The sequence below is a fragment of the Burkholderia sp. SIMBA_062 genome, assembly GCF_046534765.1.
Lineage (GTDB): Bacteria > Pseudomonadota > Gammaproteobacteria > Burkholderiales > Burkholderiaceae > Burkholderia > Burkholderia ambifaria.
In genome coordinates, this window is sequence record NZ_JAWRYD010000002.1 from 173014 (window position 1) to 380649 (window position 207636).

The 207636-nt window shown below is 66.2% G+C and carries 169 protein-coding genes and 2 pseudogenes (1 of these 171 only partly in view); 69 read left to right on the forward strand and 102 right to left on the reverse strand.

The window, feature by feature from the left end; genetic code table 11:
- From SB786_RS02510 to SB786_RS02575, 14 genes are all read right to left on the reverse strand, one after another.
- Window positions 1-513, reverse strand: partial view of a LysR family transcriptional regulator gene (locus SB786_RS02510; protein WP_410726029.1) — the 5' portion only. It extends 417 nt beyond the left edge of the window; the window shows 513 of its 930 coding nt (coding positions 1-513); its start codon is at window positions 511-513; its stop codon lies beyond the left edge, outside the window.
- A gap of 289 nt (window positions 514-802) precedes the next feature.
- A complete protein-coding gene (locus tag SB786_RS02515; protein ID WP_410726030.1) occupies window positions 803-1822 on the reverse strand; it encodes a cyclase family protein in 1020 nt (339 codons plus the stop codon).
- The gene (locus tag SB786_RS02520) at window positions 1819-3312 is read right to left on the reverse strand and encodes an MmgE/PrpD family protein (RefSeq protein ID WP_410726031.1); all 1494 of its coding nucleotides are present in this window, start codon (window positions 3310-3312) and stop codon (window positions 1819-1821) included. The genes SB786_RS02515 and SB786_RS02520 overlap by 4 nt, the downstream gene beginning before the upstream one ends.
- On the reverse strand, window positions 3309-4181 hold the full coding sequence (locus tag SB786_RS02525) for an HpcH/HpaI aldolase/citrate lyase family protein (RefSeq protein WP_410726032.1): 873 nt from the start codon (window positions 4179-4181) through the stop codon (window positions 3309-3311). The genes SB786_RS02520 and SB786_RS02525 overlap by 4 nt, the downstream gene beginning before the upstream one ends.
- Entirely contained in the window at window positions 4178-5416 is a 1239-nt protein-coding gene (locus SB786_RS02530) for a CaiB/BaiF CoA transferase family protein (protein ID WP_410726033.1), read from the reverse strand. Before SB786_RS02530 ends, SB786_RS02525 begins: the two co-directional genes overlap by 4 nt.
- A gap of 102 nt (window positions 5417-5518) precedes the next feature.
- Window positions 5519-6682 (reverse strand): zinc-binding dehydrogenase, encoded by a 1164-nt coding sequence (locus tag SB786_RS02535; RefSeq protein WP_410726034.1) that lies wholly within the window; start codon window positions 6680-6682, stop codon window positions 5519-5521.
- Between the two features lie 57 nt (window positions 6683-6739).
- Window positions 6740-7327: a hydrolase gene (locus tag SB786_RS02540; RefSeq protein WP_410726035.1), complete on the reverse strand. Its 588-nt coding sequence runs from the start codon at window positions 7325-7327 to the stop codon at window positions 6740-6742.
- 9 nt (window positions 7328-7336) lie between these two features.
- A complete protein-coding gene (locus tag SB786_RS02545) occupies window positions 7337-8821 on the reverse strand; it encodes an MFS transporter (RefSeq protein ID WP_410726036.1) in 1485 nt (494 codons plus the stop codon).
- 462 nt (window positions 8822-9283) lie between these two features.
- Window positions 9284-10327, reverse strand: a complete 1044-nt coding sequence (locus SB786_RS02550; protein ID WP_410726037.1) for a lipase secretion chaperone — start codon at window positions 10325-10327, stop codon at window positions 9284-9286.
- Between the two features lie 3 nt (window positions 10328-10330).
- Window positions 10331-11422: a triacylglycerol lipase gene (locus SB786_RS02555; protein WP_410726038.1), complete on the reverse strand. Its 1092-nt coding sequence runs from the start codon at window positions 11420-11422 to the stop codon at window positions 10331-10333.
- A gap of 279 nt (window positions 11423-11701) precedes the next feature.
- Window positions 11702-11842: a hypothetical protein gene (locus SB786_RS02560; RefSeq protein ID WP_410726039.1), complete on the reverse strand. Its 141-nt coding sequence runs from the start codon at window positions 11840-11842 to the stop codon at window positions 11702-11704.
- Between the two features lie 64 nt (window positions 11843-11906).
- Window positions 11907-13598 carry an AMP-binding protein gene (locus tag SB786_RS02565; RefSeq protein WP_410726040.1) on the reverse strand — a complete coding sequence of 564 codons (1692 nt, stop codon included), beginning with the start codon at window positions 13596-13598 and terminating at the stop codon, window positions 11907-11909.
- Window positions 13599-13634: 36 nt separating this feature from the next.
- Window positions 13635-14075: a nuclear transport factor 2 family protein gene (locus tag SB786_RS02570; protein WP_410726041.1), complete on the reverse strand. Its 441-nt coding sequence runs from the start codon at window positions 14073-14075 to the stop codon at window positions 13635-13637.
- A 35-nt stretch (window positions 14076-14110) separates the two neighbouring features.
- On the reverse strand, window positions 14111-16132 hold the full coding sequence (locus SB786_RS02575) for an FAD-dependent oxidoreductase (RefSeq protein WP_410726042.1): 2022 nt from the start codon (window positions 16130-16132) through the stop codon (window positions 14111-14113).
- 157 nt (window positions 16133-16289) lie between these two features.
- Here SB786_RS02575 and SB786_RS02580 point away from each other — a divergent pair, with 157 nt between their 5' ends.
- Entirely contained in the window at window positions 16290-16826 is a 537-nt protein-coding gene (locus SB786_RS02580) for a PadR family transcriptional regulator (RefSeq protein ID WP_006760467.1), read from the forward strand.
- 80 nt (window positions 16827-16906) lie between these two features.
- The gene (locus tag SB786_RS02585) at window positions 16907-17548 is read left to right on the forward strand and encodes an SGNH/GDSL hydrolase family protein (protein ID WP_410726043.1); all 642 of its coding nucleotides are present in this window, start codon (window positions 16907-16909) and stop codon (window positions 17546-17548) included.
- 38 nt (window positions 17549-17586) lie between these two features.
- Here the strand turns inward: SB786_RS02585 and SB786_RS02590 are convergent, their stop codons facing one another.
- From SB786_RS02590 to SB786_RS02630, 9 genes are all read right to left on the reverse strand, one after another.
- Complete coding sequence (locus tag SB786_RS02590; RefSeq protein ID WP_410726183.1) at window positions 17587-19242, reverse strand: methyl-accepting chemotaxis protein; 1656 nt, start codon at window positions 19240-19242, stop codon at window positions 17587-17589.
- Between the two features lie 236 nt (window positions 19243-19478).
- A complete protein-coding gene (locus tag SB786_RS02595) occupies window positions 19479-20660 on the reverse strand; it encodes an acetyl-CoA C-acetyltransferase (RefSeq protein ID WP_410726044.1) in 1182 nt (393 codons plus the stop codon).
- Between the two features lie 255 nt (window positions 20661-20915).
- Window positions 20916-21698 (reverse strand): SDR family NAD(P)-dependent oxidoreductase, encoded by a 783-nt coding sequence (locus SB786_RS02600; RefSeq protein WP_410726045.1) that lies wholly within the window; start codon window positions 21696-21698, stop codon window positions 20916-20918.
- A 33-nt stretch (window positions 21699-21731) separates the two neighbouring features.
- Window positions 21732-23906: a fatty acid oxidation complex subunit alpha FadB gene (gene fadB, locus SB786_RS02605; RefSeq protein ID WP_410726046.1), complete on the reverse strand. Its 2175-nt coding sequence runs from the start codon at window positions 23904-23906 to the stop codon at window positions 21732-21734.
- A gap of 102 nt (window positions 23907-24008) precedes the next feature.
- Window positions 24009-24980, reverse strand: a complete 972-nt coding sequence (locus tag SB786_RS02610) for an NAD(P)H-dependent flavin oxidoreductase (protein WP_410726184.1) — start codon at window positions 24978-24980, stop codon at window positions 24009-24011.
- A 197-nt stretch (window positions 24981-25177) separates the two neighbouring features.
- Window positions 25178-25948 carry an SDR family NAD(P)-dependent oxidoreductase gene (locus SB786_RS02615; RefSeq protein WP_410726047.1) on the reverse strand — a complete coding sequence of 257 codons (771 nt, stop codon included), beginning with the start codon at window positions 25946-25948 and terminating at the stop codon, window positions 25178-25180.
- Window positions 25949-26151: 203 nt separating this feature from the next.
- Window positions 26152-27255, reverse strand: coding sequence for a CaiB/BaiF CoA transferase family protein (locus SB786_RS02620; RefSeq protein ID WP_410726048.1), 1104 nt, complete (start codon window positions 27253-27255; stop codon window positions 26152-26154).
- Between the two features lie 304 nt (window positions 27256-27559).
- Window positions 27560-30235, reverse strand: a complete 2676-nt coding sequence (locus SB786_RS02625) for a LuxR C-terminal-related transcriptional regulator (protein ID WP_410726049.1) — start codon at window positions 30233-30235, stop codon at window positions 27560-27562.
- 251 nt (window positions 30236-30486) lie between these two features.
- Window positions 30487-31644: an acyl-CoA dehydrogenase family protein gene (locus SB786_RS02630; protein ID WP_410726050.1), complete on the reverse strand. Its 1158-nt coding sequence runs from the start codon at window positions 31642-31644 to the stop codon at window positions 30487-30489.
- A 187-nt stretch (window positions 31645-31831) separates the two neighbouring features.
- Here SB786_RS02630 and SB786_RS02635 point away from each other — a divergent pair, with 187 nt between their 5' ends.
- The gene (locus tag SB786_RS02635) at window positions 31832-33370 is read left to right on the forward strand and encodes a long-chain-fatty-acid--CoA ligase (RefSeq protein WP_410726051.1); all 1539 of its coding nucleotides are present in this window, start codon (window positions 31832-31834) and stop codon (window positions 33368-33370) included.
- A 25-nt stretch (window positions 33371-33395) separates the two neighbouring features.
- On the forward strand, window positions 33396-34193 hold the full coding sequence (locus SB786_RS02640) for an enoyl-CoA hydratase-related protein (protein WP_410726052.1): 798 nt from the start codon (window positions 33396-33398) through the stop codon (window positions 34191-34193).
- Window positions 34194-34646: 453 nt separating this feature from the next.
- Here SB786_RS02640 and SB786_RS02645 read toward each other — a convergent pair whose 3' ends face one another.
- From SB786_RS02645 to SB786_RS02655, 3 genes are all read right to left on the reverse strand, one after another.
- Window positions 34647-35054, reverse strand: coding sequence for an MFS transporter (locus tag SB786_RS02645; protein WP_410726053.1), 408 nt, complete (start codon window positions 35052-35054; stop codon window positions 34647-34649).
- Window positions 35055-35167: 113 nt separating this feature from the next.
- Window positions 35168-35302: a hypothetical protein gene (locus SB786_RS02650; protein ID WP_410726054.1), complete on the reverse strand. Its 135-nt coding sequence runs from the start codon at window positions 35300-35302 to the stop codon at window positions 35168-35170.
- Window positions 35303-35474: 172 nt separating this feature from the next.
- Window positions 35475-36554 carry a porin gene (locus SB786_RS02655; RefSeq protein ID WP_410726055.1) on the reverse strand — a complete coding sequence of 360 codons (1080 nt, stop codon included), beginning with the start codon at window positions 36552-36554 and terminating at the stop codon, window positions 35475-35477.
- A gap of 243 nt (window positions 36555-36797) precedes the next feature.
- Between SB786_RS02655 and SB786_RS02660 the strand changes: the two genes are divergently transcribed.
- Window positions 36798-37466, forward strand: a complete 669-nt coding sequence (locus tag SB786_RS02660) for a TetR/AcrR family transcriptional regulator (RefSeq protein WP_410726056.1) — start codon at window positions 36798-36800, stop codon at window positions 37464-37466.
- A gap of 73 nt (window positions 37467-37539) precedes the next feature.
- Here SB786_RS02660 and SB786_RS02665 read toward each other — a convergent pair whose 3' ends face one another.
- Together SB786_RS02665 and SB786_RS02670 are read right to left on the reverse strand one after the other, a co-directional pair.
- Window positions 37540-38838 carry an oxygenase MpaB family protein gene (locus SB786_RS02665; RefSeq protein ID WP_410726057.1) on the reverse strand — a complete coding sequence of 433 codons (1299 nt, stop codon included), beginning with the start codon at window positions 38836-38838 and terminating at the stop codon, window positions 37540-37542.
- Between the two features lie 37 nt (window positions 38839-38875).
- The gene (locus tag SB786_RS02670; RefSeq protein WP_410726058.1) at window positions 38876-40378 is read right to left on the reverse strand and encodes an aldehyde dehydrogenase family protein; all 1503 of its coding nucleotides are present in this window, start codon (window positions 40376-40378) and stop codon (window positions 38876-38878) included.
- A gap of 264 nt (window positions 40379-40642) precedes the next feature.
- Between SB786_RS02670 and SB786_RS02675 the strand changes: the two are divergent.
- Window positions 40643-40929: pseudogene (locus SB786_RS02675) on the forward strand (IS3 family transposase); the annotation flags it as partial.
- Window positions 40930-41044: 115 nt separating this feature from the next.
- Here the strand turns inward: SB786_RS02675 and SB786_RS02680 are convergent.
- The 10 genes from SB786_RS02680 to SB786_RS02725 all read right to left on the reverse strand — a co-directional run bounded on the left by SB786_RS02680 (window position 41045) and on the right by SB786_RS02725 (window position 49484).
- The gene (locus tag SB786_RS02680) at window positions 41045-41938 is read right to left on the reverse strand and encodes an amidohydrolase family protein (protein WP_410726059.1); all 894 of its coding nucleotides are present in this window, start codon (window positions 41936-41938) and stop codon (window positions 41045-41047) included.
- Window positions 41939-41953: 15 nt separating this feature from the next.
- Window positions 41954-42268 carry an L-rhamnose mutarotase gene (gene rhaM / locus SB786_RS02685; protein WP_410726185.1) on the reverse strand — a complete coding sequence of 105 codons (315 nt, stop codon included), beginning with the start codon at window positions 42266-42268 and terminating at the stop codon, window positions 41954-41956.
- Between the two features lie 11 nt (window positions 42269-42279).
- A complete protein-coding gene (locus tag SB786_RS02690; RefSeq protein WP_410726060.1) occupies window positions 42280-43065 on the reverse strand; it encodes an SDR family NAD(P)-dependent oxidoreductase in 786 nt (261 codons plus the stop codon).
- Window positions 43066-43074: 9 nt separating this feature from the next.
- A complete protein-coding gene (rhmD, locus tag SB786_RS02695) occupies window positions 43075-44253 on the reverse strand; it encodes an L-rhamnonate dehydratase (protein WP_152862279.1) in 1179 nt (392 codons plus the stop codon).
- A gap of 41 nt (window positions 44254-44294) precedes the next feature.
- Window positions 44295-45230 (reverse strand): dihydrodipicolinate synthase family protein, encoded by a 936-nt coding sequence (locus tag SB786_RS02700; RefSeq protein WP_410726061.1) that lies wholly within the window; start codon window positions 45228-45230, stop codon window positions 44295-44297.
- Window positions 45231-45300: 70 nt separating this feature from the next.
- Window positions 45301-46185, reverse strand: coding sequence for a glycosyltransferase family 2 protein (locus SB786_RS02705; protein ID WP_410726062.1), 885 nt, complete (start codon window positions 46183-46185; stop codon window positions 45301-45303).
- A 122-nt stretch (window positions 46186-46307) separates the two neighbouring features.
- Complete coding sequence (locus tag SB786_RS02710) at window positions 46308-47012, reverse strand: GntR family transcriptional regulator (RefSeq protein ID WP_006756440.1); 705 nt, start codon at window positions 47010-47012, stop codon at window positions 46308-46310.
- 79 nt (window positions 47013-47091) lie between these two features.
- The gene (locus SB786_RS02715; RefSeq protein WP_410726063.1) at window positions 47092-47883 is read right to left on the reverse strand and encodes an aspartate/glutamate racemase family protein; all 792 of its coding nucleotides are present in this window, start codon (window positions 47881-47883) and stop codon (window positions 47092-47094) included.
- A complete protein-coding gene (locus SB786_RS02720; RefSeq protein WP_006756442.1) occupies window positions 47880-49124 on the reverse strand; it encodes a D-amino acid dehydrogenase in 1245 nt (414 codons plus the stop codon). The genes SB786_RS02715 and SB786_RS02720 overlap by 4 nt, the downstream gene beginning before the upstream one ends.
- Before the next feature lie 12 nt (window positions 49125-49136).
- Window positions 49137-49484 carry a RidA family protein gene (locus tag SB786_RS02725; RefSeq protein ID WP_410726064.1) on the reverse strand — a complete coding sequence of 116 codons (348 nt, stop codon included), beginning with the start codon at window positions 49482-49484 and terminating at the stop codon, window positions 49137-49139.
- Window positions 49485-49790: 306 nt separating this feature from the next.
- On the opposite strand from SB786_RS02725, the gene SB786_RS02730 reads away from it, so the two are divergent.
- From SB786_RS02730 to rfbB, 10 genes are read left to right on the forward strand one after another with little or no spacing between them, the layout of a single operon-like run.
- A complete protein-coding gene (locus SB786_RS02730; RefSeq protein WP_410726065.1) occupies window positions 49791-50885 on the forward strand; it encodes an ABC transporter substrate-binding protein in 1095 nt (364 codons plus the stop codon).
- A gap of 17 nt (window positions 50886-50902) precedes the next feature.
- Complete coding sequence (locus tag SB786_RS02735) at window positions 50903-51796, forward strand: branched-chain amino acid ABC transporter permease (protein WP_410726066.1); 894 nt, start codon at window positions 50903-50905, stop codon at window positions 51794-51796.
- Window positions 51789-52676, forward strand: coding sequence for a branched-chain amino acid ABC transporter permease (locus SB786_RS02740; protein WP_410726067.1), 888 nt, complete (start codon window positions 51789-51791; stop codon window positions 52674-52676). Before SB786_RS02735 ends, SB786_RS02740 begins: the two co-directional genes overlap by 8 nt.
- The gene (locus SB786_RS02745) at window positions 52673-53455 is read left to right on the forward strand and encodes an ABC transporter ATP-binding protein (RefSeq protein ID WP_410726068.1); all 783 of its coding nucleotides are present in this window, start codon (window positions 52673-52675) and stop codon (window positions 53453-53455) included. The genes SB786_RS02740 and SB786_RS02745 overlap by 4 nt, the downstream gene beginning before the upstream one ends.
- Complete coding sequence (locus SB786_RS02750; protein WP_410726069.1) at window positions 53452-54171, forward strand: ABC transporter ATP-binding protein; 720 nt, start codon at window positions 53452-53454, stop codon at window positions 54169-54171. The genes SB786_RS02745 and SB786_RS02750 overlap by 4 nt, the downstream gene beginning before the upstream one ends.
- Window positions 54168-55538, forward strand: a complete 1371-nt coding sequence (locus tag SB786_RS02755; protein ID WP_410726070.1) for an MFS transporter — start codon at window positions 54168-54170, stop codon at window positions 55536-55538. The genes SB786_RS02750 and SB786_RS02755 overlap by 4 nt, the downstream gene beginning before the upstream one ends.
- A 41-nt stretch (window positions 55539-55579) precedes the next feature.
- Window positions 55580-56476, forward strand: coding sequence for a glucose-1-phosphate thymidylyltransferase RfbA (rfbA, locus tag SB786_RS02760; protein ID WP_410726071.1), 897 nt, complete (start codon window positions 55580-55582; stop codon window positions 56474-56476).
- Window positions 56473-57045 (forward strand): dTDP-4-dehydrorhamnose 3,5-epimerase, encoded by a 573-nt coding sequence (rfbC, locus tag SB786_RS02765; protein WP_410726072.1) that lies wholly within the window; start codon window positions 56473-56475, stop codon window positions 57043-57045. Before rfbA ends, rfbC begins: the two co-directional genes overlap by 4 nt.
- Window positions 57042-57926, forward strand: coding sequence for a dTDP-4-dehydrorhamnose reductase (gene rfbD, locus SB786_RS02770; protein ID WP_410726073.1), 885 nt, complete (start codon window positions 57042-57044; stop codon window positions 57924-57926). The genes rfbC and rfbD overlap by 4 nt, the downstream gene beginning before the upstream one ends.
- A complete protein-coding gene (rfbB, locus tag SB786_RS02775; protein ID WP_410726074.1) occupies window positions 57923-58927 on the forward strand; it encodes a dTDP-glucose 4,6-dehydratase in 1005 nt (334 codons plus the stop codon). The genes rfbD and rfbB overlap by 4 nt, the downstream gene beginning before the upstream one ends.
- Window positions 58928-58938: 11 nt before the next feature.
- On the opposite strand, the gene SB786_RS02780 is transcribed toward rfbB, so the two are convergent.
- Window positions 58939-59286 carry a hypothetical protein gene (locus SB786_RS02780; RefSeq protein ID WP_410726075.1) on the reverse strand — a complete coding sequence of 116 codons (348 nt, stop codon included), beginning with the start codon at window positions 59284-59286 and terminating at the stop codon, window positions 58939-58941.
- On the opposite strand from SB786_RS02780, the gene SB786_RS02785 reads away from it, so the two are divergent.
- The 3 genes from SB786_RS02785 (at window position 59285) to SB786_RS02795 (ending at window position 60797) form a co-directional block, all read left to right on the forward strand.
- On the forward strand, window positions 59285-59938 hold the full coding sequence (locus SB786_RS02785) for a YitT family protein (protein ID WP_410726076.1): 654 nt from the start codon (window positions 59285-59287) through the stop codon (window positions 59936-59938). The genes SB786_RS02780 and SB786_RS02785 overlap by 2 nt on opposite strands.
- A 51-nt stretch (window positions 59939-59989) precedes the next feature.
- Window positions 59990-60190, forward strand: coding sequence for a hypothetical protein (locus SB786_RS02790; protein WP_410726077.1), 201 nt, complete (start codon window positions 59990-59992; stop codon window positions 60188-60190).
- A 334-nt stretch (window positions 60191-60524) separates the two neighbouring features.
- Window positions 60525-60797: a hypothetical protein gene (locus tag SB786_RS02795; protein ID WP_410726078.1), complete on the forward strand. Its 273-nt coding sequence runs from the start codon at window positions 60525-60527 to the stop codon at window positions 60795-60797.
- Between the two features lie 141 nt (window positions 60798-60938).
- Here the strand turns inward: SB786_RS02795 and SB786_RS02800 are convergent, their stop codons facing one another.
- The 4 genes from SB786_RS02800 to SB786_RS02815 all read right to left on the reverse strand — a co-directional run bounded on the left by SB786_RS02800 (window position 60939) and on the right by SB786_RS02815 (window position 63880).
- Complete coding sequence (locus SB786_RS02800; protein WP_410726079.1) at window positions 60939-61688, reverse strand: amino acid ABC transporter ATP-binding protein; 750 nt, start codon at window positions 61686-61688, stop codon at window positions 60939-60941.
- A complete protein-coding gene (locus SB786_RS02805; RefSeq protein ID WP_410726080.1) occupies window positions 61675-62325 on the reverse strand; it encodes an amino acid ABC transporter permease in 651 nt (216 codons plus the stop codon). Before SB786_RS02805 ends, SB786_RS02800 begins: the two co-directional genes overlap by 14 nt.
- Window positions 62322-63008 (reverse strand): amino acid ABC transporter permease, encoded by a 687-nt coding sequence (locus tag SB786_RS02810; protein WP_410726081.1) that lies wholly within the window; start codon window positions 63006-63008, stop codon window positions 62322-62324. The genes SB786_RS02805 and SB786_RS02810 overlap by 4 nt, the downstream gene beginning before the upstream one ends.
- A 65-nt stretch (window positions 63009-63073) precedes the next feature.
- Window positions 63074-63880, reverse strand: a complete 807-nt coding sequence (locus SB786_RS02815; protein ID WP_006756754.1) for a transporter substrate-binding domain-containing protein — start codon at window positions 63878-63880, stop codon at window positions 63074-63076.
- Window positions 63881-64941: 1061 nt separating this feature from the next.
- Here SB786_RS02815 and SB786_RS02820 point away from each other — a divergent pair.
- On the forward strand, window positions 64942-65865 hold the full coding sequence (locus tag SB786_RS02820; RefSeq protein ID WP_410726082.1) for a LysR family transcriptional regulator: 924 nt from the start codon (window positions 64942-64944) through the stop codon (window positions 65863-65865).
- A gap of 32 nt (window positions 65866-65897) precedes the next feature.
- On the opposite strand, the gene SB786_RS02825 is transcribed toward SB786_RS02820, so the two are convergent.
- From SB786_RS02825 to SB786_RS02880, 12 genes are all read right to left on the reverse strand, one after another.
- Window positions 65898-67217, reverse strand: coding sequence for an MFS transporter (locus SB786_RS02825; RefSeq protein ID WP_410726083.1), 1320 nt, complete (start codon window positions 67215-67217; stop codon window positions 65898-65900).
- Between the two features lie 398 nt (window positions 67218-67615).
- On the reverse strand, window positions 67616-68053 hold the full coding sequence (locus SB786_RS02830) for an acyl-CoA thioesterase (protein ID WP_006756723.1): 438 nt from the start codon (window positions 68051-68053) through the stop codon (window positions 67616-67618).
- A gap of 135 nt (window positions 68054-68188) precedes the next feature.
- Window positions 68189-69010: an acetoacetate decarboxylase family protein gene (locus SB786_RS02835; protein ID WP_410726084.1), complete on the reverse strand. Its 822-nt coding sequence runs from the start codon at window positions 69008-69010 to the stop codon at window positions 68189-68191.
- A 61-nt stretch (window positions 69011-69071) separates the two neighbouring features.
- Window positions 69072-69590 (reverse strand): cupin domain-containing protein, encoded by a 519-nt coding sequence (locus SB786_RS02840; RefSeq protein WP_410726085.1) that lies wholly within the window; start codon window positions 69588-69590, stop codon window positions 69072-69074.
- A gap of 2 nt (window positions 69591-69592) precedes the next feature.
- On the reverse strand, window positions 69593-70249 hold the full coding sequence (gene maiA / locus SB786_RS02845) for a maleylacetoacetate isomerase (RefSeq protein WP_410726086.1): 657 nt from the start codon (window positions 70247-70249) through the stop codon (window positions 69593-69595).
- A 2-nt stretch (window positions 70250-70251) separates the two neighbouring features.
- Window positions 70252-72189, reverse strand: coding sequence for an FAD/NAD(P)-binding protein (locus SB786_RS02850; protein WP_410726087.1), 1938 nt, complete (start codon window positions 72187-72189; stop codon window positions 70252-70254).
- On the reverse strand, window positions 72186-73094 hold the full coding sequence (locus tag SB786_RS02855) for an N-acyl homoserine lactonase family protein (RefSeq protein WP_410726088.1): 909 nt from the start codon (window positions 73092-73094) through the stop codon (window positions 72186-72188). The genes SB786_RS02850 and SB786_RS02855 overlap by 4 nt, the downstream gene beginning before the upstream one ends.
- Window positions 73091-74488, reverse strand: coding sequence for a KamA family radical SAM protein (locus SB786_RS02860; protein WP_410726089.1), 1398 nt, complete (start codon window positions 74486-74488; stop codon window positions 73091-73093). Before SB786_RS02860 ends, SB786_RS02855 begins: the two co-directional genes overlap by 4 nt.
- A gap of 151 nt (window positions 74489-74639) precedes the next feature.
- Window positions 74640-75281 (reverse strand): CoA transferase subunit B, encoded by a 642-nt coding sequence (locus SB786_RS02865; protein ID WP_410726090.1) that lies wholly within the window; start codon window positions 75279-75281, stop codon window positions 74640-74642.
- A 1-nt stretch (window position 75282) separates the two neighbouring features.
- Window positions 75283-75987 carry a CoA transferase subunit A gene (locus SB786_RS02870; RefSeq protein WP_410726091.1) on the reverse strand — a complete coding sequence of 235 codons (705 nt, stop codon included), beginning with the start codon at window positions 75985-75987 and terminating at the stop codon, window positions 75283-75285.
- 83 nt (window positions 75988-76070) lie between these two features.
- Window positions 76071-77750 (reverse strand): flavin-containing monooxygenase, encoded by a 1680-nt coding sequence (locus SB786_RS02875; protein WP_410726092.1) that lies wholly within the window; start codon window positions 77748-77750, stop codon window positions 76071-76073.
- A gap of 138 nt (window positions 77751-77888) precedes the next feature.
- Complete coding sequence (locus SB786_RS02880; RefSeq protein ID WP_410726093.1) at window positions 77889-79151, reverse strand: MFS transporter; 1263 nt, start codon at window positions 79149-79151, stop codon at window positions 77889-77891.
- Between the two features lie 228 nt (window positions 79152-79379).
- On the opposite strand from SB786_RS02880, the gene SB786_RS02885 reads away from it, so the two are divergent.
- Window positions 79380-80783 carry an MBL fold metallo-hydrolase RNA specificity domain-containing protein gene (locus SB786_RS02885; protein WP_410726094.1) on the forward strand — a complete coding sequence of 468 codons (1404 nt, stop codon included), beginning with the start codon at window positions 79380-79382 and terminating at the stop codon, window positions 80781-80783.
- Window positions 80784-80865: 82 nt separating this feature from the next.
- Here SB786_RS02885 and SB786_RS02890 read toward each other — a convergent pair whose 3' ends face one another.
- Window positions 80866-81771, reverse strand: a complete 906-nt coding sequence (locus SB786_RS02890; RefSeq protein WP_006760940.1) for a LysR family transcriptional regulator — start codon at window positions 81769-81771, stop codon at window positions 80866-80868.
- Window positions 81772-81881: 110 nt separating this feature from the next.
- Between SB786_RS02890 and SB786_RS02895 the strand changes: the two genes are divergently transcribed.
- From SB786_RS02895 to aroE, 5 genes are read left to right on the forward strand one after another with little or no spacing between them, the layout of a single operon-like run.
- Window positions 81882-82832 carry a ketopantoate reductase family protein gene (locus SB786_RS02895; protein ID WP_410726095.1) on the forward strand — a complete coding sequence of 317 codons (951 nt, stop codon included), beginning with the start codon at window positions 81882-81884 and terminating at the stop codon, window positions 82830-82832.
- Window positions 82829-83221: a VOC family protein gene (locus SB786_RS02900; protein ID WP_126224814.1), complete on the forward strand. Its 393-nt coding sequence runs from the start codon at window positions 82829-82831 to the stop codon at window positions 83219-83221. Before SB786_RS02895 ends, SB786_RS02900 begins: the two co-directional genes overlap by 4 nt.
- 2 nt (window positions 83222-83223) lie before the next feature.
- Window positions 83224-83682 carry a MaoC family dehydratase gene (locus SB786_RS02905; protein ID WP_410726096.1) on the forward strand — a complete coding sequence of 153 codons (459 nt, stop codon included), beginning with the start codon at window positions 83224-83226 and terminating at the stop codon, window positions 83680-83682.
- Window positions 83682-84905, forward strand: coding sequence for a CaiB/BaiF CoA transferase family protein (locus tag SB786_RS02910; protein ID WP_410726097.1), 1224 nt, complete (start codon window positions 83682-83684; stop codon window positions 84903-84905). Before SB786_RS02905 ends, SB786_RS02910 begins: the two co-directional genes overlap by 1 nt.
- Entirely contained in the window at window positions 84902-85735 is an 834-nt protein-coding gene (gene aroE / locus SB786_RS02915) for a shikimate dehydrogenase (protein WP_410726098.1), read from the forward strand. Before SB786_RS02910 ends, aroE begins: the two co-directional genes overlap by 4 nt.
- A 45-nt stretch (window positions 85736-85780) precedes the next feature.
- Here aroE and SB786_RS02920 read toward each other — a convergent pair whose 3' ends face one another.
- The 4 genes from SB786_RS02920 to SB786_RS02935 form a co-directional block, all read right to left on the reverse strand.
- Entirely contained in the window at window positions 85781-86668 is an 888-nt protein-coding gene (locus SB786_RS02920; protein ID WP_410726099.1) for an ABC transporter permease, read from the reverse strand.
- Complete coding sequence (locus SB786_RS02925; protein ID WP_410726100.1) at window positions 86665-87606, reverse strand: ABC transporter ATP-binding protein; 942 nt, start codon at window positions 87604-87606, stop codon at window positions 86665-86667. The genes SB786_RS02920 and SB786_RS02925 overlap by 4 nt, the downstream gene beginning before the upstream one ends.
- Window positions 87607-87730: 124 nt before the next feature.
- A complete protein-coding gene (locus tag SB786_RS02930; protein ID WP_410726101.1) occupies window positions 87731-88786 on the reverse strand; it encodes an ABC transporter substrate-binding protein in 1056 nt (351 codons plus the stop codon).
- A 47-nt stretch (window positions 88787-88833) separates the two neighbouring features.
- Window positions 88834-89760: a TauD/TfdA dioxygenase family protein gene (locus SB786_RS02935; protein ID WP_410726102.1), complete on the reverse strand. Its 927-nt coding sequence runs from the start codon at window positions 89758-89760 to the stop codon at window positions 88834-88836.
- Between the two features lie 376 nt (window positions 89761-90136).
- Here SB786_RS02935 and SB786_RS02940 point away from each other — a divergent pair, with 376 nt between their 5' ends.
- Window positions 90137-92479, forward strand: coding sequence for an ATP-binding protein (locus SB786_RS02940; protein WP_410726103.1), 2343 nt, complete (start codon window positions 90137-90139; stop codon window positions 92477-92479).
- A gap of 57 nt (window positions 92480-92536) precedes the next feature.
- Here SB786_RS02940 and SB786_RS02945 read toward each other — a convergent pair whose 3' ends face one another.
- Window positions 92537-93247 (reverse strand): MgtC/SapB family protein, encoded by a 711-nt coding sequence (locus SB786_RS02945; protein WP_006760691.1) that lies wholly within the window; start codon window positions 93245-93247, stop codon window positions 92537-92539.
- Window positions 93248-93556: 309 nt separating this feature from the next.
- Here SB786_RS02945 and SB786_RS02950 point away from each other — a divergent pair, with 309 nt between their 5' ends.
- From SB786_RS02950 to SB786_RS02965, 4 genes are all read left to right on the forward strand, one after another.
- Entirely contained in the window at window positions 93557-93841 is a 285-nt protein-coding gene (locus SB786_RS02950) for a multiprotein-bridging factor 1 family protein (protein ID WP_006752887.1), read from the forward strand.
- Entirely contained in the window at window positions 93831-95135 is a 1305-nt protein-coding gene (locus tag SB786_RS02955; protein ID WP_410726104.1) for a HipA domain-containing protein, read from the forward strand. Before SB786_RS02950 ends, SB786_RS02955 begins: the two co-directional genes overlap by 11 nt.
- A gap of 327 nt (window positions 95136-95462) precedes the next feature.
- Window positions 95463-96695: a cation:proton antiporter gene (locus tag SB786_RS02960; RefSeq protein ID WP_410726186.1), complete on the forward strand. Its 1233-nt coding sequence runs from the start codon at window positions 95463-95465 to the stop codon at window positions 96693-96695.
- Window positions 96696-96744: 49 nt separating this feature from the next.
- Window positions 96745-97596, forward strand: a complete 852-nt coding sequence (locus tag SB786_RS02965) for an alpha/beta fold hydrolase (protein ID WP_410726105.1) — start codon at window positions 96745-96747, stop codon at window positions 97594-97596.
- 28 nt (window positions 97597-97624) lie between these two features.
- Here the strand turns inward: SB786_RS02965 and SB786_RS02970 are convergent, their stop codons facing one another.
- Window positions 97625-98329, reverse strand: coding sequence for a LuxR family transcriptional regulator (locus SB786_RS02970; protein ID WP_410726106.1), 705 nt, complete (start codon window positions 98327-98329; stop codon window positions 97625-97627).
- Between the two features lie 667 nt (window positions 98330-98996).
- Here SB786_RS02970 and SB786_RS02975 point away from each other — a divergent pair.
- On the forward strand, window positions 98997-99842 hold the full coding sequence (locus tag SB786_RS02975; protein WP_410726107.1) for a TauD/TfdA dioxygenase family protein: 846 nt from the start codon (window positions 98997-98999) through the stop codon (window positions 99840-99842).
- A 93-nt stretch (window positions 99843-99935) separates the two neighbouring features.
- Here the strand turns inward: SB786_RS02975 and SB786_RS02980 are convergent, their stop codons facing one another.
- From SB786_RS02980 to SB786_RS03020, 9 genes are read right to left on the reverse strand one after another with little or no spacing between them, the layout of a single operon-like run.
- Complete coding sequence (locus SB786_RS02980; RefSeq protein WP_410726108.1) at window positions 99936-101162, reverse strand: MFS transporter; 1227 nt, start codon at window positions 101160-101162, stop codon at window positions 99936-99938.
- A gap of 53 nt (window positions 101163-101215) precedes the next feature.
- Window positions 101216-102061 carry a thioesterase II family protein gene (locus SB786_RS02985; RefSeq protein ID WP_410726109.1) on the reverse strand — a complete coding sequence of 282 codons (846 nt, stop codon included), beginning with the start codon at window positions 102059-102061 and terminating at the stop codon, window positions 101216-101218.
- Window positions 102042-102887, reverse strand: coding sequence for a GNAT family N-acetyltransferase (locus tag SB786_RS02990; protein WP_410726110.1), 846 nt, complete (start codon window positions 102885-102887; stop codon window positions 102042-102044). The genes SB786_RS02985 and SB786_RS02990 overlap by 20 nt, the downstream gene beginning before the upstream one ends.
- A gap of 4 nt (window positions 102888-102891) precedes the next feature.
- Window positions 102892-104484 carry an MBL fold metallo-hydrolase gene (locus SB786_RS02995; protein WP_410726111.1) on the reverse strand — a complete coding sequence of 531 codons (1593 nt, stop codon included), beginning with the start codon at window positions 104482-104484 and terminating at the stop codon, window positions 102892-102894.
- A 12-nt stretch (window positions 104485-104496) separates the two neighbouring features.
- Complete coding sequence (locus SB786_RS03000; RefSeq protein ID WP_410726112.1) at window positions 104497-106824, reverse strand: beta-ketoacyl synthase N-terminal-like domain-containing protein; 2328 nt, start codon at window positions 106822-106824, stop codon at window positions 104497-104499.
- Entirely contained in the window at window positions 106805-110233 is a 3429-nt protein-coding gene (locus SB786_RS03005; RefSeq protein ID WP_410726113.1) for an amino acid adenylation domain-containing protein, read from the reverse strand. The genes SB786_RS03000 and SB786_RS03005 overlap by 20 nt, the downstream gene beginning before the upstream one ends.
- Before the next feature lie 42 nt (window positions 110234-110275).
- Window positions 110276-114259, reverse strand: coding sequence for an SDR family oxidoreductase (locus tag SB786_RS03010; protein WP_410726114.1), 3984 nt, complete (start codon window positions 114257-114259; stop codon window positions 110276-110278).
- Window positions 114246-118778: an SDR family NAD(P)-dependent oxidoreductase gene (locus SB786_RS03015; RefSeq protein ID WP_410726115.1), complete on the reverse strand. Its 4533-nt coding sequence runs from the start codon at window positions 118776-118778 to the stop codon at window positions 114246-114248. The genes SB786_RS03010 and SB786_RS03015 overlap by 14 nt, the downstream gene beginning before the upstream one ends.
- Window positions 118779-118785: 7 nt before the next feature.
- Complete coding sequence (locus SB786_RS03020) at window positions 118786-123261, reverse strand: amino acid adenylation domain-containing protein (protein WP_410726116.1); 4476 nt, start codon at window positions 123259-123261, stop codon at window positions 118786-118788.
- Between the two features lie 499 nt (window positions 123262-123760).
- Between SB786_RS03020 and SB786_RS03025 the strand changes: the two genes are divergently transcribed.
- The 4 genes from SB786_RS03025 (at window position 123761) to SB786_RS03040 (ending at window position 128988) form a co-directional block, all read left to right on the forward strand.
- Window positions 123761-125827 (forward strand): M3 family metallopeptidase, encoded by a 2067-nt coding sequence (locus tag SB786_RS03025; RefSeq protein WP_410726187.1) that lies wholly within the window; start codon window positions 123761-123763, stop codon window positions 125825-125827.
- 349 nt (window positions 125828-126176) lie between these two features.
- Entirely contained in the window at window positions 126177-127673 is a 1497-nt protein-coding gene (locus tag SB786_RS03030; RefSeq protein WP_410726117.1) for an amino acid adenylation domain-containing protein, read from the forward strand.
- Window positions 127674-127696: 23 nt separating this feature from the next.
- Window positions 127697-127951 carry an acyl carrier protein gene (locus SB786_RS03035; RefSeq protein WP_410726118.1) on the forward strand — a complete coding sequence of 85 codons (255 nt, stop codon included), beginning with the start codon at window positions 127697-127699 and terminating at the stop codon, window positions 127949-127951.
- A 113-nt stretch (window positions 127952-128064) separates the two neighbouring features.
- On the forward strand, window positions 128065-128988 hold the full coding sequence (locus tag SB786_RS03040; RefSeq protein WP_410726119.1) for a chlorinating enzyme: 924 nt from the start codon (window positions 128065-128067) through the stop codon (window positions 128986-128988).
- Window positions 128989-129242: 254 nt separating this feature from the next.
- On the opposite strand, the gene SB786_RS03045 is transcribed toward SB786_RS03040, so the two are convergent.
- Complete coding sequence (locus SB786_RS03045) at window positions 129243-129455, reverse strand: twin transmembrane helix small protein (RefSeq protein ID WP_006752898.1); 213 nt, start codon at window positions 129453-129455, stop codon at window positions 129243-129245.
- The gene (locus SB786_RS03050; RefSeq protein ID WP_410726120.1) at window positions 129452-129802 is read right to left on the reverse strand and encodes a hypothetical protein; all 351 of its coding nucleotides are present in this window, start codon (window positions 129800-129802) and stop codon (window positions 129452-129454) included. The genes SB786_RS03045 and SB786_RS03050 overlap by 4 nt, the downstream gene beginning before the upstream one ends.
- A 297-nt stretch (window positions 129803-130099) precedes the next feature.
- Here SB786_RS03050 and SB786_RS03055 point away from each other — a divergent pair, with 297 nt between their 5' ends.
- Complete coding sequence (locus SB786_RS03055; protein ID WP_175736693.1) at window positions 130100-130858, forward strand: YoaK family protein; 759 nt, start codon at window positions 130100-130102, stop codon at window positions 130856-130858.
- A gap of 92 nt (window positions 130859-130950) precedes the next feature.
- On the forward strand, window positions 130951-131136 hold the full coding sequence (locus SB786_RS03060) for a ribbon-helix-helix protein, CopG family (RefSeq protein WP_006752901.1): 186 nt from the start codon (window positions 130951-130953) through the stop codon (window positions 131134-131136).
- Between the two features lie 24 nt (window positions 131137-131160).
- Here SB786_RS03060 and SB786_RS03065 read toward each other — a convergent pair whose 3' ends face one another.
- Both SB786_RS03065 and SB786_RS03070 read right to left on the reverse strand, forming a co-directional pair.
- Window positions 131161-131997, reverse strand: coding sequence for a spermidine synthase (locus SB786_RS03065; RefSeq protein ID WP_410726121.1), 837 nt, complete (start codon window positions 131995-131997; stop codon window positions 131161-131163).
- A 44-nt stretch (window positions 131998-132041) separates the two neighbouring features.
- Entirely contained in the window at window positions 132042-132386 is a 345-nt protein-coding gene (locus SB786_RS03070; protein WP_006752903.1) for a zinc ribbon domain-containing protein YjdM, read from the reverse strand.
- A 354-nt stretch (window positions 132387-132740) separates the two neighbouring features.
- On the opposite strand from SB786_RS03070, the gene SB786_RS03075 reads away from it, so the two are divergent.
- From SB786_RS03075 to SB786_RS03085, 3 genes are all read left to right on the forward strand, one after another.
- Window positions 132741-133004: an HPr family phosphocarrier protein gene (locus SB786_RS03075; protein ID WP_410726122.1), complete on the forward strand. Its 264-nt coding sequence runs from the start codon at window positions 132741-132743 to the stop codon at window positions 133002-133004.
- Between the two features lie 65 nt (window positions 133005-133069).
- Window positions 133070-133291: a hypothetical protein gene (locus SB786_RS03080; protein WP_006761326.1), complete on the forward strand. Its 222-nt coding sequence runs from the start codon at window positions 133070-133072 to the stop codon at window positions 133289-133291.
- A gap of 334 nt (window positions 133292-133625) precedes the next feature.
- Entirely contained in the window at window positions 133626-134180 is a 555-nt protein-coding gene (locus SB786_RS03085) for a GNAT family N-acetyltransferase (protein WP_410726123.1), read from the forward strand.
- Window positions 134181-134249: 69 nt separating this feature from the next.
- Here SB786_RS03085 and SB786_RS03090 read toward each other — a convergent pair whose 3' ends face one another.
- The 3 genes from SB786_RS03090 to SB786_RS03100 all read right to left on the reverse strand — a co-directional run bounded on the left by SB786_RS03090 (window position 134250) and on the right by SB786_RS03100 (window position 139100).
- Window positions 134250-136016, reverse strand: a complete 1767-nt coding sequence (locus tag SB786_RS03090) for an efflux transporter outer membrane subunit (RefSeq protein ID WP_410726124.1) — start codon at window positions 136014-136016, stop codon at window positions 134250-134252.
- Between the two features lie 2 nt (window positions 136017-136018).
- Window positions 136019-137611 (reverse strand): DHA2 family efflux MFS transporter permease subunit, encoded by a 1593-nt coding sequence (locus SB786_RS03095; protein ID WP_410726125.1) that lies wholly within the window; start codon window positions 137609-137611, stop codon window positions 136019-136021.
- Between the two features lie 85 nt (window positions 137612-137696).
- The gene (locus SB786_RS03100) at window positions 137697-139100 is read right to left on the reverse strand and encodes an HlyD family secretion protein (protein WP_410726126.1); all 1404 of its coding nucleotides are present in this window, start codon (window positions 139098-139100) and stop codon (window positions 137697-137699) included.
- A gap of 163 nt (window positions 139101-139263) precedes the next feature.
- Here SB786_RS03100 and SB786_RS03105 point away from each other — a divergent pair, with 163 nt between their 5' ends.
- Window positions 139264-139488, forward strand: a complete 225-nt coding sequence (locus SB786_RS03105; protein WP_410726127.1) for a hypothetical protein — start codon at window positions 139264-139266, stop codon at window positions 139486-139488.
- A 256-nt stretch (window positions 139489-139744) separates the two neighbouring features.
- Entirely contained in the window at window positions 139745-140656 is a 912-nt protein-coding gene (locus SB786_RS03110; protein ID WP_410726128.1) for a manganese catalase family protein, read from the forward strand.
- Window positions 140657-140684: 28 nt separating this feature from the next.
- Here the strand turns inward: SB786_RS03110 and SB786_RS03115 are convergent, their stop codons facing one another.
- From SB786_RS03115 to SB786_RS03130, 4 genes are all read right to left on the reverse strand, one after another.
- Window positions 140685-141170 carry a DUF1641 domain-containing protein gene (locus SB786_RS03115; RefSeq protein ID WP_410726129.1) on the reverse strand — a complete coding sequence of 162 codons (486 nt, stop codon included), beginning with the start codon at window positions 141168-141170 and terminating at the stop codon, window positions 140685-140687.
- Window positions 141171-141279: 109 nt separating this feature from the next.
- Window positions 141280-141762 (reverse strand): BON domain-containing protein, encoded by a 483-nt coding sequence (locus tag SB786_RS03120; protein ID WP_410726130.1) that lies wholly within the window; start codon window positions 141760-141762, stop codon window positions 141280-141282.
- A gap of 213 nt (window positions 141763-141975) precedes the next feature.
- Window positions 141976-142716, reverse strand: a complete 741-nt coding sequence (locus tag SB786_RS03125; protein WP_410726131.1) for an FRG domain-containing protein — start codon at window positions 142714-142716, stop codon at window positions 141976-141978.
- 207 nt (window positions 142717-142923) lie between these two features.
- Window positions 142924-143316 (reverse strand): DUF305 domain-containing protein, encoded by a 393-nt coding sequence (locus SB786_RS03130; protein ID WP_410726132.1) that lies wholly within the window; start codon window positions 143314-143316, stop codon window positions 142924-142926.
- Between the two features lie 346 nt (window positions 143317-143662).
- Between SB786_RS03130 and SB786_RS03135 the strand changes: the two genes are divergently transcribed.
- On the forward strand, window positions 143663-145489 hold the full coding sequence (locus tag SB786_RS03135) for a thiamine pyrophosphate-requiring protein (RefSeq protein ID WP_410726133.1): 1827 nt from the start codon (window positions 143663-143665) through the stop codon (window positions 145487-145489).
- Window positions 145490-145560: 71 nt separating this feature from the next.
- Here the strand turns inward: SB786_RS03135 and SB786_RS03140 are convergent, their stop codons facing one another.
- Window positions 145561-147339, reverse strand: coding sequence for a glycoside hydrolase family 15 protein (locus tag SB786_RS03140; RefSeq protein WP_410726134.1), 1779 nt, complete (start codon window positions 147337-147339; stop codon window positions 145561-145563).
- A 5-nt stretch (window positions 147340-147344) separates the two neighbouring features.
- Window positions 147345-148328, reverse strand: coding sequence for an SDR family oxidoreductase (locus SB786_RS03145; protein ID WP_410726135.1), 984 nt, complete (start codon window positions 148326-148328; stop codon window positions 147345-147347).
- A 284-nt stretch (window positions 148329-148612) separates the two neighbouring features.
- Between SB786_RS03145 and coxB the strand changes: the two genes are divergently transcribed.
- From coxB to SB786_RS03165, 4 genes are read left to right on the forward strand one after another with little or no spacing between them, the layout of a single operon-like run.
- A complete protein-coding gene (gene coxB, locus SB786_RS03150) occupies window positions 148613-149680 on the forward strand; it encodes a cytochrome c oxidase subunit II (RefSeq protein ID WP_410726136.1) in 1068 nt (355 codons plus the stop codon).
- 14 nt (window positions 149681-149694) lie between these two features.
- Complete coding sequence (ctaD, locus tag SB786_RS03155) at window positions 149695-152334, forward strand: cytochrome c oxidase subunit I (RefSeq protein WP_410726137.1); 2640 nt, start codon at window positions 149695-149697, stop codon at window positions 152332-152334.
- On the forward strand, window positions 152331-152732 hold the full coding sequence (locus SB786_RS03160; protein ID WP_410726138.1) for a cytochrome C oxidase subunit I: 402 nt from the start codon (window positions 152331-152333) through the stop codon (window positions 152730-152732). The genes ctaD and SB786_RS03160 overlap by 4 nt, the downstream gene beginning before the upstream one ends.
- Complete coding sequence (locus tag SB786_RS03165) at window positions 152723-154315, forward strand: c-type cytochrome (RefSeq protein ID WP_410726139.1); 1593 nt, start codon at window positions 152723-152725, stop codon at window positions 154313-154315. Before SB786_RS03160 ends, SB786_RS03165 begins: the two co-directional genes overlap by 10 nt.
- A 365-nt stretch (window positions 154316-154680) precedes the next feature.
- On the opposite strand, the gene SB786_RS03170 is transcribed toward SB786_RS03165, so the two are convergent.
- Window positions 154681-156141 (reverse strand): efflux transporter outer membrane subunit, encoded by a 1461-nt coding sequence (locus SB786_RS03170; RefSeq protein ID WP_410726140.1) that lies wholly within the window; start codon window positions 156139-156141, stop codon window positions 154681-154683.
- Between the two features lie 76 nt (window positions 156142-156217).
- Here SB786_RS03170 and SB786_RS03175 point away from each other — a divergent pair, with 76 nt between their 5' ends.
- The 4 genes from SB786_RS03175 (at window position 156218) to SB786_RS03190 (ending at window position 162003) form a co-directional block, all read left to right on the forward strand.
- A complete protein-coding gene (locus SB786_RS03175) occupies window positions 156218-156835 on the forward strand; it encodes a TetR/AcrR family transcriptional regulator (RefSeq protein ID WP_410726141.1) in 618 nt (205 codons plus the stop codon).
- Window positions 156836-156917: 82 nt separating this feature from the next.
- Window positions 156918-158027, forward strand: a complete 1110-nt coding sequence (locus tag SB786_RS03180; RefSeq protein WP_410726142.1) for an efflux RND transporter periplasmic adaptor subunit — start codon at window positions 156918-156920, stop codon at window positions 158025-158027.
- A complete protein-coding gene (locus SB786_RS03185) occupies window positions 158024-161161 on the forward strand; it encodes an efflux RND transporter permease subunit (RefSeq protein WP_410726143.1) in 3138 nt (1045 codons plus the stop codon). The genes SB786_RS03180 and SB786_RS03185 overlap by 4 nt, the downstream gene beginning before the upstream one ends.
- A 35-nt stretch (window positions 161162-161196) precedes the next feature.
- On the forward strand, window positions 161197-162003 hold the full coding sequence (locus SB786_RS03190) for an oxidoreductase (protein WP_410726144.1): 807 nt from the start codon (window positions 161197-161199) through the stop codon (window positions 162001-162003).
- A gap of 115 nt (window positions 162004-162118) precedes the next feature.
- On the opposite strand, the gene SB786_RS03195 is transcribed toward SB786_RS03190, so the two are convergent.
- The 11 genes from SB786_RS03195 to SB786_RS03245 form a co-directional block, all read right to left on the reverse strand.
- The gene (locus SB786_RS03195) at window positions 162119-162517 is read right to left on the reverse strand and encodes a RidA family protein (protein WP_410726145.1); all 399 of its coding nucleotides are present in this window, start codon (window positions 162515-162517) and stop codon (window positions 162119-162121) included.
- 115 nt (window positions 162518-162632) lie between these two features.
- Window positions 162633-163409: a benzoate diol dehydrogenase BenD gene (gene benD / locus SB786_RS03200; RefSeq protein WP_410726146.1), complete on the reverse strand. Its 777-nt coding sequence runs from the start codon at window positions 163407-163409 to the stop codon at window positions 162633-162635.
- The gene (gene benC / locus SB786_RS03205; protein WP_410726147.1) at window positions 163406-164428 is read right to left on the reverse strand and encodes a benzoate 1,2-dioxygenase electron transfer component BenC; all 1023 of its coding nucleotides are present in this window, start codon (window positions 164426-164428) and stop codon (window positions 163406-163408) included. Before benC ends, benD begins: the two co-directional genes overlap by 4 nt.
- 38 nt (window positions 164429-164466) lie before the next feature.
- Window positions 164467-164955, reverse strand: a complete 489-nt coding sequence (gene benB, locus SB786_RS03210; RefSeq protein ID WP_006753839.1) for a benzoate 1,2-dioxygenase small subunit — start codon at window positions 164953-164955, stop codon at window positions 164467-164469.
- Entirely contained in the window at window positions 164952-166310 is a 1359-nt protein-coding gene (locus tag SB786_RS03215; RefSeq protein ID WP_410726148.1) for a Rieske 2Fe-2S domain-containing protein, read from the reverse strand. The genes benB and SB786_RS03215 overlap by 4 nt, the downstream gene beginning before the upstream one ends.
- 117 nt (window positions 166311-166427) lie before the next feature.
- Window positions 166428-167378: a catechol 1,2-dioxygenase gene (gene catA / locus SB786_RS03220; protein WP_410726149.1), complete on the reverse strand. Its 951-nt coding sequence runs from the start codon at window positions 167376-167378 to the stop codon at window positions 166428-166430.
- Between the two features lie 49 nt (window positions 167379-167427).
- The gene (locus SB786_RS03225) at window positions 167428-168564 is read right to left on the reverse strand and encodes a muconate/chloromuconate family cycloisomerase (protein WP_410726150.1); all 1137 of its coding nucleotides are present in this window, start codon (window positions 168562-168564) and stop codon (window positions 167428-167430) included.
- Between the two features lie 593 nt (window positions 168565-169157).
- Entirely contained in the window at window positions 169158-170114 is a 957-nt protein-coding gene (locus SB786_RS03230) for a hypothetical protein (RefSeq protein ID WP_212083463.1), read from the reverse strand.
- A gap of 74 nt (window positions 170115-170188) precedes the next feature.
- Window positions 170189-170866: a DGQHR domain-containing protein gene (locus SB786_RS03235; protein WP_410726151.1), complete on the reverse strand. Its 678-nt coding sequence runs from the start codon at window positions 170864-170866 to the stop codon at window positions 170189-170191.
- A gap of 9 nt (window positions 170867-170875) precedes the next feature.
- A complete protein-coding gene (locus SB786_RS03240) occupies window positions 170876-171334 on the reverse strand; it encodes a hypothetical protein (protein ID WP_410726152.1) in 459 nt (152 codons plus the stop codon).
- 559 nt (window positions 171335-171893) lie between these two features.
- The gene (locus SB786_RS03245) at window positions 171894-173075 is read right to left on the reverse strand and encodes a hypothetical protein (protein ID WP_410726153.1); all 1182 of its coding nucleotides are present in this window, start codon (window positions 173073-173075) and stop codon (window positions 171894-171896) included.
- 1886 nt (window positions 173076-174961) lie between these two features.
- Here SB786_RS03245 and SB786_RS03250 point away from each other — a divergent pair.
- The 3 genes from SB786_RS03250 to SB786_RS03260 all read left to right on the forward strand — a co-directional run bounded on the left by SB786_RS03250 (window position 174962) and on the right by SB786_RS03260 (window position 178918).
- Complete coding sequence (locus tag SB786_RS03250; RefSeq protein ID WP_410726154.1) at window positions 174962-176440, forward strand: benzaldehyde dehydrogenase; 1479 nt, start codon at window positions 174962-174964, stop codon at window positions 176438-176440.
- A 14-nt stretch (window positions 176441-176454) separates the two neighbouring features.
- Window positions 176455-177582 carry an NAD(P)-dependent alcohol dehydrogenase gene (locus tag SB786_RS03255; protein ID WP_410726155.1) on the forward strand — a complete coding sequence of 376 codons (1128 nt, stop codon included), beginning with the start codon at window positions 176455-176457 and terminating at the stop codon, window positions 177580-177582.
- Window positions 177583-177748: 166 nt separating this feature from the next.
- Window positions 177749-178918, forward strand: a complete 1170-nt coding sequence (locus tag SB786_RS03260; RefSeq protein WP_410726156.1) for a helix-turn-helix domain-containing protein — start codon at window positions 177749-177751, stop codon at window positions 178916-178918.
- 116 nt (window positions 178919-179034) lie between these two features.
- Here SB786_RS03260 and SB786_RS03265 read toward each other — a convergent pair whose 3' ends face one another.
- Together SB786_RS03265 and SB786_RS03270 are read right to left on the reverse strand one after the other, a co-directional pair.
- The gene (locus SB786_RS03265; protein WP_410726157.1) at window positions 179035-179172 is read right to left on the reverse strand and encodes a hypothetical protein; all 138 of its coding nucleotides are present in this window, start codon (window positions 179170-179172) and stop codon (window positions 179035-179037) included.
- Between the two features lie 31 nt (window positions 179173-179203).
- Window positions 179204-180388, reverse strand: coding sequence for a sugar transporter (locus SB786_RS03270; protein WP_410726158.1), 1185 nt, complete (start codon window positions 180386-180388; stop codon window positions 179204-179206).
- A gap of 193 nt (window positions 180389-180581) precedes the next feature.
- Between SB786_RS03270 and SB786_RS03275 the strand changes: the two genes are divergently transcribed.
- A complete protein-coding gene (locus tag SB786_RS03275) occupies window positions 180582-181256 on the forward strand; it encodes an HAD family hydrolase (RefSeq protein ID WP_006753754.1) in 675 nt (224 codons plus the stop codon).
- A 120-nt stretch (window positions 181257-181376) separates the two neighbouring features.
- Here SB786_RS03275 and SB786_RS03280 read toward each other — a convergent pair whose 3' ends face one another.
- A complete protein-coding gene (locus SB786_RS03280; RefSeq protein ID WP_410726159.1) occupies window positions 181377-181619 on the reverse strand; it encodes a DUF6566 family protein in 243 nt (80 codons plus the stop codon).
- A gap of 200 nt (window positions 181620-181819) precedes the next feature.
- Between SB786_RS03280 and SB786_RS03285 the strand changes: the two genes are divergently transcribed.
- The 12 genes from SB786_RS03285 to treY all read left to right on the forward strand — a co-directional run bounded on the left by SB786_RS03285 (window position 181820) and on the right by treY (window position 204717).
- On the forward strand, window positions 181820-182515 hold the full coding sequence (locus SB786_RS03285; protein WP_410726160.1) for an MgtC/SapB family protein: 696 nt from the start codon (window positions 181820-181822) through the stop codon (window positions 182513-182515).
- Window positions 182512-182850 carry a hypothetical protein gene (locus SB786_RS03290; RefSeq protein ID WP_410726161.1) on the forward strand — a complete coding sequence of 113 codons (339 nt, stop codon included), beginning with the start codon at window positions 182512-182514 and terminating at the stop codon, window positions 182848-182850. Before SB786_RS03285 ends, SB786_RS03290 begins: the two co-directional genes overlap by 4 nt.
- Window positions 182847-185066: a VTT domain-containing protein gene (locus SB786_RS03295; RefSeq protein WP_410726162.1), complete on the forward strand. Its 2220-nt coding sequence runs from the start codon at window positions 182847-182849 to the stop codon at window positions 185064-185066. The genes SB786_RS03290 and SB786_RS03295 overlap by 4 nt, the downstream gene beginning before the upstream one ends.
- Window positions 185057-185866, forward strand: a complete 810-nt coding sequence (locus tag SB786_RS03300) for an endonuclease/exonuclease/phosphatase family protein (RefSeq protein ID WP_410726163.1) — start codon at window positions 185057-185059, stop codon at window positions 185864-185866. The genes SB786_RS03295 and SB786_RS03300 overlap by 10 nt, the downstream gene beginning before the upstream one ends.
- 12 nt (window positions 185867-185878) lie before the next feature.
- Complete coding sequence (locus tag SB786_RS03305; protein ID WP_410726164.1) at window positions 185879-186367, forward strand: phage protein NinX family protein; 489 nt, start codon at window positions 185879-185881, stop codon at window positions 186365-186367.
- Window positions 186368-186666: 299 nt separating this feature from the next.
- Window positions 186667-190068 carry a maltotransferase domain-containing protein gene (locus SB786_RS03310; RefSeq protein ID WP_410726165.1) on the forward strand — a complete coding sequence of 1134 codons (3402 nt, stop codon included), beginning with the start codon at window positions 186667-186669 and terminating at the stop codon, window positions 190066-190068.
- Window positions 190068-193478: a maltose alpha-D-glucosyltransferase gene (treS, locus tag SB786_RS03315; RefSeq protein WP_410726188.1), complete on the forward strand. Its 3411-nt coding sequence runs from the start codon at window positions 190068-190070 to the stop codon at window positions 193476-193478. Before SB786_RS03310 ends, treS begins: the two co-directional genes overlap by 1 nt.
- Window positions 193475-195676 (forward strand): 1,4-alpha-glucan branching protein GlgB, encoded by a 2202-nt coding sequence (glgB, locus tag SB786_RS03320; RefSeq protein WP_410726166.1) that lies wholly within the window; start codon window positions 193475-193477, stop codon window positions 195674-195676. The genes treS and glgB overlap by 4 nt, the downstream gene beginning before the upstream one ends.
- Window positions 195677-195710: 34 nt before the next feature.
- Window positions 195711-197825, forward strand: a complete 2115-nt coding sequence (gene glgX / locus SB786_RS03325) for a glycogen debranching protein GlgX (protein ID WP_410726167.1) — start codon at window positions 195711-195713, stop codon at window positions 197823-197825.
- Window positions 197826-197834: 9 nt separating this feature from the next.
- Window positions 197835-199718: a malto-oligosyltrehalose trehalohydrolase gene (treZ, locus tag SB786_RS03330; RefSeq protein WP_410726168.1), complete on the forward strand. Its 1884-nt coding sequence runs from the start codon at window positions 197835-197837 to the stop codon at window positions 199716-199718.
- Entirely contained in the window at window positions 199715-201946 is a 2232-nt protein-coding gene (malQ, locus tag SB786_RS03335) for a 4-alpha-glucanotransferase (RefSeq protein WP_410726169.1), read from the forward strand. The genes treZ and malQ overlap by 4 nt, the downstream gene beginning before the upstream one ends.
- Window positions 201943-204717 carry a malto-oligosyltrehalose synthase gene (gene treY / locus SB786_RS03340; RefSeq protein ID WP_410726170.1) on the forward strand — a complete coding sequence of 925 codons (2775 nt, stop codon included), beginning with the start codon at window positions 201943-201945 and terminating at the stop codon, window positions 204715-204717. The genes malQ and treY overlap by 4 nt, the downstream gene beginning before the upstream one ends.
- A 110-nt stretch (window positions 204718-204827) precedes the next feature.
- Here the strand turns inward: treY and SB786_RS03345 are convergent.
- From SB786_RS03345 to SB786_RS03355, 3 genes and pseudogenes are all read right to left on the reverse strand, one after another.
- Window positions 204828-205061: pseudogene (locus tag SB786_RS03345) on the reverse strand (fumarylacetoacetate hydrolase family protein); the annotation flags it as partial.
- 214 nt (window positions 205062-205275) lie between these two features.
- Window positions 205276-206046 carry an SDR family NAD(P)-dependent oxidoreductase gene (locus SB786_RS03350; RefSeq protein ID WP_410726171.1) on the reverse strand — a complete coding sequence of 257 codons (771 nt, stop codon included), beginning with the start codon at window positions 206044-206046 and terminating at the stop codon, window positions 205276-205278.
- Window positions 206047-206191: 145 nt separating this feature from the next.
- Window positions 206192-206746, reverse strand: a complete 555-nt coding sequence (locus SB786_RS03355) for an OsmC family protein (protein WP_410726172.1) — start codon at window positions 206744-206746, stop codon at window positions 206192-206194.
- Between the two features lie 246 nt (window positions 206747-206992).
- Here SB786_RS03355 and SB786_RS03360 point away from each other — a divergent pair, with 246 nt between their 5' ends.
- Window positions 206993-207556 carry a TetR/AcrR family transcriptional regulator gene (locus tag SB786_RS03360; protein ID WP_410726173.1) on the forward strand — a complete coding sequence of 188 codons (564 nt, stop codon included), beginning with the start codon at window positions 206993-206995 and terminating at the stop codon, window positions 207554-207556.
- Window positions 207557-207636 lie beyond the last annotated feature (80 nt).

Below are 207636 nucleotides of genomic sequence, written 5' to 3' on the forward strand. Positions count from 1 at the left end.
CATCCGGTCATGAAACACGGCTTGCGACGACAGCGTGCCCGAATGTTCGAGGCCCGCGCTGACCGCCAGATCGAGCAGCCCCGATTCGAGCGCGTCGGCAGTCTTGGCGGCGCTCATGTGCACGACGTCCATGCCGATATTCGGGCTGGTCAGGCGCATGCAGCGCAGCAGGGCCGGCAGCAAAAGCAATTCGGTGAGATCCGACATGCGCACCGTGAAATGGCGCTCGGACGTAAAAGGATTAAATTGATAATCGGATTCGAATAATTCCTCGATTTGTTGCATGATCTGTCGAATCGGCATGGCCAGCGCCTGCGCGCGCGGCGTCAATTCCATGCCGACCGCGGTGCGCGCCAGGATCTCGTCCTTGAACACGAACCGCAGCCGCGCCAGCGCGTTGCTGACGGCCGGCTGCGTGAGGCCGACCTTCTGGCCGGCCCGCGTGACCTGTTTCTCCGTCAGCAGCGCATCGAGTATGACCAGCAGGTTCAAATCGATCGAACGTAGATTCATGTTTGCGACCATCCACTAAACAGGTTAATCACCGCCTCCGATCACGATTGCGAAATTCCGCAATCGGAGCAATCCCCTGATATTTAGTGCAATGCACAAGAATAGTCCAATCTTGACTTGTCGATATTTTTTAGATAACGGGCGAGATTATTTATGGTTTTAAATTAAATTGCCCGTTTCGCGTCGATTTTTCTGAATACCTTGTCAATCGGCAATTGAATTCGCGCTTTGCGCGAGGCGGTCGTGCTGCAAAAAAGTGCAGGCGCCGCCACCACGGCCGCCCGCACGCTCAAACGGTCGCGACGGGATTCACCGGCGCGCCGACCAGGCCGCGGATATGCAGCGGCGGCGCGGTCAGCAGAAACCGGTTCCGGCGGTGCGCATGCAGCCAGTTCGCGAGCGGCGTCAGGTGCCACAGCTCGCCGAGGTGAATGCCGAGCTTGAACAGGCACAGCTCGTGCAACGGCATCAGTGCGCCCGGTTGCGCGAGCGGCTGCGCATGCTGCGGACGTTCCTCGATCGCATGGTTGTCGGCCACGAGCGCGGCCAGCCCCGATTCGTCGATCCATTGCAGCAGCCGCGCGTCGCTGCTGTCCAGCACGCACGCGCTCGCGACCGTCGCCGGCGATCCGCCGTCGTCGTGCAGCAGCAGATCCGCGAAGCCGGTGTGAAGGCAGACGATGTCGCCGCGCTCGACCTGCACACGGTCCGCGTCCATCACCTGCATCAGCTGCGCGAAGCCGACCTTCGTGCGCGCGTCGCCGAAATGACGCCGCAGGTCGATCAGCACGCCGCGCCCCTGCACGCCCGTCTGCGCCATCACCTCGATGCCGAGCGCACGCGCGCCGCCCGTCGCGTCGCCTTCCTGCGGCACCCGCAGATGCTCGCCCATCCGGAAGCCGTTGTAGAACACGATTTCAGGCACGCCGTCGTCGTCCGCGTCGAACAGGCCGCCCACGTGCGACAGGCCGTCCCATTGCGTCGAGAACTGCGAGTGCATGCAGAACGAATCGTCGCAGACCACGTCGGTTGCGTTCACAACCTGTTCGTCCGCGCGATAGCCAAAGTACGGCTTGCCGCCGAGCAGCGCCGGCATGATCGCCGGCGGCCGGCGCCGCGCGTTCAGCCCGCCGCCGCGCGGCACGTCGAGCGGCAGGCTCAGCGAGAACGACAGCCCTTCCCGAACCTCGGCTGCGCCCTGCCGCACCTTGTCCGGCGTCAGCCAGTTCAGCCGCCCCTTCTGGTCGTCGGGACCGAAATCGCCCCAGTTCGAGCCGGGCGGCCGCTTTTTCCAGCGGGGTGCATTCAAGATCGGTGTCCTCCTTCAGTACCTGACGTCAGCGCCGCAAGCGCGTCGAGCGGCGCATCGTCGGCGAGCGCCCGCACCGCGTCGCGCAGTGCGAGCGCGCGTGTCGTGCCGAGCGCCGAACTCGCCGCCAGCACGAATTTCGCGGTGAGCTCCTGTTCGGTCAGCGGCCGCGAATTCGTGCCCTTGCTCGACTCGATCCGCGCTTCGCGCACCTGCCCGTCGCGCAGCTCGACGCGCAGCACGGCCGGCAGGAAAGTCGGGAAGCGCGCATCGCACCACGGATCGGCCACGCAGCGCACCTTCGCGGCCAGCGTGCGCCGTGCGGGATCCTGCGCAAGCGCATCGCCGAAATCGTCGAACCAGACGCCGAGCCCGCCGCCGCCGAGCAGCGCCGCCGCGACCGTGTACGGCCCCGAGAACGCCGCCGCATAACCGTTCGGCGGATTCGCCTTCAGCTCCGCCGGCTCGCCGATCGTGCGCAGCGTCGACGTCGCGACCCGCAGCTCGGCCGACACCACGTCGTCCGCCGTCACGCCTTGCGCCTTCAGTTGCAGCGCCGCGTCGATGCCCGGATGCGTGAAGTGGTTGCACGGATACGGCTTGAAGATGATCCGGCTCGTCTCCCATTCGTCGCCCAGGTCGCGCAGCACCGCGTCGACGTCGGCAAGGTCGCCGCACCACGCGTGGAAGAAGCCGAAGCGGCCTTCGAGCGCGGTCGGCGGCGCGGTCACGCCCGCGCCTGCCAGTTCCGCCGCGCTCACGCCCGCGTGCGCCGCCCAGCCGCAGTGGATCCGCTTCACCGAGCCGCCGGTGCGGTTCGCTTCGAGCAGGCCCGCGCCCATGCTCGCGGCAATGCCGAGCGCGGCCGCGATTTGCGCGGCGTCGAGCCCGAACAGCATCGCCGCGGCCGCCGCCGCGCCGACCGTGCCGCAGATCGACGTCGCGTGCTGGCCGCGCTCGAAGAACACCGAATTGCCGAGCCGCTCGTTGTACGCGGCGACCCCGAGCCGGATGCATACCTCGGTGCCGACCGTGATCGCATCGAGCAGCGCCGCGCCCGACGCGCCGCTCGCCTGCGCGGCGGCGAGCGCGGCCGGAATCACGGACGCGCTCGGGTGCAGCACCGACAGCATGTGCGAATCGTCGAAGTCCATCGCATGCGCGAGCGTGCCGTTGACGAGCGCGGCGCTCGCGGCCGGCAGCCGGTCGGGCGCGCCGATCACGCTCGCCGGGCCGGTGCCGGCCCAGCGCCGCGCGACCTGCAGCACCGACTGCGCGACCGGTTCGTCGTGCGCGATCAGGCTGTTGCCGACCACGTCGAGCACCCGCGCGGCGGCCTCGACGCGCAGCCTGCGATCCAGCCCTTCGGCGCGCACCTGCGCCGCGAAGCGGCCGAGCGCGCCGACGATGCCGTCGGGCGGCGCGGGCCGGTTCGGTGCGGTCGTATCGGCGGCCGCCGCCGGCGCGGAAAGCGTCTCGGGTGTGCTCATGCCAGTGCTCCACTGAGTCGAAGGTTGTTCGCGAGCGCGAGCGTCACGCGCGCGTTGGCGATCAGCGGCGGCGCGACCACGCGGCCGTCCGGCAGCACGAACACCGACGACGCCGAGGCCTTGCCCGCCGCCGCATCGACCGCCTCGAGCACACGCTGGGCCGCGCGGATCTCGTCGTCCGACGGCGTGAACACGTCGTTGATCACCGAAAGCTGCGACGGATGGATCGCGAAGCGGCCGACGAACCCCATCGATTTCGCGCGCAGCGTCGATTCCTTCAGCCCGTCGAGATCGGGCAGCGTGTGATAGACGGTCTGGATCGGCCCGTTCAGCCCGGCCGCACGCGACGCGACCACGCAGCGCGCGCGGCACACCTCGAGCGTGAAGTTGTCGACGCCGATCTGCAGGTCCGCACGCAGGTCGCTCTCGCCGAGCCCGATCCGATCGAGCCGCGGCGACGCGGTCGCGAGCTGGTATGCCGTCTCGACACCGTACGCCGACTCGATCAGGATCTGGATGCCCGCATCGCAGCCGAGCGCGTCGAGCCAGCCCGCCACTTCCTGGATCTGCTGCGGCAGGTCGCACTTCGGCAGGCGCAGCGCCTGCAGCGCGGGCTGAGCGATCGCGTCGACGTCGTCGCGGCACCACGGGCTGCCGATCGGGTTGATCCGCACGTACGTCGGCTTCGGCGGACCTTCCGCGAGAATCGCGGCAGCCGCCTCGCGTGCTTCGGCCTTGTGGCTGGCCGGCACGGCGTCCTCGAGATCGAGCACGACGGCGTCGGCTTCGCTTGCATACGCCTTCTCGACCACCTGCGCCTTGTGCGCGGGCACGTAGAGGTAACTGCGGTAAGTTGCGCTGGTTTTCATAGAATGCCCCGTTCGGTCAACTCGGCGATCTCGCGCCGCTCCAGTCCCAATGCGCCGAATACTTCGTCGTTGTGCGTGCCGCGCGCAGGCCCGCCCCAGCGGATCGCGCCGGGCGTGTCGGACAGCCGGAACGGCACGTTGTGCGTGCGGAACGCGCCGAGCTCCGCGTCGGGCACCGACACGATCGAGCCGAGCGCCGCGTACTGCGGATCGCGCAGCACGTCGGCGACGTCGTAGATCGGCGCGACCGCGGCCTGCGCGCGCTCGAATTCGGCGATCACGTCGTCGCGCGTGCGCTGCCCGATCCAGCCGCCGACCGCCGCATCCAGTTCATCCGCATGCTTCGCGCGCTCGGCGCCGTTCGCGAACCACGGTTCGTCGATCAGGTCCGCGCGGCCGACGAGGCGCATCACACGCTCGGCGATGCTGTGCGCCGACGTCGACAGCGCGACCCACTTGCCGTCCGACGTGCGGTAGACGCCGCGCGGCGAATTGTTCGGCGAACGGTTGCCGGTGCGCTCGGGCACCCGGCCCGTCTGGTCGTAGCTCGCGACCTGCGCGCCCATCGCCGCGAGCATCGTTTCGATGATCGCAAGATCGACGACCTGGCCGCGCCCGGTGCGCTCGCGCGCCTTCAGCGCGGTCATGATCGCGAACGCGGCGGTCAGCCCCGCGACCGTGTCGGCGAGCGGAAACGACGGCAGCAGCGGCGGCCCGTCCGCCTCGCCGGTGATCGACGCCAGCCCGCTCATCGCCTCGGCCAGCGTGCCGAAGCCCGGGCGGCTCGCATACGGGCCGAACTGGCCGAAGCCCGTCACCCGCACGAGCACGAGCCGCGGGTTGAGCGCGGACAGCACGTCGTAGCCGAGCCCCCAGCGTTCGAGCGTGCCGGGCCGGAAATTCTCGACGACCACGTCCGCCTGCGCCGCCAGCTCGCGGAAGATCCGCTGGCCGTCGGCCGTGCCGAGATTCAGCGTGACCGCCCGCTTGTTGCGCGCGAGCACCTTCCACCACAACGGCACGTCGTCGCGGCGCGCGCCGTACTTGCGCGCCGGATCGCCGTCCGGATGCTCGACCTTGATCACGTCGGCGCCGTAGTCCGCGAGCATCGTCGCCGCGAGCGGGCCCGCGAACAGCGTCGCGGCGTCGATCACGCGAATGCCGTCGAGCGGCGCCGGTCTGGAGGCGTCCGACGCCGCGCCGGCGTCGACTTCCCCGATTTCCACAGTGGCCATGCCGTTCTCCAGTCAGATGGATTGCACGACGCGCCGTGCGCCTGCATCGTCTGCATGACTAATCGTCGTGCGGCGATGCGGACACGGCGCGCGACCTGCCGCTCAGACGGCGTTGATCCGGTAGATCGGGAAATACGTCTGGATCTTCCCGTTCAGGTAGTCGGACGCGAGCTTCGGCACCTCGTCGAAATCGAAGATCTCGGTCGGCTCCTGGCCGATCCAGCCGCTGGTTTCCTGGAAGTCGCGGATCGTGATGCTGTCGTCGTAGCGCCACGCATGCGTGTGGATGTGCAGGCGGCGGTTGATGCATTCCGTCGCGCGCAGGTTCCACAGGCGCATTCCGGTCTTCCAGCCGACCGTCGTGACGATGCCGGTGCGGCCGACCACGCGCATCGTCGCGCGATACAGCGCGCCGCCGAGGTTGTCGAGGAAGATCGCGACGCCGCGGCCGCCGCTCAGTTCCGCGATCGTCTCCGCAAACACGCGCTCCGACTCGCGATAGGCCGCCTGGTACTCGGGATCGGTCTTGTAGCGCTCGTCGTCATACGCGAGATTCGGGAACTTGCGGCGATCGACCGGCGTGATGCCGAGCTTCGCGAGTTCCTCGAGGCGCCGGTCGTTGCTTGCCGTCATCGCGACGCGAAAGCCCTCGCGCTTCGCGAGCTGCAGTTCGGCGAGCGTCGTGCCGCCGCCCCAGCCGAACACCAGGTAGTCGGCCGGATCGACGTCCGGCAGCTGCGAGCGCCAGCACGTCGACGCCACCTTCCAGTTGTCCCACGCGGTGAAGTAGCGGCCGTACGTCGCCCATTGCAGCAGCGAATGCCGGCTGTCGGTCGGCACCGCAACGAGGTTGTCGGCGCGCATCTTGGTACGCTGCGCCATCACGCCGATCGTGCCCGGCGCGTCGTACGCGTAGACGAGCTCGGCGAACCCGTATTCGTCGCGCTTGCCGAACGGCATCACCATGCAGATCTCCCCTTCCTTCAGCGTCTTCACGCCGCTGCCGCGCTCGACGATGCGCACCAGCGCACCGTTGCCGAGCACGATCTTGTCCTCGCGCCGCTGCCGGCAGATGTCGACCGGATTGCGCGACAGCGCGTGGTCGAGGTTCGCTTCCCACGATCCGTACAGCGGCTCGACCAGCACCTCGTCGGCTTCCAGATCGGAGAATTCGAAAGTTTCGCGACGCAGCTCGCCCGCCACGGGCGCCTGCTTCCTGCTCGGTTCCGGTCCTGCGTAGAGAACCCATGCATCGGTCTTGATCATCGTCATGCCTCGGTAAATGACTCTGTATGAATGTGCACGCCGAACCCGCCGCCTCGTTCAGCGCGAATACGCCTGCTCCAGTGCCGCCTCCACGTCGGCCGTCGCGGCGACCTGCCCGAGCTTCGGAAAGATCTGCGTCAGCGCGAAGTGCTGCGCGTCGGCGGACGACGTGCTGACCGCGTCGCTGACGACGACGACGTTGTAGTTGTTCTCGTATGCCTGGCGCGCCGTCGATTCGACGCCGATGTTGGTCGCGATCCCGGTCAGCACGATGTCCGTGATGCCGCGCCGGCGCAGCTGCACGTCGAGGTCGGTGCCGGTGAACGCGCCCCACTGGTGCTTCGTCACGACGATGTCCGACGGCCCCACGCCGAGCGCCGGCGCGAACGCGCTCCATTCGGGATCGAGATTCGGCGGCGCCGACGGCGCATCCGTCCTGACCTTCAGCGCCACGCCGCCGTCCGGCTGATAGCTCGTGTGCACGTAGATGACGGGAAGCTGCAGCGCGCGGAACGCGGTCGCGAGCTCGACCGTGTTCGCCACGACCTCCGCGCCGGTGTAGGGCACGACCGGCAGCGACACGATGCCGTTCTGCAGATCGATTGCGACCAGCGCGACCGTGCGATTGAGCGTCGGAATGGACATGTAAAAACCTCACTTCTGTTGGGAGATGGAAGAAGCGGCGGCATCCAGGTGCCGGCTCGATGCCGCGTTGAGCAGCAGCAGCACGCTGACGACCGCCAGGACGATGGCCAGCTCGCGCAGGCCGCGATCGCTCGCCGGATGGCCGAGCGCCAGCCCGACGAGCGCAAACGACAGGCTGCCGCCGACATACTGCGCGGTGCGGTACAGCCCCGAGGCCGTGCCGATTCGGTCGTGCGGCGCGCTCTGGTAGAGCGCCGCCTGGTTGCCGAGATTGTTGAAGCCGTTCGGCACGCCGAACACGATCGACAGCAGCACGATCGACCAGACCGGCATCGCGCTGGTGAGGAGGCTCATCACGACGCTGCCGATGCACAGCATCGCGGAGCCGACGATCAGCACCGGCCGCGAGCCGTGACGGTGCGCGACGCGGGTCGCGAGCATCGTCGCCACCGTGCCGACTCCAGCGATCGGCAGCATCACGAGGCCGGCGTCGGCGGCGGACAGGCGCTTGGCCTCCTGCAGCCATATCGGCAGCGCATAGAAGATCGCGTAGAACACCGCGTAGGTGCCGACGCAGCGGAGGTAGGTGCTCGTGAGCGCACGGTTGTCGCTCAGCATGCGGATGTCGATCAGCGGCGTCGCGGCCAGCCGCTCGCGCCGGACCAGCAACGGGCACAGCACCAGCGTCGCGACGAGCAGCAGCCAGTCGGGCTCGCGCGACACCGATTGCAGGAACAGCAGCACGCTCGTGAGCGTCAGGACGAACAGCACGACGCCCGGCAGGTCCAGCTCCGTCAGCGTGCCCCGCAGCGTGCGGCGTTGCCGCGCGCCGCGCGGGACGACGTCGGCCGGAATCCACAGCCACGCGAGCACGAAGGCCAGCAGCACGATCGGCACGTTGATCCAGAAGATCGCACGCCAGCCGGCGAACTGCACGAGCGCGCCGCCGAGCGGCGGCCCGAACGCGACGGCCACCTGCGCCGCGACCGAGATCGCGCCGAGGCCGCCCGTGGGCGTCGCCCCGTTCGCATGCCGCTGCGACCACGTGCGGATCATCGCCATGCCCGCCGGATACGCGGCGGACGTGCCGATGCCGAGCGCGACGCGCGACGCGATCAGCCACCCGAGCGACGGCGCGAACGGCGCGAGCGCGGACGCGATCAATACGATCGCGAGGCCGATGCAGAAGATTCGCTTCGCGCCGAACCGGTCGGCGAGACGCCCCATCGTCGGCTGGCCGACGGCCGTCGCGAGATAAAGGCCCGACACGAGCCACATCGTGTCGATGCGTTCATGCGCGGCACCCTGCGGGTTGAACGCGTGCTGGATGCTGACGAGCGCGACCGCGATCATCGACGAGTTCAGCGCATTGAGCAGCGTGCCCAGCACGATCGGGCCCACCAGCCTGCCCGGCAGGCGCAGGCCCGTCGCGCGCCCATTGCCGACGGGGGACGAGGGTGTTGCTTGCGCAGGTCGATCGTGATTCGTTTTCATGGCATCGTCACGTGGTGAATTCGCATCGCCCGATCAAATTCGAACGTGCGTTCACCTTACCGTTACGACTGCCGTGAATGAAATGGATTGTTGCGATGCACACATTCGTCGCTTGAATGCAGATCGCGAACCGAATGCGCTGAAAGCGATCTCGGCCAGCCGGGAATGACATCGGCAAACAAGCCGCGTCCCTTGCCGAACGGGCATATCCCGGGAGCGCGGCAGATCTTGCAGAGTGCGTACGAAATTATTTGTGCCGTGTGCTTCCACCGGCCATAGACTGTTTTATGCGGCGGTGCAATGAGGATTCAGAGCGAGGGCTCTAGAGCGGCATGTCGGTTCTGCAATGAGGCGCGTCTTGACCGCGCTGAAGCACCGATAAACCACGCGCCGGCGGCCGTTATCGACAACGCGTGGCGGAAATCGCTCGATATACGCCGATCCGCTCGATCGCGCTCCGATCTATTGCGTGCGCGTCGACACGCTGCCGTGATCGAGCGACGCCGCACGCAGCGCCTCCCCCGGCTCCGTAAAGTAGCGCTGCCGCAACTGCGCGATCTGCGCATCGCGATCCTGTGTCGACAGGTTCTGCACATCGATCTGCGCGCGCTGTGCCGAATATTCGTTGTACTTCGCACGCCACGCGTTGTCCGCCTGCTGCATCTTCACCACTCGCTCGGCAGCCTCCGGCCCGAGCGTTTGCGCGAGCTGCACGCGCATTTCATCGGGCGTCGCGTTTGATTTCTGCACTTTGTCGATTTGCGCGATCGCGTTGTCCTGCTCCTTCTGGCGTTCCAGCTCGGCGCGCCGATCGGGCGGCAGTTGCTGCTCGAGCGCGGCAAGACCGGCCGCCTTCTGGTCCTCGGTCAGCGACGGATCGCGGACGATCTTCAATCGTGCGAGATCGTCTCGCTGCAGCGCCTGCTCGGCGCCGAAGAACGGCTCGCTCCAGTCGCCGAGCGTGCGGCTCGCGATCGCCGCGCGCCGGTCGAGCGCGAGCTGCAGTGCCGGGAGGTCGAGCTTGTTGTCCACGGCGCCGCCGCCCGGCAGCTTCGCGAGTTCGGCGAAATACGCGCGGTAGCGCTGCCAGACGTCGAGCGCCTCGCGTTGCGCAACCGTGCCGTCGAGCTGCGCGGCCACCGCGCGCGCGACGAGCGCATCGAGTTCCGCGGCGCGCAACTGGTTTTGCGCGGTCAGGAAATAGTCGAAGAAGCCGCGCACGGCCACGACCTTTGCGAGATGGCCGTGCGCATCGAGCGGCAGGCGCGGCGCAGTCGAGCCGGCGAGTGCCGGGGGCAGCCCGCTTGCGCCGAAACCGGGCACGGTGCTCGCCGCCGTGCCGGCCAGCGACGCGGACGACACGGCCCCGGCAGGCGCGACGCCGGACATGCCGGCGTCGCGCGTCTTCCGGGCGTCGATCCCATACCAGACCGCGCCGACCGCAACGACGCCCGCTGCCCCGTAAAGCGCGACGCGTCGCGCGATGCCGCTCTTGCTACCTGTCATCGCTTACACGCCTTGCGTTTTCAGCCGGTTCGCGTGCGTGCGGATCGCCGCAACCGGATCCTCCACATTCGCGCCAAGCACGCCGAGAATCTGGTTGATCGCATCGGTGTGATCCCAGTGATACGAGCCGAGCACCTGGCCAAACAGCGCGCTGCATTGCGATACGACGCCGTCGTTCGGACCGGAGCCGCGATTGATCATCACCGTGCCGCTGCCGAGCAGCGCCAGCGTGGCCGGATCGAGCACGTTCGCCGGATCGGTGGCCCCGCTCACGCTCGTATCGACGGCACCCGTCACGCCGGCCACCGTCGTTGTCGGCTGGATCGCCGTGCCGCCCCACGAATAAAGCAGGTGCGTGTTGCCGTTGATCGTCTCGGTCGACGCGCCCGCCCGACACGAGCCGGGCGCACCGAGACCCGCGCTCGGAAATTTCTGGTTGTATTCGGCGGCCTTCGCTGTCGTCAGCACTGACAACGCCTGGATCGCATCCTGGTTCGTATTGAAGCTGCTGCTCGTCAACGTGCCGAGCGCATTCGCGAACGCGCTGAACACGACCGACGACAGGCCGGTCGGATCCGCCTGCAACAGTTGCTGGACGAAGTCCGCGAATTGCGAACCCCAGTGCGGCGTGCTGATCGTCGTCACCGATGCGACCAGTTCCGGCGCAACGGACGCAACATAACGCGATGTCAGGCCGCCCTGGCTATGGCCGATCAGATTCACTTTCTGCGCGCCCGTCGCCGCGAGGACCTGCTTCACGTATGCCAGCAATTGCTCGCCGCGCCCGTTCGGGCCATCGTCGCTCTGATAGCCGGACAGATTGGCAACGTATACCTTCGCACCGTGCGCCTGCAGATCCGCCGGAATGTGATACCAGTACTCGACCACGCCGCCGTACTTGTCGGTGCCGGTCAGCCCGTGCACGAGAATGATCGGGTACCGGGTCGCCGCATAATCGTCGACGGCGGTCGTCGCGGCGGAAGCGGCCTGCGCGCCGGCCAGCGACAGCATGGTTCCAACAGTCGCGGCGGGCGCCGCGTTCATTGCGAATGCGACCACGGCAGCCGCTGTCTTCGCTCGTATCGATCTGCTCATCTTGTTCTCCATTTTTTACGTGCATGTCAGTTGCTTGAGGATGAGGACGCGAGATTCGCCGATACAGCGACGCTTCCGACACTGAAGCGTCGCTCGGGCGCGGGATGTCGGCCATACCGGCCTCGACGGCCAGGCGCGACACACACCACCCCGAAAACGAATAAAAACGAACACAAACGAACGTTTTCGCACCGGCACGCGAAGTGAACCACGTTAAACAAGACTGCGCAGACGGTTAGACAGGGCCCTCCAGTCAGTTGACAACGGGTGCATCAACCGCTAAATCCATCGCTCTTCGTCGATGTCTTGCGATCCGGGCTGTTGCGGTTGGGCGCCGATGCGCATCAAACGGATCAATGAGGGTCGGCCGGGATTCGTGCCGGAGAAGTCCATGCCGACGTGAATAGATTCGTTCTTCATGTATTGCTACGCGAAGTCACGATGCGATGGGCAAAACTCGGAACCGTTCAAGGTGCGCGGACATTCATGACATATCTCGTACCTGCGCGCGCAGGATCTTGCCGACCGCCGACTTGGGCAGATCGCCAACGAATCGGACCAGCTTGGGAACCTTGTATCCCGTCAGTTGTTTTCGGCAGAACGCGATCACGTCTTCGTCCGTCAGTTCCGGCCGACGCGCGACAACGTAGGCACAAACCGCTTCTCCCGTAGCCTGGTGGGGTACGCCGATGACAGCCACCTCAGCGACATCCGGGTGAGCGGCAATGACCGACTCGACTTCGTTCGGGTACACGTTGAAACCCGATACCAGCACCATGTCCTTGAGACGATCGACAACGGTGATCCAGCCGTCTGCATCGATCGTGACTACGTCGCCGGTGCGGAACCACCCTTCTGCAAAAGCAGTGGCGTTCTCGCCAGGACAATTCAGGTATCCGGAAGTGACGTGGGGACCGCGCACCTGTAACTCGCCGCGTTCGCCCGCCGCTACCGGCCTGCCGTCGCCGTCCACCGCGCGTATCTCGCTGCCGGGCATGGGCAGCCCCACTGATCCGGCGCGGTAATTTGCATTCGGCGGATTGAACGAGACGATGCAGCAGGTCTCGGTCATCCCGTAACCTTCGACGAGGGGACAAACCATGCCGGCCCAGCGCTCGGCCGTATCCGGTCTGGTGGCGGTGCCTCCGGCCAGTGCATAACGCAATGCCGGAGGTTTCTCACGGAACCACGATTCGGCCATCAATCCCGCATACATGGTATCCACGCCGGTCATCCAGGTGGGTCGGAACTGCTCGAACGCAGGCCGCAAATTGACCAGCGGACGCGGCTTCGGCGTGAGAACGTTATGGGCGCCCTTTCTGAACGTCATCAAGAAATTGATGGCGAACGCGAAGACGTGGTACAGGGGCAAAGCCGTCAACATCACGTCGTCAGCGTGAAACGGCGTGTCGAATGCCGAGAGAAAATCGTCGGTCATCCGGAGGACGGAAGCGATGTTGCGGTGTTCCAGCACCGCCCCCTTGCTTTGCCCGGTCGTTCCGCCCGTGTACTGGTACAAGGCGACGGGGTGGCGGCGGTCGACGGACGGATTGCCATGTGTACGACCGTCGGCCAGCGCGTTGGCGAAACCCGTGTGCGCCGAGATCAACGTCGCACCGCCAGGTCCCGTCTCGGCGCTCAGCGCTGCCTCGATGGCGGCCGCGACCGGCGCCGGGAAAAATTCCCAAAGCCCGGCGACGATGATGCGAATGCCTGTCTCGGCGGCGACCGTCGCAGCAGTCTCCAGCGACAGACTGTGGGTCACCAGAATCTTGGCGCCGCTGTCCTGCAGTTGGGCGCGTAACTCTCGCTCGGTATAGAGAGGATTGACATTGGTAACGACCAGGCCGGCTTTCCAGGCGCCAAACACCGCGATCGGATAGTGCAGCGAATTGGGTAGTTGAATCGCCACCACGTCACCGATCGCGAGGCCTGCCGTACTTGCCAGATACGCCGCGAAGTCGTTCGAGTGACTATCTAAATCAGCGTAGCTCAGGCTCGCGCTCAAGCCGTTCGGCAGCACGATCGTGAATGCCGTGCGGCCGCCGAAGCGCGTCCGCGCATCAGAGGCAAGCACGCTCAACGATTCCGGCAGAAGACGTTCATCCAGTCGATAGCCGCGCAGTGCGCGCGGATAACTGTGCTCCCAAAAGCGGTAGGCGTTTGTGTCGGTCATGGTTCATTCCCACGTCGGTCGAGGGAACGGCAAACCTCAGCCGTTGACTTTGTATGCGGGAAGATACTGGCCCAGACGCGCGCCCATTTCGGCGCCCAGCGTTTGCAGCGCATTGAGCGGACGGATCATGACCTCGAACTCGACGATTCGGCCTTCCTCGTCGAAACGGATCATGTCGATGCCTTTGAGCTGTTTCTCCCCCACGGTTGCACTGAATTCCAGCACCACGCTCAGGCCATCGCCACTGCCAAACTGGCGGTGATAGGTAAAGTCCGTGAAGATCGTTGCCACGGTCTGTAGCGCCAGGATCAACGCGGGTGCCGGACCGTATGGCTTGAAGGCCATCGGCGAACGAAACACTGCGTCCGGATGAACGATGGTATCGAGAGCGCCGAGATCGTTGCGCTCGATAAACGAATGCCAGATCGCGAGGGATTTCTCGACGGCAGGATGAAGCTCGGTAGATGTTTTCGTCATGAAGAACTCCGGTAGAAAACGGAAAGAGGCGCTCGTCAAAGTGTGGCGGCAAGCGTGGTGCCTTGGTGAATGGCGCGCTTGGCATCGAGTTCGGTTGCCTCGCAGGCGCCGCCGATCAGATGGACCGTGCATCCCGCTGCCTGCAGCTGTTTTTCCAGCTCGCGCAACGGCTCTTGTCCGGCGCAGATCACTACGTGGTCGACCGCCAGCGTTCGCGGCACGCCGTCGATCGTCACGTGAAGACCGTCGTCGTCGATGCGTTGGTACTCGACCGACGACGACATCTCCACGCCACGCGCTTTCAGCGCCGTGCGGTGAATCCACCCGGTCGTCTTGCCGAGCCTGTCGCCGACTTTGGATGTTTTGCGCTGAAGTAGATGAACCTGCCGAGGCGTGGGCTCGCGTTGCGGCTCACGCAGGCCGCCTGCGTTCGTATACGCGGGATCGACGCCCCATTCCGCAAAGAACTTTTCCGGATTCAGACTTGCAGGTTCGCCGCTATGGGTCAGGTATTCGGCCACGTCAAAACCGATCCCGCCGGCGCCCACGATGGCGACACCGCGGCCCACGGCTTTATCGTCCCGAAGCACGTCGAGATAGCCGAGCACCTTCGGGTGGTCTACGCCATCGATCGGCGGCGTCCGCGGCACGATGCCGGTGGCCAGCACCACGTCGTCGAAACCGCCTTGCGTCAGCAGCTCGGCGGTTGCGCGGGTATTGAGTCGAAGCTCCACGCCGCGCAGCGCGATCTGTTTCCGAAAATAGCGGAGCGTCTCGTTGAACTCCTCTTTTCCGGGCACTTTCCTGGCTATGTTGAACTGTCCGCCAATCTCCGCACCGGATTCGTACAGCGTCACCGCATGACCACGTTCGGCCGCCGTCACTGCGAAGCTCAGCCCCGCGGGCCCTGCTCCGACCACTGCGATTCGCTTGCGTCGCTCGGCCGGGCGGATCACGATTTCGGTCTCGTGGCACGCGCGCGGATTCACGAGGCAGGATGTAATCTTGCCCGCGAACGTGTGATCCAGGCATGCCTGATTACAGCCAATACAGGTATTGATTTCGTCCGCGCGCCCTTCGCGGGCCTTGCGGACGAAATCGGCATCGGCCAGGAACGGTCGTGCCATCGACACCATGTCGCACGCGCCGTCTGCCAGCAACTTCTCGGCAATCTCCGGCGTATTGATGCGGTTGGTCGCGACCAGCGGAACGGACACCTTGCCCATCAGTCGTTGCGTAACCCATGCATACGCGCCGCGCGGGACCTTGGTCGCAATTGTCGGAATGCGGGCTTCGTGCCAGCCGATGCCGGTATTGATGATCGTCGCGCCTGCGCGCTCGACCGATTGTGCGAGCTGGATCACTTCGTCGAGCGTCGATCCCCCTTCGACCAGGTCGAGCATCGACAATCGATACACGATGATGAAATTGCGCCCGACGCGCTCGCGTACGCGGCGCACGATCTCGACTGGGAAACGAATGCGGTTTTCATATGCGCCGCCCCAACGATCGGTACGCTGATTGGTGCGTGCCGCAATGAACTCGTTGATCAGATAACCCTCCGAGCCCATGATCTCGACGCCGTCGTAGCCCGCGTATTGCGCCAGCGCGGCGCAGTTCACGAAATCGGCGATGGTCTGCTCCACCTCGTCGTCGGTCAGCTCATGCGGGACGAACGGATTGATGGGAGCGCGCAGCGCACTGGGTGCGACGAGGTTGGGCTGATAGGAATAGCGGCCGAAATGCAGGATCTGCATCGCGATCTTGCCGCCGTGCGCGTGCACGGCCCCGGTAATCACGCGATGGTGCTCGGCTTCCTCCTCGGTGGTCAGCATTGCGCCGCCGTGCATCGGACGCGCACGCTCATTCGGCGCGATCCCGCCGGTTACGATCAGGCCGACCTCGCCTCGCGCACGTTCGGCGTAAAACGCTGCCATCCTCTCGAAGCCGTTCGGCGCCTCTTCCAGGCCGACGTGCATCGAGCCCATCAGCACACGGTTTCTGAGCGATGTGAAACCAAGCTCGAGCGGAGCCATCAAGTGGGGGTATCGGGTCATCAAAGCCTCATCGTTTATGCAACTTGTTGCATCGAATACTAGCTGCCGGCTCTTTTTCATGCAACACGTTGCATAGACGAATGTGCGCGTGGTTAACCCTATGTCCCCAATATGGCAAGATGCCGCTAATCTCCCGGATTCCTTCCTTCGCTTCGACATGTCACTGCCCCACGCACTCCTCACCGCCCTTGCCGAACGCCCCGGTTCCGGCTCGGAACTCGCCGGCCGCTTCGATCGCTCGATCGGCTATTTCTGGCAGGCGACCCACCAGCAGATCTATCGTGAGCTGGGCCGCCTCGAGGAGTCGGGGTGGATCGAATCGCTACCGGCGGAATCGGGGCGTGGCCGCAAGCGCGCATACCGGATCCTGCCGGCCGGCAAGAAGGAATTGCGTCGCTGGATCACCGAGCAGGAAAATCCGACGCCACTGCGCGAAGCGCTGATGGTCCGGCTGCGCGCGGAAGCCGTGCTCGGCCCCGCCGGTCTGGAAGAGGAAATCCGGCGACGTATCGCACTGCACCAGGAAAAACTGGACCTGTATCGGCAGATCGAGGCACACGACTTTCCGACCGACGCTGAATCACGTGCGCAGCGCCTTCGGCGTCTGGTGCTGAACGCGGGTATCGCGCACGAGCAGTTCTGGGTCGAGTTCTCGAAGGAGGCACTCGACGTCTTGCGTCTGCCGAAGGACTGACTGGCGTGCGAATTTTCCGCTGGCGCCCGTTTGTCGTACTGCTACACGATTGAAAGAAACCCACAACCATGGAGATGACGATGACGCAAAAAACCGTGCTGTGCTACGGAGATTCGAACACCCACGGCACGCGTCCGATGACGCGCCCCGGCGTGCTGGAGCGCTTCGATCGCGAGGAGCGTTGGACGGGCGTCCTCGCGCAAACGCTGGGCGCAGGCTGGAGGATCGTCGAGGAAGGGCTTCCCGCACGCACGACCGTCCACGACGACCCGATCGAAGGTCGGCACAAGAACGGTTTGTCGTATCTGCGCCCGTGCCTGGAAAGCCATCTGCCGCTCGACATCGTCGTGCTGATGCTCGGCACGAACGATCTGAAAGCGCGCTTCTCCGTCACGCCCGCCGACATCGCGATCTCGGTCGGCGTGTTGCTTGCCGAAGTGGCAGCCTGCAACGCAGGCCCTGCAGGCAAATCACCGAAGGTGGTACTCATGGCGCCAGCGCCTATTGCCGAAGTCGGCTTTCTGGGCGAGATATTCGCGGGTGGTGCGGCGAAGTCTCGTCAGCTTGCGGGTTTGTACGAGCAAGTCGCTCAAAATGCAGATGCGCACTTTCTGGATGTCGGCAAAGTCGTCGAAGTCAGCCCCGTAGACGGCGTGCATTTTTCAGCCGATCACCATCACATACTGGGTAAGAAAATCGCGGAGGCCCTGCGGTCCGTTTGACTTGGCCCCCGTTGCATCGGCCCAGCGCCCCTACCTCATCACGCCGAAGCGCTACACAGTAACGTCGCAGCGCTGGAGAAGCCGAGCAAATCGGGCGGGTGTCGCCGAGTGCCACTGGCCGACGGCGAAGCGCTGGTGACATCTATCGGCAACTCAAAGCGTGTGACTGCATCCCGCAGCGCCTCGGCCTGATCGCGCAGCGAATGCGCGGCTGCCGCGGCCTGTTCGACGAGCGCCGCGTTCTGCTGCGTGACCAGGTCCATCTCGCTCACCGCGCGGTTGACCTGCTCGATCCCCGCGCTCTGCTCGCGCGATGCATGGCTGATCTCGTCGAGGATCTCGTTCACGCGCCGCACCGACTGCACGATCTCGGCCATCGTCTCGCCCGCGTGCGTGACGAGCGTCGCGCCGTGCTCGACGGTTTCGTTCGACGACACGATCAGCAACTTGATCTCCTTCGCGGCCGTCGCCGAGCGTTGCGCGAGCGAACGCACTTCGGCCGCGACCACCGCGAAGCCGCGACCCTGTTCGCCCGCCCGTGCCGCTTCGACGGCCGCGTTCAGCGCGAGGATGTTGGTCTGGAACGCGATCCCGTCGATCACGCCAATGATGTCGCCGATCTTGTGCGAGCGGTCGGTGATCTCGTTCATCGTGCGCACGACGTCGTCCACCACCTCGCTGCCGCGCGTCGCGACCTGCGCCGCCTGGCCGGCAAGCGTCGCGGCCTGCGCGGCGCTGTCCGCGTTCTGCTTCACGTTCGCGGTCATCTGGTCCATGCTCGACGCGGTCTGCACGAGCGCGGCTGCCTGCTCCTCGGTGCGCTGCGACAGGTCGGTGTTGCCGGATGCGATCTCGCTCGCGCCGACGTTGATGTTCTCGGTACCCGTCCGGACGCGCGACACCATGTCGATCAACCCGCCCTGCATCATGTGCAGCGCATGCAGCAGGCTGCCGCGATCGTTAGGCCGCAACTCGATGCGCGCGGTCAGGTCGCCCTGCGCGATGCGCTGCGCTGTCGCCAGCGCGGCCTCGAGCTCGCCGCCGAGATTGGTACGCACACTGCGCAGCACGAGCACCATCACTGCTGTCGCGGCCAAGCCGAGTACGACCGTCATCGCGAGCCAGCGACCAACGTTCGCCAGGACGGCTGCCTGCAGATCGTCCATGTACATGCCGGTCACGATGTACCAGTCCCAAGGTGCAAAGCGACGAACGACGCTCGTCTTGTCGATCGGCTTATCGGCACCCGGCTTCGGCCACTTGTATTCGACGAAGCCGAAGCCGTCAGCCCCCCCTCCGATTTTCGAGAACTCGTCAAACAAACGTCTCCCCGAGGGATCCGTCAAGCCAGACATGCTTTTGCCATCCAACTCAGGCTTGATCGGATGCATGACCATCACCGCGTTCGAATCACTGATCGTGAGGTAGCCGTCTCTGCCATAGCGCATCGCGGCGATCGCTTCGAGCGCAGTACGCTTCGCGTCGGCCTCAGTCATTGCGTGCCGCTGCGACAACTTGTAGAAGTGCTCGCTAACGCCGTATGCCTGCGCGGTGAGACTCGCAAGCTGTTCACGCCGGTCCGCAATCATCGACGTCCGGTTCTGCCATGCGCCTAACAGACCGATCAGAAACAAACCGCTCCATAGAACGACGATCAGGGACGCAAGCTTATGGTTCAAGGACAAATCGCGCATGTTTATCAAAGACCGATTGCAACGACAATATGTGGAACTGTTCAGCTGACGCCGCTCCACACGTCGGCAGCAGCGTCAGGACAGATGTATCTCGGCGCTTGAGTCAGTGTTGGCAGCTAAAGTGAAGCCAGGTCTCGGTGCCCGCCCTCTCTTCATTCGCGAACTGTCCTGAATCGACCGGCGCCAGTGACCGGTGCATGCTCAGCCACCCTCCACTCGTTCACGATGTTCGATCATCATTCGAGGCGTTCCACGATCGTGACATTGGCCATGCCTCCGCCCTCGCACATCGTCTGCAAGCCATAGCGCTTGCGGCGCTGGTGCAGCGCGTATACCAATGTGGTCATCAGCTTGGTACCCGAACCGCCGAGAGGATGGCCGAGCGCTATCGCACCACCGTTGACGTTCAGTCGATCGGGGTCCGCCGCGAGAGCTTGCAACCATGCGAGCGGCACCGGCGCAAATGCTTCGTTGACTTCGTACAGGTCGATATCGTCGATCGTCATACCGGCCTTCTGAAGCGCACGCTGCGTTGCCGGCAACGGCGCCTCCAGCATGATTACCGGATCGTGTCCCATCACACTCATATGATGAATGCGCGCGAGCGGCTTCACACCCAACGATTTCAAGCCCCGTTCGTTGACGATCATGACGCCGCTCGCACCGTCACAGATCTGGCTTGCGGTGGCTGCGCTCACACGCCCATCGTCCGAGAGCAGCTTCACCGACGAAATCGCCTCGAGCGTTGCATCAAAGCGGATGCCTTCGTCAATGACATGCGGCTCGCCAAGATCCGCTCCGTCCTTCAGACGCGCAGCGACAGGAACGATTTCGCGCTCGAACAGGCGCTCTCGAGTCGCGGCAGCCGCAAGTTGGTGGCTACGCAGCGCATAAGCATCGAGCACATCCTTCTCGAGGTTGTACTTCTTCGCCATCATCTCGGCGCCGTGAAACTGGTTGAATTCGACTCCGGGATAGCGTTGCTGCATCTGCGGGCTGACATAGAAGCCGAATCCATTCTTTTGCGCAAGCGTGCTCGGGGTTCCCATCGGAACGCGCGTCATGCTTTCCACACCCGCAGCAATCACAACGTCCATCGTGCCGGACATCACTGCTTGGGCGGCAAAGTGCAGAGCTTGTTGCGACGATCCGCATTGGCGGTCGATCGACGTAGCCGGCACCGACTCGGGGAGGCGCGACGCGAGCACGGCGCTGCGCGCGATATTCATCGATTGCTCGCCGATCTGTCCGACGCATCCCATGATGACGTCTTCCACGAGAGCGGGATCTGCTCCCGCGCGCTCGATCAGAGCATTAAGCACCTGTGCTGCGAGGTCGGCGGGATGCCAACCGGACAGGCGGCCATTGCGGCGACCTCCGGCAGTGCGTGCGGCAGCAACGATAAAGGCTTCAGACATGATTTCTCTCCATTCGAACGATGTCGGGTTAACGGCGGAAGGCGGTCCGACTACGCCGCCTCGTACCAGTCGAAGCGGGTGGTTCCGGACGCGCTCGACGCGCGGCAGATCAGCGGCAGATCGCCAGGCCGGCACCAGGCCGACACGCGCGAAGTCCATTTCGCTGGCATGTCATCGCGTATCAGCGCGCGCGTGGCCTTGCTCGAATTCGACGTCCGAAACTCGCGCAGGCGTCCGGCAACACTGCCTATGGAATCAACGGGGCGCCATGCGAATTGCGCCATCCAGCCGCACGCATTCGCCGTTGAAATAGCCGTTGACGATCATCGTCTCGGCCAGTTGCGCATATTCGTCCGGATGCCCGAGGCGCTTCGGGAACGGAACGGACTCGACCAGCGCGGCCTTCACGTTATCCGCCAGCCCCTGCATCAACGGTGTATTGAAGAGCCCCGGCATGATCGTATTGACTCGAATGCCCTCACCCATCAAGTCGCGCGCGATCGGCAGAGTCATGCCCGTGATGGCCGCCTTCGACGCGCTGTAGGCCGCCTGCCCGATCTGCCCGTCCTGCGCCGCCACGGAAGCCGTGTTGATGATCACGCCGCGTTCGCCGTCCTGCAGCGGATCCAACGTCAACATACCGGCGGCAGACCCGGCGATACAGCGAAACGTGCTCACGAGGTTGATCTGAATGATGCGATCGAAATTGGCCACCGGAAAATGCCGAACCTCTCCCGTCGACTTATCGCGACTCGCCGTCTTGGCCGAATACCCGGTGCCCGCGCAATTGACGAGCACACGCTCTTGCCCATGCACGGTACGCGCGCACGCGAATGCCAATTCGACCTGCTCGTCGGAGGTCACATCGACCTTGCAAAACACGCCACCGATTTCTCGAGCGAGCCCCTCGCCCAGTTCGGCGTTCAAGTCGAACAGCGCGACTCGAACGCCGCGGGAGGCAAGGTGGCGCGCCGTGGCGGCACCCAAACCTGAAGCGCCGCCCGTGACGACGGCGGCAACGCTGGAATCAAGTTTCATTGTCAATCCCTGAAAAAAAGTGAACGCGTTGACTCAGGCCGGGTAGTAGCAATCGCCGGCAGCGGCCATTTCGCGCATGCGCGGCGTAGCCATGTACCCTGGGCCGAGATCTGCATACTTCTCGCATAGCGCGACCACATGATCGAGGCCGAGCCAGTCGGCGTACTTGAGTGCGCCACCGGCATATGCGGGAAATCCGACGCCGAGCAGCAATGCCGTGTCGAGCTCGGCCGGCGTGGCCACCACGCCGTCTTCAAGCGCGTGCGCAGCCTCGACGATCATCGCGACCATCATGCGGTCGAGGATCTCTCCATCGGGAAACGTGCGTCTTCCCTGCGACTGCACCGCGGCGACCAGATCGTGTGCGTCGGGCGAAGTCAATTTGCGAAGACGGCCCTCCGGGTTCTTTTCATAACGATAGAAACCCGCACCGCTCTTCTGACCGTAACGTCCGTTCGCGACCATCAGATGGATTGCATTGGACTCGACCGGTCGCATACGCTCCGGATAGCCGGTGCCAATGACATCCGCCACATGCGAGCCGACATCCATACCAACCACATCCTGCAGGTACGCCGGCCCCATCGGCCACCCGAACGCCTCCATCACATGGTCGATTTCCTCGAAATCGGCGCCGTCGGCCACGAGCTGTAGAAACGCGTTGATGTATGGCGTCAGGATGCGATTGACCAGAAAACCCGGACAATCCTTCACGACAACCGGGGTCTTGCCCATCGCCAGTGCGTAGCTCACCCCGGTCGATACGGCGGCCTCACTGGTCCTCGTCCCGCGGATCACCTCCACGAGCTGCATCACGGGCACCGGGTTGAAGAAATGCATGCCGATGAAATTCTCAGGCCGGCTCAACGACAGAGCGATATCGTCGATGCGAAGGCTCGAAGTATTCGATGCGATCACCGTGTCATGCCCAATAACGCCCTCGAGTTCAGCCAGCACCTTGCGCTTGACATCGAGGCGCTCGACTACCGCCTCGATCACGCAATCGACCTCGCCGAAACCTGAATCGTCAAGCTGCGGAACGATCGCCGCACGCACGGCATTGGCCTTGTTCTGGTCCAGTCGACCGTGCTTGACGAGTTTCGCGAGTTGTTTGTCGGCCTCTGCCATCCCCAGATCAAGGGGTGGCTGAGCGACATCCTTCAAACGCACCTGCGTACCGTGCAGTGCGCTGGTGAACGCGATTCCCCCTCCCATGACGCCGGCCCCGAGTACTGCCGCCTGCCTGATTGGGCGCCCGCCTGTCGCGCGGTGCTTGAACGTTTTTTTTAGCGCCTGCTGATTGAGAAACGCTTGCACCAGCGCGCCGGCAGCTTGCGTGCGCGCGATGCGGCCAAACTCGGCGGATTCCAGGTCGAGCGCACCAGCGCGATCGTGCGCCGCGGCGACGGCCATCATTTCGATTCCCATCAACGCCGCCGGTTGATGTTTGCCACCAACGGAAATGCTCTTTGCACGGATTGCTTCCGCGGTATCGGCGGCCTCCTCCACCGACACAGGCAGCGGCTCGAGCTTGCGACGCTGCGCGGCTCGCCAGTCGACGTCGCCACGGATGGCACGTTGAAGCAAGACGAGTGCACATTCACGCAAACTCTCCGGTGGAGCGATCTCGTCGATCACACCGTTTGCGAGCGCGGTCGGTGCATCCGCCGACTTGCCGCTCGCGACCCACTCCATTGCCGTTGCAAGACCTGCCAATCGCGAGAGCCGCACTGTCCCGCCAAGCCCTGGGATCAGTCCAAGCTTGACCTCGGGCACGCCCACTTGCGTGGACGCCGACATTACTCTCATCGACGCCAACAGGGCGATCTCCAGACCGCCGCCGAGTGCTAAACCATTGATGGCCACCACGCTGGGTATCGTCAAATCCTCGAACGCGTCGACCCGTTCATTCGATTCTCGCGTGTCCTTTGCGATTTCGTCGGCTGATTGCCGGAACTTCGCGCCGAATTCAGTAATGTCCGCCCCTACGATGAACACGTCTTTCGCGCTGGTAACCAGCACGCCGCGCACATCGGGCGAACCCGCGATTCGCTGCGTCGCCTGACAGAATTCGTCCATGGTGCGCGCGTCAAGCTTGTTGATTGCAGCGTCACGCCGGTCGAAGCGTAGCTCCACCAGGCCGTCATGCAGCGGCAAAACTTCGATGCTTTCACCTTGAAACAATGGGTTCTCCTTGTCGCCGGCCACGTTACCGGTTCCTGCAGCGCAGTATAGAAATTCGTTTCAACGCGAACATCGTCGAAAGCGACGAATCACCGGCACCGTCGAGCTGCACCGTCGCCGCTGCGTTCACACGAAACACCGCACGCCCACGTCCATGCGCTCGCGACATTCCCGAATCATTCGCGCAATCAGTTCCGCGCACGTGGGAATGTCGTCGATAAGGCCGATGCTCTGACCTGCCGTAATCACGCCGTCATCGACGGCTCCCGCGTGAAGCGCGGCCCTGCCGCGTGCGCCCGCGACCAAAGGGCGAATGTGGTCGAATGCACAACCGCCCGGCTGCCGTTCCGCGGCGACCACGGCTTCCGCGAGGGCATTTCGCAAGACGCGAACGCTATTTTTGAATGTACGCAGGATCAAGGTCGTATCCCGTTCCGATCCGCCGACCAGCGCCCGCTTGATGTTGTCGTGGATGGGCGCTTCCTGGGTCGCGCAAAAACGTGTCCCCATGTTCACGCCTTCGGCGCCCAGCACCAGCGCGGCGGCCATCCCACGTCCATCCGCGATACCACCGGATGCGATAACGGGAATCTTCAGCGCCCGTGCTGCGGCAGGGATGAGCACCAGTCCGCCGACATCGTCTTCGCCGCCGTGTCCGGCACATTCGAATCCATCGATCGATACCATATCCACGCCGTTTCGCTCGGCGGATAATGCGTGCCGCACCGTCGTACATTTATGCACGACGGTTACGCCGGCTGACTTGAAGCGGACGATGAAGTCCGCCGGACTGTTACCGGCCGTCTCGACGACGCGTACGCCGCTGTCGATGATCGCCTCGACGTATTCGGCATACGGTGGTGGATTGATGCTCGGAAGGATCGTCAGGTTGACGCCAAACGGCCAGTCGGTTAGATCACGGGTGCGAGCAATTGCCCGACGCAGGTCTTCCGGCGTTGGCTGGGTCAGCGCGGTCAAGATACCGAGGCCGCCCGCATTGGAGACGGCTGCGGCGAGTTCGGGCACCCCCACCCACTGCATGCCGCCTTGTATGATCGGATAATCGATTCCGAGCAGGCGTGTAACCCTGGTTTGTATCGAATTGCGCATGATAGGCGTCCATCCGGAGTGAATGGCGCGTGAGTTGACCTGCACGCCAGCTTAGGAAAACCGCCGCGCTTCCGCCTCGTCTAAACCGACGGAAATCCGCGCGTTGCATGTCGCGCTGGCGCCCACGCAACTTCATGCAACGACCGCCCCCTGTTGCGCGATCGTTTCGTTTGGCCGATCGGTCGCTACAGCGCGGAGCAGAGGTGCCCACCGTCGACGGCAATCACGGAGCCGGTCATCCACGAGCCGGCATCGGTAGCGAGCAGCAGCAATGCGCCATCCAGTTCTTCTGGTTTGCCGAGGCGGCGCATCGGGATACGCTCGATCAGTGCCTTGCCGTATTCGGTATCCCACATCGCGTCGGTCATCTCGGTGCTCACGTAACCCGGTTCGATCGCATTGACGCGGATTCCATAGCGCGCCCATTCGAGCGCGAGACTTCTCGTCATATGCGCAACGCCTGCCTTCGATGTCGAATACGCGGCAAGGCCAGGCGCCGCTCGCTCACCTTGAATCGACGCGATGTTCACGATCGACCCACCGCACCCTGCCTCTCTCCAGCGCCGCGCAGCGCCGACCGAGACAGCCCACACTCCACGCAGATTGGTTGCCATCACCGCATCGTAGTGTTCGATCGATTGATCGATCGCGAGCCCGGCACTCGAGATACCCGCGTTGTTGATGACCACGTCGATCAACTTGCCTGTCGCGGAAACGGTATCGAAGGCGCGTTTCACCGATTCCTCGCTCGTCACGTCGAGTTCGACGATCGTCACGGCCGCCGCGCCGAGAGAGAACAACTCGGTCGCAAGCACATCGAGCTGCGACCGCCGCCGCGCGCCGATCACCACGTCTGCCCCGCAATGCGCGGCCAGCTTGGCGAAATGAGCACCGAGACCGGACGATGCGCCGGTAATCAAAACTCGCTGCCCCTTCAGCTTCGCTCCCAAATCCATTCCTTATCTCCTCCTTGCCTTCAGGCCAATCGACCATGCCGACGCCCCGCCTTCGCCAATACGGCCGATCGACCATACCCTCACAACGCCTGCTTTCCATATCGCTCACGTAAGCACTTCTTATCAACCTTTCCAACACTGGTCTTCTCGATCACGGAATCCACACCGTAGCCCTGCAGCCGCGGCACCTATCGTTCAGCCCGCTACGGACGTTGTGATGAAGCCCATAGCCCGATGGCATCATCCAGCGCGACGATCGTTTGTGATCGCGGTTCGGCCGCAGGAGTGCGCGAGAATCGCGGCGCCGCTGCGGGCTGAATCACACTCTCAAGCGAAACAAAGGCGCCGCGCATACGATTGTGTGGATGCTCAGGCGCCTCGTCCCAATCCAGCACCGGGGCGAAACACGCGTCCGAGCCTTCGAGTAGCGCACACCATTCGGTTCGTGTGCGCGTGCGGAAGACGTCGGCCAACCTGAGCTTGAGCAGAGGCCACCTTGCGGTGTCCATCTGGACGTCGAACAACGGATCCTCTATGCCGCAGCGTTCACGAAGTTCGGCATAGAACTGCGGCTCGATAGCGCCGATCGCAATGTACTTCCCGTCGGCGCAAGCGTAGGTGTCGTAGAACGGCGCGCCCCCGTCCAGAAGGTTTTCACCGCGCCGACTGGTCCAGTTTCCCGACGACTTCATGCCATACATCATCGCCGACAATAGCGCGGATCCATCGGTCATCGCAACGTCAATCACCTGCCCGCGCCCTGACTGGCGCATCTCATGCAACGCGGCCATCACGCCAAAGGCGAGCATCATGCCGCCACCGCCAAAGTCCCCGATCAGGTTCATCGGTGGCACCGGGGCGTCGCCTGACCTGCCAATCGCATGCAGGGCACCGCTGATCGCAATGTAATTGATGTCGTGGCCGGCGGCATGCGCGAGCGGACCAACTTGTCCCCAGCCTGTCATACGACCGTAGATCAACTTCGGATTGACGGCCAGGCAGACATCGGGACCCAGGCCGAGCCGCTCCATGACACCGGGGCGGAAACCCTCTACCAGCACGTCCGAGCGTGCGATCAACGCGAGCGCCGCATCTACTGCGGAGGGTCGATGCAGGTCGAGCGGGACCGTTCGTCGGCCGCGCGCTAAAACGTCGTGCGGATCAGCATGCGCCTCTTGACCATCGTCTCGCGGACGCACAATCCTGAGTACATCGGCGCCATGATCGGACAGCATCATGCAACAGAACGGCGCCGGCCCTAGACCGGCGAACTCGATCACTCTCAAGCCTTCCAGCGCACCCGCCATACCCGACCTCCTGCGTCGATTGCGCGTCTGTCCAATTACTGCAGACATGTTGTGTCAGTTGCTGGTCAACCGAATCGTCGAAAGCGACGATTCGGCCCATGTTGGCATCTGAGGGTTCGCGCACCGTTTTTTTTGCCCGACTCGACGAGAACGCGGGCAACAGCTATCTCGTGGAGATTTCCGGGTGAGCCGATACGTGTTGGCCGGAACGCCGACGCAAGGAACTGACCATATCCTGCCGCCCGCGCGTATCAGGCGCCATCGCTGCGCCAAGTGCGCGCCGCGGAACACCCATTCTGCGCGCTCACGCAATCACGCCGAGACGCCGCGAGATCGCGACGGCCTGTGTGCGACTGTGCGCACCGACCTTATTGTTGATGTTACGCAGATGAGTTCGGACAGTGCTGTCGGAAACGAACAGCTTTTCGGCGATGGCGCTATTCGAATAACCTTCCGCGAGGAGTTGCAGCACGCGAATCTCCTTGGGTGTCAGCGGATCGAGCAATTGCGGCCGCGCGCCTGCCGTCGAATCTCCGGATTCGTCGAAGTCACCACACGCCTGCGTCAGCCGCGTCACATATTCGGTCAGCGCAGGATCGCGCGTAGCTGTGGCGTTCGCCTCTCGAGTACGCGCAACCTGACGCAGTAACGGCCCGATTCGGGCACCGCCCTCATCGAGCAGAATTCTGGCGTATCCCTCCGCACAAGCCGACTTGAGCAGCGCCCCCATGACGGCCAGTGCCGCCGCCGGCTCCCCGGCTCGCTGATGCGCTAACGCACATAGCAGCCGCAACTTCATTGCTCGTCGTTGGCGGCCGACCCTGACTGCGTCGTCGGCCGCTGCGTGCAAGCGTGCCGCGGCAGCCCGCGCGTCTCCGGCCAGCGCTTCCCAACGCAATTGCGCAAGCTCCAGATAGTCAAGATCGTTGCCGATCAAGTGCAAGCGGCCGACACGCTCCCACATCGCGAGATCTTCGGCGCGTGCAATCTCTTCCTTCGCGGCCCGTTCATGACCCTGCATCAACAGGACACGTGCACGCTCGAGTTTGGCGCCGGCGACCATGCGCCCGAGACGTCTGACATGGCCCAGATACTCGAGCTGGGTGAGCATCTCGAAGGCCTGGTCGACGTCGCCGCGCGCGAAGGCGATCCGCGAAAGCATCGTATATCCCAGCGTGACGTGATCGGGCAGGAGGACGTCACGCGCGAGCGGCACGTATGTCTGCAGCAGATGTGCCGCCTGCTTCAGATCGTTGGCCTCGTAGATCATGGCGGCGTACATGACGCCTGCCCATGCATTGCCCCCGGCGTAGCCATAGGAGTGTGCGCTTCCGCTGTTGACGGCAATTCGGAGACGTGCCGCAGCCTCTCGCAATCGCCCCTGCTGCAAATCGAAAATCGCCTCAACGGTTTCCGAGTACATCAGGTTGAATGCGCTGGAGTCCGTGCTCTGCGCGTGCCGCGCCTTCTCGAGCAAGATGCGCGACTCCTCGTTGCGTCCGTGCACGGCCAATACGTTCGCCATCGTATTGGCCAGCATCATGTCCGCGAGCGCGAGGCCGGTCGGCCAATCTTTCAGACATTCGAGCCCTACGTCGAGCGCCTCGTCGAAGCGGTCCATCATCGCGAGCAGGGTCGGTCGCAGCGCCAGAATATGCGGACGCACCGCGGCGTCTCGCGTATCCCTCAATTTCCCGCGGTCCAGAAGCTCCATTGCCTCCCACGGACCGCGGGTGAACGTAAGTGCCCAAATCCGGATAGCCTGCAGTGGAAGGTGGATTAGCAGCACATTCTCGGGCAGCGCATCGAACCACCGTGTGAGCAACCGCATACGACCCTGTCCGAGCAACGTCGGCGCGTGCTTGGTCAGCATGTCGACGACCCGCCCGAAATCGCCCCCTTCCAGCGCGTGGTCAATGGCCGGCACTGGCCTCTGCTGAGATTCGTACCAGGCAGCCGCCGCGCGATGCAATCCGGGCATTTCGGCAGCAGCTTCGCGTTGTAGTTGCGCCTTGAAGAAATCAGCGATCAGGCTATGGTAGCGCCACGCTCGATCCTCACTCTCGATGGGTGTGATCAGGCTGGACGCCTCAAGCTGATGCAGAGCCGCTTCGCAATCCATATCGGGATTCAAGGCCTGACACACCGGAACACTCAGGTAGCGCAAGATACTGGTGCGCAACAGAAAGCGGCGCATCGGTTCCGGCTGCTGCGCAATGACATCCTCTGCAAGATAGGCGGCAATCGAGTAGTTGGTGCCCGAAAATCGATCGATGAATTCTCCGTACGCCCCGCTGCGCTCGAGTGATGCCGAGGCGAGCCACAACGCCGCCGCCCAACCCTCGGTCTTGCGATGAAGTCGTTGCAACTCGTCGGTGGTAAGCGGTACGGGGCGTACGGTGCGAAAAAACTGTTCGGTCTCCTCAATCGAAAAACGCAGCACCGATGCATCGATTTCCAGGAGCTGACCGCGCGCACGCATGCGACCGAGCTTGAGGTCGGGAAGCCCGCGTGCGCCAATGACGAGCCGGCCATTCCGTGGCAAATGGTCGATCACCTCACGAATCCACGCAATCACGCCGGGTTCCTGCAGAACCTCGAAATCGTCGAGAAAGAGCGCGAAGGGTTCGGTGCATCCGGCGAGGCGCTCCATGATCCGCAGTGCGATCTCGCCGATCTCCCCAGGCATCGCGTGCTCGAGGCCGGAAGACGCATCGTCGTGGACCATAGCTGCCAAGGCCGCATCGAAACTCGACAAGAACCGCACGGGATCATTATCGGCACTGTCAAATGTCAGCCAGGTCGTGGCGACCGACGACGCATCCAGTTGAGCCTTGTACTGCAGCATCGCAGTTGTCTTACCAAAGCCGGCCGGCGCGCGCAGGACCACGACCTTGGCCGATGTCGCCGCGTGCAGCATGTCGCTGACACGCTGTCGGATCACGAGAGAGACCGGGGCAACGGGCGGACTGATCTTCATGCTCGGCACATGCCGTGCCGGAATCGACGATGAAGCCATCTGCAAAGAAAGAGAAGCGTGGCGACCGATCGAGTGTAGCAAAACCCCACCGTCCGGACGTGTGGCGTTCTTCGCCGTACGAGCAACGCTGTTTCGCAAAGCAGGAGTCTTGCGCAATTTGACTGGATAGACTTGTCGGCCGCTTGACCGCATGTTGCTGGTGCTGCCAAGCGCCGATGCCGGCACCACCATCCGCCCGCAATTCGCGACGTTCAGCCGAGTTTGCGATCGTCGAGCCCCAAACTGCGCCCGATGATTTCCTTCATGATTTCGCTCGTTCCCGCATAAATTCGAGAGATTCTTGCGTCGGTGTACATGCGGCAGATGCGGTATTCCTCCATATAGCCGGAACCGCCGTGCAACTGCACGCCAACATCGACCATCCGGCACTCCAGTTCGGAGCCGAGCAGCTTTCCTGCGGCAGCGGTTTCAGCGGTCAGCCTGCCCGCGTTGTGCTGCATCACGCATTGATCGACGAACGTCTGCAGTGCATCGATCTCGGCGCGCATCTGCGCCATCATGAAACGCGAATTCTGGAACGTGCCGATCGGGCGGCCGAACGCCCTTCGCTCCTTGATGTAATCGAGAGTGAGATCGAACGCAACCTGAGCGTTTGCCAAATAGCCGCACATGCCGACGAGGCGCTCCTCGGCGAGGTGCCGGGTCAGGTAGCGAAAGCCTTCGGTCGGATCGCCCAGCACGTTCTCCTTCGGCACCTTGACGTTGTCGAAGAACAGTTCCGCCGTATCTTGAGACGGCTGCCCCATTTTCTTGAGCTTTCGCCCTCGCTCGAAACCTTCCATTCCGCGCTCGATCACGAACAGCCCAAGACTTCGAGGATTGTCGGTCGACGTACGCGCTGCCACGACGATACAGTCGGCGAGGATGCCGTTGGAAATGAACGTCTTGGAGCCGTTCAGCAGCCAGTGGTCCCCCTTGTTCTCGGCGCGCGTGCGGATGCCGGCCAGATCGGAGCCCGTTTGCGGCTCCGTCATCGCCACGGCGAGAATCGCTTCGCCGGTAATGGCTTTGGGCAGGAAACGCGCACGCTGCGCTTCGTTGCCGAGGCGGCCGATATAGGGGCCGACGAGGCGGGAATGCAGCGGAAAATAGAAACCGGAATCGCCGAAACGGGCATTCTCCTCGATCAGGATCTGATCGTATCGGAAGTCGTCGACGCCAGCACCGCCAAAGGCGGCGTCGGCCCACATCAGGAGGTACCCGTGAGATCCAAGTTTCAAGTAAGCGTCGCGGTCGACACAGCCCGCGTCACGCCATCGCTCGGAATGCGGAGCAATCTCGCGCTGGAAAAAGCGGCGCGCAGATTCGCGAAAACTCTCGTGCTCGGGCTCAAAGATCAGGCGTTCCATGTGTTTGTCTCCAGGTCATTGAATCATTCTGAGGGATGTGAACGGCGGCTGCTTCGTCGGAAGCGACGAGATGCGCCCAGCGGTCGAGCCAGATCGGCAAGGACGCACAAAATCATCGTTTCCGACGACGTATCAACCCACTGCCCGGATCTAAAATTCCATCAACATCGATATCGGGAGACAGTGTGTGTATTTGACCCAGTCGTTGCACAAGGCAGCCCGCGAGAATCCATTTGGCGTTGCGACGATTTTTGCGCAGCGCACAACGACATTTTCCCAACTCATCGACCGCGTCGCTCGCTTGGCCCGGGCACTGCGCAATCAGGGGGTTTCGACGGGAGATCGTGTCGCCATGCTCGCGCTCAATTCCGATCGCTATGTCGAATACATCTTCGGAACGCTCTGGGCGGGCGCAACGCTCAATCCGGTCAATACGCGATGGAGTATCGCGGAAATCGCCTATTCAATAGACGATTGCGAAACCGAGGTGCTGCTCGTCGACGATACTTTTATCGGTACGGCGGCGCGCTTACGTCAGCGCTGCCCCCGTATCCGGACAGTCATTTACTGCGGCGACGCCGAGACACCGACAGGAATGCTGAATTACGAGCAGCTCGTGCAGACGAACGGACCGCTTCCCGACAGCATGCGCAACGGACACGATCTCGCTGCGATTCTCTACACGGGTGGCACCACCGGTTCCCCGAAGGGGGTGATGCTGTCCCACACAAACCTTGTAAGCAACGTTCTTTCGTCTCTCGCCGCCGCACCTCGTCCGGAAGTGAAGACCGTCTTGCAGATCGCACCGCTCTTTCATGTCGGCGCGCTCAGCTTCGTATTGCAGTCCATGACGCGCATCGCGACACAGGTAATCCACCCGGGCTTTGATCCAAAAGCGGCGCTCCTTGACATTGCCAAGCATCAAGTCAACGAAATCTTCATCGTGCCGACGATGCTCAAGGTATTGCTCGATGAACCCGGCTTCTCCGAACATGAAATCGGCAGCCTCAGGAACATCATTTACGGCGCGGCCCCGATCGACGCGTCGTTACTGCAAAGCGCGATGGAACGCATTCCATCCAGCCAGTTCATGCAAGCGTATGGGATGACGGAAACGTCGCCAGTCTCGGCGATGCTTCCGGCCGCCTGTCATGTCATTGGCGGTCCGAAGCTCAAGGCAGCAGGCCGGCCGGCTCCCGCCTGCGAAATACGGATCGTCGATCTGGCGACAGACGTGGACTGTTTGACCGGCATTGCGGGTGAAATCGCCGTGCGGGGACCAGGCGTGATGCTCGGCTACTGGAACAAACCCGAGGAGACGGCAAAGGCGCTGCGTAACGGCTGGATGCACACCGGCGATATCGGCTACCTCGACGCGGATGGCTTTCTTTACGTCACCGACCGCATCAAGGACATGATCATCAGCGGCGGCGAGAACGTCTATTCGACGGAGGTTGAGAACGCAATCCTCACTCACCCTGCCGTACAACTCTGCGCCGTCGTTGGCATCCCCGACGAAACGTGGGGCGAAATCGTGCACGCGATTGTCGTGCTACGCCCTGGTCATACGGTTGGCATCGAGGACTTGCGAACGCATTGCCGAGAGTCGATCGCCAGCTACAAGTGTCCGCGCAGCATCGAGTTCCGCAGTGAACTTCCCCTTTCTGCCGCCGGCAAGCTCCTCAAATACAAGCTGCGGGAAGCCTATCGGCGATCCAACAATTAACGGATCCGACGGGAGGATACAACGCATGACCGACAAAACAGTAACGCTCTCATTCGAGAGTTCTATCGCGACACTCACGCTGAATCGCCCGGAGACATTGAACAGCATCACCGATCGACTCACCGAGGATGCCCGCGATGCGCTGGCGGAGGTACGCCGAACGAAGACGGCGCGAGCCTTGATTCTCACGGGGGCCGGGCGTGGTTTCTGCGCCGGCGCCGAGTTGAACGAGTCGCTCGCCACTGGCGACGGCATTCGGACAGCGGGACAATCGCTGAATGCTTCGATGCGCGATCACACGAATGCGTTGATCGTCGACCTCAAGGAGCTGCCGATTCCGATCGTGGCCGCGGTCAATGGGGTGGCTGCCGGCGCGGGCGTGGGTTTCGCGCTCGCAGCCGATATCACCGTGGCTGCGCGTTCGGCGTCTTTCATTCTCTCCTTCTGTCCCAAGCTCGGCCTCATTCCCGATCTCGGCACAACCTGGCATTTTCCCCGCCGCATCGGCTTCGCCCGCGCGACGGCGCTCTCCTTGCTTGGAAACAAGCTTGAGGCCGATGTGGCTGCGCAGTGGGGCCTGATCTGGCAATGCGTCGACGACGATCAGCTTTCCGCGGTCGCACTGCAGGTCGCACACAGCCTCGCGAGTGCACCCGCTCATATCGCTCTTGAACTCCGGCGCGCAATGGCCCATTCCCAGGCCAACACACTTGAGGAACAACTCGATTACGAGCGCGTACGACAGTGCGTGATGATCGAGAAGCCTTCTTTCAAGGAGGGCGTCCGCGCGTTCCGGGAAAAACGTGCGCCGGTGTTCGACTGACCTGAAACTCGGCGTGTGCCATCGGCACGGTGCCGTTTTTCGCGCCGAGGCAGGCATGCGCGGCGTCTTAATCTACGTTCTCGGTGGGCCGACGGCACAGCGCCTCGATCGGCCGAAGTCGAGAGGGACGCGCATACTCGACACAATGCTCCGTATGAGTCAAGCCGGTTGCATTGCCTTCTGTCTCGCCGCGGCTTTTCCTTTTGAACAGAATGTTTGTCGCCGGGTCCGTCGACCCGGCACATGATGTCCTGGCCTATTCGTTCCAACAGCCATGCCGCCAGCGTCAGGCGGTCACGTCACAATTCAGTCGCCCCCTTATCAAAATGGAGTTTGAACTCTCTGCCGATCTCGTCGAACGGCGGGATCGCACTCGCCAATTCATTGCCGAACAGGTTATTCCGCTCGAACATGCGATGGGAAGGTCCGTTCGAGAGCGGCCCATGGTGTGCGTCATCCGGCACTTTGCTGGCGGTGGGAGCGGTGCACCGCAATCATCAACACTAGTGCGGACAGCAGATACACGCTGACGATGAAGAAGAGGCTGTAAGCCGGATCGTGCGTGCGCTCGATGATCACGGCGTTGATGCTCGGGCTTACCGCAGGCCCAATGTTGCCGAAGCCGCTGATGAAGGCGATGCCCACGGCGGCAGAGCGCGCCGACAGATACTCGCTCGAGCTCGCCATGACCAGCGGCGACAGCGACGCGATGCCGAACAGCGAGACCGACAGCGCGATCACCGAGCTTGTGACGTTGCCTTTCAACGCGGCAGTCGTAAGCAAGCCGAGACACGCGATCGCGCCCACGTAGTGCCAGCGCCGTTCGCGTCGCTGGTCAGAGCTCGAGGAGATCATCACCATGCCGGTAGCGCCGACCACGTTTAGAATCGCGGCGAGAATGCCGACTAGCAGCACGTCCAGAGAAGGTAGCCGACGAAGAAGATTCCTGCGCCAACGCCGTACACTGCTTCGCTTCAGGGCAGCGTTGGCTTCATCTGCAACTGGGCGTAGCCGATGTTCGTTCGGTCGAGAAACGCGATGACGTACGCGAGAATCAGGATCGGCACAATGCGCCGATTGATCTTCGTGTACACAGCTTCGGTCGCCATGTCGCTCACGACAGGCGATATCGGAACGCCACGTGTCTCACTGAGATTCATTGAAATTTCTCCTGTCAAGCGGAGCGGGGGTTGGCATGCCCGCTCGGATCCGTGGGAATGTTGTCGATCGGTACCCGCGATCCTGCAACGCGATCGCGTGCAGGAATCGTCCCGGATAACGTCAAAATTCGCGTCTTATCCCGATTGCCGCACCCAATGTTGTGCCGGTCGGACCATAGAGCGCACCATTAATCGCCATACCGGTATGCATGCTCCCCCGGTTTTTTACCATGCCTGCTTGAACATATACCTGGGTGGTCTTTGACAAAAAGTACTGCAATCCCGATCCAACAATCAATGTAGAATTTTCCGAGCGATTAGCGTCCCTCGCCAACCATACACCCGCGTCAACATACAGCGTTGGCATTACCCTTACCTCACCTCCCACACCGATCATTCGAATATCGAACGAATTATCTATCTTGTACTCGACCACAAGCAACTTTGCTGATGCAGCCCCGAAGTCGTAACTCACACCGACCATCTTTCCCAGGAATGGAACTCCGTCAGGAACCGGGGATGTAATTTGCGCCCCCGGATTACTCTTATATATTGCAACGTTGACACCAAGCCCGTGGCTCTCGTAATGAAGGGATGCAGAATACTGCCGACCGGCTTGGAAATCGCCCGCCTTGCCACCAAAACCCATCATAGCGCTGCCCTGAAATCCATATAGCATCGGGCTCTCATAGGAGATTGCGTTCTTATTGAACAAACCCGTTGCATACAAATTTCCGACATAGACCGTACTTCCGCTACCGAAGAAAGTCCCACCTCGTGGATCTGATTTAACCAAAGCGATGACAAAAGGCGAGTATTGCAATCCCACCTTCACGTTGCCGAATCCACCCTTGATCCCTACCCAGGCCTGGCGTCCGAAAAAATTTCCATTCGAGTTAGCAATCTTTCCGCTGGAGATGTCGATTCCCGTCTCCAAATCGAAGATCGCCTCCACTCCGCCACCCAACTGCTCCGATCCGCTCAGGCCGATTCGGGATGGCGCCTCATTACCATCGTTCGCAACAGCCGCTCGACCCCCTTCTCTGCCTGATATGTGATCGTACGTTTTATTTGTGAAAAGAATCCCTCCATCCAAAACCCCATACAAGGTAACGTGGCTTTGCGCAAATGTTGTCGATGTACCCGCGACGACGCAGGCTGACGAAGTCAACACGACTTCAACAATCCTTCTGATCTTCATATCTCCTCCAAACCTATATTTTGAACTACTTATTATTCGATCTAAATCAAGTCATATGAGCATCAAACTGGACAACCTTCGTCCGGACTGCGACAATATCTTCAGTAGTAAGCGGCGTTGCCATCGCCAAACCGGGGCACCGCCTACGGAATCCGGACGAGTCCCTGGTCGGACCGTCATACTTCCGCGGTGATCCAATCCCTGTCGAACTGACTGCTTGCACCCATTCCTTACCACGTTTCAATGGCCAAGAACCCGAAGCCGAATATGCCCGACGCCGACAATCCACCCACTCCGTCCTCCGAGGCCGCGCGGTCTCGCATCATCGCTGCGGCACTGAAGTGCTTCTCATCTGTCGGGTTCGAGGGCGCAACATTGCGACAGATTGCCGACGAAGCGGATGTACTACATCAGTTGGTCGTGTATCACTTCAAGAACAAGGAGACTCTTTGGAGAGCCGTTGTCTCCGCGATCTTCAAGGACTCGGACGAGCGCTTCAGCCGTAGGCTCGAAGGCCTACAAGGCGTTGATCCCGGAACGACGCTTCGCCTCATGCTGCGCGATGTCGTCAGGTTCTCGGCAGCACATCCGGAATTCCATCGCCTCATGACCCTCGAAGGTCGGAACGACAGTCCTCGCCTTCGATGGATGCTCGAAGAACACGTCTGCAAGTACTACGAAATGTCGACGCGTCTCATTCGGGCTGCACAGGAAGCTGGAATGGCCAGGCCGGGTAATCCGGGAGAGCTGCATTACGCCACGCTCGGACTAATCACGGCCGCTTTCTCGCTCGCGCCGGAATTCAGATTGCTAACGCAGCTTGAACCTTTCTCGGAGGAGCACGTGGAGCGCACATATCGTCTCGCTTGTGATTTTCTAATGACTGGGGCTTCGGCAGGCGGCAATTCGTAGCCTTGCACTCGGCGGCAAGCCGCTGCGGGTTATTGGATCGCCGCGGCCCCGAATCTGCCAGACTGCCGCTCGGTCAGTACTTCGATTGCGGTCGATAGACCAAGTCTGATTCTTCGAGGTGCTCTTTCAACCACGCCCGCCGTTGACGACGCATTCGGTTATCCAAGCGCACCGCATACGACGGGAATCGATGACGCAGCCAATCTTGCACGAAATTTATCGGTGATATCGCAAATATCGTCAGTGCTGCGAATAACGTCGGATTTTTCATCCCCATCAGTCGACGAGTTTCTGGAGAGACAAACAGTACTGCCTGAACAATATTGTCCCAGTATTTCAGCCACGCCATCATTCGCGCGATGCCTTTGACGTTCTTTCTCGGCTCGAATGCTTTGATGAAGGACTGACACAGGCGAATGCCATCGGGGTCGTCCGTAGCTCGCTGTAGATTCGAGATGTCGAACATCATTTGAATACCTTCGTCGGACGTTACCGGGAAGAACTCCGTGGACGCGCCCATGACATAACAGATGTATCGCCACAGGTGCATCATCGCCTCGATTTCATCGTTGGTTGGGCGATACCCCATCCGCTTCAACTGATGTCCAAGTACCACCGAGCTGATGACCGGCGCGGCATGAAGGCCAACCTGGTTGATCGGCATTCCGATCTTATCGGCGTCCCACTTCGGATTCGAGATGACAGCACGTCGGATCAACGTATGGAGGAGTCGCACGCGAACTGCAACTTGCCATCCTTTCTCGAACAACCGCATTCCGCCCGGCTCAGAAATCTCCAGCCAGAAGTTGCACGTGAGAAGAAATCGTTTGAATGCAGTATCGTCGGAGTACTGTCCCGTCGACATCAACGTTTTCGCGAGGTTCTCGTTACGATAGCTGTCAAGCGTACCGATGCCCTGAAATCTGAAACCCTGTACGCCATACCGGCGATAGGTGCGTGCACCTTTCTCCAATTTCTCCCAGTCCAACCAGTCGGGCAAGGTGCTCACCTGCTTCCATAGTGCGACTAGTTCTTCGGACGGGGCATCGATTCCCTCCAAACCTCTGGTGATCAACGTCTCAATGACCGCGTGCGGATTTGCGCCCGCCTCTCGCAACTCGAGTATTGCCTTGTCGGCAAGAGCGTCTCCCTCCCACATCGCCATTCCCAGCCTCCGGCCGACTTCCGGACGAGGAACAGGAACATAGCCAAACAGCTTGCCGAATATCTGCGCCTTTATTTTTGCGGCCGGCGATTGCGACTCGAGCTCGTAAACCCAGCTTGTCGGCGGAGCGCTTCTATCCGCCGACAAGCGGAGAAGACGCTCAGTCGCTGAATCTGACTGCGATTGCGGAATTTTTCCGTCGTTCATGTTTCACCATCAAAAGAATGAGCGAGCGAGTGTCGCGTTAGTCCAGTCTCGAAATGACGGATTTTGTTTCTAGATAACCCGACAAACTCTCGATTCCCAGATCCCTGCCTACTCCGGATTGCCGGTAGCCACCGGTTGGGACGTTGGCAGGCGGAAAACCCGGGGTGTTCACGAACACCGTCCCGACACGCAGGTTTTTCGCGAGGCGTTGAATAGCGCCTTGGGTTGTGCCCCAAACGTATGCGGCCAAGCCATACTTGCTTTCATTCGCGTTAGTGACGACTTCTTCGAGATGGTCGTACGGCTCGATAGTGATGACGGGACCGAAGATCTCCTCCGTCAGCAGCGCGGAATGCGGATCGAGATCGCAGATCACTGTCGGCTCGACAAAATAGCCTGATCGAGCGAGAGGATTGCCCCCAAACACGACGCGTCCGTCCTCTTGCCCACTGGAGATGAACTGCAGCACGCGCGAACGTTGGGCATCCGAGATGAGTGGTCCCATTTGACTTTCAGGATCGAAGCCAGGACCGACCTTCAATGACTGCGCATACTGAACCAGCTTGGCGGTGAATTCGATGTACTTCGACCGAGGCACAATGACTCGGCTTCCGGCGACGCAAATCTGTCCTGCGTTCGCGAAAGCGCCCATCGCGATACCAGGTATGGCCGCATCAAGATCCGCACACGGTAGGACGATGACGGGTGATTTCCCGCCGAGTTCCAGCCCGACGCGAGCAATACGGCTTGCCGCAGTACGGTAAATAAGGCGCCCCACCGCCAAAGAGCCCGTAAAGGCTACCTTGTCGATGTCGGAATGTTTCAGCAACGCGTCGCCCGTCGTTTGTCCGCGCCCGCAGACGACGTTCACGACACCGTCCGGGAATCCTGCCCGCTGGACCAAATGAGCAAGGCGGCATACCGCCAAAGACCCGTCCTCCGAGGGCTTGATGACTACCGTGCACCCAGCCGCGAGCGCGGCCGCCATTTTCCAGGCGGTAATCATGAGCGGCGCATTCCACGGCACGATGATGGCTACGACACCGACGGGTTCAGGAACCGTATAGGCAAAGAAGTCTCGATGCATCGGATCGGAAGCACTCGTAGTGCGTCCTCCGATCTGGACGGTCAAGCTTGCGAAATACCGGAACGTCCGAATCGTGTTGCCGACCTCGAAGTTGAGGGCCGCGCCACGCAGTGCGCCAACATCCGCGCTCAGGAGATCGGCCAATGTGTCGGCGTCCTGCTGGATGATGTCCGCAAGCGTCAGGAGTAACTTTTGGCGGTTATCGGCTGCGCTCGCTCCCCATCCGCGTTTGAACGCCCTTTGCGCAGCCTCGACTGCCACGTCGACCGTGCTGGCCCCGGCGTCTTCCAGCGACGCAAATTCCAGGCCGTTTGCCGGGTCGATCACCGGCAACAAGGGGGCTCCCCCAAAACGGACATGTCTGCCGTCGATAAAGTGACCGAGCGGCTCGGTCACGAATTCGGTGGCCTCCGGCCCCATGAAAATGGCGGCGCCGGCGGAATAGTTGGTCATCAGTCGTACTCCATTGAGGCATAGCCGTTCGCGCGTGGCGCGGACGGCAAAAAATAGCGGCCGGGGAGATCCTCGGCACCGAGACTTTCCATTAGGACAGTTTTCTTGATTTTATACTTTCCGTATGGAAAGTCCAGAGGGTTTGTCCTTACCTTCCGGCACTGGCTGTGAGCATTGAAGTAAGCCTGCCCATGTGGAAGATGGATGGCATTTTTTGCCGCTAATGCCGACTCGGGAGCAAGCAGTGAAATTGAGGTATTGGTGATGCGGGGATCAACGGAGCGAGCAAACGGGCTTGTCGCGCAACACGGCGATCGCCGGGCAGAGCTGGTGGTCGACGGCATGAAGGTGAGCACCCCGACGGGCCGGCGCGAGGCGCTGGAAGTCCCGACTCGGCGGGGCTATCGCGACGCAAGGCATGTTGCTACCTGAAATTGAGTCGCCGGGCGGCGACCAGTACGCTCCAGCAACCGGAGAAAGATCGGCGTCTGGGCGAACAATTGAGTGCGGCCGCTCAGGAGGTGCCGCGTTTCGGCTACCGGAGGATGTCGAAGCGGGTACCACGACTGTCGCACCGTCCCTTGCAAGCGTTCGGCAGGCCACCGTCAACAGCGACTTCGCTGGCGGGGTCATGAGCTGCTGTCCGGCGTTCGCGCCGCCGTGAGATCAAATGCGATAAATCCGCGTTGCATTGTCGACGAACAACGCCCGCTTTTCCACATCGCTTGCCCCCGCGACGATATCCGCATACGCGTGCCAGAGTGCCGAGTACCCGGCGTGCAGCCGATCGATCGGAAAATTCGACGCGAACATGCATCGCGCGGCGCCGAATGCGTCGATTCCCTCGAGCACATATGGCCGAAAGCTCTCGACCGTCCATCGGTGATCGAACATTGCGAGCCCGCTCAGCTTGAGCATGACGTTCTCGCGCCGGGCGAGCCCGTGCAGCCCGGCGCGCCACGCGCGATAGCCTTGCACGCTGTCGCGGTCGACGAACATGCCCGCGTGATTGACGATGAAGACGGTATCCGGATGCGCGTCGACCAGCGCCAGCGCGGCCTCGACCTGGGACGGATAGAGCTGCAGATCGAACGACAGCCCGAGCCGCGCGAGCCAGCCGAAATGATCACGCCAGACCGGATCGTCGAGATGGTCGCTATCGACGTAGTTGTACCAATGGTTCGCGTGACGGTTCAGCACCTGGCGAATGCCACGCACGTTTGGAAAGGCGGCAGCCGCCTCGAGCCTCGCAGGCGCGTCGGCACGCGACAGGTCGACGCCCGCGACAATACCCTCGGGCATGCCGCCGCTCGCCGGCGTGTCGGCCAGCGCCTGCAGCCATTCGACCTCGCTCGGCGTTGTCCACGCGTCATGGATCGCTTCGACGTGCACGACTTTCAGGATGTCGATCCCGCCCGCGTCCGCGCGCAAGCCGGCCGGGCCGTATACGCGCGGCAGCGCCGCCACCGGCCCTGAAAACGCCGGCTGCGCGCGGTCGAGCCAGCCGTAGCTCAACGCATCGGCATCCCAGAAATGCACATGTGGATCGACGACCTGCATTGCGCCCCCTTGCGATCACGCCAGATGGAACATCGGCTCCAGATGTTTTTCGAGCGGCCGCCCGTCCCCGTCCGTCGCCATCAGGTCGGCCATGTACGCCCACCACCGGCGCATCACGTCGGCCTGCGCGAGTTCGGCCATCCGGTGCTCGGCCGGGCGTTTCAACACAGCGAACAGGCAATCCGTTTCGTCGTCGAGAAAGATCCAGTAATCGGCCATGCCGGCCGCGCGCAGCGCGTCGGCCAGCTCCGGCCAGATCGCATCGTGGCGCCGCCGATACTCGTCCTTCTGCCCCGGATGCAGCCGCATCCGGAACGCGATCGTCTCCATGTCCGCCCCCGTCATTGCAGGTTCACGTAGAGGCCGCCGTCGACGAGGAGCGCCGCGCCGTTGACGTAGCGCGCCAGGTCCGACGCGAGAAACACCACGCAGTCCGCGACGTCGTCGGGCTCGCCGAGGCGACCGAGCGGAATGCGCCGCTCGAAGTACTCGGCCTTGCCGGGCGCCGCGAGATCCGCTTCGTTGATCTCGGTGCGGATCGTGCCCGGCAGCACGGAATTGCAGCGGATCCGGTGTGGGCCGAGCGCGACCGCGCATGACTGCATCAGCGCGTGCACGCCGGCCTTCGTCGGCGTGTAGTGCGTCTGCATGCCGCCGCCGACGAGCGCGCTGATCGAACTCGTCGCGACGATCGCGCCGCCGTCGCCCTGCGCGGCCATGCGGCGCGCGACCGCCTGGGTGACGTGAAACGCGCCGTGCAGGTTCACCTCCATCGTGCGTCGCAGCAGGTCGGCGGGCAGATCGAGGAACGCGTGGAACGGACAGATCCCCGCATTGCTCGCCAGCACGTCGATCCGGCCGAACGCATCGACGGCCCGCGCGACCAGCTCGTCCGCGGTTTCCGGCCGCGCGACGTCGCCGGGCACCGCGAGCGCGCGCCGGCCGGTCGCGCCAATCTCGTCGATCAGCGCGTCGAGCGCGTGATCCGACTGCGCCGGCAGCAACGGGTTCGCCCAGTAATTGACGACGACGTCGGCGCCATGCCGCGCGCACGCGAGCGCGATGGCCCGGCCAATGCCGCGCGAGCCGCCGGTGACGACGACGACCTTGTTCTCGAGCAGTTTCATCGCGGCGGCTCAGTGCGTGTAGGGCCGTTCGGTGCGCACGGCCGGATTGAGCCGCACGCCGAAGCCCGGCGTATCCGGCACCTTCATCCGTCCGCCCGTCGGCACCGGTTCATCCAGCAGCAACGGATCGAACATCGGCACGACGCGATCCGCCTGCGGAGCCATCATCAGAAATTCGGCGAACGGGCTGTTGTGCCGCGTCGTCACGAAGTGATAGCTGTAGACCGACGAGCCGTGCGGCACGACCAGCACGCCGTGCGCGTCGGCGAGCGCCGAAATGCGGACGAGTTCGGTCAGGCCGCCGCACCAGCCGACGTCGGGCTGGATGATGTCGCAGCAGCCCATCTCGAGCAGCATCCGGAAGCCCCAGCGGGTGGCCTCGTGCTCGCCCGTCGTCACGAGCAGATCGGGCGGCGCCGCGCGGCGCAGTTGCGCGTAGCCCCAGTAGTCGTCGGGCGGCAGGCACTCCTCGATCCACTTGAGCCCGTAAGCGCGCGCTTCGTGCGCGAGCCGGGTTGCATAGCGCACGTCGAGGCTCATCCAGCAGTCGAGCATCAGCCAGAAATCCGCGCCGACGCGATCGCGCATCGTCGCCAGCGCGTCGAGGTTGCGGCGCAAGCCCTCGTCGCCTTCCGCCGGCCCATGATGCAGCGGCAGCTTGCCGCCGATGAACCCCATCTCCTTCGCGAGATCCGGCCGCGCCCCGGTCGCATAGAACTGCAGTTCGTCGCGCACCTTGCCGCCGAGCAACTGGTGCACCGGCTCGCCGCGCACCTTCCCGAGCAGGTCCCACAACGCGAGATCGACGCCGGAGATCGCGTTCAGCACCACGCCCTTGCGCCCGTAATAGAGCGTTGCGTAAAACATCTGATCCCACATCTTCTCGATGTCGGTCACGCGTTGCCCTTCGATGAAGCGCGCGAGATGACGCTCGACGACGAACGCGCCGATCTCGCCGCCCGTCGTCACCGCGAAACCGACCGTGCCGTCGCTCGCCTCGATCTCGATCACGAGTGTGCCGAGCACGTTGATGCCGAACGACTGCCGGCTCTGCCGGTATTCGGGGTAACGCGCCATCGGCGTCGCGATGTGATCGTCGATCCAGTGGCCCGCACCTTGGTCGTGATAGTCGGCGCCGCCGCCGCGCACCGTCAGTGCGCGGATGTGTCGTATCGTGGGCATGCTCATCAGAACGTTCCTCGATCGGAAAGAAGAAAAATACGGGCGCTCTAGCGTGCCCAGCGCAGCACGAGCGCATCGAGCCGCCGCGCGATCTCGACAAGGCCCGCACGCGTTTCCGGGTGCAGCGGCATCAGCGGGCGCCGTGGCGCGTCCGACGCGATCACGCCGCCCTCCTTCATCAGCGCCTTGCAGGCGAGCAGCCCGGCCTGCCGGTTTTCGTAGTTGATGAGCGGCAGCCACTTCTCGTAGCCGGCCACCGCCTCGTCGCGCCGGCCCGCGCGATAAGCGGCCAGAATCGGCTGCAGCCCGTCCGGGTAGCCGCCGCCGAGGATGCTGCCCGTCGCGCCCGCGTCGAGATCGGCGAGCAGCGTGATCGCCTCCTCGCCGTCCCACGGCCCCTCGATCGCGTCGCCGCCGAGCGCGATCAGCTCGCGCAGCTTGGCCGCGGACTGCGGCACCTCGATCTTGAAATAGCGCAGGTTCGGAATCGTGCGCGCGAGCCGCGCGAGGAACGCCGCCGATACCTGCGTGCCGCTCATCGGCGCGTCCTGATACATGATCGGGATGTCGATCGCATCGGAAACCTCCGAGAAGAACGCGCCGATCGCCGCCTCGCCGCAGCGAATCGTCGCGCCGTGATACGGCGGCATCACCATCACCATCGCCGCGCCGGCCGCCTCTGCGGCCCGGCTGCGCGCCGCGCAGATCACCGGATTGAAATGGGTCGTCGTCACGATCACGGGCACCCGGCCCGCGACGTGCTCGAGAATCATCCCGGTGAGCCGCTCGCGCTCATCGTCGGACAGCGAGAACTGTTCCGAGTAGTTCGCGAGGATGCACAGCCCGTCCGCGCCCGCGTCGATGATGAAGTCGACGCAACGCATCTGCCCTTCCAGGTCCAGTTCGCCCGATTCGGTGAAAATGGTCGGCGCGACGGAAAACGCGCCCGTATAGCGGCGAGCTGCCTGCGTGTCATGAATCATCTTGTCGGCCTCACTTCATTTAGGATTACAAAAATGATGAAACGCGATTCCATACGTCGTCGCGAGTCGGTCAGACCCGGCCGTACCGGCCGCGCAGCCCGTCCGTCACGCCGCACAGAATCGCGTGCAGCTTGGTTCGCTTGTCGCGCGCATGCAGCAGGATGAACGCGACGTGCTTCAGCGTGATCAGGTTGATCAGCAGCATGGCCGGATAGCGGCGCCAGTAGTCGCGCGCGACCAGGACGCAGTTGCGGGCTGCGTAGTAATGGCGCAGCGCGCTCTGATCGAAGATCTCGACGCGCGGCCAGTGCTGCCGCGCCGACGGACTGCCGAGCTCGTGCGGCAGCGACACGTCCGCATTCACGCACACCGGCACGCCGTTCGCCTGCGCACGCATGCAGTACTCGGCGTCGACATGGTCGATGAAGAAATCCTCGCGAAAGCGGCCGAGCGCGCGATACGCGTCGAGCGAGATCGCGGTGCCCGACGAGATGATCACCGAGCACGGCAGCAAGCCGCGCGCGCCGTCGCCGATCGGCGTGAGCCGCGCAGACCAGCGGCGTACGGTGAAGAGCGGCAGGTTGCGCCCGAAGTTGCGGTTGAAGATGCGCGGCCCGACCAGGAAGCGCGTATCCCCGACCGTCGCGCACCCCGTGAGCATCCGCTCGAAGTAATCGGCGGGCACGGTCGAATCCTGGTCGAAGATGAAAAATACGTCGCAGCCGCGGCGAATGAGAAACGCCACACCGGCGTTGAACGCGCCGGCGATCCCGCCGCGGTTTTGGTTCGCGACCACGTCGACGCCGTGCGCGGCGAGCCGCGCATGCAGCTCGCGATCGACGACGGGCGAGTTGTCGACCGCGACGACGACCGGACTGTGCGCGGGCAGGCCCAGCAGATGTTCGATCTGCGCCGCGGACGGCTTGTACAGCGTGACCAGCGTGCCATGTTTCATGACGGCACCTCGTAACGAAAGCGTGGCGATGCGCCGCACCGGCAGCCGGGCGGCCCGTCCTCCTTTGCCTTGCGTCTCGTCGGCGCGGTCTCGCCGGGCGCGGGTGCGCCGGGGACCGCCCGTTATTTCGCGTACAGCTTGACGACGCTCGCCGCCACGACGCGCGTGATTTCCTCCATCCGCCACCGGATATGCGTGTCGGTCAACGCGACGCATCGTTCGGTGTCCCGCGCGGCGAGCGCGTCGAGGATCTCCAGGTGCTCGGTGAAGGCCGCGTCGCGCCGCTGGTCGACGTCGACCCATCGCACGTAGTGGATCCGTGCATTGATCCCCTGCAGTACGCGCCCGATCTCCGCATTGCCCGACAGCGCGGCAAGCTCCAGGTGAAACAGTTCGTCCTTCACGACGAGCTCCGACGACGGCATCCGCGGCGCGCTCTTCATCACCTGCCGCCAGAAGCGGCGCAGTGTCTTGATGTCGTTGTCGGACGCCCGCTCGCACGCGAGCATCACCGCGGTCGACTCGATCGAACGCCTCAGCTCAAAGAGATCGAACACGTCTTTCCCTTCCAGTTGGCGGATGAAGAATCCGCGATTCGGCACGAACACCAGCAGGTTCTCCGCGACGAGCCGGTTCAGCGCTTCCCGGATCGGCGTGCGGCTGACGTCGAACCGTTCCGCCAGTTCAAGCTCGTTGACCCGCTCGCCCGGCCGGATCGTATACACCACGGCCATCTGCTTCAGTTGCTCGTAAATCTCGTTGACCGTGAGGCCCGCGCGCCGGGGCGCCAGCGCCTCGCGGCCGCCAAGCACGGAATTCGCTACCATCTCGCCTCCTCCTTCGTCTGTCGGCGACCGTCATTATCGGCCATGGAACGGCCTGCGGACGCCTCTCGTGCTGCTACCGTCATTGCATCAGCAAGCGTCCGAAGCCCGGCACCGGATCGTCGACGCCGGCGAGCCGCAGCGCATGCCATGCGAGCGCGTGATTGCTCGACAACACAGGCTTGCCGGCGCGCGCCTCGATCTCCGCAAGCGCATCGACGAGCCGAAGGCTCGTGCACGACACGAACACCGCGTCCACCGCCGGATCGGCGGCCAGCGCGAGCACCGCGCGCTCGATGGATGCGCGGTCGATCCGCGCGACCTCGTTGTCGTCGCGGTGCTCGAACGAGCCCGCTCGCACGACGTCCACGCCGCGCGCGCGCAGGTAGGCCGCCATCGCTTCGTTGATCGAGCGCTCGTACGGCGTGAGGAGCGCGACGCCGCGCGCGCCCAGCGCGCCGAGCGCGACCCGCGCCGCGGTGATCGGCGTCGTGCACGCGACGCCCGGCCGCGCCTCGCGGATCCGCTCGAACACGCGCTCCTCGCCGAGCACCATCGACGCGGACGTGCAGCCGAACGCGACCACGTCGAGCCGCTCGCCGGGCCGGATCAGCTCGACGGCCGCCGCGATCCCGCCGTCCATCCGCGCGAGCGTCTCCGCGGTGATGTCGGCGGAGTTCGCGATCCGGCTCTCGTAGAACGCGACGCCGTCGAGCGCGAGCACGCGCCGCCATTCGTATTCGATCGTATGGTCGGTCGCGAGCACGACGAGCCCGATCGCCGCGCGGCGCGCGATGCCCGCATCGAGCGAAAAGCCGAAGCGCGCGTACGAACCGGCGCCGTGCTGCACAGAGGTCGAAAGAAGTTCGCTCACTGGAGTGTCATCCCGGTAATGTCGATGTCGGGCTGCCGGCCGTGGATCAGGTCGGCGACGATCTTCGCGGTACCGCACGACATCGTCCAGCCCATGTGGCCGTGCCCGGTATTGAGAAACAGGTTGCGATGCCGGGTCGCGCCGATGATGGGCGTGCCTTCCGGCGTCATCGGCCGCAACCCGGCCCAGTACGACGGTTTCGCATAGTCGGCGCCGTTCGGAAACAGCGCCTTCGCGGTCGCCAGCATGTGCGCGAAGTCCGCCGGCGTGTGGGTCGTGTCGTAGCCGCCGAATTCGGCCGTCGCGGTCAGGCGCAGCCGCTCGCCGAACCGTGCCCATGCGACGAGCTGGTTTTCCTCGACGCCGCCGAGCGTCGGCGGCTCGTGGCGCGCGTCGATCGGCAGCGTGACGGAGTAGCCTTTCACCGGATAGATCGGCAACCGGTAGCCGAGCCGGCGCGCGACGAACGGCGAGTACGCGCCGAGCGCGAGCACGTAGCGGTCGCCGCTCACGCGGCCCTGCGACGTCTGTACGTAGTCCACCGCGTCCGCGTCCGCGCGCACGCCGTCGATCGTCGCGCCGAAGCGGAACTCGACGCCGAGCGCGCGGCAGCGCTCGGCGAGCGCGCGGGTAAACAGATGCGCGTCGCCGCTCTCGTCGGACGGGCAGTAGATCGCGCCCGCGATCTGGCCCGCCGCGCCGGCGAGCGCGGGCTCGCGCTCGATCACCGCGCGCGGATCGAGCGTTTCGAGCGGCAGGCCGTTATCGGACAGGATCCGCATGTTCGCGACGCCGCGCTCGAACGACGCGGAATCCCGGTACAGGTACAACAGCCCGCCGCTGATCCGGTCGTACGCGAGCCCTTCGTCGCGGGTCGCGGACTGAAGCTGATGCTGCGCATAGCGGCAGAGCCGCACCTTGATCGACGTGTTCCGACGCGACCGCTCCGCCGTGCAGTTCTGCAGGAACTGCCGGCACCACGCCCACATGCGCCAGTCCGGCGACCACTTGAGGCGCAGCGCCTGCCCGTCCGAGAACAGCGACTTGAGCAGGATCTTCGGCGCGCGCGGCGACGCCCATGTATACGAATGCCCCGGCGCGATCAGCCCCGCGTTCGCGAAGCTCGTCTCGAGCGCGACGCCGTCGCGCCGGTCGACCACCACCACCTCGTCGCCCGCCTTCGCGAGGAAGTATGCGGTCGTCACACCGACGATGCCGCCTCCGAGCACGACCGTCCTCATCGCCCGCCTCCGCTAGAACGCGGCGATCGCCGCGATTTCAACCGTGTACTCGGGAAACGCGAGCGCCGACTCCACGCACGCGCGCGCCGGCGCTTCGCCCTGCGGCACCCATGCGTCCCAGACCCGGTTCATGTCGGCAAAGCTCCGGTGATCGGCAAGCCAGATGCTCGCGGACACGATCCGGCGCTTGTCGAGCCCCGCGCCGTCGAGCAGCTGGTCGATCTTGTCGAGGATCTGGCGGGTCTGGCCGGCGACGTCGAGCGCGGTGTCGTCGGCAACCTGTCCGGCAATGAACGCGAAGTCGCCAGCGACTACCAGCTGACTCATCCGTTCGCCTGTGCCATATCGCTTGATCTCCATCGCACCGCCTCCGTTTTCCGTATCGAGTGGGTTGAATTCTAAGCATCCATATTCAGGACTGTATACACTTTTTTCAAAAATATTCGATGCGGTCCAAGCTGGAGCATATGCCCGATGCTGGTGTTTACCGTCGCTGATTTTGTGCATTACATGCGTTAAAACAACGCATTTTATTGAACACACCGGTGCATCTCGCGGACTTCGCCACATCCGTCCAAAAAATGTTTGCCAACGAATTTTGTTCTGTGATTCTGTCGACACTTCTGTATTTCAAACGCGGTTCAACACGCATTCAGGAGAACAAAAATGAAGCTGGGTTGCTGGAGTCTCGGGATCTGCGTCGCGCTCGGCGCGTGGGCGACATTTCCGGCGCGCGCCGACGTCAGCGTCGGTGCCGTGTTGCCGCTGACTGGCGCCAGCGCGTCGATCGGCGAGGACCAGCGGCGCGGGATCGAACTCGCGGTCGCGAAGATCAACGCGCAAGGCGGCGTGCTCGGGCAGAAGCTGCAGGTGCGGATCGAGGATTCGGGCGGCACGGCGAACACGGCGCTCGACGCCGCACGGAAGCTGGCGACGGTCGAGCGCGTGCCGCTCGTGCTCGGCGAATTCTCTTCGTCGGTGACGATCCCGGTCGGGCAGTTCCTCGTGCGTCAGGGCGACGTGCACATCAACATCGGCTCGTCGAGCCAGCAGGTCCGCAAGATCGGCGCGGGATCGTTCAGCGCAATCGGGCTCGACGACCTGTCCGCGCGCTTCGCCGCGCAGGATGTGTACGACCGCAAACTGCGGCGCGTCGCGCTGATCGCGCCGAACAACGGCTACGGCCAGGGCATCGCGGCCGAGTTCAAGAAGCGCTTCGAGGCGCTTGGCGGCACGATCGTCTCGACGGTGCTCTACACCGAAGGCCAGTCGACCTACCGGCGCGAGCTGGAACAGGCATCGCGCGCGCAACCCGACGGCTATGTGTACAGCGCGTACGGACAGGAAGCCGCGACGCTGAACCGGCAGGCGTTCGAGATGCGCCTCAACCAACTGCCGTGGTACGGGATCTACCTGACGATGTGCACGAGCGACACGCCCGCCCAGATCGCGCAGGGGCAAATCGGCCTGGAGGTCGCGGCGCTCGGCACAAGTGCCGCCGCGTATGCGGCCGACTATCGCGCCGCCTATCACGAGGCCCCGCGCTCGGCGTTCGGCAGCTATGCGTACGACGCGACGATGCTGTCCGCCGCGGCCATCAATCGCGCCCAATCGGCCGATCCGGCGAAGGTGCGCTCGGCGCTCGCGGCCAGCCAGCCGTATACGGGCGTGACGGGCACGATCGCCTTCGACGCCGACGGCCAACGCACGGTGCAGCCGTACGAGAAGGTCGTGTACCGGCAATCCGTCGTCGCGCGGTAGCCACCGGGAGCCACACGATGCTGCAATTCCTGATCGATGTCCTGATGCGCACGTCCGACCTGCTGCTCGTGTCGGTCGGCCTGTCGACGCTGTATTCGCTGATTCGCTTCCCGAACATCGCGCACGTCCAGTACGCGATGATCGGTGCGTTCGCGACCCTCGGGTTCGAGCGCGCGGGCCTGCCGTTCGCGCTCGCAACCGCCGTGTCGTGCGTGCTGGTCGGCCTTGCCGCGACGCTGCTGAACCTGTTCGTGTTCACGCGGCTGCTGCGCTCGGGCAGCGCGGTCGCGATGATCGGTTCGCTCGCCGTGTCGCTGCTCGCCGTCGCGCTGATGCTCGGCGCCGCCGGCTCGCGGCCGCTGCAGTATGCGCAGGCGGTGCGGCCGCCGATGATGGTCGGCGGCGTCGCGATATCGTCCGCGCAAGCCGGTTCGATCGCGTGCGGCGCCGTCGCGCTCGCCGTGTTCGCGCTGCTGCTGTACCGCACCCGCCTCGGCCGCGCGATGCGCGCGCTCGCGTCGAATCGCGCGCTCGCACTCGCGACGGGCATCGACGCGCAGCGCGTGACCAATGTGATCACGTTCGCAAGCGGCGTGCTCGCGGCGCTCGGCGGCACGATGCTCGGCGCGACCGAAAGCGTGCACGTCAACCTCGGCTACGGGCTGCTGATCCCGGTGTTTTCCGCCGCGATCCTCGGCGGCCTCGGCAATCCGCTCGGCGCGGCGGCCGGCGCACTCCTGATCGCGTTCGCCGAAACGACGGCGCTCGAAGTCGACTTCGGCGGGCTGGTCGGCCGGCCGCTCGCGTTCTTTCCGGTCGAATACGTCGGCGCGGTGTCGTTCGGGATCCTGCTCGTCGCACTCGTGTTCCGGCCATACGGAATCTTCGACCGGGAGGTGCGTCGTGTCTAGTTTCATCGTCCATCTGCTGACTGTCGCGTGCCTGTACGCGACGATGGCGCTCGGCCTGAACCTGCAGGCCGGCTACGCGGGACTCGTCAATTTCGGCTTCGTCGCGTTCGCCGGGCTCGGCGCCTATGCCGCCGGCATCGCGTCGCAACTCGGCTGGCCGCTGCCGGCCGCACTCGCGCTCGCGGCCGGCGCGGCGAGCGTGCTGGCCGTCGCGATCGCGCGACTCGGCCGCCATCTGTCGGCCGACTACTGGGGCATCGCAACGCTCGCGATCGCCGAAATCCTGCGCACGTTCGCGTTGAACGAAGGCTGGCTGACGGGCGGCGCGCAAGGCATCGGCGGCATCGCGCCGCTCTTTCCCGGGCTGCGTGCGCCGTGGGCCGACCTCGCGTTCCTCGCGGTGGCGGCCGGCGGCCTCGCCGTCGCATACGCCGCATGCCGGCTGCTGACCACCGGCCGCTTCGGCCGCGCGCTGAAGGTGATGCGCGAGGAGCCTGCGCTCGCCGTCTGCTTCGGCTACGACCCGGTCGCGCTGAAGACGTCGGCGAGCGTCGCGGGGGCGCTGCCCGCGGCGTTCGCAGGGGCGCTCCTCACCTGGTACATCAGCTACGTCGGCCCGGACACGATGGTGGCATCCGAGACCTTCGCGCTGTGGACCATCGTCATGGTCGGCGGGCTCGGCAGCCACGCGGGCGTACTGGCCGGCGCGCTCATCGTGCAGGCGGTCTACGCGATCGCACCGTTTCTGAAGGACTGGCTCGGCGTCGGCAGCGACCTCGCGGGCGCGGTGCGCCTCGGCCTCGTCGGCCTGATGCTGCTCGCGTGCGTACTGTGGCGCCCACGAGGCCTCGTGCCGGAACGACTGGAGGTTCACCCATGAGCGCCCTGCTCGACCTTGAAGGTGTGACGATCCGCTACGGCGACAACACGGTGCTGTCCGGCCTCACATTGTCCGTCGGCGACGGCGAGATCGTCGGGCTGCTCGGCCCGAACGGCTCGGGCAAGAGCACGGCGCTCAACGCGATCACGGGCTTCGCTCCGGTCGCCGCCGGCGCGATCCGCTTCGCCGGGCGCCGCATCGACATGCTCGCGCCGCACCGGATCGCTCGGCTCGGCATCCGCCGGACGTTCCAGTTGCCGTCGATGCCCGCTCGCATGTCGGTGCTGGAGCTGGCGATGGCCGCGTCGTCAGCCCGTCACGGCCCCGTCGCGGCATTGCTGCGCAGTCGTGCAACGCGCACGCTGGAGGCCGCAACCCGCGCACGCGCCGCCGCGCTGCTCGAGGAGCTGAAGCTTGCGCACGTCGCACAGCTCAGCGCCGCGGCAATCTCGGGCGGCCAGAAGAAACTGCTCGGCATCGCGTGCGCGATGATGACCGAGCCGAAGCTGCTGCTGCTCGACGAACCGACCGCGGGCGTTCACCCCAACCTGCGCGGCGAGCTGGTCGCCGAACTGCGCCGCATCTGCGGACAGGGCGTCACGCTCGTCGTGATCGAGCACGACATGCACTTCATCCGCGAGCTGTGCGACCGCTGCATCGTGCTCGATCGCGGCACCGCGATCGCCGACTGCCGTCCCGCCGAACTCGGGAGCAACCGGCGCGTGCTCGATGCGTACCTGGGCCGCACGCATGCGCGCCGTCCGCTGGGGGTGTCATGATCGAGGTCCGCGATCTGATCGCCGGCTACACGGCCGACATCGACATCCTGCACGGGGTATCGCTATCCGTCGGGCCGGTCGACATCGTCACGATCCTCGGCCCGAACGGCTGCGGAAAGTCGACGCTGCTGAAGTCCATCGCCGGCTTCGTGCTGCCGCGTGCCGGCACGGTCACGATGCACGGCCGCGACATCTCGCGCGTGCCGGTACACCGCAAGATCCGCGAGCACGACATCGGCTTCGTTCCGCAGACCGATAACGTGTTCGGCGCGCTGACGGTTCGCGAGAACCTGATGCTCGGCGGCCACGCGATGTCCGCGTTCCCGCGGGAAGCGCGGATCGAGGAACTGTGCGAGCAATACCCGGTGCTGCGGCGCCGCTACCGGTCGCCCGCGGGCGCACTGTCGGGCGGCGAGCGGCAGATCGTGTCGCTCGCGCGCGCGCTGGTGCCCCGCCCCGTGCTGCTGTTGCTCGATGAGCCGTCGGCCGGCCTGTCGCCGAAGATGGTCGACGAGGTGTTCGATGCGATCGTGCGGATGCGCGACACCGAGCACATCGCGGTGCTGATGGTCGAACAGAACGCGATCGAGGCGTTGCGCATCGCCGATCGCGGCGTGGTGCTGACGATGGGCCGCGTTGCGCTGACGGGCACGTCGGCCGAACTGCTCGACAGCGACGAGATGCGGCGCCTGTATCTCGGCGGGCGCGCCGCATGAGCACGAACACCGCCGCCGTTGCCGGCGCGAGCGCCACGCAGCCCGCGCGCGTGATGATCGCACTGGCGTGCGGCTTCGTGATGGCGATGCTCGACGTGACCATCGTGAACGTCGCGCTGAAGTCGATGCAGGCGAGTCTCGACATGTCGCTGACGGCACTCGTCTGGGTGGTCGACGCCTATACGCTCAGCTTCGCCGCGCTGCTGCTGTTCGGCGGCGCGCTCGCGAACCGTTACGGGCCGCGTACGATCTATGTCGTCGGGCTCGCGCTGTTCGTCGCCGCGTCGGTGCTGTGCGCGGCCGCGCAGACGAGCGGCATGCTGGTCGCCGCGCGGCTGCTGCAGGGCGTCGGTGCCGCGCTCTTCATGCCGAGCTCGCTCAGCCTGCTCACGCTGGCGTTTCCGGCCGGGCCGCTGCGCACGCGAATGATCGGCATCTGGGGCGCACTGGTGTCGGCGGCGATGGCGATCGGGCCGTGCGTCGGCGGCGTGCTCGTCGACGCGATCGGCTGGCGCGGAATCTTCTGGGTCAACCTGCCCGTCGGTGTCGCCGGCCTGTGGCTCACGCGCCGCCACGTCGGGCGCTCGCCGCGCCATCCCGGCCCGCTGAACACGTTCGGCCATCTGCTCGGCGTGCTCGCGCTCGCGGCGCTCAGCTATACGCTGATCGAGGGGCCGGGCGCCGGCTGGCGCTCGCCCGCCATCGTCGCCGGCGCGGCCGCGACGCTCGCCGCCGGCGCCGCATTCGTGTGGCGCGAACATCGCGCCCGCCACCGGATCCTGTCGCCCGCGCTGCTGCGCAACCCGCGCTTCGTCGCCGGCAGCCTGCTTGGGCTCGCGATCAATTTCGGCATCCTCGCGGAAATCTTCCTGCTGAGCCTTTACCTGCAGCAAACGCGCGGCGCGAGCGCGCTGCGCGCCGGCTTCGAACTGTTTCCGCTGATGGCGATGTTCGGCATCGGCAATCTCGCGTCCGCCCGCGCGAGCGCACGGCTCGGCCCGCGCGGCACGCTGCTCGCGGGCCTCGCGCTCGCCACGCTCGGCAGCGCCGCGCTGATCGGCATCGAGGCGCTGCCCTACACGGCGCTCGCGATCGCGGTCGGCATCGCGAACTTCGGCGCGGGCCAGGCGATCCCCGCGATGAATCTCGTCGTCATGCAGTCGGCCGGCCCCGCGGACGCGAATCTCGCCGCCGCATCGCTGAACGCGAGCCGGCAGATCGGCTCGCTGGTCGGCGTCGCGATCGCGTCGGTCGTGCTGCACGCGATCGCCGATCCGGACCGCGCGACTGCCGCCGGTTTCGCGGTGATCGCGGCCCTCTACCTGGCCGGCTTCGCGATCGTGTTCCGGCGCATCGACCCGGGCTGACGCGCGCGCGGGCCGCCCTTCTTCATCACAGCGAGGACATCATGCACACAGCGACTGGCCGTAAGGGACTGATTCTGGCGGGCGGATCCGGCACCCGGCTCCATCCGCTCACGCATTCGGTATCGAAGCAGCTGATGCCGGTGTACGACAAGCCGATGATCTACTACCCGCTCAGCACGATCATGCTGGCCGGCATCCGCGACGTCCTGATCATCTCGACGCCGCGCGATCTCGATGCGTTCCAGCAACTGCTCGGCGACGGCGAGCAGTGGGGCATGAATTTCTCGTACGCGGTGCAGCCTAGCCCGGACGGGCTCGCGCAGGCGTTCGTGATCGGCGCGTCGTTCATCGGGCACGACGCGGCGACGCTCGTGCTCGGCGACAACATCTATCACGGTCCGGCGCTGTCGGCGCTGCTGCAGCGCGTCGCCGCGCGCACGACGGGCGCAACGGTGTTCGGCTATTACGTGCGCGACCCGGAGCGCTACGGCGTCGTATCGTTCGACGAGCACGGGCGGGCGATCGATCTCGAAGAGAAGCCTCGCGAACCGAAATCGCACTACGCGGTGACCGGTCTCTACTTTTACGACAACGACGTCGTCTCGCTCGCGAAGGAAGTGCGCCCGTCCGCGCGCGGCGAGCTGGAGATCACGGACCTGAACCGCGCCTATCTGGAGAACGGCAAGCTGAACGTCGAGATCCTCGGCCGCGGCTACGCGTGGCTCGACACCGGCACGCACGAGTCGCTGCTCGATGCGGCGAATTTCATCCAGGTGATGCAGGCACGCCAGGGGCTGCAGATCGCGTGCCCCGAGGAGATCGCGTACCGGCTCGGCTGGATCGACTCGCAACGGCTCGAAGCGCTCGCGCATGCGCTGTCGAAAAGCGGGTATGGCCGTTACCTGCTCGACGTGCTGAACAAGGAGGTCGCCGCATGACGTCCGTCATCGAGACGACGCTGCCGGGTGTGCTGCTGATCGAACCGGCGAGCTTCGGCGACGCGCGCGGCTTCTTCGTCGAAAGCTATCGCGAGTCCTGGCTGCGCGACGCGGGCGTCGACGCGCGCTTCGTGCAGGACAACCACTCGCGCTCCCGGCGCGGCGTGCTGCGCGGCCTGCACTACCAGTTCCGGCATCCGCAGGGCAAGCTCGTGCGCGTGTCGCGCGGCGCCGTGTACGACGTCGCGGTCGACCTCCGGCCCGGTTCGCCGCATCTCGGGCGCTGGTTCGGCACCGTGCTCGACGACGTGTTGCATCGCCAGCTGTGGATTCCGCCGGGCTTCGCGCACGGCTTCTGCGTGCTGTCCGACGAGGCCGACTTCGCGTACAAGTGCACCGCGTACTACGATCCGTCGTCGGACGCGGGCGTGCTGTGGGACGACCCCGACATCGGCATCGAATGGCCGGCGCTCGACGTGCCGTTCGAGCTGTCCGACAAGGATCGCCGACAGCCGCGCCTGCGCGACCGTGCGCAGGCGTCGCGCGACCTTCACGGAGCCCTGCGATGACGATCGTCGTGACCGGCGCGCTCGGCCAGGTCGGTCGTGAACTCCTGCTGCGCGCGGGTGCGCGTCCGGCGATCGGGCTTTCCCGCGCGCAGCTCGACATCGCCGATCCGCGGGCCGTCCGCGATGCGCTCGCCACGCACCGCGCGACGCTCGTGATCAATGCGGCCGCGTGGACGGCCGTCGATCGCGCGGAAACCGAACCCGACGCCGCATGGCGCGCCAATTGCGCCGGCCCGGCGACGCTCGCCGACGCATGCGCCGCGGCCGGCATCCCGTTGCTGCATCTGTCGACCGACTACGTGTTCGACGGCCGCGCGCCAGGCGCGTACGCCGAAGCGGCGGGCGTCGCGCCGCTCGGTGTCTACGGGCACACCAAATGGGCAGGCGAGGAAGCAGTCCGCCAGCGGCTGCCGGATGCGCACCTGATCCTGCGGATCGCGTGGGTGTTCGGCGCGCACGGCGGCAATTTCGTGCGCACGATGCTGCGGGTCGGTCGCGAGCGCGACGAACTCGCGGTCGTCGCCGACCAGTACGGCGGCCCGACGCACGCCGGCGCGGTCGCCGACGCGCTGCTTGCGATCGCGGATCGCCACCGCACGGGTGCCGAGACGCGCTGGGGCACCTACCACCTGTGCGGCACGCCCGTCACGACCTGGCACGGCTTCGCCGAGACGATCTTCGGGCAGGCCCGGCGCGCCGGCCTCATCGATCGCATCCCGCTCGTGCGCCCGATCCGCACGGCCGCTTATCCGCTGCCGGCGCCGCGGCCGGCGAATTCCGCACTCGACTGCACCCGCATTCGCGAGCATTTCGGCATCGAGGCGCCCTGCTGGATCCCGGCGCTCGCCGACGTGCTCGATACCTGGAAAAGAACCTCATGAGCCATCGACCGAAACATGTCCTCGTCACGGGCGGCGCCGGGTTTATCGGCGCCAACTTTGTCCACTACCTGCTCGCGACGGATCCGCAGGTCCGGATCATCAATCTCGACCTGCTCACCTACGCCGGCAGCCTCGACCATCTCGCGGGCGCGGATGACACCGGCCGCCACCGGTTCGTGCTCGGCGACATCTGCGACCGGCCGCTCGTCGAGAGCCTGCTGCGCGACCACGCGATCGACACGATCGTCCACTTTGCCGCCGAGAGCCACGTCGACCGCTCGATCACCGGCCCGGGCGAATTCGTCCGCGCGAACGTGGTCGGCACCTGGACCCTCCTCGACGCGGCGCGCACGGTCTGGATGACGGGGCGGGACGCCGACGTGCACGCGCAGCGCCGCTTCCATCACATCGGCACCGACGAGGTGTACGGATCGCTCGCGCCGGACGATCCACCGTTCTCCGAAACCACCCCGTACGCGCCGAATTCGCCGTATTCCGCCAGCAAAGCCGGCTCCGACCATCTCGTGCGCGCGTACTTCCACACGTACGGGCTGCCGGTCACGACGACCAACTGCTCGAACAACTACGGCCCGCGCCAGCACGCCGAGAAGTTCATCCCGACGGTGATCCGCAGCTGCGTCAATGGCGTACCCATCCCGCTCTACGGCGACGGCGCGAACGTGCGCGACTGGCTGTACGTCGACGATCACTGCCGGGCGATCGATGCCGTGATCCGGCGCGGCACGGTCGGCGAGACGTACAACGTCGGAGGCTGCAACGAGTGGCGCAACGCCGACATCGTCGACCTGATCTGCTCGCTGCTCGACGTGCGCCGGCCGCAGGGCGCGCCACATGCGCGCCTCAAGCACTTCGTCGCCGATCGCCCCGGTCACGACCGCCGCTATGCGATCGACGCAGGCAAGCTCGAGCGCGAACTTCGATGGAAGCCGGCGGAAACCTTCGAGACGGGCATCCTGAAGACGCTCGACTGGTATCTGTAGGCGTCCTGACGTCACGCGACATTGCCAATCGCGTCCGTCATGCGGATCGGGGGCCGTCGCACGGTGTCGGGGGAATCGGCGCATCCACGCATGCCTTTGTCCAGATCAACTCCGGCGTGTCGGCGTGCGCACAGGCGCGCGCGCCGAAGAAGGCGATCTCGGCCAGCATACAGCGCGGTAAGGTTGCCGATCCGTTCGGTTGGGTCCATGACGTCGCTCGAGCTATTTGCCCAAATGATATTGCCTGGGTAAGCTGCCTGACGCGCGCCGCCAGCAGACATCGGCACGTACCAGGAACCCGCGGCGCGATCGACCTGGAAGGATTCGATCCGCCGTCCCGATGCGGCTGCAGACATCATGAAGCACGAATCAGGCGCCGTATCCGGCGCCATCCCGACACGCGACACAAGCGCAACGCCGCACTCCGTGCTCGAAGACATCTACGGGATGATGGTCGGCATGGCCTTTGTGGTTATCGGGCTCGTCCTGCTCAAGGCGGCCGGACTGGTCACCGGCGGGATCGCCGGCATTGCGCTGCTCGTCTCGTACCTCTGTCCATTATCGGTGGGGACGATCTTCACGCTGGTCAACCTGCCATTCTTCATCTTCGCGCACTTCGTGATGGGGCCACGTTTCGCAATCAAGTCGACGATCGCGAGCTGCGGGATCACGTTCGCCCTCGCGGCGATGCCCCGGACCCTGAAAATTGCCTTCGTGAACCCGCTGTTCGCGGCATTGGTGGGCGGCACGCTGTGCGGCATGGGCATTCTTGCGCTCGCGCGGCACGGCGCGGGCGTCGGCGGCACCGGTGTCGTCACATTGTGGCTGCAGCGCGTGCGAGGCATTAACGCCGGTATCACGCAAGTGTGTATCGACGCGATGATCCTGCTGACGTCCACGCTGGTCATTCAGGCCGATCGCGTCGGCTGGTCGGCGATCAGCGCCGTCGCCATGAGCGCGATGGTCGTCGCATGGCATCGCCCGGGCCGTTATACCGGTACCACGCGCTGAACGCCCGGTCGACCTACCGGCACATCTCGTCCAGCCGGTATTGGCAGCCTCATGCCGACGGAAGCAAGGGAAAGCCATTGGACATATCGAACGCAAGTCCCCGGTGCCGTTGATGCGCTCGCCGCGTTTCGCGCGACGCGGCCCGCCTTCGCGGCGCAAATCGCGAACGTGTGGATGGATGTCGATATCGTCGATCTTTTCATCGAATCAATATTTATCTCCGATTATTCAAATTCCAATAGCAATCAATAACCAAAAACAGCCTCGCCGAAAATTTACCAAAACAGAATTAATCCAAAAAATTATCGAATCAGGAAATCGATAAATTAATTCGATTGGAATCCAATGATTTCAATCAATAGCCTGTGTTCCGCGTTGCAGCATCGCGATTCCGCATCGACGATATAACGGAGGTGCCGGAATATTATTTTAGAAGTTGATTCTCATGAGTTTTTTGCCTGACCAGGCCATCGCAGACTTCTCGACACTCGAGAATCGGCGATCTGCAAAACAGGCATGTAGTTGCGGGCATGGCCATGCGACCGCAAACCGCGTTACTTAACCCATTATTACCCCAGGACAAAACATGAAAAAGATTGCGACCGTGCTTTTCTCAGCCCTGATGTTCGCGTCCTCGTATGCTTCCGCACAGGCGCTTTGCAAGGCCGGCAAGATCGACAAGATCGAAACCGACGCCACCGGCAATCTGCTGGTAACCATTGGCGATGGCATCTACTCATTCAACGCCAAGGAAGTTTACCCCCTGATTTACTCGGCATACTCCGAAAACAGAAATATGTTTATCTACGGCAATAATTGCGCGAACGGTTCACCGGCCACCCGCTTTGCCATTCGATAAATTTTAAATAATCCGGAGATTACCGACATTCGGTGTCAGGGGCTGGATTTCCATTTTTCAATCCAGCCCCGTCGTTCATTGCGGTTTCAAAAACGATGCGGCATCAAGCGCCATCACGAACATCCGCGGATCGGACCGGCGTCAGCTCACGAACTCTTCCGTCTTCTGAAGCCCTCCAAGGAACCGCTTCAACTCCACCGTCCCCGGTCGCGCGAAGATCTCCTCCGGCGTCCCGCTCTCCCAGACCCTGCCCTGATGCATGAACACGACCTTGTCGCTCACCGCGCGCGCGAAGTTCATCTCGTGCGTGACCATGATCAACGTCATGTCGTCGCGCGCGAGCTGCTCGACGACACCCAGCACCTCGCCGACAAGTTCCGGATCGAGCGCCGACGTGATTTCGTCGCACAGCAGCACGCTCGGCTTCATCGCGAGCGCGCGCGCAATCGCGACGCGCTGCTGCTGGCCGCCCGACAGCTGTTCCGGAAACGCGTCGAATTTGTCGCCGAGGCCGACACGCTCGAGCATCAGCTCCGCGATCGCGCGCGCCTGCTGGCGATGCGACTTCTTCACGACCGACTGCGCGAGCATCACGTTTTGCCCGGCGCTCAGATGCGGAAACAGGTTGTATTGCTGGAACACCATTCCGACCTTGAGCCGCAGTGCACGCAAGTCCGCGTGTCGCGCGTCGACGCGTTCTCCGTCGATCGCGATCGTGCCGGCGTCGATGCTCTCGAGCCCGTTGAGCGTGCGCAGCAGCGTGCTCTTGCCCGAGCCGCTGCGGCCGATGATCGACACGACTTGGCCGCGTTCGACGAAGAAATCGATGCCCTTGAGCACATGATGGGTGCCGAAATTCTTTTCGAGACCACGGGTTTCAACGAGCGGCATTCCATCTCCTTTGCAACGTGCGGGCGTAACGGGTAAGCGGATAACAGAGTGCGAAATAGATGAGCGCGACGAGCCCGTACACGACGAACGGACGGAACGTCGCGTTCGAGATCGCGACGCCGACCTTGGTCAGCTCGGTGAAGCCGATGATCGACACCAGCGCCGTGTCCTTCACGGCCTGCACGCCGAACCCGACCGTCGGCGCGATCGCGATGCGCGCGGCCTGCGGCAGGATCACATGACGCAACTGCTCGACGTAGCTCATCGCGAGGCTTGCCGATGCCTCCCACTGCCCTTTCGGCACCGCCTCGACGCAGCCGCGCCAGATTTCCGCGAGATACGCACTGGTGAAGAACGTGAGGCCGGCCGTGGCCGCAACCCACGGCGACACATCGAGACCGACGAGCGGCAGGCCGAAGAACACGACAAACAGCTGCATCAGCAACGGGGTTCCCTGGAACACCTCGATATACAGCTTCGCGCAACCGCGCAGCACGCGCGAGTTCGACACGCGCATCACGAGCAACCCGAGGCCGACGAGACCACCGGACAGAAACGACACGATCGACAGCACGACCGTCCAGCGTGCGGCGAGCAGCAGGTTTGCCAGAATCTGCCCGAACGTGAAATCGATCATCGCGCACCTCGCACACGGCGGGAGAACAGGCGGCGCCCCATCGAGCCAAGCACGGCGCGCAGCAGCAGCGCCATCGCCAGATACGCGAGCGCGATCACGAAATACGTTTCGAACGAGCGGAAATTGCGCGACTGGATGTAGCTCGCCGCATAGGTGAGATCGGCCACCGAAATCTGCGACACGACGGCCGAGCCGAGCATCGTGATGACGATCTGGCTCGCGAGCGCCGGAAACACCTTCGCGAGCGCCTGCGGCAACACGACGTGGCGCAGCATCTGCGCGCGCGACATCGCAAGCGCGGCGGCCGCCTCGAGATGCCCCTTCGGCACGGCCGCGACGCCCGCGCGCACGATCTCGACCGAGTACGCGCCGAGATTCAGCGTCATCGCGAGAATCGCGGCCGTGTATTCGTCGATGTGCACGCCGAGCGCGGGCAATCCGAAGAAGATAAAGAATAGCTGGACGACGAAGGGCGTATTGCGAATCGCCTCGACGTACGCGCCGACCAACGGGCGCAGCCGCACGGCCGCGCGCGCGTCGGCGCTGTACGAGGCCGCGCCGAGCACGCCGATCGAAACACCGAGCACGGTCGCGACGGCGGTCAGCGCGAACGTCGTCGCCGCGCCGCTCGCGAACATGCCGGCGTATTCGGCGAGCTCGCCGAATCGAAGCTGATAGCTCATGACAAATGGGAAGGATCGGGTTCACACGACGATCGCCGCGCCATCGCAGGCACGGCGGCGATCGCTCACAGGCCGGCAGGCAACGGCTGGCCGAGCCACTTCTTCGACATCGCGCTCAGCGTGCCGTCCTGTTTCGCATGTGCGATCGCGTCATCGATCTTCGCGAGCAGGCGTGCTTCGTTCTTGTTCACGCCGACGAAGCACGGCGAATTCTTGATCACGAACTTGACCTCGGGCCGGCGCGGCGGATTCTTCGCGAGAATCGCCGCTGCGACGATGTTGCCGGCCGCGATCAACTGCACCTGCCCGGACAGGAACGCCTGGATCGTCGCGTTGTTGTCCTCGAAGCGCTTGATCGTCGCGTTCGGTGCGAGCTGCGACAGCGCGATCTCCTCGAGTGCGCCGCGCGTAGCGCCGACCGTCTTGCCATTCAGGTCGGCGGGCGTGCTCACTTTCACGTCGGCCGGCCCGAACACGCCCTGGTAATACGGCGCGTAGGCGGTCGAGAAATCGACGACCTTCTCGCGCTCCGGCGTCTTGCCGAGTGACGAGATCACCATGTCGACCTTGTTGGTCGTCAGATACGGAATCCGGTTCGCGCTGTTCACAGGCACCAGCTTCAGCTTCACGCCGAGCGATTTCGCAAGCAGTTCGGCCATGTCGATGTCGTAGCCCTGCGGCTGCATGTCCGCACCAACCGAGCCGAACGGCGGATAGTCCTCCGGCACCGCGACGCGCAGCGCGCCGCTTTTCGCAATGGTGTCGAGCGCGTCGGCGCGCGCGGGCGCGGCGACAAACAGCGCCATCACGGGCGCGGCAATCAGCGCAGCCAGCCATGCGCGTCGGGGGAACGGTCGGGTGATCGAATTCACGGTGAGTCTTCCTTGTCTCGTCTGTCGTCGGGCAGCGCGCAACCGTTGCGCGGCCATGCCCACTACAGCAAAAACCGGGCCACCCCCGCTCAACGCTTCAGTTGTCGGCAATAGCCTCCCCGCATGCCGAAATACGTTCCTCATTTCGGTGCATGACTCGACGCCGAACGCGGCGGTTGCCCGTTCGCGGCGCGCACCCATGCACCAAATCATCCGACCAGTCTGACCAGACGAATCGATCGGCGGTTGAGGAAGGACACGTCCGCGCCGATCGGTCGATCCGGAATGCGCGAAACATCGAAATCGGAGAGTCACGAAAGTCGCGCGCGACCCACGCACTCAATGGGCGCCTGCCGGTTCAGTTGGCGCCGATCCATTCGAGACAGACGTGTCATGCTCCCGACGCGCCCGGCGCCCGGCGCCCGGCACCCGCCAACTTCCGGCACAGGCTTGTCGTCTGTACAGATAGCGTGTTGTTCCTCACGATTGACGACTACCTTGAAAGCGGCGGGCGTTTTTCGGCATGTCGACTTCCATGCCTCTCTCGTTCCAATAATCGACCCCGCGTGTCACCCGCATCACATGAATCGATATTTCGATAGAAACGGCACGCCGGCTCGCGCCGAGGCAACGATTCAAGCAGTTTGAAATCGAAGCCGGCAGGCTTTTCCATAAATCACCCCGAATTAATTACATTTTCATTACGACCGGGTCGAATAAATTATCAGCTCCAACAGCCATCGCTCTTGATCGTTGTTTCGTAAATATGCGAAATAAATCAATAATTGGCACAATTGTTTGAAAATTTTGCATGCCGCTTTTTTAAAGCGGCGTCCTGCCTCACAACGACGCGCTCACCGCCCCCTCCGGCGCATTGAATTTCTTATGCGTAAAAAGTTTCAGCTTAAATTGACAAGGTTGGGTATAGTTACGGCTCCGCCCCACGTAACGAGTTGTAACATCCCAAAATGGGATCTATCGCTCGCCGCCGGCCGGACAACAACAGGCGAACTCGTTTTCGCTTTTCAGAATAACTAAATTCTTCCGATTATCGAGGGTCTATGGATTTGCTGGCGGCCATGCGAATTTTCGTGCGGGTTGTCGAGCGTGGCAATTTATCGAGGGCCGCGAAGGATCTCGGCCTGGGCCAACCTACCGTTAGCGACCGAGTCGATCGGCTCGAACGGTTTCTCGGCGTCAAATTGCTGCTCCGGAACACGCGTGCGGTGTCGTGCACCGATGAAGGCATTCTGTTCTATCAGCGAAGCAAGGTGGTGCTCGACGCGGCCGACGAGGCGCGGGCCGTCGTCACGCTCGGCAACAAGATCGTGCGTGGGCGCATTCGCATTGCCGCGCCACATGGGTTGGGCGAAGTCGTGCTGCCGGAAATCCTCACGGTAATCCGCGATCAAAATCCGCAGCTCTATATCGATCTCGTCCTGAATGACGAAATCACCGACCCCGTCACCGAGGGCGTCGATATTTCATTGCGGCTCGGCCAGATCGGCGACGGCAATTTCGTCGCGCGTCGCTTGGGTTACGTACGACGCGTACTGGTCGCGTCGCCGCTTTATATCGAAAAGCATGGGCTGCCGGAGGAACCGACCGACATCGTCGGGCATCCATTCATTCGCGTCACTGGGCTCTTCAACGACGGTCAGCTTCGCCTGATGAGTCCGTCGAAATCGGTGCGGCCGACGCCGATCAACGTCGTCATCAGCACCAGCCACTGGCGGCCGGTCTACGAGCTACTGCTGAACGGCGCGGGTATCGGCGTCCTTCAGGAACACGTCTGCATCGACGCCCTGGAATCCGGCCGGCTGGTCAGGCTGCTGCCGAATTACACGGTACCGGGATTCGACCTGCATGCGCTGCTGCCGGTCACGCGGCCCGTCCCTTCGAAGACGCAGGCCGTCGTGAAGATCATCGAGGAGTATCTGCCGAAGATGATGGCGCGGGCTGCGGACGATGCGCTCGACATCTAGCGCGATCGACAAAACGAATCCTCATCCGAGCATCAACGTGGGCGTATTTCACTTTTTCCGCGCACGGAAACGGGAGCCGGCCGGGTGGCCGCAAGCAGCGCGGCGCCGATGGCCATGATCGCCGCCATCAACAACAGGCACGCGCGGAAGCTCCCGGTCGACGTCCGCAGCCAGCCGATCGCCGCAGGACTGAAAAAGCCGCCCAACACGCCGATCGTATTGATCAGCGCGATGCCGCCCGCGGCGGCCGGTCCCTTCAGATAGGCGGATGGAATGGTCCAGAATACCGTGTAGGCCATCCACATTGCCGTCGTCGCAACCGTGATGAAAATCAGCGAAACATCGAGCCTGTCGCTCGACACGACAGTAGCGACGAGCGAAATCGCGCTGACCAGAGCCGGAATCGCGCTGTGCCAGCGCCGCTCGTTGCGACGATCGGAACTACGACCGGCGACGACCATGCCGATGGTCGCGGCAACGAACGGAATCGACGAATAGAGGCCGATCTTCATCGGATCGGTGACGCCGCGGGCCGCCAGCAGGCCGGGCAACCAGAAATTGATCAGGTAGATGCCGCAAATGACGCAGAAATAGGCGGCGCTCATCAAATAGACGTACGGATCCTTCACGACTTCCGCGAAACCGTGCCGCTCCGCATGTTGAGGCTTCGCGGTCATGTCGACGAGTTCCTGCCGTTCCTCGGGTGACAGCCACGTTGCGGTCTCGGGGCGATCGGCAAGCAGCACGCGGGCCATGATGCCGAGCGCGACGCACGGCAGCCCTTCGATCAGGTACATCCACTGCCAGCCGGACAAACCGCCCAAGCCTGCGAAGCTCGTCATGATCCACATCGACAGCGGGCCGCCGAGCACGCCCGCGAGGGGGCCGCCGATCATGACCGCGGCGATCGCTTTCGCACGGCGGGATTCGGGATACCAGCAGGTCAGATAGAAGAGGATGCCCGGCGTGAATCCGGCCTCGAAGACGCCCAGGAGAAAGCGCAGCACATAGAACGTCGTCGCGTCGCGCGTCGCGACCATGGCGGCGGACGTCAGGCCCCACAGCACCAGGATCCGGCTGATGGCCTTGCGCGCGCCGACTTTCGGCAGCAGCAGGTTGGACGGCACCTCGAAGAGCGCGTATCCGATGAAAAATATGCCTGCGGCCAGACCGTATTGCGCATCGGTCAAACCGATGTCGGACTGCATGTGCAGCCGGGCGAAACCGACATTGAGCCGGTCAAGACATGCAAACAAATAACAGATGAGCAGAAACGAAAGCAGGCGGCGGTCGAGCCGGCGATACAGCGCCGACGTGCGATCGTCATTCTGGATCGAGACGACAGTGGACATGCCCGTCCTATGAACGCGTCCCGTTTGCGGCAGTTTTCATGTGTTTCGACAGGCAGGACGGGTTGCGGCGCTGCATATCGCCCGTTGTTCTGCCGGTGCAGGCATTCGGGTTTGGCGAACCCTGGTCTTGCCTGGCTTGTCACCACACTCGATTACCGCGCAACCTTTCGACGTTCACCCTGAGTGGAACGTTGATCTTCTCGCTCGCGTGCGCCGTTCTGGCCGGTTTCACGCTAACGCAGCCTTTTCGGTAAAACCTGTCGTGAGCCGGGCGCCTTCGCATGTGTCAACACCGCTCGCGCGCCTAAATCCGGCCTTCGATCCCGGCAATCCGCTTTCCCCGCCCTACCGTGGCACTGCGCCCGGCATCGGACCGGGCGCTGTGACGGCGCGGTTTGTCAGGCGACTTCGGACAATTCGGGCGCCTCCTCTTCCTGGTATTGCCTGACGCGCGCACGGAACGTGTCCGAAAGCGGCACGGTCGATTCCGTCACGTAGTCGTAAGCGACGTGCGTCGACGCGCCGCGCGCGATCACGGTCTTGGCGTCGTCCGCGAGCGTGATCAGGTATTCGAGGTCGAAGCTCTTCGTGCCGAGGCGCGTGATTCGCGCGCTCACTTCGAGCGTTTCCCCCCATTTCGCGGAGCGGACGTATTCGCACGACGTCTTCAGCATGATCTGCGGAATGCCCTGATCGAGCGGCACCTCCAGCAGTTCATGCGCGTACGCCATGTATGCGTTCAGCATGTACACGTAATACATCGTCGCGCTGACGTGGCCGGCGGGATCCTGGTCGCGGTACGTGACGTCGAATTTCTGTGTGAAGGCTCGGGTCATCTTGGCACCTGTGGGTTGAGGTTGAACCCGCCGGACTGCCCGGCAGGTCGGGTCAAGCAAACGTTGAATGCCCGATGGCATTCGCGCGTCGCGCGAAAGCGTGCGGCGCGCTACCGGACGGGCCGGGCATGCGCGCTACGACAGCACGCGCTGGTCGAGGTATGGCTTCCCGCCATGCGCGTGCACGATCGAGCCGCCGCGCATCTCGACGATCGGCAACTCGGCGAGGGCATTGACGACGTGCGCCATCGTCGGCAGGTCCGACCAGCTCGCGACGTTGAAGCGCACGCGCGCATCTCCGACGTGCCGCCGATCGACCGTGACATACGGGTCGTGAACCGGCGTCAGCGTGACCTGGCACAGCTCGGTCTCGCCCCAGTCGCCTGTGCGCGGCGTGTACTTCAGCATCAAGGTGCCGTCGGACCGGGCCGGCGGCGTGTCGGCGACCGGCTCGCGCAATCCCGTCACGCCGAGCTCGAGAAAGCGAAAGCCCATCCAGCTCGCTTCGCAATGCTGTTCGCCGTTGAACTGCCGCGGCGGCGCGACGTCCGCATACAGCTTCGGATGGCCGATCTCGTCGCGGCCCGTGATGATCGGATCCGCGAGGTTTTCCCATACCGCCGCGAGAAACTTTCCGGCGGCGCGGTCGCGCGTCCCCGCGAAGATCGCGGGCCAGCTCACGTGAACCATCGTGTAGCCGCGTCCGGCGAGCCAGTCGATGCCGGTCAGGTAATGGAACTCGACGGTCACGACGGGCTCGCCGGCGAGCGTGAAACGTTCCGGAAGATGCCGTTCCAGCCGGGCCGCATCGGTGAGAAACGACGCGGATACCGTCATGCGCGTCGGATTGCGGTGCGGGTCGACCGCGAGCGCGTTCGGCACCTGCCGCGGGCCCGGCGCCGGTCCGAAGTGAGTGGGCATGCGATAGATGCGGCCCTTCTCGAACGTGTAAGCCAACGAACACCTCCTTCGTCTGTACGCGGGCCGGTTGCCGTGTGCGGCCGACCCGCGCGTCGCGTTACCGATGGGATGCCAGACCCGCGCCGGCATAGATGATTTGCAGCTCCCCCTGGATTTCGCGCATGAGATTGCCCGAACTCGCGTTCTGCGGAAGGTTCTGCAGGCGGAACAGCACGAACGGCTCGGTGCCCGACGGGTTGCCGATGGCGTGATAACCCCAGGCGGGCACGAACACGGTGTCGCCCGGCACGAGTCGCTCGTGCGCCTGGTCTTCGCCGAACGCCATTTCTCCGGATCCCGAATGAACGATGTACAGATGCCAGAATGAATGGCGATGCCGCTCCGTCATCTCGCCGGGCTTCAGCACCTGGATGACGAGCGACAGTTCGGGGGCGACCGTCCCGTGCTCATCGACTCTGCCGCCGGACAGCGCAAGCGTGCCCTGCGGGTTATGCGGGCGGCTGCGCGTCATTGATTCGATCGACTGCCACTTCCAGACCACCGGGTCGGCCGGGGGTTTCGACGTCAGTTCGAGATATTCGGAGAACGCGAGAATGTCGCCTTCGATCGTCTGCATGGTTACTCCTTGTTGTACGCAGGGTGGGATGAACAGGTATCCGGATGGGCATCACGGAACGCCGCGAGTTGCATGCATGCGTCATGAATGCGCGATACGGTCGGATACGGCGCGATATCGACGTTGACGTTGCGGGCCGAGACGATTTGCGGCACCAGCGCGAGGTCCGCGAGCGACGGGCGATCGCCGTGACAGAATCGGCCTGTCTCGTCGCTGCCGGCGAGCATCGTCTCGAGCGCGGCCAGGCTCGTGGTGATCCAGTGCTGCTTCCAGCGGAGCACCACGCCGTCGTCGCAGCCGGTCGCCTCTTTCAGGTACTGCGCGACACGCATGGCCGTGATCGGGTGGGTGTCCGCCGCGACCGTCTGGAACAGCGCACGCACGCGCGCGCGTTCCTGCGTGCCGGCCGGCAGCAGCGGCGGGTCCGGATATGCTTCGTCGAGATACTCGACGATCGCCGACGACTGGGTCAGCACGCGATCGCCGATCCGCAGCGCAGGCAGCAGGCCTTGCGGATTGATCGACAGATATGGATCGGCGCGGTGGGCACCCACGTCGAGATCCTGAACGACCGCCGTGTAGGCGACGCCCTTCAGGTTGAGCGCGATACGCACCCGGAACGATGCGGACGAGCGGTGGAAATCGTGCAGGGCAAGCATGATCAGTTACCCTCCAGCGCGGCGGTCAAGTCAGCTTCAGGCGCGGTTGCGAGCGAATCGCGCGACGCGATCGTGTCGTCGTCCGGCGCGCCGACGCGGGCCGGGCCGGTGGCCTGTTCCGCCGCGATCATGTCGAGCATTTCGAGCACGCAGCGCTCGGCGTCGCGCGTCTGCCGCGATGCGATGCCCGGACGCGGCAGCGCATGCGTGTAGAAGTGCGCGCCTTCGACGGGAAAGCCGATGGCCCAGAGGCGCGACTGCGCTTCGCCGTCGCGGCCGAACGGATGCATACCCGTACAGACGTCGAGTCCGCCCGGGTGGTAGTCGCCGTTCCGGTACGGGCGGACGATGCCGCGGCCGAGCAGCGCGGTCGAGAGCGGCGAACCGTCGGTGACCGGCGAATACGGATCGAGCCGCGCGACGACGAGCACGTCCGCGTAGCGGCGCTCCACCCGCTCGCCGTATTGCGCCTCGATGCGGAAATGCGCGCACGTCTCGTCGGCGACAAACCGCGCGCCGGGGCCGCCAGCGATGTCGAGCACGTCGGCGCGGTGCAGCGCGAGGTGCTCGCGATTGCGCCGCAGCGGCGGGCCGAACGACACGCGGTTGGTGATGGCGTTGAATTCGTCGACGAAGTAACGATGCGAATCGGGCGTCAGCCCGCCGTATTCGACAGCCGCGCGCAATGCCTCGCGCGTATCGCGCAGCACGTCGGTCGCCGCCTTGACCGGGCTCGTCAGGTTGCCGAGCAGCGCGTGATGCAGGTCGTCGCGCATGAGCGCGAAAAAGAATGTGCGGAACGCGTCGAAGGATTCGAACGTCCTGCCCTCGAGCGGCCACAGAATCTGGCCGATCGCGTGCAGTTCGTCCGGGCTCGGCTCGAATCCGTCGGCATCGACGTTGCCGCCTTGCAGCGCGAGCCGGTACGCATAAGCCATTTCCTTGATGATCAGCGGCAGCACGTCAGCGCGGAAATCGATCCGGCTGTCGCCCGTCGTGTCCAGCGCGACCGCACGCAATGCCGCCACCGCGTCCGGCGTGAAGAAGCGCGGGCGGTGGCGCCCCGTCAGCCCCTTCTGGTTGATCCCGCGCGCGGCGAACGGCAGGCAGTTGCGCGAGAACAGCAGGATCTGCGGTTCGAGCCCGGACTTCTGGTATTCGAGTTCGCCGTCGCGTTCGACGTAGCGTCCGCCACGGCCGATCGTCAGCGCGGACACGACATCGTGTGCGGTGAGGCCGAACCCCTGGATGGCGACAGTCGCGGTAGGGGCGATATCGTTGAGCGTCTCGATCGGGTATGGCGACGGCACGTATGCGAGTTGCGCGTTGTTGACCTGATGCCGCTCCGCGAACTGCGCGAGGCGCTGGTCGCTCTCGGTGAGCCGGCGCGTGCCGTGGCCCGTCGTCAGGAACACGTAGTGCGCAAAGGCCGGCGCGCCGTCGTCGACATGCAGTTCGTAGCCGCGGTTGGCCGGCACGAGATCGGCCACTCGGGCACGGCGATGCGTCACCGCGACGCTGCGCGGCAGCGCCGCGACGATCCGTGCATAAACCCACGACAGGTATTCGCCGAGCAGGCTGCGCGGCAGATGGTCGGCATCGTTGAGCGGACGGCCCGTATCGGCCGACGTTTTCCGGAACGCGCCGTCGACGTAGCGATATCCGCTGTCATGCGCCCATTCGACGAGCGACGGCGCGCCGTGCCGGCCCAGCTCGCTCGACGGCGCGAACATCGTCACTTGCGACGCGACGGTGTTGATCATCAAGTGATCCGGCTGGCTCGACGGATGCGCGCCCTGCCCGCATTCGCCGGCGTCGAACACCGTGATGTCCAGCGCGACGCCGGCCGGAATGTTGCGCGCGTGCTCGACGAGGCGCTCGAGCACGGTGACGCCACGCGGCCCCAGGCCAATGATCGCAATCGAAATCGTGTTCGTCATTGCGTTTCTCCCGTTTCGAGTTGAACGTCGGCCGATGCTGTCGCCGGGTCCGATGCCGCCACGCGCGACGCGTCGGCGGCGAGGTGCGCGTCGCTCAAGGGCGGCGCGTGCAGCGCCACGATGTCCGGATGTCCGTTCCAGCGCGGGAAGCGCTGGCGCACCGCCGGATCGTGGCCGGGAATGATGTGGTCGGGGCCGTCCGCCAGCGCTTCGATCGCCGCATGCCCGTCGAGCATGCGCGCGACGTTGAAGACGATCGGAAACGGGCGCTTCGAGCGGATGTGGTCCCAGTAGTGCGCGGCGTCGCTGGCCAGCACCACATGGCCGCGCGCCGTGCGCACCCGCACCACCTGCAGGCCGGCCGTGTGGCCTCCGATCAGGTGCGTATGGATGCCGGATGCCACCGCGTGATCGCCGTCGGCGAATCGCACGCGGCCCGCGTGCAGCCGTTCGATCGCCGCGCACACGTCGCGCGCCTCGAACGGCTTGCGAATCGCTTCGTGACACATGCAGCGCCCGGTGCAGTACGCCATCTCCGCATCCTGGATATGCAGCGTCGCCGCCGGAAACGCGCGGATGTTCCCCGCGTGGTCGTAGTGCATGTGCGTGATGATCACGTCGTCCACGTCGGCCGCGTCGATGCCGAGCTCGCCCAGCAGCGCCACCGGCGAATGCAGATAGCGACGCTTGCGCCGGGCGGCCGTCGACGCATCGAACCCCGTGTCGACCAACACCGTGCGGCCCATGCCGCGAATCACCCAGACATAGAAGTCGAGCGGCATGGAGATGTCGTCGTGCGGATCGTCGCCGAGATAGTTCTCGCCGCTGCGCCGATCGTCGTGCGTCGCGTAACGCAGCGCAAATACTTCGTACTCCGCGCCGTCCTGATCGAGAAGGCCGCTCATTCCACTGCCTCCAGCAAATCGGGGCGCACGGCATCGTGACGGGCCACGACGATGGTCCGGCCCGATCCGCCAGCGCCGTGCTCCATCGCCGCCAGTTCGTCCTGGAAGAAGAAGGTTTTTTCGCCGAATGCGGGGACGAGCTCGTCGAACCAGGTCGCGTTCGGATCGAACTTCGCATAGAACGGCCGGCGCACCCATTCCGGGTTGCGGGCCTGCAGCAGTTGCAGCGCGAACACCTTCTCGCCGGCCAGCTCGACGATGCCGTCGACCATCACCTTGCCCGGAAACGCGCTCATCGATGGGCCGCGCACGGTGCGGGCGAGGCCCGATATCGAGCGGTAGGCGGCCTGGAAAATCTCGTAGGCGCGTGCGAGCGGCAGCTTGAAATAGTCGCTGGGCCCTGTGTCGCGTTCGACGAACATGTAGTACGGGATCGCGCCGAGCCGCACGCCCGTCGTCCACAGCTCGGCCCAGGCGGCCGGATCCTCGTTGATGTGCCGGATCAGCGGCGCCTGGATGCGCACGCTCGCGCCGGTGCCGATGATGCGCCGCAGGGCGCGCTGCGCGATCGGATGCTGCAGTTCGCGCGGATGGTTGTAATGGCCCATGATCGCGAGATTGCGCCCGGACGCCACCACCTTTTCGAACACCCGCAGCAGGTCGTCCGAGTCCTTGTCGCTCACGAAGCGCTGCGGCCAATACGCGACCGACTTCGTGCCGATCCGGATGTTCTGCAGATGGTCGAACTCCGGCGCCAGCAGCGGCTCGAGGTACTCTCCGAGCGCGCGGGCACTCATCACGAGCGGATCGCCGCCCGTCACGAGAATGTCGGTGACTTCCGGATGACGCCGCAGATAGGCGGTGAGCTCCTGCGACGAACGCGCGTCGAACTTGAGCTCGTCCATGCCGACGAACTGCGGCCAGCGGAAGCAGAACGTGCAATACGCGTGGCAGGATTGCCCCGCACTCGGAAAGAACAGCACCGTCTCGCGATACTTGTGCTGCAGGCCGCTTAACGGCACGCCGTCGAGATAGGGCACGTTGTGGGTCAGCTGCCCGGCGGGGTGCGGGTTCATCCGCAGGCGGATCTGGCGGACGACGGCCTCGATGCGCGCCTCGTCGGCACCTTCCCGGACGAGATCGCGGATCGCCGCGTACTCGTCGTCCTTCAGCATGTCGCGGTGCGGGAACGTCAGCCGGTAGATCGGGTCGTCGGGAACCTTGTCCCAGTCGATCAGCTCGTTCAGCACATAGGGATTGACTCGAAACGGCAGTACGCGCGAGACGACGTCGACGGCTTCCTGAAGCTCGCTCGGCAACAACTGCCATTGCGGCGATTGGGAAACCGTGTGCCTCGTATACGGCTTGAACTTCCACATCTGATCCTGACTCATGACGGCCCTCTCAAGCAGATTAGATTTATGAATGTGACGACATCTGAATCGATTTCCTGGTTACAAAGGTGATTCGATAAGTACAGCGAAACAACACAAGCAAATTGAAAGCGATGGAACGGCGTGATGCCTTGCCGCTCTCCGCCGGTGTTCAGGACACGACGCTTACATCGAGCGGCGCGCTGGTCTTCGCCTTGATCTCGGCGGCGCTCACGCCGTCAGCGAGCTCGAGCACCCTCAGGCCGTTCGGCGTTACTTCGATCACACCGAGATCGGTGACGATCAGGTCGACCACGCCGACACCCGTCAGCGGCAGATTGCATTCGTCGAGAATCTTGTGCTGGTCGCCCTTCGCGACGTGCTCCATCAGCACGACGACGCGCTTCACGCCCGCGACGAGATCCATCGCGCCGCCCATGCCCTTGATCATCTTGCCCGGGATCATCCAGTTCGCGAGGTCGCCTGTCTTGCTGACCTGCATCGCGCCGAGGATCGCGAGATTGATGTGGCCGCCGCGAATCATCGCGAACGAATCGGCCGACGAGAAGATCGACGAGCCCGGCAGCGTCGTGACGGTCTGCTTGCCGGCGTTGATCAGGTCGGCGTCGACTTCGTCCTCGGTCGGCGACGGGCCGATGCCAAGCAGGCCGTTCTCCGACTGCAGCCACACCTCGACGCCTTCCGGCACGTGGTTGGCGACGAGCGTCGGCAGACCGATGCCGAGGTTCACGTAGAAGCCGTCCTGCAGTTCCTTCGCCGCGCGCGCGGCCATCTGGTCACGATTCCAGGCCATGTCAGTCTCCTTTCGCGCGTACGACGCGTTGTTCGATGCGTTTCTCGGGCGTCGCGTTCAGCACGATGCGCTGCACGAAGATGCCCGGCGTATGGATCTGGTCCGGATCGAGCGCGCCGTTCTCGACGATCTCCTCGACTTCCACGACGGTGATCTTGCCGGCCATCGCACACATCGGGTTGAAGTTGCGCGCGGTGCGGCGATAGATCAGGTTGCCGGACTTGTCGGCCTTCCACGCCTTCACGAGCGCGACGTCGGCCGTCAGCGACGGCTCGAGCACGTAGTGGCGATCGCCGAACTGGCGCGTTTCCTTGCCTTCCGCGATCACGGTGCCGTAGCCGGTGTTCGTGAAAAAGGCGGGAATGCCGGCGCCGCCCGCGCGCAGCTTCTCGGCGAGCGTGCCCTGCGGCGTGAATTCGAGCTCGAGTTCGCCGGCCAGGTACTGGCGCTCGAACTCCTTGTTCTCGCCGACGTACGACGAGATCATCTTCCTGATCTGGCGCGTTTCCAGCAGCAGGCCGAGACCGAAGCCGTCGACGCCCGCGTTGTTGCTGATGCAGGTGATGCCCTTGACGGCCGAATCGCGCAACGCGCCGATCAGCGCCTCGGGAATCCCGCACAGGCCGAAGCCGCCGATCGCGAAGGTCTGTCCGTCGCGCACGATGTCCCGGAGCGCTGAAGCAGCGCTCGAATGAAGTTTGCTCATATGTAATCCTTATTGAGATTCGCGCCCGTCGGGCGCGAACTTCAGTGGGGAGGAAACCGATTCAGAGGGAGGGTGTCGCGCGGTCAGACTTCGGCCACACTTTCGGGAAGGGAATGATCTGCGGTTGCGCCGTTGAACACGAAGCCTTCGTAATCGCGTTCGATGATGCCGTCGCATACGGCGATATAGGAATCGAATCCCTCGAGATCGAGCAGGACGGCACGCGGCTTGCCGGGTACGTTTGCGCCGACGTACCAGGAGTTGCTCTGATGGATCAGCGTCTTCTCGGCGATCGCCTGGATGCGTGCCGTCCACGCTTCCTGCGCCGCGCGAGTCGGCTCGACGGTAGCCGCATCGTGGTGCTGGGCGCGCTCGATTAGCTTCATCACGAGGTCGACCTGGTGCTCGTCGCACGGCACCGCGCTGCTCAGCGACGCGGTGCTGCCGGGACCGGCGATGTTGAAGAGGTTGGGGAACGCCGCACTCATGAGCCCGAGATATGTTTGCGGACCGCTCTTCCACGCGGTGCGCAGCGATTCGCCGTGACGCCCGCGAATGTCCACGTTCAGCAGCGCGCCCGTCACCGCATCGAATCCGGTCGCGAACACGATCATGTCGAGTTCGATCTCGCGGCCGCCCGCGACGATGCCGGTGCGGGTGATCGACTCGATCGGCGTTTCCTTCAGGTCGATCAGCGACACGTTATCGCGATTGAAGGTTTCGAAATAGCCGCTGTCGGCGCACAGGCGCTTGGTCAGGATCGGATGGCCGCTCGGCGTGAGCTTGTCGGCCAGCACGGGATCGTCGATCTTCTCGCGGATCTTCGCGCGGACGAACGCCGTGAGCGTGTCGTTCGCCTCCTTGTTCGTCAGCAGATCGTTGTAGGACGTGTAGAAACACAGCCCGCCCGCGGCCCAGCGTGCTTCGTATTCACGCAGGCGTTCTTCCGGCGTGACGGACAGCGCGGAAATCCGCAGCGGTTGACGGGGTTCGCCGCCGACACAGACGAAGCCGCCGGGCGATTGCCATTCCATGCGGCGCAGTTCGGCGTAGTTCGCCTTCATTTGCTGCTCGTATTCCGCGTCCATTGGACGGTTGCGCAGCGGGATGCTGTAGTTCGGCGTGCGCTGGAACACGGTGACGTGCGCGGCCGATTGCGCGGCCACCGGAATGAACTGAATCGCCGACGAACCGGTGCCGATCACGCCGATGCGCTTGCCGGCAAGGCCGACCGTGCCGGCCGGCCAGCGCGACGTGAAGCAGGTTTCGCCGGCGAAGCTGCCGTATCCGGGGACGTCCGGCACCTTCGGCGCAGACAGGCAGCCGGTCGCCATCACGCAGTAACGGGCGTGCAGTCGTTCGCCGGTGTGAGTGACGAGCGTCCAGCGGGCGCGCGATTCGTCGAACGTCGCGGCATCGATCCGCGTGCCGAGCCGGATGTGTTCATAGAGCCCGAAGCGATGCGCGACGTGATCGAAATAGCGCAGCAGTTCGGGCTGCGATGCATAGCGTTCCGTCCAGCGCCATTCCTGTTCGAGTTCGCTCGAGAACGAGTACGAATACTCGAAGCTCTCGATGTCGACGCGTGCGCCGGGATAGCGATTCCAGAACCAGGTACCGCCGATGCCGTCGGCCGCGTCGACGAGCCGTACGGACAGGCCGGCTTCCTTGGCCCGATGCAGCATGTACAGGCCGGCAACGCCGGCGCCGACGATGACCATATCGAATGCGGCGTCCTCGTCTCTTGATGCGATGTTCACCATGTCAGTCCTTCAATATGAAGTGTTGCTGGATTGATCGGGTACTTCCGTTTCGATACAGGGAGAGCATGCGCCGGCCTGGAATCCGGTTGGCGCCCGGGCGGCATCGCGGCAGCGATGCGCGCACCGGGAGAAGACACATCAGTCGTAGGCGCGCGAGCCGACGGACACGATCGGCACGGACCACTTTCGGCCATACGCCAGCATCATCACGAAGCTGAGGACGAAACTCAGGCCCCCGACCATCAGCAGGCCGAGCTCGCCGAGCACGGGCAACAGGTTGGTGAGGAAGCCCGTCACGACCCAGGCGATCGCCATCACGGAGCCGGCGACGCCGAGCGCCCAGCCCTGGCGGTCCTCCGTCACCGCGTCCGAATACGCGGTGTACATGGTGGTGTATGCAACCATGTCGAAGCAGCCGACCACCATGCCGAGCACCCAGAGCGTGTTTTCGTGCGGAAACAGCGCCGACAGCACTTGCCCGATGCCCGCGATCAGCAGGCCCGTCTTTGCGATGTCGACCACGTTCCAGATTTTCAGCATCAGCCGCACGATCACCATCAGCCCGAACACGAAGGACATGCCGATCAGGCCGCTGAACAGGCCGAGCTGCGAGCTGGTGTAATGAAATTTCGTCTGCAGCACCAGCATGATCGTCTGCAGATACAGCCCGTAGCCGACCTGCATCAGGAAGAACACGATCGACAGGAACGCGATGCGGCGGTGCGTGCCGGCCTGGTAGATGATCCGCAGCGGCATCAGCAGGTCCACACGCGTGTTGCCGGTCGGCGCGACCGCGTTGCGATATGACCAGAACGTCCAGAGCCCGCAGACGACCGACAGCGCGGCGACCAGCAGGAACGGCGTGCCGTAGTTGAAGAACGGCGCGATCGTGCGGTCCGACGTGACGCCGCCGAGCACGGGGCCGACGATGACGCCCGCGCTGAACGCAATCGACATGATGCTCATGTTGTACGCCTTGGTTTCCGGCGTGCTCATGTCCGTGATCGCGGCCTGCGCGATCCCCTGGCAACCGGCCATCAGCCCGCTCAGGCCGCGTCCGATCAGCAGCAGCGCGATACTCGGCAGCAGCGCGCCGATCGCCATCAGCAAGTAGCTGAGCGCCAGGCCGAATACGCACAGCAGCAGGATCTTTCGCCGGCCGTAGCCATCGGACAGCTCACCCATCAGCGAGGAGCCGAAGAACATGCAGAACGGATAGACGCCGTACCCGAGCCCCAGGTAGAAATTGCGGAGTTGCGGGCTCGTATCGGCCCCGATGATGCCCGATTGGGGGTCGGAGAAGATGGCCGCCATGATCGGGTACACCAGCCCGAACCCCATCGCGTCGATCGCAATGGCGAGCAGGCATGGACCCAGTAGTTTGATATTGAGTTTGGACATGAATGGCCTCGGTAGTAACGTGACGGCTACAGTAGTCGAAGGCCGGTTTTGCGAGTAGAGACGTATCAGCAATAGAAATTATCGTAGTTACCGATAACCCACGATTTCCTCCACCGAGCGCAACGGCGCCAGCGGCAAATCCCCCAAATCCCTGATTTCGGTCAACCGTCTCTCGCGCGTTCGCGCTGTAATCGAATTACCGTGCCGTCGACTCCGCTGAGGCGATCCATGAAACTGACTTTTCTTGGCGCGACTGAAACCGTGACCGGTTCGAAGTACCTGATCGAGCACGCAAGCCGGCGCGTGCTGGTCGATTGCGGCCTGTTCCAGGGTACGAAGAACCTGCGGCTGCGCAATTGGCAGCCGCTGCCGCTCGCGCCCGACACGCTGGACGCGATCGTGCTTACCCACGCGCATCTCGATCACTCCGGCTATCTTCCGGTGCTGGCGCGCGCAGGCTATCGCGGGCCGGTGTACTGCACGGCGGCCACGGCCGAGCTCTGCGACATCATGCTGCGCGACAGCGCGCGGCTGCAGGAAGAGGAAGCCGACTTCGCGAACCGGCACGATTATTCGAAGCATCGTCCGGCGCAACCGCTTTACACGCTGGACGACGCGCAGCGCGCGCTAGGCCTGCTGAAGCCCGTCGCGTTCGACGAATGCACGGCGCTGGGCGGCGGCCTGTCGTTCCGCCTGCTGCCGGCCGGGCACATCCTCGGCGCGGCGAGCGTCGTGATGCACTGGGATCACAAGGTGCTCGCCTTCTCCGGCGATCTTGGCCGGTATCACGACCCGATCATGCAGCCGCCGCGGCCGCCCGCGCATGCGGACTACGTCGTCGTCGAATCGACGTACGGCGACCGGCTGCATCCGGCTTCGGATCCCGAGAACGAGCTGGCCGCCATGTTCGACAAGACCTTCGCGCGCGGCGGGGTCGTCGTGATGCCCTGCTTCACCGTCGGCCGCGCGCAGGAAATCCTGCACTACATCGCGCGGCTGAAGGCGTCCGGCCGCATGGCGCGCGTCGCGGTATTCCTCGACAGCCCGATGGCGACGGACGCGACCGAGATCTATCGCCACCATATCCTCGAACATCGCCTGACCGTTTCCGAAGCGAACACGCTCGGCCACGCGGCGACGATGGTCCGCTCGATCGACCAGTCGAAGGCGATTGCCGAACACCATGGCCCGATGGTCATCATCGCCGGCAGCGGGATGGCGACAGGCGGACGCGTGCTGCATCACCTGAGCCGCTATGCGCCCGATGCACGCAATACGATCGCGCTGGTCGGCTACCAGGCCGCCGGCACGCGCGGCGCGGCGTTGGCCGCGCATGAGCCGACGCTGAAGATTCACGGCGAGTACGTCCGTGTGCGGGCGCAGGTCGAATCGATCACGGCGCTCTCGGCCCATGCCGACTATGAAGAGATCCTCACGTGGCTCGGCACGATGCAGTGCGCCCCCGCCCGCACCTTCATCACGCATGGCGAACCCGCTGCCGCGGATGCGTTGCGGCGGCGTATTGCGGAGCGCCTCCATTGGCCGTGCGAGGTGCCGGCTTACGGGCAATGCGTCGATCTGGATGAAGTCGCGACCGGCGGCGCGCAGGAATCCGCGGTGCTTTCGTCATAACTGACCGCAATGCGGCGAATCGCGGAATGCACGTGGCGGGAGCAGACGCTCGCGCCGGATTTCGTCACGCGCGGCGCCCCACTCAACGCGCGTTCGCGAACAACTGAACCACGACGCCGCGCAGCCAGCGATTGCCTGCTTCATGGTGATATCGCGAGTGCCAGTGCTGTCGGACCGCGAAGCCCTCGACCTCGATCGGACACGCATGCACCGTCAGGTCATTGGCCTGGGCCAGCGTCTCGCCGATATGGCGCGGCAGCGTCGTGATCAGGTCCGTGCTCTGGATGATCGCGCCCAAACCCAGAAACCCCGGCAGCCCCAGCACGACCTGACGCTCGATGCGCTCCCGCATCAGCGCCTGGTCGAGAAGCTGCGCGCCCGTTCCGGCCGTAATGGCCACATGGCCCTCCGACCGGTACTGTTTCACGCCGAGGCGACCGCGAATCCGCGGATGATGGCGATTGGCCAGACACACCCAGTCCTGGTCGTACAGTTTCTGCTGGTAGATGCCACCGCCGAGCCACGGCACATAGCCGATCGCGAGATCGGCTTCGCCCGACTCGAGCGCCCGTTCCGTGTTGCCGTCGATCCTCGCCGCCTCCAGCCGGACGCCCGGCGCCTGCGCGCGAACGTGTGCGAGAAGCCGCGGCAGCAGCGTGACATGGCTCGCATCGGTCATGCAGATGCGAAACCGGCGCTGGGCAGTCGCCGGGTCGAACGCGATCTCCCAGGCCGCGAAGCGCCGCAACGATTCGAGGATTTCCCGGCACGGGCCGATGAGCGCGTCGGCCTGCGGCGTCGGCGCCATGCCGCCGGGCGTTCGGATGAACAGCGGATCGTGAAGGTGTTCCCGCAAGCGCCCGAGCCAGATGCTGACGGTCGGCTGGCTTTGTCCGAGTTGCTCGGCCACGCGGGTGACGCTGCGCGCGTCGTACAGCAGATCGAAAAGCTGCAGCAGCTTCAGGTCGGGAAGATCGGTCGGAATCATCGCATTATTGTCTATCGCAATAACGTCATTGTAGTCATTGCATTGTCAGCATGACGGGCAACTTCTATCGTGCAGCGGTACGTCAACCCTGCATGACATCGGAGAAACCCATGAAGATTGCAATGCTGGGCGCCGGCGCGCTGGGCTGCGCGATTGGCGCCGCCCTGACCGAAGGCGGCCACGAGACCTGGCTGATCGCCCGCTCGCCGTCGCACGTCGACGCAATGTGCCGCGACGGCCTCCGGGTCGACGATCCGAGCGGATCCCGGCGCGTGCGCGTCCGCGCGACGACGCAGGCGGACGACGTCGGCGTAGCGGATCTGGTGATCGTGCTGGTCAAGTCATTCCACACCGACGCGGCCATGCGCGGCGCGCAGGGGCTGATCGGGCCCGACACGCTCGTGCTGTCGCTGCAGAACGGCCTCGGGCACGAGGACATCCTCGCCGACGTCGTCGGCCGCGAGCGCGTGCTCGCGGGCAAAACCTACGTCGGCGGCGTGCGGCGCGGCGACGCGCACATCGAATCGGGCGTGGCTGGAAAGCTCACCTTCATCGGCGAACTCGACGGCCGCATCACGTCCCGCCTCCAGGCTGTCGCCGATGCATTCAACGCCGCGGGCCTCGCGACGACCGTCAGCGACAACATCGTCGGCACGATGTGGGACAAGCTGCTGGTCAACGTCGCCACGGGCGCGCTCACCGGCATCACCGGCCTGACCTACGGGCAGCTCTACGGCGAGCCGCTGCTGAAGTCCACGTCGCTCGCGGCCGTCGCCGAGGCGATCGCGGTCGCGCAAGCAGCGGGCGTCAGGCTGTCGATGACGGACCCCGAGCAGGCATGGACGCTGGCTGCGCAGGGCCTGCCAGCCGCGTTCAAGACGTCGATGCTGCAAAGCCTGGAGAGAGGAGCCGTGACCGAAATCGACTTCATCAACGGATCGGTCGTGCGCTGCGGGCAGCGGTACGGCGTGCCCACACCGGTCAACGCGACGCTGGTTGCGTGCATCAAGGGAATCGAGCGCGCGATGGCCGATCGCCAGGCGCAGGAGGTGGCCGCATGAGCGCCACGAAAGCCTATCTGGAGCACGTCGCCATCTGGGTGAAGGACATCCATTGGCACATCCGCTTCTTCGAGGACGTGCTCGGCATGACGATGCGCGAGGTGGACGGCACCGTCGACGCGCCGCGGCAATACTGGACGCTCGGCGGCCTGCAGTTCATCCATGCGCCGGGCTGGGACGGCCCCGAGGGCCGGCTCGGTCATCTGGGCGTGATGTGCGAGGACCTGGAAGCCGCGCTGGCCGCGGCACAAGCGTACGGCGTGACCGACATGCCGCAGGGGCGGAACTGGCTGCGCTTGCCGGACGGCCTGGTGGTCGAGCTCATTCAGGCAACGCCCGCTTCCTGTGTCGCCCAGGCGCTGGCGATCAACCCGCGGACGGAGGCATGACCATGACGATCGTCGAAAAGTATTGGGACGATGCCCGCGAGGGCGACACGTGTACGAGTCCGAGCTACACGGTCACCCAAGCGCGCATCCTCGCCTACGCCGACCTCACCGGCGACCACACGCCGGTGCACGTCGACGAGGCGTACGCGAACGCGAGCCACTTCGGCTGCCTCGTCGCGCACGGCCTGTTCGGGCTGTCGATCGCCGACGGCCTCAAGACGCAGAGCGACTACCGTTTCCTGCCGGGCATGTCGCTCGGCTGGACCTGGGACTTCCTGCTGCCGATCAAGGTGAACGACGTGCTGCACGTGACGTTCCGCGTCGGCTCGATGCGCGCGAGCAAGAGCCGCCCGGGCTGGGGCATCGTCGTGCTGCCGTCGGAGCTGATCAACCAGGACGGCCAGGTCGTCCAGCGCGGCGAGCACCGGCTGATGGTGCCGCGCCGGCCGGGAGCGTTCTGATGCAGGCCCGCCCTCTCGAAGGTATTCGCGTCGTCGACTACAGCCATTTCCTGGCCGGCCCCTATGTCGGGCGCTGCCTCGCGGCGCTCGGCGCCGAAGTGATCAAGGTCGAACGCCCCGGTACCGGCGACGCCGGCCGCCAGCATGCGACGGTACTCGACGACCAGCAAAGCGGCTATTTCCTGCAGCTCAACATGGGCAAGCGCGGCGTCAGCGTGAACATGAAGGACGCGCGCGGCAAGGCATTCATGCAGCGTCTGTGCGACTCCGCGGACGTGTTCATCGAGAACTACCGGCCAGGCGCGCTGGACAAGCTCGGGCTGGGTTACGCGGAGTTGTCGGCCCGCAATCCGGCACTCGTCTATTGCTCGATTTCAGCCTACGGACATACCGGCCCCGATGCGCATCGCGCGGGCTTCGGGCTGATCGCCGAGGCCAAGAGCGGCATCATGCAGATGGTCGGTACACCGGGCGAGCGGCCGCCGCTGCTGCGAATATCGCTCGGCGACATGTACACCGGCATTCACGCGGTCGCGGCCATCAATGCCGCGCTGCTGGGACGCGTGAAGAGCGGCCGCGGGCAGCACATCGACATGGCGCTGTACGACACGCTGGTCTCCATGCACGAATACGCGGTCCAGTGCTACACGCTGCAAGGCGTGCTGCCCGAGCAGACCGGGCACGACATGCCGACTTCGACGCTCTACGGCGTATTTCGCGCGGCGGACGGCGATCTCGTGATCGCCGCGCAGGTCGACGACGCATGGAAGCGCTTCGCCGTCCTGATCGAAGCGCATGGCGGACCGGCCGGCTTCGGCGCCGACACGCGCTTTCACGACAGTGTCGGACGCAACGCGCACCGCGTCGAGATCCTGTCGGTCGTCGAGCCGTGGGTGGCCGCCCGTTCGGTCGCGTCGGTGCTCGAGCTGCTCGATCGCATCGACGTGCCGTGCGCGAAGGTACAACGCATCGACGAGGTACTGGCGGATCCGCAGGTCCAGGCCCGCGGCATGGTCGTCGAGCAGGAGCACCCGCGCTACGGCACGCTGCGCCTGCCGAATCTGCCGTTCCGGTTCTCGGATTGCGATACGACGATTCGCGACGTCGCGCCCGATCTCGGACAGCACAACGCCGACGTCGCCCGTTCGCTCGGGTTCGAGCCCGCTGAAATCGATGCAATGCAGGCCGATGGTGTTCTCTATTCAAAAGCGAGCCAACGATGACTGACCAGTACGCGGTGATCGGCAACCCGATCGGACACACGAAATCTCCGCTGATCCACGGCATCTTCGCGCAAGCGTCGCGGCAGGACATGCACTACTCGGCCATCGAAGGGCCGCTCGAGCCGGAAGGCGCCTTCGTCGGCGTGGTGCGGGCATTCGCCGCGAGCGGCGGCAAAGGCATCAACATCACCGCCCCGTTCAAGCTCCAGGCGTTCGCGATGTCGGACGAACGCAGCGAGCGCGCCTCGCTCGCCGGCGCGGCCAATGCGCTGAAGTTCGAAGGCGGACGCATCCTGGCCGACAACTTCGACGGGATCGGGCTCGTGCGCGACATCGAAATCAATCTCGGCCTGCCGATGGCCGGCAAACGCGTGCTGATGCTCGGCGCCGGGGGCGCGGCGCGCGGCGCCCTGCTGCCGTTCCTCGCTGCGGGGCCGGCCGAGATGGTGATCGCGAATCGCGACGTCGACAAGGCGCGCGCACTGTCCGCGCAGGTCGCCGGACGCGGGCCGCTGGCGGCGTGCGGCTATGCGGAGCTCGTCGCGATGGGACGTTTCGATCTGGTGGTCAACGCCACGTCGGCGAGCCTCGCCGGCGATCTGCCGCCCGTCCCGCCCGGCGTGTTCAGCCCGACAGGCGCCGCGTACGAGCTTGCTTACGGCAAGCGGCTGACGCCCTTTCTCCGGCTGGCGCGCAATGCGGGCGTGCGCCGCGTCGCGGACGGCGTCGGCATGCTGGTCGAGCAGGCTGCCGAAGCGTTCGCGTGGTGGCGCGGCGTGCGCCCCGAGACGGCCACCGTGATCGAACGACTCACGGTCCCGCTCGATTGAATGCGGTGCGCGAGCGCAGCGCGCGCGCGTTCCGATTCAATACGGTCAGTGCTGAATACCCCAGCGGCGCACCGTCACGCGCTCGAGCGTATCGAACACGAGGTGCTCGACTAGCAGCCCGATCACGATGACGGCCGCGAGGCCGGCGAACACGCGGTCGGTGTACAGCTCGTTGCGGTTCTGGAAGATGTACCAGCCGAGCCCGCCCTGCCCGGCGCTCGCGCCGAATACGAGTTCCGCCGCGATCAGCGTGCGCCACGCGAAGGCCCATCCGACGCGCAGCCCCGACAGGATCGACGGCAGCGCGGCAGGCACCAGGATCAGCGCGATCTGCCGCGCGCCGGTGAGGCCGTAGTTGCGCCCTGCCATCTTCAGCGTGGCCGGCACGCCGGCGAAACCCGTGTACATACTGAGCGCGAGCGGCCACAGCACCGCGTGCACGAGCACGAACAGCAGGCTGCCGGTGCCGAGCCCGAACCACAGCAGCGCGATCGGCAGCAACGCGATCGACGGCAGCGGATTGAACATCGCCGTGAGCATCGTCAGCACGTCACGGCCGATGCGCGTCGACACCGCGAGCGACGTCAGCACGAACGCGAACACCACGCCGAGCGCATAGCCGCGCAGCAGCACCGACATCGAGATACCCGTCTTCACGAGCAGTTCGCCCGACACGATGCCTTGCACGAACGCGGCCAACGTCGCGCCGACGGTCGGCACGAGCAGATCGTTCGCGACGATGCGCGCGACGATTTCCCACGCGGCGATCAGCACGAGCGCGATGACGCCGCGCCGAAACGCGCTCGCACCCGCGATGCGGCGCACCAGCGGCGCGGGTGCCGCACGTTCGGCGTCGGGCGGCGTATCGAGCGTGCGCACGTATTCGGCGCGAACGGGCGGCAGCGGCGGCAGAACCGGATCGATCGTGCTCATGATGCCGTGGCCTCCGCGGTCGATGCGGGATGCGTTGCGCTCGCCACGTCGGTGTCGAACAGCAGATGATGAATCCGCGCGACGCTGTCGCGGAAATCGCCGCTGCCGACGCTGTCGAGCGAATAGTCGTGGCTGTTGAGCTCCGCGCGCACGCGGCCCGGATGCGGCGACAGCAGCAGGATCCGGTTGCCGACGACGAGCGCCTCCTCGATCGAATGCGTGACGAACAGCAGCGTGAAGCGGAATTCGTCCCACAGGCGCAGCAGCTCTTCCTGCATCTTGCGGCGCGTGAGCGCGTCGAGCGCGGCGAACGGTTCGTCCATCAGCAGCACGCGCGGCTGCATCGCCAGCGCACGCGCGATCGCGACGCGCTGCTTCATCCCGCCCGACAGCGTATGCGGATACGCATCGGCGAACGCGCCGAGCCCGACCTTGTCGAGGTAGTGCAGCGCACGCTCGCGTGCTTCGGCGCGCGACAGCTTCGCGGCCGCGCGCAACGGAAACGCGACGTTCTCGACGACCGTCTTCCACGGCGGCAATTGATCGAACTCCTGGAACACGACGATGCGGTCGGGGCCCGGCCCGTGCACTGGCTGGCCATCGAGCGCGATCGAACCCGACACGGGCTCGATGAAGCCGGCGATCGCCTTCAGCAACGTGGACTTGCCGCACCCCGACGGGCCCAGCAGCACGAAACGGTCGCTGCCGTACACGTCGAAGCTGACCTGGTGGGTCGCGCGGACGATCCGCGCACCGCTGCGATATTCGAGGCTCACGCGATCGATCGCGAGCAGGCGCTCGCTGTACGCGCCGGCCGGCGCGACCCGCGGTGCGGGCCGGCTCGCGACGCGTACGTCGGTGGCGGGATGGGCGGCCGGCGCGGCCGCGCCGCGCGCCGCATACGGCGGCAACCCGATTCGGGGAGAAGTGGCGTTCACGATCGAAACTCTTGGCGGGAAAGCATCAACATACGGCGGCGCGGCGCGCGACCCAACCAACGATTGCGCATATCGAAACCGCGTCGACGCATAAGCGTCGATCGCGACGTCGCAACGCCGCCGCTCAACTGCCGCCGGCCGTCGCCGGATCGTCAAAGAAGTAGTCGCGCCACGACTTCGGCTCGTTGCGGATCGCGCCGGTGCGATACATGAACTGCGCGAGCTTCAACGTGTTCTGCGGGGCCGTCTTGAACTGCACCTGCGGATTGCGCAGGATCTTCAGCAGCAATGCGCGATCGATCTTCGATCCGTTCACGCGGATATAGGTGTCGGCGGCGCCCTCGGGATCGGCGGCGATCTGGCGGGCCGCGTCGGCGAGCGCGGCGACGAACGCGCGGTACGTCTTCGGGTTGTCGTCGCGGAATTTCCCGGTCGCGTACAGCACCGTCGCGGAACTCGGGCCGCCGAGCACGTCGTAGGAATTCAGCACGATGTGCGCGTTCGGATTGCCCGCGAGTTCCTGCTCCTGGAACGGCGGATTGCCGAAGTGGCCGGTAATCACGTTGCTGTTCGCGAGGATCGCGGCCGTCGCATCGGGATGGGGGATCGCCTGGGTCAGCGGGTCGAGCTTGTCGAACTGCTTGTCGCCCCACTGCTTCGCGGCGGCGTACTGCAGCACGCGCGACTGCACCGACACGCCGACGGCCGGCACCGCGATGCGGTCCTTCGCGCCCAGGTCGGCGATCGTCTTCACGTTCGGATTGCTGCTGACGAGGTAATACGGAAAATTGCCGAGCGACGCGACGCCCTTCACGTTCTGCCGGCCGCGCGTGCGGTCCCACACGGTCAGCAGCGGCCCGACGCCCGCGCCGGCGATATCGACCGCGCCCGACAGCAGCGCGTCGTTGACGGCCGCCCCGCCCGACAGCCGCACCCAGTCGACCTTGATGTCGATGCCGGCCTTGCGCCCTTCCTTCTCGATCAGTTGCTGGTCGCGCGCGACGTTCAGCATCAGATAGACGACGCCGAACTGCTCGGCGATGCGGATTCGGCCTTCCGCGTGCGCGGCTTGCGGCATGCCGGCGGCGGCGAATGCCAGCGCGGCGGTGAGCGTGGCGGCCAGCGCGCGGCGCGCGGCCAGGGTCGTGCGGCGCAGTGCCGGCGAAAGCGGAAACGACATCGGAACTCCAGTCAGGATGGGGACAGCGGGACGAAGACGCGCGCCGCTCAGAACGGCGCGTCGCCTTCGATCGTCGTGCGGTACAGCTTGCGGCGCAGATGGTCGGGCGTGCCGGCCGCGAGATGCATCAGCGAGCGGTTGTCCCAGAACACGAGGTCGTGCGCGCGCCAGTGGTGCCGATACAGATGCTCGGCACGCACGCTGTGCGCGAACAGTTCGTCGAGCAGCGCGCGGCTTTCGTCTTCGGGCAGATCGACGATGCGCGTCGTGAAATGCTCGCTGACGAACAGCGCCTTGCGGCCCGTTTCCGGATGCGTGCGCACGACCGGATGCACCACCGCGTCGACTTGCGCGATCTGCCCGGCCGACAGGTTCGGCCGCCACGGGCTGCGCGCCTGCAGCTCGGCATAGCGCGCCAGATACGTATGCTCGGCACGCCGCCCTTCGACCGCGCGACGCAGGTGCGCGGGCAGCGTATCCCATGCGAGATGCATGTTCGCGAACAGCGTGTCGCCGCCCTCGGCCGGCAGCTCCTGCGCATGCAGCAGCGAGCCGAGGCTCGGCTTTTCCTTGTACGACAGGTCGGAGTGCCAGAAACGACCGGCGTCGCCGAGCCCGATCGGCCTGCCGTTCTCGACGATGTTCGACACGATCAGCACTTCCGGATGCGCGGCCAGCGCGAACTGATGCAGCACATGGATCTGCAGCGGGCCGAAGCGGCGGCTGAACGCGACGTGCTCGTCCGCCGTGATGCGCTGGTCGCGAAACACCAGCACGTGATGGTCGAGATGCGCGCGATGGACGCGCGCGAAATCGGCGGCGCCGAGCGGTTGCGACAGGTCGATTCCGACGACTTCGGCGCCGAGCGGCGCATCGAACGGGACGATGTCGAATCGCTGCGCGCCGGCTTCCGGCGCCAAGAAGACCCGATGGCCGGCGGACGTCGATGCGGCGCGGATGGCGGAAGTCGTCACGATACAGCCCCTGATTCGGTAAAAATGCGAATCTACGAGCGCGTGCCGGATGGCGTCAACGAAGCGATTCCGATACATTTATCTGCTATGGCGATAAGGATCGCTGCTCGGGCGGCGGGGCGCTGCCGGCCGGATCGTGCGCCTGTCTTGCACACGTCGTTTCCCGAATTTACAAAAACGGCATCGTCCGGCACCGCCCGCGGGGGCCGAGGCCCGTGCCGCACGGCCCCCGGGCCTGCCCCGGGTACGCGGCACGCTGCTTGCTCACATCGGCCCGGATATGGCGACGGCGATGGCGGTGGGATGCCGGCCGCCACCGGCAATCGCCTGGTCGTGAGCTATGACACCTGACTCTCCGCTGCTGGAATCGGCCCTGATGCGGGCCGATCATTTCGTCCAGTTCTACGAATCCGACGAGCAACTCGTGTCGGAAGTCGCGTCGTTCGCGGCCGATGCGCTGCGCAACGGCGGCAGCGCGATCGTGATCGCGCGGGCCGACCGGCTCGCTGCGGTGCACGAACGCCTGGATGCGCTGGGCGCGGCAATCGGCGACGCGGCCCGCGACCGGATCTTCATGTCGAGCGCCCAGGCGCTGCTCGACAGCTTCATGGACGGCGACCTGCCCGATCCGGCGCGCTTTCGCCGCTCGATCGGCCCGATCGTCGAAGCCGCGGTCCGCGCCGGCCGGCCCGTGCATGCGTTCGGAGAAATGGTCTCGCTGCTGTGCGCGCAGGATCGGTACGCCGGGGCCCTGCGACTGGAAGCGTTATGGGACGAACTGATCGCGCGCTACCGCTTCTCGCTCTACTGCGGCTATTCGCATGACGCGTTCCCGAGCGCCGAGCAGTCCGAGATGTTCCGTCACGTGTGCGCGCTGCACCGCCGCATCCTGCCGGCCGCGTCGCTGCGCAACGACGAAAACGAGCTGCACCTGACGCTCGCGCTGTCCCAGCAACGCTCGCGCGCGCTGAGCGACGAGATCCGCCGCCGCGAGGACGCCGAACAGCAACGCAACGGCGTCCTGATGCATGCGCCGTTGCCGATCGCGCTGCTGTCGGGTCCGGAGCACCGGATCGTGCTCGCGAATCACCGTTTCTCCGCGCTGTGCGGCCGGACCGACATCATCGACCAGCCGCTGACGTCGGTGCTGCCCGGCGGCGATACGCCCGCGATCGTGCGGGCGCTTGAAACCGCCCGCGAGCAAGGCTGTTCGACGACGATCCGCGAACACCACGACCGGCCCGAGCCGGACGACGGCGCCCGCGTGTACCGGCTGCATTTCAATCCGCAGCCGCTCGCCGAGGGGCTCGGCGTGATCGTCAGCGCGGTCGAGGTGACCGAGCACGTCGCCGCGCGCGAGAAGCTCGTCGCCGCGAACGCCGAGCGCGACCGACTGCTGGGCGAACTGCGCGACGCGAACCAGGCGAAGGACCAGTTTCTCGCGGTGCTCGGCCACGAGCTGCGCAATCCGCTGACGCCGATCTCGCTCGCGCTCGAGCTGATCCGCAACCGCGACGGCCAGGCGACGCCGAACGAGATCGCGATCATCCAGCGGCAGCTCGATCACATGGTCCGGCTGATCGACGACCTGCTCGACGTGTCGCGCATCACGCGCGGCAAGATCACGCTGAAGAAGGAAGCGTTGCGGCTCGCGGACATCGTCGACCGCGCGGTCGAGGTCGCCAGCCCGCTGCTCGAGCAGCGCCGTCACCGTCTGCATGTCGAAGCCGATCCCGACGCGCGCTGCCACGGCGACCCGGTACGGCTGTCGCAGGTGGTCGCGAACCTGCTGACCAATGCGGCGAAATACACGATGCCGGGCGGCGACATCACCGTGCGCGCGACGCACGGCGCGGACGGTGCCGCGATCATCGAGGTCTGCGACAACGGCGCCGGCATTCCGCCCGACCGCCTCGACAGCATCTTCGAGCCGTTCTACCGGCTCGACGGCGAAACGAAGCAGGCGCACGGGGGCCTCGGCATCGGCCTCGCGCTCGTGCGCAGCCTCGTGAACCTGCATGGCGGCACGGTGCGCGCGGACAGCGCGGGCCCCGGCTGCGGCAGCACGTTTACGATCGCGCTGCCCCAGTACCGGCCGAAAGCCGTGGCGGTGGTCGCGCCGCAGCCGCCGCCGGGCATCCGCGAGATGGCGCCGGGCGGCACGGGCCGGCGCGTGATGCTGGTCGACGACAACGAGGATGCCGCGTCGACGCTCGCGCAATGGCTGCGCGACGCCGGCCATGAAGTCGCCGTCGTGCACGACCCGGTGACCGCGCTCGCCGCATACCGCGCGTACCGTCCCGACGTCGCGATCCTCGATATCGGGCTGCCGGTGATGGACGGCTACGAGCTCCTGCGGCGGCTGAAGGCGATCAACGAAGTCACGCCGTGCATCTTCCTCGCGCTGACCGGTTATGGCCGCAGCGCGGATCGCGAACGCTGTCTCGCCACCGGGTTCCTGCAGCATTTCGTGAAGCCGGTCGATCCGGCCGCGCTGCATCTCGCGATGAGCCTGCCGCGGACGAGCGGCGATGCGCACGACGGCACGGGCACGGGCACGGGCGCGGGTACGGGCGCGGGTACGGGTACGGGTACGGGTACGGGCGCTGGCACTGGCACTGGCACTGGCACTGGCACTGGCACTGGCACTGGCACTGGCACTGGCACTGGCACCGGCACCGGCACCGGCACCGGCCCGGGCACGGAAGCCGGACGCTGAACGCGGCACGGCTAACGGTACATGCGCCCCCGTCGACAGTGGGCGGCGGCGCGCGGCTCAGTTCTCCGACGAACAGCGGACCGACGTCAGCCCGGCCGACTCCAGGGTCCGGATCAGTTGCGGCAGCATCACGTCGGTGTTGGCCCGTTCGCGCCACTGAACGAGCAGTTCCTCCTCGCGCAGCGCACGCGCGACCGTTTCGTGAAAGCCGCGCGTGCGGCACGTGAATCCCGCGGCGTGCAGCCGGGTCGTCAGCCGATCGCGCGCCGTCGAGCCGAGTTCGTATTCGACCGTGACCCGCGCAGTCCTCACGCCGCGCAGCCGTTGCTCGACCAGCCGCAGCGGCCACACGACCAACAGGGCGAGCGCGAGCCCGAGCGCGCCGAGCGACAGCTGGCCGCCGCCGATGCACAGGCCGATGACCGTGACGAACCACAGCGTCGCTGCCGTGGTCACGCCGGATACGAGGCCGTCGCGATGCAGGATTGCGCCGCCGCCGATGAAGCCCATCCCGGTCAGGATGCCGAGCGGCAGCCGCATCGGGTCGATCACCGAAAACGCCCCGTCCGGCTTGCCGGCCTGCAGCAGCAGCGCATTCACCTGCAGCATCGACAGGCACGCGGCGAGACAGACGAGGATCGTCGTGCGCAGCCCGGCCGTCTTGCCGGCTTCGCTGCGATCGAGGCCGACCAGCCCGCCCGCGACGAGCGCCAGCGCGATCCTGACGAGAACCTCGTTCCAGTTAAGTACGACCGGCATCGGCTCCATGCGCGCCTCCATGCAAATCGCGTGATGCGAGATGCGTCGCGGTACGACCGCGGACGACGCTGGCGGGACGCAAGGTTTGCGCCCGTTCGCGCGTGCAATGCGCAACGCCGAATCGCATTCCGTGCGTATCCGATCGGATACGAGATAGCCTCACGCGACGATGGAACACCCCGTCGTTTCCGAGCGGGTACGAATCGACCGCCGGGTTGCCGGCGAGGCATCTCCGTTCCTGAACGGATACGAAATGATGCCCGGGCCGGCCGGTTGTGCAATACTGTTCCCGATCAGATACGAAGCACGGAGAACGTCATGTCGGAGTCCCAATCCGTCGACACGATCGGCGCGCTCGCCCACCTCATTCGCGCGACGCGGCTCCAGCAGGGGTTCACGCGCGACGAACTCGCGAACGCGACCGGGCTGTCGCCGAAATTCATCAGCCAGGTGGAAGCCGGAAAGCCGACCGCGCAAATCGGCAAGGTGATGCTGCTGCTCGGCGAACTCGGCGTGCGCCTGTATGCGGAGTCGTCGGTCGAGATTTCGGAAGCCACCGCGCTGAAGGCCGCGCAACGCCGCAGGAGCAGCCATGGCGGCTAGAACGCTGATCGCCTCCGCCAACGGCGTGCGCATGGGCACGCTGACCGACGACAAAGGTGTCTGGTCGTTCGCGTACGATCCGCAGTGGCTCGCATCCGCGTCCGCGTATCCGCTGTCGCCGGCGTTCGCGCTGCGCGCCGACACCTTCACCGACACGTCGACCGATCGCCCCGTCCAGTGGTTCTTCGACAACCTGCTGCCCGAGGAAGGCATGCGCACGTCGCTCGCACGCGAGGCGAAGGTCGATGCCGCCGACGCGTGGGGCCTGCTCGCGTACTTCGGGCGAGAATCGGCCGGCGCGCTGACGCTGCTCGCCGACGGCGAGCGGGAAGCATCCGGCAGCCTGCAGCCGCTGTCGCTCGACGAACTCGAGCGCCGGATCCAGGCGATGCCCGAGCGCGCGCTGACGGCCACCGCGCCCAAGCGCATGTCCGCGGCCGGCGCGCAGCAGAAGCTGCTGCTGGTGCTGCGCGGCGACGCGCCCGACTACACGCTGTACGAGCCGGTCGGCAGCGAGCCGTCGATGCACCTGCTCAAGCCGGACATGCGCGCGGCCGGCTACCCGCACTCGGCGATCAACGAATTCTTCTGCATGAAGCTCGCCAGGAAGATGGGGCTCGACGTGCCCGACGTGCACTTCCTGCGCGCCCCATCCGCATGCTACGTGATCGACCGCTTCGACCGCGACGTCGCGTCGGCGCCGGCCGGGCGCGTGCATACGATCGACGCGATGCAGCTGCTCAACTACGACCGCGGCTTCAAGTACCAGCGGGCGAATGCGCAGGAACTCGCCCGCGCGATCGACCGCACCAGCACGCGCGCGCTGGCGCGCCTGTCGGTGTTCCGCTGGACCGTGTTCAACGTGGTGGTCGGCAATGCCGACGCGCATCTGAAGAACCTGTCGTTCTTCGTCGACGCACGCGGCTACCGGCTCGCGCCGTTCTACGACATCGTCAGCACGGTCGTGTATCACACGGCGACGCACCGGCCCGATCATCGCGGCGATGATTGGCCGCACTGCGAACTGACGATGCCGCTCGGCAACGCGACGCGGTTTGCCGATATCGATGTGAATGCGCTGATCGCATTCGGCCAGGCGCTCGGGCTCAGGGACAAGGCGGCGGCCAGCGAGCTGCAGCGCTTTCTCGAGCCGCTCGATCGCCACGTCGCGCAGACGCTCGACGAAGTGCGGGAGATCGCGCGGCCGGACGCCGGGGAGATGCGATTGCTGAATTCGATCGTGGCGATGCCGGTCGCGGAGATGGGGCGGGTGCTTCGGTCGATGCGGGATTGAGCGGCAACGGGCCGGCGGCTGCGTCGGCCCTGCCTTCTGCCCCGATCTCGCCCGAGGGCTCAAGCCTCGGCCGTTCCACTTATCCCGCTGCCCGATCGCGCAGCCACCTCTTTCTACGAGAGTCCGGGTGCGCGATTCCCTGCGGCTACTCACCCGCAGGTCAACGGATCGGGGTCGCGTGACATCGCGCGACTATCAGAGTTTGCAGTTGCCCGGCGCCGGGGATTGCTTTGTACTGACGATGCTCCGCGAACCGCCGTGTCCGCGCGAATGCATTCCCGGGATGGAGTGCCCGTCTTCCTGTCGATCGAGCCGAGGAGGCTTTGGATGGCTTTGTGGTTAATGCAATTGGCCTTGATTCTCACCGCTTGCAGTTGCTTCGGCTGGCTGGCGCAACGGATCGGGCAGGCGAAGGTCGTCGGCGAACTGGCCGCGGGCATCATCCTCGGGCCTGCCGTACTGGGAGCGCTCGATATGCGCTTCTATCAGGCCATCTTCGGGCCAGCCGCTTCCGTCGGCCTGTCCCATCTCGGCGAACTCGGCGTGATCGCGCTGATGTTCCAGATCGGTCTGCACATGAACCTCGGCGAGATGTCGAACCCCGGATCGCTGAAGAAGGTGCCGGCCTCCGCCGTGGTCGCGCTGGCCGGCATGCTGCTGCCCCTCGCCGGCGGCATGGCGATCGGCTATCTGTCGCACGACGCGCTCGCGCCGCAAATCGCCGAGTTGCCCTATGTGCTGTTCTGCGGCGTCGCCCTGTCGGTTTCCGCACTGCCGGTGATGGCCAGGATCGTCGTGGACATGGATCTCGTCGACGTGCGGCCCTCGATGCTCGCGCTGTCCGCCGCGATGCTGACCGATCTGATCGGCTGGATCATGCTGGCGTTCGTCTCCGCGGTGGCGATGGCGGGACCGGATGCGTCCGGGACATGGAAGATCGTCGCCGGCATCGCTGCGTTCCTGCTGATCTCGAAGATCGTCGTCCGCTTCATCGTGTTGCCGATGGCAGCCGATGCCGTGAAGACCGCGTCGCCGGCGAAGTTGCTGAGTGTGGTCGTTCCGTATGTGTTGCTGTCGGCATGGGCGACCACGGAGATCGGCACCCACTCGGCATTCGGCGCGTTGCTGGCCGCGGTGATGCTGCGCGATGTGCCGGGCCTGCAAGAGCAGTGGGAATTGAAGATGGAAGGCTTTGTCAACACGGTGCTGTTGCCGGTGTTCTTCGTCTATTCCGGCCTGTCCGTGACCTTCGAGAATTTTGACGGATCGTCGCTGTGGCTGTGGTTCCTGCCGTTCCTCTGCGTTGCGTTCGTCGGCAAGTTCGGTGGCGCTTACCTCGGCGCAAGAGTGTGCGGTGTGACCCGGCGAGACGCCGCGCTGGTCGGCTCGCTGATGAACACGCGCGGGCTCGTGGAACTGGTGGTGCTGGCCGCCGGCCTGCAGATGCACGCGTTGTCGCAGAGCGCGTATGCGGTTCTGCTGCTGGTTGCGCTGAGCACGACCGCCATGACGTCGCCCTTCATCAGATTGTGGCGGCGCGGCGCGTTGCGCCCGGCCTGACGCGCTTACACCCGGTTCCCTCGGTCCGCAACCTCACCCGTTTCCCGACATGCATCGAAGATCGATCGTTGCCCACGACGGGCGTGAACTGAATGCGTTCATTTCCGTCGACCATCCCGACGCGCCGGATGTCGTGGTCGTACTGCCGTTCGGCGCAAGGCAGGCGATGCTGGAGCGATGCTACGCCGCGCTCCGGCCGCATTTCAACGTCGTGACGTGGGAGTCGCGCTTCGTGCTGGACATCGAGCGGGATGCGCACACGGATGGATTTGCCGCGCACACGCATGCGAGCGATCTGGCCAGCGTGATCCGCGGCGCGCGACCGGGCGGCAGATCGGGGCCCGTCGACGTGATCGCCTATTGTTCGGGCGCGGGTGTCGCGATGTTGGCGGCGCTTCACCATCCCGAGACCATCGCGCGCATGGTGCTGGTCAGCGGCGAATATCTGTTGCCGGCGGCGGTATCCGCGCCGACCGACGTTCAGCGGCAAATGGACATCCTGTTGTCGCTGGCGGCGCGCAGTCCCACGCTCGCCGGTTCGGTCCAGGAGAAAATCTCGGCGGCACAGTTGAGGAACCCGAACGAGTTCCAGGCGTTCCTGTCCGAGCCGTTTTCATCCGGCCCGCATCTGCACAGGTACGGCATCAATTACCTTGCGTATCGTGACGCCGACCTGGTCGAGGTCGCGAAGAAAATCGAGCACCACGCGCTGTCGATCGTTGCGACGGAGGACAGGCATGTCGATCCGGCGGGGTCGCTTGCGATCGGCGAATGCTTGCGCCATAGCGCCGGCAGCGTGGCCATTTCGGGCGATCACTACGCGCTGTGCCGCGGCAACGCCGATGTCGTGAAGCATATCGTCGACTTTCTCGTCGCGCATGAGGTCGACGCGTCGATGTGACTGCTTCGACTTCATGCGCGACGCTTCGTCAGAGCATGCCCATCAGCGCGGCTTTGGCGACCGCATGGACCTTGTTGGCCGTGCCCAGCTTGGCCACGATGTTCTTGACGTGGAAATTAACGGTGCTTTCCGAAATGCTGAGAATGAGCGAGATCTCGTAGGCTGTCTTTCCGTCGGCAGTCCACTTCAGGACATCGGTCTCTCGCTGCGTAAGCGTCGGATCGAATTCGTCGCCGGCCGGCAGAAAAGGCGCCATCGCAAGGTGCGCGGCATGAGCCAGCCAGTGTACGGTGCTCTGATTGAGGATCTTCTCGGCAGGCTCGATCGGATCGCTGCTTCTGGACAAGGTCAGAATGCCGAGCGTGCCGTCTGCGCCCCTTGATACCGACGACCATCCGTGAGCGATGCCCAACGACAGCGCTTCGTCCCAGAACCGACTCCTCGACGCACCGTGCTGGGCGGACCAGACCACCGGTTCGTCGCTGCCGATCGCCGCCTTGAAAACCGGGTCGATATTGATGAATTGCGCGTCTATATAGCGTTCCCGCCATCGAACCGGGCAGTTCGACACCATGACGATCTGGCGGTTGCAGATCGGAAAGGGCCGCCTCATCGCGTATGTCGCATACTCGAGGCCCAAGGCCGAAGCCGCATGCGTCAAGACAGAATTGACGTGATCCGGATTTTTACTGGCGGAAAATTCATTAAGCCAAAATTTAATCAAAGCGTGCATGTCTGCATCCCCGCAAGCTCTCCCGGCGAACCGCTTCTATTTTCAATAGAGAAGTGGATTTCCCCCGCTCCTGGGTAAGCGTCCATAGCCACTCGCCCGATTATTGCGGTCGCGCTTGAAATCACCCTTGAAAACAACCCACCCAACCGGGTTCGATGATTCACGTCCCCTCCTATTCAACGAGAATTGGATTTATTGCTGCACCCCGAATTTAACGATGCGCAAGATTTAAGTATAACTGTTAAATTTGTCAGGAATGTAATAATTCAGGTGCCCGGATCATTCACATTCAACATATTTATGCGTAATACCTGATTTTGTTTACGTGAATGTATCGAATTAGCCACGACAACACGTTGTGGATGGTCTGGACGAGCAGGCCACTGTCGAATTCGCTACGGACTCCTGCCGTTCTTGGCGCCCGGGTCGATCGGTCCGAAGCGATGTCCACCGGCGCCGCCGGATCTGGCTTGCCTGAGATGCGCGCCCAACGACATGCGACCTGTGATAGTTCATAGCTAGACATGCACCTGGGCGGACGATATTTTTAATCGGCTTGAATCTCCTTCTTGACGCCCTTCATCAAGCGTGCGCGCGCACGACGCGCCATCCGTCATCACTCCAAGCCCACACATCACGCTCATCCGACATCATCAAAGGACTCCAAATGAACCTGCGCAAACTGTCGTCCGCCCTCGGCGCGGAAATCACCGGGATCGATTTCTCGCAACCCCAGTCGCCTCAGACCCGTGACGACATCGTCGGCCTTCTGGCGGAACATCAACTGCTGGTCTTTCCCGGGCAGCGTCTGTCGTGCGAGCAGCAGGTCGCCGCATGCCGGGACTTCGGTGCGCTCGAACCGCATCCGATGACGACCAATACCTCCGCGTTTCCGGAAATCACCGTGGTGTCGAACGTGACGGTCGATGGCAAGCCGGTGGGCTATCCGACGCCGCCGTTCGAGCTGTGGCATTCGGATCTGTGCTATCTCGAGCATCCGGCGAAAATGACGTTCTTCTATGCCGAGTCAGTCCCGGAAGCGCACGGCGATACCTGGTTCGCCAACATGTTCGATGCCTATGAAGCGCTGCCCGACGATCTGAAAACGGCGATCGAAGGCAGGAATGCGATCTTCAGCCTCGACGGCAGCCTGGTGAAGCGGTGCAGGAAGAAAGGCTTCGATCTCAACATCGCCGAGGAGGATTTCAAGCCGACGGTCTCGCATCCCGCGGTGCGCGCCCATCCGGAAACGCGCAAGCGCTCGATTTTCGTCAACTGGGCGCATACGGATCGAATCGAAGGGTATTCGCCGGAGGAAAGCGACGACATTCTGGACCGCATCTTCGCGCACTGTACCAACGAGGCGTTCATCTATCGGCATCGTTACGCGGCGGCGGATCTCGTGATCTGGGACAACGCGTCGTTGATCCACACGAACTCCCCGACGCCTCCCGTCGGCAACCGGATCATGCGGCGCGTGATGGTGACCGGCGCGAAGCCGTTCTATCAGTAAGCCCCGCCAGGCAGCCGGAATTCGACGATGTCGATCCCGGCTGCTGCCGTTTCGCCCGCTCCCCGCCGCAACGCGAAACAGCAGGAAAGCCCCTTACTCGGACCCCGCGGGCGACTGCGCCCCCTCCAGGCCAGCGTCGGCCTCGCCGGGCAGCGTGCAGCAGATCGCCGCGCCGACCAGCGCAGCCGCCACGATCAGGCTGCCCAGTGCATCCCCCGACTGCCACTGCATCGCCGTCGCGAGCGTCGCCATGCCGGCAGCGATCACGAATTGCTGGAATCCGCAGATCGACGACGCCTCGTTCGACGTCGACCGGAACAGGTACAGCGCGGCGGAGAAGCACGGCGCGATCAGCATGCCGGTTCCCAGCTCCACCAGCGCAAACGCGGCGACCACCCGCGCCACGGCATCGGGTACCGTCGAGAAATACGTGACGCCCGCACCGCCGAGCGCGCAGCAAACGCAGGCCAGCCCCGCCAGGCCGGGCAGGCCGATCCGTTTGCTGAGCCGGGGCGCCAGCAGCGCGCCAACGATTTCGGCCAGCGCGCACGACACAAGCGCCGCTGAAAATACGTTCTGCGTGACCGCGTGCTGGACCAGCAGGATCCCGGGCAGGAACGAGACGAAGCAGAAATTGATCGTCGTTCCGATCGAACACAGCACCGCGTATCGCCAGAATCGGGAGGAACCGACGATCGCGAGATAGGCCGTCCTGCCCGGCGTCGGCGCGGCTGGCGCGCGCGCGTCGAAACGGCCCGTCGGCTGCACGCAGAACATCAGGAGCACGGCCAGCGACAGGCCGAGCAGCAGCAGGAACACGCTGCGCCACGAACCGGAGAACTGCAGGAGCTGCGACCCGACCACCGGCGCGATCAGCGGCGAGATCATCGAGCAGACCGTCAGCGCCGTCACGCCACGCATGCTTTGTTGACTGTCCTGCGCGTTGTCGGTGATCGCCGCATACGACAAGGCCACGCAAACCGCCGTGGTGATGCCCTGGATGGCGCGGCACGCAATGAACACGCGGATCTCCGACGTCAGCGCGCAGCCGGCCGTCGCGGCGACGAAAGCGATCAGCGCGATCAGGATCGCCCGCCCCCGCCCGATACGGCGCGCAAGCTCGCCGACCGCGAACTGCGACACGCCGAGACAGACGACGAACGCGCTGAGCGTCAGCTGGATCTCGCTGGCGGTTGCACGCATCCCTGCCTGCAGGCTCTTCAGCGCGGGCAAGTACATGTCCATCGACAACTGGCCGAGTGCTGCAACCGGGATCAGGATCAATACCAGCGTGTGATTGCGCTTCAGGTTCGTGCTCATGATTTTTTTCGCAGGATTCGGCAATGCGGATCGCGGCGTGGCCGCGCGTCGAGTCAGCAGGCTGAAGCCGTATCGGCCTCCAGCGTCAGGCGCAGCATCGCGCCCGCGTTCGACGTGATGAAGAAATGGTCGCCGTCGAAGTCATGGAACCGGCACTCGCCGGTGGTCAACGACGCCCAGGCGCGCACGCCCTGCGCCGATATGCCGGGATCGGCACGCCCGTTGCAGACCAGAATCGGGCAGCGCAGCAGCGGCCGGTCCGGATTGAAGCGATAGGACTCGAACAGCCTGAAGTCGCAGCGCAGGATATCCATGAAATAGCGCAGCAACTCGGGGTTGCTGGTCAGGTCCCGCGGCATGCCGTTCAGCGCGAGCACTTCCGCGCCGAACGCGTCGTCGTCCAGATGCGCGATCCGCCGCTCGTCGGCGATCACCCTCGGGGCGGACAACCCCGAGGCCACGATCAGCGCGATCGGCGCGGCGCCGGCTGCGTCATTGACGCGCATCGCCAGTTCGTAGGCAATCAGCGCGCCGAAACTGTGGCCGAGCAGGATGCGCGGCGGATCGGGCAACTTCAGGTAGTCGGCGGCGATCTCGTCGAGCAGCGCCGGCAGGTCGGTCGGCAGCGCTTCATGCGCGCGCGCGCCGCGCCCCGGCAATTGAACCCCCGACAAACCGACGCCGTCCGGCAGATGTTGCCTCCAGCCGAAAAAGCGCTCGATGCTCGCGCCGGCCCATGGAATGCACAGGATATGAGCGCCGTGCGCGGCCGGGCGGACCAGATTCCTGATCGTGCCGCCGATGTCCGGCGCGGTCGGCGGCGACATCTTCCGAGGCAGCGCCGGCGCATCCCCGCTCACGTGCGAGAACCGGTCAAGTCTAGGCGCGATGCTGGTCATGGCTTCTCTCCTGGATCGCGGCCCGGTTCGAATACACGAGGAATTCGCATACCGGCTCGAAGCCCAGGCGCAGATACACGTTGAGCCCGTCCGGGGACGCCTGCAATGCGGCCCGCCTTGCGCCGAGTCGCTCCCTGGCGTGCGTCAGCACGAAATGCGTGGTGGACGACGCGAAGCCGCGCCTGCGGACGGCGGCTGACGTGCTGATATCGAAAATATGCGCGGTGTCCCCGTCGAGATACATCGCGGCCGTGCTCACCCCCTCGCCGTCGATCTCGCCGACGAACAGCTTCAGCGGTTCCGACGCATCGATCGCCAGCGCCGCGACGTTCCGGTAGAACGCGTCGACGTATGCGTCGGGCGGATCGAACAGCGCGCCGATCAGCGCGCCGAATCGCGCGACGTCTTCCGGGGCGCTGATCTGGCGCACGCCGAACCCCGTCGGATAGTCGACGGGCGGCAGCAGGTCCAGCCCGGCGAGCATCCCGACGCTCGTTTCGTCTTCCAGGAAGCCATGCTCGCGGAGCACCTGTGCGAACGCGGGGTCGGCAAGCTCGCGGCAGGTCCACCAGGCAGCCGGCAGGCCCGCATCATTGAAGCGCCGCGCGATGCTCTCGGTCGCCGCCGCCTGAGGCTGACCGGCGGCCTTGCTGATCACCAGGTTGAAGGTATCGGTCGCGAGCCCGCTGTCGACGACAGCATGGTCGGGATGCTCGTGCGCCTGCATCGTGCCGCCGATGCGGCGCGGAAAATAGGCGTTCTTCTTGATCATGCCGTCCAGCAGCGTGGCGATCTGCGGGGCGAGGTTCTGTCGGATTCGATTCATTCGGTCAACCTGCTTGCAAGGGGATATCGATACAACCGTTGAGCAGGCTGGCGTCGACGCCGGCCTGCCGGCAGGCGGCGATCATCTTCCGCGCCTCCTGCATCGCAAAGGAGCTTTCGTCATATTCGAGACTGCTGATGAAGGTCAGCCACGGCTCCTGGGCCATCGCGTAGATGAACACGCGCTCCGCGCCAATGATCTGCGCGAGCCGGAAGCCGGCGCGGGAGTCGGAGCCGTTGAGCCGCCGGCTCTCGTCCATCGAACGCGCCAGCTTCGTCTTCAGCATCGGGCCATACAGCCACGAGACAGGCGCGCCCTCGCACTCCATGCCGATGAAGAGCGTGTCGATCTTTCCGTAGCGGCGCCGGATCTGCTCGTAGAGCCTGTCGTCGAGATTGTTGCTGTCGGCGACCATCAGCACCCGCCGCTCACCCGTTTCGATCATGAAACCGAGCTTGCTGCGAATATTGAGGTCGCCATGTTCGCCGAAAAACGGCAACGCGTGAAGCGTCCCGCCGCCCAGCCGCAGCGTGTCGAATTCGCTCATCGTGATGACGTTCTCGAAGCCCAGTACATGTGCGCTCTGCTTCAGCGAAGGATCCATCAGTTCGCCGGGCGTATTCTGCGGCACCACGATCGCCTTCACGCGGTCGCGAATCTGCAGCAATGTCTCGAGCACGAAATGATCGTGATGCGCATGCGTGATCACGACATAGTCGATCACGTCGGGCAGGTCGTCATACGTGAACCGGGGCGACTGGCCCGGAAACGGATAGCTGACGAGCGGATCGAACAGGAGGTTCTCGGCGCCGGTCTGGACCAGCACACACGCGTGGCCGAAGTAGCGAACCCGGGCCTCGTGCCCGGCGTCCGGGCGCCGCTCGGGCGCGGTCTCCGAGAACAACGCGGCCACCGCTTCCGCGCGGACGCCCTTCGAGCGCCGGTCCAGGATCGCCTCGAACTGCGCCTGGTCGAGCCCATTGCGGCGCGACGCGGTCAGCGCGATCGCCAGGGGGTCCGAGAACGGGATGTCCAGCAGCACGTCGCCGCTGGTGTCGAGCCGAGGCGTGCTGAGACAGAATGGCCGGCTGTCGTCCCACAGCGGGGCGAGCGCGAAGGACTGCAGCGCCCGGGTGTCGTACTGGTCGTAGAACAGCGCTTCCAGCAGGCGCGGATAGGCAATGTTGCCTGCCTGGTAGGCCAGTTCGACCAGCCCGCGCAAACGCGGCGGAACCTGCTCGTAGAACGGCACGAGACTGTGCCCGTCCGCCGTGGCGAGCAGGGCCAGCAGCGTATCCAGATCGTCGGCCAGCTCGAACAGATGAGCGCCGGCGCAACGCGTCGCGTCGATCAGCGCTTCCATCGCCGGCACGTCGGCAAGGCCGAGGCCTTGCGCGAATGGGCCGCCGCGCATCTTCGGGTTCGCGGACGCCTTCTCGTGCAATGCCGCATGCTTGACGAAGGACATCATGATGTTCAGGTGATGCCGCATCAGATAGGCGGCCGTGGGCGGATAGACCAGCCACGGATTCGCATGCCAGCGGTTCACCAGCGGCTCGATCTTGACGTTCTTCTTGAGGAAAAGAGTGCTCTTCACGGCTGTCTCGCTTCAAAGATTTTCAAATTTCTCGACTTCGATCTCACGCGGGGCCGCCGCCAGTGTCGCCGGGCCCGCGTCCAGCCCGATGCGCTCGCCGATCAGGCGCGCCTGGCCGCTGACGCTGGGTTGGCTGTAGCAGTCCACCACGTGCATCGGCAGCGCGTGTTCCGAGATCAACTGCGACACGAACTGGCCGACCGTCAGCGAGTCCGCACCGTGCTCGAAAACGTTGTCGGTGCCGCGCAACGCCGGCGCGCCCAGCAACGCGCGCCATTGGGCCAGCAGCGTCGCCTCGAGCGCGGCCAGACTGGCCGGTCGTTCGGCCGTCGCGCCGGCCGCCGCGACGTGGCCGGTTGGTCCGGTGTCGCGCGGGACGCGAGCGGGTTCGACCCAGTATCGTTGGCGGTCGAAGCGGTAGGTGGGAATCCGCATCCGCCTGCCCGCGCCGGCACCGGTCGCGCGACCGAAGTCGACCGCGACGCCGGCGCGCCACAACGCCGCCTGAAGCGGGCCGGCGCCGGCGCCGACCGCCACGGGCGCCGCACCCGGCAACGCGATGCACAGCCCGCTGCCCGCGGCCGACAGCCGGACCGCCGCATCCGCGTCGAGCGCGATGCCCCACTCCGCGAGCCGCGCACCGACGCCGTCGATCCCGAGCCGCGGCTCGACGCCCAGCAACGTCGCCAACGCCGGTGCGTCGCCGGCTTCGACAGCCACGCCGCGCACCGGCTTCGGGCTGAACTGGCAATGCGCCGCGCGGAGTTCGGCGAGCGCCTCCGCCCGACTGGCGGCGCACACGGCCAGCCGGTGCTCGAACGCCTTCCGGCCGACGCGCGTCGAACAGGCGAAGTCCGCGAGCGCGGCCTCGTCGTCGAGGGCCTCGAGCGCGTCGATATACGCTTGCCGCAGCATCGACAACGACGCCGCGCTTTTCGCCGACGCGACGATGACGTGCGGGCCAGGCCCGACGACAGCGGCACCCGCCGCCGGCCCTTCGGCGACGACCACATGCGCATTGGTGCCGCCAATACCGAACGAGCTGAGCGCCGCGCATCGCGGGCGCGCGCCGCGCGGCCACGCGACCGGCTCCGTATTGATCGCGAATGGCGCATCGTCGAACGTAATGCGCGGACTCAGTTCGCGGAAGTGCGCGGTCGGCGGGATCACGCCATGCCTGAGCGCGAGACACAGCTTGATCAGGCCGGCGAGGCCGGCGGCGGTATCCAGGTGGCCGAGCTGCGTTTTCAGCGCGCCGAGATGACGGGTGCGCTTCGGGGCCGCCTGCGCGAAGACCTGATTGAGCGCGCGTGCCTCGATCGGGTCGCCGAGCGGCGTGCCGGTTCCGTGCGCTTCGACCAGATCGATGTCGTCGAGCGCCGTCCCGCTGCGGCGATACGCGGCGGCAATCACGTCGGCCTGCCACTTCGGGCTCGGCGCGGTGAAACCCACCTTGTCGCGGCCGTCATTGTTGAGCGCGGTGCCCTTGATCACGGCCCAGATCGGGTCCTCGTCTGCGAGGGCCTGCGCGAGCGGCTTCAGGACCACCGCGCACGCGCCGTTGCCACGCACCGTTCCCGATGCGTCGCGGTCGAACGCGCGGCAGAAGCCGTCCCGCGAGCCGATCATGTTTTCCGCGAAGACATAGCCCGACTGCTGCGGCAGCGCGATCGACACGCCGCCGACGACGGCCATCTCGCAATCGCCGTGCAGCAGCGACAGACACGCGTAGTGCAACGCCACCAGCGAGCTGGAACAGCCGGTCTGCACGTTGACGGCCGGCCCGTGCACGTTGAGGAAATAAGCGATCCGGGTGGCGAGGAAATCCTTGTCGTTCAGCATCAGCAGCTGCAACTGGCCGTGCTGCTCGCTGATCGCCGGATCGGACAGCAGATGCTTGATCAGATATTGGCTCAGGCCCGAGGTGGCGAACACCCCGACGTTGCGCCCGGCGCAATCCGCCGCGCCGGCATCCTCCAGTGCCTCCCACACGATCTCCATCAGCACCCGGTGCTGCGGATCCAGCAGGGTCGCCTCCGCGGCCGACAGATTGAAGAACCCCGCATCGAACTCCTCGATGCCCGGCAGCACGCCGCGGCGGGCGACGTAGCGTGCCCGGTCCGCCTCGTTCAGCTGCGCCAGCTCCGCCGCCACCTCGTGCGGCGCGAACGTCGACAGGCCGTCCTCGCCCGACATCAGCAGGGACCACAGCGCGTCGACGTCGCGGGCGCCGGGCACTCGCGCGCTCGCCCCGATGATTGCGATATCGGCCGGACGCGCGTCCGGCACGCCGGCTGCGCACGCGTCCACGTCACTCATGTCACTGTGCAAGCGCGTCATGTTCGATCAGTCCCTGGAGGTAATCGGAGAGCATCGCGACCGTCACGTGTTCGAACAGGTCGACAATGTCGATCTCCTTCTCCACGCCGTGATCCTTGAGCAGATTCGACAGCTTCTCGTAGACCGTCATGATCTTCAGCGAACTGCCGCCGACGTCGAAGAAGTTGTCATCGTCGCCGAACGCCTGGCTCCCGACCTCGTCGGCCCAGATCGCCCGTACCGCCGCGCGGAAATCGATGTCGGGGACGCCGACCGGCGCCGCATCGCCGGCGGCCTCGAGCGGGTTCGACAGCGCGATCGAATCAAGACGGACAGCCGCGGGGTTCGTCAATGCCGCGAGCACCTTGTCGAGGTTCGCGCAGATCCGGGGAACGACATCGCCGTCGTAGAGATCGGTGTTGTATTCGACCAGCACGCGGTAGTCGCCCTCCTCCTTGCGCAGCGAGAACAGCAGGTCGTATTTCGCGACATGCCGGTCGAGCGGCATGCGGCGGGCGGTCAGCGCCCCCATCGTCAGCACCTCGGCCTGCTCCGGCTCCAGGTTGACCATCACGCGAAACGCTGTGCGGCGCAGCATATTGTTGATCTGCAACGCGTCGAAGACGTCCTCGGTCGTCACGTTGCGGTGCGAATGCGCATCCGCGATCGTCGCCGACACGGCTTGCGCGAGCTGCTCGCCGTTCCACGCCGGGTCGATCCGCACACGCAGCGGCAAGGTATTGACGAAGAAACCGACCAGCTCGTTTTCCGTGAAATGATCCCGATTGGAAAAGAACGTCCCGATGCAGACATCGTCGCTACCCGACGCCTTCTGCACCAGGCAGGCCACCGCGGCCGTGAACAGCGCGAACGGCGTGAGCGCGCGCTGCGCGGCCGCCGCATCGAGCGTCCGGCCGATCGCCTGCGGCACGGCATGAAAATGGAGCCGCCCGGCAAACCGTGACGCCGGCCGCGCCGCCGGATCGACTAGATACGGGGTCGCGCCACGATAGTTCGCGAGCTTGCGCGTCCAGTACTCGAGGTTGGCGCCGAGCGTCTCGCCGGCTTGGCGGGACGCGGCTGCGTATTCCGCGAATTGCCGGACCGGCGCGGCGCCCAGCGCCGCCGGATCGCCGCCTGCGTCGTACAGGCGTTGCAGCTCCGTGAACAGCAGGTTGAGCGCGCGGTCGTCGACCGCGATGTGGTGAAAGACGAAAACCAGCCGGCCCGCCGCCGCGTTGAAGCGAATGTCGGTCGCGCGCAGCATCGGATCGCGCCGCAGGTCGAACGGGCGCATGACCTCCTGCGCAATCCATTCATCCGCCTTCGCCTGCCGTTCGTCCGGCTGCATCGAGGTCAGCTCGAGCGTGCGCAGCGCGAACGGCGAGTGGCTCCCGACCCGCATCCTCAGGTTGCCGTTTTCCCACTGATAGTTGCTGCGCAGGATCGCGTGACGATCCGTCAACTGCTGCAGGCAGCGTTCGAGCAACGCGCGGTCCAGGACGCCCGCGTACTCGAACACCAGCGGCGCGTTGGACACCGCCCGGCCGCCCGGGCTGTTCTCGAGCAGCCAGATGCCGCGCTGCGCGGCCGTCGCGAAGCCTGCCTCGGCAGCGGCGGCGCCGCCTGCATCCGGCTCCGGCTCCGGCTGCGGGCGGCGTGCAGGCGGCGCGGTTTCAGGCGCTTTCCGCGTACGTTCCCGGATGATGGCCGCCAGCGCCCGGATGGTCCGGCGCTGGAACACGTCCGCGATGTTGAGCGACACCGCGAATTCCTTCTGCAGCACGAAGGTCAACTGGGCGCTGAGCAGCGAGTTGCCGCCGATCCGGAAGAAATCGGTATCTGCCGAGATGTCCTGCCGCGACATCAGTTTCGAAACGATACCCAGAACCTGGTCCTCGATGCCGTCGTCGTCCGGTGCCGCGCCGTCGGCCGGTGCCGTGCCGAACAACGCGCCGGCGTACTGTTCGAGCCGGGTGCGGTCGGTCTTGCCGTTGGCGTTCAGCGGAATCGCGTCGATCGACTCGATCCGCGACGGCACCATGAACGCCGGAATCTGCGTCTGCAACCGATCCAGAACGGCGTCGAGCGGCGGACAATGCGGTTGCGCGACGATCAGTGCCACCAGTTGATCGTTCCGCGCCAGGTCGAGCACCTTCACCACGGCCGCGTCCGCCACGCCGTCGATGCTGCGCAGCGCGACCTCGACTTCGCCGGGTTCGATCCGCACGCCGCGCACCTTCACCTGCCGGTCGGCGCGCCCCAGATAGCGCAGCAGCCCGTCGCCGTCGTAGCGGCCAAGATCGCCGGTGCGATAGACGCGCCGCCCCTTCAGCGGGCCGTGATCGATCGTCGGGAATTTTTCGGCGGTCAGGCCGGCGTCATTCAGATAGCCGAGCGCCACCCCTGCGCCACCGAGCACGATCTCGCCGACCTCGCCCGGCTCGACCGGCGTCAGGTCCGCGGACAGGATGTACGCGTGCTTGCCCGGCAGCGAACGGCCGATGCTTACCGTACGGCTCGCGTCGTGGCGCGGCACCGCGTAACCGGTCGAGTACGTCGTGTCTTCGGACGGGCCGTAGAGATTGAACACCTGGGCGACCTGCGGCGCCACGGCGTAGATATCGTCGACGAGATCCTGGTAAAGCGCCTCGCCGGCCAGGTTCACCACTTCCGTCCCCGGCGGGAACCGGCGATGACGCACCAGCTCGCGTGCCGCCGACGGCACCGTATTGATCATGCTGACGTCGAAGCTCGCCCCTTCGTCCAGCAACGCCAGGATCGTGTCGACCAGCACCACCTTGCTGCCCGTGCACAGCGTGCAGATCAGCTCGAACACCGACAGGTCGAACGTGATCTGCGTGGACGCCAGCACCGAACGCCGCTGCGTGTCGGTAAACGACGACCTGTACCAGTCGATCAGGTTCGCGAGGTTGTGCTCGCCGATCAGCACGCCTTTCGGGGTACCGGTGGACCCCGACGTAAACACGACGTACAGGGGCGCGTCGGCCGGGCGCTCGCCGGCGGGCTGCCAGTCGGCCGGCGCCATGCCGCCGGCGGGCAGGATGATCTTGCCGCACGAAGGTGGCAGTTGCGCGGCCAGCTCCGCGGTCGTGACGACCTGCCGGATGTCGTGCGCGGCAATGATGTCACGCAGCCGTTCGGGCGGATATTTCTCGGTCAGCGGTACGTAGACGGTGCCCGCACCCAGCGATGCGAGGATCGTCGCGGGCAGCCGGACGTCGCGCGGCAGGAAAATGCCGAGCAGCGCGCCGGGCGTCACGCCCGCGGCGGCGATGCGCGCGCCGATCGACGTCGTCATGTCATGCAGCGTCGCGTATGAAACGCGGTCCTGCCCACACTCCAGCGCGATCGCTCGAGGGTGGTTGCGGCAGACTTGCTGGAATTGGGCGAAAGCTGAGTGGGTCATTACGCGGCTCCATCGGAATTGAATGTCTTGTTCATCGCACCCTTAGTTGACCTCGAGCTGGGCCGCCTTTTCGAGCAGCTTCGTTTCGATATGCTCGACCAGCAGGCCCAGGGTCCTGATTTCGTAGATGATCATGGCGTGCAGGCTGACGTCGTAGCGGTCCTTGACCATCGACACGAACTGGACCGCGCTGAGCGAATGCGCGCCCAGCTCGAGCAGCCCCTCCTCCCATTCGATGTGCGCGACACCCAGGATTCGTGCCCAGCTCGTCTCGACGAATCGATGTGCGTCGGACCGGTACGGATAGTCGTCGTCCGGCGCGGCGGCCAGCGGCGCGGACGCCACGTCGCGCAGCCGCGCGAGTTCGGTGACCTTGCTGACTTCCCCCCAGCGCTCCAGCACCGAGTCGAAATCGATCGTGGAAATCACCAGCCGAGGGCCGAAATTCCAGTGCAGGATGCGGTCGTACACCGCCGCGATCTCGCGTTCGGTCATGTGGTTGCGCATGTGCTCGCGGCTCAGGTCCGCGAATTGCGGCAGCACATTGGGGCGGCCGAGCCGTTCCGCGTTGACCGCGCCCCAGTTGGTCGAGCAGATGTCGCCCAGCGACGCCGCCAGCGCGGTCTGGGCCACCGCGTCGACGAACGCGTTCGCCGCCGCATTGTCGATCTGGCCCAACCCGCCGATGATCGAGTTCATGCTCGAACAAAGCACGACCTTGCTCACCGGATTGCGTGTCAGGTACGACAACAGGTTGCAGGTGCCGTACACCTTCGCGCGGAACACCTTCGAGAAATGGCGGACGTCCTTGTTCTCGATCATGCCGTTTTCGACCAGCCCGGCGGCATGGATGATGGAATGGACGACCCCGTGGCGTTCGCGCGCGTCGGCGAGCGCCGCGTCCACCTGCTGCGCGTCGCCGATGTCGCATTGCGCCAACTGTACCGTCGCGCCGGTCCGCTCGATCCTGCGAATCCGCTCGATCTTCTTCGAGTAAGGATGGTCGGGACCGTGTTCGGCGATCCATGCCGGCCACGCGTCGCGGTCGACGAAGCGCTTCGAGTTGACCAGCAGAAGCCGGCACGGCGCGCGGCTGGCCAGGTATTCGGCGACACTCAGCCCGAGTTCCCCGAGTCCGCCGAACACGACGTAGACGCCGCTCGCCCGCACCTCGGGCTCGCACGCGGCGGGTACGGCGAAGCGCTGATACGCGGTCTGCCACCGCCGGCCGCGACGCAGCACCACGAATTCGTTCGCGGGGGTGAGCGGCGCGGAGAACTCCAGGCCGAGCTGCATCGCCGAATCCGCGGCGTTGAACAACTCTTGCGACGGGATATCGACGATCCGGCAGTCGATGAGCGGATATTCCTTCTGCAAGGTCCGGCTGATGCCGAGCACGGTCGCCTTGTCCGGGTTCACCTCGTCCTGCGGCGTCAATGCGGCCATCTGCGACGCGGCGACGATGATCGAACACGCAGCGCCCCCCACCGTCACACGGTGCAGCGATCGCGCGAAGAAAATCAGGCTGAACAGGCCGAGCGTCTGGCAGCGCTCGAAATTCGCCGGCGTGCCATCCCATTGCGCTTCGGCCGCGAGCCACGCGTGCACGACATGGCGCGGCAGGCAGCCGCGCTCGTCGAGCGCTTCGAGTAGCCGCCGGTAATCCTGCTCCGACGCGGGATCGATGCAATACGTGGTGTCGTCCAGCTGCGCGAATGCGTCGCCCGGAACCACGTGGATGGCGCGCGTCGTCGCGGCCCACGGCGCGTTGAGCCGATGCGCCCGATCCGTGGCGAACACCAGCAAGGCGGCCTCCGCCGGTTCGGCGACGCGTTGCGTCCGCGCGGCAAGTGCGGCTGTTTCGCGCCACGTCGGCTTGTAGAACCATTGACCGATATCGTCGATCTTCCGGTTACGGCGTTCGGCCTCGGTCGCGACCGGCAGCCACTGGATCTTTCTGGCAAACGCGTAGGCCGGCAGCGAGACCTTGCGCCGCGCCTCGTCCGCGTAGTACGTCGGCCAGTCGACCGACATGCCCGCCGCCCAGCAGGACGCGAGCAGGTCGGCCATGAAGCGCCCTTGCAGCGCGGGCGCACCGAGCTCGATCGCGTTCGATGCGACTTGCAGCCGTGGGGCGTCCGACAGCGTCAGCAGCGCATCCGACGGCGCCGCGTCGACCGGCGCTTCGGCGAGCAGGCGCGTGATTCCATCGTCGCCATGCGCGCTCAGGCGCTCGACGAGATCCGCCGGCAACAGCGCCGGCTGCTGCAGATGCGCCGCGATCCCGAGGCGCCGAAGCTGCGCCGCCAGCAGCACCGCAACCACCGCCAGGCGTTGCCGCACCTCGTGATGCGCGAGCGCATCGAGCAACGGCGCGTACCGGCCCGCATCGCCCCGGCGAACGGCTCGCCACGTCGCATCCGCGTCGGCCGGCCGCACCGCCACGAGCAGCCGGCGCGGCGCGCCGTCGGTCGCGTGCATCGTCGCGGCGGCCAGCTTCTCCGCAGCTTCGGCCGCGCCGGCCGCGGCAATCGCGAGCCGGTGAGGAAATGCCTTGCGCCCCACGTTGGACGTGTAGCAGAGATCCGCGAACGCCGGACAGGCTTCGTCCCGCAGGAGCGCCACGTACTTCGCGCGGAGCGCGTCCAGCGACTCGGCGGAGCGCGCAGACAGCGTCACGCAGTAGGCGGCTTGCGTCGCGGGTAGCGGTTCGAGCACCGGCGCCTCCTCGAGGATCGCATGCGCATTGGTGCCGCCGATCCCGAAGCTGCTCACGGCGGCCAGCCGCCTGGTGTCCGACACCCACGCACGCGTGCGCGCGTTGACGTGAAACGGACTGTTCTCCAGCCCGAGGCGCGGGTTCGGCCTCTCGAAGCCCAGCGACGCGGGCAGGGTTCGATAGCGCAGCGACAGCGCAGTCTTGATCACGCCGGCGACGCCGGCCGCGACGTCGATATGTCCGATATTCGTCTTGACCGAACCGATCGCGCACGTCGCTTCGCGCGCTCCCGCCCGCGCGCGCCGCCCGCCGGCATAGGCGTGCGTCAGCGCGGCAATCTCGATCGGATCGCCCAGCGACGTCCCGGTCCCGTGTGCCTCGACATACTGGATCTGCTCGGGGCCAACGTCGCTCGCCTGCAGCGCATCGCGGATCACGGCGCTCTGGCCGGACACGCTGGGCGCTGCGTACCCGACCTTGTCCGAGCCGTCGTTATTGATGGCGCTGCCCTTCAATACCGCATAGATCTGATCGTGGTCGCGCAACGCGTCGTCCAGGCGCTTCAGCACGACCAGCCCCGCGCCGTTGCTGAACACCGTGCCGGCGGCCCGTTCGTCGAACGCGCGCACCTGCCCGTCGGGAGAGAAAAAACTGTCCTGGCTGTACAGATAACCGCGCGTATTGGGCACGTTGATCGAACAGGCGCCGGCCAGCGCCACGTCGGCCTGATAGCTCAGCAGGCCCTGGCAGGCCTCGTGAATCGCGACGAGCGAGGTCGAGCAGGCGGTCTGGACATTGACGCTCGGCCCCTTCAGATCCAGCAGGTAGGACAGCCGCGTCGTCAGGTAATCGCTCAAATTGCCGAACAGGATGCTTTGCCCGTCCCGGTCGAGATCCACTTCATCGGACCGGAATACGACCGTATGCAGGTAAGTGTTCAGGCTCACGCCCGCGTAGACGCCGACCCGCCCTGCATGCGCGCCCGGCACGTAGCCGGCGTCCTCGAACGCATGCCACGCCAGTTGCAGGAACACCCGCTGCTGCGGGTCCATCAGCCGCGCGTCATGATTGCTGATGCCGAAGAATTCGTTGTCGAACAGCTCGATGTCCTGCAAACGGCCGCCGACCGGCACATAGTGTGCCGACGCGAGATGCGCCGGATCGACGCCGGCATCGAGCAATTCCTGCTCGCTGTAGCGTTCCAGCGAGCACCGGCCGGCTTCCAGATTCCGCCAGAATTCCTGAACATTGGAAGCGCCCGGGAATGCTCCGCTCATCCCGATGATCGCGACGTCAAGATTGTTCAATTTTCGACTCCATGCCGTGCTTGCGGCTTTGGTAATAGTTGCGGCGCAGACGCTCCGTCCGCCTGTCGGCAGCGGGTGCCGCCGGCGTTTCCCGATCCTCGTCTCCGGCTTCGTCGACGACGCGGGCCGTCGCCGGTTCCCTGGCTTCGGCCAGGCGTTCGATGGTCGGGAACTTGAACATGTCGACCGCCGACAGATCCCAGTCGAGGGTCCGGTTGATCTGGTCGATCAGCTTCAACGCGATCAGCGAGTGGCCGCCCAGTTCGAAGAAGTTGTCGCGGATGCCGACCGGCTCGACACCGATGCACTCGCCCCACAGCTTCGCGAGTGCCTGCTCGGTGCGCGTGCGCGGCGGCACCATGTCGTCCTTCAACTGGGGACGCGGTGCGACGACCTGCCGGACGTCCGGGGTCTCGTCGCGCTCCGACAGCACCCAGTTACGGTAACGCGCGACAAGGTCGCCGCTCGCCACGATGACGTGTGCGGGCCAGTCGAGCGCGGCGAGCCGTTCCAGCACGGCCAGCCCTTCCTGTTCGCTGATCGCGTAGTGGTCGATGCCGATGTCGTCGTTCGATTCGTCGCGCGTGTCCTTGAAGAACTCCCACGCATCCCAGTCGATCACGGTCCATTCGCAGTCCGCGCGGCTCGCCGAGCGCGCATAGGCGTTCAGCAGGCAATGGGAGGCCGCGTAGCCGAACAGCCCGATCCCGCCGAGCGTCGCGGAAATCGACGAGACGATCATCACGCGCGGAATGCGCAGCGCCCGGGTCAACGCGTGCAGGTTCGCGCACACGCGCAGCTTCGGCGAGACGAGTGCGTCGAGGTAGGCCGCATCGGTTTCCGCGAAGGGCCGGGAGTGCATGTCGGCCGGTGCGCCCGCCGCATGGACGACGAGATCGATCGGGCCGAGCGCCTGTACGATCGACTGCGCGGCGCGCTCGAGCTGCTGCGGATCGGTCGCATCGGCATCGACGAACTCGATCCGGTGGCCGGCCGCGACCATGCGTTCGAACAGGCCCTTGCGGCGCCTGACGGCGCGGTCCGCTGCGGCGGACGGCTCGCGCAGCGTGTTCGCGAACGCGGTGGCGTGGCGGCTGACGATCGCGACATCCGCGCCGACGACGATCGAGAAGAACGCGGCGTAGATCATCCCGACATTGCCCACCCCGCCGACGATCAGCACGGTACGAGGCGGCTTCGACAACGCAGCGGCCTGCGCGGGGCCATCGCCGCGACGCGGTCCGCTGCGGCACAGCTTCCGTTCGACCAGCCGGTCGCGCTCGACCCGGATGAAGCGCGCGGATGAATGCAGGCACGCGGCGGCCAGCAAGCCGGCGTCGCGACCGCCGGAATCCGGAGCATCGTCGGTGTCCAGCACCGACGCGTCGATCTGAATCGCCCGGCAGGTCACGCGGGGGAATTCCTGCTGCACGACCGTCGCGAAGCTGTCGACCCACGCGGCGCCGGCGCTCGGCCTGGCATCGCCGCCGGGAACGTCGGCGACCGCGACCAGCGTGATGTCCAGCGTGCCGGGCACCGCCGCGCGCAACGTATTGAACGTGTGCTGCATCGAGAGCATGTCCGCGAACAGACGACCGCCCGCCGCCGGCACGCCGGGCGCCTCCCCCGGCTGCGCCGGCGCCACCACCACGACGCGCGTGACCGCGCCGCGAGCCTGCGCGTCGCCCGTCTTCGCAAAGCGCTGCCGCAACGCGGCCTCGAGCGCTTCGGGCCTGGAAGCGTCCAGCACCACCCACTCGCCCGCGTGCTTCGCGAGTTTCTCGGCGAGCCGGCCGGCATGGCGGCTATCGTTGCCGATCAGCAGCACCGGCGCAGCGGATGGAGGGGGCGCCGCGACGGCGCCGAGGTCCGGCAGGGGCGCCCAGTCGTACGCGTAGAACCATTGATCGAGATCGTCCTGCTTCCGATAGGCAGGCGCCTGCGCGACGACCTCGCGTTTCGCCGGCGCGTCGACCCAGCATGAGATCTCGTCAAGCGGATGCGGGGCGAGCGGCACGATGTTGCCGCGTGTCGCGCCGTAGAGCGGCTCCCAGTCGACAGTCATGCCGTTTGCCCAGCATTGGGCAAGCAGCGTGTCGAGCCCCGCCGTTTCATCGTCCGGCAGAACGATCGAGAAGTGCCTGACGTCGGGCAGCGTCAGCCTGCCCAGCGCATTGGCGATCGACTTGCCGGGCCCCGCCTCGACCCACGCGCCCGCCGGCACGAGCGCGGCCAGCGTCTCCAGGCAAGCGTTGAAGCGCACCGTGCGGCGCAAATGGTCGACCCAGTAATCGGCGGTCGCGAACCGTTCCGGCAGATCGGCGCGCCCGTCGAGGTTGGAGATGATCGGGCTGCGCGGCACTTGCAGCGCGACGCCGTCGAATGCGGCCGCGAATTCGCGGCTGCCGGCATCCATGAGGGTCGAGTGGAACGCGTGCGAGGTCGGCAGCCTGACCGCGTGAAGCCGGGCCGCTGCAAGGCGAGGCGCCAGCGCATCGATGTCCTCCTCGGTGCCGCCCACGACACATGACATGTCGCTGTTGACGACGCACAGCGACAGCCCCTCGTGCAGAAACGCGCTGACCTGCTCCTCTGCAGCCAGCACCGCCAGCATCGCGCCGCGCGGCGCGCGGCTCATGATCCGCGAGCGGGTCGCGACAATCGGCACGGCATCCGCCAGGTCGAACACGCCGGCAAGCGTCGCGGCCACGTATTCGCCAATGCTGTGCCCGACCATCGCCGCGACCGGCAGCCGCATCGCCAGCAGCATCGAGCCCAGCGCATATTCGAGCGCGAACAGGTACGGCTGCTGCGCGGCGGTGTCGCGAATCTCGGCCGCGCCGGCGTTCAGCAGCGCGCGCGGATCCGTGCAGCCCGCGCGCACGAAGCGGTCGGCGCAATCGTCGAATACCGAGCGGAAATGCCCGCCGCGTTCGTAGAGTGCGCGTCCCATGCCGGGAAACTGGTTGCCCTGCCCCGGGAACAGCAGCGCAACCTGCCCATGGCGCCAGTCGGCCGTCGGTGCCACGGGGGTCGGGTCGGCGCACGCACGGCCGGATACGAGCGCGCGCTTCTCCGGGTAATGCCGCTGGAACAGCTGGGAGGTGTAGCGCGCATCCCCGAGCGCGACCGTGCGGCCGGCCAGCGCGCGCTCGACCGCCTGCTCGCGCGCCGCCAGCGTCGCCGGCGTCTGCGCGGACATCAGCAGCGGACCCGCGTCGACGCGCCGCGTCAGGTCGCGACCCGGCGCCTCTTCGAGAATGACGTGGGCGTTGCTGCCGCCGACGCCGAGCGCGCTGACGGCGGCGCGCCGGGGCTGACCCGCGGTGGCGGGCCACGGTTCGGGCGCCGTGGGGATATAGAACGGCCCGTCTTCGAGCGCGAGATTCGGGTTGGCCTGCACGAAGCCCGCGAGCGGCGGCTTGACGTGGTGCTTGAGACACAGCGCCGCTTTCAGCAAGCCGACCAGGCCCGCGGCGACATCCGTATGGCCGATGTTCGCCTTCACGGAACCCAATGCGCAATGCGCGTGGACGCCGCCCGACCCGCCGTACGCATCCTTCAGCGCCTGGATCTCGATCGGGTCGCCGAGTGCGGTGCCGGTCCCGTGCGTTTCCAGATAGCCGATCGTGGCGGGCGCAATGCCGCTGCGCTCGTACGTGCGCCGGATCGCCTCGCTTTGTCCCGCGACGCTGGGCGCGGTGAAGCCCGATTTGCGCTGGCCGTCGTTGTTGATCGCCGAACCGCGAATCACGCCGAGGATGTCGTCCCCGTCGCGCTGCGCGGCGGACAGCGCTTTCAGCGCGAGCACGATCGCGCCGTTGGTGAACACCGTGCCCGTGGCGCGGGCGTCGAACGGACGGCATACGCCGTCCTTCGCCAGCACGCCGTCCCGCTGGTACAGGTAGCCTTCCTTTTGCGGCGTGCGGATCGCCGCGGCGCCGACCAGCGCCATCCGGCACTGTCCGGTCAGAATGGCGACACGCGCCGTGTGCAACGCCTGCAACGCCGACGAACAGCCCGACTGGATCGACATCGCGGGGCCGTGCAGGTCCAGCTTGTACGCGATCCGGGTGGCCGCACAGTCGCCGCTGTTGCCGAATACCACATCGGACAACGGCACGCTGCCGGGCGGCTGGGTCATCAGGTTGTTCAGCAGGTAGTGCGGAAACCCCACCGATACATAAACACCGATCTCGCGGTTCGCCGCCCCGACCTGCTCGAGCAACTGGTGCGCCAAGGTCAGCAGCACGCGCTGCTGCGGATCGATCGCCCGGGCTTCGCGGAACGTATAGCCGAAGAAGCGGTAATCGAACCGGTCGATGTCATCCAGCACGCCGGCGCGCCTGACATAGTCCGGCTGCGCCAGCGCCGCCGGATCGGCGCCCGCATCGAGCAGTTCGGCGTCGGACAGCGACGCGATGCAGTCCCGCCCGGCGAGGACGTTCTGCCAGAACGCGTCGACGGTGTCGGCGCCCGGCAAGCGCAATCTGGATCCAATCAGTGCCACCTGTTCCATGTTTTCCTCAAGGATGCGTAGTCAGTGCCAGCCGCTCGACCGTCTCGCCGGGCGACCGCACGCACTCGAACAGAATCCGGTTGAACTCGGATGCGATATCGTCGATCTGCGCGGCGTCGAAGACGTCCGCGCTGTATTCGATGAAAACCTGCGTATGCGTCCGGAAATCGTTGACCTCGAGCGACAGCTCGAACTTCGAGCCGGTCGGCCGCAGCGGAATCTCCGAGACCGGGAGATCCGCCATCGAGAACGCGTACATCGAGCGATCGATGAAGTTGAAAAATGCCTGGAAAACAGGGGTTCGGCCGAGCGTCGCGTACTCGACCAGCCGGCTTGCCACTTCCTCGAACGGCACGTCGGCATACCCGTAGATCGTGAACAGCGAGCCGGTCACCCGATTGACGAAATCGCCTAGCCGGTCCGCCGGATCGATGTCGACCGGCAGCACGATCGTGTTCGTATACAGGCCGATTGCCTGGAGCGTCTCGGGCGTGCGGTTCATGGCCGCCAACCCGATATTGATCACCCTGTCGCGACTGAAGTGATGCAGCGCGAGCGCGAACGCGCTCAGGAACAGCGTCGCGAGCGGCACGCCCGCGGTACGCGAGTAGTCGTCCAGTTCCGCGCGCAATGCAGCCGGGATCACGAGCGGAAAACTGTCGCCCGCCAGCGTGCGCACCTCGGGAAAAGGCGCGCGATACGGCAGATTCAGCACGCGATCGACCAGCCCGAACCGGCCGATCAGCTCATCGGCGCGAGCCGACGCGTCCACCGGCCGGCCGCCCGCTTCCGGGGCGGGTTCGGGCGGACGGCTTGGCGCGCCCCCGGCGAGCATCGCTTCATAGGTGTGCGCCATCTCCCTCAGGAAATTGCCGCAGCCAATACCATCCACCACGATGTGATGGAACAGATAGAACACCGCGGCCCCGCCGTCCAGCAGCGGAAAGTAATGGACCCGCAGCAGCGGGCTGCAATGCAGGTCGAATGGCTCGCGCAACAGCCGGTTCAGCATGGGCCGAAGCACGCCCCAATCCGTCGCGCGATGGCGCTCGACCAGCGCGCCCGCGGGTGTCGGATGGATCCGCTTGACGAGGCCCGCCGCGGTGGGCTCGAACGCCGCACGCAGCGATTCGTGAGCGTCCAGCACGTGTCTGAGCGCGCATTCGAGCACGTCGATCGCCACGCCCGCCGGAAAATGCAGCCCCACCGGAATGTTGTAGGTCTCGCGCACGGCGGCCACGCTGTCGAGAAAATACAGCGCCCGTTCGCCCGCGGAAGGGGCGAGCACATCCAGCCTCGGGGCCGGCGCCGGCACGCCATCGTGCGGCGACCGCGGCGGCGTCGCGCCCGCTGGCGCGCGCGCCGTTTCATCGCCGCCGTCCGGCGCCAATCCGGACGCACGCAGATGCCCGGCCAGCGCCGTCACGCTCGAGTGCGTCATGAACGCCTCCAGGCTGACCTCGATATCGAGCTTCTGGCGGATCTGCGCGAGGATGCGAACCGCGGACAGCGAATGGCCGCCCAGCGCCATCAGCGTCGCATCGCAATCGATCGTTTCCAGACCGAGCGCATCGGCATAGATGGCCTGGAGGGTCGGAGCCAACGGATCGAACGGCCGGGCATTTCCTGTGGCGGCGGCCGGCTGCGCCTGCTCCGGCAGGGCCGCGCGATCGATCTTGCCGTTCGCGTTCAGCGGCCATGCGTCGACCCACGCGATTTGCGAGGGCACCATGTAGGCGGGCAACGCCAACGACAACGCATCGCGCAAGGCCGCGGCATCTCGCGCGCCATCCGGAATCGGCTCGACCCAGGCGAGCAGCCTCGGTTCCTCCGCCGGGGACGATCTCACCTGGACGACCGCCTTGCGCACCTGGCCGAGCGCCTCGATCTGTTTTTCAATCTCGCCAAGCTCGACCCGGAAGCCGCGTATCTTGACCTGCCCGTCCTCGCGCCCCAGGAATCGCAGGCGCTCGTTCATATCACGAAAAGCGAAGTCGCCGGTGCGATACACTCGGCCCGCGCCGGGGATCTCGACGAAGCGTTCGTCGGTCAGTGCGCGACGATTGCGATAGCCGCGGGCCACGCCATGCCCGCCGATGCAGATCTCGCCCTTGCTGAAACGCGGCACGGTCTGGCCGTGCGCGTCCAGCAGATGGATCGTGGTGTTGCCGAGCGGCTCGCCGAGGCCGGCTGCGGGATCCGCGTCGGGCGCGGCGATCATCGACCAGATCGTCGCTTCCGTCGGGCCGTAGACTTGCCAGGCTGCCGCGCACGTGGCGCGCAGGAAGCCGTGCGTGGACGTGTCGATCGATTCACCGCCGCACAGGACGTTCAACTGGCGCGCCCCGCGCCAGCCGCCCGCGCGCAGCACGTTGAAGAACGAAGGCGTGCCCTGCAGCCACGAAATACGTTCGCGCTCGATCATGGCTTCGAGCGCCTTGGCGTCGAGGCGGACGTGCTCGGGACAGGGGACGACGGCTGCGCCGACCACGAGCGGCAACAGCAGTTCGAGCAGCGATATGTCGAAGCCGATCGTGGTGGTCGCGAGCAGGCGATCGTCGCGACTCATCGGCAGTGCGCGCCGCATCGCGGACAGGAAGCCGGCGACGTTGCGATGGGTCACCTCGACGCCTTTCGGACTGCCGGTGGACCCCGACGTGTAGATCAGGTAAGCGGGGCTGTCCGGATCGACCGCGACGGCGGGAAACGCGTCCGCAACCGCATCATCGAACAGATCGTCGGTCAGGACGAGATCCCGTGGCGAAGCCGCGGCCGCCACGTTCTGATGAAGATGGACGGTCAGCTCGGCGTCGCGCGCGATATGTGCGCGGCGCGCGGCCGGCAGATCCGCGGGAAGCGGAACGTAGATCGCGCCGGCTTGCCAGATGCCGAGCAGCGCGGCCAGCAGCACGCCACTCCGCGGCATGGACACGCCAACGCGGTCGCCCGCTTTCACGTCCGCCGCCGCCAGCTTCCACGCGACCCGATTCGCCGCCTCGAGCAGCGCCCGATTCGTTATCGTGCGGCCGGGCTCGCCGACTGCCAGCCGACTCGGCTGCTCGCGCAGCGCGGCCTCGATCAATGCGCCGGCCGACAGCTGCGGCGCGGGATCGGCCAGCACGGCATGGCGGCCGGCAAAGGCTCGCTGGCCGCCCAGTTCGAGATCGCCTATCCGCACATCCTGCCGGTCGACCATGCGCTCGACGAGCTCGCTGAAATCGCGCGCCAACTGCTGTGCCATCGATTCGCTCAACAGCCCCTCGCGGTATTCGAGGATCAGGCTGAGCGCGTCGTCGCCGTCATAAAGGAGCGCAAGGTCCTGCTTCGCCGAACCGACGAAACGCGGCATCTGTTCGACATCGATGCCATTCAGCCGCAGCGAATCGAGCGCGAACCGCGCGGGAATGAGGGCGACGTTGAGGCATGGCGACGCCGGGTCGGCCAGGTTCTGCCGCACGAGCCGCATCAGGTCCAGCTGCGGGAAATCCACGATCGATTTCGTTTTCCGGCGCTGCTGCCGCACCCGCTCGAACAACGCATCGACCGTCAGATCCGGCGTCACGTCCACGAACGCCGGCACGTAATTGATGAATGAGCCGAATATCCGCTCGAACCCGCCGGGCCGCGTGTCCACCGGATAGGCGATCGCCAGCGCGTCCTGTTGCAGGTACCGATGCAGCAGCACGCCGAATGCACTCATCAGGACGACGAACGGTGTCGTCCTGGTCTTTCGGTTCATGCTCTTGAGCCTTGCCTGCAGGGTGCCCGGCAGGCTCCAGCGATACTGGCGGGCGCCCACGCGGGCCGGCCGCTCGCCGCCGTCGAACACCAGTTTTCCGAAGTCGACGGAACAGGTGCGCCCCGACAGGTATGCACGCCACGCCGCCTCGGTTTCCCGATGGGCGCCGTCGGCCCAGCGTTGCCGTTCCCAGTCCAGCGTGTCGGAAAACCCCTGGCTCGCGCGGGTCTCGGGCGCCGCCACATAGGCCGCGTGATCGTTGTACGCCGACGAAATGTCGTTCAGCAGTATCTGCGCCGACGTACCATCCACGCAGATATGATGGATATTCAACGCCAGGAGATAACCGTCCGGACGGGTGCGGATCAGCAGGAACCGGAACACCGGTTCCCCATGCAGATCGAAAGGCGCCAGCAGACAGGCGTCGAGCGCCGCTTCGATCCGTTGCGGCCGCGCCGACGATTCGACACCCGACAGATCAATGAACTCGAGCGGGTCGTGCGAAAGCCGGTCGGCATACTGAAGCGGCTCGCCGGCCTGTTCGAGGAAACGCATCCGGATCGCCGGATGCGCGCCGGCTACCGCGACAAATGCCCGCTTGAGCCGATCGACGTCGAGATTCCCGTCGAGCTCGAAAAGCAGCGGATTGTTATACGCGGGATCGTGAGGCGCATATTTCCATTGCAACCACATCACCCTTTGACTATTAGTGAGTGGCAATACGTCATTCACGTCGGTTGGCATGCGGCATTCCTGAGGCTGCGTTGAAGAATCAGGCCGGCGCGACCACGTTTCCTCGTCGCATCGTCCATTGCCCTACGACTCCCCATCAAAGCGGAAAAGCACGGGCAGGCGACGAAAGATCGAGGCCATGCACGGCCAGCCGCCGAAGGATCGGGCTATCGCGCGAAACCGGCCGCGCCCGGATCAGGGGCAGTCCGTCACATGTGTAAAGGAGGCGATAAATGACGCGCATCCCGGATCGAGCTGCGCGGAATGACATCACCTTGTTTAGTTATGCGAATGCTCTGCATCGGAACCACATGCGACTTCTCTCGATCGTCATTTCCATCGACATGGTTCTCATAAAATATCAAGAATTGAGAAAAATAGTAACGCGACGCTCTCGCAGCAGTAACTGCAATAAGTAATAGGTCGATAAGCGTGTTGCGCATCGAATGCCCGTCATACAATCGCCGCTATCGTTCAGCGACTTCGAAAACGGAGCAAGCTCTTGCGCTCAATGCATTCCGTCAATCCCCTTCTGGATCGATCGCAGCTACCTTGCTTCGAGGCCATTCGCGCGCTCCATGTGCGCCCCGCCGTCGACGCCTGCCTGCTCGAGCTCGACAACGCGATCGAGCACGCGGGCGCGGCGCCGCGCCGGTCGAGCTGGGCGAACGTGATCGAACCGATCTGCCTGGCGATCGAGGCGCTCGAATACACGTGGGGCATCGTCACCCACCTTGTCACGGTTCGCGATTCGGCGCCCTTGCGCGCCGCCTATGGGGAATGCGTGGGCCTCGTGTCGTCCGCGTTGTCGCGCTTTCGTCAGGACACCGCGCTGCTCGGCCGATACCAGGCCATCGTCGCCTCCGATGCGTTCGCGACCCTGTCGGCCGAGCGGCAGCAGGTTCTGCGCAACCTGATCCGCGACGCGCTGCTGGCGGGTGGCGAGCTGCCGCCCGGCCCGCGCACGCGGCTGAACTGCATACGCGAACGCCAGGCGTTGCTCGCGAAGACGTTCCAGGACAACATCGCCGACGCTACCCGCGCTTATTCGTACCGCGTGACGGCGGACGACGAACTGGCCGGCCTGCCCGACCACGTGCGCGCCGCCGCTCGGGCGGCTGCGCGGCAATGCGGCCGCGACGGCCATCTCTTCACGCTGGATTTCGCGTCCTACCATCCGGTCATGCAGTTCTCCGAGTGCCGCGCGCTACGGGAACGCTTGTACCGGGCCCGGTCAGCCCGGGCATCCGAGCTGGGCGAACACTATGCCGACGGCGCGGCGGCATGGGACAACATGCCCGTCATGACCGAACTGCTGGCCCTGCGGCACGAGGAGGCCCGGCTGCTCGGCCATCGAGATTTCGCCGGCCTCTCGCTCGCGCAGAAGATGGCGCGCTCCCCCGAATGCGCACAGTCGTTTCTGGACGATCTGCATCGGCGCATCCGCCCGCAGGCGGCCGCCGAATGGCAAGCCCTGCAATCCTTCGCCCGCGATGCCCTCGGCATTCGCGAGCTGCAGCCGTGGGATCTTCCCTTCGCGATGGAACACCTGCGCATGCAGCGCTTCGGTGTCTCGACGGACGAGGTCCGCCGGTACTTCCCCGAACAAGCCGTGCTGCATGGGCTGTTCAAGCTGGTCGAGACGCTGTTCGACATCAAGGTCCTCCCCGCGACCGGCAGCGTCTGGCACGAAGATGTCCGGCTGTACCGGCTGGACGACGCGCGCGGCCATCCGGTCGCCCATCTCTATCTGGACCTGTACGCGCGCCCGGGAAAACGGGACGGCGCATGGGCAGCCAGCGGCGGATCGCGCGGCACGCGCGCGGACGGCACGATCCGGCTGCCCGCGGCCTATCTGATGTGCAACGTCGCCGCAGCGGAGCCGGCCTGCTTCGCGTTCGAACAGGTGGTCACGCTGTTTCACGAGATGGGCCACTGTCTCCATCACATGCTGACCGACGTCACCGAAAGCGCGGTGTCCGGGGCGAAAGGCGTCGAATGGGACGCCGTCGAATTCCCGTCGCAATTCATGGAGCAATTCTGCCGGGAGTGGGAGGTGCTTGTCGCGTTGAGCGCTCACGTGGAGACAGGCGCAGCGCTGCCGCGCACGCTGTTCGACCGCATGCTGGCGGCACGCCATGTCGACCATGGTATCGAGATGGCGCATCAGATTGCGTTGTCGGCGCTGGACCTCGAACTGCATTCCGCGCGTGCGATGGCCTCGAACCAGTCGATCCTCCATTGGGTGGAAGCCATTCACCACGCCTACGAGGCCACGCCGCCGGACCCGCTTTCAAGAAGCGTGAACACCTTCGGGCATATCTTCGCCGGCGACTACGCAGCGGCCTATTACAGTTATCAATGGGCGAAGGTCCTCGCGGCCGATGCCTATGCCGCGCTGGAAAACGCCGGCGCCACGCATGCGAATGCCGGCAGGCGCGAAATCGGAAAGCGCTATCGGACGGAAATTCTGGGGCCCGGGGGCAGTCGACCCGCCATGGAATCGTTCATCGCGTTTCGCGGCCGCGCGCCGGACCTCGATGCGCTGTTTCGGGATTCTGCCGCGACAAGACGTTAGGGAAACGTCCGGCGGATCGACCACTCGGTCATCAGATTGGGAATCCTGAACGCTACACCGAGTTCCTTCACCATCCAGTGCTCCTCAACCTTGCCGAATAGACGCCGGCGCCGGGCACGTCGCGCCGATTTCCGAACGAAACCTATGGGAATTCGTAGTTTCGCAAATACGGCGCGTCGACTCTAATGTGCATATCCATCAGGAGCATGCACACGTGAATATACGACCCCGATCCAAGCGTGCAAGGAATCCGATACGCCATTCATGACGCGCAGTGCCCGGCGTCGCGCGGGGATAGCCCGCGTTCGCCAGACGCGTCATTCCATCTTTCCACGGACCGAGAAAATTCGTGACTCCAGTGAGCGTCAACCGACTGTTTACCGCGCAGGTCCGTCGCGCGCCTGATGCGATCGCCCTGATTGGCGGCGACCGGCGCCTGACGTACGGCGAACTCGACCGCAGCGCCAATCGCCTCGCCCGACACCTGATCGACCGCGGCGTGCAGGCGCACGACCGCGTGCTGCTGTGCCTGCCGCGGTCAATCGACGCCGTCATCGCGATGCTCGCGATCATCAAGACCGGTGCGGCCTTCGTACCGGTCGACCCGACCTACTCCGAGTCGGTCAGGCAGCGCCATGCCGACGACAGCGGCGCACGGCACGTCATCGCTCGGACGGCCGACGCCGAGGCTTTCCGCAACCCGTCGCGGCAAGTCATCGAAGCCGACGATCTCGCTGCGGGCCGCGACGACCCTGGCCCCGACGTCGATGCGGCGCACGACGGCGCGAGCGCGATCTACGTGATGTTCACCTCCGGAAGCACGGGTCGGCCGAAAGGCGTGGTCGTCGCCCATCGCGGCGTCATCCGCCTGGTCTGCAATACGAACTACATCCGGATCACGCCCGCCGACACGCTGCTGTTGCTGTCCCCGATCACCTTCGATGCATCCACGTTCGAAATCTGGGGTGCGCTGCTGAACGGCGCCCGGCTCGCGATACATGAGGAAGCGACGTTCGATCCGAACCTCGTCAGCGAGCTGATCGAGCGCGAGCGGGTCAGCGTGCTCTGGCTCACCGCCGCGCTGTTCCATCTCGTCGTGCGGCGCTACATCCGGATGCTCGCGGGGCTTCGCACGTTGCTGGCGGGCGGCGACGTGCTGAATGCGGCCGCCGTCAACGCGGTATTCGACGCGTTCCCGTCGATTACCGTCATCAACGGCTACGGTCCGACCGAAAACACGACCTTCACGTGCTGTCACGTGATGACTGCCGCGAACCGGCCAGTCGATCCGGTCCCGATCGGCCGCGCCGTTTCAGGCACCCGGCTCCATATTCTCGACAGCGCGCTGCGCGAAGTGCCGGACGGCGCCGAAGGCGAGCTGTGCGCAAGCGGCGATGGCGTAGCGCTCGGCTATCTGAATGCGCCGGAGGCGACGCGCGCGGCATTCATCGAGCGTCGGTCCGTCGACGGCCTGCTGTATCGCACCGGCGATCGGGCACGACGCAGGCCGGACGGGCTGATCGAATTCCTCGGGCGGCGCGACCGGCTCGTGAAGATACGCGGCTACCGCGTGTCGCTCGACGAGCTTCAGGCGCTCATCGCCGGCATTCCCGGCGTCGAGGAAGTCATCGTCAAGGTGTCGGAGGATGCGACCGGCGAAAAGCGCCTCAGCGCGATCATCCAGTCCACCGGGGGGCGGCCCGACATGAAGGCTTTCGTCCGCAGCGAACTCGTCAAACTGGCGCCGCCGTTCCAGATCCCCGACGACATCCAGGTTTTTCAGCATCTCCCGCTCAACGCGAACGGCAAGCTGGATCGCAACCCGTTGCCGATCGGCGAGATATAAATCATCCGGAGAAAAAACAAGCCATGACCCATACGACCGACATCACCGAAACAATTCTGAGCACCTGCCGCGACACGCTCGGGCTGCCCGACCTGCAACCCGGCGAGGACTTCTTCGAACGCGGCGTGAGTTCGCTGGCCATCGTTGAACTGCAGATCCAGATCGAAGAGCAACTGCAGTTGAAAGTGCCCACGAGTCAGCTGATGGCAGCGCCCTCCGTGGACGGATGGGCGCGCGCTTACCTGACGACGGCCGCCGCGGTAACGGTATCGCAGTAACCGCGGCGGGCGCAGATCCTCGAAGAAAACGGGGCGCACGGATACCGATCGCCTCGCCCAAGCAGACGCCATACCAGGCAAGCGCTAACGAAAATCCAAAGGAGCAACCCAGGATGCCGAATTTCCAATTGACGAAGGAAGAGATCGCCCGCTTCCGTGCGCAGGGCTATATCGGCCCGTTCAAACTCTATTCGGAGGACGAAGCACGGGATCGATACCGCCAGATCCGGTCGCAGCTGTTCGACCGCGAGTACGCGATCTACGATTTGCCGCCGAACAGCCCGATCGCCAACTACGACCGGCATCTCGACGTGAACCTGCTGAGCGAGCACATCATGCGCTCGGAAATCGTCCACAAGCTCAACTCGATCCTGGGCCCCGATCTCATTTGCTGGCGATCGGAGATGTTCCCCAAGTATCCCGGCGATGAAGGCACCGACTGGCATCAGGCCGACACCTTCGCTCATGCGTCGGGCAAGCCGCAGATCGTGTGGCCCGGTGACGGCCGCTTCGGCGGCGCGGTAACCGTGTGGACGGCCTTCACCGACTGCGACGAAGAGAACGGCTGCCTGCGCTTCGTACCGGGCACGCACGAGGAAATGTTCTACGACGAGTCGAAGAAGATGGCATTCGATCCGGCGAAGATCAACGCGCTCGAGAAGGACGGCATCAAGCGCGGGTTCTTCGGCTACGACTACCGCAGCCTGCAGAAGGATGCGAACTGGAAGCCCGACGAGAGCAAAGCCGTATCGCTCGTGATGAAGCCGGGCGAGTTCGTGATCTTCTGGTCGACGCTGATGCACTCGTCGTTCCCCAACTCGACGAAAGACCGCACCCGCCTCGGCTATGCGTGCCGCTACGTGCCCGCGGCCGTCAGGATCTACCCGGACACCGACACCGTCAGCGAGTACGGCAGCGAAGTGAAGCTCGACAAATACGGTGTGGTGCTGGTGTCGGGCGAAGACCACTTCCGGCATAACCGCCGTGTGGAATCCAACGCGCGCGGCACGCCGTTCAGCCGGCTCGCCGAGGTGTAAACACGCTGCGGCGATCAGTCGGATTCAAGGAAATACCCCGGAGGCCGGACCGAAATCCAACCCAACCTCCGGGGTGCGGTTTCGATCCGCGCTGCGCGCCGATTTCATGAATGACCTGGATTCATCGCAGCACGCCGACCATTTTTAGCAGACAATCGCGCCGTCGGGATAAGTATTCTTATCACAACACCTCGATTACCGAGCAAAACTCGAGCGCACCGAAACACCTCAGATGTGGACGGCACGCACGAGTGTCACCTGCCGATCGGCAGCCCCGTCGGTTCGATCCACCCGAGCCGGTACGCGATCAGCAGCGACAGGAACAGCGTAATCGACAATCCGACGCGCGCCGCGAGCGACCACGCCATCCGCTTGCTCCTGCCGCGGTCGTGATTCATGAAATACAGCGCGAAAATCAGGCTTCCGATAATCAGCGCGAACGCCACCGAAACCAGCGCAATCTTCATCGTTGATGCTCCTCCAGGCCCGAATCGGCCTTCAGCAGTTCAGCCAGTCTTTGCCGCTCGGCAGCGACGTCGGCCACACCCGACGCCGGCCAGTCCAGTGCGACGCCATTGCCCAGCGAATCGCGCACGAGCGTCTGGTAACGCCGGTCGCTGATTCGCCCCTCGTCCATCGCTTCCGAGATCTCATGTCGAAACGGTAGCGGAAAGCTCGTGTATCCGCGCGACAGCGCCGCATATTGCCGCGCGTCGATCTCCTTCGACGACGGCACGACGGCCCACACGACGACGGCCACGATGGCTGCGAAAGGAATCGCCGTGTAGCGGAGAACGAACTTGATCGGGGTCATGAGGCGGATATCGAAGTAACGGCGACGTTGCGGGAAATAGCGGCGAAGTCACGCCGCGTGGACGGCGCACGCGGACCGTGCGGAATCTGAAGCCGTGCGTGCAAGCCGCGACCGGCAGCGTCGGCCCACATTGTACTTAAAGCCCAATTCGGCTAACAGAGTATGATAATGTCATTATCATGTCTTGCTGATGATTCGAGCAACCCGGCCCCCTTTGCCGGTGGCCCGCGCGGCCGCCTCGCACCGGTGTCGGTCGTCCTGTCCGTGCCCGCGATCCGGGCGATTGAGCGTACCCCTATGCCAGCGCAGTACTTTCGAAGCCTCACGGGAAAACACCGCAGCGCGACCGCGAACCGTCAGCTCGGCTTTTCGCTGGCCTTCGTCGCGGGCGCGGCCAACGCCGGCGGCTACCTTGCGGTCAAGCAATACACGTCGCACATGAGCGGCATCGTGTCGGCGATCGCCGATCAGACGGCGCTCGGCGACATCCAGCTCGCGCTGGCAGGCATCAGTTCGCTGGGGTCGTTCCTGATCGGCGCCAGCTGCTCGGCGATCCTCGTCAACTGGGGGCGGCGCCGCGGCCTGCAGAGCCAGTTCGTACTGCCGCTGCTGGTCGAAGCCGTGCTGCTGCTCCTGTTCGGGCTGCTCGGCAGCCATCTCGCGCTGTGGGAAACGTTCTTCGTGCCGGTAACGGTCACGCTGCTGTGTTTCATCATGGGTCTGCAGAACGCGACGATCACGAAGCTGTCGGGCGCGGAAATCCGCACGACGCACGTGACCGGCATCGTGACCGACCTCGGCATCGAGCTCGGCAAGCTGTTCTACTGGAATCGATCGGCCGTCGACGTGGACGCGCACGCGGTGATCGCCAACCGTTCGAAACTGAGGATTCACGCGACGATGCTCGCGTCGTTTTTCGTCGGCGGGCTCGCCGGCGCGATCGGCTTCAAGCATGTCGGCTACGTGGCCACCGTGCCGCTCGCCTGCCTGCTCGTGATGCTCGCGGCGATGCCGCTGATCGACGACCTGCTTGCGTGGCTCGAACGCCGGCGTTGAGCCGGCGCACACGCTGCAATGACGCATTCGGCCCTGGCGGCGAAAGCGGATGCATTATAATTTGATTAACATATCGACCAACCTGCCGCACGATGGAAACGAAAACCGCCCGCCTGACCGTCCTGATCGATCCCGCCAAGAAAGAAGCGTTCGAAATGCTCTGCGCGGAGCAGGATCTCACGCCGTCGCAAGTCGTGCGTCAGTTGATCCGCGAGTATCTCGACAAGCACGGCGTCACGTACAAGACGAAGAGCGCGCTCGGCAAGCGCATGAAGTAACACGCACGAGCCGGCGCGCCGCGCTCAGGTGCAGATTTCCCATCGCGCGTGTTCACGCGCACGCCAGACGAGCCGCGCGGGGGCGATGCACTCGCCCTCCTTCATGCGCCGGGCGGTGGGCGACAGCTTGAGCTCGCCGGCCGACGCGAACCCGAGCGCGCGTTCGAGCAGGATGCGCAGCGACGGCAGCGGGTTGCCGTTCTTCCACGCGAACGCGATGAAGTTGTTGTCGTCGCCGCACGGCAGCAGCGCATACGAATCGTCGAACACCTCGCGCAATTGCTCGAGATGCCGCGGCAACGCCGGATCGTCGTCCATGAAGTTGATCGCGAGCACGCCCGTTTCGCTCAGCCGCGCACGGCACGCGTCGAAAAAGGCGGTGCCCGTGCAGCGGCCCGGCATGCCGTCGGCGACGAACGCGTCGTGCAGGATCACGTCCGCCCGCACCTCCGGCCTGTCGACGTAGTCGGCGCCGTCCGCGCAGATCACGGCGAAGCGCGCGTCGTCTTGCGGAATCCTGAACACGTCGCGCAGCGCGATCACGTCCGGGTTGATCTCGACCGCATCGATCGCCGTATCGGGCAGGTGACGATAGCAGTACTTCGCGAGCGACCCGCCGCCGAGCCCGATCATGCAGATGCGCGCGGGCGCCGGCTGCAGCAGCAGGAAGCCCATCATCACGCGCGTATAGCCGAGTTCGAGCCGGACCGGATCCTTCAGCGACATGAAGCTCTGCGTGCCGAAGTGGTCGAAGTGCAGCGACACCGTGTGCTTTGTCTCGAGCACGAACGGACGGCCGTCGTTCAATGGCATCGCCAGAAACCGCAGGAATGCGTCATAGGAAACTCGATCCTCGCTCATGGTCGGCGGCCCGGTAATCGGAGAGTCGGTCGAACCGCGTGCGGTCAGACCTTCTTCAGGTAGCAGGCCTTCAGCATGAAGCCGCCCATGTCGGTCTTGCAATCGACTTCGTGATCGCCGCCGACGAGCCGGATGCTCTTGACCTTGGTGCCCATCTTCAACGTGATCGACGAGCCCTTCACGCGCAAGTCCTTGATCAGCACGACCGAATCGCCGTCCGACAGCACATTGCCGTTCGCGTCCTTGACGACGTCGCCCGCCGGTTCGTCGCCGGCGTCCGCGCCGGCGCCGGCCGACCATTCATGTCCGCAGTCCGCGCACACGGTCAGCGTGCCGTCCGGGTAGGTGTTTTCCATCGCGCATTGCGGGCAGGCGGGGGCGGCGTTCATTGCAGCTTCCATTCGGTGGGAGTTCGGGTCAATCGAAAAAAATGCCGGACACGCAAGCGCGTGGCCCGGACCGCGCATCGCGGCGGCCCGTCGACAGATCGACGAGGCGGGCCGTTATGCACACGGTATTATAATGCAATACACATAATCCAGCTGTCGTATTATAATCGTCCACTTTCGATCATTCGCCGGACTTGATGGCGGTTTCGCTGAGGATGTCGACATGTTCGAGATGAATGAAGCACCGGTGTCGGGCGCGCAACGCCCGGCGCCCCGTCGGGAAGCCGTGTCCCGTGCCTGCGGGCCGGCCGTTGCACGCCGTTCCGACGACTTTGCCCGGGGCTGATCCGCATCGTGGCAACCGTCGTCTACGTTGAAATCGGCCCCGCATGGAACCGCGATCGCGCGATTGCGTCCCGCGACGCGATCGCCGCGACGGCACACCGCTTTGAAAGCGACATCCTGCTGCTCGCCAACGGGCTCAGCGGCAGCGCGAAGGACGCGGCGGCCATCGCGGCGCTGCAGATGCATGGCGGCACGTCCGCGCAGGTGCTCGCCACCGGGCCCGACGAGGAAGCCGCGCTCCACGCGCTGCTGCCGTTGCTGCAGGCGGGTTGACACCGCGTCGCCCGACCCCACGGCCTCGTGCCGTTCACCCTGAATCACCACTCTCCGAGGAAGCGATGAACGACAACGTCACGTCCAACACCCCCAACCTGTCGGCCTCCGCGCTCTGGGCGCTCGAGCGCCTCGCCGATGTGCGCTACGGCCGCGATGCGCCGGCGCTCGGCTGGTCGGTCGAACAGGAGCTCGTCGGCGCGGGCTTCGTCAGCCATGCGACGAACAGCCGCTCCGGCGCGTCGATCACGGCGCACGGCCGCAGCTTCTTGAAGAGCCGCAAGTAGGAACGGCCGGCGCGGGCGCGATGCCGCTTCGTGCGAAACCCACGGGCGTGTCGATGTCTTCCGTGACGCCGTGCGCCTGACTTTCGCAACACGCTGCCGGCGATCGACGCGCATTCGTCGAGCGCCCTGCGCCACGGTCGGGCCGCGATGTCGTCGTGCGACCTTGACCGCGCGGCCACCGACGGACGCCGGCGACGGCCATCCGCTCGATGCGGTCGCATTTCCCCGAAGCAGGCAGGGATCGGCGGCGGCGCGCCGATTTCCGCGGTATCGTACGGCACCCTGGCGCGGCGCACGGCCCCGCCTTCCCCGCCCCTTCCACATGGAACGCCGAATGACATTCAGCGCCCTGCCGCCCGTCATGTCCCCGCCGGTTCTCGACACCCCGCGCCTGATACTCGAAGGCCACCCGCTCGGCGACTTCGACGCGCTCGCCGCGATGTGGGCCGAGCCGACCGTCGTCGCGCACATCTTCAACGGCCAGCCGTCCGCGCCGCGCGACTCGTGGATGCGGCTGCTCGCCTATCGCGGGCTGTGGCCGCTGCTCGGCTACGGCTACTGGGCGATTCGCGAGAAGGCATCGGGCCGCTATGTCGGCGATCTCGGCTTCGCCGACTTCCACCGCGCGGTCGAGCCGTCGATTCGCGGCGTGCCGGAAGCGGGTTGGGCGCTCGCGAGCTGGGCGCACGGCAAAGGCTACGCAACCGAAGCGCTGTCGCACGCGCTCGGCTGGCTCGATGCGCAGAACCGGTTCGAACGCAGCGTATGCCTGATCGCGCCGACCAACGTTGCGTCGATCCGCGTCGCGGAGAAGGCCGGGTATGTCGACCCGGTACGGGTCCGCTTCAACGACGCCGATTCGCTGCTGTTTTCGCGCGCGTGCCGGTAATCGCGATGCCGCGCGCCGGCCGCCGCTGTGTGGTCGAGGTGGTCGAGGTGGTCGAGGTGGTCGATGTAGCTATTGCGCGCGGGTCGTATCGGCTCGTGACGGCGGCGCCGCGCCGACCGTAACTGCACCCGCCGCACCCGCCGCCGGGCCGGTCGTCTGCCATCCGCCGCCCAGCGCCTTGTACAGCGCGACGAGATCGGTCGTCGTCTGCAATGCGCCCTCCACTGCCTGCTGCCGCCCCTGCGACCATTGCCGCTCGGCGTCGAGCACGTCGAGGAACGGCGACAGCCCCTTCCGGTAACGATCGCGCGCGAGTTCCAGCGCGCCCTGCTCGGCCTTGACCGCATCGTCGAGCGCGGCCGCGCGTGCCTGGTCGGTGCGGTAGACGGCCAGCGCGTTGTCGACGTCGCGCAGCGCGACGAGCACGGCCCTTCGATAGGCGAGCGCCGCTTCGGCCTGGCGCGCTTGCGACAGCCGCAGGTTCGATACCAGTTGCCCGCCCGAAAAAATCGGTAGCGACACGGCCGGACCGAACGAGTAGAACAGATGCGACCAGTGCGCGAGCTCGCGCACGTGCGCCGCGCGCAACCCGACCTGCCCGGTCAGCGAGATGTCCGGATAGAACTGCGCGACCGCGACGCCAACGTCGGCGGTCGCCGCATGCAGGTCGGCCTCCGCGCGGCGGATGTCGGGGCGCCGGCGCGCCAGCGTCGACGGCAGCCCGACCGGCACGGTGGGCGGCACGCCCGGCAATGCGCGCGGCGCGTCGAGCCAGTCGTCGAGCGCGCCCGGGGCGCCGCCGACCAGATACGCGAGGCCGTTGCGCAGCAGCACGATCTGCTGGTCGAACTGCGGCAGTTGGGCACGAATCTGCGCGAGCCGCGCATCGGCGCTGCGCACGTCGAGGTCGGTCGCGAGACCGTGCGCGGCCTGCTCGCGCGTGAGATCCAGCAGGTCGCGCTGCGCGCGTTGCAGGTTTTCGGCCAGCGCGCGTTGCGCTTCGGCGCCGCGCAGTTGCAGATAGGTCTGCGCGACTTCGGCCTCGAGCGACAGCAGCGCATCGTCGCGGCTCGCGACCGCGGCGCTCGCATGCGCGTCGGCCGATTCGACCGAGCGACGCACGCGCCCGAACAGGTCGAGTTCCCATGATGCGTCGAACCCGGCCTGCCACACATTGACCGGCGCTTCGAGCGCATCGATCGCGGCGTGCGCGCCCTGCTGCACGCGCGCGCCGGTGCCCGGCCCGAAGCGGTCGAGCGGTGAGCCCGGCGCGCCGAGGCGATCGACGCGCTGGTCGATGCCCTGTTCCTCGACGATGCCTTTCAGGCCCAACTGCTCGCGCTGGTAGCTCGCGTTCGCCCGCACGTTCGGCAAGCCCTGCGCGGCGGCCGCGCGCACCTGCGCACGCGCCTGCGCGATGCGCAGCACGGCCGCCTGGACGTCAAGGTTGTCGCGCGCGGCACGCTCGACGAGGCGATCGAGCAGCGGATCGCCGAACGCACGCCACCAGCGCGGGTCGGGATCGGCGCCGGTCGTCGGCGACGAGGGCGCGTGCGCGCCGGCAGCCGACCCGCCCGATGCGCCCGATGCCGGCGATGTCGGCGATGTCGGCGATGTCGGCGATGTCGGCGATGTCGGCGATGTCGGCGATGTCGGCGATGTCGGCGATGCCGACGCCTGCACGTCATGCCAGTTCGCCGACACATCCGCATGCGGCGGCTTGAAATCCGGCCCGACCGTACAGCCCGCGAGCGCCACGCAGGCCGCCAGCATCGCGGCGAGGCCGCGCGGTCGCAACACATGCGGGCCGCTGCCGCGCTGTCGATGCATCGTCATCGTCAATGCCCTCCCGCGCCGCGTGCGGCCTTCACCGGCGAGAACAGGAACGTCAGCGGAATGCTGAACGCGCAGAACACCGCGAGGATCGCGAACACGTCGATATACGCGAGGATCGTCGCCTGCGAGATGAACGTCTCGTACAGCCGGCCGGTCGCGGTTTGCAGCGCGGCCGGCGGCGGCGCGCCCGACAGCGCGCCGATCGCGCGCGCGTTCTCGTGCAGCGCGTCCTGGAAGTTCTGCGACAGCGGCGACATGTGCGTGGACAGGTGCGCCATGCGCGCCTGCGTACGCTCGCGGATCAGCGCGGTCGACACCGAGATGCCGATCGAGCCCGCGACGTTGCGGAACATCGTGAACAGCGCGGATGCGTCGTCGTTGAGCCGCTGCGGGACGGTCAGGTACGCGAGCGTCGTGATCGGCACGAACATGAAGCCGATCGCGAGCGACTGCGCGCAGCGGATCATCACCAGGTGCCGGTAGTCGATGTCCGGCACCAGCATCCGCGAATAGACCAGCGCGCCCGACAGCAGCACGAAACCGAAGCCGACCAGGTAGCGCGTCTGCACGTGCGGCATCAACCGGCTCACGAGCGGGATTTCCATCGTGATCAGCAGCGCACCGGGCGACAGCACGAGGCCCGCGAGCGTCGCCGTATAGCCGAGGTGCTGCTGCGCGAGCTGCGGGACAATCACCGCGCTGCCGTACAACACGGCCGCGAACGTCGCGATGGTCACGCAGCCGAGCGCGAAGTTGCGGTCGCGCAGGCACGACAGATCGACCACCGGCTTCTTCACGCGCAGCAGCCACAGCGTCGCGCCGATCAGGCCGAGCGCCGACAGGACCGCAAAGACGCGGATGAAGTTCGATCCGAACCAGTCCTCGTCCTCGCCGCGATCGAGCATCACCTGCAGGCAGCCGAGCCCGATCGCGATCAGCCCGATGCCGATGTAGTCGACCGAGATCCCCCGCTCGGCGCCGCGTCGCCACGGCGGATCCTCGACGAGCTGCATCACCGCGAGCACGGTCAGCGCGCCGATCGGCACGTTGAGCAGGAACACCCAGCGCCACGAGAAATGATCGGTGATCCAGCCGCCGAGCGTCGGCCCGAGCACCGGCGCGACGACGATCGCGATCGCCGAGATCGAGAACGCGCGGTTGCGCTGTTCGGGCGGAAACGTATCGAGGATGATCGACTGCTGGTTCGGCTGCAGCCCGCCGCCGAACAGCCCCTGCAGCACGCGGAATACGATCAGCTCGCCCAGGTTGGTCGCGACGCCGCACAGGAACGAGCACACGGTGAACGCGGCGATGCAGAGCAGGAAGTAGCGCTTGCGGCCGAGCAAGCGCCCCAGGAAGCCGGAAATCGGCAGCACGATGCCGTTCGCGACGAGGTACGACGTGAGCGTCCAGGTCGCCTCGTCGTAGCTCGCGGACATCGTCCCGGCGATATGCGGCAGCGCGACGTTGACGATCGTCGTGTCGAGCACCTCCATGAACGCGGCGAGCGTGACGACGATCGCGACGACCCACGGGTTCGCGTCGGGCCGCCACGCGCCGCCGAACGAAGATGACCGGTCGGGCGGCCGGTTCATCGGCGGGCCCCGCGCAACATGGCGGACGTGCGGATGTCGTGCATCGGATCGCTCCGGTGAAAGCGGGCCGCCGCGCGGCGGCCAGTCATTTGAGGTGCACGGTCGGTTCGGCCGACAGGCCGAGACCGAGCGGCGGATTGTTCGGCAGCGTGCCGTCGAGCACGATCTTCACGGGCACGCGCTGCACGATCTTCACGAAGTTGCCGGTCGCGTTCTCGGCCGGAAACGCGGAGAACCGCGCGCCGCTGCCGAGCTGGATGCTGTCGACGTGACCGTGCAGGTCGAGATCCGGATACGCGTCGACCGACACGTCGACGCGATCGCCGATGCGCATCCGCTCGAGTTGAGACTCCTTGAAGTTCGCGGTGATCCACACGCGCGGCGTGACGACCGAGAAGATCGACGCGCCGGCTTGCAGGTACGAGCCGAGCTGGATGTTCCGGCGCGTGACCCAGCCGTCGGACGGTGCGCGCACTTCGCAGTACGACAGGTTGAGATTCGCCGTATCGAGCTGCGCACGTGCCGCCAGCACCTGCTGGCGGCGCTCCTCGACGGCCGCTTCGGCCTGGCGGATCTGCTGCGGCACGAGGCTCGCGGTGCGCGCCTGCGCTTGCGCCATCGCGACGTTCGCATCGGCGCTCGCCCGCTGCGCGTCGGCCGCGTCGATCGCCTGCTGCGAGGTTGCGCGCGCATCGACCGCACGCTGCCGTTCCTGCGCGGCCAGCGCCTGCCGGTACGCGGCTTCCGCCGATTCGATCTGCGCGCGGGCCTGCCGGTACTGGGCCGGGAATTGCACGTGCGCGATGTCGAGCTGCACCCGCGACGCGTCGAGCTGCGCCTGCGCCAGGCCGAGTTGCGCGCGCGCCGCATCGACCTGCGCACGATAGTCGCGCGGATCGATCTCGACCAGCACGTCGCCGCGATGCACGTACGTGTTGTCGTCGACGGCGAGCCGCGTGACGTAGCCGGCTACATGCGGCGCGACGGCCACCGCGTTGCCGTCCGTGTACGCGTCGTCGGTGCTTTCCTGGTTGCGCGTCGCGAGCCACCACACGATGCCCGCGATCACCAGCACGACCGCCACCGCGCCAAGGATGATCAGCGGCTTCTTGCCCGGCCGCTTCCGTTCTCCTTCACCTTCGCCGTTGCCGCCGTCGCCATCGCCGCCGGTGCGGCCGCCGCGATCGTCGTGCGGATGGCCGTCGCCCCCGCCGCCGCCCGGGGCGTCGGTGTCGCGTTCGTCGTGGCGGCCGGCTCCGGTGCGCCCGTCGTGGCCGCCGGCGGCGCTGCCGTCGCCGGCGCGGGTGATCGCCACGGACGGTGCGAGGCCGCTCGGCGTTCGGTCGACCGGCAACGCCGGTGCCGCGGCCTGCGCGACGCAGCCCGCCGCCCGCGCCCACCGGACGCGCGTCCGCAGCATGAATGCGCGCCGCAACACGGCGCGCAATGGCTCACGAGCGGACAACGTGAACAGGGTCACATCAGGCATGAAATATCGCTCCAGGCGCGACCACGGGCGGCATTGCACGCGTCGGCCTCTGGCGCGCGATCAAGCAAGCGGCGCGCCCGGCCGGCCGCATCGTGCGATGGATGCGGCCGGCACATGCGATGCATGCAACACGCGACCCGATCATCACGACAGGAACCCACCCATGACACGCTCTACCTCCATCGACACCGACTCGCAAGGACAGGACCGCGGCGACAGCACGCCCGGCCCCGAAGGCAAGCGTCACGGCACGGATACGCCGCCGCCGCGCAGCGCACACGACCCTGCCGAAGGCAAGCCGCAGCCGGCCGATGAGCGCGCGCCTGCGCGTCGAACCGGCGAGCAGCCGCGCAGCGGGCCGGCGCGCGAACGCGACGACACCCGGTGACGTGCGCCGAGCCGCGCATCGTCCATGGCGGCGATCGACCCGGCGACGCCGTCCGGTGGCAGAAATGACAACGCGTTGAAAAATCGCGGACGGCACGCGGCACGCGGCGTGCAACGCGCAACGCGCCCGACGCATGTCCACCTGCGAGCATTCTTCCGCGAAGCGCCTCGCGAGCCGATCGTTGCGCATCACTATGGGCGCGCCGCGTGCTCGAACGCCGTCGCAGGTGACGTCCACTTCTTCGCACGGAGGTTTCATGTTCATCCACAACACACGGCTTCAGTACACGGTGCGCGTCAGTGCGCCAAATCCGGGACTCGCGAATCTGCTGCTCGAACAGTTCGGCGGACCGCAGGGCGAACTCGCCGCCGCGATGCGTTATTTCACGCAGGCGATCACCGAGGAGGATCCCGGCCGCAAGGACATGCTGCTCGATATCGCGACCGAGGAACTGAGCCACCTCGAAGTGATTGGCTCGATGGCCGCGATGCTCAATCGCGGCGCGAAGGGCGAGCTGGCCGAAGCGGTCGACGAACAGGCCGAGCTGTACCGCAAGCTGCACGGCGCGGGCAACGACAGTCACGTGACCCAGGTGCTGTACGGCGCGGGCGCGCCGCTGACCAATTCGGGCGGCGTGCCGTGGTCGGCCGCGTACATCGACACGATCGGCGAACCGACGGCCGACCTGCGTTCGAACATCGCCGCAGAAGCACGCGCGAAGATCATCTACGAGCGGCTGATCAACGTGACCGACGATCCGGACATTCGCGACGCGCTCGGCTTCCTGATGACGCGCGAGGTCTCGCATCAGGTGTCGTTCGAGAAGGCGCTGTACGCGATCACCGGCAACTTCCCGCCAGGGAAGCTGCCGCCGACGCCCCCGTACGATCGCGTGTACTTCCGGATGCAGGACGGCGAGCCGGTGGCAGGCCCATGGAATCGCGGCGATTCGCTGTCATTGCGGCGCGGCGAGCCGGCCGTCGACGGCGGCGACGGCGCTGCGAAAGGCGCGGTCGAGCCGCAGCAGTCGCAGGCTTTGGAAGCGATGGCGCGACGCCTCGCGTCGGATCCCGGCTGCGACCCGGTGACGGGGGCCGACCTCGGCGCGGGCGCCCCGCGCGACGGCACGGCGGGTGCGGCGGGTAACGCGGCGCCGGACAAGGGCTGAGCGATGCGCGAGCCGCCGCTCGCCGCCGTCACGCGTCGGTCGGCCTGTCGCTGACCGACGGGCTCGCGGCGTTATGCGGCTCGCGCGCAAGGCCTTGCGCGAATACCTTCAACCCTTCGAGCAGCGGCGTCAGCGCGTCCCACAATTCTTCGTCGTTCAGCAGCCGGTACGCGCCGCGCACGCCGGGCGCGACGTGTTCGTGCTCGGCCGGCTTCCACGCGCCGATGTGATGGAGCGCATCGGCGGCCGCGAACACGGCCTTGGCGAACTGCTCCGGCGGAATGCGCGACAGTGCCATCACGAGCGCCGCAAGGTTCTGCACACCGATTTGCGTGCCGGGCTTGTCGAACGCGCCGACGAACGTCTCGGCCATCTGCGCATTCGCGCTGACGACCTCGTTCGCGAAGCGCAGGAAGCCGTGCCGGTGCAGGCTGCCCAGCAGGCTTTCGAGCGCGTGGTGCGCATCGGGTTCGGGTGCGGGAGGCGGCGTGCCGGGGGATGGGCGATCGGTCATCAGCTGTTCTCCGGATGGGCGCCGCGCAGCCGTCGTGGCGGCGGCCGCGCGTGCGCCGGATTCGTGTCGTGTTCGTACCGCGCCGGCCGGCGCGCGGCCGATGCCGCCGTCAGTGCACCGGGCCGCCGGGCGGCGCCGTGTATTCGCTGCGCGCGCCCATCGCGTCCTCGACGGCCTTCACGCCATGCACCGCGGCGACGCCGTCGACGATCGCATGCCGTTCCGCTTCCTCCACCTGCCCGCTCAAGCGCACATGCCCGTGCGAAACGCTCACATCGACGTCGCGCGCACCCCCGACCAGATGGCCCAGCGCCGCGCGTACGCGTTCGGCGACCACCACGTCGTCCGCATCGCCCGCGAGCCAGTCGGCGCGCAGGCCCGAGATCGCGCCGCGCGCGCGGTCGGCCGCACGCTTCGCCTGCGTATTCGCATAGTCGAGCACGCCGTGCCGGCTCGCCGCGGCCTTGTCGCGCACGTATGCGCGCCGCCGCCGGCCCGACGCCGGATCGAGGAAATACATCGCCGCCGCGCCGCACGCGACGGCCACCGCAAGATTCAACAACGGACTGTTCGAACGCGTTCTGGAAGTCATGGGAATCACCGTAGTCGATACCCGGTACCGCCGGGCTTCGTCATCACGAGACAGCATGTGCCGTGCCTCGTTCGGGCGCCTCGGTCGGCAACCGAAGTGCAAGACGGCGGGCCGCTTCACGCCGCACCGGGGGCGGCCGAAATGACAAGCCGTTGAAAAATCGTCGGGGCGGACTCGCGCTGCGCAACAGTGCGTGCGGCGGGCCGCCGCCGCTCACCGCGGCGCATGCGTATCCTCGTCGTGGGGGAAAAAGCGGATGTCCGTTAGTTGCGCAATGCCGTCGAGGTCAGGGAAGATCGTGCCGATGCTGACGCCGACGCCGGCCAGTTCGCGGCGGATCGCGCCGAAGCGATCGCCCGGCACGACGATGCGGATCAGGCGGCCGGCCAGGTCCGGATCCTCGTCGAGCGGCGCGAAACCCTGCGCGTCGGCGTCGTAGCGGTGGATCGTGAACCAGCCGTCCTGCGCGGTGATCCTCGGCATCACGTGACGCGGCCGGAACACCTTGGTGCGCGTGACCTGCAACGGCGCGTGGCGCTCGGCAGCGGTCGCGATGTCGTCGGCATCGTGCGACAGGCACCACACCGCGCCGTCGTCCCCCGTGCCGTTCGCGCTTCTGACCGCGAACCACAGCGCGGCCAGCGCGTTGCCGGACCAGTCGAGCAGCCGCGTGCGCATTCCATGCTGCTGCGCGAGCGCGAGCCAGTCGCACGCATCGAGGTTCGGGGCCGGATCGAGATGCGGCAGCGCGCGCCGCGTGAATTCGTCGAGCATTTGCGCTTCCACGTCCGGCGACGCGCGCTGACGCGCGATGCTCGGCACGAGGGGCCAGCCGGCGTTGCACTGCCCGCGAAACAGCCGCGATGCCGTAGTACCCTGCGCCGCGCCGATCGCGGCCATGTAGGCGGCGACACTGTCGATCGTGTGGTCCATCACGCGTCGTTCACTTCCCATGCTGCACACTCTTGCACACCGTCGTCGCTGGGGCTCGCAGCCGATATCGCCACGAACCTTGCCGCGAAACACCCGGTACGACCGGCACCCGCACAGCGCTAGCGCGGGCAGCATGAAAGCGGGGGCGGTCGTCCGGAACGCCTGCAACCGCTGCGCGGACGCTACCGATCACGGCGTGCCCGGCAGCGCCTGAATCGCCGCCGGCGCTCACGGCGCCGCGCCATGCTCCTTCTGCCAGTGCTCCATCAGCGCGATCTCGTCGCGCTGCGCGGCGATGATGCGGGTCGCGAGCTTGCGCAGCGTCGGGTCCTTGCCGTATTTCAGCTCGACCCGCGCCATGTCGATCGCGCCCTGGTGGTGCGGCGTCATGTGCGCGACGAAGTCGCGATCGGCGTCGTCGGTGTACGGTGCGCTTTCCATCGCTTCCATCATCCTGTGGTCCGCGCGCTTGTACGCTTGAGTCGGCGTGTCGGCAACGGCCGCGGGGGCCGGCGGGCGCAACTGGCCCCACGCCGGCAGCGCGGCAACGGCCGCGACCAACAGCGCGCAGGCCGCGCGGCGCCGGGACGTGCGCATCGGGCGGCGAGTGAACGGATCCATGTCGTGACTCCTCGAAGGTTGACCGGCGGATGCACGATGCACGCCGCGCGGCGGACGGAGACCGCCTACCGCCACCGTGGCCACCGTGCGCGCGCATGCGCGTCGCCGCGCGCAACGGCCCGCGGGCAACGATTCGTCAGCGGCCATCGCGAGCGCCCTCCCCGTCCGCCTGCGCTTCCCCGTTGCGCTCCGGATTGCTTGCCTTTTTGCTTGCCACGCCAGCGTGCAACGCCCGTGCCCGACGCGATAGCACGGCATGCGCCTTGCGGGAGCGCCCGGACAGCGCCGCGCAGGAGAATCGCCCGCGCACGGCGCTTCGGCTCATCCGGAACCAAGGAGAAACGGCATGGCGACAGTGGCGGATTTCATCGTCGAACGGCTGTACGACTGGGGCGTGCGCCGCGTGTACGGCTACCCTGGCGACGGCATCAACGGCTTTTTCGGCGCGCTCGGCCGGGCCGAGGGCAAGATCGAATTCATCCAGGCGCGCCACGAGGAAATGGCGGCCTTCATGGCGTCCGCGCATGCAAAATTTACAGGCGAGCTCGGCGTCTGCGTCGCGACCTCGGGCCCCGGCGCCACGCACCTCGTGACCGGCCTGTACGACGCGCGGCTCGACCACATGCCGGTGCTCGCGATCGTCGGCCAGCAGGCGCGCGCGGCGCTCGGCGGCCACTATCAGCAGGAAGTCGATCTGCCGGCGCTGCTCAAGGACGTCGCGGGCGCTTTCGTCCAGCTTGCAGTGGTGCCCGCGCAGGTGCGCCACCTGGTCGACCGCGCGGTGCGCATCGCGCTCGGCGCGCGCACCGTCACCGCGCTGGTGCTGCCCAGCGACCTGCAGGAACTCGACTACGCGCCGCCGAAGCGCGCGCACGGCACCGTCCATTCGGGGGTCGGCTACACGCCGCCGAAGGTGGTGCCGTACGCGGACGACCTGCAGCGCGCAGCCGACGTGCTCAATGCGGGCAAGAAGGTCGCGATGCTGGTGGGCGCGGGCGCGCTGCACGCGACCGACGAGGTGATCGCGGTGGCCGACCGGCTCGGCGCGGGCGCCGCGAAGGCGCTGCTCGGCAAGGCCGCGCTGCCGGATGCCCTGCCGTGGGTGACGGGCTCGATCGGGCTGCTCGGCACCAAGCCGAGCTACGCGCTGATGACCGAATGCGACACGCTGCTCGTCGTCGGCTCCGGCTTCCCGTATTCGGAATTCCTGCCGAAGGAAGGCCAGGCGCGCGGCGTGCAGATCGACCTGAAGGCCGACATGCTGAGCCTGCGCTATCCGATGGAGGTGAACCTCGTCGGCGACAGCGCCGAGACGCTGCGCGCGCTGCTGCCGCTGCTGAGGGAGCGCGGCGACACCGGCTGGCGCGACCGGATCGCGAAATGGAATGCGGACTGGCACGAAACGCTGGCCGCGCGCGCGGCCGCGAAGGCGAGCGCCGGGCGCGGCGTGAATCCGCAGCGCGCGTTCACCGAGTTGTCGCCGCGGCTGCCCGACGACGTGATCCTGACGAGCGATTCCGGCTCGTGCGCGAACTGGTATGCGCGCGACCTGATGATGCGGCGCGGGATGATGGGCTCGCTGTCGGGCGGGCTCGCGTCGATGGGCGCGGCGGTGCCCTACGCGATCGCCGCGAAGTTCGCGTACCCGGTGCGGCCGGTGATCGCAATGGTCGGCGACGGCGCGATGCAGATGAACAACATGGCCGAGCTGATCACCGTCGCGAAATACTGGCGGCAATGGCCCGATCCGCGCTGGATCTGCATGGTGCTGAACAACGAGGACCTGAATCAGGTCACGTGGGAGCAGCGCGTGATGGAAGGCGACCCGAAGTTCGACGCGTCGCAGCAGATTCCGAACGTGCCGTACTCCCGCTTCGCGTCGCTGCTCGGGCTGAAGGGCATCTACGTCGACGATCCGGAACAGCTCGGCGCCGCGTGGGACGACGCGCTGGCTTCCGACCGCCCGGTCGTGCTCGAGGTGAAAAGCGATCCGGAGGTGCCGCCCCTGCCGCCGCACGTGACCCTGCAGCAGGCGAAGCACTTCGCGGAAACGCTGGTGAAGGGCGACCCGCGCGAAGCGAACGTGATCGTCGAGACCGCGCGGCAGGTGCTGTCGGCCGTGCTGCCGGGCAATGGCGAACACGGTGGCAAGGGAGGCAAGAAAGGGGCGTAGCGGATGACGAGCGGCGGCGCGGCACGGCGCGTTCGCGGTGTCGCCCGTCGCACTCGGTGAGCGGCAGCGCGTCAGCCGATATCGACGTCGTCGCTTCCGTCGCCCTGCAGCGCGAGCGCCGCGTTGATCAACCCGACCTGCGCGAGCGTGAACGGGAAATTTCCGCACAGGCGCCGCGCCTTCACGTCGTATTCCTCGCCCAGCAGCCCGACGTCGTTGCGCAGGCCCAGCAGCCGCGCGAACAGCGCGTGCGCGTCGTCGTCGCGGCCCTGCATCCGGTACACCTGCACGAGCCAGAAACCGGCCGTGACGAACGCGCCTTCGTCGCCTTCGCAGCCGTCGTTGAAGCGCTGCGGCCGGTAGCGGAACGGCAGCCCGTCCTCCAGCAATTCCCGCTCGATCGCGGCAACCGTGCCGGCCACGCGGGGATCGCACGCGTCGAGCATGCCCGTCAGCGGAATCAGCAGCAGGCTCACGTCGAGCCCGTCGCCGTCGTAGCGCTCGACGAAGCGGCCGAGTTGCTCGTGGTAACCACGTGCGAGCACGTCGTCGCGAATCGCATCGGCCCAGCGCCGCCACACGTCGAGCGGCGCGTGATGGCCGAACGCGCGCGCCGATCGGTACGCGCTTTCGACCGCCGCCCATACCATCACCTTCGACGACGTGAACAGGTGCCGGCCGCTGCGCACTTCCCAGATCCCTTCGTCGGGTTCGCGCCAGACCGTCGCGAGATGCTCGAGCAGCCGCCGCTCGAGCATCCACGCGTCGTCGTCGGGCGGCAAGCCGTGCCGGCGCGCATGGTACAGCGCACACAGCACCTCGCCGTACACGTCGAGCTGCAACTGCTCGGCCGCCGCGTTGCCGAAACGCACCGGTTGCGCGCCTTCGTAGCCGGCCAGATGCGCGGCGGTCCATTCCGCCGCGCGACGGCCGCCGTCGGCCCCATACAGCACCTGCAATTGCGACGGATGGTCGGCGATCGCGCGCACCAGCCAGTCGCGCCAGCGCGCGGCCTCTTCGCGGTACCCGCAGCGCACCAGCGCGCGCAGCGTGAAACTCGCGTCGCGCAGCCAGCAGAACCGGTAATCCCAGTTGCGCTTGCCGCCGAAACGCTCGGGCAGCGAGCTGGTCGGCGCCGCGACGATGCCGCCGGTGCGCAGGCTCGACAGCAGCTTCACCGTGATCAGCGCGCGCTCGATCGCGTCGCGGTACGGACCTTCCGCCGTGTTGCACTTCACCCAGGCGCGCCAGAACGACTGCGTGTCGCGCACCGATGCGTAGGCGTCCGGCACGGCCGGCGGCCGGTCGTACGAACGCGCGTAGCTGATGCCGAAATCCACGCGCTCGCCCGCCGTGATCCGCTGCGAGCCGACGAGCCGGTCGGCCTGCACGTCGAGTTGCATCTCGGTATCGAGCCACATCGCATCGCCGCCCGTCATCATCCGCCAGCGCCGACCGAACGGACGGCACCACGGCAGCGCGTGGCCGTAGTCGAAGCGCACGCCGAGATCGACGTCGATCTCGACCGTGCCGCGCTCGCCGCGCACGCTGCGGACCATGCACGGATCTGCCGTATTCCAGCTCATCCAGTCGAGGATCACGATGCAGCCCGACGATGTTTCGAAAGTCGTTTCGAGAATCGCGGTGCCAGGCAGATAGCGGCGCGCGGCACGTGCATCCGGCTCGCGCGGCGCAATGCGGAAACGGCCGTTCTCCGGCGTGCCGACGAGTGCGGCGAAGCATGGCGGCGAGTCGAAGTCCGGCCAGCACAGCCAGTCGATGCTGCCGTCGCGCGCGACGAGCGCGGCGCTGCGGCCGTCGCCGATCAGCGCGTAGTCCTCGATGCGCATCGCGCTCACCGGTCCAGCTTGCGCGCGGCGACGAAGCCCGCCGCGAGCACCGCGACGACCGCGGCGAACGCCAGCGCGCGCGACGCGCCGAGCCCGGCCTCGGCGCCGGTGCGGCGCGCTTCGGCGGTGAACGCGCCGCGCGTCGCATGGCCGGCCGGCACGGTATGCCACAAATTCGATTCGCGCGGGCCGGCCGGCGTCGCGCGTTGCTGGCCGCGCACGGCCGTATGCGCGAGATAGCGGTCGAAGCAGCCGGGCGCGAACGCGTTCGCCGCGATCGCGGCAAGCGACGACCAGCCGACCCAGCGCTCGCGGCACGGACGACGCGCGGCCTGCACGATCGCGTCGGCCGCCACTTCGGGCGCATAAACGGGCGCGACGGGGCGCGGCGCATTCGGCAACGTGGATTGGGCCCAGTCGAACTGCGGCGTGTCGATCGCCGGCAACTGCACCATCGTCACGCGCACGCGGCTGTGCGCATGCAACAGCTCGCAGCGCAGCGCGTCGGTGAAGCCCCGGATCGCGTGCTTCGCGCCGCAGTACGCCGCCTGCAGCGGGATCGACCGGTACGCGAGCGCGGAGCCGACCTGGACGATCGTGCCGCGATTGCGCGGCGCCATCCGCGCGAGCGCCGCGCGCGTGCCGTACACGCAGCCCAGGTAGGTGACGTCGGTCACGCGTGCATAGTCTTCCGGCGAAATTTCGTCGAATGGCGCGAACACCGTGACCATCGCATTATTGACCCATACGTCGAGCGGCCCGAGTTCGTTCTCGATGCGCTCGGCGGCCGCATCGAGCGCGGCGGCGTCGCTGACGTCGACGGCGATAGGCAGCGCCTCGACGCCATACGCGCGCACTTCGGACGCGGTGTCGTGCAGCGCGCGCGGATCGCGTGCCAGCAGCGCGACGTTCACGCCGAGCCGCGCGAAAGCGTGGGCGCTCGCGCGGCCGACGCCGGCGCTCGCACCGGTGATCGCGACGGTCTTCACGGTCGAGTCCTCCCGCTATTTCACGGTGGCCGACACGTCGGCGCCTGTGTCGGCGTTGCGTGCCGGGACGCGATCGGCGTAGCAAGCGGCATGCCGCGCGACGCGCGGGCCTTGCGATCCAGGCGCGCGCCGTGAACGCTCGCCCAATTTACAAGCACGCTGTAACGCGCCGGACGTTGCCCACGCAATCTTCGAGCCATGCGCAAACGCGCGGCGTGCGCACGGAAATTGCTCCGCCGCGAACGGTTTGTCGTCATGCCGTCGAATCATGGCAAGGAGTCGCGTTGCTCGTTTCGCCGTTCGCCCAAGCGCGCCGTATCGCGTGCATAGCTTCCGTCGCATGCGTCGTCGCTCCGGCGGCTGCGCGTGCGGCCAGCGAGTTCCGCGAATTCGGTGAAGCCACCGCCGGACCCGCCGGACCGCTGCCGCTCGCGTACGTCGCGCACGCGGCCGGCCCCGCCGCGCGTCCGGTGTTCGTGCTCGGCTGGGCGCTCGTCGCACTGTGCACGTTCGTGTGCATCGCGATCGCGGTGTTGCTGCTGATCGCGATATTTCGCCGCCGCGCGCACGCAGACGGCGCCCGGCGCAGCGGGCTGGCGATCGTGACGGTCGGCTCCGCGATCTCGATCGTGCTGCTGTTCGCCGCGCTCGTATATATGCTGCGCGTACTCGGCGTGGTCGCGGCGCCGCCGCGCCCGCCGGCGCTGACGATCGTCGTGACCGCGCACGACTGGTGGTGGGCCGTCCGCTATCCGGACGACGCGAGCGGCGCCGCGTTCGTCACCGCCAACGAGATCCACATCCCGGTGGGCGAGCCCGTCGCGATCGAACTGAACAGCGCGGACGTGATTCATGCGTTCTGGGTTCCGCAGCTGGCCGGTAAAACGCAGACGATTCCCGGCCAGACCAACCATCAATGGCTGCAAGCCGACCGGCCCGGCGTCTATCGCGGACAGTGTTCGCAATACTGCGGCGCGCAGCACGCGCACATGGCGTTCGAGGTCGTGGCCGAGCCGCCCGATGCGTTTCGCGCGTGGCTGGCCGCGCAGCGGCAGCCGGCTCCCGCCCCCGCGGCCGGCGACGAGCAGCGCGGCCGGCACGTGTTCGCCACGCGCTGCGCGGGCTGCCACGCGGTGCGCGGCACCGATGCGGCGGGCGACGCGGGCCCCGACCTGTCGCATCTCGGATCGCGCCGGCTGCTCGCGGCCGGCACGCTCGACAACACGCCCGACAACCTGCGGCTCTGGATCGCGCACGCGCAGCAGATCAAGCCGCAGACGCTGATGCCGTCGTTCGCGCTCGCGCCGCGCGAGGCCGACGATCTCGCCGCCTATCTCGCGACGCTGCACTGAACGGAGGATCACGAATGGCCGTTGCCCACGACACGCCCACCGCGCTCAGCCGCGTGCCCGACCTCGGCGACGCGCCGCCAGGCTCCGCGCACGAACGCGCGCTCGCCGCGCTGTGGGAATCGGAACCCGGCTGGCGCGGCTGGCTCGGCACGGTCGACCACAAGCGCATCGGGCTGCGCTACATCGTCACCGCCTTCGCGTTCCTGCTGCTCGGCGGCGTCGAGGCGCTCGTGATGCGCATCCAGCTCGCGCGGCCGAACGCGACGGTGCTCACCCCCGCGCAGTACGACTCGCTGTTCACGATGCACGGCGTCACGATGATCTTCCTGTACGCGCTGCCGGTGCTGTCCGGCTTCGCGAACTACCTGTGGCCGCTGATGCTCGGCTCGCGCGACATGGCGTTCCCGCGGCTCAATGCCTTTTCGTACTGGGCGTTCCTGTTCGCCGGGCTGTTCCTGTACGCGAGCTTTCCGCTCGGCGCGGTGCCCGACGGAGGCTGGTTCAACTACGTGCCGCTCACGTCGCTCGACTACAGCGCCGGCGCGAACATCGACATCTATGCGCTCGGGATGATCCTGCTCGGCATTTCGACGACCGGCGGCGCGGCGAACTTCATCGTCACGCTGCTGCGCATGCGCGCGCACGGGATGTCGATCGACCGGCTGCCGATCATCGTATGGGGCACGCTGACCGCATCGGTCGCGAACCTCGTCGCGGTGCCGTCGGTGAGCCTCGCGTTCCTGCTGCTGTGGCTCGACCGCAATGCCGGCACGCATTTCTTCGACGTCGCGAACGGCGGCCGGCCGCTGCTGTGGCAGCACCTGTTCTGGATGTTCGCGCACCCGTGGGTGTACGTGGTCGTGCTGCCCGCGATGGGCATCGTGTCGGACGCGCTGCCGACCTTCTGCCGGCGGCCGCTCGTCGCGTACGAGGCCGTCGCGGTGTCGACGGTGGCGACGATGCTGATCGGCTTCGAGGTGTGGGTGCACCACATGTTCGCGACCGGCATCGCGCCGCTCGCGCTCGCGTTCTTCGGCGCGGCGAGCATGCTGATCTCGATCCCGAGCGCGGTCGCGGTGTTCGCGTGGCTCGCGACGATCTGGACCGGCCGCCCGGTGTTCCGCACGCCGTTCCTGTATTTCGCGGGCTTCGTGCTGATGTTCGTGATCGGCGGCGTGTCCGGCGTGATGACGGCCGCGGTGCCGCTCGACTGGCAGTTGACCGACACGTACTTCGTCGTCGCGCACCTGCATTACGTGCTGCTCGGCATCAACGTGTTCCCGGTGCTCGGCGGCGTCACGTACTGGTTCCCGAAGTTCACCGGGCGGATGATGAACGAGCGCTTCGGACGCCTGACGTTCTGGGTCGTGCTGGTCGGCTTCAACCTCGGCTTCTTCCCGATGCACGTCGCCGGGCTGCTCGGGATGCCGCGCCGCATCTATACCTATCCGTCCGGGATGGGCTGGGATACGTCGAACCTGCTGACCACGATCGGCTCGTTCATCTTCGGCATCGGCATCGTGATGTTCGTCGTCAACGCGCTCGTCAGCGCGCGGCGCGGTGCGCGTGCCGGCGAGAATCCGTGGGGCGGGGCCGGGCTCGAATGGTCGGTCGCGTCGCCGACGCCCGTGTACAACTTCGCGGTGCTGCCGCTCGTCGGCTCACGGCATCCGCTGTGGGAAACGCGCAAGGATCCGAAGCGCACCAGCATGCGCGTCGGCTACCGGCTTGCCGACGGCCGCGAGGCGCTCGCCGTCACGCCGCTCACGGCAAAGCCGAGCGCGATCCTGAAGATGCCGGAGGACAGCTGCGTGCCATTCGTGCTCGCGCTGCTTGCCACGGCGGTGTTCGCGGCGATGCTGGCGCGCTCGCCGACGCTCGTCTGCGTGGCCGTCGCCGGTTGCGCGATCGTGACCGCCGTCTGGCTGTGGCCGCGCAGCACGCTCGGGCAGCGCGCGCACCTGCCGGCCCGCGACGACACGCAGGCGCCGTCGGCCGCGGCCGGCGTGTATCCGGGCGAACCGCCGTCGGCCACGGTGCGGGCGGGCGCGCCGGCCGCGTGCGTCGAACCGCTGCCGGTCGGCAGTTGCGGCGAACGCGCGGGCGGGTGGGGGGGCGTCATCACGCTGATCGTGACCGAGGCCGGACTGTTCGGCTACCTGCTGTTCTGCTACTTCTACCTGCAGTCGCAGTCGTCCGCGCCGTGGCCGCCCGAAGGGATGCCGAAGATCGGCCTCGCGGCCGGCAACACGGTCGTGCTGCTGTCGAGCAGCGGGTTCGTGTGGCTCGCCGAGCGCGCGGTGCGGGCCGGCAAGCGGCCGCGCGCGGTGGCCGCGCTCGCCGTCGCGCTGGTGCTCGGCGTCGCGTTCGCGCTGGTTCAACTGCACGAATGGCGCGACCATCCGTATGGCCCGACCGTACACCTGTACGGCAGCCTGTACTTCACGATCACCGGCTTTCACCTCGCGCACGTGGTGGCCGGGCTCGTGATCCTCGCGCTGCTCGCCGGCTGGACGGCCGCCGGCTTCTTCAGCGGCGAGCGGCGCGTCGCGCTGACGGTCGGCGGGCTCTACTGGCACTTCGTCGACATCGTGTGGCTGTTCATCTTCACCGCGCTGTACGTGTCGCCGTACTGGCTCAGGAGGTCGGGATGAACGGCGCGCACCGCTCGTGGACCCCGTTGCTCGCGATCGCGGCCGGCCTGATCGGCGCGCCCGCGCTGTGGTTCGCGCAGATGCTCGCGTCCGAGACGCTCGCGTCGACCGCGTGCTATCCGCTCGGCGTCGCGCAGGCCGTGCCGCGCTGGGCGCACGTGGGCGTGTGGCTCGCGCTGATCGCCGCATGCGCGTTCGCGCTGGCGGCGGCGTTCGCCACCTGGCTGGTGCGCACGTGGCAACGCAGGCACGACGCCAACCTTCAGGCCGCGACCCGCGACGACAGCACGCGCTTCCTCGCGCGCTGCGGGATGCTCGCCGCGCTCGGGTTCGTGATCGGTCTCGTGTTCACGGGCATCGTGTCGGCTTTCGTGGGGCCGTGCAGTCCATGGCGCTGATCTCGTTTGCTTCGTTCCGCTTTCCCGGGCGCGCGATCAGCGCCATCAGCGCCGTACTCGCCGCGTGCGTCGCGCTCGCCGCCTGCGACATGCGGCAGGACGACCATCCGGTGTCCGGCGGCGATACGGCCGACGCCGCGTCGGCGGCGGAAGCACCCGAACCCGCGTCGAGCTGGCGCTTCGTGCGGATCGGTGCGTTGGCGGCCGATGCCGGCGCGTCGATGTCGGCTCGCGTGAAAGAGGATCGCCGGCTTTCCGGGCCGCCTGCTGCGGCGTCGGCGGCTGCGTCGTCGGTGTCGGCCCCATTGCCCGCCGCGCCATCGGATGCGGCATCCGCCAGGGCGGCCCGACGCCCGATGGTCGCCGCTGCCGCCGCGAACGCGGACGCCGCGACGATCGCGCGCGGCCGCTACCTCGCGTTCGCCGGCGACTGCGCGGCCTGCCACGACGCGGCCGATCACACGCCGTACGCGGGCGGCCAGCCGGTGAATTCGCCGTTCGGGCCGATCTATGCGCCGAACATCACGCCGGATCCGGCGCACGGAATCGGCCACTACACGCTGCGGCAGTTCGACGACGCGTTGCGGCGCGGTGTGCGCGCGGACGGCAGCCGGCTGTATCCGGCGATGCCCTACCCGTCGTTCGCGCGGATGACCGACGCCGACGTGCGTGCGCTCTATGCGTATTTCATGCGCGGCGTCGCGCCGTCCGCGAACGCCGCAAAGCTCACGCGGCTGCCGTTTCCGTTCAACCAGCGCTGGGTGCTCGGGCTATGGAGCGTCGCGTTCGCGAACCGCGACCGGTTCGTGCCGCAACCGTCGCAATCGGCGCAATGGAATCGCGGCGCGTATCTCGTGCAGGGGCTCGGCCACTGCGGCGCGTGCCATACGCCGCGCGGCCCGGCCTACAACGAGCGAGGCTACGACGAGCGTAGCCCGGCGTTCCTGACCGGCGGCATCAACGATCACTGGTTCGCGCCGAACCTGACCGGCGCGGATGCGGACGGCCTCGGCCGCTGGACGATCGACGATCTCGCGGCCTTCCTTCGCAGCGGTCATGCGGTGCGCGGCGCGGTGTTCGGCGCGATGGCGCCGGTCGTCGAAGAGAGCACCGCGCTGCTCAGCGACGACGATCGTCACGCGATCGCCGTGTACCTGAAATCGTTGCCCGCGCAACCGACTGCCGCGACGAACCCGCTGGGCGTCGGCGTCCCGCGCCTGACGGCCGCAGGGCCGCGGCCGGAAGGCGGTCAGCAGGCGCCGGGCGCCGGCGTGTATGCGGGGTTCTGCGCGCGCTGTCACGGCGCGGACGGCGCCGGCGTGCGCGATCACGGCCCGCCGCTCGCGGGCAATTCGGCCGTGCTCGCGGCCGATCCGACGAGCGCGATCCGGATCGTCGTCGAAGGCGCGCGGCCGGCGCCCGGCACGAACGGCCCCGTGCAGCGGATGCCCGCGATGCGCGGCGCGCTGACGAGCAGCGAAATCGCGGCAGTGGTCAGCTATGTGCGCGGCGCGTGGGGGAATCGCGCCGCGCCGGTGTCGGAGCAGGATGTGAAGCGGCTGCGGGCGGCGATTCATCGATAACGGTGTGCATGCGGGCCGCTCCCGGCGCGATGCCGGCGCGGACCAGCCCGATCCGATTCGCCGACCGCGATTCACGTCAACGTGCGATTCACGTCATTGGTCCATCACCCCGCCGTGGTCGCACGTTCGCACCACTGCTCGATGACGCGCACTGTCGGATCGCGCCGTTCGTCGCATCGTGCATTCAGGCGTTGCCGGAGCGGCGCATCGCGCATCGCGTGCGCGTTCATCGCGTTCATCGCGTTCATCGCGTTCATCGCGTGCAGCCAGCGTGCAGCCCGCGTGCGCGACGATATCCACGACGCGGGTCGCGCAGCCGGCCCTTTTTGGCGATAACAGGCATTGGCCGCATTCCGACAGAGTCACTACCGCATCGCCACCGCTTCCGATCCCGGCGCCTGCCATCCGCCGCCGAGGGCCTTGAATGCGGCGACCGCCGCGCGTGCGGATTCGGTTTGCGCCTGCACGCGTTGGTCGGAAGCACGCAGCAGGCTTTCATCGGCCTGCAGCACCTCGATCAGGCTGACGACGCCTTTCTGGTACGCCGCGAACGACGCGGCTCTCGCCCGGCCCAGCGAATCCACGCCGCCGGCGAGCACGGCCGCCTGCTCGTCGCGCTTGACGAGCGCCGAGAACGCGTTTTCGACGTCCTCGGTCGCGTGCAGCGCCGCGAGCCGATACGCGGCCAGCATTTCGGCATCCTGCCCTTTGGCCTGCGCGATCTGCGCATTGATCCGGCCGAAGTCGAACAGCCGCCAGCGCAGGCCGAGCACGCCCGCGGCCTGGTTGGCGCCGCCGGTAAACAGGTTGCCCGCGCCCATCGTCGTCGCGCTGCCGATCAGCCCGCTCAGCGAGAACTTCGGGTAATACTCGGCGATGGCCACGCCGATGCGCGCGTTCGCCGCCGCCACGCGCCGCTCGGCCACGATCAGGTCGGGCCGCCGCCTGAGCAGTTCACCGGGCGTTCCCGTTGCAGCGATCCGCGGCGCAACCGGCACGTCGCCGCCGTCGAGCAATTCCGCCCGATGCGTGCCGGGCTGCGAACCGAGCATCACGTCGAGCGCATTCATCGCCGTGTCGAGCGCCGCTTCGAGCACCGGCACCGTGGCGCGAACCTGCGCGAGCGCGCCTTCGGCCTGCCTGACCTGAAGCTCCGCCGCGAGACCCTTGCCATACAGCAGACTGATGGTCGACAGCAGGTCCTGCTCGGTCTGCACCTGGTGCCGCGCGACCTTCAGCCGGCCCTGCAATCCGCGAATCGTGATGTAGATGTCCGCGGTTTGCGCGGCGACGGCAAGGCGCGTCGCCACCGCGCCGGCTTCCGACGCCTGGTAGTCGGCGAGCGCCGCTTCGCGGCCGCGGCGCAACCCGCCGAACACGTCCAGTTCCCAGCTCGCGTTGAAGTCGGCCTCATAGTCGCTGCCGTGACGCTCGAAACCGGGCGCCGAATTCAGCACGCGGCCCAACGGCGTTTCGACCGACTGGTAGACGCGCGCCGCCTGACCACTCACGTCGCCCGAAGGCAGCAGCGCGGCATTCGCCGCACTCAGCCCCGCGCGCGCCTGCGCGACGCGTGCCGCGGCCTGCGCGAGATCGAGGTTCTGCGCCAGAGCCAGCGTGACGTAGCGCGTCAGTTGCGGATCGCCGAACCCCGTCCACCACGTCGCGAGGTCGGCATCGGCGGCCGCGTGCCGCTGGTCCACGGCGGCCTGGCCCAGGAACCGCTGCGGCATCGCGACGTCCGGGCGCACGTAATCGGGGCCGACGGCGCAACCCGCCAACAGGACGGCAACAAGAACCGCGGCAACGACGGGTTTGGGTAGCATGACGGTTTTCGCAAGAATTCGATAGTGACTATAATACCAAATAGTCACTCGTTGTCCATCCTGTCGGCTGCAGCCCATGAAAAAACCCGCTTCTTCCCCGGTCCCCGCTCGGGGGCCGGCCGACCACGACGTTCGGGACCAGATCGTCGTTGCCGCCACCGAGCACTTCAGCCGGTACGGCTATGAAAAGACGACCGTGTCCGATCTCGCGAAGGCGATCGGCTTCTCGAAGGCCTATATCTACAAGTTCTTCGAGTCGAAACAGGCGATCGGCGAAATGATTTGCGCGAACTGCCTGCACGAGATCGAAACCGAGGTGCGCGCGGCCGTTGCCGACGCCGAATTGCCGACCGAAAAACTGCGGCGGATGTTCAAGGTCTTTACCGAAGCGAGCCTGCGGCTGTTCTTCCGCGACCGCAAGCTCTACGACATCGCCGCATCGGCCGCCACCGGCAACTGGCAGTCGGTGCAGGCCTACGAAGCGCGCGTGCAGAAGCTGCTGCAGGACGTACTGCAGGCAGGCCGCCAAAACGGCGAGTTCGAGCGCAAGACACCGCTGGACGAAACCGCGATGGCGATCTACCTGGTGATGCGCCCGTACCTGAATCCGCTGCTGCTGCAATACAACCTCGACACGACCGACGCCGCGCCCGCGCAGTTGTCGAACCTCGTTCTGCGTAGCCTCGCCCCGTGATACGTCACCGATTGTGACCATTGACTAATTTAGTCACTCGATCCACAATGAAAGCCCCGAACACTTCGTCACTGGGTCTTTCATGGTCAGGCGTCGCCTCGCTCTCCTCGCAGTCGCTTCCGCACTGCCGCTCGCGCTAGCCGCGTGCAGCGGAAAAGCGCCTTCCGATCCGCGCACGGAAGCGCCGCTCGTGCGTACCGCCGTCGTGCAGGCGGCCGTTCCCGCGTCGCGCGCGTTTACCGGCACCGTCGCCGCCCGCGTGCAGAGCGACCTCGGGTTCCGCGTGTCCGGCAAGGTGCAGGAACGGCTCGTCGATGCCGGTCAGACCGTACGGCGCGGCCAGCCGCTCATGCGGCTCGACCCCGTCGACCTGAAGCTCGCGGCACGCGCACGCGACGAGGCCGTGACCGCCGCGCGGGCCCGCGCGCGGCAGACCGCCGAGGACGAAGCCCGCTACCGCGACCTGCGCGGCACCGGAGCGATATCGGCATCGGCCTATGACCAGATCAAGGCGGCGGCCGACGCCGCGAAGGCGCAACTGAGCGCCGCCGAGGCCGACGCGAACGTGTCGCGCAATGCGACGGGCTATGCGGAACTCGTCGCGGACGGCGACGGCGTCGTGATGGAAACGCTCGCCGAGCCCGGTCAGGTGGTCAGCGCGGGCCTGCCGGTGGTGCGCCTCGCGCACGCCGGCAGCCGCGAGGCCGTGATCCAGCTGCCTGAAACCCTGCGCCCGGCGATCGGATCGAGCGCGCAGGCCGAGTTGTTCGGCAAGCAGGACGCGAGCGTTCCCGCGACGCTGCGCCAGCTCTCCGATACCGCGGATGCCAGAACCCGCACGTTCGAAGCGCGCTATGTGCTGCAGGGGGCATTGGCCGGCGCACCGCTGGGTGCGACCGTGACGATCCGGATCGCGGACGGCGCGCCGCAAGCGGCCCTGCAGGTGCCGATCGGCGCGCTGCTGGACACCGGCAAGGGGCCTGGCGTGTGGGTCGTCGCCGGCAATCCGGCCAGGGTGGCGTGGCGGCCGGTCAAGCTCGAGCATCTGGACGACGACAGCGCCCGCGTGTCCGGCGCGCTGAAGCAAGGCGAGCGCGTCGTCGCACTCGGCGCCCACTTGCTGCGCGAAGGCGAGGCGGTCCGCGTGTCGGCGCAGGCCGTCGCGCTCGCAAGCGAAGGAGCACGGCCGTGAGCGAGCACCGCTTCAACCTGTCGGCGCTCGCGGTGCGCGAGCGCGCGGTCACGCTGTTCCTGATCTGCCTGATCTCGCTCGCCGGGCTCGTGTCGTTCTTCAAGCTGGGCCGCGCGGAAGACCCGGCCTTCACGGTCAAGGTGATGACCATCGTCACCGCGTGGCCCGGCGCGACCGCGCAGGAAATGCACGATCAGGTCGCCGAAAAGATCGAAAAGCGCATGCAGGAGCTGCGCTGGTACGACCGCACCGAAACCTACACGCGCCCCGGCCTCGCGTTCACGACGCTGACGTTGCTCGACAGCACGCCGCCGTCCGAGGTGCAGGAGCAGTTCTATCAGGCGCGCAAGAAAATCGGCGACGTGGCGAACGATCTCCCGTCGGGCGTGATCGGCCCGATGGTCAACGACGAATATGCGGACGTCACGTTCGCCCTCTTCGCGCTGAAGGCCAAGGGCGAGCCGCAGCGCCTGCTGGTGCGCGACGCGGAGACGCTGCGCCAGCGGCTGCTGCACGTGCCGGGCGTGAAGAAGGTCGACATCATCGGCGAGCAGGCGGAGCGCATCTATATCCAGCTGTCGCACGACCGGCTCGCGACGCTCGGCGTGAGCCCGCAGGACGTGTTCGCCGCGCTCAACGGCCAGAACGCGCTGACGCCGGCCGGCTCCGTGGAAACGCGCGGCCCGGAAATCTTCATTCGCGTGGACGGCGCGTTCGACAAGCTGCAGAAGATTCGCGACACGCCCATCGTCGCGCAGGGCCGCACGCTGAAACTGTCGGACATCGCCACCGTCGAGCGCGGTTACGAAGACCCGTCGACGTTCCTGATCCGCAACAACGGCGAACCCGCGCTGCTGCTGGGCATCGTGATGCGCGACGGCTGGAACGGGCTCGACCTCGGCCGCGCGCTCGACCACGAAGTCGGCGCGATCAATACCGGCCTGCCGCTCGGCATGAGCCTGACCAAGGTGACCGACCAGTCCGTGAACATCAGCTCCGCCGTCGACGAGTTCATGGTGAAGTTCTTCGCCGCGCTGCTCGTGGTGATGCTGGTGAGCTTCGTCAGCATGGGTTGGCGCGTGGGCCTCGTCGTCGCCGCGGCCGTGCCGCTGACGCTCGCCGTGGTGTTCGTCGTGATGGCCGCGACCGGCAAGAACTTCGACCGCATCACGCTCGGCTCGCTGATCCTCGCGCTCGGCCTGCTGGTCGACGACGCGATCATCGCGATCGAGATGATGGTCGTGAAGATGGAGGAAGGCTACGACCGCGTGGCCGCGTCGGCCTACGCGTGGAGCCATACGGCCGCGCCGATGCTGGCCGGCACGCTGGTGACCGCGGTCGGCTTCATGCCGAACGGCTTCGCGCGCTCCACCGCGGGCGAATACACCAGCAACATGTTCTGGATCGTCGGGATCGCGCTGATCGCATCGTGGGTCATCGCGGTGGCCTTCACGCCCTACCTCGGCGTGAAGATGCTGCCGGACTTCAAGAAGTTCGAAGGCGGTCACGATGCGATCTACGACACGCCCCGCTACAACCGCTTCCGCCAACTGCTGACGCGCGTGATCGCCCGCAAATGGCTGGTCGCCGGTTCGGTCGTCGGCCTGTTCGTGCTCGCGATTCTCGGCATGGCGATCGTCAAGAAGCAGTTTTTCCCCATCTCCGATCGCCCCGAGGTGCTGATCGAGGTGCAGATGCCGTACGGCACGTCGATTTCGCAAACCAGCGCCACCACGTCGAAGGTCGAGGCATGGCTCGCCGGACAGAAGGAGGCGCGGATCGTCACCGCGTACGTCGGCCAGGGGGCGCCGCGCTTCTATCTGGCGATGGGGCCGGAGCTGCCCGATCCGTCGTTCGCGAAGATCGTGGTGCGCACCGACAGTCAGGAGGCACGTGATGCATTGAAGGCGCGACTGCGAAAAGCCATCGCCGACGGCCTCGCGCCCGAAGCGCGCGTGCGCGTCACGCAACTCGTGTTCGGTCCGTATTCGCCGTTCCCGGTGGCCTACCGGATCACCGGCCCCGATCCGGACACGCTGCGCGGCATCGCGACCGACGTGCAGCGCGTGATGACTGGCAGCCCGATGATGCGCACGGTCAATGCCGACTGGGGCACGCGCGCGCCGACGCTGCACTTCACGTTGCAACAGGATCGCCTGCAGGCAGTCGGCTTGACGTCGGGCGCGGTCGCGCAGCAACTGCAGTTCCTGCTCACCGGTGTGCCCGTCACGGCGGTGCGCGAGGATATTCGAACCGTGCAGGTGATCGCGCGTTCGGGCGGCGATACGCGGCTCGACCCGGCGCGGCTCGACGACTTCACGCTCGCCGGCGCGAACGGCCAGCGCATTCCGCTGTCGCAGGTCGGCAAGGTCGACGTGCGAATGGAGGAGCCGATCATGCGCTGGCGCGATCGCGTGCCGACCGTCACGGTACGCGGCGACATCGCCGATGGCTTGCAGCCGCCTGACGTATCGGCGGCGATCACGAAGGCGCTGCAACCGATCGTCGACAAGCTGCCGAGCGGTTATCGGATCGAGCAGGCCGGCTCGATCGAGGAATCGGGCAAGGCGACGACGGCGATGCTGCCGCTGTTCCCGATCATGCTCGCCATCACGCTCGTCATCATCATCTTTCAGGTGCGCTCGATCTCCGCGATGGTGATGGTGTTCCTGACGAGCCCGCTCGGGTTGATCGGCGTGGTGCCCACGCTGATCCTGTTCCGGCAGCCGTTCGGCATCAACGCGCTGGTCGGGCTCATTGCGCTGTCGGGGATCCTGATGCGCAACACGCTGATCCTGATCGGGCAGATCCATCAGAACGAACACGCGGGGCTGGACCCGTTCCATGCGGTCGTCGAAGCCACCGTGCAGCGGGCCCGCCCGGTCATCCTGACCGCGATGGCCGCCGTGCTCGCGTTCATTCCGCTCACCCATTCGGTGTTCTGGGGAACGCTTGCATACACGCTGATCGGCGGCACGTTCGCCGGCACGGTCCTCACGCTGGTGTTCCTGCCGGCGATGTATGCGATCTGGTATCGAATCCGGCCCGGCCATGCCGCCGGTTCGCGCCGTGGCGAGGACGAGGCGTCGTCTCCCGAACCTACGCTTGCACCCGCGCTCGACGCGCGCGATTGATACCCAACCCCGCTCACGTATCGAAGGAAACAGCCATGTCGAACCCCACCGTTGTCGTCGTGACCGGCGTGTCGTCGGGCATCGGGCGCGCCGCCGCCGAGAAGTTCGCCAGGCGCGGGTGCCGCGTGTTCGGCACCGTGCGCAGTGTCGCGCGCACGGCGCCCGTCGCCGGCGTCGAGCTGATCGAGATGGACGTTCGCGACGACGCGTCCATTCGATCCGCAATCCTTCAGATTGTCGAGCGCGCCGCGCGGATCGACGTGCTCGTCAACAATGCCGGCACGAGCCTGATCGGCGCGGTGGAAGAGACCTCGGTGGACGAAGCGGCGGCCTTGTTCGACACCAACGTCTTCAGCATCGTGCGCACGGTGCAGGCGGTGCTGCCTCATATGCGGAAACAACGCGGCGGACGCATCGTCAACGTCAGTTCGGTGCTCGGCTTTTTGCCGGCGCCGTACATGGGGCTCTATTCGGCGTCGAAGCATGCGGTCGAGGGGCTGACCGAAACGCTCGATCACGAGGTGCGCCAGTTCGGCGTCCGCGCGACGCTGGTCGAACCGTCGTTTACGCGGACCAACCTGGACGTCAATGCGCCGCACGCGAGCGCGAGGATCGCCGACTACGACCGCGAGCGCGCGCTGGCGTCGCGTGCCGTCGTCAACAGCGTGAAAGCCGCGCCGGAACCCGACGGCGTGGCGGCCACCATCGTCGAAGCAGCGCTCGGCACCTGGCGCATGCGGCGCACGCCGACCGGCGAGGCGTCGCTTTTGCGCACGTTGCGGCGTTTCATGCCGGCCGGCCCGGTCGATTCGAGTCTGCGGAAAAAATTTCGGCTTGGGTAATGCGGCGGGTCGGTGAAACGACTTCGAACCACGCGTGCGTCATCAAAACCGGCGGCATCGGCGGTAGGCCCGCGTGGCGCGTTTGGCCCGCATCGCCCGTCGCGCTGCGGGGCGATCAGGGTTGCAGCACCGCGACGGCCTTGATTTCGACGATGTAACCCGGTGAGCCACCCAGCATGTGCGCACCGACGGCGGTCCACGCCGGCCGCGGATGGGCATGGAAATAGCGGTCGCGCACCTGCATGAACAGCGGCAGGTCACGCATGTCGGTGTGGAACGTCGTCAGGTCGACCACGTCGTCGAGCGAAGCGCCGCCGGCCTCCAGCACGCGCTTCAGGTTCTCGAACGCCTGCACGATCTGCGCTTCGCGCCCTTCCACCAGTTGCATCGCGGCATCACGGCCGATCTGGCCGGACACGTAGACGGTATCGCCGACCTTGATCGCCGGTGCATAGCCGATTTTTTCGTACACGGCTTCCATTCCGGCCGGAATGATCGCTTCGCGTTTGCGCATGAGTATCTCCGTGGCCGGGCTCGCGGCGCCGGCCGGTTATGTGAGTATCGAATGGCGTGCCCGCGCGGCTGCGGCACGTGCACGCATGAGGCACGGTTCGCCAAGCGGCCGTCGCTCAACCCGTATCGCCGCCCGCGACCGGCAGCACCGTGCCGGTGATGTAGCTCGCCTCCTCGGACGCGAGGAACAGGATCGGCGCGATCTGTTCGTCGAGGCTGCCGTAGCGCTTGAAGAACGTCGAGTCGGTCACCTGCCGCACCGCTTCGGCCATCCACGCCTGTTCCTGCTCGCTGTCGCCGGCCGCATTGCGCGGCACGCGGCGCGGCGGCGCGGCGGTGCCGCCGGGCGCGGTCGCGACCACGCGGATGCCGTGCTCCGCGTATTCCATCGCGAGCGCCGCCGTCAGCGCATTGACGCCGCCCTTCGCGGCCGAGTACGGCACGCGGCGAATCCCGCGCGTCGCGTTCGACGAGATGTTGACGATCGTGCCGCCGCCGCGCGCGATCAGATGCGGCAGCACGGCATGGCAGGTATAGAGCGTCGGCATCAGCGAACGGCGGATCTCCGCGTCGATCTGCGCCGGTTCGAATTCGGCGAACGGCCGCATCCGGATCGCGCCGCCGACGCCGTTGATCAGCACGTCGATGCCGCCGAACGTCTGCACCGCACACGCGATCGCCGCCTGCGCGCCTTCATACGTTTCGAGATCGGCGACGAAGCCGGCCGTGTTGCCGCCCGGCGCTTCGGCCGCCACGTCGGCGACGAAATCCGCTCGATCGACGAACAGCACCCTTCCGCCCTCTTCCGCCGCGCGCAGCGCGACCCCGCGGCCGATGCCCTGCGCCGCGCCGGTGACGACCACGACCTTTCCGGAGAATCGTTGCATGGTCATGCCGCCTTTGCCGTCACGTTCGGCGTGAACTTCTCGTAGTGGAAGCTGTGGGGCTTCACGCCCTGGTCGTCGAAGTACTGGCGCACCGCATCGACCATCGGCGGCGGCCCGCACAGGTAGACGTCCACGTCGCCGTCGTTCAGCGCATCGGCCGGAATGTGCTGCGTGACCCAGCCCTTGCGCGCATGGCTCGACGCCGCATCGGCGACGACGGTCGCGAAGCTGAAGTTCGGCAGCTTCGCCGCATACGCTTCGATCGCGTCGACCAGCACCAGGTCGAGATCGCGCGTCACGCCGTAGATCAGGTGCACCTTCTGCTGCGAGCCGCCGCGCGCGAGCACCTCCAGCATCGACAGGAACGGCGCGAGGCCCGTGCCGCCCGCGAGGAACAGCAGCGGCCGCGCGACGTCGCGCAGGTAGAAGCTGCCGAGCGGCCCGTTCAGCTCGAGCATGTCGCCGGGCGCCGCCGATTCGAGCCACGTGCTCATCACGCCGCCGGGAATCTTCTTGATCAGGAATCCGATCTTCGTGTCGCCCGGCGCGGACGAGAACGAGTACGACCGATGCTGGCCGCTGCCCGGCACGCCGATGTTCACGTACTGGCCCGGCAGGAACGCCGGCGCGGCCGCGTCGACGTCGAGCTCGAGCACGATCGCCGCGTCGTTGTGCGGCTCGACCCGCGTCACGGTCGCGGCAAACGCGCCGTGGCCGGTCTTGCATGCGACCGACGAGGTCGGCACCGCAATCACGCAATCGCCTTGCGGCACCATCTGGCACGTCAGCACGAGGCCGCCGTCCTTCTCGTCCTCGGTGAGCGCGTCGTCGATGTAATCGTCGCCGAGGTCGTAGCTGCCGCTTTCCGCGCGGCACTTGCAGGTGCCGCACACGCCGTCGGAGCAGTCCATCGGCAGGTTGATCTTCGCGCGAAACGCGGCGTCGAGCACCTTCTCGCCGGCCTTGCAGTCGATGAAGCGGGTGACCCCGTCCTCGAAGTTCAGTGCAATCTTGTAGGTGGACATGACCTCGTCTCCCTCGGTTACTGTCGAAACAATCGGCGTCAGACGTGATACACGTCGAGCACCTGCCGGATATAGTCGTTCTTCAGCACGATCTTCTTGTGCGAGATCAGCAGCGCGTCGTTCACCTTGCGCAGCGTGACGAACATCGTGCCGAAGTAGTGATCGGTCACGCGGTAGCGATGGTTGAGCGTGTCGAAGTTGTAGCGCACGTCAACCTCGCCGTCGCGCTCGGCCAGCACCTCGACGTTCGTCACGTTGTGGCTGGTGCGCGGCTCGGGCGTCGACGCGCCGCTGCGCTCGGTCTTGATCCGGAACACGCGATCCTCGAGGCCGCCGCGATCCGCGTAGTACATCAGCGAGATCTCGCTTTGCGGATCGTCGGTCGGCCGGTCGTCGTCGTCCCACGCGGGCATCCAGTACGTGACGTCCTCCGTGTAGCAGGTCAGCCACTCGTCCCACTCGCGATCGTCGAGCAGGCGCGCTTCGCGATACAGCGCCGCGCAGATGGTCCGGTAATCGATGTTCATGCCGCCACCTCCGCGCGTTCCTTCTTCAGTGCATCGCGCATCACGTGCACCCAGTGTTCGTGCTGGCACACGAACAGCCCTTCGTCCTCGCTGCGCTCGCCCGAAATGCGCGGGTTCAGCCCCATCTTCTTCGCGTTCTCGTCCGGCCCGTGGATCCACAGCGGCGCGCCGCGCGACAGGTCGTTCCACATCGCCGTGATGCCCGCGTAGCCGGCCTGGCAAGCGCGGAATTCCTCGAGATCGTCGGCCGTGCCCATCCCGGTCACGTTGAAGAAATCCTCGTACTGGCGAATCCGCGTCGTGCGGTCGGCTTCGCTCTCGCCCTTCGGCGCGAAGCAGAAGATGCTGACTTCGGTCTTGTCGACGCCAAGCGGACGCACCACGCGGATCTGTGTGCTGAACTGGTCCATCAGGAACACGTTCGGGTACACGCACAGGTTGCGCGTCTGGTTCACGATGAAGTCGGCCTGCGCCGCGCCCACGCGCGCCTCGATTTCGTCGCGGTGCCGGTACACGGGCCGCACTTCCGGGTTCATCGTCTTGGTCCACAGCAGGATGTGCCCGTTGTCGAAGCCGTACACGCCCGCGACCGACTTGCTCCAGCTGTTCGCATCGACGGCCTTGGTGCCGTCTTCCTTGCGGCGGCCCATCGTCGCCGCGTAGTTCCAGTGCACGGTGCTCACGTGATAGCCGTCGCAGCCGTTCTCCATCTGCATCTTCCAGTTGCCTTCGTAGATGTAGGAGGAGTTGCCGCGCAGCACTTCGAGCCCGTTCGGCGCCTGGTCGACGATCTGGTCGATGATCACGCGCGCCTCGCCGAGGTAGTCCTCGAGCGGCAGCACGTCGTCGCTGAGGCTGCCGAACAGGAAGCCGCGATAGCTCTGGAAGCGCGCGACTTTCTTCAGGTCGTGCGAGCCGTGCGTGTTGAACTGCACCGGATACTCGGTCGTCTTCTCGTCCTTCACCTTCAGCAGCTTGCCGGTGTTCGAGAAGGTCCAGCCGTGGAACGGGCACGTGAAGCTGCCCTTGTTGCCGTGCTTGCGGCGGCACAGCATCGCGCCCTTGTGCGCGCAGGCATTGATCACCGCGTGCAGCTCGCCGGCCTTGTCGCGCGTGATGACGACCGGCTGGCGGCCGATCCACGTCGTGTAGTAATCGTTGTGGTTCGGGATCTGGCTCTCGTGCGCGAGGTACACCCAGTTGCGCTCGAAGATGTGCTTCATCTCGAGCTCGTACAGCGCCTCGTTCGTGAAGATGTCGCGGCGGCAGCGGAAAATGCCGGCCTCCTTGTCGTCCTGCACGGCGGTGGCGAGCAGGTGGTCCAGTTCGGTGGTGGGGTCGATCGTGGCGGACATGTTGGTTCCTCCTGTGCGCGTGCCGGGTCCTGCAAGCACGCTCGCATCGGTGTCGATTGAATCTCGGGGACCGGCCGGCAGCGGCGTCGCACGCGCGCCGCCGTGCCGTCGGGCGGGTTATGCCGTGGCGGAAGCGCGCAGGCGTTCGACGATCTGGTTGTCCTTGCCCTCGACGCGCGGCGTCAGGACGAAGTCGAACTCGATGTCTTGATAGGAGTCGGCCTTCAGCCCGAGCGCGGCGCCGCCGGCCGTGGTCGTGACGGGCGGAATCAGCTCCTCGCGCGTCGCATACGCGAAGTCGTCCCAGATCAGCGGATCGCCTTCGATGTTGAACTGCGTCGTCAGCTTGCGGTGGCCGTCGCTGGTCACGAAGAAGTGCACGTGCGCCGGTCGGTTGCCGTGACGGCCGAGGCGATCCAGCAGCTGCTGCGTCGCGCCCTGGGGCGGGCAGCCGTAGCCGACCGGCATCAGCGTGCGGAATTCGTACTTCCCGTCCGCGCCCGTCTTCACCGCGCCGCGCAGGTTGAAATCGCTCTGCTTGCCGGTCGGGTCGAAGTGCGAATAGAAGCCGTGCGAGTTCGCGTGCCAGCACTCGACCAGCGCGCCGGCCACCGGCTTGCCGTCGAGATCCTTCACCGTGCCGTGAATCACGAGCGGGCCCGCGCCTTCGTCCGCGTCGACGTCGATCTTCGCGACGCCCTCGCGCACCGGCGCGCCGGCGACGTACAGCGGGCCTTCGATCGTGCGCGGCGTGCCGCCGTCCAGGCCGATCGCCTCGTCCTCGGCGTCCATCCGGATGTCGAGATACTTCTCGAGGCCGAGGCCGGCCGCGAGCAGCGCCGCTTCGCCGTCCTGGCCGAGCTTGTTCAGGTAGTTCACGCCGGCCCACACTTCGTCGGGCGTGATGTCGAGGTCGTCGATCGCCTTGAACAGGTCACCGAGCAGCCGGTGGACGATCTGCTGCGTGCGCGCGTTGCCTTTCGTTCCTTTCGTGCGTTGTGCATCCGCGTTCGACGCGGCCTTCAGCAGATCCTGCACTTCCTTCGTTTCGAAAACTTTGACGCTCATGATGGTGTCTCCATGTGTATTTGGGAATGACGGTCTTTGCCTGACTCGGTTACCGCGCGACTTTCGTCAGCCCGTCGCGGGTGAAGCGCGCGACCTTCGCTTCGTCGAGTTCGATGCCGAGGCCCGGGCCAGTCGGCACGGTCAATTCGAAATCGCTGTAGTCGAGCGGGGTCGTGAGAATATCTTCCGTGATCAGTAGCGGTCCGAACAGTTCGGTGCCCCACTGCAGGTTCGCGAAGCTCGCGAACAAATGAGCGGACGCGACCGTGCTGAATGCGCCTTCGAGCATCGTGCCGCCATACAGCTCGATGCCCGCCGCATCCGCGATCGCCGCGACGCGCTGCGCGGCAAAGAGGCCGCCGCTCTGCTCGATCTTGATCGCGAACACGTCCGCGCCGTGATGCTTCGCGATCTCGAACGCGCTGTCCGGGCCCTGCAGGATTTCATCGGCCATCAGCGCGACCGGGAAACGGCGCATCAGCCGCGCGAGCGCCGCGGCCGACGCCACCGGCTGCTCGACCAGTTCGCAACCGGCATCGGCCAGCGCCGGAATCGCGCGCGCCGCCTGCGTTTCGCTCCAGGCCATGTTCACGTCGACGCGCACCGACGCGCGCTCGCCGAGCGCCCGCTTGATCTCGGCCACGTGCCGGATGTCGTCGGCGAGCGCCTTCGCGCCGATCTTCAGCTTGAACACGTTGTGGCGGCGCAGGTCGAGCATCCGCTCGGCCTCGGCGATATCGGTCGCCGTGTGGCCCGATGCGAGCGTCCAGGCGACTGGCAGGCGATCACGCCGGCGACCGCCGAGCAGCTCGCTGACCGGTACGCCTAGACGCTTGCCGTGCGCGTCGAGCAGCGCGGTTTCGAGCGCGCTCTTCGCGAAGTGATTGACCTTCGCGAGCTTGCCGAGGAACGCCATCAGCGTCTGGATGCACGTCGCATCCCGGCCGATGATCGCCGGCGCGAGGTACGCGTCGATCGCGAGCTTCATCGCTTCGGGGCTTTCCGGGCCGTAGGCCATCCCGGCGATCGTCGTGCCTTCGCCGAGGCCCGTCACGCCGTCGCTGCAGAGCACCTCCACCAGCATCAGCGTCTGGCCGTGCATGGTGGCGACCGACAGCTTGTGCGGACGGATCGTCGGCAGGTCGACGAGGCGGGTTTCAATGCGTTCGATGGTGATCGGGGACATGGGGTGCGCTGCGTGTGGGGAGTTCATGGAACGGATTTATACGCGGCGGCGAAATGGAGCGTCCAATACTTTTGGGCGGGGTTTTTGATACCTAGCGGGTATTGAAATTGGGTTTGACACGCGAAATCTTGCGCTGCGCCATACCTTTTTTGCTGGGTATGCGGGCTGGGAGGCTTGCTGGAGCGCGGTTGGGCGTGGGCTAGGTGTCGCGTGGGCGGAGGCGCAATACGGCTGCTTTCGGCAGTGGGAAAACCGGCTGAAACGGGTGGTATGCCTGACTCGATCAGGGTTTTCCTGAGGGCAAAACGGTGGGGGTGGGCGGGGGCTTCGGTGTGGGTTTCTGCGAACGACGGGATGGGGGGCGGTATGTGGGTAACGATGCTCGTCGCGGGTGCTCATCGTCTATCAGAAGATGAGGGCAGCTAGCGGCCAAGAGTTGTCGTTCGCCTTCACGACTACTTCGACGCTTGGATGTCCGCTCCACTCCAGTGGAGCAGCCCCCGTGCAAGGGCCGCTGTTATGCCGCGTCCCGATTGTCCCCCCACTATCGGCCACGGCATGCCAAGCAAATCCAGGAATGCTATCAACAGAAACTAGGCAGCAAGGAACGGCCAAACACTGTTCGCATCACTTGACGTCCGTGACCGGAGGTATCGGTCTCTCGTGCTTGCCCACCTCCTGTCAAGGCGGCGCTCAGCAATAACCTCATTGAGCAATGATGTCGTGAGTTCTTCGAAAATAAGAGCTTTCAGCGACAGCATTTTAGCGGCGGTCGCGAGGTAAGTTTGTGGTTCACTTCCAGGCATTACATCTCTGGCTAGACTCGAATATTTATCCGAAAGTGAACCCCAATCCTCCACATTTAACTTCCGAAAAAATGTGTAGATTTCGATCAGATCGACGCCATGCACGGATTGATACGTGAACCCCGGCTTGTAATTAACGGAATTACGCAGAGAACTCGGCCAGTTTGGCGCGCGAAAGGGGTCGTCCGCCAGACATCTGAAAATTGCAATCTCAGACATTTGCGCTGCGTTTGCCGATGTTGTGGACGCCGTTACCGCATCCAAATGGGGCCTAATTAGCTCGGTTACCAGTTTCCACGTTGCTTCATGGAAGCGCTCATCGCTCTGTTTCAGATAGAAGTCACGACGCGCTGAGCCTTGAATCGCGCCGACATGGAGCACATATGTTCCGCTCGTCGGCGCTTTGAGTCCCGTGCCAGCGACTAGGGCTTTCAGCGCCTGCTTGTCGAGGTACCACGCAGCTCTGCCAAGCAGACGAATAAACGCCAAGGCGCCGAACAGCGACCAATAGTAGGTTGTTACAAACAACCACGACGGACTGCAATCGTTATTGGCCGCGACGTTGACTTGTACCAAAGCCCGGTGTTCTGCCGCGTGGTCGAGGAGAGATTGCACCTCGTTGAGCAGGGCGGAAGCAAACGAGTACGGCGATGCTTGAAGCAAAAGGGCATACGGCCGGGGAGGCGCAAGAACGATCGCCTCGCCGGACTCCCGCCAAGACGTGAGGTTCCAGCCTTTGTCCATACTCCTTGTGTCGGCCGGCAACATATCTAGCGCGAACGCCAGAAAAGCCTGCCAGAGTCTACCAGATGGAAATTTCACAGCATGTCGTCCGTGAGCTTAACCACGCTAGCAAGCGATGCTTTCATCACCTGTTTCAGCGTCCCGCGCGTGGCAAGCGCTTGCCCACTGTAATCATATTTCGCCAGTGGCCGCACGACCTTTCGCAGCGACTCAGGTTTAGCATCACCAAACTGCGATATGCTTTGCCGAACAACGGACTCAAAAACCTCAAATATTGCCTCAAAAAAGGCTGAGCGAGTCAACAAGTGGTCGTTATCACCTAATTCTTCACTGAGAGCAATTAGGTAGTTCAAGACAAGTCCATATCGTTTTGTTGACGAAGTGTCGCGCAATAGGGGCCCGTCAAACAGAGGGTCAAGTGCCCGATTAAAAGTAACGCGCGATATTTTTCCAGTTACCGATTTTGCCGAACTCAATCGCCCAACCATTGGCGACCGAACGTCAGTGGCCAATTGATCGAAAATCTCGCGCATAATCCCTTCTTTTTGCGATTCAAGCTGAGCTACTTGCTTGATGTCGAGCAAAAGTGCTGCTGGCACACCCACTTGACGTGTGTTGATGTCGATGAAAAGTCGTGCTTCCTCCGTCCGCGAGAGGCCTTCATAAATGGCTACAGGGACGCGGTGCTCAATCCCGAAACGCTCTAAGCAGAGCTGATAACCCCATAATCGGTGTTGACCATCTAGGACCAAGAAGCTCCGCTACGAGCGATTAAAAGAAACGGACTTGCTCTTACGGTTGTACGAAAACCCGGATTCGGGCTGCGACGACAAAACGACGTTTGTAGGGATCGAGCCGTCACCATCCTTGAGATACTTTGCGATATCTTCAGCGCGTGACTTATTTAACTCTCTTTGAAAGCCGCGGATGCTGTCTTCTTTTCGGCGAGATACAAAACAATATTCGAACAGGTCTTTTACGGGGATTGTCGTAAAATAAAATTTATGCCTATTTTGCGTCAATAGAAGTGACGCATAAGTCGTCGATTTTCTGGAGGTAGACTTTTTTGCACTGCCTCCGACTTCGGCCTTGGTCGGAGCGGTTTCGGCCCGAGCCCTAGCTGCCGTCTTGACTGCAGTTTTGACTGGCGTCATTTCGTTTTCTGTCTTTTTTTTTGCTGTTGCCATGGTGGTTGAGCTCTTCTGAGTGCTCCGGTTCATTTGCGCCGCTCCGTTTGAAGCTGAGGCTGACGTGGGTGATTGTAGAACAAGTTCCTATGCGCCGAACCCAAAAGGGGCGAGTCGTCTTGTCACCTGTGAATGCCGGAGTGTCAGATGGCTCCGAGGGCTAACAAGTGATGCTCGGCCAACGACGATTGCGCATTAACTGCTCCGTGGTCGGAACGGGCGGTGGAAGTCGGCGGCTGATTGTCGTTGCAGCAATTCCCTCGTCGGCTTAGGCCTAGCGCCGGACCAAGGGATACACGCCACCGTCTGATGTTGATGGGAAGGCAGCCAGTCGCAGAATGGTGTCCGAGTGACTCTGATGGTGCGTGCGCCGGGCGGCGGCCGGCCGAGTTCGGCCATGACGCGCCGCTCACCTGTTCTTTTTCGCCATTCGTTCGACCGCTCCGCACCTGGCAGCGGACGTTCGAATCTGCTAGTCGACGCTGCACGCCTCGCGTCGACTAGGTCCAATTCTAAAAGCGCCTATGTCTCGCGTAGTTTCTCTCAGCCTTGACACACTCCGACAGTGGAATCGCTTGGCACGAATGGCACATCAAGGGTCGGGCCAGCCTGCCGGCTCCCAGTCACTTGTTGCCTCCTCTTCGTACTTCAGATCAGGGGTCAAACACTCATACGTCTGCCGCGCTCGCTCCTGAATAAGACGCCAAAATTCCGCCTTGAAAATAGTTACTGCTTGTTCGAAATTATCCAAAACAATGCTTATTGCTGCGGCCATCTCGGCCGCATCGCGAGCACTGTCTTCAAAGATTTTCTTCAATGCCTCCAGCGGGCGAGCCCATTTGACGGTAGCGTAGACGACATATTCGAATTTGCGCGTATATAAATTCAACGTGTACATACTGAAACTGCATCCATGGGTATCCCCATAGCGCATCCAGCCCCATTTCCACATCGTTTGCCTCCACGGACTAAACGAAGTGATACGGATTTTCAATGAATCGTCGGCATACTGGCAGTCGCCGTCGGGAGGCTCATTGGTCGACTGATCGATAGCAGCCTCCTCATGCTGCTTATCTCCAATCACCCCGGGCTGTACTGGAATAATATTAGTTGAAGTTTTTGGAGGCGGAGGTTCGTTTAGGTACGTGTCGCCGATATGCTTCAATCTATACCCTTTATCACGGAAGCTTTGGCCCTCCTTGAAAAGGTCAGGCACCGCTCCGCTCGCATCTTGTTCAAAGACGCGGTGTAGCCAGCGATCGCTCTCGTCGAAAAGCTGCTTAGAAATCCACTCAAACGTTACTGAGGTGAAAAGGTCAAACTCGCTTCCGTTGAGAGGAGGGGTGTGGGTGCTGTTGAATTTCGCGAGCTCCACCCCGAGATACTGAAGAACACTTCCGTGTTGGTCGAAGGAATACGCGGCAAAAGTCTCTTTGATTTTGTCTGCCACGACGGGGAATACTTCGCCTCGATCGATTCCCAAAACCGTCTCGAGAGTAACCGAGACTTTCGTCTGCATCGGAAGATTGATGTATATGTCTGTGAACGGCTGACCGTTTCTTTCTATCCTATACTGACGGCGAATCGCAGTGAAAATTGAATAAGTACCAAGTTTTCCTGGAAGGGATGATGTAGCCTCAGGCGTCATATGGCGCTGATTCAATTCCTCCTGTGCAGTTAACGTCGTTGAATCTCCGACCTTCCTTTGGTTGTCGTTTGCCCATTCTATCAGGTAGGGATCGTGCAGATTTATTGCTGAATTGGTTAATGCCATGTTAGGCTCCGTGGGGCACCGTCTAACTCGGACCGCGAACAGTAGATGAACGACTAGTATCGGCCTAAACAGACAATCCACGCAGCACTTCGATTGGGCGGAGCGTTCCTGTCGTTTAAAAAGTCCCGGATCATATGCGGAAGAGTCGACCATTTCGGTAATGTCGTCGAAGCCGTCCGAATATCGCCTGGAAGCCTCGTTGGCCGAGTTCTCTCGTCAAACTGATATTCTCGGGCATTCAAAAATCTTTGCTCTCTTTCATGGCGTTGGATAGGCGATCACTATCTTCCGACATGGACCTACCTACTTCTCTTAGGGCTTCTTGAACGGAATTCCCGAATTAGTCAGCGGAGGACAATTGCCCGCGCCGTTTAGATACCCTGGAACTGGTTCACACTTACCGTGGCAGCACGGGTGAGAGTTGTCACAGTCATCACCGGGCGATTGACAAAGAGGCGCCACGCCGGCTTTTGTCGCTGTGCTAGCATTTGGTTTTTGGGCTTCGCTTCGCGTCGGAGATTGCTCCGCCGCGCTTACACCGCCCAAAAATAACAAAAAGATAGACGCTGCAACGATTGTTTTTATTGCGATCATGATCAAAATTACTCTTTGGTTTAGGAGAATCCGTGCGGCCTCAGCAAAGACGAAGGGCCGAAAGTCGGTAACAATATTCCTTACAGGAACCATTTTTATTCCCTATGAAAGGCTCTGCAATCGACCAGTTTTCGTACACCGCACTCCTTCGCCGCATAGGAGAGCCTCTATTTTCTTTCAAAGTTTAGAAGTTTCTATCAACTTTGAAAGGCGATTCTACATCGGTGTTTTCCATAATACAGACATGACAAATTCAGTGCGCCGTCGCACCGACACCTGGTGTTTATCGCAACACTCATTTATTGCCGGCCGACTGGCCAGACGCTGCGCCTCAGCTATCGAAAGCGTCTCGCAATCACTTCCTCCCCCGAAGCTTTGACGCTTACCATTGAGTGGCCGTTATGAACGTCGCACCTGTCATCGAAGTATCGCTAATGCCAGTGACTGCTCGGGATCGGTAACGGCCCCCAGCAGAGGCCGATCAACTTGTGACGTAGGATTGCCAGTGATCGCGCTACTCTATACGCAGGCTGCGAGGGGGAGTCATCATGATCGAATTGCTGGAGCCCTTCTCTCGCCAAATGGCGGAAGACCTTCTCTCAGTCTTTCCGACCTGAAGGGGCCATCTATCTATTGTCGCCGACGCTGGTGAGAACTACTTCAATGTTCGGGTGCCGGCGCTCGCAGCATCGAAAGGTGGCCCCTTAGAGGTTTCGTCCTTATACAACGGCGAGGTGACGGTTTTCTACGCAACAACCCATCGGCATTTTTTCTCCGTTCTGGGTAATGCTGACGAGGCTGCTGGTGCAGCTGAGTCGCCATCGATGACGGGCTGGAAACCCAGACAGCCACGAGGCTTTTGACGCCCCCATGATGTATCTCGACCACGCAGATTTACACCCAAGTCGCGGTCCCGCTAATTCAACGGTTCAATCCGCTTTGCCAAGACGTCAAGGTCCGCTCCGGGTCGGTAACTTCCAACCCCAAGAAGCATGAGCCTAGGTCCGAGCCTGGTTCACGCGTTGAGCCATGTCAGGCACGACGCAAGTACCGCTGCACCAGCAATCCCGCCAGCGTCATCAGCCGGCGTGCCGCAACAACCCACGCAACGACTGTTCAGTTTCCGCACACATAACCACAACCGCACCACGCTCCGCGCAGCCCCGCCGGGTGGGAACAAACCCGTATAGCCCCGTTTCGCCGCCCCTGCCTACCCTCGCGCGCATGCCGGTCGACACCCAAGCGCCCAGCAACACCCGATCCGGCGGATCCGAATGTCCCCAGGAGCGTAAATGGATAGCAGCACCAGCACCACCACCGCACTGTTCGACGCCGACGTCTGGCGCGGCAAGACTTTCAACGGACGCTGGCACGCGAGCGCGCACGCCGCCGACGTGATCGAACCGGCGACCGGCACCTCGCTCGGCCGCATCGGCCTCGGCGACGGCGCCGCCATCGCAGAAGCAGCAGCAGCCGCGCATCGCGCGCAGCCCGCATGGTTCGGCCTGCCGTACGACGAGCGTGCGGCGGTCCTGCGTCGCGCGGCGGCCGTCGCCGAAACGCACTTCGACGCAATCGTCGACTGGCTCGTGCGCGAAAGCGGCTCGACGCGCGCGAAGGCGTCGTTCGAAACGTCGGTCACGATCAAGGCACTGCATGAAGCGGCCGGGTTGCCGTCGCGCGCGGCCGGCGAGGTGCTGCCGTCGGCGGCCGGCCGGCTGTCGCTCGCGCGTCGACGCCCGCGCGGCGTGGTCGGCGTGATCTCGCCGTTCAACTTCCCGCTGTACCTCGCGATTCGCGCGGTCGCGCCGGCGCTCGCGCTCGGTAACGCCGTCGTGCTGAAGCCCGATCCACGTACCGCCGTGTGCGGCGGCATCGCGATCGCGCGCGTGTTCGAGCTCGCCGGCTTGCCGGCAGGCGTGCTGCACGTGCTGCCCGGCGACGGCGCGGCCGGTGCCGCGCTGGTCGCCGATCCGCATGTCGCGATGATCCAGTTCACCGGCTCCACCGCGGCCGGGCGCAAGGTCGGCGAAGCAGCCGGCCGCCATCTGAAGAAGGTGTCGCTGGAACTCGGCGGCAAGAATTCGCTGATCGTGCTCGACGATGCCGATCTCGACCGCGCGGTCGCGAACACCGCATGGGGCGCGTATCTGCATCAAGGCCAGATCTGCATGGCAACCGGCCGCGTGCTCGTGCAGCGCGCGATTCACGACCGCTTCGTCGCGAAGCTCGTCGAGAAGGCGCAAAGCCTGCGTGTCGGCGATCCGGCCACCGGCGACGTCGGCCTCGGCCCGCTGATCAACGCCGCGCAACGCGACCATGCGGCGCGCGTGGTCGACGCGGCTCGTCGCGCCGGCGCACGCGTCGAGACGGGCGGCGGCCATCGCGACCTGTTCTTCGAGCCGACCGTGCTGAGCGGCGTCGCGCCGGGCAATCCGGCGTTCGACGAGGAAATCTTCGGGCCGGTCGCGATCGTCGTGCCGTTCGACACCGACGAAGACGCGATCGCCCTCGCGAACCGGACCGAATACGGGCTGTCGATGGCGATCCTGTCCGCCGACGTCGGCCGTGCGCTCCGGATCGGCGAGCGGCTGAATACCGGGCTACTGCACATCAACGACCAAACGGTCAACGACGAAGCGATCAACCCGTTCGGCGGCGTCGGCGCATCGGGCAACGGCTCGAGCATCGGCGGTGCGGCAAACTGGGAAGAATTCACGCAGTGGCAGTGGCTGACGATCAAGGGCGAAGCGCCGCTGTATCCGATTTGACGAGGAAACCGACCATGTATACCGAAAACGATACACGCGCCGTCACCGCGGCCGTCGCCCGCGCCGCCGGCGCGCCCTTCTCGATCGAACCGGCCCGGATCCGCGCGCCGCGCGGCGACGAGGTGCTGGTGCGCGTCGTCGCGACGGGCCTGTGCCACACCGACTTGATCGTGCGCGACCAGTACTATCCGGTGCCGCTGCCGGCCGTGCTCGGTCATGAAGGCGCCGGCGTGGTCGAGGCCGTCGGCCCGAACGTGACAACACTCGCCGCAGGCGATCACGTCGTGCTCACCTACGGCGCGTGCGGCCACTGCGCGTCGTGCGTCGGCGGTCACGGCGCGTATTGCCGGCAGTTCTTCGCGCTGAACTTCGGCGGTGCCGATGCCGACGGACAGACGGCGATCCGCGACGCAGCCGGCCAACCGCTGCACGATCATTTCTTCGCACAGTCGTCGTTCGCGAGCTACGCGCTCGCGCGCGAGAACAACGCGATCAAAGTGCCGAAGGAAGCGCCGCTCGAACTGCTTGGCCCGCTCGGCTGCGGCATCCAGACCGGCGCGGGCGCGGTGATCAATTCGCTCGCGGTACGCACGGGCAGCAGCTTCGCGAGCTTCGGCGCGGGCGCGGTCGGCATGAGCGCCGTGATGGCCGCGCGCATCGCCGGCGCGACGACCATCATCGCCGTCGACATCGTGCCGTCGCGGCTCGCGCTGGCGCTGGAGCTCGGCGCGACGCACGCGATCAACAGCAAGGAAGTCGACGTCGCCGACGCGATCCGCGAGATCACCGGCGGCGGCGTCGACTACGCGCTCGAATCGACCGGGCTGCCGGCCGTGCTGTCGCAAGGGATCGAAGCGCTCGGCTCGCGTGGCACGATGGGCGTGGTCGGCGCGCCGAAGCTCGGCACGAAGGCCGAATTCGACGTGAACAGCCTGCTGCTCGGCGGCCACACGATCCGGGGGATCGTCGAAGGCGACAGCGTGCCGCAGACGTTCATTCCGCAACTCGTGCAGCTGCATCTGCAAGGCCGGTTTCCCTTCGACCGGCTGGTGAAGTTCTATCCGCTCGAGCAGATCAACGAGGCCGCCGAGGACAGCAGCAGCGGCATCACGCTCAAACCGATCCTGCGGTTGCCGCATTGAGCGTGGGGTGCCGGCGGCGGCACCCGACGCCAATCGGCGGCACGCTGCGTGCGCCCTTGCACGGCATGAAGATACCCCGCTTCGGGCACCGGGCTATATTACGCATTCGCGCGACTCGCCGGCCGGAATGCCCGGCCCGGCCATTCGACCCACATGGAGCGCATGTGTGAATACAGCCCCTGAATCTCCTGCACGGCTGGTCGACCTCGACCGGCTCCGAGCCCGGTTCGCGGCGGGCGAGCCGCTGCCCGAAACGGCGTTGCCGGCCAGCGTCGCGCGCTCGTGGCTGCGTTCGCGCGACGCCGGGCTGCGGCCATGGCAAAACGCCCGCTATGAGATGCAGCGCGAGCCCGACGAATCGCGCGCGGACCGGCGGCTCTACCGTTGCGTCGCGCAGGAGATCGAGCCGCTGTGGGCCGCGTTCGGCGGCCGCGAGTGGACGATCTTCTGCGTCAATCCGCGCGGCACGATCGTGCATGCGCGGCGCAGCCCGCAATGCGACGACGCGCTGCTGACGCCGATCGTCGCCGGCCGCCGGATCGTCGAACCGAACATCGGCACGACCGCGCCGAGCTGCGTGATTCACGACGGCGCCGAGGCCGTCGTCGCGGGCGCCCAGCACTATCTCGACGAGTTTTCGCGGGTATTCTGCCTCGCGGTGCCGCTGGTCGGCCTCGACGGCGAAGTGATCGGCGCGCTCGACATCACCGGCATCGGCCGGCGCAACGTCGGGCAGCTGCGCGAGCAGTTCCGGCACGCGGCGTTGTCCGCCGAGCAGCGGCTGTATGCGATGTTGCGCGACTGCCATCTGCTGCAGGTCCAGTACGATCCGCGCTGGCTCGGCACGCCGCTCGCCGGCGTCATCGCGCTCGACGGAGCGGGCCGCGTGCGCGCGGTGAGCCGGCTTGCCCGGCAGATGCTCGATCTCGCGCCCGCAGGGCCGGTCGCGCCGTACGACCTCCGGCAACTGTTTCCCGGCGCGACGCCCGCGCAACAGCGTCGTTTGCTGACACCGGCGCGCACGCCGCAGCGAATCGCGCGCGACGATGGTAGCCACGTATGGGTGCGCACGCTGCGCGCGCCGCTCGATCGGGCGACGATGGCGCGCCACGCCGATGTGCTCGAAGACGCCGCCGATGTGTGCACCGCGGCGCCAGCCGCCAGCCCGCAGGCAAGCTTGCACGAACAGTCGCTCGGAGCAATCCGCCGCGCGCTCGACGAACACGACGGCAATGTGTCGGCGGCCGCGCGGCAACTCGGCATTTCACGTACGACGCTGTACGCGAAGCTCAGGCGGCTCGAAGCTGCGGGGATCGGGACCGACGGGCTGCATTGACGCGGCGTAGAACGTGCGGCCGTACGGCGTGCGATGATAAGCATGAAACGATGGCGGCCATGCCATCGCCGTGCCCGATTCCTTGCGAACCCGATCGCCGCCGTCGCATCCCCCGGTCAGAATGCGTAATTGACCGACACCAGCGTGACGAGCGGCTCCAGCGTGATCTTCGCGACGCTCTTGACCACGGCACCGTCCGGCAGCCGAGTGCACAAATTGGCTTTCGTCCCGAACGACGTATCGAACCCGTTCACGCGATCGCCGGCGCGACGGTGAATCGGCCCGCTACGCCACCGCCCGCCGCTCATGCAGCCGCAACGCGGCCCACGCGATCCCGGCCGAGAAGATCCCCACGACCCCGCCGAACGTGCCGATCCACGGCAGCCCGAACGCGCCGGCGATATGGTTGCCGAGCAGCGCGCCCGCGCCGATCCCGACGTTGTACAGCCCGGAAAAGATCGACACGGCGAGATCGGTCGCGTCGGGCGCCAGCTTCAGCACCCACGCCTGCATCGCGAGACCGAAGCAGACGATCGCGCCGCCCCACACCAGCGTGTGAACGGACAGCGTGACGATGTTCAGCGCGCTCGGGAACAGGATCAGCAAACAGGCCGACAACGCGATGATCGACGCGAGCAGGAATTCCGCCGGCCGCTCCGGAAACACGCGATTGAAGCAGAGCGCGGCCGGCACGCCCGCGACGCCGAACAGGATCAGCACGTAGGTAATCCGGCTGCTGCTCGCATGATTGACGCTCTGCACGAACGGCTCGATGTACGTATACGACGTGAAGTGCGCGGAGATCACCAGCACGGTGATCGCGTACAGCGACACCAGCGCCGGCTTGCGCAGGAACGTGCCGATGCTCGCGAGCGAACCGGCGCCCTGGCTGGGGAGCGTCGGCAGCGTCATGCGCAGCGCCAGCAACGCGACGGCCGCCGCGCCGCCGATCACGAGGAACGTGACGCGCCAGCCGAGCGCCTCGCCGATCACGCGCCCGAGCGGAATGCCGGCGACCATCGCGGTCGCCGTGCCCATCGCGAGCAGGCCGAGCGCGCGGCTTTTGCGGTCGCTCGGCGCGAGCCGCACGGCCAGCGGGACGGAAATCGACCAGAACACCGCATGCGCGCATGCGATGCCGAGCCGGCCGAGCATCAGCACCGTGAAATTCCACGCGACGCCGGTGACGACATGGCTGCCGATGAACACCAGCAGCGCGCAGCTCAGCAGCTTGCGGCGCTCGACGTGACGCGTGACGAACGTCAACGGCAGCGACACGACGGCGACGGCCCACGCGTAGATCGTCAGCATCAGGCCGACGGCGGTCGGCTGCATCTGCAGGCTGTCGCCGATCGCGCTCAGCAGCGCGACGGGCACGAATTCGGTGGTGTTGAAAATGAAGGCAGTGAGTGCCAGGGCCAGAACGCCCCACCACGACTGTTCGGAACTGACGGCGTCCGGAGTTGCCATACGGGAATTCGACGAAGGTTGTGGCGCGGGCGGCCGGCCCGGCGCATCGGCGCGATTGTACCAGCGGCGCTTCGCACGCCGCTGCCGGCCGCGATGCGCGAACACGGCAATGACACGGCCATGCGCCGATAATGGGTCGAATCCGCTTTCCCCCTAACGAATCGCCCAAACGCCATCGGGCAAGGAGCTTCACATGCGCATTGAAACGTCATTTCTGTTCGATCTCGACGGCACGCTCGTCGACAGCGTCTATCAGCACGTGCTCGCGTGGAAGGAGGCGCTCGATGCCGAGGGCATCGAACTGTCGGTGTGGCGCATCCACCGCAAGATCGGGATGAGCGGTGGCCTGTTCCTGAACCAGCTGCTGCGCGAGACGGCCGGCGACATCGACGCCGAGCGCGTCGAGCGGCTCGCGCGGCTGCATGCAGCCGCGTACCAGCGGCTGCGCGCACAGGTCCGGCCGTTGCCGGGCGCACGCGAGCTGCTGGCCGCGCTGACGAATGCCGGCATTCGCTGGGCGATCGCGACCAGCGGGCGGATGGAAACCGCCGCGATCAATCTGGAGGCGCTCGGCGTCGATCCGGCGAAGAACGTGGTCGTCACGCGCGACCAGGTCAAGTATGCGAAGCCGGATCCCGACCTGTTCCTGACCGCCGCCGCGAAACTGAACGTGCCGATCGAACATACGGTCGTGGTCGGCGACAGCATCTGGGACATGCTCGCCGCGAGCCGCTGCCGGGCGCTCGGCGTCGGGCTGCTGTCGGGTGGTTACGGCAGCGACGAGCTTGAACGCGCAGGGGCGCTGCGCGTGTATGACGACCCGGCCGATCTGCTGTGGCATCTGGATGAGATCGCGGCGCGGCCGTAATGCCTGAATCGTCCGCCTGACCCGCATCGTCCGGATCTCCGCGATCGCCTTCCCCGGCTTCGCTCCCGTCGGGCACGCGACTCCATGCCGGAGGCGCGTGCCAACACCATGCCGGTGGGATCAGTCGTCATCGACGCGCTTGTCGACCAGATAGCGCCCGCGCTCGACGCCCGCCCGCAGCGCCTCGTCCTCGGTCAGCCACTCGGGGCCGACCGGCTCGGGTACGTACACCTCGATGCGCGCGCCGTCGACATACACCTGCACCTCGTCGTCCCACGCGCCACGCGCGTTGCGGCGCGCCCATACGCGAATCTCGTGGCCCCGGTACGGGTCGCAAACCTGTGCGTCGTGTTGATGTTGCATCCTGGCCCCCTGTACTTATCTGCGATGGAGATGCAAAAAATGCGCGCCGCATGATCGCCGCGCGCGCCGTCGGCCCCGCGCGCACGCGGCATGCCCGGTACCGGCCGATCCGGCACGGGGCTTGCGTCCCTATTGGACAGCAAACCGGGCATCGAACCGGTATTGAACCGCTCCAGTACGCCAAACAAAAGGAGGCCACGATGATCGGCCATATCGAACTCCTCGGACGCCTGCTGCTCGCCGCGCTGCTCGGCAGCGTGATCGGACTCGAACGCGAGCGGCTCAACTGGGCCGCCGGCTTGCGCACGCACATGCTGGTATGCGTCGGCTCGGCACTCGTGATGCTCGTCTCCACGTTCGGCTTCGAAGACGTGCACGGCCAGAGCGGCGTCGTGCTCGACCCGTCACGGGTCGCCGCGCAGGTGGTATCGGGCATCGGCTTTCTCGGTGCCGGCTCGATCCTGCTGCGCGGCGAAGTCGTGCGCGGGCTGACGACCGCCGCGAGCCTGTGGGCGGTGGCCGGTGTCGGTCTAGCGGTCGGCGGCGGCATGTACGTTGCATCGCTCGGCGCGACCGTGATCGTGCTGGTAATCCTGGCGGGCGTGAAGCCGCTCGAGCGCCGCTTCATCAAGCAGCGGCAGCAGCGCACGCTGCGGCTCGTCGTCCAGCGCGGCGGCCTGACGCTCGGCACGCTGCACGACACGCTCGGCACCGGCCGCGTGCGCGTGAAGCGATTCATCGTCCAGCAGTCGGACGACGATCCGGACACCGACGACATCTCGGTGTCGTTCTCGCGTACGAGCGGCGCGGAATTTGCGGCGATCTGCGCGGCGCTGCAAGGCATCGCCGGCGTGCGGACCTGCCACCCCGATACTTCTTCAAGGAGTTTTGCGTGATTCAGACCGACCTGCTCTCCTACCTCGTCACGAGCCAGTTGACGGCGCGCATGCGCGGCGGCGCGTGGCTGACGACCAGCCAGACGGTCGGCGCGCTGCGCGCGTGGCTCGTGTGCCATCACGCCGAATGCGGCTGGCTCGACCGGATCAGGATCGTCGACGCATCCGCCACGATTGCGCGAGGCATCTACGAGATCGCATGCGCGTACGGCGATCCGGACAGTGGCGAACGCATCCGGCTCGACGCCGATTCGCCGCAACTGCAGGCGCTGCGCGCGCGTTGCGACGCGCTGCTGCAACGCATCGACGGCGACCGGGACGTCGACACCCGATGATCGTGCCGGCACGCACGACGCTCGCCACCGTCGCGACGCCGCGCTCCGATGACGCGACAGCCGACCCGTCGCGCAGGGACGAGCCGCTGCGCCACGGGCTGCTCGAACGCGGGCGCAATTGCGACACGATCCGCCATGCGGACCGGTTCGCGATGCTGGTGGACGGCGACGCCTATTTCGCGACGCTGCGTGCCGCGCTGCTCCGCGCGCGCCATACGGTGTTCATCGTCGGCTGGGACGTCGACAGCCGGATGCACCTCCCGCCTGCCGACGCCGGCGACGCGTTGCCCGACACGCTCGCGGCATTTCTGCACGCCCTTGCGTCGTCGCGGCACAACCTGCGCATCTACGTGCTCGCGTGGGACTTCGCGATGATCTATGCGCTCGAGCGCGACTGGCCGCCCGTCTATCGCGCCGGGTGGCGCGCGCATCGCGGCATCCGGTTCCGGCTCGACGACACGCATCCGCGCGGCGCATCGCATCACCAGAAGCTCGTCGTGATCGACGACCGGCTCGCGTTCGTCGGCGGGCTCGACCTGACGCGCGCACGCTGGGATACGCCCGCGCACGCAGCCGACGATCCGCGCCGCCGCGACGCGCACGGGATGCCGTACGGGCCGTTTCACGACGTGCAGGCGATGTTCGACGGCGACGCGGCCGCCGCGATCGGCAAGCAGGTGCGCGTGCGCTGGTTCAATGCATGCGGGCGTCCGATCGCGATCCGCGCGCAGCGGCATCTCGATCGTGAGGAAGACGTCGATCCGTGGCCGCCCGACGCGCGCGTCGACCTGCGCGACGTGTGGCTCGGCATCGCCTACACGGCGCCGCGCCACCGCGACCGCGAGCCGGTGCGGCAGGTGTCCGCGCTCGTCGAGGACACGATTCGCGCCGCGCGCCGGCACCTGTATATCGAGAACCAGTATTTCACCGCGGCGGTGGTGCGCGAAACGCTGTCCGAGCGGCTCGCCGATCCGGATGGGCCCGACGTGACGGTCGTCGCGCCGCGCGTGCAGAGCGGCTGGCTGCAGGAAGCGACGATGGGCGTACTGCGCGCGCGGCTGCACGGTACGCTCAAGGCCGCCGACCGCTTCGACCGCTACCGGCTGCTGTATCCGCATGTCGACGGGCTCGGCGACGCCTGTGTGAACGTGCACAGCAAGGTCGCGATCGCCGACGACGAATGCATCGTGATCGGCAGCGCGAACCTGAACAACCGGTCGATGGTGCTCGACACCGAATGCTGCATCGCGCTCGTCGCGGCCGGCGAGCCGCGCGTCCGCACCGCGATTGCCGGCTTGCGCGACCGGCTGCTGGCCGAACATCTCGACACGACGCCGGCCGAGGTTGCCGCTGCGCTCGCGCATGACGAACGTCCGAATACCGTGCTCGACCGGTTGCGCGACAAGCCCGGCCGCACGCTGTGCACGCTCGAGCCGGCCGTGACGCCGCAACTCGACGCGCTGGTGCCGGTCAGCGCGCGGCTCGACCCCGAGCAGCCGATCGAGCCGGACCGCTTCGTCCGCGAGTTCGTGCCGCATGAGCAACACCGCTCGCTGACCGCCCGCTTCTTCGTGCTCGGCGCGGCCGTGCTGCTGGTCGCGGCGCTGGCGCTCGCGTGGCGCTTCTCGCCGCTCGGCAAGGAACTGAACATCGCATCGCTCGCGCGAGCGGCCGCTCACGCCGCGCAGTTGCCCGGCGCGCCCGCGCTGCTGCTGGCCGGCTACGTGGTCGCGGCAACGCTGTCGGTGCCGATCACGCTGCTGATCACCGTGACGGGCCTGGTGTTCGGCGCGTGGCCGGGCTTCGCGTATGCGGCGCTCGGCACGATGGGGGCCGCCGCCGCGACCTACGGGATCGGACGCTGGCTCGGGCGCGACGCGGTGCGCCGGCTCGCCGGCGCGCGCGCGAACCGGCTCAGCGAACACATCGGCCGGCGCGGCGTGGTCGCGATGGCCGTGCTGCGGCTGCTGCCGATCGCGCCGTTTACGATCGTGAACCTGGTGGCCGGCGCATCGCACATCGGCCTGCGCGACTATCTGGTCGGCACCGCGATCGGGATGCTGCCCGGGATCGTGCTGACCGTCACGTTCGCGCACCAGCTGACCGCCGCATTCAGCCATCCGGGGCCCGGCGCGTTCGCGTGGCTCGCGGCGATCGGCGCGGTGCTGGTCGGCGTATCGGTGCTGCTCGTCAGGGTGCTGCGACGATGGCGCTGAGCGTGCACCGGGCCCCGCCGCCGGACATCGTCACGTCCGACAGCCCGCCCGCCGCCGCGCCGGGCGGGCGCGACCTGCGGATCGCGACATACAACATCCGCGGCGGCTACGGCGCGTGGCATACGCGCGCGGCCGACCGCATCGCGCATGTGATCCACGAGCTCGACGCGGACGTGATCGCGCTCCAGGAAGTGCCGCTCGGCGGCACGCACGCGCCCGACGTGCTCGCGCATCTGCGCGACGCCACCGGCATGCATGCGGTGGCCGGCCCGACCATCGACACGCCCGAGCGCCGCTACGGCAATGCGGTGTTGTCGCGCTGCCCGGTTCGCGCGGCGCGCACGCTGGACCTGTCGTTTCACCAGCGGGAGCCGCGCGGCGCGCTCGATGCGGACATCGACTGCAGCGCGGGCACGATCCGCGTGGTCGCGACGCATCTCGGGCTGTCGGCGAGCGAGCGCAGCGCGCAGGTGCAGCGGCTGCTCGCCGCATTCGACACCGGCGCGATGCCGGTGATCCTGATGGGCGACATCAACGAATGGTTCGTGCGCGGCCGCGCGCTGCGGGCGCTCGTCACGCGGTTCCGGCGCGCGCCGGCGCCGCGCACGTTCCCGACGCTCTACCCGATGTTCTCGCTCGACCGGATCTGGATCCATCCCGGCGAGTGGCTGGTCGACGTGAACGTGCATCGCAGCGTGCGCGCGCGGCGTGCATCCGATCACTACCCGCTCGTCGCGCGCATGCGTGCAACGCCGGGCACGCCGCTTGCGCGACGAGCGGCCCTGCCTGATGAAACCTGACGGAGCTTGCCGATGCGAACCGACGAACTCGCCGGAACAGCCCTCGATTACTGGTGCGCGCGCGCATTGTGCGCGGATGATGAAGACACGCTGTGCTTCACGGCCGTCGACCCGAAGGTGATCCTGACCGGCGCGTGCGACGCGCTGCGCCGCCTCGACGCGCATTTCGCGCCATCGGCGTCGTGGGCCGATGCGGGCGCGGTGCTCGAGCGCGTGGCCGACCTGCGGATCGCGCGGCGCGACGACGGCGTCGAATGCGACGCCAGCTTCATCGACGGCCCGTCGACCTGTGCGGCGCGCTCGCCGGACGTGCGCACCGCACTGCTGCGCGCGTTCGTGCGTGCGCGCTTCGGCGACGAGGTCGACACTCCGCCGTCGTTCGCGCACCGGATCGAGCACGGGGCGGCGGTGCGCTACGACCCCGGCGTGCCGATTCCGGAAGCGGACGATGATCCGGCTACTGGAGACAGTTCGGAGATTCGATCGATTCCGCGCATGTGAGGGTGCGTTGCGTGGCGCAATCGGTTGCTTGCCGGTTGCCGCGACGATGCCACGCGTGCGCCGAGTTTTTCATCGGCCGCTCGACGCCATTGGCAAAAGTTTCACTCGGGCGGCCGCCTCCTCGATCACGCGACCCCGCGTAAAAGCGCCGACACCGCGCCCCAGGATGCAAAAAACGACCATCCGAGCCGCCGCGAATCGCGCGGGAGCGCTTGCCGCGCCGTCCGCATCGTCGCAGGAACACGCATTGCGGCGGGCATACCTGTTGCCGATCCGGCCGCCGCCCGCACACGCCACCCATGAACGCCACATCGCCCTTCGCTCCTCACATCTACTTCTGCGACGCCCGCCTCGTCGGCCCGCTCGATGCATGGCCCGACACGTTCGCGCACATCGCCGGCATGGGCTTCGACCACGTGCTGATCGGCGGCTTCTGGGCCGCCAGCGTCGCGGGGTTCCCACGCCACGTCGCCGACTTCCACCTGCCGGCCGCGACGTTCGCGACGCGCGCCGGCGCGCTCGAGACGTTCTCGCGGCTCGCGCAGCTCGCGCACGGCCACGGGCTGCGCATGCTGCTCGAAGTGGTGCCGGACCGCATCGCGCGTAACAATCCGCTGCGCGCCGAGCATCCGGACTGGTACGTGGAGCGCACGCACGACGACGCGTTGATCGATCCGCGCAGCGCCGCCCATGAAATGGATGCCGCGCATGCCCAGGTCGGCGAAGACGCCGCGCACGACGCGCTGTCCGCGTGGTGGTGCACGCACCTCGCCACGTTCGCGGATGCCGGTGCGTCGGGATTCCTGATCGACGCGCCGCAGCACCTGCCGGCCGCGTGGTGGCCCGGTTGGCGCGCGGCGCTGCGCCGCGCGCGCCCGGACGTCGCGGTGCTGGCCGGCGTGCCCGGCCATGCGCGCGACGCGCTCGCGCAGCTCGAGGCGGCCGGCTTCGATGCGGTGTTCTCGTCGGTACGCTGGTGGGACCTGCACGCGCCGTGGTTCGTCGACGAACACCGGCTGCTGCGGCGCATCGGCTCGCCGATCGCGTTTCCCGACTCGATCGAAGGCCCGCGCCTCGCCGACAACTGGAATACCGCGCCGGACGAGACGGTCGCTCGCGTGTACCACCGCGCGTTGTGGACCGCTGCCGCGGTCGGCACCGGCTGGCTCGTGCCGATGGGCTTCGAGCGCGGCGTCGCGCTGCCGCTGATGGCGCGCGACGCGGACGCCGCACGCTACCGCGCCGCGCTGGACGACGCGCGCTTCGACCTGTCCGGCGCGATCGCCGACGCGAATGCATGGCGCCGCGCGACACCGCTCGCGGCCGAGCGCGGCGAAATCGCGCAACTGAGCGCGCCGGGCGCGCGCGCGACGGCGCTGCTGCGCGGCAGGGGCCCGTCGCTCGAACACGACGACACGGCGCTGCTGATCGCGCTGAATCCCGATCTGGATGCGCCGACGCACGTCGATCCCGCGGCGATCCTGCCCGGCGTGCCGGGCGGCTTCACGCACGTCTCGCCACCGAACGGCGCGCGCAAGCCCGCGCCGGTCGCGCAGGTCGCGCTGGAAGCCTTCACGCTCGAGCCCGGCGGCTATGCGCTGTTCGACGCGCGGCGCGCGCCGCCCGCGCTCGCTCGCACCGATGCCGCGGGCGAGCGCACCGCGCTGTCGGCCGCGCTCGCGGCCGACCGGATCGCGATCGAACGCGTCGAGCCGGCGGTCGACGGCGGCCGTTTCGCGATCAAGCGCGTGATCGGCGAAACACTGGTTGTGCACGCATCGATCTTCACGGACGGCCATGCGCATCTCGCGGCCGCGCTGCAATGGCGGGCGGACGACGAAGACGCATGGCGCGAAGTGCCGTTCGTCGCGGAGCCGAACGATCGCTGGCACGCGCGCATCTCACTCGACCGGCTCGGCCGCCACGCGTTCCGCGTGATCGCATGGCGCGACGACTGGGCATCGCTCGTCACCGACATCGCGAAGAAGCGCGCGGCCGGCCAGGACGTGACGCTGGAGGTACGCGAGGCGCAACTGCTGCTCGCGACCGCCCTGAAGCACGCCGATCCGGTCGACCGGCGCGCGCGCACCCGAATGGAACAGCTCACCGCCGAATTCAAGGACGCGTCGCCCGACGAGCGGCTCGAACTGCTCGGCGCGCCCGCGCTCGCCGATGCGTACGCGGCGCTGCGCTACCGGCCGTTCGTCACGCACGACGACGCCGTCTACCCGGTCGACGTCGAACGCCGCGCCGCGCGCTTCTCGAGCTGGTACGAGATGTTCCCGCGCTCGGCGAGCAACGACGCGCACCGGCACGGCACGTTCGACGACGTGATCGCGCAATTGCCGCGCATCCGCGACATGGGTTTCGACGTGCTGTATTTCCCGCCGATCCATCCGATCGGCACGACCGCGCGCAAGGGCCGCAACAACACGCTGAAGGCCAGCCCCGACGACGTCGGCAGCCCGTACGCGATCGGCTCGCCCGAAGGCGGCCACACCGCCGTGCATCCGCAGCTCGGCACGCTCGCGTCGTTCCGCACGCTGGTCGACGCGGCGCATGCGCAGGGGCTCGAGATCGCGCTCGACTTCGCGATCCAGTGCTCGCCCGATCATCCGTGGCTCGCCGCGCATCCGGGCTGGTTCGCGTGGCGGCCCGACGGCTCGCTGCGCTACGCGGAGAATCCGCCGAAGCGCTACCAGGACATCGTGAATCCCGATTTCTACGCGCCCGATGCGCTGCCCGGCCTGTGGGTCGCGCTGCGCGACGCGGTGCTGTTCTGGGTCGACGCCGGCGTGCGGATCTTCCGCGTCGACAATCCGCACACGAAGCCGCTGCCGTTCTGGGCGTGGATGATCGCGGACGTGCGCGGCAAGCATCCGGACGTGGTGTTCCTGTCGGAGGCGTTCACGCGGCCGGGGATGATGTACCGGCTCGCGAAGATCGGCTTCTCGCAGTCGTACACGTATTTCACGTGGCGCGAGACGAAGCGCGAATTCATCGACTACCTGACCGAGCTGACGGCCGGCCCCGTGCGCGAGTTCTTCCGGCCGAACTTCTTCGTGAACACGCCCGACATCAATCCGCGCCACCTGCAGAACGCGCCGCGCTCGCAGTTCGTGATCCGCGCGGCGCTGGCGGCGACGCTCGCCGGGTCATGGGGCCTGTACTCGGGCTTCGAGATCGGTGAATCGGCGCCGCTGCCCGACAGCGAGGAATACGCGGACGCGGAGAAATACGAGCTGCGCGTTCGCGACTGGCGCAAGGCCGCGCACATCGGCGCCGAAGTCGCGCGGCTGAACCGCGCGCGGCGCGACCATCCGGCGCTGCAGACCCATCTCGGCCTCACCTTCGTCGATGCGGACAACGACCAGGTGCTGGTGTTCGTGAAGGCGACGCCCGCGCACGACAGCGTCGTCGCGGTCGCGATCAGCCTCGACCCGTGGCATCCGCAGGCCGCTAATTTCACGCTCGATGCGGCGCTGTGGCGCGGCTTCGGGCTCGTCGACGGCGAGCCGCTCGACGCGCTCGAACAGGACGCCGCGCATGCCGAAACCTGGCGCGGGCATCGCCAGTACGTATCGCTCGACCCGCATGTGCGGCCGTATGCGATCTGGCGGCTCGCGCCGTCTCCCGGCGCCGCACGAATTGAGGCGCCCGACCCGGCCGACGCCCGGGGCCATTCCGGAGCACACGGATGATGAAACGCGAAGATCCCCTCGACGACGTGCGCCGCGCGCAGTTCCCGTCCCTCGCACCGGCCGGCACGCCGCGCCGGCGCCGTTCGCGGCGCCGCGCGCCCGCGCTCTGCGCGGACGATCCGCTGTGGTACAAGGACGCGATCATCTACCAGGTGCACGTGAAGTCGTTCTACGACTCGAACAACGACGGGATCGGCGACTTCCCCGGCCTGATCATGAAGCTCGACTACATCGCCGAGCTCGGCGTCGACACGATCTGGCTGCTGCCGTTCTACCCGTCGCCGCGCCGCGACGACGGCTACGACATCGCCGACTACCGCGACGTGCATCCCGACTACGGCACGCTCGCCGACGTGCGGCGCTTCATTCGCGAAGCGCACGCGCGCGGCATCCGCGTGATCACCGAGCTCGTGATCAACCACACGTCGGACCAGCATCCGTGGTTCCAGCGCGCGCGGCGCGCGAAGCCCGGCTCGATGCATCGCGACTACTACGTGTGGTCCGACACCGACACGAAATACGCGGGCACGCGGATCATCTTCCTGGATACCGAAACATCCAACTGGACCCACGACCCGATCGCCGGCCAGTACTACTGGCACCGCTTCTACTCGCACCAGCCGGACCTGAACTTCGACAACCCGGCCGTCGTGCGCGAGGTGATCCAGGTGATGCGCTTCTGGCTCGATCTCGGCATCGACGGGCTGCGGCTCGACGCGGTGCCGTACCTGGTCGAGCGCGAAGGCACCAACAACGAGAACCTGCCGGAAACGCATGCGATCCTGAAGCGGATCCGCGCAACGATCGACGCCGAGTATCCGAACCGGATGCTGCTCGCGGAAGCGAACCAGTGGCCGGAGGACGTGCAGGAATATTTCGGTGAAGAGAACGAATGCCACATGGCGTTCCACTTCCCGCTGATGCCGCGCATCTACATGTCGATCGCGAGCGAGGACCGCTTCCCGATCATCGACATCATGCGGCAGACCCCGGCGCTCGCGCCGAGCAACCAGTGGGCCGTGTTCCTGCGCAACCATGACGAGCTGACGCTCGAGATGGTGACCGACTCGGAGCGCGACCTGCTGTGGCAGACCTATGCGAGCGACCGCCGCGCACGTATCAACCTCGGGATCCGGCGCCGCCTCGCGCCGTTGATGGAGCGCGACCGGCGCCGCATCGAGCTGATCAACTCGCTGCTGCTGTCGATGCCCGGCACGCCGGTGATCTACTACGGCGACGAGCTCGGCATGGGCGACAACATCCACCTGGGCGACCGCGACGGCGTGCGCACGCCGATGCAATGGTCGTCCGACCGCAACGGCGGCTTCTCGCGCGCGGACCCGGAACTGCTGGTGCTGCCACCCGTGATGGGCGCGCTGTACGGCTATGACGCGGTCAACGTCGAGGCGCAGACGCGCGACCCGCATTCGCTGCTGAACTGGACCCGCCGGATCCTGTCGACGCGCCGCGCGACGCAGTCGTTCGGCCGCGGCACGATCCGTTTCCTGCGTCCGGATAACCGCAAGGTGCTCGCGTACCTGCGCGAGCTCGAAGGCCACGAGACGGTGCTGTGCGTCGCGAACCTGTCGCGCGCGTCGCAGGCGGTCGAGCTCGACCTGTCCGAATTCGCGGGCCGCGTGCCGATCGAGATGACGTCGGACTCGGCGTTTCCGCCGATCGGGCAGCTCACGTACCTGCTGACCTTTCCGCCGTATGGGTTCCTGTGGTTCGTGCTGTCCGAGCACGGCCGCGAGCCGTCGTGGCGACAGCCGCACGCGGAGCCGCTGCCCGAATACGTGACGATCGTGATGCGGCGCGGCGACGCGCGGCCCGACGTCGGGCAACTGCACACGCTCGCGCATGATGCGCTCGCGTCGTGGCTCACGCGGCGGCGCTGGTTCGCATCGAAGGACCGCAAGATCGGCGACGCGTGGCTGAACGTCGTCACGCCGATGCCGGACGAACCGTTCCAGTATGCGGAGGCATGGGTGTCCGCGAGCGGCGGCGGCGTCGAGCGCTATGTCGTGCCGCTCGCCACCGCGTGGGGCGGCGAGACCTCGCATCCGCTGTTCGCGCAGCTCGCGCTCGCCCGCGTGCGGCGCGGCCATACGGTCGGCTACCTGACCGACGCGTTCGCGCTGCCCGCGTTCGCGCGCGGGATGCTGCGCAAGCTGCGCGGCGGCGCGACGGTGCCGACGTCCGACGGCGGCCGCCTCGACTTCCTGCCCGAGCACGCGCTCGCCGGGCTCGATCCCGGCGACGAGGCCGAGGTGCGCTGGCTCGCGGCCGAGCAGAGCAACAGCTCGCTCGTGATCGGCGACGCGATCGTGCTGAAGCTCGTGCGCAAGGTCGCGCACGGCATCCATCCGGAAGCGGAGATGAGCCGGCACCTGACGCGGATCGGCTATGCGAACACCGCGACGCTCGCCGGTGAAGTCGTGCACGTCGATCCGGACGGCACGCCGCATACGGTCGCGATTCTGCAGCGCTACGTCGACAACCAGGGCGACGCGTGGACGCGTTCGTTCGACTTCCTGCGGCGCGCGATCGACGAGCTCGCGCTGCCGGCCGCGGGCGACGGCGACGCGGCCGAAACCGACGACGAACCCGATTCGCTGCTCGGCTACGCGGCGTTCGCGGGCATCATCGGCACGCGGCTCGGCCAGTTGCACGTCGCGCTCGCGCAACCGTCCGACGATCCCGCGTTCGCGCCCGAAGCCGCGACGTCCGAGCACGTCGACGGCTGGTGCGTGGATGCGATCGCGTCGTTCGAGCGCGCGCTCGACGTGCTGCGCACGCAGCTCGACAGGCTCGATCCGGTCAACCGCGCGGCGGCGGACACGCTGCTCGCGTCGCGCGACGCGGCCGTCCAGGCCATCGGCGAACTCGTGCCGCGCACGCTCGATGCGCAATGCACGCGCATTCACGGCGATTTCCATCTCGGCCAGGTGCTCGACGTGCAAGGCGACGCGCTGCTGATCGACTTCGAAGGCGAGCCGGCGCGCCCGCTCGACCGGCGCCGCGCGAAATCGCATCCGCTGCGCGACGTGGCCGGCCTGCTGCGCTCGCTGTCGTACGTGAGCGCAACCGCGCAGTTCGCGATCGAGAAGGCGCCGCCGCAGACGGCCGGCCGCAAGCGCGCGCTGTTCGACCGCTTCGGGCAGGCCGCCGCCGACCGCTTCGTCGAATGCTATCGCGCGGCCGCCGATCAGGCGCCCGAGCGCTTCGTCGACCCGCGTTACGCGGACCGCCTGCTCGCGCTGTTCCTGATCGACAAGGCGTCGTACGAGCTGTGCTACGAAGCCGCGAACCGCCCCGACTGGCTCGGCGTGCCGGTCGGCGGGCTCGCCGCGCTGATCGAACGCCTGCTCGCAACCGACCGCGCGCCCGACCACGGAGGCAACCGATGACCGACACGCTGTTCGACCGCACCGACATCGACGCGCTGCTCGCCGGCCGCCATCCGGACCCGTTCGCGTGTCTCGGCCCGCACGCCGACGCGGGCCGGGTCGTCGTGCGCGCGCTGCTGCCCGGCGCGCGGCGCGTGCGCGCGGTGACGCCCGACGGCGAAGAACTCGGCGCGCTCGCGTGCGTCGACGACGCCGGCTGCTTCGCCGGGACGATCGCACACGACGGCCGTTACCGGCTGGCCATCGACTGGCCGGACACGCGCCAGATCACCGAGGACGCGTACGCGTTCGGCACGCTGCTCGACGACGCGGCGCTCGCGCGTTTCGCGGCCGGCGACCCGACCGCCGTGCTCGACTGCCTCGGCGCGACGCCCACCCGCGTCGACGGCACCGACGGCGTGCGCTTCGCGGTGTGGGCGCCGAACGCGCAGCGCGTATCGGTCGTCGGCGACTTCAACATGTGGGACGGCCGCCGGCACCCGATGCGGCTGCGGCAGCCGTGGGGCGTATGGGAGCTGTTCGTGCCGGGCATCGGCGCCGGCGAACACTACAAGTACGAGCTGCGCGCGGCCGACGGACGCGTGCTGCCGCACAAGGCCGACCCCTGCGCGCGCGCGACCGAAGCGCCGCCACGCACCGCGTCCGTCGTCGCCGACACCGCGGCGCTCGACGCGTTCGCGTGGCACGACCACGGCTGGCTGCACGCGCGGCCGCCCGCGGAGCGCCGCTTTCGCATCCCGTGGTCGATCTACGAGGTGCATCCGGAATCGTGGCAGCGCGTGCCCGAGGAGATGGATCGCAGCGCGACCTGGGACGAACTCGCCGAGCGGCTGATCCCGTACGTGCGCGGCATGGGCTTCACGCACGTCGAATTCATGCCGATTTCCGAATACCCGTTCGGCGGCTCGTGGGGCTATCAGCCACTCGCGCAGTTCGCGCCCTCCGCGCGCTTCGGGCCGGTCGACGGCTTCGCGCGCTTCGTCGACCGCGCGCACGCGGCCGGCATCGGCGTGATCGTCGACTGGGTGCCCGCGCACTTCCCGAACGACGCGCACGGCCTCGCGCAATTCGACGGCAGCGCGCTCTACGAGCACGCCGATCCGCGCGAAGGCATGCACCCGGACTGGAACACCTGCGTATTCAACCTCGGGCGCAACGAGGTCGGCGCGTTCCTCATCGCGTCGGCGCTCGCGTGGGCGCGCCGCTATCACGTCGACGGGATCCGCGTCGACGCGGTCGCGTCGATGCTGTACCGCGACTATTCGCGCAACGAAGGCGAATGGGTGCCGAACATCCACGGCGGGCGCGAGAACCTCGAATCCGTCGCGTTCCTGCGCACGCTCAACGACACGCTGCACGGTTCGCTCGCGCCGCCGGGCGTCGTCACCTTCGCGGAGGAATCGACCGCGTGGCCGGGTGTCACGGCGCCGACCGGCGACGGCGGGCTCGGCTTCGACTTCAAATGGAACATGGGGTGGATGCACGACACGCTGTCGTATGTGCGCGAGGATCCGATCCATCGCCGCTATCACCACGACCGGATGACGTTCGGCCTTGTCTATGCGTTCTCCGAACGATTCGTGCTGCCGCTGTCGCACGACGAGGTCGTGCACGGCAAGGGCTCGCTCGCCGTGAAGATGCCGGGCGACGCGTGGCAGCGGCTCGCGACGCTGCGCGCGTACTTCGGCTTCATGTGGGCGCATCCGGGCAAGAAGCTGCTGTTCATGGGCAGCGAATTCGCGCAATGGGCCGAGTTCGCGCACGATGCGACGCCGCACTGGGACCTGCTCGACGCACCCGCGCATCGCGGCGTGCAGCGGCTCGTGCGCGACCTGAACCGCGCGTACGCGGCCGAGCCGGCGCTGCACGCGCTCGACTGTCACGCGTCCGGTTTTTTCTGGCTGATCGGCGACGATCGCGACAACAGCGTGTTCGCGTTCGCGCGCCGCGACGATACCGGGCGCCTCGTCGTCGCGGTCTGCAATTTCACGCCCGTGCCGCGCCCCGGCTACCGCGTCGGGCTGCCCGCGCCCGGGCACTGGCGCGAACTGATGAACACCGATGCCGCCGTGTACGGCGGCACGAACGCCGGCAACGACGGCGCCGTGTGGACCGAGGACGTGCCGTCGCACGGCGAGTCGTGGTCGGCCACCTTGCGCCTGCCGCCGCTCGCGACCCTATGGCTGAGCCCGGCCTGACGCCCGGCGCCCTCGACACGGAGACACTTCCCCCATGCCGACCGCCCTGCCTTCCCGTCTCGAACCCGGCCGCTGCTATCCGCTCGGCGCCACATGGGACGGCCTTGGCACCAACTTCGCGGTATTTTCCGCGCACGCGCAGCGCATCCAGCTGTGCGTGTTCGACCCGACCGGCCGCAAGGAACTCGCGCGCCTCGACCTGCCCGAGTGCACCGACGAGGTGTGGCACGGCTATCTGCCGAACGCGCATCCGGGCACCGTATACGGCTTTCGCGCGGATGGCCCGTACCAGCCGCAGCACGGCCATCGCTTCAACCCGACCAAGCTGCTGCTCGACCCGTACGCGCGCAAGCTGGTCGGCCAGTTCCGCTGGTCCGACGCGCTGTTCGGCTATCGCGTGCATTCGAACCGCGCGGATCTGTCGATTGACCGCCGCGACTCGGCGCCCGCGATGCCGAAGGCCGTGGTCGTCGACGAGGCGTTCGACTGGCGCAACGACCGGCGCCCGGACGTGCCGTGGCGCAGTACCGTGATCTACGAGACGCACGTGCGCGGTGCATCGATGCGCCGCGCCGGGCTGCGCGTGCCGGAGCGCGGCACGTTCGCGTCGCTGTCGCACCCGGCGTTCATCGATCACCTGCTGTCGATCGGTGTGACGACGATCGAGCTGCTGCCGGTGCATGCATTCCTGCAGCAGCGGGCGCTGGTGAACCGCGGGCTGCGCAACTACTGGGGCTACGACACGGCCGCGTTCTTCGCGCCGGAGCCGTCGTACCTGACGACGCGGCGGCTCGACGAAATGCGCATCGCGATCCGGCAGCTGCACGCGGCCGGCATCGAGGTCGTGCTCGACGTCGTCTACAACCACACGTGCGAAGGCAACGAGCTCGGCCCGACACTGTCGTGGCGCGGCCTCGACAACGCGAGCTACTACCGGCTGCGCCCGGACGACCCGCGTTACCACGTCGACGAAACCGGCTGCGGCAACACGCTGAACCTGTCGCATCCGCGCGTCGTGCAGATGGTGATGGATTCGCTGCGCTACTGGGCCACCGCGTTCAACATCGACGGTTTTCGTTTCGATCTCGGCGTGACGCTCGGCCGCGAGGATCACGGCTTCGAGCCGGGCGCGGGGTTTTTCGACGCGCTGCGGCAGGATCCGGTGCTCGCGCAGCGCAAGCTGATCACCGAACCGTGGGATATCGGCCCCGGCGGCTATCAGCTGGGCCGTCATCCGCCCGGCTTCGCCGAATGGAACGACCGCTTTCGCGACACGGTGCGGCGCTTCTGGCGCGGCGACGCGGGCCAGCGCCCGGAGCTCGCCGCGCGGCTCGCGGGCTCGGCCGACCTGTTCAACCACCAAAGGCGCCGGACCTGGGCGTCGGTCAATTTCGTCACCGCGCACGACGGCTTCACGCTCGCCGATCTCGTGTCGTATGCGCACAAGCACAACGACGCGAACGGCGAGGACGACCGCGACGGCCGCGACGACAACTGCAGCGCGAACTGGGGCGTCGAAGGCGCCACCGATGATGCGTCGATTCGGGACCTGCGCGCGCGTGTCGCGCGCTCGATGCTCGCGACGCTGTTTACCGCGCTCGGCACGCCGATGATCGTCGCCGGCGACGAATTCGGCCGCACGCAGCACGGCAACAACAACGCGTATTGCCAGGATAACGAAATATCGTGGCTCGACTGGGACCTCGCGCACAGCGACGAAGGCGTCGAGATGATCCGTTTCGTGTCGCGGCTCGCCGCGCTGCGGCGCATGTACCCGGTGATGTCCGCGCCGCGCTATCCGTCGGGCGACCGCGACGGCGCGCCGGGCATGCGCGAGATCGGCTGGTTCGACGAACACGGCCGAGGGCTGAGCGTGCCCGCGTGGGAAGACGGCGAGGGCCGCGCGCTGACGATGCGGCGCGTCGGCACCGGCCGCACCGGGCGCACCGAGGCGTTGCTCGTGATGCTGAACGCGTCGGCCGGCACCATCAAGTTCAAGCCGCCCGCACCGGTGCTCGACTACCGCGTGCTGCTCGACACCGCGACGCCCGACTCCGGCCCGCGCTCGTGGCCGGAGGCCGGCCTCGACGTCGCCGCGCACACAGCCGTGATCGCGGTCGCGGCCGTGCCACCCGACCTGCCCTCGTGAGGAGCCGCCATGTCGTCACGTACCGCCCATCCATCCGGCACGCACGCGTTCGCGTCGCCGTTCGGCGCGGCCTGCCTCGACGCGCAGCACACACGCTTCCGGCTGTGGGCGCCCGCGAGCCGCACGGCCGCGGTCGAACTGCACGGCGACGAGCGCATCGCGATGCAGGCCGCCGGCGACGGCTGGTTCGAGGTCGTCGCGCGCTGCGGCCCCGGCACGCTGTACCGCTTCCTGCTCGACGACGGTCTCGCGGTGCCCGATCCCGCGTCGCGCTTCCAGCCGTCCGACGTGCACGGCCCGAGCCAGGTCGTCGATCCAGCCGCGTACCGCTGGCGCAACGACGCGTGGCGCGGCCGGCCGTGGCACGAGACCGTGCTGTACGAGCTGCACGTCGGTGCATGCGGCGGCTATGCGAGCGTCGAGCGGCGCCTGCCCGACATCGCCGCGCTCGGCGTGACCGCGCTCGAGCTGATGCCCGTCAACGCGTTCCCCGGTGCGCGCAACTGGGGCTACGACGGCGTGCTGCCGTTCGCGCCCGATGCGTCATACGGCCGGCCCGAGGAGCTGAAGGCGCTCGTCGACGCCGCGCACGGGCTCGGACTGCAGGTGTTTCTCGACGTCGTGTACAACCACTTCGGCCCCGACGGCAACCTGCTGCCGCGCTATGCGCCTGAATTTTTCCGCGCGGACCGGCAGACCGCGTGGGGCCCGGCGATCGATTTCTCGCGCGCGCAGACGAGCGCGTTCTTCATCGACAACGCGCTGTACTGGCTCGACGAATTCCGTTTCGACGGCCTGCGCATCGACGCCGCGCATGCGATCGACGACGACGCGTGGCTGCGCGAGCTGGCACGGCGCGTGCGCACGCATTTCGGCGATGCGCGCCACGTGCACCTGGTGCTCGAGAACGAACGCAATACCGCGAGCCTGCTCGGGCCCAACGGCTTCGACGCGCAGTGGAACGACGACTTCCACAACAGCGCGCACGTGCTGCTGACCGGCGAGCACGAAGGTTACTACCGCGCGTACGCCGATGCGCCGCTGCGCCGTCTCGCGCGCACGCTCGGCGAAGGGTTCGCGTATCAGGGCGAGCCGTCGCCGCTGCATGGCGGCGCGCCGCGCGGCGAGTCGAGCGCGCACCTGCCGCCGACCGCATTCGTCACGTTCCTGCAGAACCACGACCAGATCGGCAACCGCGCGTTCGGCGAACGGCTGCGCGCGCTCGCGAACGACGACGCGGTGCGCGCCGCGACCGCATTGATGCTGCTCGCGCCGCAGATTCCGCTGCTGTTCATGGGCGAGGAAGACGGCAGCACGCAGCCGTTCCAGTTCTTCACCGACTATCGCGGCGAACTCGCCGATGCGGTGCGCGAAGGCCGTCGCCGCGAGTTCGCCGCGTTTTCCGCGTTCGCCGATCCCGCGCATCGCGATGCGATCCCCGATCCGAACGACGTCGGCACGTTCGTGCGCTCGTCGCCGGCCCACGCGGACGACGATGCGTGGCGCGACGCCGACGCATGGCGGCACTTCTACCGCAGCGCGCTGACGGTGCGCGCGGCGCTGGTGACGCCGCACCTTCCCGGCGCGCGCGCGCTCGGCGTCGAGTTGCTGGCGGGTCACGCAAACGGCAACGACAACCGCGAACCGGAGGCGCTCGTCGCGCGCTGGCGGCTCGGCGACGGCAGCACGCTGACGATCGCGTTCAATCCCGGCTCGCACGACGCGGCGCTGCCCGCGCTGCCGGTCGGCAAGATCGTGTTCGAGACGCCGCCGCGCGCGCGCGACCGGCTCGCCGACCAGCGGCTGCCCCCTCGCACCTGCATCGCGTGGCGCGATGGTGCGGTCAACCACGATGCGCTGAAACACCGCGCGAACGGGCACTCGCGACCATGACGACCGACGTACCGATCGCCGAGCTTGCGCGCGCGGCCGGGCTCGAAACCGACTGGATCGACGCGGGCGGCGTCGCGCGGCGGGTGGCCGACGATGCGCTCGTCGCGCTCGTCGATGCGCTCGGCTGGCCCTGCGGCACGCCGATCGAGCGGGTCGACAGCGCGGCCGCGCTGGTCGATGCGCACGATGCCGCGCCACCGGTCGTGACCGGCGACGCGGGTGTGCCGCTGACGCTGCCGCGCAGCGTCGCGCCGCCCGGCGCGCGCTGGCGGATCACGCTGGAATCGGGCGAGCACGCCGACGGGCGCGTGGCCGGCGCGGGCGAATACGGCACGCTGCCGCCGCTCGCGCTGCCGGGCTATCACGCGCTCGACATCGGCGAGCACCGCATCGGGCTCGCGATCGCGCCGCCGCGCGCCCGGCCCTTCGCGGCCGGCGACGGTCTGCCGCGTGCCCAGCACCGCTGGGGCATCTCGGCCCAGCTCTACAGCCTGCGGCGCGCGGGCGACGACGGCGCGGGCGACTACACCGCGCTCGCGCGCCTCACCGCGCACGCGGCACGGCACGGCGCCGACGCGGTCGCGATCAGCCCCACGCACGCCGGCTATCCGGCGCTGCCCGAGCACGACAGCCCGTATTCGCCGTCGTCGCGGCGCTGGCACAACGTCGCGTATCTCGACTGCGATGCCGTGCCGGGCGCCGATGTCGTGCGGCGGACGAATGGCGCGGCGGCGGATGTCGCACCCGCGCCGGATACGCCGCTGATCGACTGGCCGCAGGTGCTGCCACGGAAACTGCGACACCTGCGCGCGTGCTTCGATGCGTGGCGTGCGAACGGCGAGCCTTCGCGCGACGCGTTCGAGCAGTTCCGCGCGGCCGGCGGGGCGGCACTCGACGCGCATGCGCGCTTCGACGCGCTGCAGGCGTTCTGCATCGAACACGGGATCGGCGCGGACTGGCGGCAATGGCCCGCGCAGTGGCGGATGCCGGCCACGGCCGAGGTCGACGCATTCGCGCACGCCCATGCCGACGCGATCTCGTTCCATACGTTCCTGCAATGGTGCGCGTCGCGCGCGCTCGGCGACGCGCAGCACACGGCGCGCGACGCCGGGATGGCGATCGGGCTGATCGCCGATCTGGCGGTCGGATCCGATCGCGCGGGCAGCGACGCGTGGGCGCACGGCACGACGCTGTTGCGCGGCGTGTCGGTCGGCGCACCGCCCGACCTGTTCAATGCGGACGGCCAGGCGTGGGGCGTGACGACGTGGACACCCGCCGGGCTGCGCGCGAACGGCTTCACGCCGTTCATCGACCTGTTGCGCGCGGCCTTCGCTCATGCCGGCGGGATTCGCATGGATCATGTGCTCGGCTTCGCGCGGATGTGGATCGTGCCGGACGGCGGATCGGCGCGCGACGGCGCGTACCTGCGTTATCCGCTCGACGATCTGATGCGGCTCGTCGCGCTGGAGGCCGCGCGGCACCGGGCTGTCGCGATCGGCGAGGATCTGGGCACGGTGCCGGCGGGTTTTCGCGAGCGGCTCGGCGCGCAGGGCATCGCCGGGATGCGCGTGCTGTGGTTCGAACGTGACGCGGATGGCGCGTTTCGGCCGCCGTCCGCGTGGGATCGCGACACGATCGCGATGACGTCGACGCATGACCTGCCGACCGTGGCCGGCTGGTGGCGTGGTGTCGATCTCGAATGGCGGCGGGTGGCGGCCGGTGCCGCTGCGAAGACGGCCAAGCCGCACCCTGCCGGTGACGACGTGGGCCGCGCCGCGGCCGCACACGACTCTGGCCACGACGAACGGAACGATCCGGTGCTGCGCAGCGATCCTCCCGCCAAGAATGACGGCCACGACGCGCCGCCCCCCGCTTCTGCCGACCTCCGCGCCGCCCTGGCCGAGCGCGCCACCGACCGCGCGGCGCTGTGGCGCGCGTTGCAGCACGCGGGCTGCGCACCGGCCGGCGATCCGATCCCGTCCGCCGACACGCCGCCCGTCGGCGCAGTCCTCGCGTACGTCGCGCGCAGCCCGTCGCCGCTCGCGATCGTGCCGCTCGAGGATCTGCTCGCGCTGAACGAGCAACCGAATCTCCCCGGCCCGCCGTGCGGCCATCCGAACTGGCTGCGCCGGCTGCCGCGCGCGATCGACGCGCTGTTCGACGCCGACGTGCGCACACGCGTCGCGACGATCGAGCATGCGCGCCGAACCGTGGAGGACGACGCATGACGCCGCGCGCGACCCTGCGATTGCAGTTGCACGCGGGCTTCACGTTCGACGACGCGGCCGCACACGCCGACTATTTCGCGCGCCTCGGCGTGAGCCACCTGTACCTGTCGCCGATCACGACGGCCGAGCCCGGTTCGCTGCACGGCTACGATACCGTCGACCATCGCGCGATCAGCACCGAACTCGGCGGCGAAGCCGGCTTCCGACGCCTCGTCGACGCGCTGCGTGCGCGCGGCCTCGGCATCATCATCGACATCGTGCCGAACCACATGGGCGTCGGCGGCGTGTCGAACGGCTGGTGGAACGACGTGCTCGAATGGGGACGGGCGAGCCCGTACGCACGCTACTTCGACATCGACTGGCACCCACCCGATGCGGCGCTCGACGGCAAGGTGCTGCTGCCCTGCCTCGGCGCGCCCTACGGCGACGCGCTCGCGTCCGGCGACATCACGCTCGGTGCCGATCCATCGGCCGGGCGCTTCTTCATCGCGTGCCCGGGCAGGCGGCTGCCGGTCGCCGTCGCGACCTACGCGGAGATCCTGCGCATCGCGAACCGCGCGGACCTGAACGCGCTCGCCGAGCGCTTCGCCGCCGCGTCGGCCCGCGGCGGCCCGCGGGTCGCGGCCGCGCAAGCGGCGCTGCGCGACTACGCCGCCGCACAGGGCCCGCATGCGTTCGACGCGATATTGCGCGGCGCCGACCCGCGCCGCGCACGCTCGCGTGCGTGCCTGCACCGATTGCTCGAACGCCAGCACTACCGGCTCGCGTGGTGGCGCACGGCCGCCGACGAGTTGAACTGGCGGCGCTTCTTCGACATCGCGACGCTCGCGGCCGTGCGCGTCGAGGACGACGCCGTGTTCGACGCGGTGCACGCGCTGCCATTGGGGCTCCATGCGGCCGGGTACATCGACGGCCTGCGCGTCGATCACGTCGACGGCCTCGCCGATCCGCGCGCGTACTGCCGGCGCCTGCATGCGCGGCTCGCCGCGCAGCGCGACGAGCGGCCGTATGTCGTCGTCGAGAAGATCCTCGCGCCGGGCGAGACGCTGTGCGAAGACTGGCGCGTCGACGGCACGACCGGCTACGACTTCATGAACGACGTCGCCGCGCTGCTGCACGACCCGGGTGGCGCCGCGCCGCTCGCCGCGCACTGGGCGGCCGTGTCGGGATCCGCGCGCTCGTTCGCGCAGGAAGCGGTGGCCGGCAAGCGGCGCGTGCTGGAGCGCCAGCTCGCCGGCGAACACGCACGTGTCGCGCGAGCCTTGCATCGCATCGCGCGCGCGGCGCCCGCGACGCGCGACGTCAGCCGGATCGCGATCCATCGCGTGCTGGGCGAACTTGCCGTGCATCTGCCCGTGTACCGGATGTACCCGACGCCCGGCGATGAGCCCACCTGCGCCGATGGTCGCGTGCTGGCGCTCGCCTACGACGCGGCGTGCGCCGCGATCGATCCGTCCGATCGCTACGCGCTCGATCGCGTCGCCAGCTGGCTCGGGCTGCCGGGCATGCGCGTGCCGCGCGCGGATGCCGCGCTGCTGCACGCGGCGCGTGTCGCGTTCGCGCAGCTCACCGCGCCGCTCGCCGCGAAGGGCGTCGAGGACACCGCCAACTACCGGTACGGGCGACTGCTGTCGCGCAACGAAGTCGGCGCCGACGCGGGCGACTTCAGCCTGTCGCGCGGCGCGTTCCATGCGCGCAACCGGCGTCGCGCGCGCACCGTTCCCCATACGCTCGTGGCGACCGCGACGCACGATCACAAGCGCGGCGAGGATGCGCGTATGCGGCTCGCGGTGCTCAGCGAAATGCCCGACGCGTGGCGCGCGGTGTCGCTCGACTGGTCCGCGCTGAACCAGCCGCAGCGCGGCGGCGCGCATCGCGATCTTGCGTGGGCGCCGGGGCCGGCCGCGGAAGCGATGCTTTACCAGGCGCTCGTCGGCTGCTGGCCGCCGGCGCTTGCGCCCGACGACGCGACCGGACTTGCCGCGCTGGCGGAGCGCGTGGTGCGCTGGCAGACGAAGGCATTGCGCGAAGCGAAACAGCATACGGACTGGCTCGCGCCGGACGCCGACTACGAGCACGGCTGCGAGGCGTTCGTGCGCGCGATCCTGACGCCGCACGGCGCGGGCGATTTCGTGCATCGGCTGCATGCGTTCGTCGCGCGGATCGCGCCGGCTGGCGTCGTCAACAGCCTGACGCAAACGGCGCTGCGGATCGCGTCGCCCGGCGTGCCCGATCTGTATCAGGGCACCGAACGATGGGATCACTCGCTCGTCGATCCGGACAACCGGCGCGACGTGCCGTTTGCCGCGCTCGCGGCCGAACGGGTGGACGAGCCGGTCGCCGCGTATCTGCGGCACTGGCCCGATGCGCGCGTGAAACGCGCGCTCGTCGAGCGGATGCTCGCGCTGCGCGCACGATGGCCCGCGACGTTCGCGGATGGCGCCTATGTGCCGCTGCGCGTGCGCGGCCGGCTAGCACGGCATGCGGTGGCGTTAGCCCGGTGCGACGAAAGCGCAACGATCGTGGTAATCGCCACGCGACTCGCGTGCGGATGGCTTGGCGACATGCCAGAATTGCCGCGCGTCGAGCCTCGGGAATGGGGTGATACGGTCGTGGTGCTGCCGCGCGGCGCCGGCGAGCGGTGGGTCGACTGGTTGAGCGACGCAAGCGAAGTCGACGCGCCGGACGGCACGATGCGGCTCGATCGCTGCCTCGCCGCGTTGCCGGTTGCGGTGCTGGTGGCAGGCGATGCAAAGCACCGCGAGCTGTAATCGGTTTTGTACGACGCCTTTTCTCCAACGGCACCCAAGGCAGGCGCTACTTTCCCAGCCAACGAATACTTGTGCGAGCGTGCGACCGCCACGTGCGCCACGCGCATCGGTCAGGCGTCGCGCCGGACCATCGCCGCCGGCATGACCCGGTTGCGCAACACGCCGAGCTGCTCGATCTCGACTTCGCACACGTCACCGGCCTTCATCGAGAGCTGCGGTTCGCGCGCCATCCCGATACCGGCAGGCGTGCCCGTGACGATCAGGTCACCGGCCTGAAGTGTCATCACTTCGCTCAACAGCACGACGAGCGTCTCGACATCAAAGATCATGTCCGACGTCGATGCCGAACCATTTCCCGTTGTGCTCCACAGCGATGCCGCGGTACCCATTCTTTTTATCGATTGCAAATCGCATCGCACACTCCTTGCTCGGCGTCCCTGAAGGCGTCAACCACTCATTCAATGTCCTGTCGGACCACCGCTGGAAGTGGCGGTGGTCCTTCCTTCGTCACGTTGACGTTGCACGATTGCTGTTAGGGCGCGTATATCCAGACAACCATCATTTGCGCACTGCCATCACCCCCGCGTCCACATTCCAGATGGCACCGGTCACCCACGAGGTCTTGTCCGAAAGAAGGAAGACGATCGTGTTTGCAACGTCTTCGGGCGTACCGACGCGTCCGAGCGGATGAAACGAATCGAGCGCTTTCATCGCACCGGCAATGTCTTCCTTCGCCATGAAGCCTTCATAAATCGACGTCTGTACGATCGCCGGCGAGACAGCATTCACCCGGATACCCGAATCAGCGAGCTCGATCGCGAGATTGCGCGTAAGCGCGTGCAGACCGGCTTTTGCCATGGAATACGCGGATGCAGCCGAGTCGCCCAGCGCTGCCTGCGCGCCGATCGACCCGACGTTCACGATAGCGCCTTGGCGCTTCGCGGCGAGCATGTTCTTGACGACGTCTTGCGTAATGAAGAAAGTGGCGCGATTGAGCGACAGGTACATGTCGTAATCAGATTCTTCGTGTTCGATGAAGGCTTTCGGAACAAAGATGCCCGCAGAATTCACCAACAGCGAAATATCTTTGTGATTCGCGTTGATCTCCGCACGGATGGCGTTCATGCCTTCCACAGTCATGAGGTTCGCCGCGATCACGGAGACCGGACCGAGCCCGCTCAATTCGGCGCGCACCGCATCAGCCTTGTCTTTTCTGTTACCCGTCAAGACGACGCTACCGCCGCTTTTCAGTACTTGCTTGGCCGTTGCGAGCCCGATGCCGCTGGTGCCGCCCACGACAAGAAGTTTTTTACCGGAAAAATCGTTCATTTTGGTTTCCTTAATTTAAATGTCTGGACCGATTCCGCATGTGCGGCCGTGCCAAAGCGGACCATTACTCGCCTTGCCGCGTCCATGAATCAGTTCGCCCCGCGGAGCACGCAGGACGCGGCCGGCATCGCAATACGTGCGCCGGTTAGCCTTCGCGGACTTCCAGGGTCGACACCACGCGGATCGCCTTCGAGAAATTCGCGCGGTTGACCGAAGTTTTCGTCACAAGCCGGTGCAACTCCTCGACACGCTCGCGCGAAGCGTCCGTGTGCAGGCGAACGACGTAGCTCACTTCGTCGTACCCCGGGTTCACGCTCTCGTCGAGCCCGAGGAAACCGCGCAAGTCCAATTCACCATCCGTCTCGATTTCCAGACTGTGGACAGTGATGCCCATCGCGGCGGCGTTGACGACGTACCCGACCGTCAAACAGGCATTGAGCGCGGCCATCAGAAGTTCCTGCGGGTTGGGCGCGCTATTCGCACCCAGAAGCTGCAGGGGTTCGTCCGCTGCGATTTCGAAATGCCGCTGGTGGGTTACCCCGCCCAGCTCATAGTGGCTGACGGTCGCCACGGAGCGCGTCTGGTGCGCCCATTTCGTCTTGACGTTAAAGCGTGCATTCCGCTTCGTAGGGTCCGTGGCGACTGCTTGCACGAATTGCTGCAAAGCCGGCACGTCGATTCCGTTGGGGTGGGTAGTCATCTGCTGGTCCTCCTGGGGGCGCTCTCGCGCAGGGAAAATTGAAACTCATCAGAAGCCTACCATCTAGTTGGTAGCTTCACAAGGATCTTTCTCGCCCCGGCGGTCGCGGTGTTCCTGCGAGATTGATCACATAATTTCCCGCGCTGCGGCTCACTGCAACAGACAAGGTGCGCCGCGATGCTTGACAATAAACCAACTAGTAGGTAGACTGTGCCTCATTGAATTTGGCAGTGAGCCGGAGGGTGCATGGCAGTAGGTACGCGCGACGCGCTGGTTCAAGCTGGAGAAGGCCTGATGCGCTCGATGGGTTATGCCGCGTTCAGTTATGCGGATCTGGCCGAAACCGTTGGTATCCGGAAGGCAAGCATTCACCACCACTTCCCGACGAAGGAAGATCTGGGCGTTGCAATTGTGGAAGCCTATGTCGCGAGAGTGGTGGAAGCGTTCGAGCGAATCGACCGCGAGAATGAGGACTTCTGGGGTCGCTTGAACGGATTTTTCGATACCTTTCGCGCCAGCAGTGATGGAAGCCTGCTCCCGCTTTGCGGTGCGCTTGCCGCCGAGATGGCTGCTTTGCCGCCCGAACTGCAGAAGCTCACGCACCGGTTTTTCGAGCTGCAACTGCGCTGGCTGACGCGGATCATCGACAAGGGCATCAGCGACGGCGAGATCCCCGGTGGCGTCGGAAGCTACCAGAAGGCGCATCAGGTATTGAGCGTTCTTGAGGGCGCCAGCTTTGTCGAGTGGGCGATGAAGAACGGCGAAACGCTCGACCGCGGCATTATCCGACTCATCGTCTGCGCAGCATAAAAAGGTTCTTCACGGATTACCGGGATAGGCGGCCTTGATCTTGAGGAAGAAGTAAGCGCTGTCGCGGTAGCCGTAGGCCA

Bases quoted from the DNA above. Each gene is read 5' to 3' on its own strand.
- SB786_RS02520 (WP_410726031.1), bottom strand. From the start codon at position 3,312: ATGAGCACACCCGAGACGCTTTCCGCGCCGGCGGCGGCCGCCGATACG.
- SB786_RS02525 (WP_410726032.1), bottom strand. From the start codon at position 4,181: ATGAAAACCAGCGCAACTTACCGCAGTTACCTCTACGTGCCCGCGCAC.
- SB786_RS02530 (WP_410726033.1), bottom strand. From the start codon at position 5,416: ATGGCCACTGTGGAAATCGGGGAAGTCGACGCCGGCGCGGCGTCGGAC.
- SB786_RS02535 (WP_410726034.1), bottom strand. From the start codon at position 6,682: ATGATCAAGACCGATGCATGGGTTCTCTACGCAGGACCGGAACCGAGC.
- SB786_RS02540 (WP_410726035.1), bottom strand. From the start codon at position 7,327: ATGTCCATTCCGACGCTCAATCGCACGGTCGCGCTGGTCGCAATCGAT.
- SB786_RS02545 (WP_410726036.1), bottom strand. From the start codon at position 8,821: ATGAAAACGAATCACGATCGACCTGCGCAAGCAACACCCTCGTCCCCC.
- SB786_RS02550 (WP_410726037.1), bottom strand. From the start codon at position 10,327: ATGACAGGTAGCAAGAGCGGCATCGCGCGACGCGTCGCGCTTTACGGG.
- SB786_RS02555 (WP_410726038.1), bottom strand. From the start codon at position 11,422: ATGAGCAGATCGATACGAGCGAAGACAGCGGCTGCCGTGGTCGCATTC.
- SB786_RS02560 (WP_410726039.1), bottom strand. From the start codon at position 11,842: ATGAAGAACGAATCTATTCACGTCGGCATGGACTTCTCCGGCACGAAT.
- SB786_RS02565 (WP_410726040.1), bottom strand. From the start codon at position 13,598: ATGACCGACACAAACGCCTACCGCTTTTGGGAGCACAGTTATCCGCGC.
- SB786_RS02570 (WP_410726041.1), bottom strand. From the start codon at position 14,075: ATGACGAAAACATCTACCGAGCTTCATCCTGCCGTCGAGAAATCCCTC.
- SB786_RS02575 (WP_410726042.1), bottom strand. From the start codon at position 16,132: ATGACCCGATACCCCCACTTGATGGCTCCGCTCGAGCTTGGTTTCACA.
- SB786_RS02580 (WP_006760467.1), top strand. From the start codon at position 16,290: ATGTCACTGCCCCACGCACTCCTCACCGCCCTTGCCGAACGCCCCGGT.
- SB786_RS02585 (WP_410726043.1), top strand. From the start codon at position 16,907: ATGACGCAAAAAACCGTGCTGTGCTACGGAGATTCGAACACCCACGGC.
- SB786_RS02590 (WP_410726183.1), bottom strand. From the start codon at position 19,242: ATGCGCGATTTGTCCTTGAACCATAAGCTTGCGTCCCTGATCGTCGTT.
- SB786_RS02595 (WP_410726044.1), bottom strand. From the start codon at position 20,660: ATGTCTGAAGCCTTTATCGTTGCTGCCGCACGCACTGCCGGAGGTCGC.
- SB786_RS02600 (WP_410726045.1), bottom strand. From the start codon at position 21,698: ATGAAACTTGATTCCAGCGTTGCCGCCGTCGTCACGGGCGGCGCTTCA.
- SB786_RS02615 (WP_410726047.1), bottom strand. From the start codon at position 25,948: ATGGATTTGGGAGCGAAGCTGAAGGGGCAGCGAGTTTTGATTACCGGC.
- SB786_RS02620 (WP_410726048.1), bottom strand. From the start codon at position 27,255: ATGGCGGGTGCGCTGGAAGGCTTGAGAGTGATCGAGTTCGCCGGTCTA.
- SB786_RS02625 (WP_410726049.1), bottom strand. From the start codon at position 30,235: ATGAAGATCAGTCCGCCCGTTGCCCCGGTCTCTCTCGTGATCCGACAG.
- SB786_RS02630 (WP_410726050.1), bottom strand. From the start codon at position 31,644: ATGGAACGCCTGATCTTTGAGCCCGAGCACGAGAGTTTTCGCGAATCT.
- SB786_RS02640 (WP_410726052.1), top strand. From the start codon at position 33,396: ATGACCGACAAAACAGTAACGCTCTCATTCGAGAGTTCTATCGCGACA.
- SB786_RS02645 (WP_410726053.1), bottom strand. From the start codon at position 35,054: ATGGTGATGATCTCCTCGAGCTCTGACCAGCGACGCGAACGGCGCTGG.
- SB786_RS02650 (WP_410726054.1), bottom strand. From the start codon at position 35,302: ATGGCGACCGAAGCTGTGTACACGAAGATCAATCGGCGCATTGTGCCG.
- SB786_RS02655 (WP_410726055.1), bottom strand. From the start codon at position 36,554: ATGAAGATCAGAAGGATTGTTGAAGTCGTGTTGACTTCGTCAGCCTGC.
- SB786_RS02660 (WP_410726056.1), top strand. From the start codon at position 36,798: ATGGCCAAGAACCCGAAGCCGAATATGCCCGACGCCGACAATCCACCC.
- SB786_RS02665 (WP_410726057.1), bottom strand. From the start codon at position 38,838: ATGAACGACGGAAAAATTCCGCAATCGCAGTCAGATTCAGCGACTGAG.
- SB786_RS02670 (WP_410726058.1), bottom strand. From the start codon at position 40,378: ATGACCAACTATTCCGCCGGCGCCGCCATTTTCATGGGGCCGGAGGCC.
- SB786_RS02680 (WP_410726059.1), bottom strand. From the start codon at position 41,938: ATGCAGGTCGTCGATCCACATGTGCATTTCTGGGATGCCGATGCGTTG.
- rhaM (WP_410726185.1), bottom strand. From the start codon at position 42,268: ATGGAGACGATCGCGTTCCGGATGCGGCTGCATCCGGGGCAGAAGGAC.
- SB786_RS02690 (WP_410726060.1), bottom strand. From the start codon at position 43,065: ATGAAACTGCTCGAGAACAAGGTCGTCGTCGTCACCGGCGGCTCGCGC.
- rhmD (WP_152862279.1), bottom strand. From the start codon at position 44,253: ATGAGCATGCCCACGATACGACACATCCGCGCACTGACGGTGCGCGGC.
- SB786_RS02700 (WP_410726061.1), bottom strand. From the start codon at position 45,230: ATGATTCATGACACGCAGGCAGCTCGCCGCTATACGGGCGCGTTTTCC.
- SB786_RS02705 (WP_410726062.1), bottom strand. From the start codon at position 46,185: ATGAAACATGGCACGCTGGTCACGCTGTACAAGCCGTCCGCGGCGCAG.
- SB786_RS02710 (WP_006756440.1), bottom strand. From the start codon at position 47,012: ATGGTAGCGAATTCCGTGCTTGGCGGCCGCGAGGCGCTGGCGCCCCGG.
- SB786_RS02720 (WP_006756442.1), bottom strand. From the start codon at position 49,124: ATGAGGACGGTCGTGCTCGGAGGCGGCATCGTCGGTGTGACGACCGCA.
- SB786_RS02725 (WP_410726064.1), bottom strand. From the start codon at position 49,484: ATGGAGATCAAGCGATATGGCACAGGCGAACGGATGAGTCAGCTGGTA.
- SB786_RS02730 (WP_410726065.1), top strand. From the start codon at position 49,791: ATGAAGCTGGGTTGCTGGAGTCTCGGGATCTGCGTCGCGCTCGGCGCG.
- SB786_RS02735 (WP_410726066.1), top strand. From the start codon at position 50,903: ATGCTGCAATTCCTGATCGATGTCCTGATGCGCACGTCCGACCTGCTG.
- SB786_RS02745 (WP_410726068.1), top strand. From the start codon at position 52,673: ATGAGCGCCCTGCTCGACCTTGAAGGTGTGACGATCCGCTACGGCGAC.
- SB786_RS02750 (WP_410726069.1), top strand. From the start codon at position 53,452: ATGATCGAGGTCCGCGATCTGATCGCCGGCTACACGGCCGACATCGAC.
- SB786_RS02755 (WP_410726070.1), top strand. From the start codon at position 54,168: ATGAGCACGAACACCGCCGCCGTTGCCGGCGCGAGCGCCACGCAGCCC.
- rfbA (WP_410726071.1), top strand. From the start codon at position 55,580: ATGCACACAGCGACTGGCCGTAAGGGACTGATTCTGGCGGGCGGATCC.
- rfbC (WP_410726072.1), top strand. From the start codon at position 56,473: ATGACGTCCGTCATCGAGACGACGCTGCCGGGTGTGCTGCTGATCGAA.
- rfbD (WP_410726073.1), top strand. From the start codon at position 57,042: ATGACGATCGTCGTGACCGGCGCGCTCGGCCAGGTCGGTCGTGAACTC.
- rfbB (WP_410726074.1), top strand. From the start codon at position 57,923: ATGAGCCATCGACCGAAACATGTCCTCGTCACGGGCGGCGCCGGGTTT.
- SB786_RS02785 (WP_410726076.1), top strand. From the start codon at position 59,285: ATGAAGCACGAATCAGGCGCCGTATCCGGCGCCATCCCGACACGCGAC.
- SB786_RS02780 (WP_410726075.1), bottom strand. From the start codon at position 59,286: ATGATGTCTGCAGCCGCATCGGGACGGCGGATCGAATCCTTCCAGGTC.
- SB786_RS02790 (WP_410726077.1), top strand. From the start codon at position 59,990: ATGCCGACGGAAGCAAGGGAAAGCCATTGGACATATCGAACGCAAGTC.
- SB786_RS02795 (WP_410726078.1), top strand. From the start codon at position 60,525: ATGAAAAAGATTGCGACCGTGCTTTTCTCAGCCCTGATGTTCGCGTCC.
- SB786_RS02800 (WP_410726079.1), bottom strand. From the start codon at position 61,688: ATGCCGCTCGTTGAAACCCGTGGTCTCGAAAAGAATTTCGGCACCCAT.
- SB786_RS02805 (WP_410726080.1), bottom strand. From the start codon at position 62,325: ATGATCGATTTCACGTTCGGGCAGATTCTGGCAAACCTGCTGCTCGCC.
- SB786_RS02810 (WP_410726081.1), bottom strand. From the start codon at position 63,008: ATGAGCTATCAGCTTCGATTCGGCGAGCTCGCCGAATACGCCGGCATG.
- SB786_RS02820 (WP_410726082.1), top strand. From the start codon at position 64,942: ATGGATTTGCTGGCGGCCATGCGAATTTTCGTGCGGGTTGTCGAGCGT.
- SB786_RS02825 (WP_410726083.1), bottom strand. From the start codon at position 67,217: ATGTCCACTGTCGTCTCGATCCAGAATGACGATCGCACGTCGGCGCTG.
- SB786_RS02830 (WP_006756723.1), bottom strand. From the start codon at position 68,053: ATGACCCGAGCCTTCACACAGAAATTCGACGTCACGTACCGCGACCAG.
- SB786_RS02840 (WP_410726085.1), bottom strand. From the start codon at position 69,590: ATGCAGACGATCGAAGGCGACATTCTCGCGTTCTCCGAATATCTCGAA.
- maiA (WP_410726086.1), bottom strand. From the start codon at position 70,249: ATGCTTGCCCTGCACGATTTCCACCGCTCGTCCGCATCGTTCCGGGTG.
- SB786_RS02850 (WP_410726087.1), bottom strand. From the start codon at position 72,189: ATGACGAACACGATTTCGATTGCGATCATTGGCCTGGGGCCGCGTGGC.
- SB786_RS02855 (WP_410726088.1), bottom strand. From the start codon at position 73,094: ATGAGCGGCCTTCTCGATCAGGACGGCGCGGAGTACGAAGTATTTGCG.
- SB786_RS02860 (WP_410726089.1), bottom strand. From the start codon at position 74,488: ATGAGTCAGGATCAGATGTGGAAGTTCAAGCCGTATACGAGGCACACG.
- SB786_RS02865 (WP_410726090.1), bottom strand. From the start codon at position 75,281: ATGGCCTGGAATCGTGACCAGATGGCCGCGCGCGCGGCGAAGGAACTG.
- SB786_RS02870 (WP_410726091.1), bottom strand. From the start codon at position 75,987: ATGAGCAAACTTCATTCGAGCGCTGCTTCAGCGCTCCGGGACATCGTG.
- SB786_RS02875 (WP_410726092.1), bottom strand. From the start codon at position 77,750: ATGGTGAACATCGCATCAAGAGACGAGGACGCCGCATTCGATATGGTC.
- SB786_RS02880 (WP_410726093.1), bottom strand. From the start codon at position 79,151: ATGTCCAAACTCAATATCAAACTACTGGGTCCATGCCTGCTCGCCATT.
- SB786_RS02885 (WP_410726094.1), top strand. From the start codon at position 79,380: ATGAAACTGACTTTTCTTGGCGCGACTGAAACCGTGACCGGTTCGAAG.
- SB786_RS02890 (WP_006760940.1), bottom strand. From the start codon at position 81,771: ATGATTCCGACCGATCTTCCCGACCTGAAGCTGCTGCAGCTTTTCGAT.
- SB786_RS02895 (WP_410726095.1), top strand. From the start codon at position 81,882: ATGAAGATTGCAATGCTGGGCGCCGGCGCGCTGGGCTGCGCGATTGGC.
- SB786_RS02900 (WP_126224814.1), top strand. From the start codon at position 82,829: ATGAGCGCCACGAAAGCCTATCTGGAGCACGTCGCCATCTGGGTGAAG.
- SB786_RS02905 (WP_410726096.1), top strand. From the start codon at position 83,224: ATGACGATCGTCGAAAAGTATTGGGACGATGCCCGCGAGGGCGACACG.
- SB786_RS02910 (WP_410726097.1), top strand. From the start codon at position 83,682: ATGCAGGCCCGCCCTCTCGAAGGTATTCGCGTCGTCGACTACAGCCAT.
- aroE (WP_410726098.1), top strand. From the start codon at position 84,902: ATGACTGACCAGTACGCGGTGATCGGCAACCCGATCGGACACACGAAA.
- SB786_RS02920 (WP_410726099.1), bottom strand. From the start codon at position 86,668: ATGAGCACGATCGATCCGGTTCTGCCGCCGCTGCCGCCCGTTCGCGCC.
- SB786_RS02930 (WP_410726101.1), bottom strand. From the start codon at position 88,786: ATGTCGTTTCCGCTTTCGCCGGCACTGCGCCGCACGACCCTGGCCGCG.
- SB786_RS02940 (WP_410726103.1), top strand. From the start codon at position 90,137: ATGCGGGCCGATCATTTCGTCCAGTTCTACGAATCCGACGAGCAACTC.
- SB786_RS02945 (WP_006760691.1), bottom strand. From the start codon at position 93,247: ATGGAGCCGATGCCGGTCGTACTTAACTGGAACGAGGTTCTCGTCAGG.
- SB786_RS02950 (WP_006752887.1), top strand. From the start codon at position 93,557: ATGTCGGAGTCCCAATCCGTCGACACGATCGGCGCGCTCGCCCACCTC.
- SB786_RS02955 (WP_410726104.1), top strand. From the start codon at position 93,831: ATGGCGGCTAGAACGCTGATCGCCTCCGCCAACGGCGTGCGCATGGGC.
- SB786_RS02960 (WP_410726186.1), top strand. From the start codon at position 95,463: ATGGCTTTGTGGTTAATGCAATTGGCCTTGATTCTCACCGCTTGCAGT.
- SB786_RS02965 (WP_410726105.1), top strand. From the start codon at position 96,745: ATGCATCGAAGATCGATCGTTGCCCACGACGGGCGTGAACTGAATGCG.
- SB786_RS02970 (WP_410726106.1), bottom strand. From the start codon at position 98,329: ATGCACGCTTTGATTAAATTTTGGCTTAATGAATTTTCCGCCAGTAAA.
- SB786_RS02975 (WP_410726107.1), top strand. From the start codon at position 98,997: ATGAACCTGCGCAAACTGTCGTCCGCCCTCGGCGCGGAAATCACCGGG.
- SB786_RS02980 (WP_410726108.1), bottom strand. From the start codon at position 101,162: ATGAGCACGAACCTGAAGCGCAATCACACGCTGGTATTGATCCTGATC.
- SB786_RS02985 (WP_410726109.1), bottom strand. From the start codon at position 102,061: ATGACCAGCATCGCGCCTAGACTTGACCGGTTCTCGCACGTGAGCGGG.
- SB786_RS02990 (WP_410726110.1), bottom strand. From the start codon at position 102,887: ATGAATCGAATCCGACAGAACCTCGCCCCGCAGATCGCCACGCTGCTG.
- SB786_RS03000 (WP_410726112.1), bottom strand. From the start codon at position 106,824: ATGACGCGCTTGCACAGTGACATGAGTGACGTGGACGCGTGCGCAGCC.
- SB786_RS03005 (WP_410726113.1), bottom strand. From the start codon at position 110,233: ATGACCCACTCAGCTTTCGCCCAATTCCAGCAAGTCTGCCGCAACCAC.
- SB786_RS03015 (WP_410726115.1), bottom strand. From the start codon at position 118,778: ATGGAACAGGTGGCACTGATTGGATCCAGATTGCGCTTGCCGGGCGCC.
- SB786_RS03020 (WP_410726116.1), bottom strand. From the start codon at position 123,261: ATGCCAACCGACGTGAATGACGTATTGCCACTCACTAATAGTCAAAGG.
- SB786_RS03025 (WP_410726187.1), top strand. From the start codon at position 123,761: ATGCATTCCGTCAATCCCCTTCTGGATCGATCGCAGCTACCTTGCTTC.
- SB786_RS03035 (WP_410726118.1), top strand. From the start codon at position 127,697: ATGACCCATACGACCGACATCACCGAAACAATTCTGAGCACCTGCCGC.
- SB786_RS03040 (WP_410726119.1), top strand. From the start codon at position 128,065: ATGCCGAATTTCCAATTGACGAAGGAAGAGATCGCCCGCTTCCGTGCG.
- SB786_RS03045 (WP_006752898.1), bottom strand. From the start codon at position 129,455: ATGAAGATTGCGCTGGTTTCGGTGGCGTTCGCGCTGATTATCGGAAGC.
- SB786_RS03050 (WP_410726120.1), bottom strand. From the start codon at position 129,802: ATGACCCCGATCAAGTTCGTTCTCCGCTACACGGCGATTCCTTTCGCA.
- SB786_RS03055 (WP_175736693.1), top strand. From the start codon at position 130,100: ATGCCAGCGCAGTACTTTCGAAGCCTCACGGGAAAACACCGCAGCGCG.
- SB786_RS03060 (WP_006752901.1), top strand. From the start codon at position 130,951: ATGGAAACGAAAACCGCCCGCCTGACCGTCCTGATCGATCCCGCCAAG.
- SB786_RS03065 (WP_410726121.1), bottom strand. From the start codon at position 131,997: ATGAGCGAGGATCGAGTTTCCTATGACGCATTCCTGCGGTTTCTGGCG.
- SB786_RS03070 (WP_006752903.1), bottom strand. From the start codon at position 132,386: ATGAACGCCGCCCCCGCCTGCCCGCAATGCGCGATGGAAAACACCTAC.
- SB786_RS03080 (WP_006761326.1), top strand. From the start codon at position 133,070: ATGAACGACAACGTCACGTCCAACACCCCCAACCTGTCGGCCTCCGCG.
- SB786_RS03085 (WP_410726123.1), top strand. From the start codon at position 133,626: ATGACATTCAGCGCCCTGCCGCCCGTCATGTCCCCGCCGGTTCTCGAC.
- SB786_RS03090 (WP_410726124.1), bottom strand. From the start codon at position 136,016: ATGACGATGCATCGACAGCGCGGCAGCGGCCCGCATGTGTTGCGACCG.
- SB786_RS03095 (WP_410726125.1), bottom strand. From the start codon at position 137,611: ATGAACCGGCCGCCCGACCGGTCATCTTCGTTCGGCGGCGCGTGGCGG.
- SB786_RS03100 (WP_410726126.1), bottom strand. From the start codon at position 139,100: ATGCCTGATGTGACCCTGTTCACGTTGTCCGCTCGTGAGCCATTGCGC.
- SB786_RS03105 (WP_410726127.1), top strand. From the start codon at position 139,264: ATGACACGCTCTACCTCCATCGACACCGACTCGCAAGGACAGGACCGC.
- SB786_RS03110 (WP_410726128.1), top strand. From the start codon at position 139,745: ATGTTCATCCACAACACACGGCTTCAGTACACGGTGCGCGTCAGTGCG.
- SB786_RS03115 (WP_410726129.1), bottom strand. From the start codon at position 141,170: ATGACCGATCGCCCATCCCCCGGCACGCCGCCTCCCGCACCCGAACCC.
- SB786_RS03120 (WP_410726130.1), bottom strand. From the start codon at position 141,762: ATGACTTCCAGAACGCGTTCGAACAGTCCGTTGTTGAATCTTGCGGTG.
- SB786_RS03125 (WP_410726131.1), bottom strand. From the start codon at position 142,716: ATGGGAAGTGAACGACGCGTGATGGACCACACGATCGACAGTGTCGCC.
- SB786_RS03130 (WP_410726132.1), bottom strand. From the start codon at position 143,316: ATGGATCCGTTCACTCGCCGCCCGATGCGCACGTCCCGGCGCCGCGCG.
- SB786_RS03135 (WP_410726133.1), top strand. From the start codon at position 143,663: ATGGCGACAGTGGCGGATTTCATCGTCGAACGGCTGTACGACTGGGGC.
- SB786_RS03140 (WP_410726134.1), bottom strand. From the start codon at position 147,339: ATGCGCATCGAGGACTACGCGCTGATCGGCGACGGCCGCAGCGCCGCG.
- ctaD (WP_410726137.1), top strand. From the start codon at position 149,695: ATGGCCGTTGCCCACGACACGCCCACCGCGCTCAGCCGCGTGCCCGAC.
- SB786_RS03160 (WP_410726138.1), top strand. From the start codon at position 152,331: ATGAACGGCGCGCACCGCTCGTGGACCCCGTTGCTCGCGATCGCGGCC.
- SB786_RS03165 (WP_410726139.1), top strand. From the start codon at position 152,723: ATGGCGCTGATCTCGTTTGCTTCGTTCCGCTTTCCCGGGCGCGCGATC.
- SB786_RS03170 (WP_410726140.1), bottom strand. From the start codon at position 156,141: ATGCTACCCAAACCCGTCGTTGCCGCGGTTCTTGTTGCCGTCCTGTTG.
- SB786_RS03175 (WP_410726141.1), top strand. From the start codon at position 156,218: ATGAAAAAACCCGCTTCTTCCCCGGTCCCCGCTCGGGGGCCGGCCGAC.
- SB786_RS03180 (WP_410726142.1), top strand. From the start codon at position 156,918: ATGGTCAGGCGTCGCCTCGCTCTCCTCGCAGTCGCTTCCGCACTGCCG.
- SB786_RS03190 (WP_410726144.1), top strand. From the start codon at position 161,197: ATGTCGAACCCCACCGTTGTCGTCGTGACCGGCGTGTCGTCGGGCATC.
- SB786_RS03195 (WP_410726145.1), bottom strand. From the start codon at position 162,517: ATGCGCAAACGCGAAGCGATCATTCCGGCCGGAATGGAAGCCGTGTAC.
- benD (WP_410726146.1), bottom strand. From the start codon at position 163,409: ATGACCATGCAACGATTCTCCGGAAAGGTCGTGGTCGTCACCGGCGCG.
- benC (WP_410726147.1), bottom strand. From the start codon at position 164,428: ATGTCCACCTACAAGATTGCACTGAACTTCGAGGACGGGGTCACCCGC.
- benB (WP_006753839.1), bottom strand. From the start codon at position 164,955: ATGAACATCGATTACCGGACCATCTGCGCGGCGCTGTATCGCGAAGCG.
- SB786_RS03215 (WP_410726148.1), bottom strand. From the start codon at position 166,310: ATGTCCGCCACGATCGACCCCACCACCGAACTGGACCACCTGCTCGCC.
- catA (WP_410726149.1), bottom strand. From the start codon at position 167,378: ATGAGCGTCAAAGTTTTCGAAACGAAGGAAGTGCAGGATCTGCTGAAG.
- SB786_RS03225 (WP_410726150.1), bottom strand. From the start codon at position 168,564: ATGTCCCCGATCACCATCGAACGCATTGAAACCCGCCTCGTCGACCTG.
- SB786_RS03230 (WP_212083463.1), bottom strand. From the start codon at position 170,114: ATGGACAAAGGCTGGAACCTCACGTCTTGGCGGGAGTCCGGCGAGGCG.
- SB786_RS03240 (WP_410726152.1), bottom strand. From the start codon at position 171,334: ATGAACCGGAGCACTCAGAAGAGCTCAACCACCATGGCAACAGCAAAA.
- SB786_RS03245 (WP_410726153.1), bottom strand. From the start codon at position 173,075: ATGGCATTAACCAATTCAGCAATAAATCTGCACGATCCCTACCTGATA.
- SB786_RS03250 (WP_410726154.1), top strand. From the start codon at position 174,962: ATGGATAGCAGCACCAGCACCACCACCGCACTGTTCGACGCCGACGTC.
- SB786_RS03255 (WP_410726155.1), top strand. From the start codon at position 176,455: ATGTATACCGAAAACGATACACGCGCCGTCACCGCGGCCGTCGCCCGC.
- SB786_RS03270 (WP_410726158.1), bottom strand. From the start codon at position 180,388: ATGGCAACTCCGGACGCCGTCAGTTCCGAACAGTCGTGGTGGGGCGTT.
- SB786_RS03275 (WP_006753754.1), top strand. From the start codon at position 180,582: ATGCGCATTGAAACGTCATTTCTGTTCGATCTCGACGGCACGCTCGTC.
- SB786_RS03280 (WP_410726159.1), bottom strand. From the start codon at position 181,619: ATGCAACATCAACACGACGCACAGGTTTGCGACCCGTACCGGGGCCAC.
- SB786_RS03285 (WP_410726160.1), top strand. From the start codon at position 181,820: ATGATCGGCCATATCGAACTCCTCGGACGCCTGCTGCTCGCCGCGCTG.
- SB786_RS03295 (WP_410726162.1), top strand. From the start codon at position 182,847: ATGATCGTGCCGGCACGCACGACGCTCGCCACCGTCGCGACGCCGCGC.
- SB786_RS03300 (WP_410726163.1), top strand. From the start codon at position 185,057: ATGGCGCTGAGCGTGCACCGGGCCCCGCCGCCGGACATCGTCACGTCC.
- SB786_RS03305 (WP_410726164.1), top strand. From the start codon at position 185,879: ATGCGAACCGACGAACTCGCCGGAACAGCCCTCGATTACTGGTGCGCG.
- SB786_RS03310 (WP_410726165.1), top strand. From the start codon at position 186,667: ATGAACGCCACATCGCCCTTCGCTCCTCACATCTACTTCTGCGACGCC.
- treS (WP_410726188.1), top strand. From the start codon at position 190,068: ATGAAACGCGAAGATCCCCTCGACGACGTGCGCCGCGCGCAGTTCCCG.
- glgB (WP_410726166.1), top strand. From the start codon at position 193,475: ATGACCGACACGCTGTTCGACCGCACCGACATCGACGCGCTGCTCGCC.
- glgX (WP_410726167.1), top strand. From the start codon at position 195,711: ATGCCGACCGCCCTGCCTTCCCGTCTCGAACCCGGCCGCTGCTATCCG.
- treZ (WP_410726168.1), top strand. From the start codon at position 197,835: ATGTCGTCACGTACCGCCCATCCATCCGGCACGCACGCGTTCGCGTCG.
- malQ (WP_410726169.1), top strand. From the start codon at position 199,715: ATGACGACCGACGTACCGATCGCCGAGCTTGCGCGCGCGGCCGGGCTC.
- treY (WP_410726170.1), top strand. From the start codon at position 201,943: ATGACGCCGCGCGCGACCCTGCGATTGCAGTTGCACGCGGGCTTCACG.
- SB786_RS03350 (WP_410726171.1), bottom strand. From the start codon at position 206,046: ATGAACGATTTTTCCGGTAAAAAACTTCTTGTCGTGGGCGGCACCAGC.
- SB786_RS03355 (WP_410726172.1), bottom strand. From the start codon at position 206,746: ATGACTACCCACCCCAACGGAATCGACGTGCCGGCTTTGCAGCAATTC.
- SB786_RS03360 (WP_410726173.1), top strand. From the start codon at position 206,993: ATGGCAGTAGGTACGCGCGACGCGCTGGTTCAAGCTGGAGAAGGCCTG.